This is a genomic window from Rhizobium sp. YTU87027, from assembly GCF_050644135.1.
In the GTDB taxonomy this organism is placed as follows: Bacteria; Pseudomonadota; Alphaproteobacteria; order Rhizobiales; family Rhizobiaceae; genus Rhizobium.
In genome coordinates this window covers 456,324-687,009 of sequence record NZ_CP098441.1, presented here as the reverse complement: position 1 = coordinate 687,009, position 230,686 = coordinate 456,324, and the positions used below count along the sequence as shown (strand labels likewise).

204 protein-coding genes, 12 pseudogenes and 1 riboswitch (1 of these 217 running past the window's edge) are annotated in these 230,686 nt (G+C 59.8%); of the genes and pseudogenes, 127 read left to right on the top strand and 89 right to left on the bottom strand.

The features are described 5' to 3' along the window. The first annotated feature begins 77 nt into the window (after window positions 1-77). The 3 genes from NBG89_RS21980 (at window position 78) to NBG89_RS21970 (ending at window position 3,028) form a co-directional block, all read left to right on the top strand. Window positions 78-1,190, top strand: a complete 1,113-nt coding sequence (locus tag NBG89_RS21980) for a Fic family protein (RefSeq protein WP_431324223.1) — start codon at window positions 78-80, stop codon at window positions 1,188-1,190. 496 nt (window positions 1,191-1,686) lie between these two features. Continuing rightward, window positions 1,687-1,908: a hypothetical protein gene (locus NBG89_RS21975; protein WP_431324222.1), complete on the top strand. Its 222-nt coding sequence runs from the start codon at window positions 1,687-1,689 to the stop codon at window positions 1,906-1,908. Between the two features lie 171 nt (window positions 1,909-2,079). Next, a protein-coding gene (locus NBG89_RS21970; RefSeq protein ID WP_431324221.1) for an IS630 family transposase occupies window positions 2,080-3,028 on the top strand; the annotation gives its coding sequence in 2 pieces (ribosomal slippage) (window positions 2,080-2,415 and window positions 2,417-3,028; 948 coding nt in all). Between the two features lie 160 nt (window positions 3,029-3,188). Here NBG89_RS21970 and NBG89_RS21965 read toward each other — a convergent pair. The 5 genes from NBG89_RS21965 to NBG89_RS21945 form a co-directional block, all read right to left on the bottom strand. After that, a complete protein-coding gene (locus tag NBG89_RS21965; protein ID WP_431324514.1) occupies window positions 3,189-4,202 on the bottom strand; it encodes a LacI family DNA-binding transcriptional regulator in 1,014 nt (337 codons plus the stop codon). A gap of 72 nt (window positions 4,203-4,274) precedes the next feature. Further along, on the bottom strand, window positions 4,275-4,607 hold the full coding sequence (locus NBG89_RS21960; protein WP_431324220.1) for a hypothetical protein: 333 nt from the start codon (window positions 4,605-4,607) through the stop codon (window positions 4,275-4,277). Then, the gene (locus NBG89_RS21955; protein ID WP_431324219.1) at window positions 4,604-5,491 is read right to left on the bottom strand and encodes an NAD(P)-dependent oxidoreductase; all 888 of its coding nucleotides are present in this window, start codon (window positions 5,489-5,491) and stop codon (window positions 4,604-4,606) included. Before NBG89_RS21955 ends, NBG89_RS21960 begins: the two co-directional genes overlap by 4 nt. Next, the gene (locus tag NBG89_RS21950) at window positions 5,488-5,970 is read right to left on the bottom strand and encodes a gluconokinase (RefSeq protein ID WP_431324218.1); all 483 of its coding nucleotides are present in this window, start codon (window positions 5,968-5,970) and stop codon (window positions 5,488-5,490) included. Before NBG89_RS21950 ends, NBG89_RS21955 begins: the two co-directional genes overlap by 4 nt. 22 nt (window positions 5,971-5,992) lie before the next feature. Beyond that, window positions 5,993-6,748 (bottom strand): SDR family oxidoreductase, encoded by a 756-nt coding sequence (locus tag NBG89_RS21945; protein ID WP_431324217.1) that lies wholly within the window; start codon window positions 6,746-6,748, stop codon window positions 5,993-5,995. Between the two features lie 85 nt (window positions 6,749-6,833). Here NBG89_RS21945 and NBG89_RS21940 point away from each other — a divergent pair, with 85 nt between their 5' ends. From NBG89_RS21940 to NBG89_RS21930, 3 genes are all read left to right on the top strand, one after another. Beyond that, entirely contained in the window at window positions 6,834-7,781 is a 948-nt protein-coding gene (locus tag NBG89_RS21940; protein WP_431324216.1) for a 2-hydroxyacid dehydrogenase, read from the top strand. Window positions 7,782-7,789: 8 nt separating this feature from the next. Then, a complete protein-coding gene (locus tag NBG89_RS21935; RefSeq protein WP_431324215.1) occupies window positions 7,790-8,821 on the top strand; it encodes an L-idonate 5-dehydrogenase in 1,032 nt (343 codons plus the stop codon). An 86-nt stretch (window positions 8,822-8,907) separates the two neighbouring features. Further along, a complete protein-coding gene (locus NBG89_RS21930) occupies window positions 8,908-9,792 on the top strand; it encodes an SMP-30/gluconolactonase/LRE family protein (protein ID WP_431324214.1) in 885 nt (294 codons plus the stop codon). An 83-nt stretch (window positions 9,793-9,875) separates the two neighbouring features. Here the strand turns inward: NBG89_RS21930 and NBG89_RS21925 are convergent, their stop codons facing one another. Genes NBG89_RS21925 through NBG89_RS21915 form a run of 3 tightly spaced genes read right to left on the bottom strand, consistent with a single transcriptional unit; the run spans window position 9,876 to window position 13,586 of the window. After that, complete coding sequence (locus NBG89_RS21925; protein ID WP_431324213.1) at window positions 9,876-10,973, bottom strand: substrate-binding domain-containing protein; 1,098 nt, start codon at window positions 10,971-10,973, stop codon at window positions 9,876-9,878. 36 nt (window positions 10,974-11,009) lie between these two features. Beyond that, window positions 11,010-12,074, bottom strand: a complete 1,065-nt coding sequence (locus NBG89_RS21920) for an ABC transporter permease (RefSeq protein WP_431324212.1) — start codon at window positions 12,072-12,074, stop codon at window positions 11,010-11,012. Between the two features lie 15 nt (window positions 12,075-12,089). Continuing rightward, window positions 12,090-13,586 carry a sugar ABC transporter ATP-binding protein gene (locus NBG89_RS21915; protein ID WP_431324211.1) on the bottom strand — a complete coding sequence of 499 codons (1,497 nt, stop codon included), beginning with the start codon at window positions 13,584-13,586 and terminating at the stop codon, window positions 12,090-12,092. A gap of 629 nt (window positions 13,587-14,215) precedes the next feature. Here NBG89_RS21915 and NBG89_RS21910 point away from each other — a divergent pair. The 6 genes from NBG89_RS21910 to NBG89_RS21885 all read left to right on the top strand — a co-directional run bounded on the left by NBG89_RS21910 (window position 14,216) and on the right by NBG89_RS21885 (window position 21,695). Further along, a complete protein-coding gene (locus NBG89_RS21910) occupies window positions 14,216-15,355 on the top strand; it encodes an ABC transporter substrate-binding protein (RefSeq protein WP_431324210.1) in 1,140 nt (379 codons plus the stop codon). A gap of 23 nt (window positions 15,356-15,378) precedes the next feature. After that, window positions 15,379-15,936, top strand: a complete 558-nt coding sequence (locus NBG89_RS21905; protein ID WP_431324209.1) for an SCO family protein — start codon at window positions 15,379-15,381, stop codon at window positions 15,934-15,936. Further along, window positions 15,902-18,529, top strand: a complete 2,628-nt coding sequence (locus NBG89_RS21900) for a GAF domain-containing protein (RefSeq protein WP_431324208.1) — start codon at window positions 15,902-15,904, stop codon at window positions 18,527-18,529. The genes NBG89_RS21905 and NBG89_RS21900 overlap by 35 nt, the downstream gene beginning before the upstream one ends. Then, window positions 18,526-18,891: a response regulator gene (locus NBG89_RS21895; protein WP_431324207.1), complete on the top strand. Its 366-nt coding sequence runs from the start codon at window positions 18,526-18,528 to the stop codon at window positions 18,889-18,891. Before NBG89_RS21900 ends, NBG89_RS21895 begins: the two co-directional genes overlap by 4 nt. A 13-nt stretch (window positions 18,892-18,904) precedes the next feature. Next, window positions 18,905-20,053: a response regulator gene (locus NBG89_RS21890; RefSeq protein ID WP_431324206.1), complete on the top strand. Its 1,149-nt coding sequence runs from the start codon at window positions 18,905-18,907 to the stop codon at window positions 20,051-20,053. Window positions 20,054-20,585: 532 nt separating this feature from the next. Further along, window positions 20,586-21,695: a sulfite oxidase gene (locus NBG89_RS21885; RefSeq protein ID WP_431324205.1), complete on the top strand. Its 1,110-nt coding sequence runs from the start codon at window positions 20,586-20,588 to the stop codon at window positions 21,693-21,695. 346 nt (window positions 21,696-22,041) lie between these two features. Here the strand turns inward: NBG89_RS21885 and NBG89_RS21880 are convergent. After that, a pseudogene (locus NBG89_RS21880) lies at window positions 22,042-22,299 on the bottom strand (PIN domain-containing protein); the annotation flags it as partial. Beyond that, a pseudogene (locus NBG89_RS21875) lies at window positions 22,262-22,400 on the bottom strand (AbrB/MazE/SpoVT family DNA-binding domain-containing protein); the annotation flags it as partial. The pseudogenes NBG89_RS21875 and NBG89_RS21880, both read right to left, overlap by 38 nt. Window positions 22,401-22,521: 121 nt before the next feature. Between NBG89_RS21875 and NBG89_RS21870 the strand changes: the two are divergent. The 3 genes and pseudogenes from NBG89_RS21870 to NBG89_RS21860 all read left to right on the top strand — a co-directional run bounded on the left by NBG89_RS21870 (window position 22,522) and on the right by NBG89_RS21860 (window position 23,498). Then, the gene (locus NBG89_RS21870; protein ID WP_431324204.1) at window positions 22,522-22,824 is read left to right on the top strand and encodes a DUF1778 domain-containing protein; all 303 of its coding nucleotides are present in this window, start codon (window positions 22,522-22,524) and stop codon (window positions 22,822-22,824) included. Further along, window positions 22,824-22,991, top strand: a pseudogene (locus tag NBG89_RS21865) (GNAT family N-acetyltransferase); the annotation flags it as partial. The gene NBG89_RS21870 and the pseudogene NBG89_RS21865, both read left to right, overlap by 1 nt. Window positions 22,992-23,240: 249 nt before the next feature. Next, window positions 23,241-23,498 carry a hypothetical protein gene (locus tag NBG89_RS21860; RefSeq protein ID WP_431324203.1) on the top strand — a complete coding sequence of 86 codons (258 nt, stop codon included), beginning with the start codon at window positions 23,241-23,243 and terminating at the stop codon, window positions 23,496-23,498. A gap of 323 nt (window positions 23,499-23,821) precedes the next feature. Here the strand turns inward: NBG89_RS21860 and ribB are convergent, their stop codons facing one another. The 7 genes from ribB to NBG89_RS21825 all read right to left on the bottom strand — a co-directional run bounded on the left by ribB (window position 23,822) and on the right by NBG89_RS21825 (window position 30,762). Continuing rightward, a complete protein-coding gene (gene ribB / locus NBG89_RS21855; RefSeq protein ID WP_431324202.1) occupies window positions 23,822-24,448 on the bottom strand; it encodes a 3,4-dihydroxy-2-butanone-4-phosphate synthase in 627 nt (208 codons plus the stop codon). 114 nt (window positions 24,449-24,562) lie between these two features. Further along, window positions 24,563-24,707: riboswitch (FMN riboswitch) on the bottom strand. A 105-nt stretch (window positions 24,708-24,812) separates the two neighbouring features. Further along, a complete protein-coding gene (locus NBG89_RS21850) occupies window positions 24,813-25,595 on the bottom strand; it encodes a glucose 1-dehydrogenase (protein ID WP_431324201.1) in 783 nt (260 codons plus the stop codon). Between the two features lie 68 nt (window positions 25,596-25,663). Continuing rightward, complete coding sequence (tpiA, locus tag NBG89_RS21845) at window positions 25,664-26,401, bottom strand: triose-phosphate isomerase (protein WP_431324200.1); 738 nt, start codon at window positions 26,399-26,401, stop codon at window positions 25,664-25,666. A 4-nt stretch (window positions 26,402-26,405) separates the two neighbouring features. After that, entirely contained in the window at window positions 26,406-27,194 is a 789-nt protein-coding gene (locus tag NBG89_RS21840) for an SDR family oxidoreductase (protein WP_431324199.1), read from the bottom strand. Window positions 27,195-27,230: 36 nt separating this feature from the next. Next, window positions 27,231-28,709 carry a sugar ABC transporter ATP-binding protein gene (locus NBG89_RS21835; protein WP_431324198.1) on the bottom strand — a complete coding sequence of 493 codons (1,479 nt, stop codon included), beginning with the start codon at window positions 28,707-28,709 and terminating at the stop codon, window positions 27,231-27,233. A gap of 28 nt (window positions 28,710-28,737) precedes the next feature. After that, entirely contained in the window at window positions 28,738-29,667 is a 930-nt protein-coding gene (locus tag NBG89_RS21830; protein ID WP_169684291.1) for a sugar ABC transporter substrate-binding protein, read from the bottom strand. A 114-nt stretch (window positions 29,668-29,781) separates the two neighbouring features. After that, entirely contained in the window at window positions 29,782-30,762 is a 981-nt protein-coding gene (locus NBG89_RS21825; RefSeq protein ID WP_431324197.1) for an ABC transporter permease, read from the bottom strand. A gap of 211 nt (window positions 30,763-30,973) precedes the next feature. On the opposite strand from NBG89_RS21825, the gene NBG89_RS21820 reads away from it, so the two are divergent. From NBG89_RS21820 to NBG89_RS21790, 7 genes and pseudogenes are all read left to right on the top strand, one after another. Beyond that, the gene (locus NBG89_RS21820) at window positions 30,974-31,783 is read left to right on the top strand and encodes a transketolase (RefSeq protein WP_431324196.1); all 810 of its coding nucleotides are present in this window, start codon (window positions 30,974-30,976) and stop codon (window positions 31,781-31,783) included. Continuing rightward, complete coding sequence (locus tag NBG89_RS21815) at window positions 31,783-32,739, top strand: transketolase family protein (RefSeq protein WP_431324195.1); 957 nt, start codon at window positions 31,783-31,785, stop codon at window positions 32,737-32,739. The genes NBG89_RS21820 and NBG89_RS21815 overlap by 1 nt, the downstream gene beginning before the upstream one ends. A 61-nt stretch (window positions 32,740-32,800) precedes the next feature. Beyond that, a complete protein-coding gene (locus NBG89_RS21810) occupies window positions 32,801-34,267 on the top strand; it encodes an FGGY family carbohydrate kinase (RefSeq protein WP_431324194.1) in 1,467 nt (488 codons plus the stop codon). Between the two features lie 20 nt (window positions 34,268-34,287). Beyond that, window positions 34,288-35,238, top strand: a complete 951-nt coding sequence (locus NBG89_RS21805) for a sugar-binding transcriptional regulator (RefSeq protein WP_431324193.1) — start codon at window positions 34,288-34,290, stop codon at window positions 35,236-35,238. Window positions 35,239-35,350: 112 nt separating this feature from the next. Further along, window positions 35,351-36,135, top strand: a pseudogene (locus NBG89_RS21800) (IS3 family transposase); the annotation flags it as partial. A 449-nt stretch (window positions 36,136-36,584) separates the two neighbouring features. Further along, entirely contained in the window at window positions 36,585-37,166 is a 582-nt protein-coding gene (locus NBG89_RS21795) for a L,D-transpeptidase (RefSeq protein ID WP_431324192.1), read from the top strand. Between the two features lie 93 nt (window positions 37,167-37,259). Beyond that, window positions 37,260-38,097, top strand: a pseudogene (locus NBG89_RS21790) (inositol monophosphatase family protein). Here the strand turns inward: NBG89_RS21790 and NBG89_RS21785 are convergent. From NBG89_RS21785 to NBG89_RS21750, 8 genes and pseudogenes are all read right to left on the bottom strand, one after another. Beyond that, window positions 38,088-38,939, bottom strand: a complete 852-nt coding sequence (locus tag NBG89_RS21785) for a glycerophosphodiester phosphodiesterase (RefSeq protein WP_431324191.1) — start codon at window positions 38,937-38,939, stop codon at window positions 38,088-38,090. The pseudogene NBG89_RS21790 and the gene NBG89_RS21785 sit on opposite strands and share 10 nt — an antisense overlap. Beyond that, window positions 38,932-40,011 (bottom strand): annotated as a pseudogene (locus tag NBG89_RS21780) (ABC transporter ATP-binding protein). Before NBG89_RS21780 ends, NBG89_RS21785 begins: the two are co-directional and overlap by 8 nt. 37 nt (window positions 40,012-40,048) lie before the next feature. Further along, entirely contained in the window at window positions 40,049-40,873 is an 825-nt protein-coding gene (locus tag NBG89_RS21775; protein WP_431324190.1) for an ABC transporter permease, read from the bottom strand. Window positions 40,874-40,984: 111 nt separating this feature from the next. After that, entirely contained in the window at window positions 40,985-41,452 is a 468-nt protein-coding gene (locus tag NBG89_RS21770) for an MEKHLA domain-containing protein (protein ID WP_431324189.1), read from the bottom strand. A gap of 110 nt (window positions 41,453-41,562) precedes the next feature. Continuing rightward, the gene (locus NBG89_RS21765; RefSeq protein WP_431324188.1) at window positions 41,563-41,850 is read right to left on the bottom strand and encodes a hypothetical protein; all 288 of its coding nucleotides are present in this window, start codon (window positions 41,848-41,850) and stop codon (window positions 41,563-41,565) included. Window positions 41,851-42,008: 158 nt separating this feature from the next. Continuing rightward, on the bottom strand, window positions 42,009-42,308 hold the full coding sequence (locus NBG89_RS21760; RefSeq protein ID WP_431324187.1) for a DUF982 domain-containing protein: 300 nt from the start codon (window positions 42,306-42,308) through the stop codon (window positions 42,009-42,011). A 96-nt stretch (window positions 42,309-42,404) separates the two neighbouring features. Then, window positions 42,405-42,602, bottom strand: a complete 198-nt coding sequence (locus tag NBG89_RS21755) for a hypothetical protein (RefSeq protein ID WP_431324186.1) — start codon at window positions 42,600-42,602, stop codon at window positions 42,405-42,407. Between the two features lie 1,385 nt (window positions 42,603-43,987). Further along, complete coding sequence (locus tag NBG89_RS21750; RefSeq protein WP_431324185.1) at window positions 43,988-44,278, bottom strand: DUF982 domain-containing protein; 291 nt, start codon at window positions 44,276-44,278, stop codon at window positions 43,988-43,990. Window positions 44,279-44,812: 534 nt separating this feature from the next. Between NBG89_RS21750 and NBG89_RS21745 the strand changes: the two genes are divergently transcribed. Then, entirely contained in the window at window positions 44,813-45,022 is a 210-nt protein-coding gene (locus NBG89_RS21745; protein WP_431324184.1) for a cold-shock protein, read from the top strand. 306 nt (window positions 45,023-45,328) lie between these two features. On the opposite strand, the gene NBG89_RS21740 is transcribed toward NBG89_RS21745, so the two are convergent. The 3 genes from NBG89_RS21740 to NBG89_RS21730 are packed head-to-tail and all read right to left on the bottom strand — an operon-like array spanning window position 45,329 to window position 49,073. After that, complete coding sequence (locus tag NBG89_RS21740; protein ID WP_431324183.1) at window positions 45,329-47,620, bottom strand: xanthine dehydrogenase family protein molybdopterin-binding subunit; 2,292 nt, start codon at window positions 47,618-47,620, stop codon at window positions 45,329-45,331. Next, window positions 47,617-48,600, bottom strand: coding sequence for an FAD binding domain-containing protein (locus NBG89_RS21735; protein WP_431324182.1), 984 nt, complete (start codon window positions 48,598-48,600; stop codon window positions 47,617-47,619). The genes NBG89_RS21740 and NBG89_RS21735 overlap by 4 nt, the downstream gene beginning before the upstream one ends. Then, the gene (locus NBG89_RS21730) at window positions 48,600-49,073 is read right to left on the bottom strand and encodes a (2Fe-2S)-binding protein (RefSeq protein WP_431324181.1); all 474 of its coding nucleotides are present in this window, start codon (window positions 49,071-49,073) and stop codon (window positions 48,600-48,602) included. Before NBG89_RS21730 ends, NBG89_RS21735 begins: the two co-directional genes overlap by 1 nt. A 233-nt stretch (window positions 49,074-49,306) precedes the next feature. Between NBG89_RS21730 and NBG89_RS21725 the strand changes: the two genes are divergently transcribed. Further along, window positions 49,307-49,900 carry a TetR/AcrR family transcriptional regulator gene (locus NBG89_RS21725; RefSeq protein WP_431324180.1) on the top strand — a complete coding sequence of 198 codons (594 nt, stop codon included), beginning with the start codon at window positions 49,307-49,309 and terminating at the stop codon, window positions 49,898-49,900. Window positions 49,901-49,954: 54 nt separating this feature from the next. On the opposite strand, the gene minE is transcribed toward NBG89_RS21725, so the two are convergent. From minE to NBG89_RS21705, 4 genes are all read right to left on the bottom strand, one after another. Then, window positions 49,955-50,215, bottom strand: coding sequence for a cell division topological specificity factor MinE (gene minE, locus NBG89_RS21720; RefSeq protein ID WP_431324179.1), 261 nt, complete (start codon window positions 50,213-50,215; stop codon window positions 49,955-49,957). Further along, on the bottom strand, window positions 50,212-51,030 hold the full coding sequence (minD, locus tag NBG89_RS21715) for a septum site-determining protein MinD (protein ID WP_431324178.1): 819 nt from the start codon (window positions 51,028-51,030) through the stop codon (window positions 50,212-50,214). Before minD ends, minE begins: the two co-directional genes overlap by 4 nt. 32 nt (window positions 51,031-51,062) lie before the next feature. Continuing rightward, window positions 51,063-51,785, bottom strand: coding sequence for a septum site-determining protein MinC (minC, locus tag NBG89_RS21710; protein WP_431324177.1), 723 nt, complete (start codon window positions 51,783-51,785; stop codon window positions 51,063-51,065). Window positions 51,786-52,291: 506 nt separating this feature from the next. Then, complete coding sequence (locus NBG89_RS21705) at window positions 52,292-52,429, bottom strand: DUF1127 domain-containing protein (RefSeq protein ID WP_007797120.1); 138 nt, start codon at window positions 52,427-52,429, stop codon at window positions 52,292-52,294. Between the two features lie 363 nt (window positions 52,430-52,792). On the opposite strand from NBG89_RS21705, the gene NBG89_RS21700 reads away from it, so the two are divergent. Further along, complete coding sequence (locus NBG89_RS21700) at window positions 52,793-54,874, top strand: alpha-ketoacid dehydrogenase subunit alpha/beta (RefSeq protein ID WP_431324176.1); 2,082 nt, start codon at window positions 52,793-52,795, stop codon at window positions 54,872-54,874. 3 nt (window positions 54,875-54,877) lie between these two features. Beyond that, window positions 54,878-56,086: a dihydrolipoamide acetyltransferase family protein gene (locus tag NBG89_RS21695; protein WP_431324175.1), complete on the top strand. Its 1,209-nt coding sequence runs from the start codon at window positions 54,878-54,880 to the stop codon at window positions 56,084-56,086. Between the two features lie 50 nt (window positions 56,087-56,136). Here NBG89_RS21695 and NBG89_RS21690 read toward each other — a convergent pair whose 3' ends face one another. The 4 genes from NBG89_RS21690 to NBG89_RS21675 all read right to left on the bottom strand — a co-directional run bounded on the left by NBG89_RS21690 (window position 56,137) and on the right by NBG89_RS21675 (window position 61,035). Further along, complete coding sequence (locus NBG89_RS21690) at window positions 56,137-58,116, bottom strand: tyramine oxidase (protein ID WP_431324174.1); 1,980 nt, start codon at window positions 58,114-58,116, stop codon at window positions 56,137-56,139. A gap of 30 nt (window positions 58,117-58,146) precedes the next feature. Continuing rightward, complete coding sequence (locus NBG89_RS21685; RefSeq protein ID WP_431324173.1) at window positions 58,147-59,553, bottom strand: aldehyde dehydrogenase family protein; 1,407 nt, start codon at window positions 59,551-59,553, stop codon at window positions 58,147-58,149. A gap of 116 nt (window positions 59,554-59,669) precedes the next feature. Continuing rightward, window positions 59,670-60,596, bottom strand: a complete 927-nt coding sequence (locus NBG89_RS21680) for a helix-turn-helix domain-containing protein (RefSeq protein WP_431324172.1) — start codon at window positions 60,594-60,596, stop codon at window positions 59,670-59,672. Between the two features lie 220 nt (window positions 60,597-60,816). Next, window positions 60,817-61,035 (bottom strand): DUF1127 domain-containing protein, encoded by a 219-nt coding sequence (locus NBG89_RS21675; protein WP_431324171.1) that lies wholly within the window; start codon window positions 61,033-61,035, stop codon window positions 60,817-60,819. Window positions 61,036-61,148: 113 nt separating this feature from the next. On the opposite strand from NBG89_RS21675, the gene NBG89_RS21670 reads away from it, so the two are divergent. From NBG89_RS21670 to NBG89_RS21615, 12 genes are all read left to right on the top strand, one after another. Further along, window positions 61,149-62,027, top strand: a complete 879-nt coding sequence (locus NBG89_RS21670; RefSeq protein ID WP_431324170.1) for a LysR family transcriptional regulator — start codon at window positions 61,149-61,151, stop codon at window positions 62,025-62,027. Between the two features lie 246 nt (window positions 62,028-62,273). Beyond that, window positions 62,274-64,016, top strand: coding sequence for a putative bifunctional diguanylate cyclase/phosphodiesterase (locus tag NBG89_RS21665; RefSeq protein WP_431324169.1), 1,743 nt, complete (start codon window positions 62,274-62,276; stop codon window positions 64,014-64,016). Window positions 64,017-64,075: 59 nt separating this feature from the next. Further along, on the top strand, window positions 64,076-64,534 hold the full coding sequence (locus tag NBG89_RS21660) for a ubiquinone biosynthesis methyltransferase UbiE (protein ID WP_431324604.1): 459 nt from the start codon (window positions 64,076-64,078) through the stop codon (window positions 64,532-64,534). After that, the gene (locus tag NBG89_RS21655) at window positions 64,531-65,709 is read left to right on the top strand and encodes a class I SAM-dependent methyltransferase (RefSeq protein ID WP_431324168.1); all 1,179 of its coding nucleotides are present in this window, start codon (window positions 64,531-64,533) and stop codon (window positions 65,707-65,709) included. The genes NBG89_RS21660 and NBG89_RS21655 overlap by 4 nt, the downstream gene beginning before the upstream one ends. Then, entirely contained in the window at window positions 65,706-68,063 is a 2,358-nt protein-coding gene (locus NBG89_RS21650) for a SpoIIE family protein phosphatase (protein ID WP_431324167.1), read from the top strand. Before NBG89_RS21655 ends, NBG89_RS21650 begins: the two co-directional genes overlap by 4 nt. Before the next feature lie 4 nt (window positions 68,064-68,067). Then, window positions 68,068-68,622, top strand: coding sequence for a slr1658 superfamily regulator (locus NBG89_RS21645; protein WP_431324166.1), 555 nt, complete (start codon window positions 68,068-68,070; stop codon window positions 68,620-68,622). 18 nt (window positions 68,623-68,640) lie between these two features. After that, complete coding sequence (locus NBG89_RS21640) at window positions 68,641-68,979, top strand: slr1659 superfamily regulator (protein ID WP_431324165.1); 339 nt, start codon at window positions 68,641-68,643, stop codon at window positions 68,977-68,979. 137 nt (window positions 68,980-69,116) lie between these two features. Beyond that, the gene (locus NBG89_RS21635) at window positions 69,117-70,208 is read left to right on the top strand and encodes a helix-turn-helix domain-containing protein (protein ID WP_431324603.1); all 1,092 of its coding nucleotides are present in this window, start codon (window positions 69,117-69,119) and stop codon (window positions 70,206-70,208) included. 357 nt (window positions 70,209-70,565) lie between these two features. After that, window positions 70,566-70,787, top strand: a complete 222-nt coding sequence (locus NBG89_RS21630; RefSeq protein ID WP_431324164.1) for a hypothetical protein — start codon at window positions 70,566-70,568, stop codon at window positions 70,785-70,787. Between the two features lie 332 nt (window positions 70,788-71,119). Continuing rightward, window positions 71,120-71,497, top strand: a complete 378-nt coding sequence (locus NBG89_RS21625; RefSeq protein WP_431324602.1) for a VOC family protein — start codon at window positions 71,120-71,122, stop codon at window positions 71,495-71,497. A 46-nt stretch (window positions 71,498-71,543) separates the two neighbouring features. Beyond that, window positions 71,544-73,088, top strand: coding sequence for a DHA2 family efflux MFS transporter permease subunit (locus NBG89_RS21620; RefSeq protein WP_431324163.1), 1,545 nt, complete (start codon window positions 71,544-71,546; stop codon window positions 73,086-73,088). 130 nt (window positions 73,089-73,218) lie between these two features. Then, window positions 73,219-74,241 carry an LLM class flavin-dependent oxidoreductase gene (locus NBG89_RS21615; RefSeq protein WP_431324162.1) on the top strand — a complete coding sequence of 341 codons (1,023 nt, stop codon included), beginning with the start codon at window positions 73,219-73,221 and terminating at the stop codon, window positions 74,239-74,241. A 20-nt stretch (window positions 74,242-74,261) separates the two neighbouring features. Here NBG89_RS21615 and NBG89_RS21610 read toward each other — a convergent pair whose 3' ends face one another. The 4 genes from NBG89_RS21610 to NBG89_RS21595 all read right to left on the bottom strand — a co-directional run bounded on the left by NBG89_RS21610 (window position 74,262) and on the right by NBG89_RS21595 (window position 76,591). Continuing rightward, on the bottom strand, window positions 74,262-74,849 hold the full coding sequence (locus NBG89_RS21610) for an IMPACT family protein (RefSeq protein ID WP_431324161.1): 588 nt from the start codon (window positions 74,847-74,849) through the stop codon (window positions 74,262-74,264). Between the two features lie 105 nt (window positions 74,850-74,954). Beyond that, window positions 74,955-75,272 (bottom strand): cupredoxin domain-containing protein, encoded by a 318-nt coding sequence (locus NBG89_RS21605; RefSeq protein WP_431324160.1) that lies wholly within the window; start codon window positions 75,270-75,272, stop codon window positions 74,955-74,957. Between the two features lie 11 nt (window positions 75,273-75,283). After that, the gene (locus tag NBG89_RS21600) at window positions 75,284-75,808 is read right to left on the bottom strand and encodes a DUF4142 domain-containing protein (protein ID WP_431324159.1); all 525 of its coding nucleotides are present in this window, start codon (window positions 75,806-75,808) and stop codon (window positions 75,284-75,286) included. A gap of 87 nt (window positions 75,809-75,895) precedes the next feature. Then, window positions 75,896-76,591: an RNA polymerase sigma factor gene (locus NBG89_RS21595; RefSeq protein WP_431324158.1), complete on the bottom strand. Its 696-nt coding sequence runs from the start codon at window positions 76,589-76,591 to the stop codon at window positions 75,896-75,898. A 231-nt stretch (window positions 76,592-76,822) separates the two neighbouring features. On the opposite strand from NBG89_RS21595, the gene gabD reads away from it, so the two are divergent. The 4 genes from gabD (at window position 76,823) to NBG89_RS21575 (ending at window position 83,527) form a co-directional block, all read left to right on the top strand. Further along, entirely contained in the window at window positions 76,823-78,277 is a 1,455-nt protein-coding gene (gabD, locus tag NBG89_RS21590) for an NADP-dependent succinate-semialdehyde dehydrogenase (protein WP_431324601.1), read from the top strand. A 406-nt stretch (window positions 78,278-78,683) separates the two neighbouring features. Next, on the top strand, window positions 78,684-80,633 hold the full coding sequence (locus NBG89_RS21585; protein WP_431324157.1) for a PrkA family serine protein kinase: 1,950 nt from the start codon (window positions 78,684-78,686) through the stop codon (window positions 80,631-80,633). Between the two features lie 25 nt (window positions 80,634-80,658). Next, the gene (locus tag NBG89_RS21580) at window positions 80,659-81,975 is read left to right on the top strand and encodes a YeaH/YhbH family protein (protein WP_431324156.1); all 1,317 of its coding nucleotides are present in this window, start codon (window positions 80,659-80,661) and stop codon (window positions 81,973-81,975) included. A 10-nt stretch (window positions 81,976-81,985) separates the two neighbouring features. Continuing rightward, entirely contained in the window at window positions 81,986-83,527 is a 1,542-nt protein-coding gene (locus NBG89_RS21575) for a SpoVR family protein (RefSeq protein WP_431324155.1), read from the top strand. A gap of 34 nt (window positions 83,528-83,561) precedes the next feature. Here the strand turns inward: NBG89_RS21575 and arsC are convergent, their stop codons facing one another. Together arsC and NBG89_RS21565 are read right to left on the bottom strand one after the other, a co-directional pair. Further along, entirely contained in the window at window positions 83,562-83,984 is a 423-nt protein-coding gene (gene arsC / locus NBG89_RS21570; RefSeq protein ID WP_431324154.1) for an arsenate reductase (glutaredoxin), read from the bottom strand. Between the two features lie 47 nt (window positions 83,985-84,031). Next, a complete protein-coding gene (locus NBG89_RS21565) occupies window positions 84,032-85,309 on the bottom strand; it encodes a DUF3422 family protein (protein ID WP_431324600.1) in 1,278 nt (425 codons plus the stop codon). A gap of 542 nt (window positions 85,310-85,851) precedes the next feature. Between NBG89_RS21565 and napE the strand changes: the two genes are divergently transcribed. The 6 genes from napE to NBG89_RS21535 are packed head-to-tail and all read left to right on the top strand — an operon-like array spanning window position 85,852 to window position 90,495. After that, on the top strand, window positions 85,852-86,046 hold the full coding sequence (napE, locus tag NBG89_RS21560; protein WP_431324153.1) for a periplasmic nitrate reductase, NapE protein: 195 nt from the start codon (window positions 85,852-85,854) through the stop codon (window positions 86,044-86,046). A 7-nt stretch (window positions 86,047-86,053) separates the two neighbouring features. Beyond that, window positions 86,054-86,551, top strand: a complete 498-nt coding sequence (locus NBG89_RS21555; RefSeq protein WP_431324152.1) for a ferredoxin-type protein NapF — start codon at window positions 86,054-86,056, stop codon at window positions 86,549-86,551. Beyond that, window positions 86,544-86,828: a chaperone NapD gene (locus NBG89_RS21550; protein WP_431324151.1), complete on the top strand. Its 285-nt coding sequence runs from the start codon at window positions 86,544-86,546 to the stop codon at window positions 86,826-86,828. Before NBG89_RS21555 ends, NBG89_RS21550 begins: the two co-directional genes overlap by 8 nt. Further along, entirely contained in the window at window positions 86,803-89,310 is a 2,508-nt protein-coding gene (napA, locus tag NBG89_RS21545) for a periplasmic nitrate reductase subunit alpha (RefSeq protein WP_431324150.1), read from the top strand. Before NBG89_RS21550 ends, napA begins: the two co-directional genes overlap by 26 nt. After that, window positions 89,277-89,780 (top strand): nitrate reductase cytochrome c-type subunit, encoded by a 504-nt coding sequence (locus NBG89_RS21540; protein WP_431324149.1) that lies wholly within the window; start codon window positions 89,277-89,279, stop codon window positions 89,778-89,780. The genes napA and NBG89_RS21540 overlap by 34 nt, the downstream gene beginning before the upstream one ends. A 4-nt stretch (window positions 89,781-89,784) precedes the next feature. Continuing rightward, entirely contained in the window at window positions 89,785-90,495 is a 711-nt protein-coding gene (locus NBG89_RS21535; RefSeq protein WP_431324148.1) for a NapC/NirT family cytochrome c, read from the top strand. A 103-nt stretch (window positions 90,496-90,598) separates the two neighbouring features. Here NBG89_RS21535 and NBG89_RS21530 read toward each other — a convergent pair whose 3' ends face one another. From NBG89_RS21530 to NBG89_RS21510, 5 genes are all read right to left on the bottom strand, one after another. Continuing rightward, entirely contained in the window at window positions 90,599-91,579 is a 981-nt protein-coding gene (locus NBG89_RS21530) for an ABC transporter ATP-binding protein (protein ID WP_431324147.1), read from the bottom strand. 2 nt (window positions 91,580-91,581) lie between these two features. Then, window positions 91,582-92,406, bottom strand: a complete 825-nt coding sequence (locus NBG89_RS21525; RefSeq protein WP_431324146.1) for a carbohydrate ABC transporter permease — start codon at window positions 92,404-92,406, stop codon at window positions 91,582-91,584. Then, entirely contained in the window at window positions 92,403-93,266 is an 864-nt protein-coding gene (locus NBG89_RS21520; protein WP_431324145.1) for a carbohydrate ABC transporter permease, read from the bottom strand. Before NBG89_RS21520 ends, NBG89_RS21525 begins: the two co-directional genes overlap by 4 nt. Before the next feature lie 58 nt (window positions 93,267-93,324). Beyond that, window positions 93,325-94,599 carry an ABC transporter substrate-binding protein gene (locus tag NBG89_RS21515; RefSeq protein ID WP_431324599.1) on the bottom strand — a complete coding sequence of 425 codons (1,275 nt, stop codon included), beginning with the start codon at window positions 94,597-94,599 and terminating at the stop codon, window positions 93,325-93,327. A gap of 75 nt (window positions 94,600-94,674) precedes the next feature. Beyond that, window positions 94,675-97,008: a family 78 glycoside hydrolase catalytic domain gene (locus NBG89_RS21510; RefSeq protein ID WP_431324598.1), complete on the bottom strand. Its 2,334-nt coding sequence runs from the start codon at window positions 97,006-97,008 to the stop codon at window positions 94,675-94,677. A 144-nt stretch (window positions 97,009-97,152) separates the two neighbouring features. Between NBG89_RS21510 and NBG89_RS21505 the strand changes: the two genes are divergently transcribed. Further along, a complete protein-coding gene (locus NBG89_RS21505; protein ID WP_431324144.1) occupies window positions 97,153-98,172 on the top strand; it encodes a LacI family DNA-binding transcriptional regulator in 1,020 nt (339 codons plus the stop codon). A gap of 439 nt (window positions 98,173-98,611) precedes the next feature. Here the strand turns inward: NBG89_RS21505 and NBG89_RS21500 are convergent, their stop codons facing one another. Then, a complete protein-coding gene (locus tag NBG89_RS21500) occupies window positions 98,612-99,730 on the bottom strand; it encodes an IS110 family transposase (RefSeq protein ID WP_431323141.1) in 1,119 nt (372 codons plus the stop codon). A 170-nt stretch (window positions 99,731-99,900) separates the two neighbouring features. On the opposite strand from NBG89_RS21500, the pseudogene NBG89_RS21495 reads away from it, so the two are divergent. Continuing rightward, a pseudogene (locus NBG89_RS21495) lies at window positions 99,901-100,600 on the top strand (IS6 family transposase). 272 nt (window positions 100,601-100,872) lie between these two features. On the opposite strand, the gene NBG89_RS21490 reads toward NBG89_RS21495, so the two are convergent. The 3 genes and pseudogenes from NBG89_RS21490 to NBG89_RS21480 all read right to left on the bottom strand — a co-directional run bounded on the left by NBG89_RS21490 (window position 100,873) and on the right by NBG89_RS21480 (window position 102,900). After that, window positions 100,873-101,958 (bottom strand): nucleotidyltransferase family protein, encoded by a 1,086-nt coding sequence (locus tag NBG89_RS21490; protein ID WP_431324143.1) that lies wholly within the window; start codon window positions 101,956-101,958, stop codon window positions 100,873-100,875. Between the two features lie 133 nt (window positions 101,959-102,091). After that, window positions 102,092-102,244: pseudogene (locus NBG89_RS21485) on the bottom strand (pilus assembly protein N-terminal domain-containing protein); the annotation flags it as partial. 374 nt (window positions 102,245-102,618) lie between these two features. Beyond that, window positions 102,619-102,900: a hypothetical protein gene (locus NBG89_RS21480; protein WP_431324142.1), complete on the bottom strand. Its 282-nt coding sequence runs from the start codon at window positions 102,898-102,900 to the stop codon at window positions 102,619-102,621. A 347-nt stretch (window positions 102,901-103,247) separates the two neighbouring features. Between NBG89_RS21480 and NBG89_RS21475 the strand changes: the two genes are divergently transcribed. The 9 genes from NBG89_RS21475 (at window position 103,248) to NBG89_RS21435 (ending at window position 111,867) form a co-directional block, all read left to right on the top strand. Further along, window positions 103,248-103,523 (top strand): acylphosphatase, encoded by a 276-nt coding sequence (locus NBG89_RS21475; protein ID WP_431324141.1) that lies wholly within the window; start codon window positions 103,248-103,250, stop codon window positions 103,521-103,523. A 153-nt stretch (window positions 103,524-103,676) separates the two neighbouring features. After that, window positions 103,677-104,327, top strand: coding sequence for a Rieske 2Fe-2S domain-containing protein (locus NBG89_RS21470; protein WP_431324140.1), 651 nt, complete (start codon window positions 103,677-103,679; stop codon window positions 104,325-104,327). Then, window positions 104,327-105,172 carry an aromatic ring-hydroxylating dioxygenase subunit alpha gene (locus tag NBG89_RS21465; protein WP_431324139.1) on the top strand — a complete coding sequence of 282 codons (846 nt, stop codon included), beginning with the start codon at window positions 104,327-104,329 and terminating at the stop codon, window positions 105,170-105,172. Before NBG89_RS21470 ends, NBG89_RS21465 begins: the two co-directional genes overlap by 1 nt. Next, window positions 105,169-105,828, top strand: a complete 660-nt coding sequence (locus NBG89_RS21460) for a glutathione S-transferase family protein (RefSeq protein WP_431324138.1) — start codon at window positions 105,169-105,171, stop codon at window positions 105,826-105,828. Before NBG89_RS21465 ends, NBG89_RS21460 begins: the two co-directional genes overlap by 4 nt. A gap of 1 nt (window position 105,829) precedes the next feature. Next, window positions 105,830-107,209, top strand: a complete 1,380-nt coding sequence (locus NBG89_RS21455; protein WP_431324137.1) for an amidohydrolase — start codon at window positions 105,830-105,832, stop codon at window positions 107,207-107,209. 24 nt (window positions 107,210-107,233) lie between these two features. Continuing rightward, a complete protein-coding gene (locus tag NBG89_RS21450) occupies window positions 107,234-108,331 on the top strand; it encodes a BMP family ABC transporter substrate-binding protein (RefSeq protein WP_431324136.1) in 1,098 nt (365 codons plus the stop codon). 4 nt (window positions 108,332-108,335) lie between these two features. Continuing rightward, window positions 108,336-109,859, top strand: coding sequence for an ABC transporter ATP-binding protein (locus tag NBG89_RS21445; protein ID WP_431324135.1), 1,524 nt, complete (start codon window positions 108,336-108,338; stop codon window positions 109,857-109,859). Further along, the gene (locus NBG89_RS21440) at window positions 109,856-110,953 is read left to right on the top strand and encodes an ABC transporter permease (RefSeq protein WP_431324134.1); all 1,098 of its coding nucleotides are present in this window, start codon (window positions 109,856-109,858) and stop codon (window positions 110,951-110,953) included. The genes NBG89_RS21445 and NBG89_RS21440 overlap by 4 nt, the downstream gene beginning before the upstream one ends. Further along, window positions 110,950-111,867: an ABC transporter permease gene (locus NBG89_RS21435; protein WP_431324133.1), complete on the top strand. Its 918-nt coding sequence runs from the start codon at window positions 110,950-110,952 to the stop codon at window positions 111,865-111,867. The genes NBG89_RS21440 and NBG89_RS21435 overlap by 4 nt, the downstream gene beginning before the upstream one ends. Before the next feature lie 177 nt (window positions 111,868-112,044). Here NBG89_RS21435 and NBG89_RS21430 read toward each other — a convergent pair whose 3' ends face one another. Both NBG89_RS21430 and NBG89_RS21425 read right to left on the bottom strand, forming a co-directional pair. Beyond that, a complete protein-coding gene (locus NBG89_RS21430) occupies window positions 112,045-113,109 on the bottom strand; it encodes an S-adenosylmethionine:tRNA ribosyltransferase-isomerase (protein WP_431324132.1) in 1,065 nt (354 codons plus the stop codon). After that, window positions 113,106-113,828, bottom strand: a complete 723-nt coding sequence (locus NBG89_RS21425) for an SDR family NAD(P)-dependent oxidoreductase (protein ID WP_431324131.1) — start codon at window positions 113,826-113,828, stop codon at window positions 113,106-113,108. The genes NBG89_RS21430 and NBG89_RS21425 overlap by 4 nt, the downstream gene beginning before the upstream one ends. An 87-nt stretch (window positions 113,829-113,915) precedes the next feature. Here NBG89_RS21425 and soxR point away from each other — a divergent pair, with 87 nt between their 5' ends. The 3 genes and pseudogenes from soxR to groL all read left to right on the top strand — a co-directional run bounded on the left by soxR (window position 113,916) and on the right by groL (window position 116,642). After that, entirely contained in the window at window positions 113,916-114,350 is a 435-nt protein-coding gene (gene soxR, locus NBG89_RS21420) for a redox-sensitive transcriptional activator SoxR (protein ID WP_431324130.1), read from the top strand. Window positions 114,351-114,664: 314 nt separating this feature from the next. Continuing rightward, window positions 114,665-114,950, top strand: a pseudogene (locus NBG89_RS21415) (co-chaperone GroES). A gap of 63 nt (window positions 114,951-115,013) precedes the next feature. Next, on the top strand, window positions 115,014-116,642 hold the full coding sequence (groL, locus tag NBG89_RS21410) for a chaperonin GroEL (protein ID WP_431324129.1): 1,629 nt from the start codon (window positions 115,014-115,016) through the stop codon (window positions 116,640-116,642). 566 nt (window positions 116,643-117,208) lie between these two features. On the opposite strand, the gene NBG89_RS21405 is transcribed toward groL, so the two are convergent. The 3 genes from NBG89_RS21405 to NBG89_RS21395 form a co-directional block, all read right to left on the bottom strand. Further along, window positions 117,209-118,114, bottom strand: coding sequence for an MBL fold metallo-hydrolase (locus NBG89_RS21405; protein WP_431324128.1), 906 nt, complete (start codon window positions 118,112-118,114; stop codon window positions 117,209-117,211). Between the two features lie 99 nt (window positions 118,115-118,213). Then, complete coding sequence (locus tag NBG89_RS21400) at window positions 118,214-118,822, bottom strand: NAD(P)-dependent oxidoreductase (RefSeq protein WP_431324127.1); 609 nt, start codon at window positions 118,820-118,822, stop codon at window positions 118,214-118,216. Window positions 118,823-118,846: 24 nt separating this feature from the next. After that, window positions 118,847-119,515 (bottom strand): DsbA family protein, encoded by a 669-nt coding sequence (locus NBG89_RS21395; protein WP_431324126.1) that lies wholly within the window; start codon window positions 119,513-119,515, stop codon window positions 118,847-118,849. 94 nt (window positions 119,516-119,609) lie between these two features. On the opposite strand from NBG89_RS21395, the gene NBG89_RS21390 reads away from it, so the two are divergent. The 9 genes from NBG89_RS21390 (at window position 119,610) to NBG89_RS21350 (ending at window position 130,661) form a co-directional block, all read left to right on the top strand. Further along, on the top strand, window positions 119,610-120,518 hold the full coding sequence (locus NBG89_RS21390) for a LysR family transcriptional regulator (protein WP_431324125.1): 909 nt from the start codon (window positions 119,610-119,612) through the stop codon (window positions 120,516-120,518). Window positions 120,519-120,855: 337 nt separating this feature from the next. Then, complete coding sequence (locus NBG89_RS21385) at window positions 120,856-122,202, top strand: ABC transporter substrate-binding protein (RefSeq protein WP_431324124.1); 1,347 nt, start codon at window positions 120,856-120,858, stop codon at window positions 122,200-122,202. Window positions 122,203-122,259: 57 nt separating this feature from the next. Further along, the gene (locus tag NBG89_RS21380) at window positions 122,260-123,561 is read left to right on the top strand and encodes an ABC transporter permease subunit (protein WP_431324123.1); all 1,302 of its coding nucleotides are present in this window, start codon (window positions 122,260-122,262) and stop codon (window positions 123,559-123,561) included. 2 nt (window positions 123,562-123,563) lie between these two features. Continuing rightward, entirely contained in the window at window positions 123,564-124,406 is an 843-nt protein-coding gene (locus NBG89_RS21375; RefSeq protein ID WP_431324122.1) for a carbohydrate ABC transporter permease, read from the top strand. Next, window positions 124,406-125,461 carry an ABC transporter ATP-binding protein gene (locus NBG89_RS21370; RefSeq protein ID WP_431324121.1) on the top strand — a complete coding sequence of 352 codons (1,056 nt, stop codon included), beginning with the start codon at window positions 124,406-124,408 and terminating at the stop codon, window positions 125,459-125,461. The genes NBG89_RS21375 and NBG89_RS21370 overlap by 1 nt, the downstream gene beginning before the upstream one ends. After that, window positions 125,458-126,237: a glycerophosphodiester phosphodiesterase gene (locus tag NBG89_RS21365; RefSeq protein WP_431324597.1), complete on the top strand. Its 780-nt coding sequence runs from the start codon at window positions 125,458-125,460 to the stop codon at window positions 126,235-126,237. The genes NBG89_RS21370 and NBG89_RS21365 overlap by 4 nt, the downstream gene beginning before the upstream one ends. Beyond that, window positions 126,221-127,225, top strand: coding sequence for a LacI family DNA-binding transcriptional regulator (locus NBG89_RS21360; RefSeq protein ID WP_431324120.1), 1,005 nt, complete (start codon window positions 126,221-126,223; stop codon window positions 127,223-127,225). The genes NBG89_RS21365 and NBG89_RS21360 overlap by 17 nt, the downstream gene beginning before the upstream one ends. Beyond that, window positions 127,225-128,040: an inositol monophosphatase family protein gene (locus NBG89_RS21355; protein WP_431324119.1), complete on the top strand. Its 816-nt coding sequence runs from the start codon at window positions 127,225-127,227 to the stop codon at window positions 128,038-128,040. The genes NBG89_RS21360 and NBG89_RS21355 overlap by 1 nt, the downstream gene beginning before the upstream one ends. A 476-nt stretch (window positions 128,041-128,516) precedes the next feature. Then, window positions 128,517-130,661 (top strand): hypothetical protein, encoded by a 2,145-nt coding sequence (locus tag NBG89_RS21350; RefSeq protein ID WP_431324118.1) that lies wholly within the window; start codon window positions 128,517-128,519, stop codon window positions 130,659-130,661. A 22-nt stretch (window positions 130,662-130,683) separates the two neighbouring features. Here NBG89_RS21350 and NBG89_RS21345 read toward each other — a convergent pair whose 3' ends face one another. Continuing rightward, window positions 130,684-131,832 carry an ABC transporter ATP-binding protein gene (locus NBG89_RS21345; protein WP_431324117.1) on the bottom strand — a complete coding sequence of 383 codons (1,149 nt, stop codon included), beginning with the start codon at window positions 131,830-131,832 and terminating at the stop codon, window positions 130,684-130,686. 285 nt (window positions 131,833-132,117) lie between these two features. Further along, window positions 132,118-133,320: an ROK family protein gene (locus tag NBG89_RS21340; RefSeq protein WP_431324116.1), complete on the bottom strand. Its 1,203-nt coding sequence runs from the start codon at window positions 133,318-133,320 to the stop codon at window positions 132,118-132,120. A gap of 155 nt (window positions 133,321-133,475) precedes the next feature. Here NBG89_RS21340 and NBG89_RS21335 point away from each other — a divergent pair, with 155 nt between their 5' ends. Next, a complete protein-coding gene (locus tag NBG89_RS21335; protein WP_431324115.1) occupies window positions 133,476-134,468 on the top strand; it encodes an ROK family protein in 993 nt (330 codons plus the stop codon). Continuing rightward, window positions 134,465-136,207 carry a GH116 family glycosyl hydrolase gene (locus tag NBG89_RS21330; protein ID WP_431324114.1) on the top strand — a complete coding sequence of 581 codons (1,743 nt, stop codon included), beginning with the start codon at window positions 134,465-134,467 and terminating at the stop codon, window positions 136,205-136,207. The genes NBG89_RS21335 and NBG89_RS21330 overlap by 4 nt, the downstream gene beginning before the upstream one ends. Window positions 136,208-136,317: 110 nt before the next feature. On the opposite strand, the gene NBG89_RS21325 is transcribed toward NBG89_RS21330, so the two are convergent. Genes NBG89_RS21325 through NBG89_RS21315 form a run of 3 tightly spaced genes read right to left on the bottom strand, consistent with a single transcriptional unit; the run spans window position 136,318 to window position 139,324 of the window. Then, the gene (locus NBG89_RS21325) at window positions 136,318-137,136 is read right to left on the bottom strand and encodes a carbohydrate ABC transporter permease (RefSeq protein ID WP_431324113.1); all 819 of its coding nucleotides are present in this window, start codon (window positions 137,134-137,136) and stop codon (window positions 136,318-136,320) included. Continuing rightward, window positions 137,133-138,086, bottom strand: coding sequence for a carbohydrate ABC transporter permease (locus NBG89_RS21320; protein WP_431324112.1), 954 nt, complete (start codon window positions 138,084-138,086; stop codon window positions 137,133-137,135). The genes NBG89_RS21325 and NBG89_RS21320 overlap by 4 nt, the downstream gene beginning before the upstream one ends. Beyond that, window positions 138,083-139,324 (bottom strand): ABC transporter substrate-binding protein, encoded by a 1,242-nt coding sequence (locus tag NBG89_RS21315; RefSeq protein ID WP_431324111.1) that lies wholly within the window; start codon window positions 139,322-139,324, stop codon window positions 138,083-138,085. Before NBG89_RS21315 ends, NBG89_RS21320 begins: the two co-directional genes overlap by 4 nt. Window positions 139,325-139,541: 217 nt before the next feature. Here NBG89_RS21315 and NBG89_RS21310 point away from each other — a divergent pair, with 217 nt between their 5' ends. Then, window positions 139,542-140,879: a glycoside hydrolase family 28 protein gene (locus NBG89_RS21310; protein ID WP_431324110.1), complete on the top strand. Its 1,338-nt coding sequence runs from the start codon at window positions 139,542-139,544 to the stop codon at window positions 140,877-140,879. On the opposite strand, the gene NBG89_RS21305 is transcribed toward NBG89_RS21310, so the two are convergent. From NBG89_RS21305 to NBG89_RS21285, 5 genes are all read right to left on the bottom strand, one after another. Next, window positions 140,857-141,777, bottom strand: coding sequence for a homocysteine S-methyltransferase family protein (locus NBG89_RS21305; RefSeq protein ID WP_431324109.1), 921 nt, complete (start codon window positions 141,775-141,777; stop codon window positions 140,857-140,859). The two genes, NBG89_RS21310 and NBG89_RS21305, sit on opposite strands and share 23 nt — an antisense overlap. Before the next feature lie 96 nt (window positions 141,778-141,873). Further along, window positions 141,874-142,563, bottom strand: coding sequence for an ABC transporter permease (locus NBG89_RS21300; RefSeq protein ID WP_431324108.1), 690 nt, complete (start codon window positions 142,561-142,563; stop codon window positions 141,874-141,876). Window positions 142,564-142,574: 11 nt separating this feature from the next. Further along, window positions 142,575-143,300 carry an ABC transporter permease gene (locus NBG89_RS21295; protein ID WP_431324107.1) on the bottom strand — a complete coding sequence of 242 codons (726 nt, stop codon included), beginning with the start codon at window positions 143,298-143,300 and terminating at the stop codon, window positions 142,575-142,577. Between the two features lie 9 nt (window positions 143,301-143,309). After that, window positions 143,310-144,083 carry a transporter substrate-binding domain-containing protein gene (locus NBG89_RS21290; protein ID WP_431324106.1) on the bottom strand — a complete coding sequence of 258 codons (774 nt, stop codon included), beginning with the start codon at window positions 144,081-144,083 and terminating at the stop codon, window positions 143,310-143,312. A 45-nt stretch (window positions 144,084-144,128) separates the two neighbouring features. After that, the gene (locus tag NBG89_RS21285; protein WP_431324105.1) at window positions 144,129-144,908 is read right to left on the bottom strand and encodes an ABC transporter ATP-binding protein; all 780 of its coding nucleotides are present in this window, start codon (window positions 144,906-144,908) and stop codon (window positions 144,129-144,131) included. Between the two features lie 166 nt (window positions 144,909-145,074). On the opposite strand from NBG89_RS21285, the gene NBG89_RS21280 reads away from it, so the two are divergent. After that, complete coding sequence (locus tag NBG89_RS21280) at window positions 145,075-145,554, top strand: Lrp/AsnC family transcriptional regulator (protein WP_431324104.1); 480 nt, start codon at window positions 145,075-145,077, stop codon at window positions 145,552-145,554. A gap of 213 nt (window positions 145,555-145,767) precedes the next feature. Here NBG89_RS21280 and NBG89_RS21275 read toward each other — a convergent pair whose 3' ends face one another. Further along, entirely contained in the window at window positions 145,768-146,379 is a 612-nt protein-coding gene (locus NBG89_RS21275; RefSeq protein WP_431324103.1) for a TetR/AcrR family transcriptional regulator, read from the bottom strand. Between the two features lie 111 nt (window positions 146,380-146,490). Between NBG89_RS21275 and NBG89_RS21270 the strand changes: the two genes are divergently transcribed. From NBG89_RS21270 to NBG89_RS21260, 3 genes are all read left to right on the top strand, one after another. Continuing rightward, entirely contained in the window at window positions 146,491-147,177 is a 687-nt protein-coding gene (locus NBG89_RS21270) for a PspA/IM30 family protein (RefSeq protein WP_431324102.1), read from the top strand. Between the two features lie 47 nt (window positions 147,178-147,224). After that, window positions 147,225-147,506 carry a YiaA/YiaB family inner membrane protein gene (locus tag NBG89_RS21265; RefSeq protein ID WP_431324101.1) on the top strand — a complete coding sequence of 94 codons (282 nt, stop codon included), beginning with the start codon at window positions 147,225-147,227 and terminating at the stop codon, window positions 147,504-147,506. Between the two features lie 92 nt (window positions 147,507-147,598). Then, window positions 147,599-150,991: an acyl-[ACP]--phospholipid O-acyltransferase gene (locus tag NBG89_RS21260; RefSeq protein WP_431324100.1), complete on the top strand. Its 3,393-nt coding sequence runs from the start codon at window positions 147,599-147,601 to the stop codon at window positions 150,989-150,991. Between the two features lie 183 nt (window positions 150,992-151,174). Here the strand turns inward: NBG89_RS21260 and NBG89_RS21255 are convergent. The 4 genes and pseudogenes from NBG89_RS21255 to NBG89_RS21240 form a co-directional block, all read right to left on the bottom strand. Then, window positions 151,175-151,384: pseudogene (locus NBG89_RS21255) on the bottom strand (type II toxin-antitoxin system RelE/ParE family toxin); the annotation flags it as partial. Window positions 151,385-151,651: 267 nt separating this feature from the next. Continuing rightward, the gene (locus tag NBG89_RS21250; RefSeq protein ID WP_431324099.1) at window positions 151,652-151,924 is read right to left on the bottom strand and encodes a helix-turn-helix transcriptional regulator; all 273 of its coding nucleotides are present in this window, start codon (window positions 151,922-151,924) and stop codon (window positions 151,652-151,654) included. Between the two features lie 17 nt (window positions 151,925-151,941). Continuing rightward, on the bottom strand, window positions 151,942-153,264 hold the full coding sequence (locus NBG89_RS21245) for a type II toxin-antitoxin system HipA family toxin (RefSeq protein ID WP_431324098.1): 1,323 nt from the start codon (window positions 153,262-153,264) through the stop codon (window positions 151,942-151,944). Window positions 153,265-153,348: 84 nt separating this feature from the next. Continuing rightward, a complete protein-coding gene (locus NBG89_RS21240; RefSeq protein ID WP_431324097.1) occupies window positions 153,349-153,855 on the bottom strand; it encodes a hypothetical protein in 507 nt (168 codons plus the stop codon). A gap of 175 nt (window positions 153,856-154,030) precedes the next feature. Here NBG89_RS21240 and NBG89_RS21235 point away from each other — a divergent pair. The 3 genes and pseudogenes from NBG89_RS21235 to NBG89_RS21225 all read left to right on the top strand — a co-directional run. Beyond that, window positions 154,031-154,594 (top strand): annotated as a pseudogene (locus tag NBG89_RS21235) (site-specific integrase); the annotation flags it as partial. A gap of 651 nt (window positions 154,595-155,245) precedes the next feature. Then, the gene (locus tag NBG89_RS21230) at window positions 155,246-156,046 is read left to right on the top strand and encodes an inositol monophosphatase family protein (RefSeq protein ID WP_431324096.1); all 801 of its coding nucleotides are present in this window, start codon (window positions 155,246-155,248) and stop codon (window positions 156,044-156,046) included. Window positions 156,047-156,249: 203 nt separating this feature from the next. After that, on the top strand, window positions 156,250-156,888 hold the full coding sequence (locus tag NBG89_RS21225) for a hypothetical protein (protein ID WP_431324095.1): 639 nt from the start codon (window positions 156,250-156,252) through the stop codon (window positions 156,886-156,888). A gap of 93 nt (window positions 156,889-156,981) precedes the next feature. Here NBG89_RS21225 and NBG89_RS21220 read toward each other — a convergent pair whose 3' ends face one another. Continuing rightward, window positions 156,982-157,419 (bottom strand): hypothetical protein, encoded by a 438-nt coding sequence (locus tag NBG89_RS21220; protein WP_088704290.1) that lies wholly within the window; start codon window positions 157,417-157,419, stop codon window positions 156,982-156,984. Between the two features lie 167 nt (window positions 157,420-157,586). Between NBG89_RS21220 and NBG89_RS21215 the strand changes: the two are divergent. Both NBG89_RS21215 and NBG89_RS21210 read left to right on the top strand, forming a co-directional pair. Beyond that, a pseudogene (locus NBG89_RS21215) lies at window positions 157,587-157,936 on the top strand (ABC transporter ATP-binding protein); the annotation flags it as partial. Window positions 157,937-158,123: 187 nt separating this feature from the next. Then, window positions 158,124-159,341 (top strand): SfnB family sulfur acquisition oxidoreductase, encoded by a 1,218-nt coding sequence (locus NBG89_RS21210; RefSeq protein ID WP_431324094.1) that lies wholly within the window; start codon window positions 158,124-158,126, stop codon window positions 159,339-159,341. A 70-nt stretch (window positions 159,342-159,411) separates the two neighbouring features. Here NBG89_RS21210 and NBG89_RS21205 read toward each other — a convergent pair whose 3' ends face one another. Both NBG89_RS21205 and NBG89_RS21200 read right to left on the bottom strand, forming a co-directional pair. Continuing rightward, the gene (locus NBG89_RS21205; protein ID WP_431324093.1) at window positions 159,412-160,611 is read right to left on the bottom strand and encodes an acyl-CoA dehydrogenase family protein; all 1,200 of its coding nucleotides are present in this window, start codon (window positions 160,609-160,611) and stop codon (window positions 159,412-159,414) included. 73 nt (window positions 160,612-160,684) lie between these two features. Next, window positions 160,685-161,728 (bottom strand): substrate-binding domain-containing protein, encoded by a 1,044-nt coding sequence (locus NBG89_RS21200; RefSeq protein WP_431324092.1) that lies wholly within the window; start codon window positions 161,726-161,728, stop codon window positions 160,685-160,687. Between the two features lie 231 nt (window positions 161,729-161,959). Between NBG89_RS21200 and NBG89_RS21195 the strand changes: the two genes are divergently transcribed. The 7 genes from NBG89_RS21195 (at window position 161,960) to NBG89_RS21165 (ending at window position 170,631) form a co-directional block, all read left to right on the top strand. Continuing rightward, a complete protein-coding gene (locus NBG89_RS21195; protein ID WP_431324091.1) occupies window positions 161,960-163,435 on the top strand; it encodes a sugar ABC transporter ATP-binding protein in 1,476 nt (491 codons plus the stop codon). Then, entirely contained in the window at window positions 163,432-164,484 is a 1,053-nt protein-coding gene (locus NBG89_RS21190) for an ABC transporter permease (protein ID WP_431324090.1), read from the top strand. Before NBG89_RS21195 ends, NBG89_RS21190 begins: the two co-directional genes overlap by 4 nt. A gap of 118 nt (window positions 164,485-164,602) precedes the next feature. Continuing rightward, window positions 164,603-165,613 carry a sugar ABC transporter substrate-binding protein gene (locus tag NBG89_RS21185; protein WP_431324089.1) on the top strand — a complete coding sequence of 337 codons (1,011 nt, stop codon included), beginning with the start codon at window positions 164,603-164,605 and terminating at the stop codon, window positions 165,611-165,613. 60 nt (window positions 165,614-165,673) lie between these two features. Continuing rightward, window positions 165,674-167,215, top strand: coding sequence for a sugar ABC transporter ATP-binding protein (locus tag NBG89_RS21180; RefSeq protein WP_431324088.1), 1,542 nt, complete (start codon window positions 165,674-165,676; stop codon window positions 167,213-167,215). Beyond that, the gene (locus NBG89_RS21175) at window positions 167,205-168,224 is read left to right on the top strand and encodes an ABC transporter permease (protein ID WP_431324087.1); all 1,020 of its coding nucleotides are present in this window, start codon (window positions 167,205-167,207) and stop codon (window positions 168,222-168,224) included. Before NBG89_RS21180 ends, NBG89_RS21175 begins: the two co-directional genes overlap by 11 nt. 2 nt (window positions 168,225-168,226) lie before the next feature. Continuing rightward, entirely contained in the window at window positions 168,227-169,204 is a 978-nt protein-coding gene (locus tag NBG89_RS21170) for an ABC transporter permease (protein WP_431324086.1), read from the top strand. A 35-nt stretch (window positions 169,205-169,239) separates the two neighbouring features. Then, entirely contained in the window at window positions 169,240-170,631 is a 1,392-nt protein-coding gene (locus NBG89_RS21165; protein ID WP_431324085.1) for an LLM class flavin-dependent oxidoreductase, read from the top strand. A gap of 172 nt (window positions 170,632-170,803) precedes the next feature. Here the strand turns inward: NBG89_RS21165 and NBG89_RS21160 are convergent, their stop codons facing one another. The 6 genes from NBG89_RS21160 to NBG89_RS21135 are packed head-to-tail and all read right to left on the bottom strand — an operon-like array spanning window position 170,804 to window position 175,038. Next, complete coding sequence (locus NBG89_RS21160; RefSeq protein WP_431324084.1) at window positions 170,804-171,613, bottom strand: IclR family transcriptional regulator; 810 nt, start codon at window positions 171,611-171,613, stop codon at window positions 170,804-170,806. 14 nt (window positions 171,614-171,627) lie between these two features. Further along, window positions 171,628-172,017: a RidA family protein gene (locus tag NBG89_RS21155; protein WP_007800161.1), complete on the bottom strand. Its 390-nt coding sequence runs from the start codon at window positions 172,015-172,017 to the stop codon at window positions 171,628-171,630. Window positions 172,018-172,034: 17 nt separating this feature from the next. Then, window positions 172,035-172,805, bottom strand: a complete 771-nt coding sequence (locus NBG89_RS21150; protein WP_431324083.1) for an amino acid ABC transporter ATP-binding protein — start codon at window positions 172,803-172,805, stop codon at window positions 172,035-172,037. Between the two features lie 12 nt (window positions 172,806-172,817). Continuing rightward, complete coding sequence (locus NBG89_RS21145) at window positions 172,818-173,477, bottom strand: amino acid ABC transporter permease (protein ID WP_431324082.1); 660 nt, start codon at window positions 173,475-173,477, stop codon at window positions 172,818-172,820. A 4-nt stretch (window positions 173,478-173,481) separates the two neighbouring features. Continuing rightward, window positions 173,482-174,144, bottom strand: coding sequence for an amino acid ABC transporter permease (locus NBG89_RS21140; protein WP_431324081.1), 663 nt, complete (start codon window positions 174,142-174,144; stop codon window positions 173,482-173,484). 54 nt (window positions 174,145-174,198) lie between these two features. Continuing rightward, window positions 174,199-175,038: a transporter substrate-binding domain-containing protein gene (locus NBG89_RS21135; protein WP_088693839.1), complete on the bottom strand. Its 840-nt coding sequence runs from the start codon at window positions 175,036-175,038 to the stop codon at window positions 174,199-174,201. 511 nt (window positions 175,039-175,549) lie between these two features. Between NBG89_RS21135 and NBG89_RS21130 the strand changes: the two genes are divergently transcribed. The 4 genes from NBG89_RS21130 to NBG89_RS21115 all read left to right on the top strand — a co-directional run bounded on the left by NBG89_RS21130 (window position 175,550) and on the right by NBG89_RS21115 (window position 180,959). Continuing rightward, window positions 175,550-175,861: an ArsR/SmtB family transcription factor gene (locus tag NBG89_RS21130; protein ID WP_431324080.1), complete on the top strand. Its 312-nt coding sequence runs from the start codon at window positions 175,550-175,552 to the stop codon at window positions 175,859-175,861. Between the two features lie 95 nt (window positions 175,862-175,956). After that, window positions 175,957-176,361 carry a PAS domain-containing protein gene (locus tag NBG89_RS21125; RefSeq protein WP_431324079.1) on the top strand — a complete coding sequence of 135 codons (405 nt, stop codon included), beginning with the start codon at window positions 175,957-175,959 and terminating at the stop codon, window positions 176,359-176,361. Between the two features lie 327 nt (window positions 176,362-176,688). Continuing rightward, a complete protein-coding gene (locus NBG89_RS21120; RefSeq protein WP_431324596.1) occupies window positions 176,689-177,804 on the top strand; it encodes an efflux RND transporter periplasmic adaptor subunit in 1,116 nt (371 codons plus the stop codon). After that, window positions 177,801-180,959, top strand: coding sequence for an efflux RND transporter permease subunit (locus NBG89_RS21115; protein WP_431324078.1), 3,159 nt, complete (start codon window positions 177,801-177,803; stop codon window positions 180,957-180,959). The genes NBG89_RS21120 and NBG89_RS21115 overlap by 4 nt, the downstream gene beginning before the upstream one ends. Before the next feature lie 568 nt (window positions 180,960-181,527). On the opposite strand, the gene NBG89_RS21110 is transcribed toward NBG89_RS21115, so the two are convergent. Beyond that, on the bottom strand, window positions 181,528-182,385 hold the full coding sequence (locus tag NBG89_RS21110) for a GNAT family N-acetyltransferase (protein ID WP_431324595.1): 858 nt from the start codon (window positions 182,383-182,385) through the stop codon (window positions 181,528-181,530). A 270-nt stretch (window positions 182,386-182,655) separates the two neighbouring features. On the opposite strand from NBG89_RS21110, the gene NBG89_RS21105 reads away from it, so the two are divergent. From NBG89_RS21105 to NBG89_RS21055, 11 genes are all read left to right on the top strand, one after another. Then, entirely contained in the window at window positions 182,656-183,984 is a 1,329-nt protein-coding gene (locus NBG89_RS21105) for an NAD(P)/FAD-dependent oxidoreductase (protein ID WP_431324077.1), read from the top strand. A gap of 7 nt (window positions 183,985-183,991) precedes the next feature. Further along, complete coding sequence (argE, locus tag NBG89_RS21100; protein ID WP_431324076.1) at window positions 183,992-185,116, top strand: acetylornithine deacetylase; 1,125 nt, start codon at window positions 183,992-183,994, stop codon at window positions 185,114-185,116. A gap of 16 nt (window positions 185,117-185,132) precedes the next feature. After that, window positions 185,133-186,056, top strand: a complete 924-nt coding sequence (locus tag NBG89_RS21095) for a 2-hydroxyacid dehydrogenase (RefSeq protein WP_431324075.1) — start codon at window positions 185,133-185,135, stop codon at window positions 186,054-186,056. 26 nt (window positions 186,057-186,082) lie between these two features. After that, complete coding sequence (locus tag NBG89_RS21090; RefSeq protein WP_431324074.1) at window positions 186,083-186,436, top strand: cupin domain-containing protein; 354 nt, start codon at window positions 186,083-186,085, stop codon at window positions 186,434-186,436. Further along, the gene (locus NBG89_RS21085; RefSeq protein WP_431324073.1) at window positions 186,433-186,900 is read left to right on the top strand and encodes a GNAT family N-acetyltransferase; all 468 of its coding nucleotides are present in this window, start codon (window positions 186,433-186,435) and stop codon (window positions 186,898-186,900) included. Before NBG89_RS21090 ends, NBG89_RS21085 begins: the two co-directional genes overlap by 4 nt. Window positions 186,901-186,987: 87 nt before the next feature. After that, complete coding sequence (locus NBG89_RS21080; protein WP_431324072.1) at window positions 186,988-189,030, top strand: hydantoinase/oxoprolinase family protein; 2,043 nt, start codon at window positions 186,988-186,990, stop codon at window positions 189,028-189,030. Between the two features lie 2 nt (window positions 189,031-189,032). Then, the gene (locus tag NBG89_RS21075) at window positions 189,033-191,000 is read left to right on the top strand and encodes a hydantoinase B/oxoprolinase family protein (RefSeq protein WP_431324071.1); all 1,968 of its coding nucleotides are present in this window, start codon (window positions 189,033-189,035) and stop codon (window positions 190,998-191,000) included. Window positions 191,001-191,019: 19 nt separating this feature from the next. Beyond that, complete coding sequence (locus tag NBG89_RS21070) at window positions 191,020-191,925, top strand: LysR family transcriptional regulator (protein ID WP_431324070.1); 906 nt, start codon at window positions 191,020-191,022, stop codon at window positions 191,923-191,925. 92 nt (window positions 191,926-192,017) lie between these two features. After that, on the top strand, window positions 192,018-193,481 hold the full coding sequence (locus tag NBG89_RS21065; RefSeq protein WP_431324069.1) for an aldehyde dehydrogenase family protein: 1,464 nt from the start codon (window positions 192,018-192,020) through the stop codon (window positions 193,479-193,481). A 13-nt stretch (window positions 193,482-193,494) separates the two neighbouring features. Then, window positions 193,495-194,538: a tartrate dehydrogenase gene (locus tag NBG89_RS21060; RefSeq protein WP_431324068.1), complete on the top strand. Its 1,044-nt coding sequence runs from the start codon at window positions 193,495-193,497 to the stop codon at window positions 194,536-194,538. A 13-nt stretch (window positions 194,539-194,551) separates the two neighbouring features. Continuing rightward, entirely contained in the window at window positions 194,552-196,009 is a 1,458-nt protein-coding gene (locus NBG89_RS21055) for an NAD-dependent succinate-semialdehyde dehydrogenase (protein WP_431324067.1), read from the top strand. A 97-nt stretch (window positions 196,010-196,106) separates the two neighbouring features. Here NBG89_RS21055 and NBG89_RS21050 read toward each other — a convergent pair whose 3' ends face one another. The 3 genes from NBG89_RS21050 to NBG89_RS21040 all read right to left on the bottom strand — a co-directional run bounded on the left by NBG89_RS21050 (window position 196,107) and on the right by NBG89_RS21040 (window position 198,005). Then, entirely contained in the window at window positions 196,107-196,604 is a 498-nt protein-coding gene (locus NBG89_RS21050; RefSeq protein WP_431324066.1) for a GNAT family N-acetyltransferase, read from the bottom strand. Beyond that, entirely contained in the window at window positions 196,601-196,894 is a 294-nt protein-coding gene (locus tag NBG89_RS21045; protein WP_431324065.1) for a DUF1778 domain-containing protein, read from the bottom strand. Before NBG89_RS21045 ends, NBG89_RS21050 begins: the two co-directional genes overlap by 4 nt. Before the next feature lie 484 nt (window positions 196,895-197,378). After that, window positions 197,379-198,005 (bottom strand): TetR/AcrR family transcriptional regulator, encoded by a 627-nt coding sequence (locus NBG89_RS21040; protein WP_431324064.1) that lies wholly within the window; start codon window positions 198,003-198,005, stop codon window positions 197,379-197,381. Between the two features lie 135 nt (window positions 198,006-198,140). Between NBG89_RS21040 and NBG89_RS21035 the strand changes: the two genes are divergently transcribed. Continuing rightward, window positions 198,141-198,413, top strand: a complete 273-nt coding sequence (locus tag NBG89_RS21035; protein ID WP_431324063.1) for a hypothetical protein — start codon at window positions 198,141-198,143, stop codon at window positions 198,411-198,413. Window positions 198,414-198,481: 68 nt separating this feature from the next. Continuing rightward, window positions 198,482-199,321: an oxidoreductase gene (locus NBG89_RS21030; RefSeq protein ID WP_431324062.1), complete on the top strand. Its 840-nt coding sequence runs from the start codon at window positions 198,482-198,484 to the stop codon at window positions 199,319-199,321. A 251-nt stretch (window positions 199,322-199,572) separates the two neighbouring features. Here NBG89_RS21030 and NBG89_RS21025 read toward each other — a convergent pair whose 3' ends face one another. Both NBG89_RS21025 and NBG89_RS21020 read right to left on the bottom strand, forming a co-directional pair. Beyond that, window positions 199,573-200,847 (bottom strand): NAD(P)/FAD-dependent oxidoreductase, encoded by a 1,275-nt coding sequence (locus NBG89_RS21025; protein WP_431324061.1) that lies wholly within the window; start codon window positions 200,845-200,847, stop codon window positions 199,573-199,575. Window positions 200,848-200,861: 14 nt separating this feature from the next. Next, complete coding sequence (locus NBG89_RS21020; RefSeq protein WP_431324060.1) at window positions 200,862-201,530, bottom strand: haloacid dehalogenase type II; 669 nt, start codon at window positions 201,528-201,530, stop codon at window positions 200,862-200,864. Between the two features lie 321 nt (window positions 201,531-201,851). Between NBG89_RS21020 and NBG89_RS21015 the strand changes: the two genes are divergently transcribed. The 7 genes from NBG89_RS21015 to NBG89_RS20985 all read left to right on the top strand — a co-directional run bounded on the left by NBG89_RS21015 (window position 201,852) and on the right by NBG89_RS20985 (window position 210,265). Continuing rightward, the gene (locus tag NBG89_RS21015; protein WP_431324059.1) at window positions 201,852-202,691 is read left to right on the top strand and encodes a GNAT family N-acetyltransferase; all 840 of its coding nucleotides are present in this window, start codon (window positions 201,852-201,854) and stop codon (window positions 202,689-202,691) included. Window positions 202,692-202,705: 14 nt separating this feature from the next. Next, window positions 202,706-204,079 (top strand): aspartate aminotransferase family protein, encoded by a 1,374-nt coding sequence (locus tag NBG89_RS21010; RefSeq protein ID WP_431324058.1) that lies wholly within the window; start codon window positions 202,706-202,708, stop codon window positions 204,077-204,079. 240 nt (window positions 204,080-204,319) lie between these two features. Continuing rightward, complete coding sequence (locus NBG89_RS21005) at window positions 204,320-205,042, top strand: HAD-IA family hydrolase (protein WP_431324057.1); 723 nt, start codon at window positions 204,320-204,322, stop codon at window positions 205,040-205,042. A gap of 66 nt (window positions 205,043-205,108) precedes the next feature. After that, window positions 205,109-206,719, top strand: coding sequence for an ABC transporter substrate-binding protein (locus NBG89_RS21000; RefSeq protein ID WP_431324056.1), 1,611 nt, complete (start codon window positions 205,109-205,111; stop codon window positions 206,717-206,719). Between the two features lie 89 nt (window positions 206,720-206,808). Further along, window positions 206,809-207,759: an ABC transporter permease gene (locus tag NBG89_RS20995; protein WP_431324594.1), complete on the top strand. Its 951-nt coding sequence runs from the start codon at window positions 206,809-206,811 to the stop codon at window positions 207,757-207,759. Further along, window positions 207,756-208,607 (top strand): ABC transporter permease, encoded by an 852-nt coding sequence (locus tag NBG89_RS20990; protein ID WP_431324055.1) that lies wholly within the window; start codon window positions 207,756-207,758, stop codon window positions 208,605-208,607. Before NBG89_RS20995 ends, NBG89_RS20990 begins: the two co-directional genes overlap by 4 nt. A 2-nt stretch (window positions 208,608-208,609) precedes the next feature. Then, entirely contained in the window at window positions 208,610-210,265 is a 1,656-nt protein-coding gene (locus tag NBG89_RS20985) for an ABC transporter ATP-binding protein (RefSeq protein WP_431324054.1), read from the top strand. Window positions 210,266-210,295: 30 nt separating this feature from the next. Here the strand turns inward: NBG89_RS20985 and NBG89_RS20980 are convergent, their stop codons facing one another. Next, on the bottom strand, window positions 210,296-210,775 hold the full coding sequence (locus NBG89_RS20980; protein WP_431324053.1) for an Lrp/AsnC family transcriptional regulator: 480 nt from the start codon (window positions 210,773-210,775) through the stop codon (window positions 210,296-210,298). A 234-nt stretch (window positions 210,776-211,009) separates the two neighbouring features. Here NBG89_RS20980 and NBG89_RS20975 point away from each other — a divergent pair, with 234 nt between their 5' ends. Beyond that, complete coding sequence (locus NBG89_RS20975) at window positions 211,010-212,335, top strand: NAD(P)/FAD-dependent oxidoreductase (RefSeq protein ID WP_431324052.1); 1,326 nt, start codon at window positions 211,010-211,012, stop codon at window positions 212,333-212,335. A 42-nt stretch (window positions 212,336-212,377) separates the two neighbouring features. Continuing rightward, window positions 212,378-213,808: an aldehyde dehydrogenase family protein gene (locus tag NBG89_RS20970; protein WP_431324051.1), complete on the top strand. Its 1,431-nt coding sequence runs from the start codon at window positions 212,378-212,380 to the stop codon at window positions 213,806-213,808. Between the two features lie 227 nt (window positions 213,809-214,035). Here the strand turns inward: NBG89_RS20970 and NBG89_RS20965 are convergent, their stop codons facing one another. After that, entirely contained in the window at window positions 214,036-214,941 is a 906-nt protein-coding gene (locus NBG89_RS20965; RefSeq protein WP_431324050.1) for a DMT family transporter, read from the bottom strand. Window positions 214,942-215,053: 112 nt separating this feature from the next. On the opposite strand from NBG89_RS20965, the gene NBG89_RS20960 reads away from it, so the two are divergent. Continuing rightward, a complete protein-coding gene (locus NBG89_RS20960; protein ID WP_431324049.1) occupies window positions 215,054-215,923 on the top strand; it encodes a LysR substrate-binding domain-containing protein in 870 nt (289 codons plus the stop codon). On the opposite strand, the gene NBG89_RS20955 is transcribed toward NBG89_RS20960, so the two are convergent. Beyond that, a complete protein-coding gene (locus tag NBG89_RS20955) occupies window positions 215,904-216,956 on the bottom strand; it encodes a GlxA family transcriptional regulator (protein ID WP_431324048.1) in 1,053 nt (350 codons plus the stop codon). The genes NBG89_RS20960 and NBG89_RS20955 overlap by 20 nt on opposite strands. A 38-nt stretch (window positions 216,957-216,994) precedes the next feature. Here NBG89_RS20955 and NBG89_RS20950 point away from each other — a divergent pair, with 38 nt between their 5' ends. From NBG89_RS20950 to NBG89_RS20905, 10 genes are all read left to right on the top strand, one after another. Continuing rightward, complete coding sequence (locus NBG89_RS20950) at window positions 216,995-217,897, top strand: 3-keto-5-aminohexanoate cleavage protein (RefSeq protein WP_431324047.1); 903 nt, start codon at window positions 216,995-216,997, stop codon at window positions 217,895-217,897. Window positions 217,898-217,904: 7 nt separating this feature from the next. After that, a complete protein-coding gene (locus NBG89_RS20945) occupies window positions 217,905-219,395 on the top strand; it encodes a carnitine 3-dehydrogenase (protein WP_431324046.1) in 1,491 nt (496 codons plus the stop codon). A gap of 10 nt (window positions 219,396-219,405) precedes the next feature. Continuing rightward, window positions 219,406-220,566 (top strand): acyl-CoA dehydrogenase family protein, encoded by a 1,161-nt coding sequence (locus NBG89_RS20940; protein ID WP_431324045.1) that lies wholly within the window; start codon window positions 219,406-219,408, stop codon window positions 220,564-220,566. Between the two features lie 4 nt (window positions 220,567-220,570). Further along, complete coding sequence (locus NBG89_RS20935) at window positions 220,571-222,631, top strand: acetate--CoA ligase family protein (protein ID WP_431324044.1); 2,061 nt, start codon at window positions 220,571-220,573, stop codon at window positions 222,629-222,631. Window position 222,632: 1 nt separating this feature from the next. Continuing rightward, window positions 222,633-223,415 carry a carnitinyl-CoA dehydratase gene (locus NBG89_RS20930; protein ID WP_431324043.1) on the top strand — a complete coding sequence of 261 codons (783 nt, stop codon included), beginning with the start codon at window positions 222,633-222,635 and terminating at the stop codon, window positions 223,413-223,415. Window positions 223,416-223,533: 118 nt separating this feature from the next. Next, window positions 223,534-225,123, top strand: a complete 1,590-nt coding sequence (locus tag NBG89_RS20925; protein WP_431324042.1) for an ABC transporter substrate-binding protein — start codon at window positions 223,534-223,536, stop codon at window positions 225,121-225,123. A gap of 95 nt (window positions 225,124-225,218) precedes the next feature. Next, on the top strand, window positions 225,219-226,226 hold the full coding sequence (locus NBG89_RS20920) for an ABC transporter permease (RefSeq protein WP_431324041.1): 1,008 nt from the start codon (window positions 225,219-225,221) through the stop codon (window positions 226,224-226,226). Beyond that, window positions 226,223-227,050 carry an ABC transporter permease gene (locus tag NBG89_RS20915; RefSeq protein ID WP_431324040.1) on the top strand — a complete coding sequence of 276 codons (828 nt, stop codon included), beginning with the start codon at window positions 226,223-226,225 and terminating at the stop codon, window positions 227,048-227,050. Before NBG89_RS20920 ends, NBG89_RS20915 begins: the two co-directional genes overlap by 4 nt. After that, entirely contained in the window at window positions 227,043-228,674 is a 1,632-nt protein-coding gene (locus tag NBG89_RS20910; RefSeq protein ID WP_431324039.1) for an ABC transporter ATP-binding protein, read from the top strand. Before NBG89_RS20915 ends, NBG89_RS20910 begins: the two co-directional genes overlap by 8 nt. Before the next feature lie 51 nt (window positions 228,675-228,725). Further along, on the top strand, window positions 228,726-230,686 hold the 5' portion of the coding sequence (locus NBG89_RS20905) for a CocE/NonD family hydrolase (RefSeq protein WP_431324038.1). Its footprint extends 43 nt past the window's final position; only the first 1,961 of its 2,004 coding nucleotides appear in the window; the start codon lies at window positions 228,726-228,728; its stop codon lies off the right edge, out of view.

The following is a 230,686-nucleotide window of genomic DNA, read 5'->3' as shown; positions in this document are numbered from 1 at the left end:
GTCGTGAGCTATAGAGTAAGTTGCTATAGCTCATAAACTATGTGAAAAATGAGTTATAGAAAGGACATCTATACCTCATGACGTGGAATTGGACGCAGCAAGGCTGGCCTCAATTCATATATGACGAGGCTCAGCTCAAGACACACGAAAACAATTTCCTTCTATCTTCGGGGGAAATGATCGGAGCTGTTCGATATGTCAGTGAAGAGGAACGCAATCTGCTGCGCGTCGAACTTCTAAGCGACGAGGCTATAAAAACCTCGGAGATCGAAGGTGAAGTGCTCGATCGACTAAGCGTCCAATCTTCGTTGCGCCGGCAATTCGGTCTCGATGCTGACAACCGGCCAGTAAAGCCGCAGGAGCGCGGAATTGCGGAAATGATGGTCGATGTGTACGAGACTTGGTCAGACCCTCTCAATCACGAAACTCTGTTTCGCTGGCATGGGATGCTGATGACCGCAAACCGTCATCTTGAAGTGATCGGCGGCTATCGGACCCATGATGACGCCATGCAGATCGTGTCGGGCCGTGTCGACAAGCCAACCGTGCACTATGAAGCTCCACCTTCAAGGCAAGTGCCGGCAGAAATGGAAGCTTATATTGACTGGTTCAACACTTCGGCGCCGACCGGTGAACGCCCTCTGCCCGCCCTGACGCGAGCGGGATTGGGTCATCTATACCTCGAAAGCATCCACCCATTTGAAGATGGCAATGGCCGGATTGGCCGGGCGCTTGCTGAAAAATCACTGGCGCAGAATATCGGCCAACCGAGCCCGATTGCGCTTGCCTACACGATTGAGAGCAGCCGCAAGGCCTACTACGATCAGCTCGAACGCCATCAGCGCACGCTCGATATCACTGGATGGCTGGTCTACTTCGCCGAAACCGTTCTCGCGGCACAACAGACGACCCTGGAACGTGTGGCCTTCTTCATCGACAAGGCCCAATTCTATGACCGCTTTCGCCAGCAGCTCAACGAACGGCAGGAGAAGGTCATTGCTCGCATGTTTCGTGAGGGCCCAATGGGTTTCAAGGGTGGACTAAGCGCCGAGAACTATATCTCGATCACGCGAACTTCCCGAGCGACCGCCACGCGCGACCTTCATGATCTAGTGGAAAGAGGTGCGCTCAAGCGTGCGGGTGAGCGACGGTACACGCGCTATGTCCTGAACCTGTCAGGGACTAAATAGCGAAAAACAACGGCACTTGCCAAGGCCTCAAGCTGCAACGGCGCTTGTCTAGCTCGGTGAGCAACGAAACTCCGCTCCCTTGCCGGCAATCACTTGTCGCTCTGGTGGTCTCGGTCTTGATCACTTTGAGCCCCATTGATCAAAAGTCGGACAATGGAGTGATCAAAAATCGCCCGCGCGCAGTCTGCGCCAATAGACGATCACCCGGAACGGATTGCCTGATGTCGTTGTCGTCTCTGACAGGGGATCGCAAAGGAAGTCACGCAAAGGCGAGCTTGCTCAGTTCTTGGTGGAATCGCCGATCGCGGTGCCGACTTGGACTGCGCACCAACGCGACGAGAAGGAGAATTTGTCCCTGTGAAGCGCATATCCGAACCAATGGTTGGTCCGGTGCGCTCTGATGGTCATTGATGTCGGATCAGGAAGCGCGTACGCACAACTCAACGCGCCGGGCAACTTTGCCCGACACCCCTGAAGAAATTCTGAAAGGCACTTGATGGAAATCGAAACAGTCACGATCGAAAGCCGGAATGATTTCGCGCAATGGGCAATCGAGCGGGCGCGCGCGATCGTCGCCGAGCAAGGCGGAGACCTGGCGATCGCGGCGCGCGATATGGACGAGCAGGCAATCGCGGCGAGCGGAAACGCACTCGGAAGCGCCATAACCGAGGCTCTCCTCGAAATATTCGACGCTCTGGTGCCGGAAGGCGACGATTGAGTTCGGCGCTTCGTGCGACTACCTGGCGAAGAGATCATGGGAAAACCCCTCGGTCCAATTGAAGCTCAACCCTATCTCTAGAGCGGATCATTGCTTATCGGAATCGGTGCGGGATTCCCAAATCAGCAGATTTGTGATTCATCATGGATGCTGGAATGGAGGCCAGCATCCATGACGCGACCCTATTCGAATGATCTTCGTGAGCGAGTCGTTGCAGCGGTTGTGGACGGTCAGAGCTGCCGGGTGGTGGCGGAGCGGTTCGACATAGCTGTCTCATCCGTGGTGAAGTGGTCGCAGCGTTATCGGACCACCGGTAGTGTGTCGCCCGGCAAGATGGGCGGCCATCGCCGACGTGTGCTGGAGCCGCACCGCGCCTTCATCGTCGAGCAGATCGAGCAGACATCACATCTGACGCTACATCGGCTGAAGGATGAGTTGGCCGCCCGCGGCGTGAGCGTCTCCCACAATGCCATCTGGCAGTTCATGCGCCGCGAGGGCTTGAGCTTTAAAAAAAACCCTGTTCGCCCTTGAGCAGGGCCGCGTCGACATTGCCCGGCGCAGAGCCCGCTGGAAAGCCTGGCAAAACCGCTTCGATCCGAAGCGGCTCGTCTTCATCGACGAGACCTGGATCCGCACCAACATGGCGCCGTTACGCGGCTGGGGGCCGAGGGGCAAAAGATTGGGCGGCTTTGCCCCGCATGGCCGCTGGCGCACCCTGACCTTCCTCGGCGCCCTACGCTGCGACAAGCTCACTGCGCCCTGCGTCTTCGACGGTCCCATTAATGGCGAATGCTTCCACGCCTATGTCCGCCAGCAGTTGATCCCGACCCTCAAGCCTGGCGACATCGTCATCCTCGATAATCTCGGCTCTCACAAAGCCAAGGCCATCCGCGATGCCATCAGGGCCGTCGGCGCCAGGCTATGGTTCCTGCCGAAATATTCCCCCGACCTTAATCCGATCGAGCAAGCCTTCGCCAAGATCAAGCACTGGATGCGCCAGGCTCAAAAGCGAACCATCGAGGAAACGTGGCGCCATCTGGGCTTACTCGCCGACACCATAAAGCCAGAGGAATGCGCCAACTACTTCTCAAATGCCGGCTACGCTTCCGTCAAAACATGAAAGGCTCTAGCAAAATCTCCGGAAACCAAGGAAAGGGCGACTTTCGCCAAAGTGCTGTTCAGGCGTGAAGCGATCCGAACCGGCGTCCTGCAAATTCAATCTCGAGGGCGCGACATTGATTTATGGAGCAATTAGCTGTCGATACCCATCACGACCGTCGCTACCGGGTGCTCTCGCGAACAATCAGCTCGGGCTGGATGGTGACATGAGGAGGTCGCGGCTTACCGTCACTGATATCGAGCAGCAGCTTTCCCGCTTCCGTTCCAATTTCGTGTGAGCGAGCGTTGATTGTCGTCAGCATTGGCACACAGATGCCGCCGATTTCATAGTCGCCGAAGCCGCCTATGGCGATATCGTCGGGGATCTGGATCCCGCGCCGCTGACATTCGGTCAATGCACCGAAAGCGGAAAGGTCAGAGACGCATATCACAGCTTCAGTGTCCGGAAATTCGGTGAGCAACCTTGCCATCGCCTGCGCTCCTTCGCGCATCGAAATCGGCGGCACGCCAGCACTGATCAGTCTCGACGCGTCCAGATCATGAGCACGCATCGCATTGATAAAGCCATGACGGCGATCGCTGCCGCGGGTGTCGCGGCTCGCATCACCGCCGATGAAGGCAATCCTTCGGTAGCCCACGGCCACGAAGTGATCCACCATCCCTTTGACGGCATCGGCATTCGAGAAGCCGACATAGTATCCGATCGGATCGGGCGGCGCGTCCCAGGTTTCGATGACAGGTATATTGGCGTTTTCGAGCAACCGGCGGCCGCGTGGCGTGTGTTTTCCGCCGGTAACAACGATCGCCTGCGGTTTGCGTCGCAGGAGCTGCTCGATCAGCCGCTCCTCTTCCACAACGTCATAATTGGTGTAGCCGAGCAATATCTGCAGGCCGCGCGGCGCAAGCGTCTCCGACAGTCCACGCACGGTGTCGGCAAAGTTCGCGTTGTTGATCGACGGGATCGTCACCGCCACAAAATCGGTCTTCTGCGACCGCAGATTGGAAGCGGTGGCGTCGAAGACGTAACCCAGCTCTTCGGCGGCGTTGAGAATGGCATTGCGCGTTTCGGGGCTGATCAAGCTCTCGCCCTTGAAAGCCCGCGAAACCGTCATGGGTGATACGCCCGTGACACGGGCGATATCGGCCATGGTCGGTGGCTTGCGGGTCTGCATCAGATGGCTCAGCTCATTTGTGTTATCGATACCATATCCAATACGGCTCGCCTTCACCTTTTGCAAGCAAACGCGTTAAAGCTTGAATTCATTCGCAAGCGTTACGTGATGATGGATGCGGCCTTCGAAAAATTGAGACAATACCTGCTCGGTCGCTGCCCGCGCTTGCATCCGCGCGGAGCTTGCGAGCGCCGCGTCGACCGCAGCCAGATCGGGATAGTTGACGGCGAGGATCATCGGGAATTCGGGCGCACCGTCGTCGCGGGCCTCGGCGAAGGAGACGCGCACGTCGAGCGCTCCTGGAAACTGCTTCCACTTCGGAAGGATGACGTCCATCACGGCGTTCCGGAAGGCTGCAGTCTGTCCGTCCTTCACCTTGCCTTCGAACAATGCGTATCGTGTGATCATTGCTTGATCTCTCCTTTTGGTCCCTTGAAGAATTCCATCAATGCGGCCTGATCCTCGCCGCCAAGACCGGCTGCAGTCAGCATTCTGTGGACCTCGGCGCAAACTGCCGTCAGCGGCATTGCCGTATTCGTCCGACGGGCAAGATCCTGCGCACCGTTCAGGTCTTTCACCATGTTGTCGATGCGACCGGTACGGCGGTAATCCTTGGCGACGAACCGCGGCATGTATTCCTGCAGGATTGCGCTATCGGCACGTCCGCCACGCAGCGCCTGCGGGATCTTGCCTGCATCAACGCCGGCATCAAGCGCGAGCTGCGTCGCCTCGGCGACCGCGAGAAAATTCAGCCCACACAGCACCTGATTAATAAGCTTCGTGGTCTGCCCTGCCCCGGGAGGTCCCATGTGGGTATAGTTGGATGCAACATGCTTCAGCAGTCGATGAGCATCGGCGACGTCTTGCGGGTGCCCCCCGGCCATGAGTGTTAGTTCACCAGTCAGCGCCTTCGGCGCGCCACCCGACAGCGGACTGTCCACCCAACGCAGCCCCTTTTGTTCAGCCTCGGTCGCCAGCTGGCGTGTTGCCTCCGGATCTATCGACGACATGTCGATGAACAGCGTTCCCGGGCGAGCACCGGCAGCAGCTCCATTGGGACCGAAAGCCGCGGCATGCACGATGCGCGGGGAATTCAGGCTGAAGACAACGAAGTCGGCTGAGGCAGCGGCCTCGCTGGCACTCGCCGCGGGCGAGGCACCGAGCGCCGTCAGGCTTGCAACCTTTTCTGCATCGAGGTCGAAGACCGTCAGGTGATTTCCCGTCTGCACAAGGCGCGTTCCGATCGCCCCGCCCATCGCCCCTGCCCCAATGAGTGCTACCCGGTTCGTCATCGTTCTTCCTCCAATAATCCAGCGACGATCTGAGCAACGATTGCGTTGATGGGCTGGCTGATATCGACTGTAATTGCCCGTTCATCATCGCCGGGTGGCTCCAGCGTGGCAAACTGATTGTCGAGCAGGCTCACCGGCATGAAGTGGCCGGATCGAGCGGCAATCCGTTGTCCAATAAGCTCGCGGGAGCCCATCAAATGGACGAAAACGACGTCGCCCGAGGCCACCTGCCTGATGTGGTCCCGATAGGCGCGCTTCAGCGCCGAGCATCCAACAATGACCGCGCTGGAAGGATCGTCAAGCGCTCGTCCGACCGTGGTGAGCCAGGGCCAACGATCGGCGTCGCCGAGGGCTTCTCCGCGGCTCATCTTTGCGATGTTTTCAGCCGGATGAAGGTTGTCGCCGTCGAGATAGACTGCACCGATCCACTCGCCCAACGCCGTTCCGACCGTCGTCTTACCGCTGCCAGAAACGCCCATCAGGACGATGCGCCTTGTGCGCTCAGAGCGAAGCCGTGATGCCGCCATCGACATAAAGAATGTGTCCATTGACAAAGGAAGACGCCTCCGACGCCAGGAAAATGCAGGCCCCGACCAATTCCTCGACATTGCCCCATCGGCCGGCCGGAGTGCGCTTCTCAAGCCAGGCGGAAAAAGCAGGATCGGCAACAAGCGCGGCGTTCAGCGGCGTATCGAAGTAGCCGGGTGCGATCGCATTGCATTGCAGTCCGTACTTCGCCCAATCGGTTGCCATCCCCTTTGTCAGGTTGCCGACTGCGCCCTTGGTTGCCGTATAGGGCGCAATCCCGGGGCGCGCGAGCGCTGTCTGGACACTGGCAATATTGATGATCTTGCCAGCGTGGCGCCCTATCATGTGGCGGGCAACCGCCTGCCCGACATTAAAGACCGAGGCGATATTGGTCTTAAGCAGGCGCTCGAAGGCTTCGACGGGGAAATCTTCGAGCGGCGTGCGATGCTGCATGCCGGCATTGTTGACAAGAATGTCGATCGAGCCCGTGTGCGCCTCGAAGCTGTCGATCGCATCGCGGGCGGCTGCGTGATCGGTAACGTCGAAAGCCAGCGTTCTCGCCCCACGCAGCGAGCGGGCCGCCACCTCAAGCTTTGCTGGGTCCCGCCCGTTCAGCACGATCTGCGCGCCGGCCCTCGCCAGCCCTTGGGCGAGCGCCAGACCAATCCCCTGGGATGAGCCGGTCACGAGCGCCCGCTTGCCCCTCAGATCAAAGAGTTGAAGCGCCAAATTCCTCCCCTTCCGTCTCTCGACAATTCCGTTGCCCGTGTTTATGTTATCGATAACATTCGATGTCAAGGGAGCAAACAGAACAATGACGAAACCGCATATTCTTCAGGTCGGCCCCTATCCGGAATGGGACGAGATTCCGCTGCGGGAGAGCTTCACGGTCCATCGCTATTTCGAGGCCGACGACAAGTCGGCATTCCTCGCGAAGGCAGGCCCCCTGGTTCGGGCAATCGCCACACGAGGCGAATTGGGTGCAGGCAAAGCGATGATCAAGGCCTGCCCTAACCTCGAAATCGTCTCCGTCTATGGCGTCGGATATGATGCCGTGGACCTGGAGACCTGTCGTGCTCGCGGTATCCGTGTCACCAATACGCCGGACGTCCTGACCAACGACGTCGCCGATCTCGGCATTGCGATGATGCTCTGCCAGTCGCGCGGGATGATCGGCGCCGAGCAATGGGTTCGGGACGGAAGCTGGCGGGCAAAGGGTCTCTTTCCGCTAAAGCGCAAGGTCTGGGGTCGTCGGGCCGGCATTCTCGGTCTCGGCCGTATCGGCTTCGAGGTCGCCAAGCGTCTCAAAGGGTTTGACATGGACATCGCCTACAGTGACGTCCAGGCGAAGCCATATGCCGACGGGATGGAGTTCGTCGCGAGCGCGCTCGCCCTTGCCGAACGCTCCGACTTCCTGTTCGTGACGCTCGCCGCCTCGGCGGCCACACGCCATATCGTCGGGCGCGACGTCCTGTCCGCGCTTGGTCCGGACGGAATGCTGATCAATATCTCGCGCGCTTCCAACATTGACGAGGAAGCCCTGCTCGATGCCCTCGAGAACCACAAGCTCGGCTCTGCCGCGCTTGACGTCTTCGAAGGAGAACCCAATCTCAATCCCCGCTTCCTCAAACTCGGCAACGTGCTTCTTCAGCCGCATCATGCATCGGGAACGATCGAAACGCGCAAGGCCATGGGGCAGCTCGTGCGCGACAATCTGACGGCGCATTTCGCCGGCGGGACCCTGCCAACCCCGGTCCTGTGAGGTCATCGATGAAAGCCATAATAGCTCACGCAGCACGCGACATCCGCCTCGAAGACGTCCCCGAAGAGGACCCCGGTCCGGGAGAAGTCAAGCTTCGGCTTGCAGCAGGCGGCATCTGCGGCAGCGATCTGCACTACTACAATCATGGCGGTTTTGGCACGGTCAGGCTGAAGCAGCCGATGATATTGGGTCACGAGGTGTCGGCCATCGTCGAAAATCTCGGTGCGGGCGTCAGCGGCCTGGAAATCGGCCAGCTCGTCGCCGTCTCTCCGTCCCGGCCATGCCGGGAGTGCCGCTATTGCCAGGAGGGATTGTACAATCAATGCCTCAACATGCGCTTTTATGGAAGTGCAATGCCCTTCCCGCATATTCAGGGTGCCTTCCGGCAGTCGTTGGTGGCCGATGCAATCCAATGCATTGCGGCGGATGGCCTTTCCGTCGGGGAGGCGGCGATGGCCGAGCCGCTGGCAGTGACACTGCATGCGACGCGGCGAGCAGGCAGCCTGCTTGGCAAGCGTGTGCTCGTCACCGGCTGCGGTCCGATCGGAATCCTGTCGATCCTCTGCGCCCGTCGGGCCGGGGCGGCTGAGATCGTCGCCGTCGATCTTTCCGCCTTTACGCTTTCGCTCGCCAAGGCGGTGGGCGCCGACCGTGTTATCAACTCCACCGAAGAACCCGATGCGCTTGCCGCATATTCTGCCGACAAGGGAACCTTCGACGTCATCTACGAGTGCTCCGGGGCCGCTACAGCACTTGCAGGCGGTATTGGCGCCCTGCGCCCGCGCGGCATCATCATACAGCTTGGACTTGGCGGCGACATGAACCTGCCGATGATGGCGATCACAGCCAAGGAGCTGGAGCTGCGCGGGTCTTTCCGCTTCCACGAGGAGTTTGCGATCGGGGTCGATCTGATGCGCAAGGGGCTCATCGATGTAAAGCCTCTGATTACACATACGATGGGGCTGGACAGAATGGTGTCGGCCTTTGAGACCGCATCCGACCGTACGCGATCCATGAAGGTTCAGATCGCCTTCTCCTGACGGCGATCTGCCGGACGGCGTAGAGCGCCGCCGCAGCGTCCCGACGAAAAAATCTGGGTTATGCGAAACGACGAAGGGAGGTCCAGGTGTCGTTCTTTGAGATTGTCGACCCCATTTTCAAAACATTCGTACTCGGCAACGCGCCGCTGAAGGAAATCGCTACCGGCTTCGACTGGGTCGAGGGCCCCGTCTGGTTCGGCGATCTGAATTGTCTGGTGTTTTCCGATATTCCGAATAACAGGATGTATCGGTGGATTCCGGAGATTGGCACCAGCGTTTTCCGCGCACCCTCCAATTTTTCAAACGGTAATACCCGCGACCGGCAGGGGCGGCTCGTCAGCTGCGAGCACGGTAGCCGCAGCGTCACGCGGACGGAGACGGACGGATCGATCACCGTCATTGCCGATGGCTACCAGGGCAAGCGTCTGAACTCTCCAAACGACGTGATCGTCGCTTCCGACGGATCGATCTGGTTCTCCGATCCTCACTACGGGATCTCGATGGACTACGAAGGTAGCAAGGCAGAACAGGAGCTGCCTTGCAACGTCTACCGCGTCGATCCGAGCGGAGAGATCACCACCGTCCTGACGGACTTCAACTGCCCGAACGGCCTGGCCTTCAGTCCAGACGAGAGCAAGCTCTACGTTGCCGATACCGGCCGCATCTTCACCGACGACCCGCGTCACATACGAGCCTTCGACGTCGGCTCCGACTGGCGTCTCACCGGGGGCGACGTTTTCCATACCATTGCGCCCGGTTGCGCCGACGGCATGCGCGTCGACAGCGACGGAAATCTCTGGTCGTCGGCCGGGGACGGCGTGCATTGCCTTGCTCCCGACGGGCGTCTGCTCGGCAAGATCCTCGTACCGCAGACCGTTTCCAACGTCTGCTTTGGCGGACGTTACAAGCACGTTCTGTTCATCACCGCATCGACGAGCGTCTATTCCGTGGCCCTCAACAGGCGAGGTTAGGGTTCCACGGCCCCAATAATTGCGAACCAAAGAAAAGGCGCGACCTCGACGAGACCGCGCCTTTCTGTTTTGGAAGCGGGAGCTTACTTGCCCCAGATCTTCTTGTAGGCGTCGCGGTAACCGTTATCCGGGTCAAATGTGTTTTTCGGGCCGCCGTCGAACTCCACATTATCAGTCGTCACCACATGCAGCGGCGAGACGTAGCCCGACCATTGTTGGCCGGCAAACGCGCGGTTGAGTTCGTCAACCAACTGCCAGCCCTGGAGATTGAGGGGTTCGGCCACCGTCACCGACTGATACTGCTTTGCCCTAATGCGCTGATAGGCGCCTTCCGACCCGTCACCGGCGGCAACGCTCTTCGGAGCGCCATCGCCAGCAATCCCGGCAGCCGCCAGAGACGGTCCCATGAAGTCGAAGTAGATGTCGTTGATCGCCAGCGAGTGCGTCCACTTCTGGCCGTACTTCTGGAGAAGCGTCGTTGTCAGCTGCGGCATGCGCTGCGATGTTTCGGCGATCGGCGTGTCGACATATTCCAGAACGGTGCCGCCCAGCTTCTCGATCTCTTGCTTCATGCGGTCGGCCTTGGCGATGGCGATCTGATAGGTCGAGTCGGTGAAGATGATCACGCCGGGCTTGCCGCTGGCGTCAGCATAGGCGTAATCGGCGGCCGACTTGGAGACTTCCATCGCGTCTGTCGTGACGTTTGCGAAGACGCCAACGTCCGGAACCGGGCCGACCGCCGAGGCGGCATGCCACGACACCATCGGAATATTGGCCTTCTTGGCCTCCTCCATGGAAGGTTTCTGCTCGACCGCGTCGAAGCCAGCGATGATGATGCCGTCTGGCTTCAAAGTCAGGGCCTGGCCGAATGCCGCCGTGCGACCTTCAACGGATCCCGCACTATCGAGAACAGTCACGGTCCAGCCGATCGCGGTGGCGGCTTCCTGGACGGCGTTGGCAACGCCAAGAATGCCGCCATTCTTCATGTCGGCAGCTACGACAACGATCTTTTTGGCGTCTGCGGCCTTCGGGCCGGTTGTCGGGCCGTCCCACTTGTCGACCTTGGTGGCGTATTTTTCGACGACGGCCTTTGCGTCGGCCATGGAATCCGCCAGGGCGGGACCGGCCACCATCAGACCGACAAGTGCGACTGTTGTATTCAGAAAGTGCCTGCGTTTCACGTTTTCTCCTCCCATGAGATGTGACTAATGAATGAACTATGCGGATTTCGTTTCCGCCGGCTGATCGGATTTGGGGCGCAAAAGGCCCGCCGCACCACGGCGGCGCTGCGCATAGCCAGCAATTCCGATGGCGACGAGCAAGGTGACGCCATTGAAAAGTGGCTCGACGAAGAACGACCCGCCGAACTGCTGGATGCCGGCAATGCCGACCGCCAGAATGATGACGCCGATCATCGTTCCCCAGACGTTGACGCGGCCGGGCTTGATCGTCGTCGAACCGAGGAAGGCGCCGACAAGGGCGGGCAGCAGGTATTCCAGCCCGACGCTCGCCTGTCCGATGCGCAGCCGTGATGCGAGCAGGACACCCGCCACCGCCGAAAGAGTGCCGGAGACGATGAAGGCACCGATGACGTAGCGGCGGACCGGAATGCCATTCAAAGCAGCGGCCTTGGGGCTTGCTCCGATCGCATAGACGTAGCGGCCGATCGGCAGGTATTCGAGCACCAGCCACATGACGAGCGCCAGAGCGAGAACGTAGTAGCCGGTGATTGGAAGACCGAAGAGCATGGTTCCATTGAGCGCGTAAAAACCATCCGGCAGCACACCGATCATCTGCCGGCCGCCGGTATGCCACAGCGCGATCGCGTAGATGACCGTTCCAGTGCCAAGTGTTGCGATGAAGCTATCGATCCTGGCTACCTCGACAAGCAGACCGTTGAGCAGCCCCGTGACCGCACCGAGCACAAGCACGACGAAAACGGCGACCGGCCAAGGCAAACCGAGCATTGTCTGCAGGCTGATGGCAAGAATGTGCCAGAGGACGATGCCGTAGCCGATGGTGAGGTCGATACGGCCGCAGGCCATCGGGATCATCGCTGCCAGCGAAAGGATGGCGATGATCGTTTTGTTGGCGATGATCGAACGCAGGTTGAGAACGGTCGGAAATGTGTCCGGCAGCAGGATGGAGAACAGGGCGATGAGGACGACCGTCAATATCACCAGGCCGTAGACTGGTATCAGGCGCTGCAGCCTGGCCGTCCGGCTCAATCCCTTCAGGTCGACCTTGGTCGGTTCAAGCGCGTTTGATTGGATGGACTGCATGGAATGTCCCCTATGTCAGGCCGCTTCTGAAGCGGAGGCTGCCGCGATGACGGCGGACGTTGTCAGGCTCTCGCCTGAGAGTTCGCAGACGATTGCGCCGCGTGAAAAAACCAGAGCCCGGTGGCAGATATGGGCGATCTCCTCGAAATCGGTGGAGATGACCAGGACAGCAAGCCCGGCTTCGACGGCCGATGCAATCAGGCGATATATGTCGGCTTTTGCGCCGACATCGACGCCGGCGGTCGGATCCTCGGCGATCAGAAGCTTGCGCCCGGTGGAAAGCCAGCGGCCGACGACGACCTTCTGCTGGTTGCCACCCGAGAGCGCTTCGATGGCGAGAGCCTGGTCATTCGGCCTGAGCCCCACGGAGTCGCCGATTGCCGCAGCCTGCGAAGCCTCGTTTGCCGGCGACAGGAACTTGAAGAGGCCGCGCCCGGACGCAGCTGGATTGAGGAAGGTGTTCTCGCGGATCGACAGCGACATGGCGACGGACTCTTCCGTGCGATCACGGGCGATGAGGCCAACGCCCGAGGCGATCGCCGTTACCGGACTGGAAAGGTCTGGCGCTGCCCCATGAATTTCGACGCACCCGACGGACGGCTCGCATCCGAACAATGCCCGGCCGATGAGCTCTTGACCGGCACCGCGAAGCCCTACCAGACCAAGCAGTTCGCCCTCGCGCATCTTAAAGGAGATCGGGCCGGCACCGTTGCAGGCCAGGCCCTCGACGGACACCAGGGTCCGGCCTGCCTTTCCCTGCGCTTTCGCAAACAGCTGATCGGCCTTCCGGCCGACGATCATGCGGATGAGCTCGTCAGGGTTGGTCTCGCTGACAGCCGTTTGACCGACGAGCCTCCCGTCGCGGAGCACCGCCACCCGGTCCGCGATCCGGAAGATCTCGTCCAGTCGATGCGAAACGTAGATCATCGCCACACCCCGCTCCTTCAAGGGGCGAATGGCGGCAAATAGCCGTTCGACCTCGTCGGCCGGAAGACTGGCTGTCGGCTCATCGAGCACCAGAATATCGGCTTCAACAGCCAGGGCGCGGGCGATTGCGACGAGCGACTTTTCGGTTCGGGTCAAATTCTGGACACGCGTTGAAGGATCGAAGTCGCAGCCGACCAGCCTCAGCGCATCGGCGGTGCGTCGTTCTGTGGCTGCCCAATCGATCAAGCCACGACGTTTCGAAAAGCCCTGCGCCAGCCCGACATTTTCGCCAACCGTCATCCATTCGATAAGACCGAGATCCTGGTGAATAAAAGCGACGGGCTGGCGCTCGTTCGGCTTTGGCGGCCTGTGGTTATATGGCTGCCCGCGCAACAGGATGTGGCCTTCGTCAGGCCTATAGATGCCCGCCAACGTCTTGATCAACGTCGACTTGCCCGCGCCGTTCTCCCCGAGCAGCGCCAGAATTTCGCCCCGGCGAAGGCCGAGAGACACGCCGGTCAGCGCCTTTGTGCCACCGAAATCCTTGGAGATGCCACGGAACTCCAAAAGCAGCTGTTCGTCCATTCGCTCCTCCCAAGCGCATTTGAAACGAGCTTATGTTATCGATAACATTTTTGTCAAGCACGCTCAGGAGGTGATCTTGGCGATCGTCCAAGAATCCAGTCGCACCGCGCAAGCAACAAGGTTTGTTGTTGCGCCTGTCCGCTCGCCCTGGCGAGTTGCAACAGGCGAGCGCGGACCGAAGCGCCGACGTTTCTGATTTCTTTAGCCATTGGCAGTCAGCGCCTCGAGATATGGGCGGATCACCATGCCGACGCCACCGCGCTCCGGCACGACCACGCTCTTGCCCTTTAGGTCGCGGATCTTTCGGACGCGATCGGTCCCGAACAGCTCAAAACAGCCGATGTGAAGTTATGAGCCCCCGCTCCCGGCGGAGAGGGAGCGGGGCGGCGAAATGCCATTGAGCTCGGCCTCGCCGCAGGCGAGAGCCGGCTCCTACACAACCAGTCGTGACGCCACTACAAGACGGAATTCACCGTGGGACCGAAAGCAAGGGCGGCATCACGCTCTGCAAAAGCGAGTTTACCGCCAGGTCTTCTCAGCAGACGCATAGTTTTCTCTCGCTAGCGGTGCAGACTAGGCGTATATTTTTTGACCGTTACGGAAACTAAAAATCAAGCATTAAAGACCTTTTGCTTGAAGCAAGGACTGCTCTGCCTTCCTACTTGCTTTGGCGTTCACAGGCGCGTGTTTCTCTTTTTGAAATAGTCTTCCACGAGATTCTGACGGGTATTTTTCCGTCTTATGAGAGAGGAAGCGTTCCGATGCACATCATGCAGAACCGCCGCTCTTTCCTGGCCGGTGCAGCGGCAGTTGGCGTCGCTGGCGCTTTAGGCACCGCGACACAGGGCTGGGCCGAACCACTACCGGAAACGACCACCATCCGCTTCGGAAAGATCAGCGGCATCTGCATTGCGCCACAGTATGTCGCCGAGGGCCTGCTGCGTTTGGAGGGATTCACCGATGTCCGCTATGTCAGGGCGGAACCAGGCTACGGCACGTCCGAGATGATCGCGCGAGGAGGGGTGGATTTCAGTTTGAATTTTGCTGCGCCCCTTGCCGTTGCGATCGATGCAGGTGACCCGATCGTAGTGCTGGCGGGCGTGCATCCTGGGTGCTTCGAACTATTCGGAAACGAAAGTATTCGCAGTATGACAGATCTGAAAGGCAAAACCGTAGGCGTACAGGGCCTGGGATCAACGCCGCACGTGTTTTTGACCAGCATGGCTGCATATGTCGGCCTGGACCCACAAAAGGACATCCGCTGGGTGACCGATCCAGCCGTCAGGCCGATGGAGCTTTTCATCAATGGAAAAGTCGATGCGTTTCTCGGCTTTCCCCCCGAGCCCCAGGAACTGCACACTCGCAACATCGGCCACGTAGTCGTAAACAGTACCACCGATCGTCCCTGGTCGCAGTACTTCTGCTGCATGCTGGCGGGCAATTCGGACTTCGTTCGGAACAACCCTGTCGCCACCAAGCGCGTGTTGCGCGCCATTCTCAAGGCAGCAGACCTATGCGTCGCTGAGCCACGGCGCATCGCGCGACAGATCGTCGATGGCGGGTTCACCGCCAACTATGATTATGCCCTGCAGACGATGAGCGAGGTGCCTTACGGAAAATGGCGCGAATACGACCCCGAGGACACGATTCGGTTTTACGCCCTGCGGCTACATGAATCAGGCATGATCAAGTCGAGCCCGCACGAAATCATCGCCAACGGTACCGATTGGCGCTTCCTCAGCGAGGTGAAACGCGAGCTGAAGACATGAGGAGGTGGCCCGCGCAGATTGTGATGTTGGTTTTGCTAGCCGGGCCAGTGCATGCGCATGATGCATCGCACGATCAGCGCTTGCCGACTATCGGAGCGGCGCCAGACTTTACACTGACGTCACAGGGCAGTGTACCTGTCTCACTCCGCGAATTTCGCGGCAAGGTGGTCGCCATTGCGTTCATCTTTGCTTCCTGCACCGATATCTGCTCGATGCTGACCGACAACATGGCGCGTGTGAAGGACGCGCTGGGCCCTGTGTTCGGGTCACAGATCAATTTCGTTTCGATCACTGTAGACCCGGAGCGGGATACGCCCGAGGTGCTGAAACAATACGCGCAGAATTTCGACGCCGATGTGAAGGGTTGGGTGTTTCTTACCGGCGATCCGGCAACGGTCCATGAGATCGGCCGGAAGTACGGCGTCATTGCGATGAAGACAGCAAACGGCGACATCGACCATACTCTGTTGACGTCTCTCGTAGACCGCAACGGCAGCTTGCGCGTGCAATATGTGGGCGCCAGCTTTGATCCAGAGGAGTTCCGAAGTGATCTTCTCAGCCTCGTGGATGAATCCCGGTAACGTCGCCAGTTGGCTCGTCGGCTGCGTGGCGCAGTTGCCGGCGCGCGTCCAAACAAAGCTTTTGGTCGCATTCCTGTCGATCGTCGGAATGCTGATCGTGCTCGGGGGAGTCGAATTGCGCGTGTTGAGCGGCGTCAACGATCAGACCACCGAGCTAATCAAGTTGCAGCGCAGGATTGCGGCCTACCGCCAGGTCCAGCACGACACAACGAACCAACTCTACAGCATCGCGACCGCACTTTTGCTGCAAGACAAAAGGATGCTGGATGCAGCGTTGCGCCAGCTCAGCCAGTTCGGATACGACCTCGACCGCATGGAGTTCGTCACCGAAAGTGAAGTGGAACTGCTCGGCGAGGTCCGGCTGGAATATGACCGGTTTACGGCTGGCGTAACGCGCGTCGCAGAGCTTATCCGCACCGGCCGCACAGACGAAGCGCGCAAATTTCAAGTCGACCAGATCATGCCGTCGGCCGATCGGCTCGAACGGCTGACGAACCAGCTCGTTAATATTGCCGAGGCCGATATGGTGACATCCATCGAGGCGACGGAAGGAGCCTACAAAACCTCGCGGCTGGTCGTGGTCTTCTTTATTCTGGGCAGTATTCTGCTGGCACTGGGTCTCGGCTACGTCATCTCCTGGTCGTTGATAGAGCCCGTCATGAAGATCGAAACGCGTCTGCGTCAGATAGCCGCCGGCGACTTTGCCCAGCAGGTCGCGATCCGCAATCGGGACGAGCTTGGGGTGCTCGCGGACAATGTCAACAACACCTCTGCCCAGCTCGGGCGCCTTTACCAGGAAATTGAAACCCGTAATCGAGAGCTGACGGAATCGCTGGAGCGGCAGATGGCAACTAGCGCAATCCTGCGCACGATCGCTGCCTCTCCGACCGACATTCAGCCCGTCCTGAATGCCGTTGCCGAGAGCGCGGCAAAGCTCTGCGATGCCTACGATGCGGCCATACTTCTTAAAGACGGCGAGTCATTGGCATGGAGAGCTCATTATGGTTCGATTCCGATCGACTTCCCCAACTGGCCGATTAGTCGCGACTGGGTTTCCGGTCGCGCCTTTGTCGACAGACAGACCGTGCATGTAGACGACCTCACCGCCGCGGGCGATGATTTCCCTGCGGGCCGAGAAATGGCGATGCGGCTTGGCCATCGGACCACCCTCGCCGCCCCGCTCCTGCGGGAAGAAGAAGCCATCGGAACCCTGACGATCCGCCGCGTCGAGGTTCGGCCCTTCAACCGCAAGCAGATTGAACTGCTCACCACCTTCGCCGATCAGGCGGTGATCGCGATTGAAAACGTGCGCCTGTTCCAGGAGGTCCAAGCGCGCACAGCCGAACTCGCACGCTCTGTTGCCGAGTTGGAGGCGCTCGGAGAAGTCACCAAGGCCGTCAATTCGACGCTTGATCTCGACACGGTGCTTCGGACAATCGTTGCAAAAGCCGTGCACCTATCCGACACGGATGCGGGCACTATCTATGTGTTCAGTAGCAGCAGGCAACAATTCCGCCCGCGTGCAACTTACGGGATGAGTGACGAGCTGGTTGCCGCCATTTCTGGGCAGACAATTGGATTGAATGATCCGGGGATCGGCGATGCGGCACGGCGCCGCGAGCCTGTGCAGGTTCCCGAACTCGGCGAAGGAACCCCCACTCAGAAAATCATCCGCGAAGCCGGATATCGCAGCGTGCTGATTGTGCCATTGCTCAGGCCGGATAAGATCGTTGGCGCTCTCGTGGTCAGGCGCCGTGAACCCGGAGAATTTGACGAAAAGGTTGTCCACCTGATGGAAACCTTCGCCGCACAGTCGGTCTTGGCCATCCAGAACGCCAAGCTGTTCCACGAGATAGAGGTTAAAGGTCGAGAGCTAGAGGCGGCGAGCCGCCATAAGTCTCAGTTTCTCGCGAACATGAGCCACGAACTGAGGACACCGCTTAATTCGGTTCTGGGCTTCACGGAGCTGCTGGTTGACGGTATTTACGGTGAGCTTCCGGACAGAGCAAGGGTGACTGTGGCACGGGTGCAGGCCAACGGCCGGCACCTATTAGACCTTATCAACGACGTGCTCGATCTTTCGAAGATCGAAGCAGGGCAATTAACACTGGCGCTGGACGACTATTCCCTTGGGCAGATCGTACGAACCGTAGCCGCCGCTGTCGAACCGTTGGCGCGGGAGAAAGGCCTCGCGTTCACCGCGTCGGTCGCAGAGAATCTTCCCGCGGGCCGCGGTGACGAGCGCCGCCTGACCCAGGTCCTGCTGAACATTACCGGCAATGCTATCAAATTCACCGAGGCGGGCTCAGTCGACATTCTTGCCGCGGCAACCGATGGCCACTTCGAGATCGCCGTGAGGGATACTGGCCCAGGTATCGCGCTGGAAGACCAAACACTCATCTTTGAGGAATTCAAGCAGGTTGACGACAGCAGCACCAGGCAAAAGGGCGGCACGGGTCTCGGTCTGGCAATTTCGAAACGCTTTGTCGAAATGCACGGCGGAACAATCACCGTAGTGTCATCGCCCGGTGCCGGTGCGACATTCCGGATGACGATACCAATCGATGCAGAGGAGCGCTCTGAAGCGGGATGAGCAAAAGGATTCTGATGGTGGAAGACACCGAAGACAACAGACAGATCGTGCGAGACCTCATCGCTACCACTGAATACGAATTGATCGAGGCCGCAGATGGCATCGCCGGCGTGACGGCGGCCGCGGCGCAGAAGCCGGACTTGATCCTTATGGACATCCAGCTGCCCATGATGGACGGATACGAAGCGACTCGCCACATCAAGTCCAACCCGGCACTCCGGCACATACCGATCATTGCCGTCACCTCCTACGCATTGTCGGGTGATGAGGCCAAAGCCCTGGCTGCGGGATGTGACGGCTACGTCGCCAAGCCGTTCAGCCCGCGCCAGCTTCTGGCAACAATCCGCGAATTCCTGTCTTGAGGGAAACCACACAATGCACGACCCGCCCCTCATTCTCGCCGTCGACGACACACCGGAAAATCTCGAAATCCTGCAGATGCGCCTCAATGCCTGCGGCTACGAAGTGGTGACCGCCGCAGACGGTGAAGAGGGTCTCGCCAAAGTACACGACCTTAAGCCTGATCTCATCCTTCTTGACGTCATGATGCCGAAGCTAGACGGTATCAGCCTCGTGCGCATGCTCAAGCAGGACGTTTCGCTGCGATCGATTCCGGTCATCCTCGTAACGGCCAAAGCCGACACGCGCGATGTCGTCGAAGGATTGGACGCTGGAGGCGACGACTATCTGACCAAGCCGTTCGAGCATCACGCGCTGCTGGCGCGCGTCCGATCGATGCTGCGGCAGAAGATGCTTCACGACACCGTCGAAGAGCAAACGCGGAGCCTTCAGGACCAGGCGGCACGGTTGGCAGCATGGAACCAATCCCTCGAACAGCAAGTGGCGGAGCAGGTCACCGCGATCGAGCGGATGGCTCGGCTCCGACGGTTTTTACCCGCTCAGGTCGCCGATCTCATTGTTGCGGCCGAGAATGGCGACACGCTTCTCCAAAGTCACCGCCGCGAAGTGACGGTCGTTTTCTGCGATCTGCGCGGCTTCACGGCCTTCTCCGAGACCGCAGAGCCGGAAGAGGTCATGACGGTCCTTCGAGAGTATCATGCATGTCTTGGCAGCCAAATCGTCCGGCACGAGGGAACTTTGGAGCGCTTTGTCGGCGACGGCGTCGTTGTTTTCTTCAACGATCCGCTACCCTGCATTGACCATACTGAGCGGGCAGTCTCGATGGCTACAGCGATGCGCGATGCCATTGATGAGCATTCAGAGCGGTGGCGCAAACGGGACTTTGTGCTTGGCTTCGGCATCGGCATTGCGCGGGGCCACGCGACCATCGGTCGGATCGGCTTCGACCAGCGCTCCGACTACGCTGTCATCGGCACCGTGACCAACCACGCGGCTCGATTGTGCGAGGAAGCCAGGTCCCGTCAGATCCTCGTCAGTCAACGCGTCTTTTCAGCTGTCGAACCGTTGATCGAGGCTGTTCCCGTCGGCGATTTGCCCCTGAAGGGACTTCACCGACCTATGCCTGCCTACGCAATTGTTCGGTGGCTTGGACCGTCATGGTGATGATGAACCTAGGTAGCCGGGGATGGCCTTGAATTGACCGACCAATGCGTGGTGTCTGCGGTCGTGTCTTCGGCAATTGAACGGCGATCGTTTGGTGCGAGCCGGACGTCAGCCAAGCGATTATCAACTTCCGCTATCCATCGACTGCGGTCTTCTTACTCGGGCACAATGTACGACAGCTTCTCGCCAACGCCAGTAATCGGCAACTACGATTAGAACTGAAGCGTCGTTGTAAGTTGGTCCACAATTGCGCTTTAAATGTCGAAGGATTGTGTCGCCGCTGAAGGGCATGCCTAAGAACTTAGCTTGGCTCGACTTGTTTGGGCGATAGCAGACATTCAACGATCCGGATCGAGGTCTCGAGCTGACCCTTTGCTGCCGTTCGAGGTTGATCCGAGGAACGTACGGTATGTGCTAGAATGCGACCCGAAGGCGGAATGCGACAGACGCACTGCGAGGGGCGGTGTGATCGAACGGGGAATTCGTGCGACCGAGAGCCGCCGTTATGCTCTTGGAAGGGGAGACGAGGACGATGCCGACACCACAGCAACCCAGTCTAATAGTTCGACAGAAATCCCCACCGAACATCGAGTTTCCGTTTGCGTCGCTCTCCGATTGGCTGATCCCAACCGAGCTGTTCTTCGTGCGAAACCATTTCCCGTCGCCGGACCTCGATGCGCGCGACTGGCGATTGCGCGTTGGCGGGGCGGTGGAGCGGCCGATCGAACTTGACCTCGACAGCATCAAGGCGATGCGGAGCACGACTTTCACCGCCGTCGTCGAGTGCGCAGGGAACGGCCGCGTCTACTATGTGCCGCCGAAGGAGGGGTTGCAGTGGCAGAATGGAGCCGTCGGCAATGCCGCGTGGACAGGTGTTCTTCTGCGCGAGATTTTGGAAATGGCGGGCGTCAAGCGAACCGCAGGTGAGGTTCTGCTCGCAGGCGCCGACAGCGGCGTCGTCGACACGAACAAGAAAACGGCTTCTCCCGGCCCCATCGCTTTTGCGCGCAGTTTACCGCTTGAGAAGGCCATCGCTGACAGCACGATCCTTGCCTATTCGATGAACGAGGAGCCGTTGACGCGCGATCACGGCTACCCGTTACGCGCGGTCGTGGGTGGCTGGTTCGGCATGGCTTGGGTCAAGTGGATCACTGATATCACGGTTGTGGAGCAACCGTTCCTTGGCTACTGGCAGGCGCGCGACTATTTCCGTTGGGAGCGCAGCCTCGGGGAACCCAGGCTGGTCCCCCTTGCGGAGATGGAGGTCAAAGCGCAGATCGCGCGTCCTGTACAGGGGGCGCGTCTCATCGTCGGCCAACCGTATCGGATTTTCGGAGCCGCCTGGAGCGGAGAGGCTGTTATCCGGCAGGTGCAGGTCTGCACCGGAGATGGCAGGGGCTGGCGCGAGGGAAGGCTCCTCGAAACAGAACGTCCCTTTGCATGGCGCCTGTGGGAGTACATGTGGACCCCTGAAGAAGTGGGGCGATATATACTGCGATGTCGCGCGATCGATGGGGCGGGATCCGTACAGCCCGACCTCCAGCGTTCCGACTGCGAGAGCTACGCGGCCAATTGGATCACTCCGGTGGAGGTTACGGTCGTTCCCGAGCCACAGACGTACGAGGAGGAATTCGTGATCTAATCACTCGCATGGGGCGGAATGGCGTTCTTTGGCGCAACCGCGACCTCCAGGGTCGTCGCCGCCAACGTCTGCTTTTCGGACGTGGCGAAGCTGGTCTCTACGGCCGAGACGGCGCGAAGCCGTCATTGAACACATTCGCGAATCTCCGCACTGGACCGGGCAGCGGACGAGCTTTCAAAGGTCTTGATGGGAACAATCCAGAGAGCCCGTCATTCGGCATCTGGCTTGCAGTTGAAGGGAAGCGAACCATCGACCCGGACATTCGAGATGCTAGGATAATAATGCTACGTGGCCTTACCACATTGCTCGTAAGGGCTGCGGTCGCCCGCCGTGATCAGTCGAAGGCCTAGGCTGTCCAGTCCTCGACACGTAGGCCAGGCGCGCGATCAAACTCACGCCGATTATTCGTGACCAATATCAGCCCCCGCGAGCGCGCGTGACCGGCAATTAACTGGTCGTAAGGTCCGATCGGGGTGCCGCCGCGTGCAAGTTCGGCACGCAACTGACCTGTATGGCTTGCGGCCATCTCGTCGTATGGAAGTACCTCGAGCCGTGCGGCAAAGCCTTCGACGACCGAGAGATTCCGCTCTGGAACGGCTGCCTTCGAACCAGCTCCCAAACTTCTCCGGCAGGGGCGATAATCCTCGTGCGTCCAACGGCAAGGTCAACGCGCTTTACATCATCAGGAAGGGCGACGGCCTTCGGTCAACATCAACATTTCGGCCGATTTGCATTCCAGATGTACGTCGTACAGGCGTACACATTCAATGACGTGTAAGTCGATGAGGCGTACAAAGCGGTCTAATTTCTAAGGCAGGAGGCGACTATGCTTGCTTTCAAAGACATCGATATCGACGAGCCGAGCAACGCGCGGATGAATTTCCGTACGAAGCCTCGTATCAAGGATGCCATTCACCGGGCGGCTGCGCTTTCTGGCATGGACGATTCCGCCTTTACGATCAATGCAGCCTACAAGTCTGCGATCGAAACGATCGCGGCCCATGAAGCGACCGGTCTTAAGGCTGTCGATCACACGGCATTTTTCGAGGCTCTCGATAACCCGCCTGCGCCGACGAACAGCCTGAAGGACGCTTTCAAGCGTCATCGCGAGACTGTCGTTTCCAAGTAATGGCAGAAGACGTACAGCCGAAACGCCTCATCGAGCCGCTCGATCCTTCCAAACACGATCGGGCGGCTTTTTCGTGTGGCGTTAGCCAAGTCGATAACTTTATCAAGAAGACGGCCAACAAGCTCACGAAGGCAGATCATCTTCGTGTTTGGGTGCTGACGGCGGAGGACGAGCGCTAAAGGGCACAAGCTCGTGTCGGATGCTGGTCCCGCCACACCGAAACCACTGGAGGTTAGGATGAAGCATTACCTGACGTTCGCAGCAGCATTTTCTATCGTCGGTCTGAACCTTGCTCTTCTGCAGCCGGTCGCAGCGATTGAGACCAATCCGCTGCTCGTTCCCAGTCAGCTGCCATACCGCCGCTTCCTTTTGATAAGATCAAAGATACAGATTGGGAGCCTGCAATTCTGGAGGCGATGCGGCTCGACGCTGATAGAACGGAGGAGATCTCCGAAAATCTGGAACCGCCGACGTTCAACAATACAGTATTGGCTCTTGAGCAATCAGGAGCATTGCTCGGCCAACTCAACGAAGCGTTCTACATGGTCGTTGGCGCGAACAACAACGACGTGCTCGAAAAAAACAGAGAAGGCAGTTTCCGAAAAGTTCTCCGAGCACCAATCGAAGCTCCTACGGAATCCAAAGCTATTTGCGCGGATCCAAGCCGTTTATGACCAGCGCAAGAAGCTCGGGCTCGATGATGATCAGGTTCATTTAGTCGAAAGATAGAAAGATATTTTGATCAATTTTCAGAATCTGGCGCCCGTCTTTCACCTGAGGCTAAAGGGCAGCTGACAGAGATCGAAAAGAAGATCGCGGCACTGCCCTCTATACGCCAGGCTTGGTTTAAAGCCCACCGGAAAGGAAGCACTTCCGTAAGAAGCTATAGACCGCGGGATTGGCGCCCGCGGCAGTACCTTGCTACCCGGCCGTCGGCTGGACGTCCATCTTTGGCTTCGGCGCGATTCCCCATAATCGCGCCTGCCAATTCCGAAAATCATGCGGCCTTAGAAGACAGGCTGGACGTTCTATACGCGATGAGATCTTCGATCGTGATTAGATGAAGACCGTGTTTTTCAGCAAACACTTCCAGCTCGGGTAGCCGAGCCATCGTTCCGTCGTCGTTTGCCACTTCGCAGATCACTCCGGATGGTGAAAGACCAGCAAGCCGGGCAAGGTCAACCGCCGCTTCCGTGTGGCCCGGACGAGAGAGAACACCGTTTGGATGGGCTCTCAGCGGGAAGATATGTCCTGGACGCGCAAAATCCTCGGGACGAGAACCGTCAGTGACGAGGGCCCGAACGGTCGCTGCGCGATCGGCAGCAGAAATCCCGGTTGTTGTTTCTGGGATATAGTCCACGGACACGGTGAACGCCGTTTTGAGCACTTCGGTATTGCGCGGAACCATCAGGGGAATATCGAGCTCGTCGAGCCTTTCGCCTTCCATCGCGACACAGATGAGGCCACGTGCGTAGTTCATCATGAACGCGATCGATTGAGGAGTAATTGCCTCGGAGGCAATCACGAGATCCCCTTCGTTTTCGCGGTCGCGGTCATCGACAACAACGACGATCTCGCCACGCGCAATCGCGGCGATCGCATCATCAATCTTGGAAATTGCCATTCTCTTCTGCCTTTCAAGGGTTGCCGCGGTGAGCGGCGAGCATGGCCTTTAACAGCCACAATTTTCCCTTGGGCGAACAAGCATACAAGTCGTCGTCAAACACGACGACCCCTGCGTTGCTCTCTTCCATCCGGACTATGACCGTCGGCTCCGGCATCTCACCGGATCTGCTGACCCTTCGCTTTCGCGAAGGCGCTCGCGGGCTCCGAGTTGCCTCGATACCGCCGGTGGGGAATTACACCCCGCCCTGAGAACATGCGTAACATAGACATTCACTGCATCAGTTCGCAAGAGGAACGTCGCGATAAACTGGCGAAAACTTCCTTCCCGCCATAAACGCACCGTTCCTCATCTTCGAACGGGGCTAGGACATGATCAAGCCACCATCAACATTGATCGTCTGGCCGGTGATGTAGGTAGCATCGTCGCTAGCAAGGAAAGTGACGAGGCCAGCGACGTCCTCGCCCGACCCAGCACGCTTCATAGGAATGCCTTCGACCCATTCCTTCATCAGTTCTCCAGGGCCATAATTGCCGAGAAGTTTGCCCCAAGCCTGATCGTTGTAGGCCCACATGTCTGTCTCGATGATGCCCGGGCAGAAGGCGTTTACGGTGATGTTTTCCTTTGCAACTTCTTTGGCGAGACTTTGAGTGATGCCCACAACGCCCATCTTTGAAGCAGCATAGTGTGGGGTGAAGATAAAGCCGTCGCGTGCCTGACCCGACGCCGTATTGATGATACGCCCACCGCGTCCATGCTTGCGCATCCGCAAAATCGCTTCCTGGGCACACAGGAAGACACCCTTGGTGTTAACTGCCAGAACCTTGTCCCATTCGCCTTCGGTCATATCCTCGATACGGGCAATGGTAATGACACCTGCGTTCTGAATGGATACGTCGATCCTGCCAAATTCCTTTTCCGCTGCGTCATAGAGTGCCTTAACGCTGGCCTTATCTGTCACGTCTCCGACAAACGAGATAGCTTTGCCACCATCCGCCTTGATCTGCTCAGCGACGGCATGGACCGAGTCTTCGTTGGCGGAAACCACGAGGTTGGCTCCTTCTCGCGCGAACCGCTTGGCAATTGCAGCACCAATACCGCGGCTTCCACCGGTGATGACGACGGTTTTGTTTTCGAAGCGTCTCATAGTCTTTCCTTCTAATTGTCTGACGATGTTGAAGCTCAAAGAGGCAGCCGAAATTCGTCAGGCCGTCTTCAGGAGGCGGCCAGAATGATCTCGGCGAAATCTGCAGCCTTCAATGATGCGCCTCCGACCAAGGCTCCGTTCACGTTGGCGACCCTGAGGATATCGGCAGCATTTGAAGCCTTTACCGAACCCCCATAGAGAATTCTCACCTCACGACCGTCCTCGCCAAGACGCTCTTCCAGCATGCGCCTGATGGAAGCATGGATCTCTTCGATCTGCTCCAAGGTCGGAATAAGGCCAGTTCCTATCGCCCAGACGGGCTCGTATGCAATTGCAATGTTGGAGCTTGAGGCACCAGCCGGAATTGACCCACGCAGCTGCCCATCGATGATCTCAACCGCCCTTCCCTCGTCACGCTCACTGCGGGTCTCACCCACGCAAATGATTGCCGTCAGTCCGGCCTTGTGAGCCGTAGTCACCTTGCTGGCAACCGTAGTGTCGGTTTCAAGATGTAAGACGCGACGTTCGGAGTGGCCGATAATGACGAAGCGAGCACCCACATCAGCAACCATTTCCGCTGAGACATCCCCAGTATACGCACCTGAAATATGCGCGTGGCAGTCCTGGGCGCCGATTGCAATGTTCGAACCATTGGATCGCACAGAAGCCTTTTCGATCAGCGTGAAGGGCGGGCAGACGACGATATCGCACGCCGCCGTGCCCGTTGTTCCCTTCAGCGCCTCGATCTCAGCCAGGGAGGAAGCGAGACCGTTCATTTTCCAGTTGCCTGCTATAAGCTTTCTCATGGCATCACCAGCAGCAGAAGCCACCGTCGACGAGGAGATCGACGCCGGTGACGAAACTCGCGGCATTCGACAGCAGGAACACGGCTGGACCCACCATCTCATCGACCGTTGCCATGCGCTGCATCGGTGTCTGCTCCTCAAACAGCTTAGTCTGATGAACCATCTCCGGGCGCGTGTTCATAGGCGTCGCAGTGTAGCCAGGCGAAATCGTGTTGACGCGAATCCCGCGCTCAACCCATTCCATCGCCAACGACTTCGACATATGAATCACGCCTGCTTTGGAGGCGTTGTAGTGTGCCTGGCTCAGTCCCCGGTTGACGATCACGCCAGACATGGACGCAATGTTGACAATGGCACCTCGCCCGTTCTTCAGCATCGCGCGAGCCTCGGCCTGGCAGGAAAGAAAGACGCCCTTGAGGTTGATGTCCATCAACGTCTGGTACTGGTCCTCCTCCATCTCTTCCGCGGGATTGGCGTTGGCTATACCAGCCGCATTGACAGCAAGTTCCAATGGGCCCAGTTCAGCCTCTGTCCGCGCAACAGCGTCGCCGAGAGATGATCTGCTGGTGACGTCGGCCGCGATTTGTAGTGAGCGCCGACCGGCAGCCTGAATGAACTTGGCTGTATTGGCTAGACCATCATCTGTGCGACGATCAAGCAACGCGACGTCTGCACCGCACTGCGCAAGACCAATAGCAATACGCTGGCCAATTCCGCTTCCTGCGCCGGTTACGAGGGCAACCTGGCCGCTGAGATCGAATAGCTTTGGGGCGTTCAGAGAGATGTCGGGCATCGCTCTTCCTTTCTATAAGTGCATTGTTTCGTCTATTTAGATTGTCGCTAGCTCCATGACGGAGACATCGTTCGCCTCGTCACGGTTGAGAATTCCTGCCTGCTTGCCCTGCGCGAGGACCAAGATGCGGTTCGATACACCAAGAACTTCCTCGAGGTCCGAGCTCACGACGATGACCGCAACACCCTGTTTGGCGAGATTTGCAATGATGTCGTAGATACCCGCGCGGGCGCCGACATCGATGCCCCGGGTGGGTTCGTCGAGGACAACGACCTTCGGATCGCGCATCAACCATTTTGCGATGACGACTTTCTGTTGATTGCCGCCAGACAGGTCGGAGGCATACTGCTCCACACGACCTTTTACGCCAAACTTGGCGACGGCCTTTTCCGCAAACGAACGCTTTGCGCTTGGCGTGATCCAACCACCACCCAGCTTGTCCAGATTGGCGTAAATTATGTTCTCGCCGATCTTGTGCCCGACGACCAGCCCTTGATCTTTGCGATCCTCGGGAACCATGACAATACCCTTGGCAATCGCGTCAGCGGGGTCGCGCAGTTTAAGTTCCTTGCCTTCGAGCTTGATCGAGCCAGCGCCGATTGGATCCGCTCCAGATATGGCACGAACCAGTTCTGTACGACCGGCTCCAACCAATCCTGCAATCCCGAGGATCTCGCCCGCCTTGACATCAAAGGTCACGTCGCGGAACGAATTTTCAGGCGAACTTAGACCCGAGACCTGCAGCACCGGCCGGTCGGTCGGTACTGGGAGCGTCGGAAACATCCGTTCCAGCGAACGTCCGACCATACTTTCGACGATGGTGCGCACGGGCGTGGAGCTGTCAGCAAATTCCTGTACGCGCTCGCCGTCACGCAGCACGACGATGCGGTCGGTGATCTTCTTGATCTCCTCCATGCGGTGAGAGATGTAGATGATGCCGACGCCCTCCGAGCGTAGCTTTCGGACCTGCTCGAATAGTGCCTCGGTCTCGGCGCCGCCAAGAGCAGCCGTCGGCTCGTCGAGGATGAGCAGCTTGGCATTGAGAGCAAGTGCCTTGGCGATTTCGATGAGTTGTTGATTTGCAGTGGAAAGTCCTTCGACCTTCCGTGTCGCCGGAATGTGCAGGTTGAGGCGGGCGAGCTGTTCTTGGGCGCGGCGAACCATCTGTGCACGATCAACAACACCGTTCTTCATCGGCCAACGGCCAATGAAGACGTTTTCTGCAATGGTGAGCTGTGGCAGGAGTTGCAGTTCCTGATGGATCAGGACAACGCCCTTGTCGATTGCCTCTCTTGGGGTAGCTGGGGCATAGGGCTGCCCCAGCCAAGTCATCGATCCTTCGGATGGCGTGCGCGAGCCGGCGATGATGCCGGAGAGCGTTGACTTTCCCGCTCCGTTCTCGCCGAGAAGTGCAACCACTTCGCCGGGGTAGACATCCAGGCTGACATTCTTCAGGACCTGGAGCGGTCCGTACCGCTTGGAAATGCCTCTCAGGGAAAGAACCGGATCAGTCATGGCACACCTCCTCAAGATCTCAACGCTGTTACGGATGGTTGGCGATGAAGCCTGCAACGTTTTCCTTGGTCGTCAGCGTGGCATCGAGGAGCTGTACTGGCGGCACCTTTTCTCCAGCAACAAGCTTTGCGGCGTTTTCGACCGCGTCGCGGCCCATCTTCTGTGTCTGCTGTGTGGCAGTTACGTCGAAGACGCCCTTGCTCAACGCTTCAAGGGCAGCAGTATCGCCATCGAAGCCGCCGACCACGATCTTCTGCGAAGGGTTGGCGACCTTAATCGCCTGAGCGGCACCGAGTGCAAGTGCGTCCGCTTGCGCAAAGACGATTGAGACGTCAGGATTTGCCTGAAGCATGTTCTGCATGATCTGGAAGCCTTCGTCCTGGCTCCAGATGTTCGAATACTGCTCGGCAACGACCTTGACATCCGGATTTGCCTTCAGGGATTCAGCGCAACCCTTGGAACGGTCGACTTCCGGCGTCGTGCCCTTCTGGCCGTGGATGATAACCATCTTACCCTTGCCGCCAGCCTGCTTGAGGATGTAGTCGCAGACGTTCTTCGCGGATGCTACCGAATCCGTTGCCAAGAAGGTGTCGCCGGGCGCACCGTCGGCGTTTCGGTCGACGTTGACGACAGGAATGCCCGCACTCTTGGCCAGTTTGACTGGAACGGTTGCGGCGGCAGCGCCTGCCGGAATGTAGATCAATGCGTCGATGTTCTGGGTCAGAAGGTCCTGGATCTGGTTGACCTGTGTTGGGCCGTCTCCCTTCGCGTCGACTGTTACGACTTCGATGCCACGCTTTTTGGCCTCAGCTTCTACCGATTGCTTAATTTGGTTGAAGAAGTTTGCCTGCAAGTTGGCGACGGCCAAGCCTACTTTCTTTAGTTCAGCCGCATGAACGGGGCTGAGCGCGAGACCGAGCAGGGCAGCAGACGCGAGCATGGTACGTGCAATTTTCATAGTAGTTCCTCCGTTGTTGGATAGGACCCTCGGGTAACACCTCCCCCTTGGGGTATTGATCCGCCCCACGCGTGGGGCGGAATTCCTAAGGCCGCAGAACTGCGGCAGCTGTCGTCAGGCGCGACGCCGACGAATGGTCTCTGCACCGACTGCAAGAACGATGACGATGCCGATGATCACCTGCTGCAAGAACGGCGAAACGTTGAGAAGATTGAGGCCGTTGCGAAGAACCCCGATGATAAGGACGCCGATAAGCGTGCCACCAATGCCTCCGGCGCCTCCTGAGAGTGAGGTCCCGCCAATTACGACCGCTGCAATGGTATCCAGCTCATAGCCGAAACCACTGGAGGGCTGCACCGAGTCCAGGCGTGCAGCAAGTACGATACCTGCGAGACCAGCGAGGACCGCGCTTACGACGTAGACGCCAATCGTCACGAGCTTGACGTTGATACCAGCGAGACGTGCTACTTCCGGGTTTCCGCCGACCGCGTAGAGCATTCGTCCTTCCGAACGGAAGTGCAGAAAGAGCCAGGCCACGAGCACGACGGCAAGCATCAGGAATACGGTCGCCGTGAGAATTCCAAAGTGCCGGTCGATCGCCAGCATCATGAACCAGTCGGGAAAGCCAACGATTTGCTGGCCATCCGTAATCATGTTCGCCACGCCGCGTGCAGCGGACATCATGGCCAGAGTGGCGATGAACGCCGGAACTCTGAATTGTGTCACAAGTAGTCCGACGATCAGCCCTGAGACAGCTGATGCAATCAGGCCAAATACGATCCCTATCGGGAGCGGCAAACCAGCGACGTTGGCCGTCCAGCCCATCACCATCATCGCAAGGGCGAGCACTGAGCCGACAGAAAGATCGATGCCACCAATCAGGATGACGAAGGTCATCCCGACAGCCATAATGCCGAGGACGGTGATCTGATCGAGAATATTGAGACCGTTCCGAACGGAAAGAAACGCTTCGGTGCTCAAGCTCAAAAAGATGCAGAGCGCCAGCAGGCCTACAAGCGGACCGGTAGCTCCCTTGAGCTTACTTAGCCAGTTCCCGGACGAAAGTCGCTGTTCATGGATATCGAGCGCCACCATCGTTCCTCCCTAGATCTAGGTTGGTAGCCAATAATCGTTCAAGTGCGCATAAATATTCACACCTGCTGGAAAATTCATTAACAAGTTGGTTAAACGGTGTCAACTTGTTTTAGACGCACTCATGTTTGCAGGTGACTGCTCGAAGGGCTTGACTAAATCGGCTATTGTGCAAAAATATTGATATGTGAATATTTATGCACGAGAGGAACCCATGGATATCCAAGAGCTCGAGCGGAAAGCTCGCGAGATAAGATTGCGTGATCTTCAGGCGGTCGTTGAAGCTGGCGCCGGTCATATCGGCGGCGAGATGTCGGTCATCGACATTCTGACGGCCCTCTATTTCCGCGTCCTGACGATCTGGCCCGACCAGCCAAAGCATCCGGACCGCGACAGGTTCGTCCTTTCCAAGGGTCATACGGCATGCGCTCTGTACGTGACCCTGGCAAAGCGGGGATTTATCCCGGAAGATGAAATTTCGACGTTTCTGAAGCCGCACTCCAGACTGAACGGTCATCCGAACTGCAACAAGGTTCCGGGAGTCGAGACGAATACTGGTCCTCTGGGCCACGGCTTGCCAGTTTCAGTCGGCATGGCGAAAGCCGCCAAGCTCTCGGGCGCGAAGTATCACACCTATGTCGTCACCGGCGATGGCGAGATGCAGGAGGGCTCCAACTGGGAAGCGATAATGGCCGCCGCCCAGTTCAAGCTGGACAACCTCACGCTCGTTGTCGACCACAATAGGTTCCAGCAGGGCGCGGCCTTGGCAGATACCAACGACCTTGCACCCCTTCGCCCGAAGCTCGAAGCTTTCGGCTGGGAGGTCACGGAAGTCAACGGAAACGCTATGAGCGAGGTCGTCTCAGCGCTCGAACATCGCAGTACGCGGCCGCATTGCATCGTTGCCCACACCAACAAAGGTCATGGAATTTCGTTCATGCAGGACAAAGTCGACTGGCATCACAAAGTTCCGAACAAGGAACAGTACGAAATTGCTTTGGCAGAACTATCGGAGGCAGTGTGATGAACGCACCAGTAGCCACACCAAAGCTCTATGATTGCCGCGACGCCTTCGCAGCGACCCTCGAGCGTCTGGCAACAGAGAATGAAACTATTGTCGCGGTTTGCAACGATTCCGTGGGTTCTTCGAAGCTCGGGGGCTTCAAGTCGAAGTTTCCGGACCGTCTGGTCAACGTCGGTATCGCGGAGCAGAACATGGTCGGCGTTGGAGCTGGCCTGGCAAACGGTGGCCGCCTTCCCTACGTTTGCGGCGCATCGCCCTTTCTCACCGGACGGTCGCTCGAGCAAATCAAGGCTGACATCTCCTACTCGAATGCTAACGTGAAGCTCGTTGGCATTTCCTCCGGAATGGCCTACGGCGAGCTCGGCCCAACTCATCATTCTATCGAGGACTTCGCTTGGACCCGCGTCCTGCCTAATCTTCCGGTGATCGCGCCCTGCGACAGGATTGAGACCGCCGCAGCGGTGGAATGGGCAGCGACCTATGCGGGACCGTGCTTCCTGCGGCTGTCACGCGTTGGCGTTCCGGATCTCCTGCCAGAGGGTCATAAGTTCGAATTGGGCAAGGCAAATCTGCTGCGTGAAGGTTCGGATGTCACGCTCATCGCCAATGGCACCCTGACCCATCGCATCGTGAAAGCCGCAGAAATTCTTTCTGAGCGAGGCGTCAGCGCCCGGGTGCTCAATCTTGCCACGGTTCGTCCAATCGACGAGGACGCGATCATTAAGGCGGCCAATGAAACCGGCGCAATTGTAACGGCCGAAGAACATTCCATCTTCGGCGGACTCGGTTCGGCCGTAGCCGAAGTGGTGGTCGACAACGCTCCGGTCCCAATGAAGCGTCTTGGAGTACCGGGAATTTACGCGCCGACCGGGTCGGCCGAGTTCCTGCTCGATGAGTTTGGCATGGCCCCAACCGCGATTGCCGACGCCGCCCAAGTCTTGATCAAGCGCAAGTAGCCTGGACGCAACTACCAAACCGGGGCGCCGTCGTCCCGGTTCATGTAATTCGGAGGAAATTATGCAGGCTATTCTTGCGATCGATCAGGGCACAACCAATTCTAAGGCGGTGCTCGTCAGTGAAGAGGGAGAAGTCGTCGCCAGAGGCTCGGCCCCTGTCGGAATCTCTTATCCTAAGCCTGGCTGGGTGGAGCAGGACCCTAGTCGCGTCTACGCATCCGTCTGCGAGGCCGTGGAAGCCTGCCTGAAAGCGGCACCTGAGATCACGGTGGTGGCAGTCGCCATCTCCAATCAAAGGGAGTCAGTTACCGCGTGGGATGCAGAAACGGGTGATCCGCTTGGGCCGGTCGTTAGCTGGCAGTGCCGACGCACTGCCCCAGACTGCGAGCGTCTGGTCGCCCAAGGACGTCTTGATCGCGTGCAAGCGCTCACCGGTCTTCCGCTTGATCCAATGTTTCCAGGTTCGAAATTTCGGTGGCTCCTCGACCGCGTGCCGACGGCTCGCCCTGTCCGGTTGGGAACAATTGACAGTTGGCTCATACATTGCCTGACCAAAGGACAGCGGCACGTCTGTGACGCCTCGAATGCGGCAAGAAGCCAATTGTTCGATCTCAAGCAACAGAAATGGAGCGAGGAACTCGGTGAGATCTTTGGAGTCGATACATCGCTTTTGCCCGAGGTGCTGGATAGCTCGGCGGATTTTGGAACGACCAAGGGGCTTCCGGGGATACCAGACGGCACTCCCATCAGGTCCGCAATCGGTGACAGTCATGCAGCGCTGTTCGGTCACGGAGCATTCAAGCCTGGGGACGGTAAGATAACGTTTGGAACGGGCTCGTCGGTAATGACGACGCTTCCGCGCTTCATTGCGCCCAAGAACGGCGTCACCACAACCGTCGCGTGGCGAATCAACGGAACACCCACGTTCGCTTTCGAGGGTAATATCCTCGTTTCAGCAGCCAGCCTACCTTGGATGGCAGGCATTCTTGGCCTGCCAGATGTGGCAGCGCTCGTCGATCTGGCGGAGACAGCAGAGCCGGGCGGACCCGGTTTCGTGCCAGCTTTTGTTGGATTAGGTGCACCTTACTGGAACTCTGATGCTCGAGCTCTATTCTCGCAGATCAACTTCAGCACGACGCGTGCGCAAATGGCACGTGCGGTGACAGACTCGATCGCTTTCCAAGTCAACGACGTGATCACGGCGATGCGGACGCAGAGTGGCGGAGAGCTTGGCGCCCTTTATGTGGACGGTGGTCCCAGCCAGAATCGGTTCCTGATGCAGTGCGTCTCGAACCTCGTCGAACATCCAGTCATTCAATGCGAAGCCCCGGAAGCATCAGCACTTGGCGCCGCCTATTTGGCGGGCCTATCCTTGGGGCTATGGCGTGACCTCGCTGTCATCGAGAGACTTCCCAGAACCACACAATTCATCACGCCGATGACGGTCGATCGAAAAGACCTTCTCAATACCTGGAATGATGCGCTTCACCGCTCGACTGGCCGCCAAACACCGGCTACATGTGAATAAAAATTCACACCGGATCAGCAATGTCTCGCCTAAACGAACTTCGGCTTATTTCGCGAGTTGCCCAGATGTACCACATCGAGGGACGGCGGCAGGCGGACATCGCAGAGCACCTCCGCCTGTCCCAGGCCACAGTGTCCCGTATGCTGAAACGGGCAGAAGCGGAAGATATAGTAAGAACAAGCGTCATACCGCCCATTGGCACCTACAGCGAACTCGAGCAGGCCTTGAGAGAAAAGTACAGCCTCCCTGAAGCAGTTGTCGTCGAGTGCTCAGAAGACAGAGACGGCGCTATCATGGCACGTATCGGTGAAGCCGCAGCTCATCTTCTCGAAGTAACGCTTGCGCCAGGAGAGATTATCGGGGTTTCGAGCTGGAGCCAGACCATCTTTAAGATGGTGGAGAACATTCATCCCCAAAAGAGTGCACAGGCAAAGTACGTCGTCCAAACCCTCGGTGGCATGGGAGATCCCTCCGTACAAACGCATGCGACGCAGCTGACGACTCGTCTTGCTCGTTTGACCGGCGCCGAACCAAAGCTGTTGCCCGTACAGGGTGTGACATCGTCTCGGGAGGCGAAGCTGCTTATGCAAGCCGATCCGTTCGTCAGGGAGACAATCGACCTTTTCGGTAGCATAACGCTCGCGATTGTAGGCATCGGCGCCGTCGAGCCGTCCGAGCTTCTCGCGCGATCTGGCAACATCTTCTCTTCGCGGGAACTTGCCGATCTAGCTGAAGCTGGGGCAGTTGGCGACATATCCCTTCGGTTTTTTGACAAGGAAGGAAAGGCCGTGAAAACCCCGTTAGATGAACGGGTGATGGGATTGCCACTTGAGGACCTACACCGCGTGGATCGCGTTATAGCCTTGGCGGGCGGATCAAAGAAGACCGCTGCAATAGCTGGTGCCCTTCGAATCGGAGTCATTGACACTTTGATCACAGACAAGTTTACAGCTCAGCGACTGGTAGCTTAAGCACCAGTTGCGTCCGATGGATCGCTGCGCCAGCACATTGACCGCTTTTGACCTTGCCGCGTTGAAATAATCCATTTTGAAGTAAGCTCTGGCCCATTGAGAGGACCAGGGAATGAAGCGCAAGCGTTTTACAGACGAACAGATTATCGGCATTCTGAAGGAGCACGAGGCAGGCACTCCGGTCGCGGAGCTTTGCCGCAAGCACGGCGTCAGCGATGCCAGTATCTATAAGTGGAAAGCCAAATTCGGCGGCATGGACGTGTCCGAAGCCAAGCGGTTGAAGACGCTGGAGGACGAGAACACGAAGCTGAAGCGGCTCCTGGCGGATGCCATGCTCGATAACGCTGCTTTGAAAGACCTTTTGGGAAAGAAGTGGTGACGCCCGCAGCAAAGCGGAACGCTGTCACTCATCTGATGAGCCATCATCAGATGAGTGAACGGCGGGCGTGTAAAGCCATCGGCGTTTGCCGGATGACGATCCGTCATGAACGAGCCGCAGCGACGATCATGACCTTCGCGAGCGAATGAAGGCATTGGCGCATGAACGTCGCCGCTTCGGATATCGGCGCATTCACGTGCTGCTCAGGCGCGAGGGCCACATTGTGAACCACAAGAGGCTCTTCCGGCTCTATCGGGAAGAGAAGCTGACGGTGCGCAAAACGCGGTGGTCGCAAGCGAGCGATCGGCACACGAGCACCGATGCTGATTCCGATCGCAGCCAATGATCGTTGGTCGCTGGACTTCGTGTCGGATCAACTCACCGATGGACGCAGGTTCCGGGTCCTGACGGTCGTCGACGATTGCACCAGGGAATGCCTGGCACTCGTCGCCGATGCATCACTTTCCGGTCTGCGGGTTGCCCGTGAGCTGGACCGGATCATCGAGGGGCGTGGCAAAGGAGTAACGCGCCCCGCTTGGGCGGGGGTGCTTTGTCGACGGTGAGGTCACGAGGACGTCGTTCAACTCGACCAGCCAGAAGTAATTCAAGAGAAGGCATCAAAACCACCCCCGGAAGAGCGTTCCAAGTGGAAACCGGCGCTCAAAACTCGCGTTTACCGTTCGTTAATTTGCCGCGCACCTTAACGCGAATCGCCTGAACGCTAAGGAAAGCCGCACCCGGCGCATATATGTTTAATTTGAGAACGACTTCAATAGGTTAACTAGGTGTCGTTTCGGGCTGTTTGACTCGAATATTTGAGAGACTCGAATACATGCGAATAAGACTCGGATGTAATAAGAAGCGTTGTTACAACATCGATTTGTGCCTAAGCGTTGGAACACAGCCGCCACAATGGCGCCATAGATTTCGAGGCTATCTTGCTTTCAAAACAAGCGGATAGCGAAAAATGAAACTCCTGACTCTGTTTGCAACCGCGCTCTTGCTCATCACCTTTCAGGCTCAGGCCCAGATTTACGAGCCGTATGATGACTACGGCGATTACGGCTACGGTGATCCCTATGGGCCATATGAACTGCCGCCCGACTATGGTGAGCCGATGCCGGAGCACCGCCCCCGAACGAGGAGCGGCGGGGGAACAATTGTCATTGCCACACGAGAGCACACACTTGTCTTTATAACACCTCGAGGTGAGCAGCTTGCCTATCCGATTGCTGTCGGGCGCCAGGGCAAGCAATGGTACGGCACCACACATGTCGTCTCCAAGCGCAAGCATCCCGAGTGGCGTCCGACGGCGAGCATGCGCCGGAAGAACCCGAAGCTGCCCGACATCGTGAAGCCGGGTCCTTCCAACCCGCTCGGGACACGTGCCATTTATCTAGCCGACGGCTTATTGCGCATCCACGGCACCAACGATCCATCCTCCATTGGCACCAATGCATCGAGCGGTTGTTTTCGTATGTACAGAGAGGATGTCGAGGAGCTTTACGAGATGGTCAAACCGGGAACCCGTGTGATCGTCGAGCGATGACATTGGCGGATCTGCGCATCCGGCGTGTATAGCCTTCGTAGTCCGCGTTCTCGTGATCAAAGCTTCATGTGGCTCTGCCATGTCCTCCTGACCATGTCGAATCCAAATCCTTGCGAATTCTCCATAGTGTCGTCCCGTATCTCACCAACTGCTTCGCCGCGCCTCGCCGCATTGGCAAAAGCCATTCTTGTCGGAGGTGCTAAGGCGCGCTTATCTCTGCGCCGTCGAATGGGGGATGAGTTGCTTGCAAAAGCGCCGAGGGATTATCAGACCGAGATCGATGTCGCAGTCGAGCAAATTATCGTCGACGAATTGAACAGGTCCTTTCCGACTTACGCAATCAAGGGCGAAGAAGCGGTTGGCAACCGCAACGCCGGGGATGGAGCGCCGGTGATCTACATCGATCCAATCGACGGGACGACGAATTTCGCCTGGGGCATTCCGCATTTCGGCATGACAATCTCGATCGTGGAGGAGGGTGAGCTCGTAGCTGGCGTCGTCTACGATGCAATGCTGGACGAGCTGTTCAGCGCCGAACTTGGCGGCGGGTCGATGGACAGCGGATCTGGTGTGTGAGCTCCAAGGGAACCGAGGACGTGCTCGTCGGCGCCGGTTTGCAGTCCCCGGGCAGCTGAAGGCCGTGTCGGAGGAGCGCTACTTCAGCGCGTTGAAGCGCTTGATGGCCACCACCGCAGGCGTGCGCCGGCTTGGTTCGGCGGCGTTGTCCATCGCCTATGTCGCCTGCGGCCGCCTGGACGGCTTTTTCGAGGATGGTCTCTCGTTGCACGATTACGGCGCTTCTGCCTTGCTGGTGCGCGAGGCGGGTGGTGTGGTTTCCGCTTTCAATGGCGGGCGTGTTACAGCAAGCGGAGACATTCTTGCCGGGAACCGGGCCCTCCATCCCTGGCTGGTTACAGGCTTTCAGGCCTGATCCTCCATCAAAAGGCGCTCCAGACCAACCGGGTCATCGGTCGTGATCTGGTCGGCCTTCAGCTCGAGCAGGCGCCTGACGCCGGGAAGAGCCTGCGGCACTGCCGAGTTGATCGTGTAGGCGTCAACGACCCGGCCCGCATCATGAAAGGCACTGATGAGGTCATAGCCGGCCTGATCGGCGAAAAGCACCAGCCGGCGATCGAGATAGATCATCCGGGCGTGCGGCACGGCGCGTTGAGCACCGGCAACGAAGCCTGTAAAATCGCGGGTTTCCATCAGCCGTTCGACAGCGCCATCGTGGCAGGGGTCGTAGCCGATTGCCATGCCGGGAACAGCCCGTGAAAGCCGCTCGACAGCAACCGAGTCGCCGCCAGAAAGGATGACGGTGTCCGACACCGGCGAAATGGCGGCCGCGAACGCGGCAATGTCGGTGTCGCGAATGGTCTGCGAAGTCTCCTTAAGGTCAAGCTGCAGTCCAGCTCGAGGATCTCGGCTGATCTTAGCCAGGAGTTGCGCAAGATCGTCAAGCATCATCACCTTGTGCTCACTTGGCGCCCCGAACGGGTCCCTCAGATAAAGGCTACGCAAATAGGCCTCGGATGCCTGGCGAACCGGACCGGACCCTGTTGTCGCCGCCTCAAGGGTCTCGTCATGCAAAACAGCGAAGCCATCCCCAGAAAAACGCACGAGATCGATCTCGACGCTCGCACCGAGTTCCATACCCTCAATGATGCGCTCGGCTGTGAAGGAAATGTCACCAGCATACCGGTGTCCTCGATGCCACTTCAGCCAGGTGCGATGCCCGCATTGTTCAATTGCAACCCCGCGCCCCTCAAGCATGCCCAAACACCCGATCGTTCTGTCGCCTCGAAGCCGCGGCGAACTCGTAGACAAGCCGATTGTCCCGAAACACTCTGAAGGCAGTGGCGGCTGGCTCCACCGGCATACCTTTGATCCAGTCGCTATTGCTCGATGTCATGACTTTCACCCTTGCTCCGTCGGCATGGTCGACGTCAACGATTTTATGAGTGCCAAAATCGATGCTGCGATGAACGATGGCGGCCGCTTTATCCTTCGTCGCCGCAAGCGAGAGGGCTTCCGGCCGAATGGCAAGCACGACTTCGCCATCTGCAACAGGAACCGGGACCACAAAGGCTGCATGCTGGCTCAAACCATCCTTCAGGGTCGTGCGAACGAAGTTCATCGAACCGAGGAACCCGGCGACGAATTCCGTCTCTGGTTTCCGATAGATACGATCGGGTGGCCCGATCTGCTCGGTGCGGCCATCGCGCATGACGACGATCCGGTCGGCGAGCGCCAGCGCTTCATCCTGTCCGTGGGTGACGAAGAGCGTGGTGATGCCAAGCCGCTGCTAGATATCGCGCACCTCTTCGCGCAAGCGCTCCCGCAAATGCTGGTCGAGGCTGGCGAACGGTTCGTCGAGCAGAAGGATCTTTAGTTCGAGCACAAGCGAGCGGGCAAGCGCCACACGTTGCTGCTGGCCGCCGGAAAGCTGCGTGGTCATGCGTTTGCCGTAGTCGGCAAGACCGACGAGCGCCAGCGCCCGTTCGGCGCGTTCGCGGATCTCGGTTTTCGGAAGGCGGCGAAGCTTTAGGCCGAATGCAATGTTGTTGAAAACGTCCATGTGCGTCCACAGCGCATGGCTCTGGAACACCATGCCTGTCGGCCGCTTTTCAGGCGGCATTGACGTTACATCCTTTGCATCGATCAGGATGTTTCCTGCCGTCGGCGCCTCGAAGCCGCCAATCATTCGCAGCAATGTCGACTTGCCTGAGCCGGAAGGTCCAAGCAGGCAGACGAGTTCTCCGTCTTCGACATCGAGCGAGACATCGCGCACCGCGTGTGAGGCGCCAAAGCTCTTCGATACGCCCTTTATGGTCAAGCGCGCCATCTGGATCCCTTCCTGGTGTCAATCCCCACAACGAACATCATGCTCCCAATCCCTTCGCGAAGGTTCCGGTGCCCACCACCCTGCGAGCAAACATGAGAGCGATGAAGGAGGGAACCCACAGCATGACGGAGAGCACGGCGCCGTATTGAACGACGATCTGGTTGTTGATGAAGGTGACCATCAGGACCGGCATCGTGCGGATTTCCGGCGCACCGATCAGCCACGCCCCTTCTGTTTCGTAGAACGTCCCGACGAAGGTCAGCAAGACGGCCGCGACGATCGTCGGCGCCGCCTGCGGCAGGGTGATCGACCAGAAGACGCGCAGAGGGGCGGCCCCGGCATCGCGCGCGGCCTCCTCCATCCGGCGATCGACGTTCTGGAAGGCTGCGACCGGGATCCAGATCATCAGCATCAAGGTGCCGACCAACTGAATGACAACCACGCCCCAGAATGTGCTGATCAGCCCGATTTGCAGAAAGATGCCAGCAATTGCGACCAGGAGCCCGAATTTCGGAAATGCATGCGAGGCGAGGAACGACAGGAAAAGGATATTCCGCCCCGGAAACGTCATGCGCGCAAAGGCGTAGGCGGCGGGAAGACAAATGACGGCGGAAAGAATGGTTACAGTTGTCGTCAAGCGCAGGCTAAGGAAAAGGGCCTCCCACACATCGCTTCGCGACAGTGTCAGCGACCAGTAGCGAAGCCCGAATTTCTGCGGGATCACAAAAGGGTAGCGCCAGATCTCGCTGAAGGCCCAGGTCCCAACAACAAGGAGCGGCAAAGCGATGAACAGCGTCAGCAGCAATGCCAGCACGACGCCGGTCCAGTCCGCCTTTACGAAGGCAGGCGTTCCGGCCATCATCACACGCCTCCCCTGCCTCGAGCGTAACAGCGTCATGACAGCGCAGCGATGTCGGCGAAATATTGCACAGCTGTGCAATGCGCCGTCGCCATGGCGTCGTGGCAAGGACGACTAGACATCGGTCCAGCTGGAGAAAGCTGCTGCCTGGCCCCGCCTCCTGCCGCGCTCATCAAGCAGCTGCCAGACAATCCCACTTTCCATCCAGAAGTGTTTTCCGGACTTGGTGACACGCAGCCCGCGGTAGTCGGCGATAAAGCCCTGATGCTCAACGGCATCGAGAAGCAATTGGCGTGCTTGTCGATCCGGAGCCTCGGCGGACAAACGTGACGGCAGCTTCGTGAACTCGTCCCACGTATATTCGAAGCGCCTCTGGGCAGCGACATTGGCATAAATGAAACGCGGATCGGGATCCGTGTTATGGGCCACAACGACGCAAGACGCTTGACGATAAAGCCAGCCCGGCCCCTGCCCCGGTTGAACAAGCGCCTTGCCGACGATCCGCTGGAAGCTGCCGGTCAACAGCTCGAAGAACTCCGGGTCCGTCGCCAGATCGACTGGCTCAGGCAGCTTATTTTCCATATTTGATCCATTATCCATGCGTAATCGGCGCGACATCCTCGCCGAACGAATTGTCAAGAGCACCGAAGAGCCAGGATCGCCACGCGCCAAAGTGTGATCCGGCAGCAATTCTAGGCGTCAAACAGCGACGAAGGCAACTCAGCTGCTATTCGGCTCGGCCCTGCGAAACGGATTGCCACCGCTTCCCGCAACAGGGCAAAGCGGAGTTCCAACGCAGTGATCTCCGGTGACCTTGGCAGCATCGCCAATTCAGCTGCGAAAAGATCAAACTCCCTTCCCAGGGCGGTTTCATCGAAAGGTGGGTTCACGTGCTCACGACCAACAGATTGCTTGAAAGACTCACTTAGCCATGAATTTACCGCGAGCACTGGGACCGCGCTCAAGGCGCGTGTAGACATGCTGAATATCCGATTAACGCGCTTGCACCAGCGTACCGAACTGGCACGAGAGACCGCGCGCCTTGTTCGGAATCGTTCTCGGCTTATGTGGCTCCCAAGGTTCGGTTCGCTATCCGGTAAAGAAGTCGGAAGCAGGCGCGGCCGACGATCGCTAGCCGTCAGCTGGAGCCGCCGAGATTGCCAGCGGACAACCACTGGAACCGCATGGGCACATCTTCGACGCTGACAAACTGGTCGTGGCTCTTCAGAAATTGCCTGAAACGCTCCTCCGCAGCAGCGACCGGACGTTGCCTGCAGGCGGCTTCCCGGACAACGCTCACGACCGTTTCGTAGGTTGAATCCCGCTTGCTGTTCGGCCATTCATCGAGAAAATCGAACACGTCGTCCAGGCCCGCGATTTCCTGGATAAAGTGCTTACGCTGCGCAAAAATCGGCGCCTTGAAGAAGTCGAGTGCCATATATCTCATCCCTGGTTGGGCTTTTCTGACAAACAGGAGTTGCTGGCCGCGTACGGAGCACAAGATTCACTGCAGGCAGCGGAAAGCGTTTGGCGTTCAGCGCGAAGTGATCGCACGTCGACCAGCCGACGCGAGGTGATCTGTAATCGCGCGCCGGATTTCGGTAACCGTGTCGAAGAGCCTGTTGTCCAGGTCGATGACATTGAATCGGACAGCGATGAACTTGAGGCGGTTCTCGACAGGAACCGCGATCCCAACTTCCTGACCGTTGAATACGACAGCTTGCTTTTGCATAACAAACCTCAGGCACGCCACAAGGCGGCACCATCTCACAGTTGTAACGAAGGATTTACGACGCGTCAGATTGCGATCGTAGGTCGGTATCGGATCGAGACGTGATCCTGCACTCGCTGCACCATTGTGAAGAAACGAAGTCCAACAAACAACGTCACCATCCTCCTCAAGCGAGGTCACGACCGCTGGAGTACGCCGGCAAGGACCGATATTTCGGAACTTTTCTTTAAAAAACGTAGTCGAGAAACTTCAGGCAAGCAACTGATTTTTGTGATTATTTAGCATTTTAAATCGTATGACAATTACCGCAGGTGCGAAGTGGAAAATGACGTACGTTCGTCCAATTTCGTCTTCGCATACGATCGCAATCGGCTTTTTATCACTTGATATCAAGGAACTTCGTACGCCCTTAAGCGGTAGATTTGGAGCGTGCGGCCGCACTCTCGGGAACCGTGCGTTCACGATCAATGCTGCAGACCGGTCCGCTATGGCGACTGTCATCGAAAAGCCAAGACTGTGGTGGCGTTGCCGGGGCTGCCAGTCGTTCGCGAGGCATGCGCGCTTTCGCGGCCACACGACCTGGCGACCCCTGCAGCTGGCTGGCGGCCCACTATACCCTCGCTAAAGGCAGCGGTAAGCCCGGTATCCGCCCGCGGCCCAGCTTCTGCCAGATCGGAGCAGCAACCAGCAGCGTGCGCCGACGGCTTACGGGGTCAACGAACGTCAGGTGCTAAATATTCCCAACCACCAACATCGCAATGGCTATCCAGAACAGCGCGCACACTTCTGCCGCCACCAAGTAACCAATCACACGATCACTCATTGATGCCCCTCCTCAGATGGCCTTCCAACCACGTCTACTCCACCAAGACGTGTTCATTTCGCCATTCAACGTGCCGCGCTCGCAGCTCGAAGGTCGGGATGTCTTGTGGCCTTTCGCCCACCACCGGCCCAGCCTTTTGCACAGTTGAACGTCGTACAGACCTTCAATTTGACGCATTCCCTCAAAATGGAATGCCCTTATCCGCAGCCTAAATGTCAAATCGCCTGCAGCACCAGCAACCATGACGCGATATCGCGTATACCGCAATGTTTTTATTTAGGCGCTACTAAACTGCAGCAGTCATCCGTCAAACACGATTGAGTGGAATTTCCGTCCGTCACCTTGCACAATGGGCAGCGAGAAGCTCGCATTCACGAACAGCGCCAATGCTCATACAGTTGGCCTGAGCAACTGAGATTGGATCATTGATGCTTGTCACGAAACAAAGATGAGAACTGCTTGCCTTGAAGGCCTACGATGTGAGGCGTATCGTCCGCCTGTTGCCCGCTCTAGGGCACTGCTCATCATTTCTTGAGCCCTGCGCCCTGCAGGGCTCTCTTTTTCAGCCAACCTTTCGCACATCTGCGGCGTCGTCGGGCAGAACCTGAAGACCCGCCTCGTGTGCGGCTACAACGAAGGCCGCTCGAGCACTTGCCGCGTCCGCATAAAATTCCAGCGCCTCCAGCGTCGATACGAGCGCGCGATGGAAGGATGGAACATTAGACCAATCGCATTTGCTGCTTAGGAGAATGGCGGCGAGGTCCTCGACTGTATCAGCATGCCGATAGCGGCCGGTATTGCCTTCAAATCCGACGTCCATCGGACTGATAAAAACGGGAAACTCGCCAGCCATCTCCTAAACCCCCTTGACATTAGAGAATCTGATAAATGGAAAAGTGATTCGTTTCGTCCAGTGTCGCTGCATAACATCGCCCTTGGCAGAAACGAGAAGGAAATGAACATTCCTTCAGATGAACGTTTTGTGCTTCATGGGGAGCAAGTCATTGCGAATGCCCTAGCCCGTGTTTGCCGCGATCCGATCCGAACGGGAAAGAGATGCCGAAAGGGGGCTTCGGCAGGCTTGATGGCGACCGCCCGCAGCCGACAATCCGAGGCCAGCAACTCACGCTTGATCTTCAGCGAGCTCGAAACGGAACGTTCGGACAGGCAAGCGGTGTCGGTCGGACGAATTGGAATACCAGGGCCATTCGCAATGATGGACGTGACAGCGCTCCAGACGACCATTCATGCGAATGGGGCTTGGTCGACGGATGAGCTCCATTAAGCCGGATTTCAGCCAGCCGTAATTCAAATCGCAAACCGCTATTGCCGTCAAATCAATCCGAACTATGCTCAGCGACGCTGGGGATCAACCGAGGATGAGAAGTTGCCTAAAGGGACCGTCAAGTTTTTCAATCAAGATAAAGGATTCGGCTTCATTCAGCCGGAGGATGGATCAGGAGACACTTTTGTCCACATCTCCGCCGTCCAGCGATCTGGCCTGGAGAGCCTTCGCGAAGGGCAAAAGGTGAGTTACGAAATTGTGCAGGATCGCCGATCCGGCAAGTCGGCAGCCGAAAACATCAAGGTTCTATAAAATAGCGATGACAAGGCGAGCGCCAAGCTCTTGCGAGGCGCTTTCAAGCCGCTGTCCTTCTGTTGTTCGGGTCTTTATCTGTCCCTCAAGCGAGGAAGCATGAGCGCTCGACGCTTGGAGACGAGCGTTGGGTTCACCCGACGGTGACGGGCGAAGGACATGGACCTTGCACGGCTCTTCATTGCGTGTTGCGAATTTGCTCCCGAGCACTCCAGTCAGGGTGCGCGGGAGCCCGCGGTTGCGCACGATCTTTGCGCTGCGTTGTCTGTCATCCGAGCAAACAACGCAGGCAATCAGCAGCTCAAGTCATAGCAGCTTTTCGAGCGTTATCGGCAGGTCGCGGACACGCTTGCCGGTTGCGTGAAAGACAGCATTGGCAATAGCCGGGGCGACGCCGACGATGCCGACCTCGCCGACGCCTTTGCCTCCCAGTACCGAGGCGTCGAGGTCGGGGATGCCGACCGAGATCACCTGGATCGGTGGGATGTCGGCATTGGTCGCAACGAGGTAGTCGCCGAGATTGTTGTTGATCACTCGCCCGTTGCGCGGATCGACCAAGCCTTCCTCCAGGAGCGCCTGACCGATGCCCATGATGATGCCGCCGCGCCACTGGCTCTCGGCCAGCCTGGGGTTGTAGATCCTGCCGCAATCGAATGCCGAGACCATGCGGGAAACGCGGATCGTGCCAAAGTCTTCGTCCACTTTGACCTCGACGAAATGCGCGCACCAACTGTGCATGGAGAACGCGCCCGCCGTCGGACCCTGGATGCTTCCCATGGTCGTCCAGGCCTTCTTGTGACCCTTCGGCCCCTGCTCCCCCTCTGGAAGAGTGTTTCGCCGTATCTCAATGCTGTCGCGGCCAAGGGCTGTCATGAGTTCCGCAATGGAGATGGACAATCCCCCGTCGCGCGGCACAAAGATCCGGCCATCGGCAACCATCAGCGTATTGGCGCCGGTGTCGCGCAAGGGTGAGGCGAAGTCGTTGAGGGCAAGTTCAATCAGTTCGTCGCGGGCGGCTGACGCGGCCTTGTGCACGGCCCCTGTGATGGCGCCGGCAAGCATCGAGCCGCCAGCAACCGTGGCGCCAGGCAGCGACGAATCGCCAAGCCGGACATTGATGTTTGCCGCGGGCACGCCCAGCACTTCTGCAGCGGTCTGGGCAAGGATCGTATAGGTACCCTGACCCATGTCGATCGCACCGCTGACGACTTCCACGGAACCATCGGAAAGGATCCGGATCAGTGCCTCGCTCGATGCACGCAGAACCGGGAATGTGCCGCACGCAACACCCCAGCCGATGAGTTGCCTGCCTTCCCGCATCGAGCGCGGAACAAAGCTGCGGCGCGACCAACCGAACGCCTCGCCGCCCTGCGAGAGCGCCTCGCGCAGCCTGCGGGTCGACCACGGCTTGCCGGATTGTGGGTCACGCTCCGCATAGTTGCGAAGCCTGAGTTCGACGGGATCGAGGCCGACCGCATAGGCAAGCTCATCCATGGCGCATTCCAGACCGAAGGTACTGGGGTTCTTGCCCGGTGCGCGCAGCGCTCCGGGCACGACGGTGTTCACAGGTACGAGACCGTGTTTCGCCCTGAAATTATCGACCGCATACATCAATGGGGTTGCCGCGTTTGTCTGCTCGGGAAAATCCGCATAGATGGCAGTTTCGCTCGCCCCCTCATGCACGATCGACTGCAGCACGCCATCGGCGTTGGCACCGAGCGCGATTGTCTGCCTGGTTGTTGCGCGGCCGCCGAAGGCGGTGAATGTCTGCGGGCGCGTGAGTGCAAGCTTCACCGGCCGGCCGAGCTTGCGGGCGGCAGCCGTTGCGATGGCGCCATAGGCGTAGGCGGTGGCCTTGGAACCGAAGCCTCCACCGATAAACGGTGAGACAATACGCACGTTCTCATCTGGCAGTCCGTACCATTCGGCATAAGTGCGGGCCATCCCGTGCGTCCACTGGCTGGGTTCCCAGATCGTCAGTTGATCGCCGTCCCAGTTTGCCACAAGGCCATGCGGCTCGATCGCCACGTGATATTCGCGCGGCGTTCGGTACTCGGCCTCGATACGGACCTGGGAAGTGGCGAGCGCGGCGTCGGCGTCGCCCCAGGCCACCGTCAGCGCATCGATCAGCGTTGCTTCGCCTGCTTTGGGATCGTCGAAGTCGACAATGGCCGACGTCTCCTCATACGTGACGTCGACCAGTCGGGCAGCTTCCGCGGCTTGTTCCAGCGTTTCACCGATCACGGCAGCGACCGCCTGGCCATTGAAGGCGACATCGTTGGAAAGAGGATGGTAAGGCTGATTTTCCGGCCGGTTTCCATACCAGTCGGACGCCATCTTCAGGCCAAGATCGACATCGGGCGTCAGCACCAACAGCGTGCCAGGCGCCGCCTGCGCCTTGGCAGCGTCGACCTTCACAACCCGGCCGGCAGCGATCCGGCTCTGCACGAGGACCGCATGAACCAGACCCTCGACTGGCTGTTCCAGAGCATATGTCGCGCGACCAGTAATCTTCAGCCGCCCGTCGAGACGCGAGAGGCGGCCGCCAATCGTACCGTCTGAGGCATCGCCGCGCTTGCGAGGTTCCATGATGGTCATGCGAGACCTCCCATCGTCAAAATGGCGCGCGCCACGACACGCGGCGCAAGTTCGATCTTGTAATGATTGCCGCCATGAGCGACGGCGCCATCCATGGCCAGCCGGCTTGCGGCAGCGACCGTGCTGCCATCGAGAGCCTTCCCGATCAACGCTTTCTCGATCGACCGCGCCCGCCATGGCTTGGTGGCAACGCCACCCATTGCAACGCGAATGTCGCGGACCGTCCTGCCGTCCTCCTCCAGTTCCAGCCCGACGGCGGCACTTGCGGCAGCGAACTCATAAGACTGCCGATCCCGAACCTTGAGGTAGGTCGAGTTCCTGGCGACAGGTGAGGCGGGAATGTTGACGGCCATCAGCATCTCGCCTCGCTCAAGGAGCGTTTCACGTTCGGGCGTATTGCCGGGGAGCACGAAGAAATCATCAGCCGCGACCTGGCGGTCACCGAGATCGATCGTTGCCTCCAGGGCAACCAGCGCGACGGCAAGATCACCCGGATAGGAGGCAACACAAGCCTCGCTGGTGCCAAGTACCGCGTGATTGCGGGTCACACCACCGAACGCCGAACAGCCGGAGCCGGGAGTACGCTTGTTACAGGCAGGAAAGGTTCCGGGGTCGCGAAAATAGGGACAGCGCGTGCGCTGCAGAAGATTGCCGGCAATCGTCGCCATGTTACGCAACTGTGGAGAAGCCGCCAGCAAAAGCGACTGTGAAATCGCCGGATAATTTGCCCGGATCCCTGGACTGCCAGCCACATCCTCCATTTTGGCAAGCGCGCCAATTGTGACACCATTTGCATCGGCCGAGATCTGTGACAGGCTGGCGAGGTGGCTGATGTCGACGACCGATTCAGGTTCGGCAACACCACATTTGGCGAGGTCGAGAAGCGTCGTGCCACCGGCAAGCAACATCGCGCCTGTTTGCGCGGCACGCTGGCGCGCGTCGTCGGGCGAGCTGGCTCGGAAATAGGTGAAATCTCTCATCACGCCATCTCCGCCGCTTCGCGCACGGCCGCCACGATGTGGTTATAGGCACCGCAGCGACAGAGATTGCCGGCCATGTATTCGCGGATCTCTTCGTCGGATCCGGCCCGTCCCTCACGAATACAGGCCACAGCCGACATGATCTGACCAGGCGTGCAATAGCCACACTGGAAGGCATCATGCTCCAGGAAGGCGACCTGTACCGGATGCAGGTCGCCGCTTTCGGCCGCAAGCCCTTCAATGGTCGTGATCGTGCGCCCCTCCGCCTGAGCAGCAAGCGTCAGACAGGCAAGCACGCGCTTGCCATCGACATGCATGGTGCATGCGCCGCATTGCCCCTGATCGCAGCCCTTCTTCGTACCGGTGAGACCAAGTTTCTCACGCAGTGCATCCAGCAACATCGTGCGCGGTTCGACATCGAGCTCATGCCGCCGCCCGTTGATGTCCAGAAAGAGATGAACCGTTCGTGTCATGATAAGCTCCTGCCATCGTCACGAGATTAGGGGTAAATCGAGAATAAGGGTGGTCACCATGGATGAGCGCGCTACCTAAACCCGTGGAAAGCAAGTCCGGGCACGTTTCAACATGACATCCTGCCTCCTTCTGGATTAAGAGGTAAAAGGCACTCCACATAAACGGAGGAGCCTCCGTTTAATCTAGTGGGTTGCCGCCTCGCGTCAAGCCCCGAAAGTGCTTGGAGCTCATTTTGGCCTCGGCCCCGCCGAAGACAGCACCGCCTATGCTGCAGCCACTGCGCGCGGACGCACGGCGCAATCGCGATAAACTCATCGAGGCCGCTGCAGCTGCCTTCGCTGCAAGTGGCGTTGAAACCTCCTTGGAGGAGATTGCCCGGAAGGCTGGCGTTGGCATCGGCACACTCTATCGGCACTTTCCGACACGCGAACATTTGGTCGAGGTGGTCTACCGCCGGGAGCTTGAGGCCCTTGCCACGGCAGCAAGGGAACTGGCGGCGAGCCATTCACCAGACGTTGCGCTGGAAGAATGGATGCATCGTTTTGTGGGATACATCGCCGCCAAACGGGGGATGGCAGGCAGCCTGAAAATCCTGATGGACTCAAACGCCTCATTGTTCGCAGAGGGTAGTGGCATCCTGCGAGGAGCAGCCGACGGGCTCCTCAGAGCAGCGGCAGATCAGGGCTTCATTCGAAGCGATATCGATACGACGGACCTTCTGCACGCCCTTTCGAGCATCTATTCTCTACCAGCGTCGCCGGAATGGCGAGATCGCTCGAACCGGCTGATCGGCCTTTTGATGGATGGGCTGCGGACGCAGAAATAACGCCACCGCCCAGCTTCCAGGGCAAAAAGCGGCGCTCGTAGCGCCGCCTTGAGTTCATGCCGCCTGAACGCACGCGCCCAGCGGAATTTCCACATCGATTTCAAGGATCGACATGTGCTCGTCGCGATCCATCGTCACGCGAACCCTGTCACTATCGACCTGCACATGCTTGGCGATGACGGCGAGGATTTCCTCGCGCAACAGCGATATGAGATCGGATCCGGCCGAAACGCGCTCATGCGCGAGGAGTACTTGCAGGCGTTCGCGGGCCGCCGGCGCGGTCCTTTGTTTGCCAAAGAAGCTGAAGATGCTCATGCAGCGGCCCTCCGTCCAAAGATCTTGCCGAAGATGCCCCGCTTCTCTCCCGGGATGACGACCGGCAGTTCCTCGCCGGCCAGTCTGCGCGCAGCATCGAAATAGGCCATGGCCGGCGCGCTGCGGCTATCGGCCAGGGTGACTGGGGCACCGATATTGGATGCGCGCAGCACATCGCTGCTTTCCGGAATAATGCCAAGCAGCGGAATGGAGAGGATCTCCAGTACGTCATCGACCTTGAGCATGTCGCCACGGTCAGCGCGGCTGGCGTCATAGCGCGTCAGCAACAGGTGCTTTTCCATCCGCTCGCCGCGCTCGGCCTTGGCTGTTTTGGAGTCCAGCAAGCCGATAATGCGATCGGAGTCGCGAACGGAGGAGACCTCGGGGTTCGTGACGACCACAGCCACATCGGCGTGACGCATCGCAAGCGTCGCACCGCGCTCTATCCCCGCTGGGCTGTCGCAGATAATCCAGTCGAAATGGCGCTTCAGATCGTTGATGACACGCTCGACGCCCTCGGCCGTAAGGTTGTCCTTGTCCCGCGTTTGCGAGGCTGGCAACAGGAAGAGCGTCTCCAGCCGCTTGTCGCGGATCAGCGCCTGAGACAGCTTGGCGTCGCCCTGGATGACATTGATGAGGTCGTAGACGACCCTGCGCTCGGCGCCCATGACGAGATCGAGATTGCGCAGACCGACATCAAAGTCGACCACGACGACCTTCTCGTTCCTTTGCGCTAAGGCCGCTCCGAGGGCTGCTGTGGATGTGGTCTTGCCCACTCCGCCCTTGCCCGAAGTGACGACGATGACTTTCCCCATCTTTCTCTCCTGTGTGATAGCCAGCTTCGGGCCTAGATAAGTTTCTCTGCCTTGATCGAGTCGCCTTCCAGCCAGAGCTGAACGGCCTGCCCGCGAAGGCTCGGCGCTATGTCTTCCGCCATCTTGTAGATGCCGTCGATTGCGACCAGTTCTGCCTCAAGCTTACGGCAGAAGATGCGTGCCGACGTATTCCCGACCGATCCCGCCATCGCGCGCCCCCTGAGCGTCCCGTAGACATGAACCGAACCCCCGGCGATAATTTCCGAACCGGATGCGACCGAACCGATGACCGTGACGTCGCCTTCGGGAAAGATCAGCGACTGACCGGAGCGAATCGGCTCGCGAATGACGATCGACTGCAGCGCTGGCCGGGTCTCGACGGCCGCTGGCTGTGTACGCACATCGATGACCGGCTCCTGCTGCGGAACCTCGAAGTCCGAAACCGGGCGTCCGCCCTTGAGTGCCGGCGGCATACCAGGCCCGATCAGCGAAGGCCGGCAGCCCTCGATACCCATGATGCTGACGTTGCGTTGCGCCAACTCGGCGATCAAGCCCTTGAGCTGCGCCCGGTCGATCTCCAGGTCGCTGACATCAAGCACGACCGGTCGCCCCAGGAAGAAGCCGGCCGAACGGGCGGCAAGATCGTCTAGTCTTACCAGCCAGTCATCGAAGGGAACATCTGGCGAAAGCATGACCGCCAGGAAAGAGCGGCCCTTGATGCGGATCGAGCGAGCGTCTGTTAGCACTTTGGTCATCTAGGTTAAGAAATCGTTGACCAATTTCTAATTCTGATTTGGTTAACAAATGGTTAATTTCTGACGCCCGGATCGTTAACACATCTCAGTTCGCGTATTCCGAAAACTCGCAAGTGACGTCTTATGCGCTCTCGACATATCATCGCGCGCAGCCATGTCCTTAGGTGAAATTCCAGGTCGAGGCGCGCGTCAAGCAGCGAGACAAAGCTTGCTTGCGATAATTCAGGCCTCGCGGCCTGCCGCCCGCAAGCTTTGAGCTGAAATGACGAACGAGGCAGGTCCGCAACAAACCCTCTCGCCAAAGGGTGATGTGACACCCCCAATCGGCATAGGGGCGATCGTATTCGATCGTGCCCCTGCCACACCACCCGGCATGCAGTTGCGCTTCTCTTCGCTCGCCATGACCAGCTCGCGGTGGGACTTCCACCCACAAGAATGCGCCCATACCGTGCGCATAACAAAAACCCCGCCGAAGCGGGGCTTGATCTCTTGGTCTTTCGGGCGTCTTAGCGACCGTAAACCAGGCGCTTGATATCGCCGCGGGTAACACCGATGTCCTTCAGTGCTGCGTCGTCCAGTCTGGAAAGATCGCGGTATGCCTTACGGAGCTGAAGGAACTCTCCGATCCTGTTGCCGATTTTCATATCATATCTCCTTGTGCGTTGCACAATTATATATCCCATTGCTTCTTCAATGAGCACTTCGAAAACCGCATAAGAGGCATCTCGAATTTGCAATCTCGACATACAGTTGAGAAGAAATCGGGAAAGAGCACTCGGCGCCTCGCGCCGGCCTGCCATCACCCTCACCGCCCGACTGAGCGCCCCCGTCGCGGCGGCGCGGGCAAGTCAGCAAACCAAGTGAATGTTTCGAATTGCGTCTTCGCAATTTGGCGTTTCGGTGAAATGAACGTTTCAGCATGCTTTATTTTTTGCTCAAAACTGAAACACAGTCTCTGCTGGATCGCACTAAACTTTTCAAGGATCAGAGATTTGGGAGGATCGAAGATGGCGCAGGCGACAGCGGTTCTATTGCATGGCCGGAACGCACCCGATGAGAGAATTGACTGGCAACGCGTGACCTACCTTCTGCACCTTTCGCGAATTCTTGACGAGATGGAGGAGACGCGGCTCGTCCCCGAGAAGAAGGTGCTCTATCAATTCTCTGCCCGCGGCCATGACATGGCGCAGATCATGCTCGGCCTGCAACTGACGAACCGCCACGACGCCACCTGCGGCTATTATCGCTCGCGCCCGTTGCTTCTTTCGCTGGGGGTCGATCCGGCGGACGCGCTCGGTTCTGCAATGGGCCGCGCTGGCGGCTACTCCGATGGCCGCGATATCGGCGTGGTCTTCAACTATCCGAACCGCAACGGCGCCTCGGCTTTGCCGATGTGCGGCGGCGTCGGCGCCCAATACACGCCAACCGCGGGCTGGGCGCAGGCGCTGCAGTACCACGCGACCGTGCTGGGGAAACCCGAATACGGTGAGGCGATCGCAGTCGTTCTTGGTGGTGATGGCTCGGTCGCATCAAACGGCTTCTGGTCGGCGCTGACGATAGCTACGACGCAGAAGCTGCCGATGCTTTTTTACATCGAGGATAACGGCTACGGAATCTCGGTGCCCGCCGATCTGCAGACGCCGGGCGGAAACATCGCGGCCAATCTCGCGAGCTGGCGCGACCTTGCGATCTTCGAAGGTGACGGCTGCAATCCCGCCGATGTGGCTCGCCTCACCCAGCACGCCGTCAGCTTCGTGCGCCAACATCGAATGCCCGCCCTCTTGCGGCTGACCGTCCCCCGCCTGGAGGGGCACAGCTTCCAGGACACGCAGTCCTATAAGAGCGAGGCTGTCGTCAAAGCGGAGTGGGCTCGTGATCCGCTGCCGCGCCTGCGAGACTACCTGGTCCCATCGGTGATGAGTGCTGATGATTGGGAAGCCCGCAGGCTTGAGGCAGGCGATGTTGCAGAACGAGCCCGCTTCGAGGCGGAAGCCCGTGGCGTTGCATCTGCCGAAACCGTCACCCGGCATGTATTCTTCGAGGGCGCAATGCAGACGATGGGGGGCCAGCATAGCGACGGCTATCAGACCCCTGAATGCAGCGGCGAAGCGCACCCGGACGGCCAGCGCATCAACATGGTCACGGCAATCAGGCGCACGCTCGACCATGAATTGACGATCAACGAGCGTGTGGTGCTGTTTGGTGAGGATATCGGTCCGAAGGGCGGTGTTCATGCTGTCACGCTCGGACTACAGGACAAGTTCGGCAAGGACCGGGTCTTCGACACATCGCTCTCGGAAGAAGGCATTGTCGGGCGCGCCGTCGGGATGGCGCTTGCGGGGCTTGTTCCGGTTCCGGAAATTCAGTTCCGGAAATATGCCGAGCCCGCGACGGAACAGATCAACGATTGCGGCACGATACGGTGGCGCACCAACAACCGCTTCGCCGCCCCCATCGTCCTGCGCATGCCCGGTGGCTTTTTCAAGTGCGGCGACCCTTGGCACAGCCAGACGAACGAGGTTGCCTTCGTCCATCAACCGGGCTGGAAGGTCGCTGTTCCCTCGAACGCGGAAGACGCCGTCGGGCTCTTACGCACCGCATTGCGCGGCAACGATCCGGTCATCTTCTTCGAGCACCGTGCCATGCTCGATCATCAGTGGGCACGTCGTCCCTACCCCGGTGACAATTACGCCCTGCCCTTTGGAAAGGCGCGGTTCACGCGCGAGGGGGATGCGCTGACGATCGTGACCTGGGGCGCAATGGTTCCTCGTTGCGAGGAGGCGGCGGAGGGTATTGCCGCCGATGTCATTGATCTTCGTACCTTGATGCCCTGGGATCGCGAAAGCGTCATCTCGTCCGTTCGCCGTACACGACGTTGCCTGATCGTCCACGAGGATCTTGGAACGGCCGGTTTCGGCGCGGAGATTGCCGCCGTTGTTGCCGATGAAGCCTTCATGGATCTCGACGCACCGGTATCGCGGTTGACGATGCCGGATATTCCGAGCCCCCACAATCCGGCCCTACTCGACTGGGCGGTGCCATCGGCCGACCGCATCAGACAGAAAATCACGGCGCTCGTGGAGTACTGAAACATGGTCGATTTCGCTGAAGTCCTGGTCCCCGCAGAGCAGGAGGGCACGAAGGCAGTTGTCCGCAACTGGCTGAAAAAACCCGGAGAGACCGTCGCTCTGGACGACCCGCTCGTCGAGCTTGAAACCGACAAGGTCACGCAGGAGATTTCTGCACCCGCAGCAGGAATCCTTGACGAGATTGTCCTGGCGTCAGGCGCGGATGTCGTGCCCGGTTCAGTTCTCGGTCGTATTCGTCTGACCACAGCGCCTACCGGCGATGGTCGCCAGCCAGAGGCTCGGCCCCTGGCGCATGGCGACACAGGGGGCGCCGGCAGCGAACGCTTCTCGCCTGCAGTTCGCAGCGCCGGTCAGCAATACGGTATCGATCCAGCCGAAGTGGCCGGCACTGGCAAGGACGGCCGTGTGACGCGCACGGACATGGACGCCGCGTTCAGGGCAACGCAGCCGATCGTGAGCGATCAAGAACCATCCATTTCCGGGTCTCGTATCCAAGCGCGCGATCCAATCAGCCCTCGCTCGCGCATGGTTGCCCATACACCCATGCGGCTCTCTATCGCCCAGCACATGCTGGCATCGGTCACGACGGCCCCGCATGTCACCTCAATCGTCGAAGCGGATTTCACCGCCGTCCTCAAGCATCGCGAAAGCAATCGGGCAGCGTTTGCCGCCGAGGGGATCAACCTTTCCTACACCGCCTATATCGTCGGCGCCTGCGTGGCGGCCATGCAGGCCGTCCCTGAAGTCAACAGCCGGTGGCATGATGACCATCTGGAGATCTTCGACGACATAAACATTGGCGTCGGAACGGCGCTCGGTGACAAGGGTTTGGTGGTTCCGGTGATCCAGCAGGCGCAGGATCTTTCACTGTCTGCCATCGCCGCCAAACTTCAGGAACTGACGAACCGCGCAAGGGCGGGCGGCCTCACCAACGCGGATATGCGCGACGGCACGTTTACCATCTCGAACCACGGTGTGTCGGGCTCGTTGGTCGCGACACCCATCATCATCAATCAGCCGCAATCGGCGATCCTTGGCCTCGGGAAGGTGGAAAAGCGTGTTGTTGCTCGCGAGGTCGGCGGCGCCGATACCATCCAGATCCGACCGATGGCCTATGTGTCGCTGACGATCGACCATCGCGCGCTCGACGCGCATCAAACAAACGCCTGGCTGACACGCTTCGTCGAAACCCTGGAAGGTTGGCGCGGGTAGCACCGGCACTGCGCATGGAGAGAAAGGGGCGCGCGAGGCGCCCCTTGCTGTCATTTGGCGTTTCGGATCGTCAGGGCCGGATTGTGCGCAAAGAAGTTGTGCGGCTCGATATGGATCGTCTTCCATTCAGTCGACATCACAGGCCAATCCTCCATGCGCGGGATATGGTGGAAGCCGGCCGTGAACCAGGTCACGATATCCTTGCCCATCAGTGGCTTGTTGGCCTTTACCCATTCAGGCAGCGTGTCGGAACCATCGCTCTGCATCGCATATTTGCCGCCTGCATATTGCTGATCGATGTTGTAGACGGTGTTCCAGACCGAATACTCGATGTAGGCGTTGCGCTTCATCGGCGGGTCCTTGGCAAAGTCGAACGGGCCGTAGGCAACATCGCCATGGTGGATCATCCAGCCCGGCTCCTGGCCGAGATAGCCTTCACGGGACGGGTCAGAAATCATGAAATAGCGCGGCTTCATCGCCGACAATTGGTAGCGTGCCCCCATCTCGGTCTTCGGCATCGTATGCTGCACGGTCCACATCGAACGCCGTGGGTTCTTGGCGTCAACCTTGGCCGGAACGATATCCATCGTGCCGAAATGGTTGACCGGTTGGTCGACGTCGAAGTCGATGCGGAAGTTGAAGTAATGATCATGGTTTGCCGCCACGAGGTTCGGGGCGATCAGCGTGCCATGCGCCGTATCTTCTGCAGCGGTCGGGTCGTTCATCGACGTCGACGCGACACCCTTTACCGCGTCCAGACCGGTTGCCCCGATCATAAGCCTGATCTGGCCGTCCTGCTGCAGGCGATAGTCGATCAGATAGTCGTAGTTTCCGACTTCGGAGGCGGTGCGGACGACGAGTTCAGTCGCTGGGCGACCTTCGGCCGGGATCGGCTTCTCAGGCGTTTGCGCGAAGACTTCGAAGTGGCGCCATGCGGGATCGCCGATGCTGCGCTCGAACACGCAGACCGCGTTTGGAATGGTCAGCGGGTTGCCCTTGTCGTCGGCAATCGTTGCCGGCAGGAAGGTCGCATAGTCAGGGCAATCGACGCCAGAGCGAAGTGGGCTCAGGAACAGGCCGAAGCCATACTCTCCGCTGTCCATATAGGTACGCCAGTACCAGCCCTCGGTCGGATCCATGTAAGGCACGAATACCTCGGACAGATGCGACTGGTAGATCACCGAACGCCACTTGTCCCCGTCCTTCACGTCAAGGTTGGAGACGACAAGGCCCGGGCGCTTGTCAACGCGGAAGTTCATCCGCCACATATCCCACTCGAGGTGGCCGCCTGAGATCTTGTAGTTCGCGCCGCCCGGCTGGGAGAGCTTCGCGGGGTTCATCTCCGGGCGGAGCGGTTCACGCTCGCTAACCTCCTTCTCTGTATACCCCCAGTTGTCCTTGGGGCCTTCGATCACACCGGTGTCGATGACACGAAGGACCTTCTTCTTGCCGATATCGTAGACAGCAAACAGACCCTCGATAGGCTTTGCGTAGAAGTTCGACCCCTCGGGCACCTTGTAGCACGGCACCTTCATCAGGCGCGAATTCTCGTATTCGTCGGTGAAGAAATTACCTGCCGTCAGCGGCAGGCAGAAAGCCTGTTCCGGAGTGAGGCCACGCTTCTTCAGGCCGGCGATCATGTCCGGATTGGCAAGCGCCCCCTGCAGGGCATCCATGAACTCGGCGAAGAGCACCATCGGCTGCCCCTTGATCAGCGTCGTGCCTTCAACCGTGCCCTTGGTGATGTTGACGACGGCCTCCTTGAAGCCCTCGGGGCTTGTCAGCTGGACTTTCGCCTCACGGTCGAGATTGTCGCCTTCCCTCCAGGACAGAACCTGTTCCTTGGCGGGCTCCTTCAGCTCGATCAGCGGATAAAGCGTGTTGTCGTCGACCACCTTCTGATCGCGCAGGATCTTGTTGATCTTCTGATATTCCTCTGCCGTCAGCCCATCCAATGGATGAGCGAGAGCTGCCGGCGCACCAAACGCCAGAAGCAAGCCGGCCGAAGCCAGATATCGCTTTATGTTCATTGCATCCTCCCTATTGCATGCCTTCGGTGTTCAAGCGAATACCACCTGGATATTCGTGTATTCCTGCAGCCCTTCCTCGGCGAACTCGACGCCGAAGCCGGAGGCCTTTACGCCGCCAAACGGGGCGTTCGGCTGAATGGCACCATGCTTGTTGATCCAGACGGAACCGCATTGCATGCGGCTTGCAACCGCCTTTGCGGCCGAAACGTCGGACGACCAGACGGAACCTCCAAGGCCATTGGCGCTGTCGTTTGCAAGCGCAATTGCTTCGTCGACGTTTTGGTATTTGATGACAGGAAGTGCAGGCCCGAACTGCTCCTCGTCGACGAGCGGATCGCCGTTCTTCAAACCGGCGATGATGGTCGGGGGGAAGAAAAGTCCCTCGCCCGGCTCGCCACCCAGCAACACCACTCCTCGCTCCTTGGCGTCGCTGACCAGACGTGAGAGCTTTTCGAACTGCATGCGGTTCTGCACGGGACCGAGAGCACTGCCCTCCTCCAAGCCGTTACCGACCGGAATGTTTCGTGCGTAGACGACAAGAGCATCCAAGACGGCATCATGGATCGATTCATGGACGTACAGGCGCTTCATCGCCGCACATGTCTGGCCGTTATTGATGAAGGCACCCCAGAACAGACCCTCGGCAATGGCCTGAGGGTCGGCGTCGGCCAGAACGATTCCGGCATCGTTACCGCCGAGTTCAAGCGTCAGGCGCTTCATCGTCTCTGCCGCAGAACGCATGACTTTCTGGCCTGTGGTGCACGAACCGGTAAATACGATCTTATTGATGTCAGCATGAGCCGACATTGCCGCGCCGATATTGAATTCGCGATCGTCGCCGGTCACGACATTCAGGACGCCGGGCGGCAGCACCTCGTTCATGATTTCGACCAGGCGAAGTGTCGCAAGCGGCGTCAGCGGCGACGGCTTGATGACGACGGTGTTGCCGGTACGCAACGCCGGCATGATGTGCCAGATGGCGATCATGACCGGGAAGTTCCAAGGGGTAATCGAGCCGACGACGCCGAGCGGCTTGCGATGAAGCTCGACGCGACCCTCGCTATTGTCCTGCAGGATCTTGGGTGGCAGCGACAGGGCGGTCGTGTATCCCGCCCAGGCAACGGCACCTCCCATCTCCCAGCGCGAGCCGAGACCGTTCAGCGGCTTTCCCTGCTCAAGCGTGATCAGCCGCGCGAGTTCGTCAGCATGTGCTTCAATGTGGGCGGTAGCGGCCGCACAGGCAGCCTGCAATTCCTGGTCGCTCTTGGCCGACCATGCCGGGAAGGCCGCCTTGGCGGCGGCAACGGCAGCGTTGAGCCCCGCAGCAGCCATGTTTGGCGCGCGGCCGACTTCGTCTCCCGTGGCCGGATTGAGCACACTGAAACTGCGCTCGCCGGTCATCGGCTTTCCGTCGATCGTGGCGCTATGGATCGTCATTCTCACCTCCTCCGAATGAGGCCCCGACCGTAGGACGGGACTATCTGGCAGCGGAGACTAGGCGATAGCTGGCATCAGGACTTGGACTGAGCCGTCTGCATTCTTGGACAAATCCGTCAGTGGCGACGCGCAACAGCGCCCGGTGCGGAGCCGTATTTCTTGCGGAACTCGCGATAGAAGTAGGACAGGTCGTTGAAGCCAGCGTCGTAGGCAACGGCGGCCATCCCTTCGGTCGGCTTGGCAGGACGCTGCTGCGTCAGTGCCGTATGCGCCAGTTCCAGCCGACGGTTAAGCAACCGATGGCCAGGTGTCTCGCCAAGCGGGCGGAAGTGTCGCTGCAACATGCGCTCCGAAACATTGAGCCGCCTTGCCAACTCGCCAGGTCCAAACGTCGGATCGGCGCGGTGCCGATCGATCATGGCAAGCGCGCGCGACAGCAGCGTTTCGCTGGGGGCCGCTGCTTCGGCTGTCTTGATACCGTGAAGGTAGGCGCCCAACAGCGACAACATCGCCTCGCCGAGCTGCGCAGATGCATGAGGCTCCGTGAGCATCTTGGTGATCACGGCCCGCATTGCCAACCAAAGTGGATCGTCCCGATTAATGGCGACGCCATTAGTACACGTCTTGCCAAACCGATGCAGCATCTCGCCGCGCGGCATATGGACCGAGAGCTGAGTGGAACGCTCCCCGTCGTAAACGAACGATGACGGCCGAACGGAATCGACAAGGAACATGTCTCCGGGAGCAAGCCGAGCCGAATGCTCTGCCTGCTCCACGCGACAGTGCCCCTCGTCCTGGATAAGCAGGAACAAATGCTCGCCGGGGTCCTGCCGGATCGACTTCATCCCGCGCTGCACATGGCGGGCATCAAGTGCGACAATCGCGGTATCGAAAAGCCCCATGCGACGTGTCGCCACATCGCCGGCCATCACATTGGCGCGGGCCATGGGTTCGACATCGAAGGCACCGCAAACCTTCCGGATTTCCTCCTGCAGGACTTCTACAGCCACCGGCTTGTGCACCGGCATTACCAGCGACTGCATTCTCCCCTCCCTGGCTCCTGCAGACTTGACCTAAGCGTCCCTGTCGTACCGCATCCTATTGCGAATTGATACAGGTCGTCCATCAGCATATCCTCATGTGCGCGTTGGACGCCAGTTGGTCAAGGGGCACTTCAGATGCCGACACGTTGAGGCAGCGTCGCACTCAATCCGCTCCGACGCGCTCAAGGATCACATATGGCGACAGGCAGGGACGCTGCCGCTATAGGCTCCAGAACCAGGACTTGCCGATCTCGGCCGAAGCCTCCTGCGGCGTGATCCCGATATCTTCAAGCTGATCCCTGGTCAGCTCAGCGATTGCCTGTCGGCTGCGACGTTTCGCTAAGTGCCAGGACAGAAATGCCCCCACATGTGCGAGAGCACTTCGCAGCGAAGCTGCATCACTTTTCCAATCCAGCTCCTGCCTGAGGTCGGTCGACATTTCACTCTCCTGTCATCAGCAACCCGCCACGCGATCAGCGGAATGCCAAGGATAAGGCTGGCGAGCACATCGAATGAAGATTATGATACTCATGCAAAGCATAAGGATTTTTTATGGTATTCAGCCTTGATCAGCTCTTGGCCTTTGTCACCGTCATCGATCTGGGGAGTTTCACGGCGGCGGCCGACAAGGTTGGCCTGACCCAGCCGGCCGTCAGTTTGCAGGTCAAACTGCTCGAACAGCGACTAGGGGTTCGGCTGATCGAGCGTGTCGGACGGCGCGCGCTGCCATCGCCGGCCGGCTCGGATCTCCTCATTCACGCAAGGCGCATCCTGGACGAATGCGGTGCGGCGGCTGATGCAATGACGCCGCATCGAGAGGGTTCGGCCGGCCGGGTGAGGATTGGCAGCGGCGGGACGGCGTCAATACACCTGCTTCCTCGCGCAATCGCGTCCGCGAAAAGGCGAATGCCAGGGCTTGAGATCACCGTCCGGATCGGCAACACCGAAGAGGTCTTGCGTGATCTTGAGGCAAACACGCTCGACCTCGCAGTCGTCACCCTTCCGGCCTCGGGGCGGTCGCTGGAAATCGAGCCCTTTTACGAGGACGAGTTGCTGGCAGCGGCCCCCAAGAATAGCGAAATGCCCGCAGGAGGACCCGACGCCGCGTTTCTCAAAGACAAGGTTCTCATGCTTTATGAGGGCGGCAACACGCGCGCTGCCACGAATGAGTGGTTCTCGCAGGCCGGCGTGCGGGTGCAGCCTGCGATGGAGTTTGGAAGTGTTGAAGCAATAAAGGAGCTTGTCGCGGCGGGATTGGGCTGGTCGCTGCTGCCTGCACTCGCGTTGAAGCAAGACCGCTCAGGATTTCTCACGACGTCGTCGGTCAGGCCGCGCCTGGTCCGCCAGCTCGGCATTGTTTTGCGACGGGACAAGCACCTCACCAAAGGACTCCGCGAGGTCGTGAAATGTCTGCGCGAATTCCGCCGCTAGTGCTTTAACGCGAACACTGTTGGCCGCGATCGCCGTTACCATCATGTGGAGCTCATGATCCGGTAAGGGCACTCTTTGCGTACAATCCCGCATCTGCTATCGAGATGAACAGGCCAATGGTGCCTTATGGTAGCGTTTTTGATTGACTACAACACGGCATGCGCTAGCTCTTGTATAAATAGCTGATTCCGTATTCGTGGGATGCATCACACTTAGGCGCAGGCGCAACGAGGAGGCCCAACCCATATGCCGGAAAATCGTGCGAATTGGCCTAAGCTGGTTCCACAAGGATCCGAATTCTTCCGCCGCGCCGAGGCAGTCTTCTCGCTTTGGGATCTCGACCTCGTTCTTGTCGATTGGTCCGAGAAACTCGCGGCGCGCTCGGGCTTCAGTGATGAGCCGCTCACAAGGTTGGGTGACATCTACCCGGCGCTGGCAAACCCTCCCTCGGCAGACCTCGTACAACGCGTCATCAATACCGGCCGGCCACAATCCATCCGGTTAGGTGTATCGACCGACGACCGGTATGACCTGCTGCTGCTGCCGGCCAAGGAGGGATTGGCAATCGTCGAAATCGGCGCGGCCGATCGCAACGAGACGACAACCGCGCAGGAGCAGGAACGAGCGCTGCTTCTGCACCAGGCAACCCATGACGTCCTGACCGGACTACCCAACCGCCGGCAGTTCAGCGATGAGTTGGGACGGCTCCTTCCGACCAACGATAAGAGCGGTCTTGCGCTGATGCAGATCGACCTGGACGACTTCAAGCCAGTCAACGACACGCTGGGGCACGGCGCTGGAGACATTGTTCTGAAGCTTGCTGCCGGCAGGATCCGAAGCGTGCTCGGCACGGACGAGACAGCCTTCCGTCTTGCTGGTGACGAATTCGCGATCATACAGACTGCCGAAGAACAGCCCGGTAAGGCCGAGCGCCTTGCTGACGCGCTGGTTGGCGAATTCAAAAAGCCGTTCGTGGTAGACGGCATCACTGTCTTTGTGGGAGCCAGTATCGGCATTGCGATTGCGCCCCGCGATGGCGATGAGGGCGAGCAATTGATGAAAGCGGCCGACGTCGCCCTTTATGCCGCCAAAAAGGAAGGACGCCGTCGCGCGCGAACCTTTGACCCCAGCATGCTGGTGGTGCTGGAACAACGGGAGTTGCTCAGGCGCAGCCTCAGGGTCGCGCTGCAGCACGGCGAGTTCTTCCTCGAATATCAACCTCTTGTCGACCGCTCACGCACCGTAACGGGCTTCGAGGCTCTCCTGCGCTGGCGCCATCCGAGGCTCGGCGTGATCCCTCCGATCGCGTTCATCCCGATGGCAGAGGCCGATGGGCTGATGAGCGAAATCGGCCAATGGGCACTGGAGGAAGCGTGTCGGCAGGCTCTGAACTGGCCGGACCATTACACCGTTGCCGTCAATCTATCCCCGGCGGAATTCTTGACAGCAGGCTTCACCGACCGCGTCTCGCAAACTCTCGATCTTATCGGCTTTCCCGCCGAACGCCTGGAACTCGAGATTACGGAAACCGTCCTTCTGGAGCGCACGATCAACAATCTCGATACGTTGAACATTCTGAACGTGCTTGGCATCCAGATTTCCCTCGATGACTTCGGGACGGAATATTCATCCTTGAGTTATCTGAAGAATTTTCCCTTCGATAACATCAAGATCGACAAATACTTCGTCAACGACCTATTGAGCGACGAAAAGAGCCGGACGATCGTGCGATCCGTCATTGCACTGTCGCATGGACTCGGCATGCGCGTGACTGCCGAAGGCGTGGAGACTGCCGAACAGGCCGCGTGGCTCTTGGAGGAAGGCTGCGACAGACTGCAGGGGCATTTCCTGAGCCCGCCGATGCACGTGGATCACATTGGCCAATTCATCGGCCCCCGGAAAGGACGGCGAGGAAACAGCGGCGGGACGAGGACCACGACGGGTCCGGAGGCAGGCCGGATGGCGATTGGCCAAGGAGGTGCGGGTTGAAAAGGCAGGAGGCGACGGCGACAGCAGACGCGGCTTTCGAGCAACTCCTCAATCTGGAAATGGAGATGGCAACGTTCACGGCCGATTGGCTGCATTGCGACCAGCTCTCGAACTATGTCGCCCGAATGGTCAGTCATGATCGCCGTGATCCGCTGCGCCATTCAAACCTTCTGTCCTCGGCCCTCAACGAACTCCTCGAGATGTCGTTTCGCACGGACGCACAGGAGGGGCAGCTGATATGCAAATTCTATCGTCATGAACAAATCGAGCGGATCGAGCTGAGCTTTCCGTGCCCATCGCAACAACACCGCTTTTTCGCTGAACTCGTCCGGGGTCTGAAACACAGTGGAAAACTGGCAAACTACGTGGAGGTCATCGCCGACGAGACGGCTCCCCTGGAGCAAGCAATCCTGCTGGGATTGGCGGTCAACTATGATGCGGACGTAGAGCTGCGCGCTTCAACTGCCGACGCCCTCACCTTCGTTGTCGACCTGCCGCTCGCGAGGCTCCTCAATTGACCCCGAACAGCTCTTCACCTGTCTTCACGACGAAATTCGACACCGGCAATCAAGAGTTTGCGGCCACCGGCGTTCTTCGGCCCCGTTCGGTCGCCGACATCGCGGATGATCTATTGCTGCTGCGAGACAAGATTGAAACGGTCCAGGGGATCTTCTACGTCAACCTGAAACGCGTCACCCATATGAACAGCACGGCCTTCCGCGCCCTGGCGCGGGTTCTCGTCGACGCCTCACGCTCGCGGCCGGAGCTCAAGATTGTCATTCTCACATCGAGTGTTGTCACCTGGGCGACGCAGATGTTTCGGCATCTGAGCGAACTCTCGCCGAATATCTCCATGGAGATCTATGACTCCGCCTTTTATCCCGGCCAGACATTTGTCGAGGACAAGAGCTTCATCCCGATTCTCCGGACCCAGACGAAAATGACCTGGCGTCACGAACGGGAGATCTTGCCACGGCACGGACTGCGCTGCGGCATGGCGATCGCGGACATTTGCTGCGGCATCGGTGATTTCGCGATGCTTGTCAGGAAGGAATTCGACCCGGCGAGAATCGTTGCGCTCGACCACTCCATGGCAAGCCTCGACTATGCGCGTTCTGTTGCGGAAGACTTCTGCGTCCGCGATATCGAGTACACCTATGGCGATGCATCGCAGACGCTGTTCGAAAGCGACCAGTTCGATTTTGTGACGTGCCGGCACTCCCTGCAGATTTTCGACCGGCCCGAACTCCTGTTGAGGGAGCTTTATCGGATCTGCAAGCCCGGCGGCAGGGTCTATATCACCAATGAAAAGAACTCCCACTGCCTGGGCGAGCCGCGCGCCGACAGCATCCAGTGGACCTATAACGAGGTTGCCAAGCTCTTTCGCCATTTCGACATGGACGTCGAAATGGGGCCCAAGGGCTCTCGCCTGTTGCTGGATACTGGTTTCGAGGATGTAAGGATCGAAAGTTTCATGGTCACCAACCTCGACGGCGATCCGCAGGAGTTTGCTGATGTCATCGAAGCCTGGGAAGATGTCTACGCAGGCGAGATGTCCGTCAGACGCGGGGACTCTCCCGAATTCATCGCGCGGTTCAGGCAGGGCTTCAGGGATCATATCTTTGCCGCGCTTCACCCGAGAGGCTATGCCGGCTGGCCGATCTGGGCGGCGTCGGGGCAGAAGCCGCTATGACCGGTACATCAACGAAGCCAAGCCTCGGATTACGCTCGTTTCGGACGAAATTCATCATTGTCGTCGGCGGCGCCGTGCTTTTCGATCTTCTTGTCAGCGGCGGCCTTGCGCTCTGGAATGTGCAGCGGCTGTCGCGCGATGCGACCACTCAGGTCGGCGAAGGCCTTGAAAAGGCGAGCCAGGATTATATCCGCTCCTCGACCGATTCCACGGTTGCGCAGGTTGGTCTGCTTCTCGACCAGGTGCATTCCGACGTCAAAGCACTCGCCGGCGTGTTACAGGCGCAGATCGATCGACCGACGAGAAACAACGAGGTTGGGGCGGCAGTGGCCAAAGCTGATCCCGACGCTGTGACGGTTACTTTCGACAACGCCGGCGGCTGGGCGCAGAACGCACCCGGCTCACCATCCGTCGTTAGTGTCTGGGGCTACCTTCTCGACAGGGATCATCATCCGCTGCCGCAAGTGCAGGCCGACATCGAAACCAGCGCCGTTCTTGATCTTGTTGCCCCGAACCTCCTGCAAAACGGAGCCTCCAAACTTCAAATGTACTATATCGGCCCGAAAGAGCGGCCGATCTTTAGAACAGCTCCCTATACGGACCAGGCGCAGACGTTCGACAAGCTCTATCCGGGCCACAATGGCGCGAACTTCTGGGACTTCTTCTTTCCGGGCATCTACGAGTCATGGCAGCAGTGGGCGCGAAATCCAGCTTCACGCCCCGTTGCTGAAAACATTACCCAGACTGCGCCCTACACAGACGCCATTACGGGAAAGCTGATCGTCAGTTTCTTCCACCCTCTCTGGACGGCAGATCGCGGCGATGTCGCCGGGATTGCCGGCGCCGACATCACGCTCGACCAGCTGGCCGAAATCGTCGAACACGTGAAGGTCGCGGAAAGCGGTTTCGGCTTCCTTGCCATGTCCAACGGAAATGTTGCGGCAATCAACAGAACCGGGGAGAAAATCATCGGTTTGCGCGCGGCAAGCGACGCGACCAACCAGGGCGTGACCGGGGTTGACCGCTCGCTGCGAAACAGTTCGCAAAAAGCCATCGCCTCTCTTCCACTCGATGCCGATGGCGTCATTCACCACATCTCGCTGAGCGAAAATGGCGAAGAGGTGCCCTATCTGGTGGTCACCAAACAGCTCCGCCCGTCCAATCTGTGGGTCAAGGGTCCGGTTCAGCGCGAGGTCATGTCGCTTGGCATTGTCGTACCGGAGCGGGAGATTTATGCCTCGCTCATTGCTGCCAGGGAGCAGATCGCGAGAGCAACCAACCGTATCCTGCTCTATCAGATCCTCGCGGTTCTCGTGTCGCTGCTCATCGTTGCGGCCGCGGTATTTGCGGCGTCGAAGCGCATCACCAGCGGCATCAGTGCTTTGGCGGCCGCCGCAAAGCGCATCGAAGCAAAGGACTATTCCGTGCGGGTGGCGATTACCAGCAAGGACGAGGTCGCCCAGGCCGGACTTGCCTTCAATCGCATGGCCGAACAGATCAGCTTCCACACCGAAAACCTCGAAAATCTGGTCGAGGAGCGGACGAAGGAGATCGAGGCGGCAAAGGAAGAAATCTCGACGTTGAATACGCAGCTGAAGAGCGAGAACCTGCGCCTCGGCGCAGAACTCGATGTGGCCAGACATATCCAGATGATGGTGTTGCCGCGCGCCACCGAGCTCGGCGCCGTCGAGCATCTGGATATTGCCGCCTACATGCGTCCTGCCGACGAGGTTGGCGGCGACTACTATGACGTCTTGCAAAATGGCAGGAGCCTGAAGATCGGCATTGGTGACGTTACCGGACATGGCCTGGAAAGCGGCGTCCTGATGCTGATGGTGCAATCCGTCGCCCGCGCCTTGCTGGAGGCGGGAGAAACGGACCCTTCGAAATTCCTTGCGCACCTCAACCGTGCAATCTTCAAGAATATCGAGCGGACGAGGACAGACAAGCACCTCAGCTTGTCATTTCTTGACTACGATGGTGAGCGCCTGACGATCTCTGGACAACATGAGGACCTCATTGTCATTCGCCAGACAGGCGAGGTCGAACGGATAGACACTGGTGACCTCGGCCTGCCGGTTGGACTTGAATCCGACATCTCGCCTTTTGTCGACACTCGCGAAATATCCTTCGAGAAGGGCGACCTGATCGTGCTTCATACCGATGGTGTCACGGAAGCCGAAAACACACGGGGCGAGCTGTTCGGCATCGACCGGCTTTGTCAGAGTGCGCGGCGCCTGCACGGCCAAACCGCCGAAGAGGTAAAGGACGGCATCATCGAGGGGCTGATGGCCTATATCGGAACGCAAAAGATACATGATGACATCACGCTGGTTGTGATGCGGCATAGGTGATGACATGACCATCATGGTCTTTGGACAGGAACACCTCACCTTTCCCGATACCACCCACGCCTTCCGGCTTCGGTTGCTTGACGGTCCGCTTGACCTGGCCTGGAAGCACTCCGGCATGACGTCTGATTTCATCGCCGAGATGATGGCGCCGAGGTTTCGTCCATCGAAGCGGATCTACAATCAACTCAAGCAGGACATTGGTTATCTCGCCAACGAACTGATCGAGAACGCCATTAAGTTTCGCATTCGTGGAGAAGTCGTGATAGAAGCACTTGCACAACCTGACTGTTTTCGACTCAGGGTGTCAAATTTCGTCGATGGCGAGACCGCGGACAGATTCAAGCAGCTGCTTGGAAAGGTAACGAGCGGCGATCCCGGCGATCTGCTGATCAGGCAGATCGAAGCCAATGCCACGACTGCAACGGGTGACGCGTCCGGCTTGGGTTTGCTGACCTTGATGAGCGACTACGAGGTGCAGTTTGCCTGGCTCTTCGAGGAGGACAATCCTCGCGAACGAACAAGGCTTGAAACCTATGCCGCGATGGCAATTCCGGCATGAAACGGCAGGAGGTGCGCCATGGAAATTAGAGAAGAAGCCTACCGCGTCTGGTCCGAAGGCAGCACCGTCTATTTTGACGGGACAATGCGACTGTCTGGACCTGATGCGTATGCGCCCGTCCAAGCCCTCGCGATGAAGGCGCTCGAAAATGGGGGCGGCAAGACCACCTTGGACCTGACGGGCCTGGAGTTCCTCAATTCCTCCGGCATAAACCTGCTCGCCAAGCTGACAATCGAAGCGCGCAAACGCCCGGATATCCACCTGACCGTACTGGGGTCATCGCAGATTTCGTGGCAGACGAAGTCGCTGCCCAACTTGAAGAAGCTGCACCCGGGCGTGGACCTAAGGATGACCTGACGGCGGATGACTGAGTGAAAGAGACTGCGCTGCCCGCCTGATCGATGATGGAGGCCAAATTGCCAGACGACGAACGATCTCGATCCACCCCAGCGCAACCCGATGCCGGCGTCGGTGACGACGGCAGGGCGGTGCAGATGGAACGTCGTCGCTTTCCTCGCGATGCCAAACCACAGGAAGAGCACCCGGCCCCGCAACCAGCTTTGAAGCCGTTGCGGTTTTCTACGCGCGAGCTCAAATTGGAACAGCAATTTGCCGCCTGGCAGTCTTACGTCGCCCCGCTTGTCGATATCCGGCGCCCGGATGGTTCTCCCATGGGATTTGAGGCCGACCACGCAGCCTGGAACCTCGGCGGCATGCTCATCGTGCAGCAAAACACGCCGCCCCATAGCTACATGCGTTCGGAAGCGAAGGTTAGGTCAAGCCCTATCGATCACTGGCATATTGCCGTATTGCGCAGCGGCCGGACTTGGACGGAAGTCGGGGGACACGTTTGCGAGGGCGAGCCTGGAAAGGTGGAGCTGCGCAGTTTGGGACATCCCTTTCGCGGTCGATCGACGGACGCCCGTACCCTGTCCCTTTATCTGCCTCGGGAACTGCTGCATCCGGCCTCCACCGAGATCAAGAACAACATCGCGCTTTCCGGAACGCGCGCCAAACTGCTGATCGACTATCTGGACGGTGTGGAGGCGAAGCTCGCGCAGTTGGCGGAGGTGGATCTTCCGCATGTCGTCCAGACCATCCGTGACATGGTCCTGACCTGGATTTCGTCATCGCCAGCCCACCTCTCGTCCCAGGAGCCGCACAGCAATCTGCCGCTGAAGGAGCGCGTCTACCGCTTCGTCCAGCAAAATTTGATGTCATCTGACCTAACGACCGATCGTTTGTGCCGGGAGTTGGGCATTTCCCGCACGCGGCTCTACCAGGCTTTCGAGGCGGACGGCGGGGTCCATCACTATATTCAGCGACGACGGCTGCTATCGGCCCATGCAGCGTTGAGTGATACGTCCAACCGCCAACAGATCGTCGATATTGCCTTCGCGGCAGGCTTTTCCTCACCGGCGCATTTCAGCCGCGCCTTCAGCAAGGAATTCGGCTACAGCCCGCGTGAGGCGAGAACCGTGGCCATGCCATCCTATCTCGGCTATTCGATCGAGCCGGCATCCGAGCCAGAGGCGCAGTCCTTCGACAAATGGTTGAGAACGCTCGGGCACAGTCCAAGATCCTGACCGCTTCGCTCACGTTGAAGGCGTCATTCATGAACGCTGAAGCGAGACGATCGCCAGCCCTCAACTCAACTGAAATCCCGCAATTGCCGGAGGCCCGGCTCGCGGCGCGCGTCTGTTCGACTGCTGCAGGCCGCACCAGGCGTACAGCCACGTGCCAATATCGCGATCAACGGCAGGAGCGGCTGGCGAGATCCCAAACGTCGCAGAAATGTACGCTGCTGCAAGTTTCAGGATGCGCAGCTAACGACAGGCGCCCCGTAAACCCTTAATAAAGAAGCATAATCGCAGTGCAATCAAGTGGACGGAACGCACCGCAAATGCGTTCCTTTGTAAATGAAGCAACTTCAGGGGCATATCATGGAACCTACCAATCATACGATCCGGATCAGCAATCCTCGATATCCTGCAAATGATCCATACCGCGTCGTCGAGCGCGAAGAAGTCCTTGCACAGGCCTTTCGGGCTTTCGTGCAGCGAGCCGTATCTGCCGGTTGGAAGGAATCAGAGGTTGCTCTGACCTTGGCCGATATCGCCGACGACTACGTAATGGCTCTCGCTCGAAGGGTTACGGCAAACTAGTATTGAGTACCGTGCGCGTGTCGCAGCTGGGGGCGAACGCGAACATGCCAATCCCTTCAACGCAGCCGAGGCCCGCCGCTTTGCAAATGACGCGAAGCGGTGGGCCTTGGTCGTTTGGATGGTCTAGGATGGTCCGACGACTTGCGCTCCTCTCAATTGTCGACCTGGGCAATTGGCTGCAGCCCCTTCTTGGTCGCCCCATTGATCAAGTCGGCGCCAAGACCGACATCGGGGGCAGTCATTTGCTTTACAGCTATCACGCTGTACAGTCCCCGAGCAGCCAATCGGCAGCGGCTCGAGTGTACCGACTGCCGCCCCTAGAAGGAGGAATGATGTTTCATCATGTTTCTATCGGCGTGTCCGATCTCGAGCGCGCCCGCAAGTTCTACGATGCTGCACTTGAACCTTTGGGCTACACGAGGCTTTCAACGAGTGACAAGTGGCTGGGCTATGGCGCCGAACAGCCGCAGCTTTGGATAAAGCTCGCACAGCGCCCGGTCGTGCCTGATATGGAGTCGGGACTGCACTTCTGTTTTGTTGCCGACAGTGAGGAGGGTGTCAGGGGCTTTCACGCGAAAAGCATAGCCAATGGCGGGACGGATAATGGCGAACCCGGCATACGTCCAGAGTATGCATCGTTCTATTACGCAGCATTCGTCATCGATCCGGATGGCTATCGCCTGGAAGCATTTTTCCACCACCCCGAATGAAGGCGGGCGCCGGTTGACTGGATACCACTGATCGCAAGGTAACCGCATGTCGCAACACCTTGAGCCCACCTCCTCTCGTTCGCCTTCCGCGGTGATCTGGGTGGGCTTTATTGCGATGTGCGTCGGGATGTTCATGGCGATCCTGGATGTGCAGGTCGTCGCGACATCCCTGCCGACGATCCAGCAGGCCATCAATATCGATCCCGACCAGATGAGCTGGATCCAGACCGTCTACCTCATTGCGGAGGTGGTCGCCATACCGCTCACCGGTCTGCTCACGCGCGTCCTGACGATGCGGTGGCTGTTCGTCGCCTCGATCGGTTTGTTTGTCGTCGCATCGGCCGGCTGTGCGGCAAGCAGCGACTTCAGTGAGCTGGTTGCCTGGCGGGTGCTTCAGGGCTTTTCCGGCGGCACTTTGATTCCAGCGGTATTTTCGGCTGTTTTCATCCTGTTTCCAAATGAGCGCCAGGCAGTTGCCACGACCATTGCAGGCGTGCTGGCCGTCCTTGCCCCAACGGTCGGGCCGATCATCGGCGGCTGGCTGACCGCAACCTACTCATGGCACTGGCTGTTTCTCATCAACATCCTTCCCGGGATTATCTCGGCGCTCGTGGCGTGGCAGTTCCTGCCGCGGCAAAAGGGCGACTCCTCCGAACTTCGACATCTCGACGGTCTGTCGCTCGTCATGATGGCGGTGGCGCTGACGAGCCTCGAGTTGGGACTGAAGGAAGCACCGACGAGCGGCTGGATTTCGTCTTATGTTCTGAGCCTGCTGGCGGTCAGCCTGGTGTCCGGGAGCGCGTTTGCATCCCGATCGCTGCGCAGAACGCGCCCGATCGTCGACCTCCATCATTTCCGCGACCGGAACTTCCTGGTCGGTTCGGCCCTCAGCTTCGTGCTGGGGATCGGCCTCTTCGGCTCGGTCTATCTCATGCCCGTCTTCCTTGCCTTCATCAGGGGGCACAATGCCCTTGAAATCGGGACGACGATGCTGGTCACGGGCATTACCCAGCTGATCGCAGCACCGATCGCGGTTGCGCTGGAAAAACGAACGGATCCGCGCCTGCTTTCGGCCGCGGGCTTCGCATTGTTCGCAACCGGATTGGCAATGAGCGCATTTCAGGATCCACGCTCGGACTATGACGCCATGTTCTGGCCGCAAGTCGCGCGCGGCGCGGCGATCATGTTCTGCCTGCTCCCGCCGACGCGCCTGGCACTCGGAACGCTGCCGGCGGCTCAAGTGCCTGACGCAAGCGGGCTCTTCAATCTGATGCGCAACCTTGGCGGCGCTATTGGCATCGCAATGATCGATACGATCATCTACACGAGATCGGAGCCGCTCGGGCAGACACTATGGGATCAGTTGCGCACCGGCGACGCGGCCACGGCAGCGTTTATCGGCGCTCCAGCCGGCACGATCCCGGATAGTACAGGCACCTTCAGTCCCGATACAATCGCCGCGCTCGATCCGCTGGTACAGACGGCGGCAAGCGTCCAGGCGATCAACGAGGCATGGCTGATCGTTTCCATAGTGACGTGCTGCGCGATCGTTTTTCTGCCGTTTGCAAGACCGGTTGCGCCGTCGCAGTGAGTTCATTCGGTGGCATCAACTACAAAGGGTGAACAGAGCGTTCAATCGTCTTTTCATCGCAGACGCCGCTTCCCATGTTATGCCGATTACAAATCCCACGGCAAACCGTGATATCCAACGGGGCAAAATCATGAAGAAAATCGGCTTTCTCTCCTTCGGCCACTGGGCGCCTTCCCCCCAGTCGCAGACCCGCTCTGCAGGCGACGCGCTGCTCCAGTCGATCGACCTCGCCGTTGCCGCGGAGGAACTTGGTGCCGACGGCGCCTATTTCCGCGTCCACCATTTTGCGCGGCAGCTTGCCTCCCCCTTCCCGTTGTTGGCGGCAGTCGGTGCCAAGACAAAGACGATAGAAATCGGAACCGCAGTCATCGACATGCGCTACGAGAACCCGCTTTACATGGCCGAAGACGCCGGAGCCGCCGATCTGATCGCCGGCGGGCGTCTGCAGCTCGGTATCAGCCGCGGTTCACCGGAGCAGGTCATCGATGGCTGGCGCTATTTCGGCTATCAGCCCAACGACGGCTCGACAGACGCCGACATGGGGCGCGGCCACGCCGAAGTGTTCCTCGAAGCGCTCAAAGGCGACGGCTTTGCAAAGCCAAACCCGCGTCCGATGTTTCCGAACCCGCCAGGCCTGCTCAGACTTGAACCCTATTCGGAAGGGCTGCGCGAGCGCATCTGGTGGGGCGCGGGATCCAACGCGACCGCGATCTGGGCAGCCAACCTCGGCATGAACCTGCAGAGTTCGACGCTGAAAGATGACGAAACCGGCGAACCCTTCCATGTCCAGCAGGCCGCGCAAATCCGTGCCTACAGGGACGCATGGAAAGAAGCCGGCCATAGCCGCACACCACGCGTGTCGGTCAGCCGCAGCATCTTCGCGCTTGTTGACGAACGCGACCGCACCTATTTCGGTCGCGGCGGCAAGGAACAGGATTCGATCGGCTATATCGATGAAAACACCAAAGCCATCTTTGGGCGTTCCTACGCGGCCGAACCGGAGGCGCTGGTCAAACAGCTTGCCGAAGACGAAGCCATTGCCGAAGCCGATACCTTGCTCTTGACAGTCCCCAATCAGCTTGGCGTCGAGTACAACGCCCATGTGATCGAGGCGATCCTCAAGCACGTGGCCCCTGCCCTCGGCTGGCGTTAAGCTCACGGCGCGCGCAGCCCCTATTTTTTCAGGGCAAGCGCGCTCCGACCGCTTGTCGTATCGGCGATAAGCCGGGCAATCTCCTCCGACTTCGCCTCTGGGAAGCTCGTCCTGATCTGCGCACCGGCGCCGGTGAATATCTCGCTGAGGACCTGCACGCCTTCAAGGGCCGTGAGCCTTGCCTTGAGAATCGCAAGGTCGGAAAACCCGGCACTGATCGTACCCTCCAAGGTTGGGACGACCTCGACCAGGTCACCGGCCTTGAGGCAGGCGGCAGCCGTGCCGCCATAGGCACGGATCAATCCGCCGGTGCCCAGAAGAACCCCGCCAAACCAACGCGTCACGATCACCAGGACCCTGTCGATGGCTTGACCATCGATCGCCTGCAATATGGGCTTTCCTGCCGTTCCGCTCGGCTCGCCGTCATCACTGAAGCGATAGGCCTGGCCAATGCGCCAGGCCCAGCAGTTATGATTGGCATCGGCATGGGAGTGCCGGCCAAGCGCCGCCTTCGCCTCGAGTTCGCTGGCGATCGGCAAACCGATCGCCAGAAAGCGGCTTCTCTTCACGATCTGCTCGAGAGATATGGGACGTTCCAGCGAATACATGAGCGCTTTATAGGACGGCGCGACCGCCGCGCGAAGGCGGTTTCATCCAGCGGTCGGAGATATTGCGGCGAAGTCCAGCACGCATGGCAGCAATGCTCAACCTTGCTACGGTTCCTGCACCGAGATATGGCCCTTCATGTTCGGGTGAAACCGACAGTAATAGTCAACCGAGGCGGCTATCTTCAGCACGACACTTCCCGATTTCCCGGGAGGAATGACCACCTCCCAGTCTCCCTTTGCTGTCGCCGTATGGGCGAGAACATCCTTGTTGATCCATTCGATCGTATCGCCCGGCCTTGCGCTGATCTCGGCAGGCGAAAACATCATCTTTTCTATGGTCACCGTGACTGTTTCCGCCCGCACCGGAACGGCACCGGGGGCCAACGCAGCGACCGCAATGATCCACAGATGCCGTTTCAGCATGCTGATGCCTCCTATTTCAGGTCGGCCGCGACATGTTCGGCATGCTGCTGATGACCCTGGAAGACCTTGAGTCCGGTTCGCAGCAGATCCTTGAGCTCGCCATTGCTTGCCGACGGGATCAAAAGGGTTTCGAGTGCGCCGTTGACCTGCTTGTGGTAGGCGACTTCGTTGGCGACATAGGCCTTGTCGAAGCTCGCTCCGGTAAGCTTGGCGAGTTTGGCCTGCTCGTCGGTCGCCGCCTTGGTCAGTGCCTTGCTTGTATCGTTGTCTTCAGGCGTCACCTTGAGCTTCTTGACCAGTGCGAGAGCCTCATTGTTCACGGCCTCATGATCACGCACCATATCCTCGGCGAAGGCGACAACCTCCTTGTTCTTGGATTTTGAGATCGCAAGCTTCGCGGCCTCTATGTCGATGGTGCCAGCGGTATAGGCGATATGAGCGATCTGGGCGTCCGTCGGCTTGTCTGCGGCCCATGCCAGGGGCGTAAAGGCGAGCATGCCAAGCGCGGTCAGGGTTGCAATCTGTCGAATATGCATAAGAACCTCCTTCGCCCGAGCCGTGAGGCCGGGTGTTATTGTCTGGAACGAACATTGGATGCTGGCGCAACGATTAGGTTCCCGCGATCAGTCGAGAAAACCGAGCCGGCTCATCACCGAGGCCGTCAGACGCTCGCAACGGCGACCGGCAAAAGGAAATGCGGAAAGGAGCACAGGGCCGATCTGCTCGTCGAGGCGCTGGCGCACCAGGCGCCTGGCGCGATGCAGCCGGGTCTTGACGGTTTTTGCGCACAGACCAAGCAGTTCAGCCGTCTCCTCCACGCTCAGCCCCTCGATCACTCTCGCGACAAACACGGTTCGAAAGATGTCGGGAAGCGCATCGGTTGCCTGCTCGACCAGCTGCAAGATCTGTCGCTGCGCCATCGTCCTCTCCGGATCCCCGCTGCTGTTGTCGCCAGGAAATTGGACGATCGTCGCTCCACCGCCTTGCTCCGCGGAAATCGCCACGCCCGCCGCACGTCTTCTTTTGCGCAGGCGCCCGAGTGCCTCGTTGATCACGATGCGTGATAGCCAGGTCGCCAGCGACGACTCTCCCCGGAAGCGATTAAGGTTCGCAAATGCCAGCACATAGGCTTCCTGGACGACGTCCTCGGCCTCGCTGTCGTTGCGAACGATGCTTCTTGCGAGCCTGAAAAGCCGCTGATTATGGGAGGTCATGATTGCGCGAAATGCATGGCGATCGCCTGCAACCGCGCGACGCGCCAGCTCGACATCTGCGAGCGTGCCGAGCCTTTCTCGCCGATCGGTTCGAATGTGCGACATCGTTATCTCCCTAACATGGCTATAGATGGCGTCCGATCCGAAAGGTTCCCGAAAATCGTGCGCCTGCGCTCAGGCTGTCGAAACCGCCTCTCCATCACCGTGCGTCTGGCCGCTGATCTGCGTGCTGCAACCATTTTAAGCGGATGAGTTTGACATGGCCGAAAAGATGCCGACATTGCCCAAAGGTTCACAGAAGCGGGACCGACACAATTTCTGGATGGGATGGACAAGATGCACCTCAAGGATCCGACACTCTTTCGTCAGGCAGCTCTCATCGGCGATACATGGATCGAGGCCGATCCCTTACATGCGATCGAGGTCAACAACCCGGCGACCGGCGAGATCATCGGCCGCGTGCCGAAGCTTGGTGCGGCCGAAACGAAAGCGGCGATCGAGGCGGCACGCATTGCCCAAAAGGGGTGGGCGGCACGCACCGCCAAGGAGCGCTCCGGCATTCTTCGCAAATGGTACGAGCTGATGATCGAAAACAAGGACGATCTTGGCCGCATCCTGACCTCAGAGCAGGGCAAGCCGCTTGCCGAAGCAACCGGTGAGATCGTCTATGGGGCAAGCTTCATCGAATGGTTCGCCGAGGAAGCACGGCGCATCTATGGCGATCTCATTCCCGGCCACCAGCCCGACAAGCGCATCATGGTGATGAAGCAGCCGATCGGCGTCGTCGCCGCGATCACCCCCTGGAACTTCCCGAACGCGATGATCACACGCAAAGCCGGACCCGCCTTGGCTGCCGGCTGCGCCATGGTGCTGAAGCCGGCCAGCCAGACGCCGTTTTCGGCCATCGCCATTGCTGTTCTTGCCGAACGCGCCGGGCTGCCGAAGGGGCTGTTTTCCGTTCTCACCGGCTCGGCCCGCGAGATCGGCGCCGAGATGACGTCGAACCCGGTGGTCCGCAAATTGACCTTCACCGGCTCCACCGAAATCGGTGCGGAGCTTTACAGGCAGAGCGCTCCAACGATCAAGAAGCTCGGGCTGGAGCTCGGTGGCAACGCCCCGTTCATCGTCTTTGACGACGCTGATCTCGATGCCGCCGTCGAGGGTGCGCTGATCGCCAAGTTCCGCAACAATGGCCAGACCTGTGTGTGCGCCAACCGGCTCTATGTGCAGGACGGTGTCTATGATGCTTTTTCACAAAAGCTTGCGGCAGCCGTCGGCAGGCTGAAGACCGGCAATGGCTTCGACGAGGGTGTCATTCTCGGGCCGCTGATCGACCAGCCGGCATTGGAGAAGGTCGAGGAGCACGTTGCCGATGCCCTTGCCAAGGGGGCAAGTGTCATCCAGGGCGGCAAGCGCCATGCACTTGGCGGCACTTTCTATGAGGCGACCGTACTTTCCAACGTCACCAAGGAGATGGCGGTGGCCCGCGAGGAGACCTTCGGGCCCGTGGCGCCGCTCTTCCGCTTCAAGGATGAGGCCGACGTGATCGCCCAGGCCAACGACACCGAGTTCGGCCTTGCCTCCTACTTCTATGCCAAGGATCTTTCCCGCGTCTTTCGCGTCGCCGAGGCGCTCGAATACGGCATGGTCGGCGTCAACACCGGACTGATCTCGACGGCCGAAGCGCCGTTCGGCGGCGTCAAGCTCTCCGGCCTCGGACGCGAGGGCTCAAAATACGGCATCGAGGAATTCATGGAGATCAAATATGTCTGCCTCGGCGGCATCAGCTGAACACCCGAACCGGGCGGGGGCCGGAACGGCCCCGCACCCTTTTAGGTAGGGATCGCGGGGGGTGGAGGCTGCCGTCCGCTGCAAGGCGACCAGCCAAAAGTGTAATTTTGTTCGCCGGCATAGCGTTGTATCAACCGAAATTACGCCGTTCCTGCCGATAGCGTGATTACCTTAGCCATGGTTATTGCACGTCTTTCGTGCCATATTACCAATCAGCACTGCTCAACATTTGAGTCGCGATCGAGCGCAAGAATGGAGACGACAAAGATGCTGTATGGCCTTCCCAAGCCAATTTCGAACTCCTCTAAGTATTTGAAGGAACGAATACTAGGTTCTGCCGTTTTCTCAGCAGGCGCGCCGACAGGGCAGCGATCCCGTCTTAACCAGCCGGCCGCGGGAGAGCATCATGCAAAAAGGTGAAAGCGACGTCTTCGATCTCTTCTCGGAAATTTACACAAGCGCCGCGCAAGAAGAATTGAGCCTACAGGAATACCTGCTCGCCTGCCGCGATGACAAAAGCCTGTATGCGACGGCACAGGAGCGAATGGTCGAGGCGATCGGCGAGCCGACGCTGATCGATACCAGCGCAGATGAGCGGCTTGGCAGGATTTTCGCCAACCGCACCGTCAAGATCTACCCATCCTTCGCTGATTTTTACGGGATGGAAGATACGATCGAGCGGATCGTCGGCTACTTCAGATATGCCGCGCAAGGGCTCGAGGAACGGAAGCAGATCCTTTATCTGCTGGGGCCAGTCGGGGGCGGCAAATCGTCCCTTGCAGAGCGTCTCAAGAGACTGATGGAGCAGCGCCCGATCTACACCTTGGCCGTCAACGGCAAAATCAGTCCCATCTTCGAGTCCCCTCTCGGCCTCTTCCATCCGGAACGGATGGCAGGGCTGTTGGAAGACAAGTACGGGATTGCACGGCGGCGGCTCACGGGCCTGATCTCGCCCTGGGCAACAAAACGGCTCGACGAGATCGGCGGCGACATCTCGAAGTTCAGCGTCGTCAAGCTGACGCCCTCCCGCTTGCGGCAGATCGCAATCGCCAAGACCGAACCGGGCGACGAGAACAACCAGGATGTGTCGGCGCTCGTCGGCAAGGTTGACATTCGCCAACTTGAAAACTTCAGCCAGGCCGATCCGGACGCCTATTCCTATAGCGGTGGATTGAACAGAACGACGCAAGGACTCCTCGAGTTCGTCGAAATGTTCAAGGCGCCCATCAAGGTGCTGCACCCGTTGCTGACTGCGACACAGGAAGGCAGCTATAATGGCACCGAGAACTTTGGCGCCTTCCCCTTCCAGGGCATCGTCGTTGCGCACTCCAACGAGTCCGAGTGGCTGCACTTCAAGAACAACAAGAACAACGAGGCATTCCTCGACCGCATCCTCGTGGTCAAGGTGCCCTATTGCCTGCGGGTCACCGAAGAGCGGCAAATCTACGAGAAGCTGCTGCGCGAGAGCGAGTTGGCAAAGAGCCCGTGTGCCCCCGAGGTGCTGGAAAATCTCAGCCGCTTCACGGTTGCAACGCGTCTCCACGTCCATGAGAACTCACCGCTTTACACCAAGATGCGCGTTTATGACGGCGAGAACCTGAAAGATACCGATCCCAAGGCCAAGTCCGTGCAGGAGTATCGCGATGCGGCCGGTGTTGACGAAGGCATGACGGGTATCAGCACGCGCTTTGCCTTCAAGGTCCTCTCGGAAACCTTCAATTACGATACCAAGGAGGTGGCAGCCGACCCCGTACACCTGATGTACATCATGGAGCAGGCGATCCGACGCGAACAGTTTCCAAAGGAAACCGAGGCGCGCTACCTTGATTTCATCAAGTCCGAGCTTGCTGCGCGTTACGCCGAGTTCATCGGCCATGAAATCCAGAAGGCCTACCTGGAATCCTACAGCGAATATGGGCAGAACCTGTTCGACCGCTATATCGCTTATGCCGATGCATGGCTGGAAGACCAGGACTTCAAGGACTACGACACCGGACAAATCCTCAATCGGGAGATACTCGACAGCGAGCTGTCGCAGATCGAGAAACCGGCCGGCATTGCCAACCCCAAGGACTTCCGCAACGAGGTCGTGAAGTTCACGCTACGCGCCCGCGCCAAGAACCATGGACGCAATCCTGCCTGGACGAGCTATGAAAAGCTTCGCGAAGTGATCGAAAAGCGCATGTTCGGTCAGGTGGAAGATCTCCTGCCGGTCATCAGTTTCGGCTCCAAGAAGGACAGCTCGACGGAAAAACAGCACGCCGAATTCGTCCAGCGCATGACGCAGCGTGGCTACACGGTTCGGCAGGTTCGGCGGCTCGTCGATTGGTACATGAGGGTCAACAAGGCCGGTTGACGATGCTGAACCGAGGGATTGGCAGATGCCGAATTTCATCGACCGCCGGCTCAACCCGAAGGACAAGAGCCTCGGCAACCGGCAGCGTTTCCTGAAGCGTGCCCGCGAGGAACTCAAGCGGGCCATCAAGGAACAGGTCAAGTCCGACAAGATTGCCGACGTGGACGCCGCCCATGGCGTCCCGATGCCGAAACGCGGCGCGGGCGAGCCGACCTTTCAGCCCGCCTCCGACAGCGGTGAGCGCGAGTATATTCTGCCAGGGAACAAGGAATACATGGCAGGCGACAAACTCTCCCGACCGCAGGGCGGTGGTGGCGGCAGCGGCCGTGGTGCGGGCCGCGGCGAGAGTGAGGATGACTTCCAGTTTATCCTATCTCGCGACGAGGTTCTCGACCTTTTCTTCGAGGACCTTGAGCTGCCCGACATGGTCAAGCTGAACCTCAAGGAGACGGTGACCTACAAGCCGCACCGCGTCGGCTTCAGCACGGCCGGAACACCCACGAACATCAATGTCGGACGCACCATGCGCAACAGCTTCGGCCGCCGCATGGCCCTGCAGCGGCCGAGCGAAGCCGCGGTGAAGGCGATTGCCGACGAGATTGCCACCCTTGAGGCCGAGAAGGACCTGTCTGCAGCCAACCGACGGCGCCTGCAGGCGCTGCGTGAGGAACTGGAGCAGATGGAGCGCCGACGTCGGCGTATTTCCTATGTCGATCCGGTCGACATTCGCTTCAACCGGTTCGAGCGCCAGCCGCTTCCCAATGCCAGCGCCGTGATGTTCTGCCTGATGGATGTGTCGGCATCGATGGGCGAGCGGGAAAAGGATCTTGCAAAACGCTTCTTTGTCCTGCTCCACCTGTTCCTGACCCGCCGCTATGAGCGGATCGATATTGTCTTCATCCGCCATACCGACGAGGCACACGAGGTCGATGAGGAGACGTTCTTCTACAGCAAGCAGAGCGGCGGGACGGTCGTCTCCACCGCCCTTGAGGAAATGCTTCGCGTGATCGAGGAGCGCTATCCGGCACATCTATGGAACATCTACGCCGCGCAAGCCTCCGATGGCGATAACATCAGCGGTGATTCCGAGCGCTGTGCGGCACTGCTTCGCGACCACCTGATGCGTCTTTGCCAGTATTATGCCTATGTCGAGATCATCGACGAACGCGAAACGGAGATCTTTGGAACCACCGACAACGGCACGTCGCTGTGGCGCGCCTATCGCACGGTCGACGGGGAGGTGCCCAACTTCCAGATGACGCGGATCTCCCGCCCCGCAGACATCTACCCCGTGTTCCGCAAACTCTTTACCCGACAGCCTGCCCTGCGCACGCGCAAGTAAGGACGACCAGATGGCGAGACGCTCGAGTTCAGGCCTGCTGTTTGACGGTTCCGACTGGAATTTTGCGACCCTTTCACGCGCCTACGATGCCATCGAGACGGTTGCGCTCGATGAGATGGGATTGGATGTCTATCCCAACCAGCTGGAGATCATTTCCTCAGAGCAGATGCTGGACGCCTATTCATCGGTCGGCATGCCTTTGATGTATCAACACTGGTCCTTCGGAAAACGCTTCATCTTCGAGGATCACCTCTATCGCAAGGGACAGCGCGGTCTCGCCTACGAGCTGGTCATCAATTCCAATCCCTGCATCACCTATCTCATGGAAGAAAACACCATGGCGATGCAGGCGCTCGTGACCGCACATGCCGCCTTCGGCCATAACCATTTCTTCAAGAACAACTACCTTTTCCGCCAATGGACCGATGCCGGCGCAATTTTGAGTTATATGGACTTTGCGAAGAAATACATTGCCAAATGCGAAGAACGGCACGGGTTGAGCGCAGTGGAGGCGATCCTCGATTCAGCGCATGCCCTGATGGATCAGGGCGTATTCCGTTACCGTCGCCCGCCCCGGCTTTCCTCCGAAAAAGTCAGGGAGCGCGCCCGTGAGCGATTGGAATACGAAGAGCAGACCTATAGCGACTTGTGGCGCACGCTGCCGCTGGCGGCCGAAATCCGCGACCCGGAAGACGCCGAACGCGACGCATCCGAACGCAAGAAGGTTCTCAATCTTCCGGAAGAGAACCTGCTCTATTTCCTCGAAAAGCACAGCCTCATCCTCGATCCCTGGCAGCGCGAGCTTCTCCGGATCGTTCGCGTCATTGCGCAGTATTTCTATCCGCAGCGCCAAACCAAGGTGATGAACGAGGGCTGTGCGACCTTCGTTCATTATACGATCATCAACCGCCTCTTCGACCAGGGCCGGATCAGCGAAGGCGCGATGCTGGAACTGCTGAAAAGCCACTCCAACGTGGTATTCCAGCCCGCTTTCGACGACCCGCGCTTCCCGGGCATAAATCCCTACGCCTTGGGGTTCGCGATGATGCAGGACATCGAACGCATCTGCATGGAACCGACGGAGGAAGATCGCGACTGGTTTCCGTCGTTTGCCGGCAATGGCGACTGGCAGGGGACGCTGCTCGACGCCTGGGCAAACCACCGGGACGAGTCCTTCATGCTGCAATATCTCAGCCCGGCGATGATCCGTAAGTTCCGTCTGTTTCTACTTTCCGATCGCTCCACCGACAGCTATTGCGAAGTATCCGCGATCCATAACGAGCGCGGCTATTCCAAGATCCGCTCGGCGCTTGCCCACAGTTACGACGTCGGCGCCAGACAGCCCGACATTCAAGTCATCGACGTCGACCTGCTCGGTGATCGACAGCTGCGCCTTCAGCATAATGTGAAGAATGGCATCCTCTTGGAAGAGAGTAGCCGCGATGCCACGCTGGGGCATATTCGCCACCTGTGGGGCTACGACGTCAGCCTGAGTGGCGTCGATGCCGCAACCGGCGCGGTTCTCTACGAGTGTTCGACAGCACAGATCTGAAGCCGAGCGCCAAAACCCGCATGTCGGTCTGCGGTCAACGGATGCGCTTGCCTTGCGCGTCGAGGACATGTTCGCCGTCTTCCTTCACGAAGGCTCCCTGGTGCGTCTCGGGAAGTATGTCCAGCACCACTTCCGAAGGGCGCGCCAGACGCGTGCCCAAGGGGGTCACAACGAAGGGTCGGTTGATCAGGACCGGGTGTGCCATCATCGCATCGAGCAGCTGATCGTCCGTCAGCGACGGGTTACCCAGTCCCAACTCAGCATAGGGCGTCCCCTTTTCCCGAAGTGCTTGCCTAACCGTCAAACCGGCGTCGGCGATCAACTGGACGAGCCGATCACGGCTCGGTGGGTTTTTGACATATTCGACAATGTCAGGCTCGATGCCGGCATTGCGGATCATGGCCAAGGCGTTGCGAGATGTGCCGCAACCCGGGTTGTGATAGATGGTGACGTCCATCAATGGACCTCCTTTTGCGTGGGCGGCCGGCGGACGACGCCAAGGCGTCAATGCTTGTCCTCTTCGGCGTGTCTTCGCCTGATGCTTCGCACAACCAGCCACATGGCGGCAACGACGATCGGAACGGACAGGCCGGTCAGTGTCTCGGGAGACACCTCGAAGCCGATATTGTGCGCACCTTTTGCCACGTACCCGAAGAGCCCGACGACATAGTAGGAGATTGCCGCCACCGACAGCCCTTCGACAGTCTGCTGCAGGCGTAGCTGCAACTGCGCCCGACGATCCATCGAGTTTAGCACTGTCGTATTGATCCGCTCGAGTTCGACGTCGATCCAGCTTCGCAACAAGGCTGTTGCGCGGGCCAGTTTGCGCGAAAGATTCGCCTGGCGCTCCTCGACAGACTGACAGGTTCGCATTGCCGGAGCCAGTCGCCGTTCGAGGAAGGAGCCAAGCGTCTCGCTGCCTGGTATCGCGGTTTCGGCCAGGGCGCGAATGCGCTCCTGGACGATCTCGTAATAGGCGCGGCTGGCTCCGAACCGATAGAGGCTGAGCGCCGCATTCGCCTCAAGTTCGGCCGCCAAACGCGTTATCTCCGACAGCATCTGGTCCGCCTCGTCGCGCGCATGCAGCTTCATGCGCTGCGTAATGGCGGTCAGGCCGGACTCGATCTGGCGTATTTCGGGGGAGAGCGATTGCGCCAGCGGCAGGCCCATCATGGCCAGGGTGCGATAGGTTTCGATGTCGAGAAGGCGCTGGACCAGCGCGCCGCGCGCGCTCTCGGACATGCCACGATCGATCACCAGAAACTTCGTCAATCCGTCGCCGTCCTGGCGAAAATCGGTGAGGATCGCTGCCTGGCCGTTTCTCAGTTCGCTTCGGCACAGGCTCGTCGGATCGAAGACGGCAATCTCTTGCGCTGTCTCCGATGTATCGGGCCGGATTTCCAGGCGGATTCCCGATATGAAGGGTCCCGGCGGCGAAAAACCGTCCCCGAACGGATGAACGGCGATCGGGGCACCAAACCTGTCTGGCGCCGGACAATCCCAAAAGTAGGTGGAAAACTCGGTATGACGCTCCCAGCGCAGCGTGCCCTGGCCCCAGCTTATAGCATGATGGCTGGTTTCGCGGGCCGGCGGAGCAACGCCGCTTGAGCGGGAAAGATCAGCAAGCATTTCATGATCGTTGTCCCCGGCGCTCTCCGTCAAGAAAGCCAGCTGGAAGATGACGCGTGGTGCCTGGACGAGCGCATAGGGTCGCGCATGAATTTCCCCCAGAGCGCGTCCTCGAAGATCCGCAGGAGGAAAGCCAAAGCTTCCTTGCGTCATGCGTTCGTTCCTTTCGGTGCGTGTTTTCCGATCATCACCGTCAATGCTGTAGCCGGGCTTGGGCCGCGAGTGCAACTGAACAGGCTGGATTGGTTCGCTTCCGGTCGGCGCTGGCGCGTTCATGCGCCCCTTGCCATTCGCAAGGAGATTTCGGATGTCCATGATGATGTCCCCACATCGGCGCTCAACCGGTGGCATGCAAGCATCTCGTCATATGCCTGTCCAGCACGATCGTTCCGCGCGACCGTTTGCCACAGCCGGCATACAGTACCGAGAGCCGCACATTGACGGTGAGATCCCGTGAACGAGGTTTGCCCGGAAGTCGTATTGGTGCCGGTCGGTCCGGGCTTGATATCCGAGAGCGCGTTGAAGGTCGTGCAGGCGTCGTTTCGATGCGAGTGATCGACGCCATCACCCGATGATTGATTTCATGACCGGGCGCTGGTGGCGCCCAATTGGCAAGATGCTGAAACGACGAAAGTGCAAGCAGAGCTACCCATAATGACTTTGTCATGGTATCGTCGGTTGCGAGGGGGACAGCGATGCCTGAGCTTTTCCAAAGAGCCCCAAGCAGCAACGGCCCGCGTTCGCGGCGACGGCTGGAACTGCTGACTTTCCTTATACTGGCGTTCGGAATCTGGCCATTGCTCGCGGTCGGAGTCGTCGGCGGCTACGGCTTCATCGTATGGATGTTCCAAGTCGTATTCGGGCCCCCCGGCCCGCCAGCAGCGCACTGAGGCGGCCATGAGCCCGATCTCGAGACGCCAACTCCTTTCCGGCAGCCCGGTGACGGCATATGTCGGCCCTTGCCCACCCGGCGCATCCGCCACCACGATTGCCGACGCCTGCTCGGGTTGTGGCAGATGCGTGGAGCAATGTCCGACCGGGATAATACGAATGGCAGGCGATCTGCCATGTCTCGATTTTTCTCATGGCGAATGCACATTTTGCGGGGCGTGCGCTCAAGCATGTCCAGAACCGGTTTTCTTGGCCGAGCGCGTATTCCGGCTTCCCCACGTCGCGACAATAAGCAACGATTGCTTCGCGCAACGACGCATCGCATGCCAGTCGTGCGGCGAAGCATGCCCCGAACAAGCCATTCGTTTTCGTCCCCGCATCGGCGGCCCCTTCGTGCCGGAGCTCGATGCTGAAAGGTGCACTGGATGCGGTGCATGCCTCGGCATCTGTCCGGCGGACGCGATTTCGTTTCAGGCGCGCACCGTGGAGGCGACGGATGTCTGACGGGCGGTCACATTATCACGTATCAAGTGCTGTCGTTGCGACCGTGCCACCAAGCACCGAGCGTGTGCTTGCCGCGCTCGGCAAGATGGAGAACGTGGAAATTCACGGCCATTCCGGCGGCAAGATTATCGTCGTCATCGAAGGAACGAGTACTGGCCAACTGGGTGCGTGTTTGTCGCAAATCTCGCTGCTGGACGGAGTGATCGCGGCGAACATGGTGTTCGAGCATGTCGAGGAGGAGACGCAGTGCAATGACGGGAGAATTGACAAGGCGTGACATTCTGAAAGCTCAGGCTGCGGCCATGGCTGCCGCTGCCGCGGGCATTGCTCTTCCTGCTTCCGCCCAGCCGGTGCCTGGCGGGGTCAGCGCTCTACAGATCAAATGGTCCAAGGCTCCATGCCGTTTCTGTGGGACTGGCTGCGGCGTCATGGTTGGCGTCAAGAATGGCCAGGTGGTGGCCACTCATGGCGACATGCAGGCGGAGGTCAACCGCGGCCTGAACTGCATCAAGGGCTACTTCCTGTCGAAGATCATGTACGGCGAGGATCGGCTGAAAACGCCGCTCCTGCGCAAACGGAACGGTGTCTTTGAAAAGGACGGCGAGTTCGAGCCGGTGAGTTGGGACGAAGCCTTCGACGTGATGGCCGCACAGTGCAAGAAAGTGTTGAAGGAAAAGGGCCCGACGGCCGTCGGCATGTTTGGCTCGGGCCAGTGGACAATCTTCGAGGGTTATGCTGCCACCAAGCTCATGCGGGCGGGGTTCCGTTCCAACAACCTCGACCCCAACGCCCGGCACTGCATGGCGTCAGCCGCCTATGCCTTCATGCGCACTTTCGGCATGGACGAGCCGATGGGCGTGTATGACGATTTCGAGAATGCCGATGCCTTTGTGCTTTGGGGCTCGAACATGGCGGAGATGCACCCGATCCTGTGGACACGCGTCGCCGACCGCCGGCTCGGGCAGCCGCATGTCCGTGTCGCGGTGCTTTCCACCTTCACCCATCGCAGCATGGATCTCGCGGACATCCCGATCATCTTCAAGCCGGGGACGGATCTTGCAATCCTCAACTACATCGCCAATCACATCATCCAGACCAACCGCGTCAACCAGGACTTCGTACAGCGGCATACGCGGTTCGTCCGCGGCGCGACCGACATCGGCTATGGCTTGAGGCCAGACAATCCGTTGGAAGTGGCCGCCGCCGGCGCGGCCGATCCGACGAAGGTGGAGCCGATCGACTTCGACGCCTTCAAGACGTTCGTTTCCGAATACACCCTGGAGAAGACGGCGAAACTGACCGGCGTCGATTCCGGGTTCCTCGAGCAGCTGGCGGAACTCTATGCCGACCCCAGCCGCAAGGTCATGTCGCTCTGGACCATGGGCTTCAACCAGCATGTACGGGGCGTCTGGGCCAATCAGATGGTCTACAACATTCACCTTTTGACGGGAAAGATATCCGAGCCCGGCAACAGCCCGTTCTCCCTGACTGGCCAGCCGTCGGCCTGCGGCACCGCGCGCGAGGTCGGAACGTTTGCACATCGTCTTCCAGCCGACATGACCGTCACCAATCCCGAGCATCGCAAGCGGGCAGAAGAGATCTGGCGCATCCCGAACGGCATCATCCCCGACAAGCCAGGTTACCACGCCGTGCAGCAGGACCGCATGCTCAATGACGGCAAACTCAATTTCTATTGGGTGCAGACCACCAACAACGTTCAGGCCGCACCCAACACAAGCAACGAGACCTGGAAGGGCTATAGAAACCCGGACAACTTTATCGTCGTCTCCGATGCCTATCCGACGATCACTGCGATGAGCGCCGACCTGATCTTGCCGGCGGCCATGTGGGTGGAAAAGGAGGGGGGCTTCGGCAATGCGGAACGCCGCACCCAACTCTGGCGCCAGCTCGTCCAGGCTCCCGGAGAGGCCCGCTCCGACCTTTGGCAACTCGCGGAATTCTCCAAGCGCTTCACGACTGACGAGGTCTGGCCCGCAGATATTCTCGATGCAAACCCGGATTATCGCGGCAAGACGCTGTACGATGTGATCTTCCGCAACGGCCAGGTGGATCGCTTTGCGCTCAGCGACACCGATCCCGGCTATGACAACAACGAGGCCAAGGCCTTCGGCTTCTACATTCAGAAGGGCCTGTTCGAGGAATATGCAACGTTCGGGCGCGGCCACGGCCACGACCTTGCGCCCTTCAACATGTATCACGAAGTGCGCGGACTGCGCTGGCCGGTAGTCAACGGCAAGGAGACGCTCTGGCGCTATCGCGAGGGCTTCGATCCTTTTGTGCAGCAGGGCGAGGGCGTAAATTTCTACGGTCAGCCGGACGGCAAGGCGGTCATCATCGCCGTGCCCTACGAGCCGCCAGCCGAATCGCCAGACGAGGAGTTCGACTTCTGGCTCGTCACCGGCCGCGTGCTCGAGCACTGGCATTCCGGCTCGATGACGATGCGGGTACCCGAGCTCTTCAAGGCCTTCCCTGGCGCGCGTGTGTTCATGAACGCCGATGACGCACGCAAGCGCGGCATCAACCAGGGGGCGGAAGTCCGCATCATCTCGCGCCGCGGCGAGATCCGCTCGCGCGTCGAAACCCGCGGTCGCAACCGCATGCCGCCCGGCGTCATCTTCGTCCCCTGGTTCGATGCCAGCCAGCTCATCAACAAGGTTACGCTCGACGCCACCGATCCCATCTCCAAACAGACGGATTTCAAGAAATGCGCGGTCAAGATTGTTCCCGTGGCCGTCTGAGGCGGCCTGAATGGATGGCCGTCGCGGCAGGTCTGCTGCTGTTCGTCGCGACCGCCGCGATTGCTCAAGTGATATCAACAACGACACCCCAGCTGATCGGACGGACGCCCTCGATGGCGGTGGGCCCGGCGGCGCCATTGCCGAAGTGGATCGTTGACGACCAGCGCCGAATGCGCGCCTATCCCGACCAGCCGCCGATAATCCCTCACTCGATCGAGGGCTACGAGTTGTCGGTAAACGCCAACCGATGCATGTCCTGTCATAAGCGCGAGTTCACCCAGGAGTCCGGCGCGCCAATGATCAGCGTGACGCACTACATGACGCGTGACGGTCAGATGCTCGCCGACGTTTCGCCACGGCGCTACTTCTGCACCGCCTGTCACGTGCCGCAGGCGGATGTGCGGCCGCTTGTCAACAACGTCTTCCGGGACATGAGCGAGATGGGCGTCAAGCCCACTGGAAGCGAGTGACGCCATGATCGCGTGGATCTGGAAAGTCTTGCTCCAGGCGTGGCGGATCATGACCACGCCAGCCGCGACTCTCGGTCTCGGCGTGCTTACGCTCGGCGGGTTCATCGGCGGCGTCATGTTTTGGGGCGCATTCAACACTGCGCTCGAACTTACCAACACGGAGAAGTTCTGCGTCTCGTGCCATGAGATGCATGACAACGTCTATCAGGAGCTTTCGCGCACCATCCATTTTTCCAACCGCTCAGGGGTGCGCGCGACCTGCCCCGACTGCCACGTACCGCACCAATGGACCGACAAGATCGCACGGAAGATGCAGGCGTCAAAGGAAGTCTGGGGCAAGATATTCGGCACGATCAACACCAGGCCCAAGTTCCTGGAAAAGCGCCTGGAACTTGCTCAGCACGAATGGGCTCGCATGAAGGCCAATGACAGCCTTGAATGCCGCAACTGCCATTCCTCGGTGGCGATGGACTTGCAGAAGCAAACGCAGCGCGCGGCGCAAATACACACCCAGTATCTTCTGTCCGGTCGTGCGACATGCATCGACTGCCACAAGGGCATCGCCCACGAACTACCAAACATGGAAGGGATCGATCCTGGCTGGAAGATGCCGAAGGAACTTCAAGGCGACAAGATGGTGAACTCTACACCAATCGACGATCTACAGGACGCAATCGCAAAGGCACATGCTTCCTCGGCTGGCGTGTTTGAGTAGCATCGCAAGGAGGATGTTCCGGAGAACGGTCGCACTGACACGTTGATAGGACGACCGTCTCTATTACAGGCGCCGGGCCTGCGTACGCGCGGTCTTCACCATTTCAGGCGAATCTGTGCTCCTTGCCTTTGAACGGTGTGGCAAACAGCGTTTCGCCCACCGAAATTAGACGGTCGCCCTCCGTACGCACGACAAGCGAGGCGAGTTCCGATACGTCAAGATGAACAACCGTGTCGGCGCCCAGCCTTTCGATGTGGCGCACGACGCCGCGCCACTTTCCGTGCGCCGCGGAAAGCGAAATGTGCTCGGGACGGATGCCGTAGGTCTTGCAGCCCTCTCGCTTGGCAACCTCCCCCTCGAAAAGGTTCATCTTCGGCGAGCCGATGAAGCCGGCGACGAACGGCGTTGCCGGATTGTTGTAAAGCGTCATCGGTGTTCCGACCTGCTCGATCGTTCCGCCGTTGAGCACGACAATCTTGTCGGCCATGGTCATCGCCTCGACCTGATCGTGCGTTACATAGATCATCGTTGCGCCAAGTTTGGCGTGCAGATCTGTCAGCTCGATCCGCATCTGCGACCGTAACGAAGCGTCGAGGTTGGACAAAGGCTCATCGAACAGGAAGACCTTTGGATTGCGGATGATGGCACGACCGATTGCGACGCGCTGCCGTTGTCCGCCCGAAAGCGCCTTGGGCTTTCGATCCAAGAGATGGGAAAGCTGGAGAATGTCGGCGGTCTGCCTGACCTTTTCCGCGATCTCGGCCTTAGGCCGTTTGGCAAGCGACAGGCCGAAGCCAATATTTTCTGCCACGGTCAGATGCGGATAGAGGGCGTAGGACTGGAAAACCATAGCGATGCCGCGCTGGGAGGGTTCGGCGTCGGTGACGTCCTTGCCGTCGATGAACACCTTTCCGGAGCTTGAGGTCTCAAGTCCTGAAATGATCCTCAGCAAAGTCGATTTTCCGCAGCCGGAGGGACCGACGAAGACGCAGAATTCCCCCGCATCGATCGTGAGGTCAACGCCCTTCATCACATCCAGGCTGCCGAAGCTCTTGCGGACATTGTCAAGCACCACGCTGGTCATGGCTAACCTTTCACTGCGCCGGCGGTCATGCCCGCCACGATCTGCCGGTTGAAGAACACGAAAACGACAAGGGGCGGAAGGGTCACCAGCAGAATGTTCATGAACAACAGGTTGAACTGGGTCTGGAATTGCCCCTGAAAATTATAAAGCGTGAGCTGCACCGTTACGTTTTCCCGGCCCGGCAGGTAGTAGAGGGGGTTCGTGAAGTCGTTGAAGATGGCGATGGACTGCACGACAACGACGGTGACGGTCACCGGCTTCAAGAGCGGAAGTACGACTCGAAAGAATATCTGCAGCGGCTTGGCCCCATCGATGATCGCTGCTTCGTCGAGGTCGCGCGGGATCGTCGCGATGAAGCTTCTAAACAGCAGCACCGTGAATGCGAGACCGTAAGCGACCTGGATCAGGATCATGCCTGATATCGACTTGAAAAGGCCAAGCGACTGCAGCACCCAGATGGTTGGCACGACTGCAGGCGGGATCATCAGCCCCGCAAGAACGCAACCATAGATCACCGTGTTCCAACGCGAGGGACGGCGTTGCAAAACATATCCCACCATGGCGCCGAACAGCACGAGAAGCGTGACTGCAACCACTGTGATGACCGTCGAATTGAAGTAGGCCAGCAGCAGCATGTAGTTGCGAGCCTGGAGAACCTCGATGAAATTGTCCCAAAGCCGCCATTCGACAGGCAGGCTGAAGCGCAGCGAGGCCGCGTCCTGCTTTGTCTTGGCAGCCGTCAGGAAGATGAACAGGAAAGGCAGGACGAAGATCACGCCAGAAGCGGCAAGGGCAGCGATGCCCGTGTAGAGTTGGCGGGACTTCACAGATCCACCTCCTTACGATTGAACCACGCCGTAAGGGGCAGCACGATCAGCCCGATGAGGACGAACAAGATCACGTTTCCGGCCGTCGACAGCCCGTAAAAACCCGCCTGGTACTGCTTGTAGATGACGCTCGCCAGAACATCCGAGGAAAAGCCAGGGCCGCCGCGGGTCATGGCCCAGATCAGGTCGAAACTGCGCAGTCCACCGATCAGCGACAGCGTCACGACCGTCACCGTTGCAGGCTTGACCAATGGCACGGTCACGCGGAAGAACATCTGACGGCCGGTGGCGCCATCGATCCTGGCCGCCTCATAATAGTCCGGACTGATCGACGCGAGGCCGGCGATGTAGATCACCGTGGCAAGACCTATGCCTTTCCAGAGATCGACGAAGACGATGGAATAGAGCGCCAGTGCCGGGTCCGTCAGCCAGCCCGGACCATGAATACCCACGGCAGCAAGCACCACATTGATAAGACCCCGGGTTGGGTGCATGAGCACGGAAAAGGTCATGCCGACGCCGATGGTCGACACAAGAACGGGAAAGAAGATGACGGTGCGCAGGAAGCCCTGCGCCCAAAGACCTGATGTCAAAAGCACGGCCAGGAGCAAGCCGAGCACGGTTTTCGTGCCCGATGTCAGCACCGCATAGATGACGGTGTTGATAAGGCCCTGAACGAGAAACGGTTCACGGAAGAACTGCCGGTAGTTCTCCAGGCCGATGAACTGCGTGCTGAAGAGGTCCCACCGGGTCAGACTGAACCAGAAAGAGGCAATCGTCGGGGCCAGAAAAAGGACGGTGAAGATCACCGCCGCAGGCAGGACGAACCAGTAGGGATAAGGCGATTTGCGCGTAACCATGAGGACTCCTTGAGCACCCCCCACCCGGACGAGCACCGGGTGGGGATCGGCTGGGAGGTTACCAGTTGGGCAGGCCGAGTTGCTTGGCCTGCTTTTCGACGTCCTGATCATAGAGAGCCGCGGCGTCTTTGGCAGACCGAATTCCCGTTCCGACTTCGACGGTGATCTGCTCGAGCGCCGGCCCCTTTACCGGCGACAGAAACTCCAGTGCAGGCGCAGCCCGCCCCTCGGTTTCGAAATAGGGCAACATGTCGGAGACAACGGCCGGAATATCCTTCGGAAGCTCGCAACCCTTCACCAGATACGGGCCGGAAGGAACAGCCTTTGCCATGAGGTCACACGCCTCCTTGGTGCCGATCCAGTCGACAAACTTCTTTGCTTCCTCGACATGCCCTGACTTTGCCGAAACATAAAGCGCAGAAGGCATCCACACCGTCAGGCCATTCTTTGCCGCATCTGTGCCGGGTTGAGCGAAGAAGCCAAGATCCTTCAAATCGTCAGGAAAGTTCTGTTGAACGTTGCCGATGCCGAAGGTCAGATTGGGGTAATGTGCAGCCTCACCTGTCGCTACCATTCGCATGCCGTCGTCGAATGTCGCAGCACCGAAATCAGCATTGAGGAGGCCAGCTTTTGCAACTTCCTCGAGATGCTCGAAGCCGCGCATGGCCGCCGGCGTGTTTTCATATTTGACCTTGTTGGCGGTATAGTCGGCAGCAAAGTTCGGGACCTCCGCCTGAACATTGAAGTAGTCGGCGAGGACGAACAGCTGCGAGGTCCAGGTGGTGCCATATGTCTGCGCGACGGCCACCTTGCCTGTCGCCTTGATCTTTTCATTGTTGGCCATGAACTCCGCCCAGGTCTTGGGTGGCGTGAGGCCGAGTTCGGCATAGATCTTGCGGTTATAAAAGATGCCGCCACCCATGGCCGGACCAAACGGCGTTCCACGCACGTGTCCATCGGGACTGGTGACCACTTTCTTGAAGCTTTCGAGGATCCCAGCCTGCGATGGAAGGTCAGAAAGATCCGCCAGCGTCTCTTGCGGCTTCAGCGCCTGAAAAAGCGAACCGCCATTGTACTGAAAGATGTCGGCCATCTCGCCCGTGGCGAGACGTGTCTTGATGATGTTATCGCCCTCCGACCCGCCTGCGCGTTGCTCGACGTCAAAGCTTACATCCGGATGCTTTTGCGCATAGGCCTTCGAGACGACATCGAATGAGGCGATCGTTTCCGGGTTGGTATCGAGCAGGATGCTCAGCGTCACATCGGCGTGAGCGACGCCAGCGGCCAGCGACATGATGCTTGCGGCAAGGATGCTGCACTTCGTCATTCTCATAGTCATTTCCTCCTCCTGAAGACCGGAATGATTTCGGCTGCCGGCTTGCGGGCCAACGCCCGCAAGCATTTTTTATCAAATCGAAAAGGTGATTATGTGCTCCCCCTTGCCGAGCCCGATCTCCCGACCCGCCGCTACAACTTCACCGCACGCCGTCAGCGCCTTGCGATCCTTTCTGCCCTTGAGGCGCGCTGTCACGCCTTCCGGCAACGAAAGGCGGCAGGTCACGGCTTCCCCTTCCACGCTCCACCCGGCCTCGATGCGTCCGAAGCGAGTGTCGTGCCAGGCCGAAACCGGCGAGAGAGCCGGAAGAATTGCTGGATCGAACGCTATCTCTTCGAACCCAGGCTTGTCCTCCAACGGTTTGATGCCAGCGACATCCTCGAAGAGCCATTGGCAGACGGCGCCATAGGCATAGTGATTGTAGCTGTTCATGTCGGGATCGTAGATCGTGCCGTCTTCGGCGAGCGCATCCCACCGCTCCCAAATCGACGTTGCACCCCGCTCCACTTGATATAGCCAGCCGGGGACCTTGCGGTTCAGGAACATCTTCTGCGCCAGGTCCAGCATCCCAAGACGTGTGAGAGCAGGCAGCACCGCGGGCGTTCCGATGAAACCCGTGCCGATCACACCATCGGTCTCTTCGGAAACCCGACGGAAATACTCGCGACCGGCCTCCTCATACTCCGGCGGAACGAGGCCGTAGAGGAAGGCCAAAGCCCAGGAGGTCTGGTCATTGTGCGCAATGCGCCCGGATGGCGAAAAGAACTCGTGCCTGAAGGCCGCTCTGATTTCATCTGCTCGCGCATCGAGACGCGCAGCTTCAACGCCCTTGCCGATTGTATGGGCGATCTTTGCAGTCAATTGCGTCGAAATGAAATGGTAAAGCGTCGCCGCACAATCGTCGGCAATGGTCGGGCGCGGCTTGCGGTTGTCGCCGACGGGCTGGAGCCAGTCACCGAAGGTGAAGCCATGACTTCCCCAAACCGCGGGCGGACGGATGATCGGACCGTCGGAAATGCCCCAGAGATAGTCCAGCCAACGCAGCATGGCCGGGAAGCATTCTTCAAGGACCGAGGCATCGCCATAATGCAGGTAGAGTTGCCACGGGATGATGACGATTGCGTCGCCCCAACCTGTCGATCCCGCCCAATCCCCGCGGCCATCAACCGGGTGAAGTCGGGTCGGGTCGGGCGAAAAGTGCGGAACCGCGCCGTCGGCACGTTGGTCATGCATGACATCGCGAAGGTATTTGACGAGAAATGATCCGCTGTCGGCAAGCCAGCAAGCCGTGCCGGCAAAGACTTGCGCATCGCCGGTCCAGCCGAGCCGCTCGTCACGCTGCGGGCAATCCGTCGGAACCTCGATGAAGTTCGAGCGATGCGACCAGATGGTATTCTCGACGAGGCGGTTGACTGCGGCAACCCCTGAGGTGAAGCTACCCGTGGCGACCGGCACGGATGTAACAGGGATCATGGTGATGGCCACCAGTTCCGCCCGACCTGTTACGGTGACGCGAGCATATCGGAAGCCCATGAAGGTAAAGAGCGGCGCATAGACTTCTTCGCCGTCTCCCTTTAGCGTGTAGATCAGCTCTGCTCGTGCGCTGCGATAGTTGCGATTGTCAAAGAAACGGTTGGGTCCAAGGACTTCCGAATGTTCGACGCGAACCCGCGCTCCCGCTTCGCCCTTCACGCGGATCCGGATGTAGGCGCCTGCATTCTGGCCGAAATCGTAGACATTTCGCCTATCGGCCTCGGCCCAGCTTTCGATGGGGGAACGCCCATCGAGTTCCTTGACGGCCGCCGTTTCGTGCGGGACCAGCAATTGCTTGTCGAAGGCCAGCACCTCCACGCCGTCGGCGTCTTTCGGTTCAATGCGTGCGTCGTAATCCTCGCCAAAATAGATGCCGTTGCGGATAACTGGCGTGTAGCCGCTCTTCCAACTCTCATCCGTCGTCAACAGCGGCGCTCCGTCCGCGCTCAATTCTGCAATCGTCCCCGCTCGCTCGCCCCAGCAGTTGACGATCGGATTGGACGCCCACATGAGCTGGCTCCGATACCAACCGTCGCCCAGCCAGATCTCGATGCGATTGTGGCCCGACTTGAGCAGCTGCGTGACGCCATAAGTCTGAAATGCGATCCGGTCGTCGTAGCATGTCCAGCCGGGTGTCAGGAGGTCGTCCCCTACCCGGCGCCCATTGATGAAGGCCCGGTAAAGCCCAAGCGCGGAAATGCGCAATGTCGCGCCGGCCGGTACGGTTTCCAGTGAAAACTCCCGGGAAACGAAGGTGCCCGGGGTTCCCTGCCCGCGATCGCATGAAGGCGAAATCATCGATGCAGCAAACTGGAAAGCAGACCCGGCAAGGCCATTGGCCACGGCGACGCCGTGATCCGAGGCAATCTTCATCATGCAACCTCCCTCAACCGCCTCCTCCGGCGGAACCCATGCCGTTGTGTATATCGTTCTATGTATATCATTCTACACTCTTGATTGCCGCGCAAGAGTTTTGTGCCTATAATTTCTGAAAATCAGAACACGAGACACTTTATAATGACAAATCAGATAGTTGAGGCGCCGCACGAGAGGATCACGATCCGCCATGTGGCAAAGGATGCGGGCGTTTCCGTCGCGGCGGTCTCCAAAGTGCTCCGCAACGCCTATGGCGTCAGCGACATTCTGCGGCACAAGGTCGAGCGGTCGATCGAGAAGCTGAACTACCGGCCCTCAGTCGCCGCCCGAGGAATGCGCGGTCGCACGTACACGATCGGCGTTCTGGTGATCGAACTGTCCAACACGTTCCTCGCCGGCGTCATTGAAAGCGCCAACACCACATTGTCGGAAAGCAGCTACAAATCGCTGATCGGGCTCGGGCGCTCAGCAAGCCCGATCGAGGCGTCGATGATCGAATCCATGATCGACAACCGGATGGACGGGGTGCTGATTATTGCCCCTCGGATTTCCGGCAAGGTTCTGGAGCGCTACGCCCGTCAGATTCCCATCGTTGTGATCGCCCATCACGAGCCCCAGGCGCAGACCTACGACACCGTCAATTCCGATGACTGGAAGGGTGCGTGCCTGGCGCTCGAGGCTGCACTGCGGCAGGGATATCGCGACATTGCGATGCTGAGCTACGATCTTCTGGACTCGCCTGCATCGGTCGTCGCCGTTCAGCGCGAGATGGGCTATGCGCAGGCAATGAAGCAAGCCGGCCTGCAAAGCCGGGTCTTACGGCTTCCGCCGGTCGCGATGGATCGGAAGGTCGCGATCAACGATTTCCTGACAGCGCAAGACCGCCCCCGCGCAGTATTCGTCTGGTCGGATCTTGATGCGGTGCCGCTCATCAACGCGGCTCGAACAAGTGGCGTACGCGTTCCCGAAGATCTCGCCATCATTGGCTACGACAATTCGCCGTTCGCTGCCATACCTCTCGTTGGGCTAACCAGCGTCGATCAAAACGCCGCTCAATTGGGTCGCACGGCTGCAGAAACGCTCATGAGCCGTATCGACGGCCGCGAAGAGGTTCGACACCTGCTGGTCGAGCCGCATGTGGAGATGCGCGGCAGTCTATAGCAGTTAGCTGATCAAACAGGACATCACGACTCCAAACGCTCATGGTCTCCACCAGGCGGAAGGTCGTCATCCTTGCTCCCAACGTTGACGTTGACCAGCGCGTCGAGAGGCGAGAGGTCCCATCTCTCTTATGTTCGTATTCAAGCTCTTTAGTCATGATTTTTACTTCCGGCTTTGACGACGAAAGCACATGCGTGAAGCTGTTGAACAAAGGAGGAGACAGGGCATTTTGACGACGGCTGGCATACTCTTATGCGCGGGCTGGGTACCGCATTTCCGTATGTTCGTCTGGGGCTGCCTCTATCTAACATCGGGCATGGATTTTATCCGCCACATAGAGATGACGAGGGTTCCCCACCGGAACCCTGCCTCCATCTTTGTTCAACAGCAGATGTTTTGCTTCTCGACTGTTTGTCGCGCTTTGCACCGACGATAGGCTTTAAATTTTTGCTGTGGGAGTGACCTCCTGTCCAATCGCCCAAAGAAAAGCTGCCATCTCCCGGGCAATGGCGGTGACCGCGACGACCTTCGGCTTGCCTGCTGCCATCAGCTTGCGATAGCGCGCGCAGAGCCTCACCTGGCCTTTCCAGGCAATTTCCCGAACGGTCCTTGGCAATCCCTCTAGCCGCGCTTGGATCGTCGGGCTTACACGTGCCGGGAAGCGATATGTCCAGGCGCCTTCTATGAGGACCCGACGCGCCCTTGTGTTGCCTGCCTTTGTGATCCCACCACGCTTGACCCGTTCGCCCGTCGAGCTTTCCGACGGCACAAGACCAAGATACGCCATCAACTGACGGGGATTATCAAAGCGCCTGACATCGCCGATTTCGACCACGAAGGTGACCGCTGTCATGAATGCAACACCACGCATTGCTTGGTAGGCGGCCACAACCGGGGCCATCGACCAGGATGCTGCGGTCTCCACCACTAGCTGGGTCAGCCGGTCCAGACGCACGCCGGCATCCTCGATGGCCTGGCAATATTCCGCCAACAGGATGTGGTGGGCGGGATGATCGAAGGCCTGGCACGTCAGCCATCTTGTATGGGCGCGCGACCATGGTTTGCGGCCGGTATAGATCCGGCCATGACGCAACATGAAAGACTGAAGTTGCTGGCGCGCCTGTTTCAGCGCATCGCTGGCCGCCTCGCGAGCCCGCACCAGGTCGCGGATCGCCTCATGAGCCTCATCCGGAACCCAGACCGCGGTCAGCTCGCCCGCCCGGTGCAGGCGCGCCAGGCTTACGGCATCCCGGCGATTGGTCTTCACCCGGTCGCCCGCTCGCTTGGGCACCAACGTCGGCGCCACCACCACGCAGTCATGCCCCAGTTCGACAATTTGACGGTAAAGGCCGTAACCGGTGGGACCCGCCTCATAGCAAAAGTGAAGCTTGGCTCCGCGCTTGGAAAGCTTGTTGACCAGCGATGCCACAGACGCGGGCTCGGAAGAGATGTCGCCGAAAAACCGGACTTCGCCGTTGCGTTCTCCTTCGGCAACGGCCACTGAAATCTTCAATTTGGACGTATCCAAGCCGATGAAAATTACATTATCTTCTTTCATGGTTCGCCCTCGCTAAACTATGGGGCTCGGCTCTGGCTCTATCCAGAGCAACCCCCGAATTTAGTTTACCGCGGGGGCGGGCCACCTTCAGGCCACGAACATACGGTCTAACTGGCCCAACGGCATCGTAAACTTAACGAACTTTGGATTTCGTTATGCGATGACGTCTCATGACAGACCGTGATCCTCTTTATCGCCGCCGTCGCTTTCCAGCCGAAATCATCGCCCACGCCGTCTGGCACTATTTCCGCTTCCCATTGAGTTTGCGAGGTCGAGGACATGCTGGCCGCCCGCGGCATCATCGTCTCGCATCAGACGGTCCGGCTGTGGGCGGAGAAGTTTGGCGGTGCCTTCGCCAACGACATCCGCAGACGCACGGCCGGCCGGCTCGGCGACAAATGGAATCTCGACGAGGTCGTCATTTTGATCCGAGGCAAGAAGCATTGGCTGTGGCGCGCTGTCGATCAGGATGGTTTCGTTCTTGATGTTCTGGTCCAGAGACGCCGCAACGCCAATGCGGCAAAGCGCCTGATGCGCAAGCTCCTGAAAGTGCAAGGCCGTGCTCCACGGGTGATGATCACCGACAAACTTCGCTCCTACGACGCGGCAAAGCGCGAGATCATGCCGGGTGTTGAGCATCGATCGCACAAGGGACTGAACAATCGAGCGGAGAATTCTCATCAGCCGGTCCGGCGACGAGAGCGGATCATGAAGCGCTTCAAATCGAGGCAGCATCTACAACGTTTCGTCTCGATCCACGATCCGATTGCAAACCTGTTTTATATTCCCCGCCACGACATCCCCTCCGGCCATCATCGCGAATTGCGCGCCGCTGCAATCGTCCAATGGGCCAAAATCGCCCGGGTATGACCCTCCGCAGAAACCCGGCATCTCCGCTTGCCTCGTGATCGTTAAGTTTACAATGCCCTCCTATTGGCGCGCAGGAGAAATGACGCCGCCGCGGAGCTATGTCCGTTTTCGGGCGCGCTGCTACGATTTCTATGACTGAGATGCGGGTGCAAAGCTGTCATAGTCGTGCTCTTGATGGGGGTCGAACCATGGACTCCCCTCTCCCGAGATGAATGGATTGCCGAGAAAGTCGACAACGACAACGAGTCAGGCGGTCCCAGTCCGTTATGCCGTTAGGGAACCGTGACCTCGTGATTGATCCCCAGGTCCCGAAAGAGAGCGGCGGTCGCTGCCCTTTCCCGTTTCGGCATGTAGCCCATCCCGGCCTGGATGGCATAACGCCAGGCTTCTCCCCTCTCCCACGCCTCTTTGGCGACGTCGGCCAGATCGTCGCGCCGGTTGGCAGCGTCGAGCGCTTCGAACAGGAGGACGGCCTGCCTCAGGTCCTTTTCGCGCTTTGCAGCTCCCGACGTATCCACCACCCGACGGGAAGCGACGATCATCTTATGGACCGCATACCGGCAGGGATCAGGAACCACGACGGACACGCCGCTCTTGTGCAGCATGACAGCTCGCACGGGATCGCGGATCAGGAAGTCCAAAAATCGCAACGGCTCGGCCGAGACCCCACCAAGAGCAGGCATGTCGGCCGGTTTGTCCATGTGGTCGTCCGATCCCCGGTTGCCCGTCAGGAACTCGACCTTGTAGCCATCGCGGTTGACGAACCCTGTCGGTCGCGGCGAGCCCGAACGATGCATAGTCGGCCGGAAAGTTGGATCGACGTCCTGAAGGATTTCGAGGATGGGAGGAAGGCTATCCCCAACTTCGGAGCTGATTGCATAGTCCTGGGCGAAGTCAGCGTCCCCCGTCCTCATCGACGAGGCAGGCAAACGAACGCCGAGCAGTCCACCATAGGCAGAGAAAGCCACGGAGCCGACCAGGCAGGCCCGCAGGCGGAAGATACCGGCGTTGGCGAGAGCTTCGATGATATTTCCAGAAAAGCGATCCGGTTCCGGCAAGCCAGCTTCACGAACGAGCGTCGAAACATACTTACGACGAGTTTTGGCATCATCCTTGATCGCTCGGAAATTCTCCACTCGCTTGTTGATCTCGGGGTCATCAGCAGGGCCAACATAGCGACGATCCTGGCGATGCCCCGCCCCTTCAGGCGGTTGATCGAAATACCAATATTTGCGATCTTTCACTGTGACAGGCACGAAGCGTCCCTCGATCGGGAAGTCGGCTGAGAAAGAGGCGTCGAATACCCGTTCACTGAGTTCGGCCGTCATGGTGCGATACATGAGATCGATCTGCTTCATGGCCTACCATCGTTATACTAAAATCGGGTTTTAGATATAAAGCTTATGATCTCCGCACGACAACACAATTTGTGCTTCCGGGTTGAGAGTCGCATTATACTATTTTTGCACATTTAGTATAATGCGTTGCCGAGATGGGCCGGGACGTCCGGATCACGGCATCGGCCAGCGTCGGGTCGGCGACAAGGATATCATGAGCCTCGACCGGCAAATCGACGACGAGCGCCTTGTTCAGTCCGAGCTTGAGCCGGCGATGAACCTGCCGTCCCGTCTGCTTTATCACAAGGGTCCCCGTTCCGGCTTCAGCGCTCGTCACGCCAAGCGTTTCGCTAGCGTTTAGAACCAGGGAAAATAGAACTAGAAGGACAGCCATGGAGGATTGCCGCACCCGTCGCGTCGGATTCGTCATCAAGGGTCTCGATTGTGCTCGGTGGGCCGCCGTCTGAAGTCCCGCGAATCAGGCTCCGGCCAGGTTCAATTATTTTTAGAACCTACCAGTGCTATAAATATGATCAACGCTGCTGCCGCCTCTCGAAAAATTCTTCGACGAGGATGCGCCCCGACAGAAGAAGCTTGCCCCGTTCTTTCTGAGCGCCAACGAGGATGAAAATGAATGAGGAACAATACGCCATAAGATTTCGGGAGGACGTCGCCGTACCCCTAATGCAGCGCGCTTCCACCGCGCATCCGGTCCTCGAACGAAGCAACGAGCGAAATCCCCTGCTCTAGGAGAATGGCCGCCGCCCTCAACTCCCGTGGCGACAGATCGCTGACAAGTCCACGGATCGTGTTCGCAAGACAGGTCGAATTGGCAGCATAGCGGATGTCGCCGATTTCTTGTGCCTGTCCTGCGGTCTCTTCCAGCGCTTCGGCGACCATCGACATAATGCTCGATCGTTCGCGCAGCGTCATTTCATCAAGCGTCTTGCCAGGTTCCTGCATCGAGAGCTCCCAAACGGGCATGGCCGCGAGGCGGCCTTCCAGCCGCTACACAATCTTTCTCATTGGCGGGCATTTTAGGCGAGGATCGCCTGCTCCCTAGATGGACACCAAGGCGCATTGAGGCAAGGCATGGCTTCCATGCAGCCGACGCATGTCAAGATCGCTGCCACAGGCGAGACCGCGGCCATCGATGCCCAACCGCTGCCAAAGCAGCTGAATCCGAGGATATTTGCTGGGGAACCCTCGTCTCGACCGCGACTCGGCGGGCTGTAGACAAGCGCATCACGGGGCTTTCACAAGCTCATTTAGACGCTATGGTGTCATCGAGGCGCCAGCGCGAGACCTTCATGATGGAACAGCATCAAAGCCACCTGCAGGAGCGGATAACGATCCTGGGCGACCTTGAGGCCGCCTCCTTCATTCCGTGGATTCGCCGTCACGCGGCAAAGCTTGGTCTGTCGCAGGCCATATCTCACACCAGTGCGCACCGGATTGAACTGGAGGTTGCCGGGCCAGCAGAATTGATCGATATGATGGAGATGGGGTGCTCGCTCGGGCCGATCGACGTCTGGGTAGAAACGATACTTCGCACACCAATCATGACCGACGAAAAACAGGGTTAGCGGGTACCGTTCAACTTTCCAGTGCCCTTAATTTAATCAGCGTTGCCAATGCGAAACGATTATGCAAACGTGATGGCAGTCTGCAACAAGCCAATGATCCAGCGGTCACGGGCGACGTAGGCAATATATTGATAATGCTTAGAAAGTTTAGCCATGCGATCCGATACGACGGGCATCTGGACGCCAGTCGCCCTTTCCGCGGATTTGCCGTCGGGAACGGTAATGCCGGCTCGCACACCAGCCGGATCCATCGCCCTGTGGAGAAGTGCTTCGGGGCGTCCAGCAGCATCTGCAGATCGCTGTCCTCATCGTGGCATGCGCCTGTCCCACGGGTTTGTCCGCGGCGAGGCTCTGTCCTGCATTTATCACGGCTGGAGTTACGCTCCGGCCGGAAACTGTCTGCGTATTCCGGCGCATCCCGAGCTCGTGCCGCCCGAAACGATCCGCGTCGCAACACAACAGGTCCAGGAAGCCGACGGCGTGATCTGGGTGGCCGTTGGAGAACCGGCGGACCAACCGCCACGATTTGAAGGCCTCGTTCCCCTGCGTTCGCTGACGGCAAATGCCGGCATTGCCGCCATTGAAGCGGCAGCCAGCGCAAAGACCGGCACCGACGGCCTTCTGCGAACATCCCACAATTCGACAGGGCTGAGACTGTTGCTTGTCGCACAGGAGCAAGATCAGACGCTGATCCATGTACTTCTCGAGGGTGACGCTACTGCGTCCCAGCGCATCTCGGCGTCACGGATCGCAGAAGCCTTGCGGCGGGCGGCAGAAGGCGTCCAGGCAAAGGGTGTCGCGTGATGGAACAGGGAGCGATGCTCAACGAGTGGTATCCGGTCGGCCTTTTCAGCCAGCTCAACGAAAGTGCGTATAAAACCGCCTTGATGGGCGAACCGATCGAGGTCTCCGTCAGTGCCGACGGCAAGGCCAAGGTGATATCTCACACGGGGCGCGAACTGCCTGTTTGCGTCCGTTATGGACACGTCTGGTCCTCGCTCGGCACTCCCGAAAAGGAGCTGTTTGCGATCCCCGAGGCTGACCAGCCGGGTCGGCGGTTTGTCGATGTCGGCGTGGTGCGGGTGCGCTGCTCGCCTCTTCGCGCTGTCGAGAACTTTCTCGACATTGCGCATTTCCCGTTCGTGCACACAGATATTCTTGGCGCGGAGCCACACACGGAGGTTCAGAACTACAAGGTCGAAATCCGAGACGTCGAGGACGAGGTCTGGGCAACGCAGGTCAAGTTCTATCAGCCACAGGCGGCAAAGTCCGCAAGCGGCGGCATCACGACGGAATACATGTACCGCGTGCCGGCTCCAACCTGCTCGGTGCTCTACAAGACCTGCCCACCCCGCCCCACAGAGTGGGATGTGATCACGCTTTTCGTGCAGCCGCTGGCCGAGGATCTGTGCGACGTGTGGCCATGGATGGCGCTGTTCGACGATGTCACTGCGATGACCGATCTGATCCACTTTCAACAGACCATCTTCCTTCAGGACCGATCTATCCTTGAAAACCAGATCCCGCGACTTTTGCCGCTTGATCCCGGGATGGAGATACCCACGCGCGCCGACCTGACGTCCGTCGCGTATCGACGCTGGCTGAAACGCCACAACTACACCTATGGTGCACAGCTGGTGGCGCAATGAAGCTCTACGATTACATCCTCTCTCCGAGTTGCTACAAAGTGCGGCTGATGGCGGCTCTTGCAGGCGTCAAGCTTGATATCAGGCCGGTGGACTTTCATCCCGGCGGCGAGCATCGTCGGCCCGAGCTCCTGGCGCTTAACCCGGCCGGCTCCATCCCGATCCTGGAGGATGCAGATCTCCTGCTGACGGAATCATCGGCCATGCTGGTTTATCTTGCCGCAAAGCGCGCACCGCAATGGCTTGGCGGCTCGACTGCCGAAGAAGCCGCCCGGGTGCAGCAGTGGCTTTCCTTTTCACATCGGCTGACTGCAAATCTCGGAGGCGCACGCCTGCATGAGATGTTGCACCGCCCGGGTGATATCGCCCTCCTGCAGACACAGGGGACCGCTGCGCTCCGCGAGCTGGAGGCAGGGCTTGTCGAACAGAACCTGCGCGGCAAGTCGTTCCTCGCGTCAGATCGCCCGACAGTCGCCGATATTGCCTGCTTCCCTTACGTGGCGCTCGCGCCAGACGGTGGCGTCTCCCTCGATCCCTATCCCGCGATCCGCCTCTGGTCGCGCGCTATTCGCGCGCTCGACGCGTTCATCGAGATGCCGGGCATCCACCGGCTACACGAATTGAAGCCCGAGCCGCAGATTGCTCCGGACGACGAATAAGATGGGCGGCTACCTCCTGAAGAACTGCACAGCCGTGATCGTTGACGAGGGCAAGGGGCCGACGGTGCGGCGCAATGTCGATATTCTGACGACCGGTCCGGCGATCCAGGCCATCGGCGATCACCTCGACCAAGGTGAATTGCCTGTTGGCACCGCGGTTCAAGACGCCACCGGCTGGTTCGTCTATCCGGGGCTCGTCAATACGCACCATCACTTCTTCCAATGCTTCGTGCGCAACCGCGCAGACCTCGACTGGACGAAGCTTTCGGTTATCGAGTGGCTCGACCGCATCTATCCGATCTTCTCGCGGCTGAACGAGGATTGCTTTTATCATTCCTCGGTGACGGCGATGGCCGAGATGATCAAGCACGGCTGCACCACGGCCTTCGACCACCAGTATTGCTTCCCGCGACATGTCGGAAAGCGACTGATCGACCGCCAGTTCGAAGCAGCCGCCCTCCTGGGCATGCGCTTTCATGCCGGTCGTGGCGGCAACACCCTGCCAAAGTCCGAAGGCTCGACCATTCCGGATGCGATGCTGGAGACGACCGACGAGTTCATCGGTGATTGTGCGCGCCTGATTGACACCTACCACGATGCCAAGCCTTTCAGCATGCGCCAGGTTGTGGTGGCGCCTTGCCAGCCCGTCAATTGCTACCGCGAGACATTCGTCGAAGCGGTCCAATTGGCACGCGATCGCGGCGTCCAGATGCATACGCATGTTGGCGAGGGTGAAAGCCCGGTCATCGAAGCGCGCCATGGAATGCGCACGGTCGATTATTGCGCGGAACTCGGCTTTGCCGGATCCGATACATTCTACGCCCATTGCTGGGAACTGACGCATGACGAACTGCGCAAGATGGCGGCGAGTGGCACGGGCGTCTCGCATTGCCCCGAGCCGGTCTACCTCGTTGGTGCCGAAGTGACCGACATCCCGGCCATGTCCGCCTTTGGCCTGCGGGTCGGGCTCGGCTGTGACGGGGCTGCATCAAACGACAACTCGAACCTGATGCATTGTGTCCACTCAGCCTATATGCTCCAGTGCCTGGCTGCCTCGACGCGCCTGCACCCCGTTCCGCCTCCGATCGATTTCCTTGGCTATGCGACAACAGGCGGGGCAGCCCTGCTTGGCCGTCGCGACATCGGTCGACTTGCACCAGGCCTGGCTGCAGACCTTTTTGCGATCGACACAAGGCGCATGGACTACGTCGGCACACGACACGATCCGTTGAGCCTGATTGCCAAGGTCGGCATCGGCATGCCGACGGACTTGACCATGATCAACGGCCGCATCGTCTGGCAAAAGGGCGAATTCGTGGGGCTCGACGAAGCTCGGCTGTTTGCCGAGGCTGAAGCCGCTCTCGCCACCGTGGAATTCTAAGATACCAACAAGGGGAACCAAGACATGACAAGGATCACTCGCAGAACATTGATGCAGGGAGCCGCAGCTGCGGGCCTCGCTGGTGCCTTTGGCGCTCGTGCGGCGCTCGCTGCCGACGGACCGCTCGGCATTACACTCGTCGTCCCTTCTCCCATCGGTGACGTGGGCTGGGGCCGCGCGCTGCAGGATGGCCTCGAGCCGGTCAAGGCCGCCTATGGCGACAAGGTCAAGGTCACCGTGCTTGAAAACATCGCCGAAGGCCCGGACGCCGACCGCATCATGAACAAGTCGGTTGCAGACGGGAACAACTTCCTGATCGCCGGCTCCTTCGGCTATCAGAACGGTGCCTTGCAGATCGCCCGCCGCAACCCGAAGGTCACCGTGCTGCATGCCTCCGGCTTCCAGGTTGCACCGAACTTCTCGCCCTTTGCCGCGAAGAATTTTGAAGGGACCTACCTGCTCGGCATGGCGGCGGCCGCCATCTCCAAGACCGGCAAGCTCGGCTCGGTGTCCGCATTTGCAATCCCGGAACTGATTGCCTCGATCAACGCTTTCACGCTCGGCGCCCAGGCGGTCAACCCGAAGGCCGAGGTCTCGGTCGTCTGGGTGAATTCGTGGTTTGATCCCGCCAAGGAACAGGAGGCGGCCAAGGCTCTGATGGCGCAGAGCTGCGACGTGATCTTCTCCAACGCGCAGGATACGCCATCAGTCGTTTCGGCTTGCGAGGCAGCCGGCGTCTATTCCTGCAACCTCAACTCCTCGATGAAGAAGTACGCGCCGAAATTCTACCTCGGCTGCGCCGCAACCGACTGGTCTCCCTTCTTCAAGGCTTCGGTCGATGCCCACGTCGCCGGCACTTTCAAGGGTGCCAATGCGTTCCTTGGCATGAAGGAGAAAGTCGTTCACATCGCCGACTGGAGCCCGGATGTCCCGGCCGACACGATGAGCAAGATCAAGAGCGTCGAAGCCAAGATCGCCGATGGCAGCGGCTCGCCTTTCCAAGGTCCCGTCACCAAGGCCGACGGCAGCGAAGTCGTCGCCTCCGGTGCGACCATGAGCGACGCCGACATCATTGCCATGGACTGGCATGTCAAGGGCGTGACCACGCCGCTGCCGAAGTAAGCTCGTGACCGCCCCGCTCCTGTCGCTCCGCGGCATTTCGAAGTCCTACGGCCAGATCCATGCCAACCAGAGCATCGATCTGGATGTGGCTGCGCGCTCGATCCATGCAATCCTTGGAGAAAACGGAGCGGGCAAGTCGACGCTGATGAAGCTCATCTACGGCGTCGAGCAGCCAGACGAGGGGAGCGTCGTCTGGGAAGGAGAAACGCTTGCCCTTGCCTCCCCTGCCGAGGCAAGGCGCAAGGGCATCGGCATGGTCTTTCAGCACTTCTCGCTGTTTGAGACCCTGACGGTGGTGGAAAACATCCAGCTCGTGGTGCCGGGCAAGAAAGCCGATCTCATCGGCCGTATCCGTACGCTCGGGCGCGACTTCGGCCTCGAGGTCGATCCGCTTGCCCATGTGCATGCACTCTCCGTCGGCGAGCGGCAGCGGGTGGAGATCATCCGATGCCTGATGACCAATCCGAAGCTCCTGATCCTGGACGAACCGACCTCCGTCCTGCCACCGCAACTGATCGACAGGCTCTTCGACACCCTGCGGCGCCTGCGTGACGGCGGGGTCTCGATCCTCTTCATTTCCCACAAGCTCGAGGAAATCCGGGCGATCTGCGACCGGGCAACCATCCTGCGCGCCGGGCGCGTCACTGGCAATGTCGACCCGCGCGAACACGACGCCCATGATCTCGCGCGCATGATGATCGGCCGCGACATGCCGGACCCGATACCGGCCGTGCCCCATGCGGGCGGGGAAAAGCGGCTTGAGATCGTTGGTCTCGATCACCGGCCGGACGATCCCTTCGGCGTGGCTCTTTCCGGTATAAATCTCACGGTGCGCGCCGGCGAGATCCTCGGGATCGCCGGCGTTTCGGGCAACGGCCAGAGCGAACTCGCGGCACTGATTTCCGGCGAGCAGGTGCTTTCGCGCTCCGCGCGCGAGAAGATCTACATGATGGGCCAGGATGTCGGCACGCTCGATGCGGCCGCCCGCCGTCGCCTTGGCTTTGCCTTCGTCCCAGAAGATCGCCTCGGGCGCGGCGCCGTGCCGGAGATGTCGCTCGTCCTCAACAGCCTGTTGACGGCGCATCCCTTGCACCTCTTGCGGCACGGGCTGGTCGACAAGGCGCGGGCAACAGGCTTCACCAACGATTGCATCCGCCAATTTGATGTCCGCACGCCCGGCCCCGATGCCGAGGCGGGATCGCTTTCGGGCGGCAACCTGCAGAAATTCATCGTCGGCCGCGAGATCATGTTGTCGCCGAAGCTGCTGTTCGTCGCTCAGCCCACCTGGGGCGTGGACATCGGTGCCGCCTCCGCGATCCGCCGCAGACTGATTACACTACGCAATGAGGGCATGGCCATCCTCGTCATTTCCGAGGAGCTCGAGGAGCTTTTCGAACTTAGCGATTCTATTCAGGTGCTCTACCACGGCACATTGAGCAAGCCGCTCGTCCCACGAGACACGAAGCCCGAGGAGATCGGCCGATACATGATCGGGGCAAAGGCATCACCAGAGAAAGCCCTGGCATGAGCGTTTCGTCCGCAGCATTCCTTCCGACCTTCGTCAGACGGGAGCGCGCCTCGCTCACCGCGACACTTTTGGCGCCCGCAATTGCACTCGTCGTCGCGACCGTTTTCAATCTCGGCCTTTATGTGTTGATGGGCCGCGACCCGGTCGCCGTCGTCTATGCGATGCTGCTCGAACCGTTCGTGTCCTGGGCCTCTTTTTCGGAAGTGCTCTTGAAGAGCGGACCACTGCTCCTCATCGCTCAAGGGCTTGCCATCGGCTTTCGTGCCAAGGTCTTCAACATCGGCGCCGAAGGTCAGTTCATCCTCGGGGCGATCTTCGCCTCCGCCATCCCGATTTACCTGCCGCAGGCGACTGGCCAATGGATCTGGCCGGCGATGCTACTGCTCGGCACGCTCGGCGGCGCGCTGTGGGCGTCCCTCACCGCCTTCTGGCGCGTTCGCTTCAACGCCAACGAGATCCTCGTCTCGCTGATGCTGAGCCTGGTTGCGGCACAACTGCTCTATTACCTGCTCCTTGGTCCATGGAAGGACCCGAACGGGTTCAATTTCCCCCAGTCCGTCATGTTCCAGTATGACGCCATGGTGCCGCTCCTGATCGAGGGGACACGCGTCAACGTTTCGCTACTCCTGGCGCTTGCGCTCTCGCTTGGAGCCTTTGTCTTCATGCAAAGAAGCTTCATGGGATACAAGCTGCAGGTGGGTGGTCTCGCACCGCGCGCCGCCGGCTACGCCGGTTTCAGCGAAAGCTCGGCGATCTGGCTTTCCCTTCTGATTGGCGGTTTCGCCGCCGGACTTGCCGGTGCCGCAGAAGTCGCCGGGCCGCTTGGCCAGTTGCAACGCTCGATTTCCACCGGCTATGGCTACGCCGCCATCATAGTTGCCTATCTCGGCGGGCTGCATCCGATCGGCATCGTCCTGTCCGCGCTGATCATGGCCGCGCTTTATATCGGCGGCGACAATGCCATGGTTTCCGCGAACCTGCCGATCGCCGCAGTTCGTGTCTTCCAGGGAAGCCTGCTCCTCTCCTACCTCATCGCCATCGCCTTCGTTCGCTATCGCCTCGAATGGCCGCGCGCACACCGGAGTCCATCATGAGCGCCATCGAGTTCATCCTGGCCGGCATGCTCGCAGCCGCGACGCCGTTCCTGCTTGCCGCCCTCGGCGAGCTCGTGGTCGAACGCGCTGGTGTCTTGAACCTGGGGGTCGAAGGGTTGATGGCCTTCGGCGCCGTACTTGCCTTCATCGTCGTCTATCACGGCGGCGGCCATGTCCTCGGCTTCATCGCCGCCGGGGCCGGCGGCGCCGTCCTGTCACTGATCTTCGCCTTCATCGCGCTCGGTTTTCGGGCAAACCAGGTGGCCACCGGCCTTGCCATCGGCATTCTCGGCCAGGGTCTGTCTGCACTTTTCGGCAAGAGTTACGAGGCGCTGACCGTTGCCGGCATTCCGAAGATTGCCATTCCGGCGCTCTCCAGGATCCCGGTCATCGGCGGCCTGTTCGTCCAGGACATCGTCGTGTGGCTGTCACTGGCCGCCACCCTCGCCATCTGGGCGATGTTTGCCTATACGAAGACCGGTCTTGTCATTCGCGCAGTCGGGGAAAATCCCAAGGCCGCCTACGCCATCGGATATAAGGTGATTGCAGTGCGCGTCACCACCGTTGCCTTCGGTGGAGCGATGGCCGGTTTTGCCGGCGCCTACGCCGCCGTGGTCTATACGCCACTCTGGGCCGATGGCATGATCGCTGGCCGCGGCTGGATCGCCATCGCACTCGTCGTCTTCGGCACCTGGCTCACCGGTCGCATCTTCCTCGGCGCCTGCCTCTTCGGTGCAGTCTCGCTGATGGGACTTGCCGCGCAGGCCGTGGGCGTCAGCCTGCCTTCGCAACTTCTCTCCAGCCTGCCCTACCTCGTTACGATTGTCGTGCTTGGGGTCATTTCCGCAGACCGTCGCCTGCTCAAGCTGAACGGCGTCGCCTCGCTCGGAGAACCCTTCGAACGCACGCCGTAACGCAAAGCGGCTTGTGCAAAATTGCGCATCTTGAAGGGATTGGAACCGGTGGCCGCTCAAATCAAAATCGCATGAACGTGGCAGTTGTCGCTTTGGCGAAACTATCGCCTTGCGGCGCGGCGCGCGTGCGGAACAGCGTCGTATGCCACGCCTCGAGCTTCGAGTAGAGGCGTCGTCTCAAGCACCCGGACCCGGTCTTATCGCGCCAATAAACCCGAGCGGTTGGCGATTGAGCAGCATGGAATCGCCGAATTCATGCGTGCGGTAGCGATGCGCGGTAAGGGTTGCGGAGGCCCTGGCGAGCAGGGCATCGTCGGCAAATGTACGCAGAAGCTCGAAATGGCTTTCGCCGGGCTGGTGGATTCCTGTGAGAATAGCATCGGCCACGCGAACCGTCGTGCCGGGCTCGATACGACCGGTGGCAATGCCATTTCCGGCCCGCACGCTGCCATCTGGATTGGCGGCTGCCTCAAGCGCGCGCACGACGCTCGTGCCGATCGCGATGATGCGGCTGCCACGGAGTTTCGCCCGCGCCACCTCTGCGGCGGCATGCTCGGGGATGCGATACGGCTCATCGAGGGGAAGGCTCAGGTCGAGTGCCGGATCGCCGGTGGAAGAAACGCCTGCCGCATGCGTGAGAGTTGTGAAAGCGACGGTGCGCCGACGCCAGGCTTGGAGCGTGCGCCAGTCGAGTGCGAAGCCCGCCGATGGCGCCTCGAACGCGAATGGCCAAGCGGCAATCTTCGTCCAAACATCCCACAGCGCCAACGGTTCGGGAACATGCGCGTATTGGATCGGTCGACCATACCGCGCCAGTCCCGCAAGCACCGCTGCGCGGCTGCCTCGGAAGCGCAGTTCAAGAAGGCGAGGATGGCTGAGAGGGCGCTCTATCACGGCTTCGAGTGGGCCGAGCCTCAGACGATCGCCTGCTGACAGCGCAGGCGGCGGCAGCCGGTCTTCCGTACGCGTACGGTGATCGCCCGAGCCGAACGCAATTCCCACGAAACGGGTCGGATCGGGAGGTGACAGCCAGCCTGCCAGGCGGATCTCTATCGCCTCGTCGCTGGAAACATGCCTACCGTGCAGGCTGGCAGGCAAGGTCGCGGCGTCATTGGCCACCACCAGATCACCAGGATCGAATAGCGTCCCCAGTCCAGCGCGCGGCAGGTCGCGCATCGTGCCGTCCGCCTCGACGACGAACAGCCTGGCGGAGCGCCGATCGGAATGGTCGTCGGCAATCATGCTCGTTCCCCGTCGAGAAGCCTGGCGCCTACCGGCAGGGCGTCGAGCATCTTCTCGACGATCTCGGTGGCAGCCAGCTCCGGGGTCTTCAAGGTCGACGGATCGGTGTCGGGAAGCGCCAGCGCGTGCAACGGGGTATCCATATCGCCTGGGTCGAGCGCGAGGAGCCTTATATCGTCGGCTTTTGCCTCTTCGTCCCAAATCGCCGTCAGATGGGCAAAAGCGGCCTTGCTCGCCCCATAGGCGCCCCAGCCGGGATAGGCATTCACCGCCGCATCGCTGGAGATGTTGATCACAAGGGCGCCGCGGCCCTCGCGTGCGGACGCGGCAAGCGTACCGAAGAGGGCTTTCGTCAATCGGAACGGACCGACGAGGTTGACCGCAAGCGCCGCTTCCAGCTCTTCGCACTCGGTATCGGCAAGAAGCGCCAGAGGGACGGGACCAAGGCTCGACGCATTGTTGATCAGGACGTCGAGCCCATCAAGGATGGCCGCAATCTGCATCGCGACCGGGTAGATGTCCTCCTTCCTGCCGACATCGCCAACAATCCCGTACGCGCCCGTCTCGCCAGCGATCCGTTCGACATTCGCAGCGGTTCGGGCGACGAAGGCGACGCAGGCACCGTTCGCGGTAAGCTGTCGCACCAGCGCCAGTCCGAGGCCGGATGTGCCACCGGTGACCGCCACGCGAATCCCCTGAAGATCGATTTTCGTTCGCATCGTCGGTGCTCCTTCAATCAGCAAGGAACTATTGCTACAAGTTCAAGTTAACTTGAAGTCAAGAAGAATTCGTGCTTTCCTCAGTAAATGGATTCGATGCTGACCATCACCGATGTGTCGCGGCGCGCCGGCGTCGCCTCGTCGGCCCTGCGTTTCTACGAGGAGCGCGGACTGATTGCGTCCGAGCGGGCCGGCTCGGGGCACAGGCGCTATCATCGGTCCGTGCTGCGCCGGATTGCCTTCATCGTCTTTGCGCAGCGCATCGGGCTGACGCTCGAGGAGATCGGCGCCGAGCTCGGCAAGTTGCCGGTCGATCGCCTGCCATCACGTCGGGATTGGTCGCGGTTGTCGGGCGAGTGGGCAAAGCGCATAGACGAGCGCATCGCCGAGTTGCAGCGGCTGCGCTCCGGGCTTACCGAGTGCATCGGTTGCGGCTGCCTGTCGATCGACCGGTGTAGCCTGGCGAACCCTGCTGATGTGGCAGGACGCAAGGGGCCGGGACCGAGGTACTGGCTTGGGTGAAGCGGCCCCGGCGCAGACGACACGGTGCCACCGCCGGGCCGAGGAACCGCTAGCAGATATTACGAATGCGGGCTCTTGAGGTCGATCCCTGCCTATCTGTTCGTGACGTCGGTGTCTCCCAATGCTGGAACTGCTTTTCTGTTCGCCAAAGAGCCGTCAGCAATCGCACAGGGGCGCTAATTTTTCCCTGCGTCCCTCTTGAAATCGAAAGTCGATCAAACCAGATCGTTCGCGCGAAGCTTTGCACCCACCCGGACTGATTCATCCGGCCCGGCCAGGGACAACATCATCATTGTTTGTCCATGGAGGAAGACATGTCGTTCCGATCACTTCATGATCGCATTCTCGTTTGCAGGTCAACTCCGAAGAAAAGGCCAAGGGCGACATCATCATTCCCGACACAGCCAGGGAAAATCCGCATGAAGGTAAAGTCATCACTGCGGGTCCCGGCGCACGACGCCGGCCAGATCCAGGCGCTCGATGTCAAGGCGGGCGACCATCCTGTTCGGCAAGTGGTCCGGCGAAGGCCTGCTGATCATGAATGAAAGCGACGTGATGGGCATCAACGAAGCTCAAGGCGAAATGAAACAGTCCGCCTGAGGTCGCCGGCGAATATCAGTCAAAGCCAGCTGGATGAAGGCCAGCTGGATGAAGGAGCGAGAAATGGCTGCAAAAGACGTCAAATTCAACACCGAAGCCCGTGAGAAGATACTGCGCGGCGTCGACATCCTGGCCGACGCCGTGAAGGTAACGCTCGGCCCCAAGGGCCGCAATGTCGTGATCGACAGGTCCTTCGGTGCTCCGCGTATCACCAAGGACGGCGTTTCGGTCGCCAAGGAAATCGAACTTGAAGACAAGTTCGAAAACATGGGCGCCCAGATGGTTCGCGAAGTAGCCTCAAAGACGAGCGACATCGCCGGCGACGGCACGACCACAGCAACGCTTCTCGCCCAGGCGATCGTTCGCGAAGGCACCAAAGCCGTTGCCTCCGGGATGAACCCGATGGACCTGAAGCGCGGTATCGACCTCGCCGTTGGCGCCATCGTCGCGGAACTGAAGATCAACGCCCGCAGGATCTCCAACAATTCCGAGATCGCTCAGGTCGGCACGATTTCCGCAAATGGTGATGCCGAAATCGGCCGCTTCCTGGCGGAAGCCATGGAAAAGGTCGGCAACGAAGGCGTTATCACCGTCGAAGAAGCCAAGACCGCTGAAACCGAACTCGAAGTCGTCGAAGGCATGCAGTTCGACCGCTGCTACCTAAGCCCGTACTTCGTCACCAACGCCGACAAGATGCGTGCCGAGTTCGAGGACCCTTATATCCTCCTGCACGAAAAGAAGCTCTCGAACCTGCAGGCTATGCTCCCGGTTCTCGAAGCTGTCGTCCAGGCCGGCAAGCCGCTCCTCATCATCGCTGAAGACGTCGAAGGCGAAGCCCTTGCTACGCTCGTCGTCAACAAGCTGCGTGGCGGCCTGAAGATTGCTGCTGTCAAGGCTCCGGGCTTTGGCGACCGCCGCAAGGCCACCCTCGAAGACATCGCGATCCTAACGGGCGGCACCGTGGTCACCGAAGATCTCGGCATCAAGCTCGAGAATGTGACGCTCAACATGCTTGGACGCGCCAAGAAGGTGTCGATCGAGAAGGAGAGCACCACCATCGTCGATGGCGCGGGTTCGAAGGCTGAAATCTCTGGCCGCGTTGCCCAGATCAAGGCCCAGATCGAAGACACCACCTCCGACTACGACCGCGAAAAGCTGCAGGAGCGCCTTGCCAAGCTCGCTGGTGGCGTTGCCGTCATCCGCGTCGGCGGCTCGACCGAAGTCGAAGTGAAGGAGAAGAAGGATCGCGTCGACGACGCGCTGCATGCCACCCGCGCGGCGGTCGAGGAAGGCATCCTGCCGGGCGGCGGCGTGGCGCTGTTGCGCTCCATCAAAACGCTCGACAACATCCAGACCGCCAACGACGATCAACGCGTCGGTGTCGACATCGTTCGCCGCGCAATCGAGGCTCCGGCCCGCCAGATCGCCGAAAACGCCGGAGCGGAGGGCTCGGTCATCGTCGGCAAGCTGCGCGAGAGGAGCGAGTTCTCCTACGGCTGGAACGCTCAGACGGGCGAGTATGGCGACCTCTTTGCGCAGGGCGTGATCGATCCGGCCAAGGTCGTTCGCACTGCGCTCCAGGATGCGGCTTCCATCGCCGGTCTTCTCGTCACGACGGAAGCCATGATCGCCGAGAAACCCAGGAAGGATGTCGCACCGGCGATGCCGGCCGGCCCCGGCATGGACTTCTAAGACAAACGATGCTGGCCTGCAGTCGCCGCCGGCCGGTCCTTTCGGGAGGAATGGTGATGGTTCAAACGATCGCAAACGGATCGCAGGTTCCGCAGGTTTGCCGCAATCGCGAAAACCGCCATTGCGTCGTCGGTAAGCTCAGAACGGTTTGCGAGGTGGCAAAGGACAGTCACGAGCGACACGGATAGCAAGCAATCATTATCTCGCCCTATCCGCAGGGCGTTCGCAATCCCAATCATCTGCAGTCGATGGTCGGAGACAGCGCGGACGTCGGCGTAGCCTTGCGGCAGATCACTAGCAGGTCAGCCGGAGATCGAAGCGCTTGGGATCCGCCTTCGTGGATAGCCCGCCCCTGAGAGCAGCTTTTCGCCCGCCGCAGCGCAACAACGCCTGCATCGTATCACTTCGGCAACGCCATGCTGACCGGGCTCGGAGAGACTGTCCCGCTGTCTCCAGATCGAGATAAAGCTCCGTAGCATCCAATGAAGTCGCCAATGGGTGGTGGAATTCGGCACGGGTTGAGGAAGCGCGGCACCTGCGCCGCGCTTCCGGTAGGTTTACTGGGATCACTTGCCCCAGGTCATTTCACCCTTGGCGACCTTCGCGCCGAGCTCTAGCGAAATCGGCATCGCGTCATTGGGATAAAGCTTCTTCATCACCTCGATAAGGGCCGCGGAGTCCTTCGCCTTGGCAGCCGCGGCGTCGAACGCGACAAGGTAATCGCGGGTGTAGGTCACGCTGGAGATGTCGGTCGGCCATGCCTGTGTCGTGTGGCCTGGCACGACTATCTTCGGATCGCGGGCGATGATGTCCTCCAACGCCGCCCTCCACGCCTTCCTCTCTTCGACCGTCGGCAGATCGGCGACCCAGGGATACATCCCGCCGAACACCGCAACCCCGCCGAACACAGCCTTCAGCGACGGAACCCAGATGTATCGGCCGCGATCCCTCACGCCTGGCGCCGTGACGACTTCGAGCTTCTCTCCGTCGACAGTTAGGGATTTGATGTCACTGACTTCAGGGAAGATCAGATCGGCGACGGACTTCGGGCCGTTGTCGCCGAGAACTGGCGACCAAGTCTTGATTTTCCCCTCGGCCTTTTGGCGCATCAGAGCGACGGTGTCGGCAGCAGCAAGAATCTTCGCTTCAGGGAAGGCATTATGGACCGGTGCCAGTCCGAAGTAGTAGTCAGGGTCGTTTGTTGTGATGTAGATCTTGGTCAGGCGCTTGCCACTTGCCTTGATGGCATCGGCAACAACTTTGCCGTCCGAGAAGCTGAAGCTCGAGTCGATAAGAACGGCTTCAGTCTTGCCAGTGATAAGCACCGGGGCGCGGAGAAAGCCCGCTTCATTAGTCTTGAATGCCTGCCATGAAAGCGCAGGTTTGTCTGCCGCGGTTGCGGCCGGGGCAACGGCGATCATGATAGCGGCGGCTGCGGTGAGCGACTTGAGCGTGGTACGACGGTTCAACATAATCTGGCTCCTAGATTGAATGGCATGTGCAGAGTCTTTCCCAGCCGTCACCCGACAGTGACAGCTTGCGCGAAGGCACGCTGATGCCGAAGTTGGCGGTTAGTAGCCGACCGTGAAGCGCTGCATGACGTGCGCAGGCGTCTCGATCTCGTCGGCCAGCGCGACGGCAAAGTCCTCGAAGGAAATGCTGCTGCCGTTGTCGTTTGTCAGGAGCTGGTCCTTGCCAAGGCGGAACTTGCCAGTGCGCTCGCCCGGCACAAACGCTGCTGACGGCGACAGGAACGTCCATTCGAGAGCGTGTTCGGCCTTCAGCCTGTTCAGATAATCGACGCCGCCCTGAGCCTCGTCCTTGTAGATGGCCGGGAAATTCGGGGTGTTCACGAGAAGAACGCCGGGAGCCACTTCGAGACTACCCGCACCTCCGACGACATAGTAGCGACGAACACCGGATCCTTTGACCGCGGCAATCAGCTTCTCCGGATTTGCGGCGGAGAAGTGAACCGAGCTGATGACGGCATCGTGGCCTTCAAGCAACTTTGCGAGAGCTTCCGGCGCTTCAATATCACCCGACAAAGCAGTGACGTTTTGCAAGCCTGCGACCTTCGTGGGGTCGCGGGCAACTGCCGTGACGGCGTGACCGCGCGAGGACAGCTCTGCGACAATGCGGGATCCAGCCTGACCGGAGGCGCCGATAATTGCGATTTTCATGATGATGTTCCTTTGCTGCAATGGTTATGCGTTCGATGAAAGTTGGTTGAGGGCCGCGATGATCGCTTGAGGGCCATCGTAGAGGGCCTGCCCGCTCAGACCATGCGGCGTACCGTTCACGATCGCGACGACCTGCGGAACGCCCCTCATCCCGAGTTCGCTCATGCGGGCCTGCGTGTCTTCCATTCGCTCGAGCGTACGCTCACGAAGATCGACGTCGTTGCGCAGACGGTTTGCGAGGTCCTCGACTGTCACGTCGATGCCATGTCCGGCCGCGACGTTCGCGGCGACCGTCGCCACTTCCTCGGTGGAAGACGTATCGCGTCCTTCGACATACCGGGCGATCTGCACGGCGTGCAGGAAGAGAGGCTCCAAGCGGGCGTCATGTTCGCCAAGCGCCGTCATCGCGACGGTTGCGGGCCAGGAATCGAAGATACCGTCTGGAGCCTGCAGAACATTCTGGTGGTAGACTTCCGAGAACGGCTGCCCCGTCAGGGCCTGGATCCTTTGGTCGTTGCGCCAGGCGTGGTCAGCAATTGTCGAGATCGCCCGGCCGCCCACGAAAAGGCCTGAAGGCATCATCTTAAGCTTGTCGCCGAATTCCTCCGCCAGCCCTGCAAGAGCGGGGGCACTCGCATAGCACCAGCCGCATAAGGGGTCGAAGAGGTATTGAAGTTCGATGTCGTTTTTCATGTCGACCTCCGTTGATGAGGCGGAATATAATGTTGCAAAAACCAGAGATATACGGCAGTTATCGAGACAGAATGTTGCGTAAATCGAGCAAATCATGGATCGGATAATGGCTGCTGCGGTTCTCCTCAAAACCGTCGAACGTGGCAGTGCGTCGGCTGCGGCGGAGGAGCTTGGGATGTCGCGAGCGATGGCCTCGCGCTACATCGCGTCGATTGAGGAATGGTCGGGAACGAGGCTTCTTCACCGCACGACACGGCAGCTTAGCCTCACTTCCGCGGGCGAGCGTGTTCTGGAACTCTGCAGGGAAATCGTGCGTGTCGCGGACGCCGTCACCGAAATAGGCGTTCACTCGGATACGCCCCACGGTCTTCTGAGAGTGACCGCACCCAGCATTCTCGCAGAAGCCCAGCTCGTACGTCAGTTCTCTGAATTCGAGGCGCGATATCCGCAGATCAAGATCGACCTGCAGATCACCGACAGATCGGTCGATCTCGTCCAAGATCGCATAGACATCGCGATCCGCATCGCCAACCATCTCGATCCATCGCTGACCGCTAAGCGCGTCGGAGCCTGTCCCTCGCGCCTGTACGCCTCGGCGGAATATCTCGCTGGAGGCGGGGCACCCACTTCACCGGAAGAGTTGAAGAACCACAAATGCCTGACCTACACGCATCTGGGCGGATCGGAATGGGTGCTGAAGAAGGACGCAAACGAGGTCGCCGTGACGGTAGCCGGGGGATTCCAGACGAACGACGCAGTGGCCTTAAGGCGCGCAACCTTGTCGGGCCTCGGCATCGCCATGCTGCCACGCTTCGCCGCCGACGAGGAGGTCGCCTCCGGCCTTCTCTCAGTCGTCTTGCCGGATTGGGAACCTCGCTCGCTCGGCATTCACGCGCTCTACGTCTCGCGCAAGCAGCTTCCGATGGCGGCACGCGCCCTGATCGACTTCATGTCGGAGAAGAACGCTGGCGTCGCACGGCTAGGATCGACAGTCACAATCTGAGACCAGTCCTCACCTGCATGCCGACGACGGGACAGCGTTGTCGGCTTTATGGAGAGTATCGACCCCTCAGGCGTCTTGACCGCGACCCCAGCCGCGATCCGGCCCCATGCAGGGATCCGTTTTTAGTGGCAGCGGTTCACTTCTGAAAACGACCCTTGCAATGTTTTCTCGCCGCGCCATAATAATTTTGCACACGTGCTCATTTTTGTCACTCGGCCGTTACGTACGCCCCTTAGAGCGTTATTCGTTCGCGCTTTTCATGGGACCTCGCCGTGGCCTTCAATACTGGTGATGGCCCGCCAAGAGGTTCACACCGCTCTTCTGGGGAGACGAAGAAATGACTATTCTGCCGACATTGAAGTGCCTGACCGTCGCGGCTGCTATTCTGGCCTCGACCACCGCCCTGTCCATTGCAAAGGATGTCACCATTACCGTCTGGGCAGGCGGTACGGGACCTAACGACGTCTATCGCCTCGACGCGATCGACATAGCCGCCGAGCAGCTTCAGCGCGAAGCCGCAATCAAGGGCGAAGACCTCAAGATCAAGGTCGACAAGAAAGCCTACAGTGGCTGGGAAGACTTCAAACAGGCGATGACACTCGCCGCCGAAGCCAAGACTGCTCCAAATATAGTCGTCACCGGCCACGAGGACATCGGCCCCTGGGCTCAGTCCGGCCTGATCGTGCCGATCGAGGATTATGTCGACCTCGACTCCTGGCCACTCAACGACATCTACGAAAACCTGATGACCATCGCCTCGTTCAACGGTACCGTCTACGGTATTCCGCAGGATGCCGAGTCCCGCCCGATGTTCTTCTGGAAGCCGTACATGAAGGCCATCGGCTATAGCGACGCCGATCTCGAGGCGTTGCCGAAGAAGGTCCAGGACGGCGGCTACACGCTGAAGAACGTGCTGGAAGACGCCAAGAGGATGCAGGACAAAGGCCTCGTCCAGGCAGGCTACGGCTTCTATCCGCGCAACACGAACGGTCCTGACTATTGGCAGTTCTACACCAGCTTCGGCGGCAAAATGGAAGAGGACGGCAAGCTCGTCTTCGACAAGGCGGCAATGCAGCGTACCTACCAGTTCTTCGCCGACGCGGTAAAGGATGGCGTCACCAAGAAGAACCATATTGGCATGCCCGGCGATCAATGGTGGAAGGAAGTGGCTTCCGGCAAGGCAGGCATCTGGCACGGCGGCACCTGGCACTACGCCCGCTATGTCAAGCAAGAGGGCCTGAAGGACTTCTTCGGCAACGTCATCTTCACGCTGATCCCCGCCGGCGATGGTGGCAAGGCCAACACGCTGACGCATCCGCTCGTCTATCTTCTGACCTCGGGTCACGACAAGGACGCCACCGAGGTCGCTGCCCAGCTGATCAAGATCGCTTCCGAACCGCGCATCAACGTGCTGCACGCGGTCAAGTCCGCTCACCTCGGCATTTCGAAGGCCGAAACCGAGATCGAGCTCTACTCCTCCGATCGCTGGACGCGTGAAGCCACCGAGCGCCTGCTGCCCTATGCTAACGCGATGCCCAACAATGCGGATTTCGGCACCTACTGGAACATCATGTGGAAGGGCCTCGAAGCATCCTGGACAGGCGCCAAGACCCCGGATGGCGCCGTCAACGACGTCGAGAGCGAGCTGAAAAGCACGCTCGGTGACAAGATCGTCATCCGCTAGGCACCAAGGCAACCCTCCGGGCGGCAAGTCCGCCCGGGTCCTTTGCGGAGACTTTCGATGAGAACGTCCAGAACGCTCGGGCTCGTGATGATCGCGCCTGCTGCGGTGATGATCCTGCTGTTCTTCCTGATGCCGGTCGTGCTGACAGCGGTCTTCTCCTTCACCAGCATGACGACTGCCACGGGCATTTCGGGCGGCGCCTACCAGATCGCACCGAATTCGCTGGATGCGCTGAAGCGCGAAATGCCGGATGTCGTGCAGCAGCTGACCGAGCCGCGCTACGCGATCGACGAAGAGGGCATCACGAATGTCGAGGCCCTTGGGCTGGAACCCGGCATTGCCGCAGAATTGCGCGAGAAACACCTCGGCGAAGTCTTTCCCTCGCGACGCGAGGCTGAACGCATGATCAAGGATCTCCAGGACAGGCCATCGACCCGGGACGTCAAGCAGATCTCCGAGCAGTTCAACCGTTCCGTCGCCAACTTGCGCTTCGCGAGCAGGGATGAGCTTTTCGCCTCTCTCGACAAATTTGGCTTCAACTTGACGCCGGAGCAGAAGGAAGGCCTTGCCAGGGCAACCTATACCGGCTGGAGTTGGACCACCGAGAATTTCTCGCGCATTGCTTCCTCGCCGGACATGGCTCAGATCCTCTTCAATACCCTTCTCTACGTCGCCCTGGTCCTCGTGTTGTTCAACACGAGCTATGCGATGGCTTTAGCGATCTGGACGCATTACATGCCTGATATGCCGGCGATGATCTTCCGGTCCATCTGGCTCCTGCCGCGCATTACGCCGGTCGTCATCTACGTGCTGATGTGGAAGTGGCTGGCATGGGATACCGGCTTCATATCCGTGCTGATGGGCAAGTTCGGCTACCCACCGAAAAACTATCTTCTCGACAGCGCCTACCACGCATGGTTCTTCGTGGTCTTGATCAACGGCTTTATCGGCGCCTCGATGGGCATGCTGGTCTTTTCCTCGGCCCTGAGGGCCATTCCCAGGAGCCAATTCTTCGCAAGCGAGGTAGATGGCGCCAGCCGCTGGCAGCAGATCCGTTATATCATTCTGCCGCAGATGCGCTGGCCGATCCTGTTCGTCAGCTGCTATCAGACGCTTTCCCTGCTCGCCTCTTTCAACGAAATCCTGCTTTCGACCCGCGGCGGGCCGGGCAATGCGACCGAGGTTTGGTCGCTTGCTGCCTACCACACAGCTCTCAACAACTACGCCGGTAACCTGGAGTATGGGCTCGGCGCAGCAATGGCGCTGGTCCTTGTGGTCATCGGCATCATCCTGTCGTTTGCCTATCTGCGCGTCTTCAACTACGCCTCGCTGGTTGCGCGGCCGCTCATCGAGGATTGATCATGGCGGAAAAGTCGCAACCATCTGCAAATTATCGCACCTGGCCGGTCATCCTGGCGCTCACGATCGTCAGTTTGCCGCTGGTGCTGATGTACACCTATCTCTTCATCGATACGATCACCGACAAGCAGCCCGCATCGCTTATCCCGGATTCGATCACCTTTCGCCACTGGTCCTTCCTCTGGCACACACCGCCCGGAAAGCCCAATATCTGGCTGGTGACGCTGAACACACTGATCTTCACAGCCAGCACCACGACCGTCGTGCTGCTCGTCTCGTCGATGGCCGGATACGTGCTCTCGCGGCTGAACGTGCCCGCACGGGGCTTCTTCCTCGCCGGCGTCATGGTGCTGCATGCCTTCCCGTCGGTGACGCTGATCATTGCGATCTTCATCGTGCTGCAGATGGTCGGCCTCTATAACTCCCTGATCGGCGTCATCCTGGTGAAGGCCGCCATCGACCTGCCCCTCGGTATCTGGCTGATGAAGGGCTTCTACGATGTCGTCCCCTGGGAGATCGAGATGGCCGGCGTTGTCGACGGTGCTTCGCGCTTCCGGGTGTGGCGCAGCCTCGTACTGCCGCAGGTGCGTCCGGCGATCCTGGCCCTGGCGCTGTTCTCCTTCCTGTCGGGCTGGGGCGAATTCATCCTGCCGCAGGTTCTGGCCCCGAGCGGACAGGTTCAGGTCCTGTCGGTCTATCTTGCGGGGCTGATTGCCGACGACAACAATTTCAGTTTCGGCACCTTCAAGGCGGTGGGTGTGTTCTACGTGATCCCAGTGCTGCTGCTTTACGGATTCTTCCACAAATACCTCATGAATATCTATGGCGGCGGGAGCAAAGGCTGATGCGTATCCTCCTCGACAATTTCTCCAAGAGCTTCGGCTCCACCAAGGTGATCGAGAACATGAACCTCGAAGTGGCGCATGGCGAAATGCTGGCATTGCTCGGCCCTTCAGGTTGCGGCAAGTCGACGACGCTCTTTGCCGTCTGCGGTATCCATCGTCCAACCGCTGGCCGCATCCTTTTCGGCGACCGTGACGTGACCGATCTTCCGAGCCAGGCGCGCAATGTCGGCGTCGTTTTCCAGTCCTATGCGCTCTACCCGCACATGACCGTCGCCGAAAACATCGGCTTTCCCCTGAAGGTCAAGGGGATCGCTCCGGCCGAGATTCGCAAGGACGTCGACCGCATCGCTGGGCTAGTCCAGATCGGCAACCTGATGGGCCGCCGCCCTTCCGAGCTCTCCGGCGGACAACAGCAGCGTGTCGCGCTCGCCCGCGCGCTCATTCGCAAGCCCGACGTCCTGCTTCTCGACGAACCTCTCGCCAACCTGGATGCGAAGCTCCGGCTGGAGATGCGCTCTGAAATCCGCCGCATCCAGCGAGAGACGGGCATTACCGCCATTCTCGTCACCCACGATCAGGTGGAGGCCATGAGCATGTGCGACCGCATCGCCATCATGAAGGAAGGCGAGATCGTGCAGACTGCGACGCCGGCAGAGATGTACAACGACCCGCGCACCGCCTTCGTTGCTGGCTTCCTCGGCAACCCGCCGATCACGTTCCTGCACGGCGTGGCATCGAACGGTGCCTTCTCCATTCCCGGCAGCCAGATCGAAGTTCCGCTGCCGGTCTCGGTCAACGCCGGCGAAGGCGCCAGGCTGATGCTTGGCGTGCGACCGGAACACTATAATCCGGCAGGCGACATCCGCGTGACCGGAACCGTAAACTTCGCCGAGACCCAGGGCCGCGAAAATCTCTACGACGTGCGATTGGCAGGTGGCCCGTTGCTGCGGTCTATCCAGCCGGCGCGCCATGATATCGAGATCGGCGACGAGGTCAGTTGGGCCATCGACAGCCGCAATGTGCTTGTGTTCGATGAAAACGGACGGAGGCTCTGATGCGCGACTTCTCGAGCTTCTTCGACCGCTATCGTTGGCCTGCGGGCAAGGGTCAGCTTCCCTTCTGCATCGGCCACCGTGGTGCCAGCGGTCACGCCCGCGAAAACACGCTTGCGGCCTTCCGGCTGGCTGCGGAGCTTGGTGCGGAAATGTGGGAGCTCGACACACAGTTGACGAAGGACGGCGTGGTCGTCGTCTCCCATGACGATCACCTCGGGCGCGTCTTCGGCGTGGACCGTCACATCTCCGGGATGACTGCGGCCGAGCTTGCAGCATTGGAGGGGGTGGAGGTGCCGACCTTCGAGGCCGTCGCCGCCCTTGGGCGTGAGACCGGCACCGGCCTTTATGTCGAACTGAAGGCGCCGGGAAGCGGCCTTCGTTGCTGGCATCACCTTCGGGAACAGGACCAGCGTTTTGCCTGCCTTGGCTCCTTCGATACCGCACAGGTCCGCGAGCTTCGCGAGGCTGGCTGCGATTATCCGCTCTCGGTCCTCATCCGCGTCGGCAACGATGCGCATGCCATGGGCGACGAAGCACGTGCTGATATCCTGCATCTCTGCTGGGAACGCGCCGGCGAGCGGCCGCAGGATCTGGTCACGCCTGCACTCACGGACCGCGCTTTCGCCGAGGGCCGCGAGATCGTCCTTTGGCACGAAGAGAGGCGACCGATCCTGAATGATATCATGAAATTGCCGGTGCTCGGCATCTGCACAGACCTGCCGGAGATGATGCGCACCGCCTGGGGTGGGGACGAAAACCGTGGCAGACAAGGATAAGGGACCGCGCAGGGTAACGTCCTTCGATGTGGCGCGCGCGGCAGGCGTCTCCCGTGCGGCAGTTTCGCGCGCCTTCACGCCGGATGCGAGCGTTTCGCCGAAGACCCGTGAAAAGATACATCAGGCCGCCAAGGAACTGGGCTACCGCGTCAACTATCTGGCCCGCAGCCTCACAAACAAGCGCTCGGATCTCGTCGGCGTGGTCGCAGCGGGACTGGACAACCCGTTCCGTACTCTGCAGATCGAACATCTGGCACGCACGCTCGTTTCACGGAATTTCAGGCCAATCCTGCTGCCGACCTCAAAGGAGGCAGATACCTCGACCGTGATCGGCCAGCTGTTGCATTATGCAGTCTCCGGCGTGATCGTCACATCGGACGCTCCGCCGACGGAGATCTGCGAGCAGTGTGCCGCTGAAGGGGTACCGATCGTGCTGATCAACAAGGGCGACGACATTCCCTTCGTTGACCGTATCATTTCCGATGACCGTACCGCCGGGCATCTGGCCGCCGATCATCTGATCGATAAGGGCGCAAAGCGCCTCGCTATGATCGCCGCGCCTTCCGTCTCGTATTCGGCGCGTCGCCGCACCGATGCCTTCCTCGGTCGCTGCCGCCAGCGTGGCGTCGATGCACAGCTGCTCACGGTTGGCGTAAACGATTATCGATCCGGCTTCGACATTGCGTCCGGACTTGGGCCCTTGGCGATTGACGGCATCTTCTGCGCCAACGACTATATGGCCTGCGGCGTCGTTGACCGGCTGATGGCTGGCCGCAGCCGCGACGACGCGCCCGCCATTCGGGTCATCGGTCACGACGACATTGCTCAGGCAAGCTGGGCCGCCTACGAGCTCACCACGATTCGCCAGCCCTGCGATCTGCAGGCCGAACAGACGATTGACCTGTTGATCGGCCGGATGGCGGAGCCCGAGATGACGGCGCGTGTCAAAATCACGCCCGTTTCGCTGATCACGAGAAGGACTGCCTGATGAATTCCGCATTCGATGCCACAGCCCTCGATGCCCGGGCAGCGGCCGCAATCGAGATCGCCCGCCGTGTTGGCCGAGACGCAGCCCGCTTTCGTGCCGACATGGGCTCGGGATTGAAGGTCGAGAACAAGGGCTTGCAGGATTTCGTCACTGTCGCCGACCGCAATGCCGAGCAGGCGATCCGCGACGGGCTGCTTTCGCTGTTTCCGCAAGACACCTTCATGGGCGAGGAAACGGGCGGCAGCGCAGGCGGGGCAGGAACCTGGGTGGTCGACCCGATCGACGGCACGACGAACTACATCCGCGGTTTCCGGCATTGGGGCGTATCGATCGCCTTCTGCGCCGAAGGACAGCTGGAGATCGGTGCGGTCTACGACGCGGCCAAGGATTCGGTTGTGTCGGCGATCCGCGGCCGAGGAGCCACCCGCGAGGGCGACCCTGTCCGCGCCGCGAAAACGAGCGATCCGGCCAATGCGATGTGCATCCTCGGCCATTCGCGCAAGACAAGCTTCGACGAGCACCTCGCCGTCTCCCGCCGCCTGCATGAGCGCGGCATGGACTACCGCCGCATGGGTGCAGCGGCAATCGACCTGCTACGCGTCGCAGAGGGCGCCGCTGACCTCTACTATGAGCGCCACCTTAATGCATGGGATATGCTGGCTGGTGTGTTGATCGCCTCGGAGGCAGGCGCGAAGATTGCCATGCCAGAACTGCCAACACTTCTCGCCAACGGCGGTCCGGTCGTCGCCTGTTCGCCGGGGCTCGCCCGGGAGTTTGAATTCATCCTGGAAATCGAAGGATTGGCGTCCAGCTGATCCAGCCCGCATATCCAACCGCCGACGCACTCGGCGTCGAGAAACCAGGCTGTCTCAGTTAGGTGCCGGTCCGCAAATCGGCCTCACGACGTATCGGAAGCATGCGGCCTGATCTACGCCTCCGTTGTTGTCGCTTTCAGGTTACTCCTCAACCGGGAAACCTGAAAGCAGACCTGACGACCGGCGACCAGCTGCAGGCTGCTTCGCTTTGAGAGGATCAAACCGTAGACCCGGCGGTTGCCTTCTTGCATGCTCCGCAAAGCCGGCTCCATTCAATGGCGATCTCCGATCGAAATGTCAAAATCCATGAACTGTTTCAATTCCCGTCACGGTATTTTTTCAACAAAACAGATATAAATACAGCCAACTCTCGGGAAACTTGCAAAAAGCACCGCGGCTCGTTAGTCACATGGGTTCGCAAGGATCCGTTGTCAATTTTGGTTGGTGAAAGGACAGAAATCGTGCCGCAGACGGACATGAGAACCGGCAGTGCTGGGCGAAAAGTGCTTTGGGCTACTGTGGCAGTGATCGCGCTCGCGGCTGCTGGCGCGACCACCGGCAAGTTCATGCTCGAGAGGGCAGCCGACCGGTTTCTCGTCGAGCGCGGCGGCAAGGCGAGCACGCTCGGAGCGGACTTTCTCGGACGCATCCACATCAGTGACGTCACGCTACCCTTGGCCAACGGCGGCAGTGCGCGCGTCGCTGCGATTGACGGCAGGCCAACGATCTTCTTCCTGAAAGGCGAGATCGAGGTTAAAGGTCTCGAGCTCGACCTGGCAATGGGCAAGCTGTCGGTGCCGCAAGCGAGCATCGAAGAACCCGACTTCGTCGCTGATGCCCTGGTCAAGACTGACGATCAGGCGATCCTGACGCCGCTCAAACGCATTGAACGTTTTGCCGCAAAGCGTGTCTTAGCGCCGCAGGTTACGGTCAGCCAGCTTGCCGCCGGTTCCGAACAAAAGACAGTCTACAAGGACGTTGCTTTGGAAGACATCGCTGGTGGTCGCGTCGGGCGTTACTTTGCCAGTGGGGCGAGCTTCCAATTCGCGCTGGAGATTCCGGATGGCGAGGGCGCAACAAAGCGGGAGGAGATGAACGGCTCCATGGGTGCCGTCACCGGAAAGGATTTTGACGCAGCCTATCTCGTGCGAATGTACACAGAAAAGGCCGGTCCCGACGACAGGGAACCAAAACCGCTCTATGGCCCGATGTCCGTCAGGAACATCACCTTATCGAACAGCAAGTCGCGCTTCAGTTACGATGAGGTGCGCAGCAATGGCTTGAGCGTTCGCATGCCGGCCGAGCCACTTCTTGAAACGCTTCAGAAACTGCAATCGGCCAATCCCGAGGCACTGCCGCCAGCCGAGCGGCAGGCATTTGTCGAACGTGTCCTTTCACTTGCCGACATTATCGGCAAGGCCGACATCGAGATGCTCGGTCTCAAGGTGGAAGTCCCTGAACAGGATGGCGGCGACGACGGCAAGACGGTCAAACTGGCCATCGACAGCATAGCGTTCCAGCTTGGTGGCCGCACCTTCGACGGGACCATGCATGGTGTTTCCGTGGGTCAAGGCGCCGATTACGTCAAGGTCTCGGAGGCGAGCATCAAGGGCTTCTCCTGGGATCCAACCATGGAGGCGCTGACTAAGCTGGCGAAATTGGACGAAGAGCAGATCGCGAACTTCCCTCTCACCACGCTCATGCCGGAGTTCGGAACGATACGGGTGGCGGGACTGGACGTCGACATGCCTGGTTCGGAGGCGGCACGTGCGTCGAACAGCCAAGTCGGCGAGGACAAGCAAGGCGCAACCGATAGCGAGACAGATCCATCTTCAAGCACCGGGCTTTCGCCTGACGCGGATGTGACAGACGATGCCGACAACCAGGACGATCCGTTGAGCGAGGGACAGGCCGACCAGGCTACCCTACCTTCCGTTCCGGAACGCATCCGTTTCACGCTCGACAATTATGAGTTGGCATTGGGCAAGCCTTACAATGGCATCCCGACCGATGTCCGCATCAGTTATCGGGACCTCAGCGTGCCGGTTCCTACCGACACCAAGGACGAAGGTTCCAAGGCGCTGCGCAAACTGGGTTTTGAAAAGCTTGTCTTTTCCTCCAACGTAGAACTGGCTTGGGACGAGCCCAATCAGAACCTTCTCATCAAGGAGATTTCACTGAGCGGGAACGACCTCGGCGGCTTTTCCTTCTCAGGGCTTATGGGCGGTGCCACCAGGGACTTTTTCTCCGGCGACACGACCGCTGCGCAGATGGCGCTCTTCGGCCTCACTGCCAGGCAAGCCAAACTCAAGATCGAGGACAAGGGGTTCGTGGCCAAGGGGATCAAGCTCTATGCCGATGAAAACAGCATGACCGAAGACAGCGTGCGCGGCATCCTTGTCCTGATGACGACTGCCGGCTTGCAACAGTTTGCGTCTACCCAGCCGAAGCTGCAGGAGGCTGTGAGCGCACTTTCACAGTTTATCACCAAGCCCGGAACCTTCACCCTGACGGTCAAGGCCAAGGACGCTGCTGGCATCGGTGCGCTTGAACTGGCCGGCGCCATGGAGAACCCCTCACTTCTGCTCGACAAGGTCGATCTCGAAGCGACCGCACAATAAGCGATTACCAGCCGGTGAGGCCTTAGGCCTTGGCGTCACCGGCTTTGACGAGATCCTCCACGTTGAGAGGCAATTTCGCAAAGGTGCCGCCGGTTTCGGCTCGAAACAGATGAAAGCGCGCGGCTTCGACGACGAGAGCAAGCGATGAGCGGTCTTTGACCGCGACGTGATCCGGCAGATGGACGATCGTTGCCGTCCCGCTACCCTCGACCATTCCATATACATAGGTGTCGGTGCCGATGCTTTCTGCATAATCGACGTCCAAGCGGATCGGATACCCGTCTGCTCCGTTGCCCTTACCGAGTTCGAAATGACTCGGCCGCACGCCGAGGATCACAGCCTCGCCGACGGTCGCCTCCCCGAGTTCGGCTGGAATTTCCAGACGACCGAAGCCCGGCACATCCACGGCGACATGACCCGGACCTGCGCCGGCAAGCGTTCCTTCGAAAAAGTTCATCTGAGGTGAGCCGATGAAGCCTGCGACGAACTTGTTGGCGGGAGCTTCGAAGAGCTCCAGCGGAGTGCCGACCTGCTCGACCCGTCCGGCGTTGAGGACGACGATGCGGTCCGCCATGGTCATCGCTTCGATCTGATCATGTGTGACATAGACCATTGTCGCGCCGAGCCGCTTGTGAAGACGGCTGATCTCCCCTCGGGTCTGCACGCGAAGCGCGGCATCCAGGTTGGACAGCGGCTCGTCGAAGAGAAACAGCTTGGGATTCCTGACAATCGCTCGACCGATAGCTACCCGCTGTCGCTGGCCGCCAGAGAGCTGCTTTGGCCGTCGGTCAAGAAGAGGCTCGATTGCCAGCATTTTTGCCGCTTCGATCACGCGTTGGTCGATTTCGGCTCGGCTCATCTTCAGGTTCTCGAGACCGAAGGAGAGATTCTTCGCAACAGTCATGTGCGGGTACAGCGCATAGGATTGAAAGACCATGGCGATCCCGCGATCCCCAGGGGACGCCGCCGTCACGTCATGGTCGCCAATAATGACCTGGCCGGCGGTCACGCTTTCGAGGCCGGCAATAAGGCGAAGCAACGTGGACTTGCCGCAACCGGAAGGACCGACAAGCACGACGAACTCGCCCTCGCCTACATCCAGATCCACACCGTGGAGGATCGCGTGATGGCCGAAGCTCTTCTTGACGTCCTTCAACTTGAGACCGGCCATTATCCATTCCTTGTGCTGCATCTGGAGACAACCACGGGCGCACCGAGCGGTCGAATGCCACCTTTTTGTCGGCCGCAGTTTGCGTGGAAGCAATTAGTTCGTCAAGATGACGAACGTAATTTTCTGTGCCATCGATCCGATCGGTTCATCCCGCCGCAGACATGCGATCTTGGGTCGCGCCACGGCCGCCACAGTCGTGGCGCCGGCGCTGACACCGTCATCACACCGATGTCGCAATCCGATACCGAGAGCGCCTGCGACTGGCACGGACAAGAGACCTGGAAATTACAGTGGCGGCGGCGGGAGACGCCGCTGCTCCGGCAAAGTCTGCGGCGAAAAGAGCAGATTGTGGACATGGTTCAGACCAATCGCCAACGCCCCCAGCAGTGTTGCCTTGCCACCAAGAACGCTTGCCTTGACGTCGATTGCGCGGCGGCTTGCTTTCGCAATGCCTTGCCGAACGCGTTCGGCGATCAGCGGATGACGCCCGATGCTGCCGCCGAGAACAACGGTCTTCGGGTCGACGATCGCATTGACGGAAACGACGAGGAGCGCAGCGATGTCGGACACTTTGCCGATGACATCGACAGCGAGCGGGTCGTCATTTTCGGCAAGCGCCAGGATATCGCGCACCGATGTATCCTTCGCGCCTCCCGAGTGAGCGTAGAGCTCGCTGATCCCCTGGGCGGCAATCGCGCACTCCAAGGCGCCACGCTCAAGGCTGTCGTCGGCATATGGATCTGCTCCGAACGGCATGTAGGAAATTTCGCCCGCCGCACCGCTTGCGCCGCGCATAAGCTTGCCGTCCTGCAGCACGCCCAGTCCGATACCTGTTCCCAGCGATATGAACGCCACTGAACCGATTGCGGTTGCGCATCCCTGCCAGGACTCGCCGATGACGGCTGCGTTGACATCGTTTTCAAGGACGACAGGACAGCCAAGCCTGTCACTCAGCGTCCTGCCGATATCGATCCCTTCGATATCGACCAGATTTGGCGCCATGGAGAGAGCACCGGTGGCCGGGTCGACAACGCCCGGCGTCGCGATTGCCGTAACAAGCACGCGTTCCCGGGCGATACCCATGTCCGCAAGCGTTTTCGCCAGCATCGCCTCCACCTGGTCGATCAGGTGATAGCCGCCGCGGCGATCGGATGGATAGTCGATTTCACCGACAATGCTTCCGACAATATTGCCGAGCACGATACGTGTTGTCGTCGCGCCCATGTCGATACCGACGGCATATCCGGCGTCGCCATTGACCTCATAGGTAATGGCGGTTCGGCCAATGCGCCCGCTTGTGACGCCCTTTTCCCGAACCCACCCCGCTTCTTCCAGCGTCCGGATGACCTCGGACATCGTCTGCTTCGAAAGCCCCGTAATCTTGGAGAGCTCCGCACGCGACGTGGGCCCCGCATGAAGCAGAACATCCATGACGGCGCGGACAGAGATCTGCCGCAATACGGGAGGCGCGTTTTCGGTTAGTGCCATGGTCGAGCCATCCCGCCAGATCCGTCTTCGTCGTTGTACCGGTGATTTGCTTCTTCCATGAAAGCTCGCCGATTTCAAACTGCTTGTTGACAGTCTTCTGACGCACCAATAATAAATTCGTCAACCTGCCGAACAAATATCGCAGAGGACCGAGTTTGTCAAATATTTCAACCATTGCGTCTGGCTTGCGACAGGCCCATCACCCCCGTCAGGGAAACGGTGCGGGCATCGTTGCCGGTGTCGATCTGGGTGGGACGAAGGTCCTTGTGGGTCTGGCCAATCTTGAAGGCCTGATTTTGGCAAAGGCCGAAGAACCGACGGAACATGGTTCCGATGCACCGGTCCTGGAGCAAATTCCGCGAATGATCATGTCGATGCTGCGGCAGCATCGGGACCTGGGCCCGCTGCTTAAGGCTGTGGTCGGCGTACCGAGCGCTGTTTCGCCGTTGACGGGGCTTGCTTCACTTTCTCCCCATCTGGCAATCCCGGCGGATCGGCCACTTGCCGCGCTTCTTGCAAAGGCGCTGCCCTGCCCTGTCGTGGTCGAGAACGATGTTAACCTGGCAGCTTACGCGGAGGCCACCCTCGGCAAGGGGCGCAATCGCGATTCCCTCGCCTTCGTCGCCTTCGGAACCGGTGTCGGAATGGGACTTGTCGTCGGTGGGACGCTTTTTCGTGGTCAACATGGACGGGCGGGGGAACTTGGCTTGCTGCCGCTCGGCGCCAATCCGCATCAGACAGCACCGCACGCGCGCGCCGGTCTCTTTGAGGACCAGGTCGATTCACCTGCAGTGCGCAGCCTCTACGGCGATGGTAGCGTGCCGGTGGCCGAAATCTTCGCTCGCGCCGCGGCCGGAGACGCGCAAGCCGCCGCAGTCATCGAGACGCTCGCGAAATCGGCTTCGGTTGGCATAGCGTCCGTGCAAGCTCTCCTCGATCCCGCCGTCGTGGTGCTGGGTGGCGGCATCGGCTCGCGGCGGGAATTTGTCAACGCTGTGACACGACACCTATCGGTGCTGCTGCCATTTACGACACAGATAGAGGCAACTGGCATCGGCCCGGAAGCCGGCATGCTCGGTGCTCTCATGCTCGGTCTCAACGACCTTGCAAGCATTGATAGTCTTGAACAAAGGCAGGCGGCCCAATGAGCGCGCGACAAGCAAAACGACAAATTCTGACGCCGCTCGCCGACGGGCAGCTTCGTTCCACGGAACCGGTGCTCGTCCCCTTCATGGCTCCGCGCCTGCAGGGCGATTGCCGCCCGGAGGGCAAGATCGAGCTTTCGCTGTGGGGCTCTGGCAAACTGGCAAATCTGACTTTCTCCGGATGGAGCGCACCGTTCACCTATGCCCCGAACCGCGTTGACGCGCATGGTGGGGGGCTCTATGTGGCGCAATCGGCGCCGGCACTTTTCCTGAAGGGCGCAAAGCTGAGGACCTTTATTCCCGCCAGGCGCTGCGCCTGGTGGGGCAGCATTGCAAAACGCGAACCGGTGGAGCGGCTGGGCCGCCGCCGCATTGCCCGCACCGGCTGGGGCGTCGCCATCGCCGAGCAGAGATCGAGCGGAATATTCGTGACCGCCGGCGCGACGATGGAGGAAGCCCAGGCAGCTCTCAAGCTGGACGAGGCTCAAGTGATCGCAGAGGCGGATGCCTATGTCACGCGGTGCGACGCAATGCCGGAAGCGGATCCCTTGATGCGCAGCATGATCTCGCAAAGCCTGCATGCGGCGCTTTCCAGCATACGGCAGGACGAGCATGGTGCCTTTGCCGGCCTTGCGGCCGGCCAGGCCTACAGCGCGCCGGCTCGCACGTATTATCGTGACGGCTATTGGACACTTCAGGCCCTCCTCGACCGGGAACCGCAGGCGGTGCGCGCTCAGATCGATCTTCTTGCACGGGGCGTCCAGCCGAACGGCGAAGCGCCGAGCGGCGTCATCCTGACGGGCCCCGGACAGGCAGAAGAGTGGGAGAAGGTGCGGCAAACCCATCCAAGGATCAAAGAGGAGCATCTTCGGCCCGGGGACTGGTGGAGCGATCACTTCGACAGCCCCCTCTTCTTTGTCCTGACGATCGGCGACTATGTCAGGACGACCGGTGACAGTGCCCCCCTTTCCCTCTATTGGGACAAGGTGGTGACGATCTTCAATCGCTATTGCGGGTTCGACGAGGCTGCAAACGGCTTGCCGATGAAGCCACGGCATGACCGCGACTGGGCCGACAACGTCTACCGCCATGGCTATGTTGCCTATGATCTCGGCTTGTGGATCGGGGCGCTCGACGTCATCGCGCAGCATGGTCCGTCGCTTGATGAGGCAGTGGCATCAAGAGCGGCTGCCATGGCGCAACAGGCACGCGTTTCACTGGACGAGGTGCTGCTCCAGCCGAACGGCACCTACGCAGACTACGGGACAAAGGCGGATTTCATCGAAGATCACCTGACGCTCGACAGCCTGACACTGCTTCGTTTCAAGGCGGTCTCTTTTGAAAGAGCAAAGAGCGTGCTCACCCGCGTCCAGCAAACCCTGGAGAGCCGCAACAACAGCGAACAGCCCTATGGCGACTGGGGGGTGCTTTGCGCCTTCCCCCCTTTCAAGCGTCCGAAAGACACCCGTGAAAAGTCCTATTTCGCCTACCGCTACCACAATGGTTCGGACTGGCCCTATCTGTCGGGCCTTTATGCGGAGCAGCTGCTGAACTATGGCCTGGACGGGGCCGACTACCCGCTCTTGCGCTGGTGGAAAACCTGCCTCGAGGAGGGCTGGATGGGCGCTGTCGAATATTTCTCGCCTCCTTGGGGTCGCGGTTCGCTGCTTCAGGGATGGAGCAGCATGCCGGCAGCTGCAGCACTTTCCTACAAGGACAAATTGCCGACGCCCCCCGGCTAGGTTTCCCCGACTGGCCGCCCTCAGGGGCGGCTTTTTTTTGCTGTCGGAAGCGTCACACAAAAAAGCCGCCTTTGAGGGCGGCTTTGGAGTTCAGTTGGTGTGGTGCAGCTCTATTCCTTTGTCGCGCCCGCCATCAGGCCGCTCATCAGCATGCGCTGCAACGCCGTAAACATCACAAGCACGGGCAGCACCGACAGCACCGACATGGACAATAGCCGCGGCCAGTTGATGCCGAAGCGCCCGACGGTATTGGCAAGCGCAACCTGGACAGTCCATTTATCCTGATCGCTGATGATGAGGAACGGCCAGAGATAGTCGTTCCAGCGCCATACGAGATTGAAGGCAAGTAGCGTTCCGATTGCGGGTATGGCAAGCGGCACGATAATCCTCCACAGGATTCGCCACTCCGGCGTCCCGTCGAGACGCGCCGCCTCCAGAAGGCTGTCTGGAATGTTGGTGATGTATTGGCGCATGAGGAAGACGCCGGTGGGCGTTGCCGCCGGCGCGATGATAATGCCCGCCAGCGTATCGAGAAGATTGAGATCGCGCAGCACCAGAAAGACCGGAATCATGATGATCTGCAGCGGCACCATCAACGACGACATGATGAGCAGGAAGAAAAGCGTATCTCCCTTGAACCTGAACTTCGCGAGCGCGTAGCCGGCCATCACGCTGATGGTGACCGAAAGAAACGCCGAGAGCACCGAGACAACAGCAGAATTGCGGAAGAAAACAAGAAACTTCGCACGCGACACCGTGTCGATGAAGTTCTGCAGCGTCGGTTGCGCCGGAAAAATGGTCGGCGGCCACTGGAAGATCTCCTGCTGCGACTTCAATGACGACAGGAACAGCCAAGCCGGCGGCATCACGAAGACGAATAGCGTCAGCGCGACGAAGAAGAAGCGCCAGGGAGTGTAGATGCGCGTCATTTTTCACCCCGCGATACACGTAGCTGGAAGATCGTCAGAAGCAACAGGATGATGAACAGCACCATGGACTGGGCCGCCGCGACGCCGGCTTGCATAGGCTTCTGAAAGGCAGTGTCGTAGATTGTCTGAATGAGGTAGACGGTCGCCTTGCCCGGACCGCCGCCGGTCAGGGAGACGACGAGCTCATAGACCTTGAAGGCCTCGATCGAGGACAGCACCAAAACAACTGCCAGCGTCGGCTTGAGGAGCGGCAGGGTGATATGGGTGAACTGTCGCCACTTGCTGGTACCGTCGATCGAGGCGGCTTCGTAATAATCGATCGAAATTGCCGTCAAGCCGGCGATGAAGATCATCATGTTGAACCCGGCTTGCGCCCACACCCAGGCGATCACGACAGCAACTTGCGCCATCGTGTCCTGCTCCAGCCATGGCACTGGAGCAATTCCGACCAGCGATAGCAGGTAATTGACCAGGCCGTTGTTGAGACCGAAGAGCCACCGCCAGGCAACACCGATGATCAGCAGACTGATCATGGAGGGGAAAAAGACAATCGTGCGCACGAGCGCAAACAGCCTGGTCTGGGGCGACAGAAGAAGAGCCAGCGCCAGCGAGACGACAATGTTCAGCGGCACTGCAATGACAACGAAAAGGAGCGTCTTGAGCAATGAATTCTGGAAATCGGCGTTGCTTAGGAGCCCAACGAAGTTTTCCAGGCCGATATATTGCGGCACGGTACTTGGCACCTGTGGAACAACCACCACGCCCCGCTTGAAAAAGGCCATGAACAGGCCCTGCACCAGCGGATAGAGCGTGAAGGTGACGAGGAGTGCCATGGTGGGCAGCATGAGCAGGTAAGGCCAGCTCAGGCTCGCCAAGCTACCTCGCAGACCTTTCGGCACCGGGTGGGAACCCAGTGCCGAACGGCTATCTTCCAGCATGGCCGTCGTCACTTTCCGGCCTCAAGCGAGGCATCGGCTGCCTTCTTGATCTGCGAAATGGCCTCGGCGGAGGAGATCTGGCCGGCAACAGCCTGGGTGACTGCCGTCTTCACGGTACCCCAGACAGCCTGCATTTGCGGCCAGGCCTGGTCGGTTGCCGCGTAGGCAGGGCTGGCGTTCAGCTCGTTCTGCATTGCCTTGATCGCTTCGGTCGCGGCCGGATTGTCATACTTGACGGCCGGCGCCTTCAGATTGGCCGGGATCATGCCGAAGGTCTTGGCATACTGCGCCTGGATGTCCGGCGACGTGATCCATTTGATGAATTCAACGGCTTCCGGAAGATGCTGGCTCGTGTTGAAGGCGACGATATAGTCGCCGCCGTAGATCGACGACGCAACGGTGCCCCGCGGCGTCGGGCCGGCTTGCCACGCAAAATGCGCATTGTCGGCCAATCCGGCGATTTGCCAGCTTCCCGACATATAGGCGACAGCCTGACCGGCGGTGAAGATTTCCTTCGGATTATCAGAGCTTGCTCCGGTCCAGAGGCCAGGCGGCATCGCAGCCTTGGTGATGTCGATGAACTTGTCGAGCGTGCTCGTCCACGCTGCCTCATCCATGATCACCTTGACCGGTTCTTTCTCGGTATAAATGTGATTGCCGTACTGGTACTCGTGAACGATCCAGCGACTTGCCGAAACGTCCCACACCAGAGGATAGCGGGTACCTGACTTTTCGGCGACTTCCTTGATCTTCGGAATGAATTCATCCCAGGTCCAGCCGGTCGCCTGATCCGGGATCGCAACGCCGGCCTTCTTGAAGGCATCGGCGTTCAAAAAGATGCCGGTCGAGGTCACGCGCAGCGGCGCGGCGATGACCTTGTCGCCAAGCTTGGCGCCGTCGCCCCAGCCCTTGACGAAGTCATTGATCCATTCGGGGCCGATTTCCTTGTTGAGATCGACGAGGAAGGGGCGGATGACGGGTTCCATCGATGAGGTCAGCGACAAATCCGGCATGATGCCGGAGGCCGCGTACTGCTGGAATTTCTGGATCATCCCGTCATACGGGGTGATTTCGAGATCGAAGGTGGTGTCGGGATGCAGCTTGGTATACTGGTCGAGCAGGGCGCGGGTGTTCGCCTCTTCCTGATCATTGTCAACGTACCAGACGATCTTCAGTTCGGATGCTGCCGCAAGCGACATCGTCATCGCCATTGCAGCTGCTGTCATCATCAATGTCTTGAGCGGTTTCATAGGGTTCCCCTTCTTGGCTCCTCATTTTTCAAGAACTCTGCGAACGATCGGCCCACTATTCACTCCCTTGGGTGAGCGTTTGTTCGTAACCATGACGAATTAAATACGAGTTTTCGGTGGAGTCAACATAAACCGGATCGCCCACACGCAATTAGTTCGTCCTGTTGACGAATAAACTCATGTGGCCTAACTGTTGGGGGAAATGAGAGGAACCGCAATGGACATTTCCGTCGAGCCAAATGGCGCAGATCTGCAGCAATTCATCGACAGGCTGGCTGCCGTCGGCGGGGGAACGCTTCGGCTGCAGGCTGGACGTCACCTATCGGGTCCGATCCGCCTTCGCAGCGACATAACTCTGTCGATTGAGGCGGGTGCGATGCTCGAGTTCGTTCCCGACTATGAGCTCTATGAGCGAAATTCGGTAAGTGTAGTCGCGGAGGGATCCGATCGCGCATACATCGTGGCACATGACGTAAATAACATTGCGATATCAGGCAAAGGGAAGATCATCGGTTCGGCCTACGCCTTCAACACCGGCTTCGACGAGACCGTCGGCACCTACACACCGAACGATAAGCGCCCGAGGGTCATTGTGCTCGAGGATTGCAGCAACGTCAGGCTCGAAGGCGTTATCATCGAGGAATCCCCGATGTGGACGGTTCATCTCGTCCGCTGCAACGCTGTGATCGTCAACGGCATAAAGGTGCTCAACAATCGGCAACTCCCGAACACGGATGGAATCGTTATCGACAGTTGCGTAGACGTTGCGGTGAGCGAAACTGTCATCAGCACGGCGGATGACGGCATCTGCCTAAAGACCAGTCGGAGCGAAAAGGGTATCGGACGTTGCGAGAATATCGACGTCTCGGCTTGCCTCGTCGAGAGCAACAGCTGTGCGCTGAAGATCGGCACTGAGAGTTTCGGCGACATCCGCAATGTTCGGTTCATGCGTTCCAAGGTGCAAGATTCAAATCGAGCGCTCGGTATTTTCTCCCGCGACGGCGGAACCATCGATAGTGTCGTCTTCTCGGACATCGAGATCGACTGCCACGAGACAGCCGACGGCTTTTGGGGCTCTGGTGAAGCGCTAACGATTACGCAACTTGATCGCCGCCCGGAGATGCCTGCTGGCCTCGTCAGGAACGTCCGCGTCGAGAACGTCATCGGTCGCAGCCACGGCCCCATCAATCTCTTCGCGGAGCGAAGCGGCGGGATCGCTGGACTAACTCTCCGCAACATACAACTGACGATGCAGGAAGGCCCCTTGGGAACAGCCAAGCAATATGACCTGCGCCCCACGAATGTCGACCTATCCCCGCCCAAGGAGGTGGAGGGTCGGGGTAATGCCTGGGTTCGCGGTGCCGATGGCAAGATCATCGGCCTTGTCGATTATCCGGGAGGCATGCCCGCCGTCTTTGCGCACAATACCGCAGACCTCGTACTGGATGGCGTTGACGTCGTGCGCCCAGATCCTCTTCCAAAAGGCTGGAATAACACAGCCCTTTGCATTGAGGACCGATCGCCTTCGCCGCTCATTGCAACGGTTCGTCCCTAAGCGCTCCACGGAGACGGTGAATATGTTTAGCGCCGATCCCGCAACAACCGCCGACCATGGTTGCACCTGCCTCCACCCATGAACAGGCAAAGCGCGAGTAGATGTCATCATCAAGGTCACTCCGCGTCTCGTGGAGGCCCTGGTTGGCGGCTGCATCTGCTTGCTCGCCCTCAAAGGCGTTTGCATACACGCCAATTTTGATGGGCGAGGCACGTTCCTTGAAGATCCGGGCTGCCGCGTCGACGGCCGCGCGCATGACTTCCGGCTTGCTGCAGTTGAACAGGAGCGCGTCTGCACCCGATTGGGCCGCCCATAACGCCGCCTGCTCGACAAGCTCGTCCGAGCGCAGCTTTGGTACGGCACCGCTTGTCTGCGCTGCATCGTCGGCCAGGGTGAATGAGATCCAGAATGGCTTGCCGGTCTGCGCGACCGCGGCACGAACGGCATCCCCCTCGGCAATGAGGCTCAGGGTTTCACCGAGCCAGACATCGACATAGGGGGCGAGATTTTGCACGAATACGGTGAGATAGTCCTTTACCCGCAAAGGATCAAAATTCTTCGGTTCGTAGGAACCGAAAATGGGCGGTAGCGATCCGGCAACCAGGACCTTGCGATCGGTGCAGGCGTCGGCTGCGTCACGGGCAAGCTTCCCGGAGCGGGCGAGCAATGCAGCGCCTTCCTTCCAAAAGCGGTCCTCGCCGATGTGAAACGGCACGACAGCATAGCTGTTGGTCGTAATGACGTCGGAGCCGGCGGCAACGAATTCGTCGTGGACCTTGCGCACAATGTCTGGCGAATTGATAAGCGCGAGAGCCGACCATTCCGGTTGCTTCAGCTCGGCGCCGAGCCGCAGAAGTTCGCGGCTCATGCCGCCGTCGAGGATGCAGACTTTATTCATGGGAACATTCCGAACTTAGATCAGGGGGTTATCAGGAGCCAGAGAGCGGCAATCATCGTTGCAGCAGTTGGAAGTCGACAAGGCATGTTCCTCTTGTTACCGTCGCACTGGCACCTCCGCCTCAAGGCGGCTGAAGACGCGGGCAATCGTGGCGGTGAGAATGAGATAGAACACGGTCACCACGATCAGCGGCTCATAGACGAGCAATGTGTCCTGGCGGACTTTGCTTGCGACTGCATAGAGATCCATCACGGTAACGGTGAAAGCGAGCGGGGTCGCCTTCAACTGCATGACGATCTCACCACCGATCGTTGGCAATGCCATGCGGATGGCCCGCGGCAGCCAGATGCGTCGGATGAGCTTGAAGCGCGACATGCCGAATGCGCGCCCTGCTTCCAATTCGCCTTTCGGTACAGCAAGCAGTGCGCCGCGCAATACTTCCGCCTCATAGGCGGCGTAGTTCAGGGTGAAACTCACGGCCGCAAAGAAGAAGCCCTCGCGCAGCATGGGCCAGAACAGGCTCTGGCGGATACCGGGGATCATCGGGAGCAGCGAACCGACACCATAGTAAAGAAGCCAGAGCTGGATAAGCAGGGGCGTGCCACGCAAGAAGGTGCAATAGCCCTTCGCGAAATACTTCATGACGGGCCCCCCGCTTATCTGCGCAAAGGCAAGGGCGATCGCAAGTGCGAAGCCGAAAACAACCGAGATCGCCAGGAGCAGAACGGTCTGTGCGGCACCTGCCAGGAGAAGCGGCCAATAGGAGGCCATCCATGTGAAGGTCATGCTGGCACTCCTCAGGCTGGCTTCGGCTGGCCGCGCCGCACATGACGCTCGATCAGGCTGAAGACGACGTTGGAGACAAGCGTGAGGGCGAGGTAGAGAAATGCTGCCGCCAGGAAGAAGATGAAGTAGTGCTTGGTACTTGCGCCGGCCAGGCGGGTGGCAAGCGCGAGCTCCTGGTAACCGACGACGGCAACCAGCGCGCTGTCTTTGGTAACCGACATCCAGAGATTAGCAAGGCCCGGCAACGCGTTCGGCAGGAGGGCCGGCAGGATGATGCGCCGAAAGCGCAATTGCGGTCCCATGCCGAAGGCCTTCGCCGCCTCTATGTCGCCTGCGGGAATGGCAAGAATCGCTCCCCGCAGCACTTCCGTCATGTAAGCACCCTGCACGAAGCCGAGGACGGCAACGGCGACGACGAAGCCATTCACCTCGATATGCGGCAGACGAACCGTCGCCAGGAGCCGATTAAGGCCGTCCATGCCGGCATAATAGAGCCCGACGATTAAAATCAGTTCCGGAATAGCGCGAACAGCCGTTGTATAGAGATCGAGCAGCAGGCGAAGCGGCCGGTTACCGGAGAGCTTGCCAAGAGCGCCTCCCGTCCCAAGCAGAAGCCCGATCAGGAAAGCGCCGGCAGAAATCGCAATGGTGGAGACTGCACCCGCGAGCAACGTCCCACCCCATCCAGGTGGATAGGGTGAAAGAAGCTCGAAGATTCCTTGCCGGGCCGCCGCCATCGGGACCGCCTACTTTGCGCCGTAGATGTCGAAGTCGAAGTACTTCCTGGTGATTTCGTCGTACTTGCCGCTTTCGCGTACCGCGGCGATCGCTGTGTTGAGCTTTGCCTTCAGCTCGGCATCTTCCTTGCGCAGGCCGCCAGACACGCCCGCCCCGAGAATCTCCTTGTCATCTGCAACGTCACCGGCCTTGGCGCAGCAATCCTTGCCGCTATCGCTTTTCAGGAAGGCATCCAGAGCAAGCGAATCGCCGAACACGTAGTCGATGCGCCCGGCAGAAAGGTCCTGGAATGCCTCATCGAGCGTCTGATAGGTCTTCTCGTCCGCGACCCCGGCAAAATACTTCTTGAAGTAGTCCGACTGAATGGTGGAGACCTGGATGCCGATGGTCTTGCCCTTCACATCCTGCGCGGTTGCGCCGACCTTTTCATCCTTCGGCCCGATCAGCGTGCTTGGCGTGTTGTAGTACTTGTCTGTGAAATCAATGACCTTCGAACGCTCAGGCGTATTCGACATGGACGACCAGATAACGTCGAACTTCTTGCTCTGCAGGGCAGGAATGAGGCCATCCCAGGACAGCTCGACGATTGAGCATTGCTCTTTCATCTCTTCGCATACGGCGTTCATCAGATCGATTTCCCAACCCTGCCACTGGCCGGAGGCATCCTTGGCGAAGAACGGCGGATAAGATTCGTTCATGATACCGAAACGAACCTCGGCCTGAGCGGTGATGGCCGAAAATGCCAGCGCAGCGCCGGCAAGAAGCATGGGGAGCAGTTTCATGTTTGAAGGTTCTCCTGATGTTGTTGCATGTGAAAGCGCCAGAGATCAGCGGGCCAGCATGCCGGTGAATTCGCGGCAGCGCGCGCTAATGGGAGCCTCGAAGATCTGTTCGGGGCGCCCCTCTTCCTCGATCCGTCCCTGGTGCAGGAAGAGGACGTGGCTTGAGACATCGCGCGCAAAACGCATCTCGTGAGTAACGATGAGCATTGTTCGCCCCTCCTCGGCGAGGTCGCGTATGACTTTGAGCACTTCGCCGACCAGCTCCGGGTCGAGTGCCGACGTCGGCTCGTCGAAAAGCATCACGGACGGTTCAATGCAAAGGGCGCGGGCGATCGCCGCTCTTTGCTGCTGGCCGCCGGAGAGAAATGCAGGATAAGCGTCGCGCTTGTCATAAAGACCCACCTTGGCGAGGAGCGCTTCTGCCTTCTCGATCGCCTCCAGGCGCGGCATGCGAAGGACATGAAGCGGCGCCTCGATAATGTTTTCGAGCACCGTCTTGTGTCCCCAGAGATTGAAACTCTGGAAGACCATGCCGAGGCCGACGCGCATCCGCTCGATCTGTCGCCAGCTCTTTGGCTGCAATTGCCCCCGATGCGTCCGCTTCCAGGCGACTTCCTCGCCATTCACGATGATGCGACCGCGGTCGGGAACCTCCAACAGATTGATGCATCGCAGAAAGGTGCTCTTTCCAGAGCCGGACGAACCGATGATCGAAATCACGTCGCCCTGATTGGCCTTTGCTGAAACGCCCTTGAGGACTTCGTGCGAGCCAAAGCTCTTGTGTAGATCATCGACACTGAGTGCCTGGGAGGACGGTTCTGGCATTCACACTTCCGTATAAGCAATTTGGGCAGAATATCGCGAACCTGCGCGAATTTTGCGCGCAAACGTAGACTAAAATGCATAATATGTGCAAAAATCTCTCCTCATTGCGTGTTTTCGGATAGAATAAACGAAGCAGTTTGCCGCTCGGTCATCGAAGGAGACAAAAATGGAAAAACTGGATCACTTTGACCGCGACATTCTCCAGCTCGTCCAACGCAACTGCCAGCTCACCGCCGAGACCATTGCCGACGACGTCGGTCTTTCTACCTCTGCCGTTCAACGGCGTCTGAAGCGTCTGCGCGAAGAGGGGATCATCAAGGCGGAGGTGGCGATCGTCGAGCGCAAGGCGACCGGCACGCCGATGGTGTTCATCGTCGGCATGGAAATTGAGCGGGACAATTACGATGCACTGGCGAAGTTTCGGCTCTGGGCGGAAAAACAGGAGCACATCCAGCAGGTCTACTACGTCACGGGAGCCGTGGATCTGATTGCCATCGTCACCGCCCGTGACGTCGAGCACTATGACGACATTGCAGCCCTGATCATGGCGGAAAACCCCCAGATCCGGCGCATGCATACCAATGTGGTACTTCGCGACGTAAAGCTTGGGCTCTTCGTTCCGCTTGCAGCTGCAGCCGATGACTGATTGGGAACTGCACGCAATAAACGCCGGTGTTGTCCTTGCAAACCAGCGTGTCGGCCACCCTTCATGACTGGAAATGCCCTGTGCAAGATCGACAATGCCAGCGATGCGTCGCTCTGGGTAGCCTTTATTCTGCTCCGGAGATGAAGCGGCGGCGCGAGGCATCGCGGTAGCTCAAACAAACGACCAGCAAGAGCGCGTATCATCACGCCGAGCTCAAGACTCACGTCGCTTTGCCGCTCCGGCGGCAATGGTCAGGACCAGTTCGTCCACCTCCCGCTCAAGGCGCTCGGGCGGCAGCCCCACGAAGCGGCCTTCGAGGCTGATGCTGATGACACCGTGGACGGCGCCGAAGAGAGTGCGGGCGCGGATGGCGCGATCTTCGGGCGGCATGCCCGGCTGCAGTTCGGCAAGCGGTTCGGCGATCACGTCCATCAGGAAGAGGTGCTCGTCGAGGTGCCATTGTGGCGTTGGGCTGGTGTCGGGGGGAAAGTGGTCGAACAGCGCCTTCCAAAGGTTGCGGTGTTCGACAGCGAAGCTGAGGTAACCTTGCGCCAGGTTGCGTAGCCGGTCGGTCGGGCTCCTGTCCTTGGTTTCGGCAAGCGCCAGCCTGGCCTCCAGCGCCTTCAGCGTCGCCGAATTCACATGGATGACGAGTTCGGCCAGGTCTGAAAAAACGGTGTAAAGCCCGCCGAGCGCGCAGCCGGCATCCTGGGTAATGTCGCGAGCCCTGAGATTTGCAAGCCCGTCGCGCACGATCCGCTCGCGCGCCGACTCGATCAGCCGGGCCTTCAGATCCTCGCGTTTCTCTTCCCGTCGACCGACCATTAACCATCTCCTTTCGATTTTTTTGAACGTCGTTCAAAATATTCTTGAACGGCGTTCACGATTCTGCCACAACTCATTTCGTGAACAGCGTTCATAAACCGGAGGAAGGAAATGTTCAAACTGATTTCCATTCTGCTGCGGGGCAAGGCCCATGCTGCCGAGCAGGCTTTTGCCGATCGCAATGCCGTGCCGCTGCTTGCCCAGCAGATCCGCGATGCGGTGCAATCGATCGAGCAGGCGCGCCGCAGCGTCGCCGTCGCCATCGCTCAGAACGAGCAGGAGAAGTTGCAGCACGCGACGATCGTCGCCCGCATCGGTGATCTGGAGAGCCGTGCTTGCCAGGCGCTTGCGCGACGCAACGAGGCACTGGCCCGCGAGGCGGCGGAAGCGATCGCATTCCTGGAAGCGGAGCGCGATGCGTCCGAGAAGGCGCAGGCCCAGTTCGGAAGCGCGATCGACAAGCTGAAGGCGATCGTGCGAGCGTCGGAAGCGCGGCTACAGGAACTGCAGCGCGGCGAGCGGCTGGCCCGCGCCACCGAACAGGCACAGAAGCTCGATGTGGCAGTCGCCGGCTCCCGCTTTTCCACGCTCGACGATGCCGAGGAGACGCTGGCCCGCCTTCGCCTGCGCCAGAGCCAAAACGAGATGACGGCCGCAGCGCTGAAGGACATGGAGGGGGCAACGCGCCCGGCCGGCATCATCGAGAAGCTTGCCAATGCCGGCTTCGGTCCGCCGCTGCGCTCTTCCGCCGATGACGTGCTCACCCGCCTGAAGAGCCGGGTCGACCCGGCCGCCTGAACCCATCCATTGACAATCGATTCCATCGAACCTGAGGGATTACGACAATGAACGACAGTTTCCAGAAACATTCCGCCAGCTGGGTCAGTTTCTCCTACATCTCATTCGGCGCCGCCGCCTTCATGCTGGCGCTAGGCCTCTACATGATGCCGCTTGATCTCTGGGGCAAAGGCTATCTCGCTATGGGCATCCTGATGCTGGTGCAGACGACGGTGAACATCACCAAGACGCTGCGCGACAATGCCGAATCCGAGAAGCTGATCCGCAAGGTCGAGGACGCCCGCACTGAGAAGCTGCTGGTCAAATTCAATCGTAGCGATGACAACTGATCTTCGTTAACCACAGCGCAGGGTTGTTGCCGCACTCAACTTTTGCGTAACAACTCTGTGGCCTTCTCTGCCAATCAAAAGAGGGTCCTTCCGTGCAACACAAGCTGATGACATCGAGGAAGTTCGCGCCGCTGTTCTGGACACAGTTCCTGACCGCCTTCAACGACAATTTCCTGAAGAATACCCTGGTATTCCTTATCCTCTACAAGATGTCGGCGAGCGAGGGGGCGGCGCTTGTGACGCTTGCCGGCGTCATCCTCATCGTGCCGTTCCTGCTCTTGTCTGCCATCGGCGGCGAAATCGCCGACAAGCACGACAAGGCCAAGGTTGCAGAGCTCCTGAAGCGCTGCGAGATCGGCATTGCCGCCCTTGCCGTTATCGGCCTCGGCTTCTCCTCGATCTTCGTGCTAATGGCGGCACTCTTCGGCTTCGGCGTCGTCTCGGCGCTGTTCGGGCCGATCAAATACGGCATCCTGCCCGATCATCTCGAACGCCGCGACCTTCCGAAGGCCAATGCCTGGATCGAGGGCGGCACCTTCATCGCCATCCTCGGCGGCACGATCATCGCCGCACTCGCCTTTTCGAGCGGCGACAACGTGTTCCTCTTCGGCTCGATGATGATGGGGCTTTCGGTGCTCTGCTGGCTGGCCAGCCGGATGATCCCGCCGACCGGCTCCAAGGCGCCGGATCTTCAGATCGACCGCAACGTCATCCGCTCCAGCTACACCCTCGTCATGGAAATCCGCGAGGACAAGCGGTTGTGGCGTTCGGCGCTGATGAATTGCTGGTTCTGGCTGGTCGGTGCATTCACCCTCTCCATCCTGCCGACAATGGTGACCGAGTTGCTCGGCGGCTCCGAGCTCGTTGTGCCGGCCTATCTCACGGTCTTCGCCGTGGCGGTTGCGGTGGGCTCGGGCATCGCCGCCTGGATGTCGTCCGGCCGCATCGTGCTTCTGCCGGCGCCCGTCGGCACGGCGTTGCTCGGCCTCTTCAGCCTCGATCTCGCCTGGAACCTCTGGGGCCTGCAATCGGCTTCCCACGCGACAACGATCCTCGATTTCTTCGCCGGCGAAAACACCATTCGCGTCGCCATTGATCTCGCTGGCATGGCGATCTCGGGCGCCTTCATCGCCGTGCCCACCTTCGCCGGCCTGCAGAGCTGGGCGCATGAGGACCGCCGTGCCCGCGTCATCGGCGCCGCCAACGTGCTCTCGGCACTGTTCATCACTGTCGGCCTCGGTCTCGTCGCCGTCATCCAGGCGCTCGGCGCCACCATACCTCAGATCCTGATCGGCCTCGGCATCGTCAATTTCGCGGTTGCCTGGCTGATGTTGAAGACGCTGCCGACCAATGCCATGCGCGATTTCATCTCGATCCTGTTCCGCGCCTTCATGCGGCTGGAGGTCGAGGGGCTTGAGAATATCAAGAAGGCCGGCCGGGCGCCGATCATTGCGCTCAACCATGTCAGCCTGCTCGACGGTGCCTTGGCGCTCGCGATCACCGAGGAGGAGCCGGTCTTTGCCGTCGATTACAAGATTGCCCAGGCCTGGTGGGTGCGGCCCTTCCTGAGGATGTGCAAATTCCTGCCGCTCGATCCGACAAAGCCGATGGCGACGCGCTCGCTGATCAAGGTGGTGCAGGAAGGCAATCCGATCGGCATCTTCCCCGAAGGCCGCCTGACGGTGACGGGCACCTTGATGAAAGTCTACGACGGTGCGGCCATGGTCGCCGACAAGACCGGCTCGATGGTGGTGCCGGTCAAGATCGACGGGCTCGAGAAGAGCTATCTCTCCTATCTCGGCGACGGCAAGATCCGCCGCCGCCTGTTCCCCAAGGTCAAGGTCACCATTCTCGAGCCGGTGAAGCTCGAAGTGCCGCCGGAGCTCAAAGGCCGCAAGCGTCGCACGGCGGCGGGGGCTGCCCTCTATCAGGTGATGTCGAACCTGTTGTTCCGCACCGCCGATACCTCCTCAACCGTTCTCGACCGCGTCATACAGGCGGGGCACGAATTCGGCATGAAAAAGCTTGCGGTCGAAGATCCGGTCACCGGCAGGCTGAGCTATGGTAAGCTGCTCGCAGGGGCTGCCGTGCTCGGCGCAAAGTTCCGCGCCCGCTTCCCGGAAAGAAACCTTGGCGTCATGCTGCCGAATGCCAATGGCGCGGCCGCCACGCTGCTCGGCGTTATGACGGCGGGCAAGGTGCCGGCCATGCTGAACTTCACCGCCGGCGCCGCCAACATCCTCTCCGCATGCAAGGCCGCCGAGGTGAAACACGTGCTGACCTCGCGCGTCTTCGTTGCCCAGGCCAAGCTCGGCCCTGTCATCGAGGAGCTGGAAAAGCAGCTGACGATCGTCTGGCTCGATGAGCTGAGAGCCGAGATCGGCCTCAAGGACAAGATTCTCGGCTACCTCAGAAAAGCGCGGCCGCTGGTCAAGCGCCAGCCCGACGATCCGGCCGTCATCCTCTTCACCTCGGGCTCGGAAGGCACGCCGAAGGGCGTGGTGCTGACCCACAGCAACGTGCTGTCGAACGCCGCGCAGGCCGCCGCCCGCATCGATTTCCACAGTGGCGACAAGGTGTTCAACATCCTGCCGGTCTTCCATTCCTTCGGGCTGACGGCCGGCACCGTGCTGCCGCTGATCTCCGGCGTGCCGGTCTATTTCTATCCCTCGCCGCTGCATTACCGGATCGTGCCGGAGCTAGTCTATGTCTCCAACGCCACGATCATTTTCGGCACCGATACCTTCCTCAACGGCTATGCCAGAACGGCGCATCCTTACGATTTCCGCTCGATCCGCTACATCTTCTCCGGCGCTGAGCCGGTGAAGGCCTCGACCCGCCAGACCTATATGGAAAAGTTCGGGCTGCGCATTCTCGAAGGTTACGGCGTCACCGAGACCGCGCCGGTCATTTCGATCAACACCCCGATGTACAACCGGTCGGGTACGGTCGGCAAAGTCCTGCCGGGCATGGAATGGAGGCTCGAACCGATGCCGGGCATCGATGAGGGCGGCCGGCTGCATGTGCGCGGCGCCAATGTCATGGCCGGTTATCTCCGCGCGGAAAATCCCGGCGTGCTCGAACCGCTTGCCGACGGCTGGCACGACACCGGCGACATCGTCACCATCGACGAGGACGGCTTCGTCAAGATCCGCGGCCGCGCCAAGCGCTTCGCCAAGATCGGCGGCGAGATGGTGTCGCTCGCAGCCGTCGAGACACTTGCCGCCGAACTTTGGCCAGGCGCGCTCTCGGTCGTCTCCTCGATCCCCGACGCCAAGAAGGGCGAACGCCTGGTGCTCCTGACCGACGCCCCGACCGCCACCCGTGCCGAATTCCTCACCTTCGCGAAATCGAAGGGCGCAATGGACATGATGGTGCCGGCCGAGGTCAACATCGGCAAGGTGCCAGTGCTGGGCTCAGGAAAGGTGGATTTTGTCGCAGCGCGCAAAATGGCCGAAAGTGGATCGCAGCAGCAGACCGCATAAAATGACATTCCGCGGGACCGTGAGGTGGCAGCCGACGAAGCAAGACGTCGGGTTTCTAGCGAGATCCGTCTTCTGCTGCCGCAGGTGATGAGCCACGCGCAAGCGCTTCCCAGTGGCGGCAGTGGAGCGCATCGATCTCTCAGCGCTTTTGCGTCTCCTCGATCCCTGGCGGCTGTAGGGACCTTATCCCGCCAGCATACGTGCGAGCATATTTCTGATGTGGTCCTGCGCGCCGTAGAAAATTGCCGCGACGATGATTGTGCGGCTATGTTCCACCGGTAGAAACCAAATAGCCGCCTTGTCCCGCCGAAGAAGCCGGGTCCCGGGATGACTATCGGGCGGCCATGTCCCGATATAGGGCGTATTGACGAGACGATCGATTTCGACACGCAGGTCAGCCAGGAGAATGCCGTTGTCATCGTCCCAGACAGAGCCATACATGGCTCCGTGGCCCGGGTCATCGCAGAGCGGTGTTACTCCAGACGTTGCTTGCTTCTGGCCATAAGAAATCGTCAGTTTGTCGTGTTCAGCGCGGGATTTTCAGTCCTGTTGGCTGAATGAAAAACTGCGCTACAAATTACCGTCGGGTGCCCACAATACGAACTCTTGAAAATCCGAATATTCAATGTCTGTGTGGCTCGCGTTTCATGCCGCGCAGAGCTATTTGGCCACAAAACCAACACGGAATCCGAATAATCGGCCTATCTTTTCCAATGTTTCGAGCGTTGGGTTCGCGGTGCCTGCTTCGATCTCCGCAACTTGTCGCCGCGTTAGCGCAAGCGTTTTGGCGAACTCCTCCTGCGTCATGCCGAAACCTTTTCGGATATCTGCAACCGCTTCAGGCAGCCTTAAGTCACCTGTTCGAGCACGTTCTGCCAGTGTCCGCCGGTTTTCAAGAATCTCCTCTTTCGTCGGCTTCTTCCATCGAGCCATTTAGCGGTCCTTCGCCATCATTGACACGCCCCCAAAACGCTGTCCGCTATCGCGATGCAGCGTCCCATCGCACGCTCCAGAATATCCGGAGACGCTCCCATCTCTTTCGCCATAGCTGGCACCTGGCGCAGATGTTCGGCAAATTCGGAAAGCGTAGCTGCGAGCGCTTTCTGCTCAGCAGGATCGGGCATTAGTTCAGCGTAAATCCGCTTCCAATCGGGAAGATGATCGCGACCACCGTCACGCATCATGGCCCAACGGGTGGAGCGAACAATCCCCTCTTTGGCGAGCCGCATTGGTGCGAAATCGAAGAGCGGAGATAGACGAATTGTGCCATCCTGGTGCTTGTTGAGAGCGGTATTCCGGCCGTGATTGTCGGGATTGCCGAGCGCCAGATTGGCGATGTCGCGCTTCAGATATTCGACAATGTCCGCGAAGGGATCGGCCGAATATTGGCGCAGAACGTCGATATAGGCCTCATGCGTGCCGACATGGCCGAAATCGGCAACGCCGATCGCGGACACGAGGCTTTCTTGTCCCAGTCGGACGGTTCCGCCTCCTTCTCTCTTCTTCCGGTCGAAACGGGGAATGATCAGGACGCCCTCGGCATAGGTCGATGGTTCGTTGACCTTCAGACCGATTTCTTGAGCGATCCGCGAATAAAGGGCTTCCCCTTCCAGAATCAGGCGGTCGACGGGCTCATTGCTGCGGACCAGCTTGACGATGACGTGGCGCACAGCCTCATCATCGGTCACGAAGCTGTCGGGATAATAGAGACCGTCAATCGCCTGGGTCATCGAGACTTTCGGCCATTCGCCTTGCAGGCCGCTTGAACCGGAGGCGAGCATTCCGAAGCGATCGGCCACTTCCATAAAGCGATCCGACCGCTCAAGGATTTCCGCCTCTGTCACCCCTTGGCGCTCAACACCGCGCAGCCGCTCCGTTTCGGCGTCTGCCGCTTCTTTGATCCGAATATTGCCTATGCCGCCCGTTGCCGATCGCAGAAGCAGCGGCAGATCGGAAGCGCGCGAGCCTTCAGCAAGGCCGAGATGCTCGGCAAGCTTTCGCCTCGCATGCCCTTGGGGCATAAGATCCAATAGGAAGGGCGGCCAGCTACGACTATATCGATTTTCGAGGTCGACGGGGTAACGGACGGATAAGGCGCGATGGTCGCGGACGGCTTTTCCGGCCGCGAATTCCGCCGACGCTACGGTGATGAAATAGTCGAGATCGTAATCGACAATCGACGCGCCCGGGAAGCCGGCCGCGTCGTCCTTGAGTTCTAGCGTGGCGGCGTGATGCCACTCACTATTAAAATGGGTTTGGAGCGTTAGGCGCATTAATTGACCCTTTCAATGGTTCAAATAATGCAATTTTCGGAATTATTCAACCCATCACGGTGGGTTGAATAATTACCCTTAGAATTACCAGCTACCAAAGCGGTCGTGGAAGCTTCTGATCCGGCTGACCATCTTCCGGCCTCGCAGCGCACTACCGCAAGCGAACAGCATGAGGAACAGGCTCAGTGCGGGCGTCAACCAAGCTTCGGAGCCGCTGCTTGCATCGAATAAGATGAGCGAGACAGCTCCCATTGCAGCGAAGAAGACCATCCCGAAATCGTATTGCTTTGAAAGGCTCGTTGGCCGTGCCGAATGTTGGGCATAGCGCAACTGCCTTGCCAACTTTCGTTTCTCGGATGCCAGTTGATCACGCTGGCGACCAAGCGCGTATACGCCCTGCATTATCTGCTCTTCGAAGCTCGATTTACTCATATCGCTGACCTGAGGTATTTTTCTGCAATTTCCTCTGTGAATTCGCCGTGTTGCTCGGCGTAGTCGATCAGGAACCGGATGAGCTTCAAACGCTTGTCCGGCTCCACCTGACAGTTTTCCTGGCTGGCGATCGTGGTGAAAAGACGGTCCCGATTTCAAGACTGGAGCCCGGCTCCGTTCGCTGGCTTGTCGAGACCTATTATCGGTCCAAGGGTTTCAGAGCCAGTCCCCGGCCACGCAGAAAGACAAGAAGAGCGTTCTCAATCGCTATTGCAGCAATGTGGGCGAGCTGCCCTTCAAGAAGATTCGCAAATCCGACATCGAAGCCAGTCAGATGAAGCGTGTTGGCACGCCTGGCGCTGCCGACAAGCTGGTGAAGTACCTAAAGGCGCTCTTCAATTGGGCTATCAGCGCCGAGCTGGCGACCTTCAACCCCGCGAATGGCGTGACCAAAATCCGTAAGTCGCCCGGTTTCCACATCTGGAGCGAAGCCGAGTTGGCGCGCTATCGCGCCGCCTATCCGTTCGGCTCGATGGCCCGGCTTGCAATGGAACTGATGCTGAATTTGGGCGTGAGGCGCTCCGATCTCGTCAAGCTCGGCTGGCGGAACCTGGTCGACGACCGTATCGAATTCATGCCGGAGAAGGGTTGCGGCAAATATGCACAGTCCCTCAGCCTGCCTGTCACAGACGAGCTGCGGGAGGCGCTGGACGCGATCACACATGATCAGCCGATCTTCCTTATCACCGAATACGGCAAGGCGTTCAGCGGGAACGGCTTCAGCAACAAGATGCGCCAGTGGTGCAACGATGCCGATTTGCCGGAATGCTCGTCGCACGGCCTCAGAAAGGCGTCCGCGACCATTATCGCCGAAGCCGGCGCGACCGAACATCAGTTGATGGCGATCTTCGGCTGGTCTGATTCCAAGATGGCGCAGCACTACACCAAAGCCGCCCAATCCAAGCGCATAATTGACGCCGGTTTCGAGCGCCGCAAAACCTATGTGGCCCGCAAAACTGTCCCACTTTCATCGAACCGGAATTCCGATGAGACAAATAGAGGAAAAAATGATGGAAAAACAATGTCCGAAGACAGAAATGGTGAGCCCGGAGGTGATCGAACATCAACTCGAAATCGCGTTTCTGGCGAGATGTCCGTCGGGGCGGTCAACAACGTCGGTGCAGAGGTAGCTCGGCCATGCGAGCGCCGAAATGACCCGCAAATATCGGCGCCGGCGCGACCGTTTCCAGGTCAATCTCACTATGGCATCCGGCGCTTCAATTGAAATCGGTAAGTAAAGCCACACGGCAGGCTTGGCTCTGAGACCGGATACCACCAGGGTGAGGTCTTCAGCCAGAGGAAGACTGACGCGCCTATCTTGGCGATCAAGTCGACTGTGAAATCAGAATCAGCACACCACATTTGGTTGTCATCTTTCCTCGCTAGAAAGGGCATCTGATGCCTTTGACAACCTGGGAATTGGCTTCAAGGATAGCAAGATTGCCATCACAGGCGGCTGAGCGCCGCATTTCATCAAGGAAAGATTTTTATGACGTTACATGTCGTAGCCGGGCTCGAAGCGCGTTTTGGGCTTGCCGAAGCTGTGGCCCGCGAGGCAGGAGCAATAGCGCTCGATTACTTCAAACGCCGCGACACACTGGTCGTCGAAACCAAACGCGATCCGCAGGATGTCGTCTCGCTCGCAGACCGGAATGTCGAAACCCTGATCCGCGCACGCTTCAAGCAAGCTTTTCCCACCGATGGTGTGCTCGGCGAGGAGTATGGCCTTGAAGAAGGCAGCTCTGGGTTTACCTGGGTCGTCGATCCGATCGACGGCACCAGCCCGTTCGTCAACGGCATGCCGAACTGGTGCGTCTCCATCGGCCTGTTGCATGACGGCGTGCCGGTTGTCGGTGTCATCTGCGCGCCGTGCCACGACGAGCTTTACGCTGCGGCACTCGGCAAGGGCGCAACGCTGAACGGCCAGAAGCTATCGCTGGATCCGTCGCGGACTGTTCGAAACGCCGTGACCGGCATCGGCGCCAACAGCCATGTTACACCGGCTCTCGTGGCTGGGATCGTGGAAAGCCTTTTGGAGGCCGGCGGCAATTTCATCCGCAATGGATCGGGCGCCCTGATGCTTGCCTATGTCGCAGCAGGCCGTCTCGTCGGCTACTACGAGCCGTACATGCATGCCTGGGATTGCATGGCCGGATACTGCCTCGTGAAGGAAGCAGGCGGTTGGTACCATCCTTTTCCCGTGGCAGGCGAGAGGCTGACGAAGGGCGCACCCGTGCTTGCTGCCGCACCCGGTGCGATCGACGATCTGCGCAAGATCGCTGGCGTCTGATCCCGTCTTCATCGACCGACGGCCGGTCGCGTCAAGAGTGGCACGGCCGTCTATCCCCGCCCCAAGGAATTGCGATGGTGCCGAACGCCGGGGCCAAGGCGAAAGGCTGTGGAAAGTCACCCTGCCACACCCTATCTACGAGTATGCCGGGTTTGCGAAGCCCGATGCTGTGATATTGCCCGATCTTATTCGGGAGAGATTCGATGGCCTTGATCGATATTCTGACGTCCGTGGCTCTCGCGGCGACTGCAACTGTCACCGCGTCCATATCACCGGCCCAGACGTCAACTCCTGCCTTCCGCCCATTTGGCGTTTCACAGGATGCCCTGCCCTCCGCGCTCGGCTGCAAGCCAATCTACGGCAATCAGCCGGATACGACAGGCCAATATTCTTGCAACAGCTTGCCTGACGGAAATGACCTCTACGACCAATATGTGCTGGCCTATGTCAGTGGGATGGGAATCTGCAACGTCGTTGCCGTTTCTCGCTACATCGACGATGATCAGCGTGGCACCACGACCCGGCAAGTCTACAAGGAAGCGGCTTCCCTGCTCGCGTCCCAGTTTGGTCCCGCAGACGAGAAGATCGACCACGTCGCTGCGTCCAAGTTCGGCAAGGACGGAATGTTCAAGGAAGCGGTCATTGCCCAGGAGCGACAGATCTTTGAGCAATGGGACAACCTGAGCACAAAATTTCAAAATGCCCAATCTGCCAGCGTGACCATTTCCGGCAGCGAGGACGCGGGGTTGGCTGTCTACAGCATTCTGCGCTTCGCCCACAACGATGCGTGCCTTAGCAATCTTGAGCAGCAGACCGGGCTGTCCGGCGACGAGGCAGAGTGATTGGTGCTGCTGAAGATTTTAAACAAAAGGCCGCCACCCGGCGGCCCAAGGGAAACAGCTCAGGCGTCCGATCGAGCCCAACCGTGTTTCTGGTCAGGATATGAACAGTGCCCGCAAGCGAGAGAATAAACCCGGCCGTTCAGCGCCGAGAATTCCCCGTACATGATGGGCTGCCGTTGCGGCGTTGACCGTCGCGCCGAAATGGCAATAGCAAAGAATATTGTGTAGTTCACCGTCGGTGAGGCTGAAGAATTTTCTGGCCTGACCGTAGGTGTCATCTTCCAATCCGGCAGCCCGCAGGATCGGATCCTCGAAGGCGACCGAAATCGGCGAGTTATCACTCCGCAGGAGCGATAAGACTGAAGTCGGCTGATGCTCCGTCTGGTAGAGGGTCGCCAGTCTTCGATGCGGACTAAGCTCGAGAAGCTCCACCCAGCGCTCGAGACGTTCGGTTCGCGACATGATGCGGTGCGGATATGTCTGGTCGATATCCGCAATATTCTGCAGTTGCTCCAATGTCTGATGTTTCATGGCGGGCTCCATTCGGCTGAAATCTGCGTAGCCCCATTCGCGCTTACGCCCTGTGTAATTGAGCTAGGGGACGGGGAAGCCCAATCAAGATAGCTTCGAAAGGATTTATGCAGGCCGAAGCAAGTTGAATGACAGGCTGCCTTGGGTCTGGCCTCTGTTCGCCGGAGGGCGGCGAGAAGCAGCGAGCCTGGATTGCCATGATGCTGGCGAAGAATGCGCAATGCCTGCTTCTCGATGAGCCGACCTCGGCGCCGGACCTCCTGCACCAGGACGGCGTTCTGGCGCTGCTTGGCGAACTCAGCCACGAGCGCCGGCTGACGATCGTCGTCGTCCTCCACGATATCAATCTGGCCGCCCTCTACAGCGATGAGATTGTGGCCCTGAAGAATGGCCGCGTCTTCGCACACGGTACGCCTTGCAAGATCGTGCGTTCCGATGCCTGAAATCGGTCTTCGACTTGGAGAAGTGCGTCTTTGCGCATCCCGTCAGCAACAACCCAATCAGCTACATCCTTTAGACAATGGCATTGGTCAACCGGTACGGGACGAGGTCGCCTGGTCCACGGACCCCGTCTAAGGCAAGAATCCATTAATTCTATGGATTAGGAAATACACAGCCGCCACGGACGCCAAATAGGAAAAGTCTTACCTCGAAGCCCCTCCCCGGATGCTGCATGGTGACGCCAAACAGAACGGGAGCAAGCCATGAACGCGCAACTGCATCACCTCGTACCGGACCGATCCGCAGCGATTTCTCTTGAGAATGAACAGCAGGCGATTGCTGTCGCGCAGGAGCTTGCCAAGCGGTTTCAGACAAGTGCATCAAGGCGAGACCGTGAGAGGCTGCTCCCCTTCGCCGAGCTCGACGCCCTGTCGCAATCCGGCCTGCTCGGTATCACGGTTCCCGAGCAGTATGGCGGGCTCGACGTGTCAAATTCGGTGCTGGCCGAGATCACTGCCATTCTTTCCGAAGCAGACGGCTCGATTGGTCAGATCCCGCAGAACCATTTCTACATCCTGGAGGCGCTGCGCACTGACGGAACGGAAGAGCAGAAGCGATTTTATTTCAGCCGCGCGCTTGCCGGCGACCGCTTCGGCAATGCTCTTTCGGAGCGCGGAACAAAGACCGTCGGCCACTACAATACCCGCATCACGCGCGATGGCATCGGTTACCGCATCAACGGGCAGAAATACTACTCCACGGGTGTCCTGTTTGCCGACTGGATCACGATCTTCGCACTTAACGAGGAGGAGCGGCTGGTCATGGCCTTCGTGCCGAAAGGCACCGGGGGCGTGGAGGTCATCGACGACTGGGACGGCTTTGGTCAGCGCGTCACCGGCAGTGGCACCACGGTTCTCGACAATGTCTATGTCCACGCAGATTCCGTCGTGCATCATCAAAAAGGGTTTGAGCGTCCGACGACCATCGGTTCTGTCGGGCAGATCATTCACGCCGGCATCGATCTTGGTATTGCGCGTGCTGCCTTCAGAGAAACGCTCGAATTCGTGCGGACCAGGTCGCGCCCCTGGACGAACAGCGGCGTCGACCACGCGTCGGACGATCCGTTGACGATCGCCAGGATCGGCCAGATTGCCATTCGGCTGGAGGCCGCAGCGGCGACCACCGAAAGGGCCGGCCGCAAAGTCGATGCAGCGCAGATCGACATGACGGAGGAAAAGGTCGTGGCGGCGACGCTTGCGGTGGCGGCCGCAAAGGTTCTGACGACCGAAATCGCCCTTGAAGCCACCAATACCCTCTTTGAACTGGCCGGCACAGCATCCGTGAAGCTCGATCTCAATCTCGATCGGCACTGGCGCAATGCACGAACCCACACCCTGCACGATCCGGTGCGTTGGAAGAACCACGTCGTCGGCAATTATCACCTGAACGGCGTCATACCGCCCAAAAGTGGCGCCTTGTAAAAGGATCAGCCAAAACGAAACCCCATCCCGGTGTCGGGAATGGGGTCTTGTTTTATCACGATGACGCGCCTCAGCTGTAGAGGCTGACCTCAGGAATCCTGTCGTTCAGAACGAATTCACCGACTTCCTTGGCCTTGTAGAAGACCGGGTCATGCAGCGTGTGCGTGCGCACATTTCGCCAGAAGCGATCGAACCGATATCGCTGCGCCGTCGAGCGCGCACCGGTCAGCTCAAAGACGCGCGACGTGATGTCGAGCGAGACATGGGTCGCATGGACCTTGGCGGCATAGGCCTCAGCCGCCGCTTCGCCTCGCTCGCGCTCCGTCACATGATGCCCTTTGGCGAGGCCCGCCTGCACGGCTGCCGCGGCGGCGTCCGCCAGTGCCGCCGATGCTTTCAGCGCTGCCGTGAACTCGCCGATGCGCTCAAGGATGTAGGGGTCGTCGGCAGCGCGCGCGACACCTGACGTCACCCACGGTCGGGTCGTCGTTTTCACATAGTCGATCGCTGCCTGAAGCGCTCCTTCTGCCGTACCGAGATAGAAATTGACGAAGACAAGCTGGATCAGCGGCGTGTTGAACGTGGCGAGCACGGGCGGCGCTGCATCCGGCGCATCGACGAAATCCTCCTCGTAGACGGGGAAGTCGTGAAACTCGACACTACCGCTGTCGGACAGGCGCTGGCCGAAATTGTCCCAGTCGTCATTGGCGGTATAGCCCGGACGGCTTGTCGGAACCGCAAAGCCAACAATCTTGTCGTCCAGGCTCGCATTGGCGTTGATGTAGTCGGAGACGTGCGCCGCCGTGGAGAAGGACTTGCGACCGTTGAGCACATAACCACTGCCGCGACGCGTCAGGACAAGGCCGGGATCGCGTGGATTGACGGCGGCGCCCCAATAGAGGCTCTTGGCGGCCGTTTCCGCCCCTAGAATGCGGGCGCGGGCCTCGTCGAATGCCCAGTAGACGTACTGGCTGTTGACGAAGTGATAGCCGAGCAGCTGGCCGATCGAGCTTTCGCCACGTGCGAGAATGCGCGTGAGCTTCAAACCGTCCACCCAGTCCAGTCCGCCGCCGCCGAGCTCTGGCGCATGGAGGGCGTTCAAAAGGCCAGAACTCTTGAGTTTGACGATCTCGGCAAGCGGTGGGCGCCCCTCACGATCAAGTTCGGCAGCGCGCCTGGAGAGATCGGCAGAAATGATCTCGGCGCGGGAGAATAGATCCTCCCGGCTGGTATTGCGATTGGTGGCAAAGAGCACGTTGGGCTGGCTCATAGGGTCGGACTCCGATTCTTGACATGGCACCGGCGGGGCATCGTTGCCCCGCCGAAGGATCGAGGCAGGCAGCCTAGAAAAGCTTGTCCGGAATCCAGCTTGCGGTCGCCGCGTCACTCGTGCTGAAGGCCGGCACCTTCTGCGCCAGATCCTCGATCGTCTTGACGCCGGCCGCGCGCAGGCTTTCCTGGGTCAGCAATGTCGGCTTGACGGTGATCTGATGGGGAATTTCCTGGCCCGCGACCTGCAGCGCCGCCGCACGAACGGACACGGCCCCGACGACTGCCGGATTGGTCGCAACCGTTGCCACCCAGGGGCTGCCCTCTTCCGTGATCTCCTGAATGTCTGCGGTCGAAACATCGGCGGAGTAAATCTTGAGCGTCTTGGCAATGCCGAGATCGTTTGCCGCCAACTTCACGCCGCGCGCAAACTCGTCATAAGGCGCAAAGACGACCTTGATATCGGGATTGGCGGAAAGAACGGCCTTCGCCTGATCAGCCGTCGAGGTTGCTGTCGTATCGTTGACGACACCGAACCGCGCCTTCTCCACGACGCCGGAATTTTCCGATCGGAACTTCTCCCAAACCTCGTTGCGGCGGTCGAGCGGCGCGAAGCCGGCGACATAGGCGTAGCCGGCATTGAAACTCTTGCCATTGTCCTTCGCCGCCTGATCGAGGGCCAGTTGCGCAAGCTCGTGATCGCTCTGCTCGACCTGGGGGATCTTCGGATTATTGAGGTTTACGTCGAAAGCGACGACCTTGATGCCCTTGTCCAGCGCTTGCTGGGCGACGTCCCCCAAAGATTCCGGCAGGCCGTGATCGATCACGATGGCGGATACGCCCAGGTTGATCGCCTGCAACACCTGTTCGCGCTGTTCGGCTGCGTCCTGGCGGCCCGGGAAGACACGCAGATCGACATCGAGCGACTTCGCCTGCTCCTGCGCGCCGGCCTGATAGGCCTGGAAGAAGTCACCAGCGGAAATGTAGCTGATCAGTGCAATCTTGACGCCACCCTTGTCGAAGGGAGCCGGTGCACCGGCGAGGCCTCCCGCAAGGGCCGCCTCGGAGACGAAGAGTGGAATGGCAGCGCTGAGGGCCAGCCGGGCAAGAAGTTTCATCGTCACATTCCTCTAAACCATCGAAAGCGTCGTCTGACGGAAGGCGGGCCCCCTGCGACGCTCGGTTTATTAAATATAAACTCTATGTTTTTAATAGATTAAATCGTCCGATTTTGTGCGCTTGCAGAGATTCTTTGTTTCGCCGTGAAGACGAGCCCGGCAAAGGCTTGCCTGGAAGTTCGCCCATCCTCCAGGCCAATATCAGCCCACTCAAAGCTGATCGGAACCGCGATGCCCCTTCTTCACATAGAGAACCTCACCCGCAGTTTCGGCGCAACGCACGCGCTGACGGGGATCGATCTTTCGATCGACCGGGGAGAGATCGTCGCACTGATGGGCGCCAACGGTGCGGGAAAGTCTACCCTGGTCAAAATCCTGTCAGGGGTACTTGCCGCAGACGGCGGCAAGATCAGCCTCAACGGACATGCCTTCGCTCCCAATACGCCTTCTGCGGCCAGCGATGCCGGTATAGCGACCGTTCATCAATCGACGGATATCGTCGGTGCCTCAGGGCTCACGGTCGCGGACGCACTGCTCCTGCATCGCTTCGCCGAGCGCCGCTCACCGTTCTTCGTCTCGCGCAGCAGCCTCCGTCGCCAGGCGCAGGCAATGCTCGATACCGCGGGCTTTTCGCTGCCGCTCGATCGCGACTTCGGCGACCTTGTTGCGGCGGACCGGCAGCTTGTGGCTATCGCTCGCGCGCTCGCAGACAGGGCTGATCTGCTGATCCTCGACGAGCCGACTGCCAGCCTTTCCGGCGACGAAAGCCGCCGACTATTCGATATACTTCTGCAACTGCGCTCAAAGGGCCTTGCGATCCTCTACATATCCCATCGCACCGCCGACCTCGAAGCCATCGCAGATCGAGCCCTTGTCATGCGCGGCGGCCGGGTCGTCCGTAGCTTTCGCCGACCGGTCGACTTCTCGAGCGCCATCGGGGCAATGATCGGCCGTCGGCTGGAAACGGCACGTCCGGATGCACGCAGCAAGGCCGGACCGCTGGTCCTTGAGATGCGTAACGCGCGGCTCTTGGCGACAAGCATACCCTTCGATCTCATGATCCGGGAAGGAGAAGTTGTCGCTGTCACCGGGGCGCTCGGTGTCGGCAAGAGCCGGCTGCTGTCGGCCATCTTCGGCGTGAACCAGCTAGCAGGCGGCAAGATGTTGCTGGACGGGCAACCTCATGCGCCACGATCGCCGGCAGACGCGATTGCATCTGGCGTTGCAATGGCTGCGGAAGACCGGCACCGCTCATCCTTGATACCCGCCGGTTGGCCGGGGCATTCGCTTGCAGCCACGGTCAGCCTTCCGCACCTGAAGAAATGGTACCGCCGGGGCTTTCTCGTCGGCGACCGCGAACGACGCGAGGCAATGCAGGCAATTTGCCGTCTCGGGATCAAGGCTTCGGATCCCTTCGCCTCCGTCTGGAGCCTTTCCGGCGGCAACCAGCAAAAGGCTGTCATCGCCCGCTGGGAGGCTGAACCAAGCCGACTGCTGCTGCTCGACGAGCCTTTTCAGGGCGTCGATGTCGGCGCGCGCCGCGACATCATCGAGACGATCCGGGCCCGTACCGATCGCGCCACACTGATTGCAACCTCCGATCCGGAGGAGGCCTATGAGGTCGCCGACCGGATCCTGAACATCGATCGCCATACGCTGAGGCCAATCGCAACCGCCAACAGAGCCATTCAGGAGACATACACATGACGACGATCGGCGAGACCGCACCGTCAAAGCAAGCAGACACGCGTGAGGGCAATCACCGAGATAACCGCAGCGCCGGCGCGTTGCTGCGCTCGGGCGCGGTCTTCATTCTGCTCGGACTTATGCTTGTCGGCTTTGCCTTTGCGGAGCCAGCCTTCATCAACATCGGCAATCTGATGAGTATCCTGCAGGCAGTCTCCGTCGTCGCGATCCTCGGAGCCGGTGTCACGGTAACATTGGCTGTCGGCGGCTTCGACCTGTCGATCGGCGCCATCGCCGCCTCGAGCGTCATGGCGGCAAGCTACGCCATGATCGTCTGGCAGCTTGACGCCTTTGCGACAGTACCGCTTGTGCTGGCCTTCGGTGCTGCAATCGGACTGATCAACGCGTTCCTGATCGTACGCCTGCGTGTACCCGATCTGCTGGCGACGCTTGCCATCATGTTCCTTTTGTCCGGCTTGCAACTCATTCCGACGGCGGGCCGCTCGATCTCGGCCGGCCTGGTTCTGCCGGATGGCTCGAAGGCGGCAGGAGCCTATGATCCAGCCTTTCTCCTCATCGGCCGGTACAGCTTCCTCGGCACGTTGCCCGTCTCGGTCCTGCTTATGGGGATCGTGGCCCTTGTGCTCTATGTCCTCACCGAACGCACGCGCATCGGCCGCCTGCTGTTTGCAACCGGCGGCAACGAGGTGGCGACGCGGCTTGCGGGCGCATCTCCCGCGCGACTGAAGACGCTTGCCTATGTGATCTCAGCCACGCTCGCCTCGCTTGGCGGTATGGTGATCGCTGCCCGGGTCGGGCGCGGTGATGTATCGTCGGGCGGTTCGCTGCTCATGGATGCGGTGGCTGCTGCTCTGATCGGCTTTGCCGTCCTCAACCTTCGCCGCCCCAATGTGCTTGGAACTCTGGTGGGAGCGGTCTTCGTCGGTGTGCTCTTGAACGGACTGACGATGCTGAACGCACCCTACTACACACAGGACTTCGTGAAGGGTGCCGTGCTGGTCGGCGCCCTTGCCCTCACCTACGGTCTTGGCCGCAACCTGGATCGCTGAGGACTGACTGTGGCCTTTCGAAATTTTCCTGTCAGGCGGCGCTTTTGGAATGACGTTCCTCTATTATGATATAAATCTATATATTTTATGATTTAACGAAAACGAGAGGGCTATTTCCATGACTGAAGACACTGCATCGGGCTTTGGCCGCCGCGAAATCCTGAAGCTTGCGGCGCTCGCCGGTGCAACATTTGCAGGCGCGGGCGTCTTAGCTTCGCCATCGGCAAGTGCTGCAGACGACGGGCTTTCGCTGAAAGGCAAGCGCGTCGCGATCAGCGCCACCGGCACCGACCACTATTTCGATCTGCAGGTCTACAATGCCCAGATCGAAGAGGTGAAGCGGCTTGGCGGCGAGCCGATTGCCGTCGACGCCGGTCGCAACGACGGCAAGCTGATCGCCCAGCTGCAGACCCTGGTGGCCCAGAAACCGGACGCGCTGGTACAGATTCTCGGTACGCTCAGCGTCATCGACCCCTGGCTGAAGAAGGCTCGCGACGCCGGCATTCCGGTGTTGACCGTCGATGTCGGCTCAACCAATTCGCTCAACAACACGACCTCGGACAACTGGGGCATCGGCAAGGATCTCGCCTTGCAACTCGTGTCCGACATCGGCGGCGAAGGCAACATCGTCGTCTTCAATGGCTTTTACGGCGTCACGCCCTGTGCCATCCGCTACGACCAGCTGGTCAACGTCGTCAAGTACTTCCCGAAAGTGAAGATCCTTCAACCGGAACTGCGCGACGTCATCCCGAACACCGTCCAGGACGCGTTCACGCAGATCACCGCGATCCTCAACAAGTATCCGGAAAAGGGTTCGATCAAGGCCGTCTGGTCGGCCTGGGATATTCCCCAACTCGGCGCAACGCAGGCGATTGCCGCGGCCGGTCGCAATGAGATCAGAACCTATGGCGTCGACGGCAGCCCAGAGGTTCTGCAGCTCGTTGCCGATCCCAAGTCTCCTGCAGGTGCGGATGCTGCCCAGCAGCCGGCCGAGATCGGCCGTGTCGCCATCCGCAACGTCGCCAGGCTGCTGGCCGGACAAAGCCTGCCGCGCGAAACCTATGTTCCAGCCCTCCTCGCAAACAAGCAGAACGTCGCTGAGATCACCAAGAAGCTCGGCATCGGCTGATTGCCCTTTCGCGATGCGGCCAGCCCGCATCGCGAGCCCTTCCCTTAAAGAGCCAGCAATATGACCGCAGCTGAAATCGCAAAGCCCGGCGACGACATCCTTCGCTTTGACCGCATCGTGAAACGCTTTGGAGGCGCGCAGGCGCTTCAAGGCGCCTCGCTTGCCGTGCGACGCGGCACCGTGCATGGTCTCGTGGGCCAGAACGGCGCCGGCAAATCGACACTCATTAAAATCCTTGCCGGCCTGCAGAGGCCGGACGCAGGACGCATTGAAGTCGAAGGGCGCGGCCATGAGAGCCTGACGCCGCATCTGTGCGAAGAGCTTGGCATCCATTTCATCCATCAGGACCGCCTGCTGGTGCCGACTTTCACCGTCGGGGAAGCGCTTTTTCTCGGGCGTGAGGCGCGCCGTGCCGGCACGCCGTTTCTCGATCGCCGCGCCATGCAACGGCGAGCCGAAGAAATCCTTCTCAATTATTTCGGCCTGCGGCTGCCGAAAGATGCGCTGATCAGCGGGCTTTCCACCGCCGAACGGCAGATCGTGCAGATCACCCGCGCGCTCTTCAATCAGCCGAAGGTGCTGGTGTTCGATGAGCCTACGGCAGCGCTGGTCCGGCGTGAGGCCGAAACGCTCTTCCGGCTGATCCGACGCCTTCGTGATGAGGGCGTCACCATCATCTACATCTCCCACTATCTCAATGAGATCGAGGAACTGTGCGACCATGTGACGGTGCTGCGCAACGGCCTCGATGTCGCCTCGCTGCCGATCGCCGAAACATCGGCGAAGGCGATTGCCGGCCTGATGATCGAGCGCGATATCACCGAGATGTTCCCTAAATCCGATGTCGAACCGGGTGCCGAAATCCTCAAGGTCGAGACCCTCTCGGCACAGAACCGCTACGATGAGGTTAGCTTTACGCTCCACCGTGGCGAGGTGCTGGGCTTCACCGGCCTGCTGGGATCCGGCGCGAAGGATCTCATGCGCACGCTCTTCGGACTGGAACAGGCGGCATCCGGCCGGATCGAAATGGACGGCAAGGCGGCGCCCCTGCGCAGTCCCATTGAGGCCGTCGAGCAAAGCATCGCACTGGTGCCCGAGGATCGCCGCGGCCATGGCGTGGGTCTCGATCTCAGCCTCTGCGAGAACATCACCTTGTCGAGCCTCGCGCGATATACCCGCTTCGGCTTCCTGAAGCGCAAGCGTGAACGCTCGGACACCGACGATCTCATCCGGCGCCTGCAAATCAAGACCGCCGGGCGAGACGCTCTGGTGCGCACGCTTTCCGGCGGCAACCAGCAGAAGGTCGCAATCGCCAAATGGCTGAGCCGGCAATCGGAAATCTATCTCCTGGACGAGCCGACCGTCGGCGTCGATATCGGCTCGAAGGTGGAGATCTACGCATTGATCGGCGAGCTCGCCACCCGCGGCGCTGGCGTTATCGTCCTTTCCTCTGATCTACCGGAGCTAGTTGGCATCACCGATCGGATCCTCGTTTTCTTCCGCGGGCGTGTCGTGCGCGAACTCGTCTCCTCTCGGACCACAACGGATGAAGTGCTGGCGGCATCGACCGGCGCTTCGGAAAGGTTGAGCCATGTCGGCTGATATTCGGTTCGCTTCCCTGCCCGCCAATGCCGACAGCGACGCGCCGAGGTCGAGGGTCGATCTCGCGGCCATAGCCCTTCGCTTCGGCTCGCTGCTCGCCTTTGCTTCCATTTTTGTCATCTTCTCGCTGACCGCCCCCTATTTCCTGACGACCGGCAACATTGGCAATGTTCTCGGTCAGTCGGCCATCGCAGGGGTTCTTGCGATCGGGCTGACGATTGTGCTGATCGCCGGCGGTTCAAACGTTGTTACTGGTGGCATCGATCTCTCGCTTGCCGCCAATATGGGATTGAGTGCTGCGGTTTATGCTTCGCTCATTAAGCTCGGCCACGGCGATGCGACTGGAGCCACGGCAGCAATCCTTACCGGGGTTGCGATTGGTGCAGTCAACGCTGCCGCAGTCGTGCTCGCCGGCATCGTGCCGCTTCTGGCAACGCTTGCCGTGATGAATGTTGTTGCCGGCCTTGAACTGGTTCTGACTGAGAATACGGTGATCCCCGCCTCCACCGACGTACTGACCGGGATTTCGACGTCCGACAGCTTCGGCATACCCATCCTCGCCTATATTCTCATCGGTTTTACTGCATTTGTGGCGGCAGTCGTCCAGTACACGCCACTCGGCCTGCGGCTTTATGCGGTCGGTGAATTTCCGGACGCTGCCCGTGCAGCGGGACTACCCTTAAAGCGTCTTGTCGCCGGTGCGTTCATCGCAAGCGGCCTGTGCGGTGGGCTGGCCGGTATCCTCTCGGTGTCCTACCTCAGCGGCAGCACGACGGGTTCCGGCGAAATGCTCCTGCCCGTCGTCGTCACCGCCCTGCTTGGTTCGGTGTTTTCGCGTCGCCTTGTGCCGACCGCCACGGGCACTCTGATATCGGCGCTCTTCGTCGGCTTCCTCGTCAACGGCTTCCAGCTTCTGAACCTTCCGAGCACCCTCGTCAGCGGGGTGCAGGGTCTGCTGATCCTGATCGTCGTCTCTGCCACGACCCTGCTGCGCAAGCGGGAGATCTGACCATGTCTGCCTCAAATCGCGCGGGTCAACCGCTCGCCAGCCTTTCCCGCTACGGCCTGATATTGGCCCTCATCGCCGTCTTCTCGTTCTTCTCTGCCGCCGCTCCGACCTTCCTGACGACGGGCAATCTGCAGAGCATTCTCGTCAACAACTTCACGCTTCTTGCCATCATCTCGATTGCCATGACGCTTGCGGTATCGGCCGGCGGGATCGACCTGTCGGTCGGCACGGCAGTCGATTTTGCAAGCTTCGCCCTTGTATCGCTGGTCCTTGCCGGAAAGCCCGTCCTGCTGGCGCTGCTTGCAGCTCTTCTTGCCGGCGCCTTGGTTGGAGCCTTCAACGCGATCCTCATCTCCGCGATCGGCGTCTCGCCGTTCCTGGCAACACTCGGCACCCTGTTCATCGGCCGCAGTATCCAGCAACTGCTGACGAACGGCGGCAACCCTGTCTATCTGCCGCCAACGGGCGTCCCCGATGGCTTTCATTTCCTGGGCCACGGAACGATTGCCGGCATCCCCGTTCCGCTCCTGATCGCTGCGGCCGTCGTCGCGGGCGCCGCCCTGTTGTTTTCCCTCACCCGCTTCGGGCGGGTGGTGCTCTCGATCGGTGTCCAGCCAAGCGTCGTGCGCTATTCCGGCATCGGCCTTGGCCGGCATGTCGCCGTTACCTTCATCCTTGCGGGCACGGTCGCGGCAATCGCCGGGATCATTCTGACCTCGACAGTCACGGTCTACATTCCCTCGTCAGGCAATGCCTTCCTGCTGAATGCCATCGGCGCCACCTTCATCGGTACAACTTTCTCGCCATTCGGCCGTCCGAATGTCGCCGGTACCATACTCGGGGTTCTGCTTCTCAGCATCGTCGCCAACGGCCTGCTTCTGACCGGACTGAACTTCTACTGGCAGCAAGTCGGCACCGGCAGCCTCATCTTCGCAGTGCTGGCCTTCAGCTTCATAAACAGAAAAGCGGTCGGTGCGTGATCGCGACCGAACCAATCCAATGCAGGAACTTTCACATGAGCCGAGAAATCAGGCTGAACGCCTTCGACATGAACTGCGTCGGACACCAGTCGCCCGGCCTCTGGCGCCATCCACGCGACAAATCCTGGACCTACAAGGACCTCGACTACTGGGTCCATCTTGCCAAGACCTTGGAGCGCGGCAAGTTCGACGGGCTGTTCATCGCCGACGTGCTCGGTGTCTACGACGTGCTGAACGGCAACGTCGATGCGGCGCTGCGCCATTCGGCTCAGGTGCCGGTCAACGATCCACTGCAGCTCATCCCGACCATGGCCTATGAGACCGAAAACCTCGGCTTCGGGCTGACGGCATCGCTCTCCTTCGAACACCCCTATACCTTTGCGCGCAGGATCTCGACGCTCGACCACCTTACGAAGGGCCGTGTGGGCTGGAATATCGTCACCTCCTACCTTAACAGCGGCGCGCTGAATGTCGGCCAGCCTGCGCAGACGAACCACGACGATCGCTACGACCTTGCGCAGGAGTATCTCGAGGTCTGCTACAAGCTTTGGGAAGGCAGCTGGGAGGAAGACGCCGTCGTCAGGGACCGTCAGAAAGGGGTCTTTACGGATCCGCGGAAAGTGCATCCCATCCGCCATTCGGGCAAGCATTTCACAGTGCCGGGGATCCATCTCAGCGAGCCCTCACCCCAGCGTACGCCGGTGCTCTATCAAGCGGGCGCCTCCAGCCGCGGCAAGGACTTCGCCGGTGCTCATGCCGAGTGCATTTTTGTTGCCGCACCGTCGAAAGCCGTGCTCAAGCGCTATGTCGCCAATGTGCGCGAGGCCGCCGAACGGGCCGGCCGCAACCCACGCGAAATCCTTGCCTTCAATCTGCAGACGGTGATCCTCGGCGAAACGGACGCCGAAGCGCAGCGCAAATTCAACGAATACCGTCAATACGCATCCTTCGAGGGCGCGCTGACGCTGATCTCCGGCTGGACAGGGATCGACTTCGGCCAGTTCGGGCCCGACGAGGTGCTGCGCCACCGCTATACCAATGCGGTACAGTCTGCCGTCGAGACTTTCACAACGATCGATCCCGGCAAGGAATGGACGGTGCGCGAAATGGCAGACTGGGTTGGCGTCGGCGGCTTCGGACCCGTCTTCGTCGGCTCACCGTCGACGGTCTCGGACCTGATGCAGGAATGGGTCGAGGAAACCGACGTCGACGGCTTTAACCTTGCATACGCGGTGACCCCGGAGAGTTTCGAGGACGCGGTCGAACTCCTGGTGCCGGAACTGCAGAAGCGCGGCGTCTACAAGAGCGAGTATCGACAGGGAACCCTTCGCGAAAAACTGGGCGGCACAAGCCCCCGCCTGCAGGCACCGCATCCAGGTTCGACCTATCGCAGTCTCGCAAACACATCGACGAAGCTTGCCGTGTGAGCGCGATCGGAAGCCGCGGCAAGAAATCCAAGACGTAGCCGTGCTGACCTTTGACGAATTGCTGGCAGGTTCCGCTGGCTCTCGCCTTGCTATGGGCGAAGAGACATTGCGTTGACCGGGATAGAAGCCGTGCGGGAGATGGTCCGCGTCTGGCTTTGTTCGCCACGCGCTCTCAGCTCAGCGCGCCAGCACGCCGATTTGAGTTGCGTGAATAGCCGAGTTTTTCGGATATTTCGGATGCCGCGTCGAGAAGGCTCTCAAGGTAGGTCGCCCGATTGCGCAAGCCGTCTTCGCGCGGCGCGACTAGGCAAAGCGTCGCGATGCATGCGCCGTCCGCCTGATGAATCGGCACGGCAAAGCAATGCGTAAAGTTCTCGACTTCGCTGTTGAAGGTGAAATAGCCGTCTTGCGCCGCATTGCGGACCTGGCCGATGAAGTCGGCCGGGTCGAGGCGCCTGCCGTTCGGCAGGACGAAGTCGTCCGGGGGAATGAGGTCAAGGATCTGGCGGTCGGACAGGTGCGACACGAGCAACCGTCCCGAGGCCGTCCAGGGTATCGAGACGAGTTCGCCGACATTCGAGGAAATGCGGAACGGGCGGATGCCTTCGCGCATCATAGCCACCGTATACTTCGCACCCTCGAGGACGCACATCTGTGCCGTCTCCCGGGTTTCCTCTGCAAGGCGGATCAGCATGCGCTCGCATTCGCGCATCAGATCGAACTGCTCGGCATAGGCTGTACCGAGGAAATAGAGGCGGCGGCCGAGATAGACCCGGCCGTCGTCCTGATAATAGTCGAGCATGCCATGGCTGAGCAACAGATTGACGAGCTCGTAGACCGAGGAGCGCGGCGCGCCGATCTCGGCGGCGATCTCGTTCGGCCGCATGGGCTGGCGCCTGACGCGCAGGAATTCGAGGATCTCGAAGGCACGATCCAGTCCTCGGGTGCGCCGTGATACTGTGTCGACACCAGCCTCAGCCATGCTTTTCTCCAATATCAGGCGCGGTCCGCGCGGTAGGCCACGCAGTCGACTTCGACCTTGCAGTCGACCATCATGCGTGATTGGACGCAGGCGCGCGCCGGAGGGTTTTCGCCGAAATAGTCGGCATACACGCCGTTAAAGCTCCAGAAATCGCGCGGATCGTCAAGCCACACGCCCACGCGTACGACGTCTTCAAGGCTGTAGCCCGCCTCATTGAGAATGGCAATCAGGTTTTCGATCGCCTTTCGGCTCTGGGCAACGATTCCGCCACCGACGATCTCGCCTTTCTCCATAGGGACCTGACCCGACACATACAGCCAGCCGCCTGCTTCGGTTGCCCGAGCAAAGGGAAGTGGTTGTCCGCCTGCGCCTGTTTCACCGGCCCCATAACGCTTGATCGTCATTCGTTTCACTTTCTTTTCTAGTTGAAGCTGGAAGTCTTGAGGAATTCAGCCAGGCGCTCGGTCTTGGGCTTGACGAACATCTCCTTTGGATCACCCTCCTCGCAGATGATCCCTTGATTCATGAAGATGACACGCGATGACACTTCGTAGGCAAAGCGCATCTCATGGGTGACCAGCAGCATGGTCATACCATCTGCAGCGAGACCCTTGATCACCTGCAGCACTTCACCGACCAGTTCGGGATCAAGAGCCGAGGTCACTTCGTCAAACAGCATAAGACGCGGTGACATTGCGATTGCACGGGCAATTGCCACGCGCTGTTGCTGACCGCCGGAAAGCTGGCCTGGGTAATGATTGGTCCGCGCCGACAGCCCGACGCGATCGAGCCAACGCTCGGCGATCAGGCGCGCTTCGGCTTTCGGCATCTTCTTGACCTTGATGAGGCCGAGCATGACGTTCTGGGCTGCAGTCATGTGCGGGAACAGGTTGAACTGCTGGAAAGCCATTCCGGTGAGCGCGCGTTGACGGGCAATCTCCTTCTCGGTCTTGCGCCGACGCATCGATCCTTCGACGTGGTAACCGATCTCCTCCCCATCGAGGCTGATCGTGCCGCCCTGGAATTCCTCCAGCATGTTCACGCAGCGCAGCATCGTGGTCTTGCCCGAGCCGGACGAGCCGATGATCGAAATGACCTCGCCTTCCTCAACGGAGCAGTCGACGCCTTTGAGAACCTCGTGTTGGCCGTAGGTTTTGCGCAGGCCCTTGATTTCAAGCATTGTCTTGGCCATCGATCGGCCTCCTCAGGATGGAAGGGCAGTCTTGCGTTCGACGAATTTGCCGAAACGCTCGATACCGAAGTTGACGACGAAATAGAGGGCTCCTGCGAGGAAGTAGAACTGCAGGCTCATGAAGTTGCGGGAGATGATCTCCTGCGTGCGCAGCAGCAGCTCCGCTACACCGATCACCGAGAGCAGCGTCGATGCCTTCACCATTTCCGCCGCCGTATTGACCCAGGCTGGCAGGCACTGGCGCAGGGCCTGGGGCCAAAGGACGGAGGTGAACGTCTGCGTGAACGTCAGACCGATCGCCTTTGCGGCTTCGGTCTGCCCCTTGGGAATGGACTGCAGGGCGCCGCGAACGATCTCACCGACGTGCGACGAACAAAATATCGCCAGCGCCAGAACGCCCGCCGCGAACGGTCCCAATTCGACGCCCACGGCGCTCGAGACGTAGTAGCTGGCAAGGACAAGGACCAAAACCGGCGTGCCGCGGATCACGTCCGTATAGGCCCTGACGATCAGCCGCAGCGCGCCGTTTCCATAAACCAGAGCCAGACCAGTGAAGACCCCGAGCGCCGAGCCTGCGAGAATGGCCAAGAGGGAGATCGATACCGTCATCGCGACGCCATTGAGGATGACATGGCGGGCGATCCAAAGTTGATCGATAAAAGTTTGAGACATTGGCCTACCTCGGCAACGCCAGACGCCGCTCGACAAGGCGCATCAGGGCGGCAATGAGGAAACAGGTGACGACATAGAGAGCGGATGTGACTATCCACGTCTCGATCACACGGAAGCTCTCGACGTTGATCTTGCGCGCTGCAAACGTCAGCTCGGGCACGGCGATCGTTGCTGCAAGCGATGTGTCCTTGAAGAGAGAGATGATTGTCGACGACAACGAAGGCAGAACGTTGCGGATCATCAGTGGCGCTATGATCGAGGTGCGTATCTGCATCGACGTCAGGCCAATCGCCATTCCGGCTTCCGTCAATCCCTTTGGAATCGAGAGAAGTCCAGCGCGGAAAACTTCCGCCAGATACGCTCCCGAGTAGAGCGACAGAACCAGGACGAAGCTCTTTATCTTGTCGAGCCGGAAGCCCATCTGAGGCAGCGCAAAGAACGCAAACAAGACGAGCACGAGGATCGGCAGATTTCGGATCACCGTAACATAAGAGCGCGCCGGCACGGAGGTGAGGTGGTTCTTCGAAAGCAACGCGAAAGCGACAAAAAGACCGAGGACAGCCCCGATCAAGATCGAGATCACCGCCAAGCCGAGGCTCAACATCAAGCCGCTAAGCAGGAAATCGAAGTTGCGCCAAACGGCAGCGAAATTCAGCGTGTAACCCATTGCAGGCCGCCTCTCCAGAAGCGGGAGCGGGACGGACCCGCTCCCTCGGGCCAGTTACTTGTATTCGACCGGGAAGCCGATTTGCGGAGGCGTCAGATCCTTGCCAAACCAGGTCTTGAACGATTTGGCATAGGCATCGAATTCGACGCCGGTCATGGCTTCGTGAAGGGCGGTGTTGACGAAATTCAGCCAATCCTGGTCGCCACGCTTGACACCGCAGGCATAGGTCTGCGGATTCCAGCCGAAGCCCGCATCCTTATACTTGCCGGGGTTCTGGGTCATGTACCACGCCAGCGAGGACTGGTCTGTGGCGACGGCGTCGGCACGGCCGGATTCCAGTGCCTGATAAATCAGGTCTACGGAGTCATACTGGTCGACCGTCGCTTCCGGAAGCGCGGCATGAACCATGGCTTCCGCATAAACATTCTGCAGGACCGAAATTGTCACCGAGGAGCCGGCAGCTTTAAGCGCGGCGTAGTCGGCATACTTGCCATCAGCTTTGAGCATCAGGCCAACACCTTCACGGTAGTAGGGAATCGTGAAGGCGATCTGCTGGGCGCGCTCACCGGTCACCGTCATGAACTGGCAGGTGATGTCGACCTTGTCGGTGGTGATATTCGGAATACGGGCGTCTGAGGACTGGTTGACGTACTCGATCTTCTCGGGATCGCCAAACAGAGCCTTTGCGATGATGTGACCCATATCGACGTCAAATCCCTGGAGCTTGTCATCGGCGCTCTTGAAGTGCCAGGGCGCGTTGGTGCTGCCCGTCCCCATGACGAGGTGACCGCGAGCAAGTACTTCGTCGAGCTTGCTTCCGTCCGCAAGAACCGGGCTGGAAAGGATTGTGGCTGCGGCCAAAGCGATCAGGCCGACGCGAAAAGAAGATGTCATGGCGTTCCCCTTGTGAACATTTTGCCTTGTCCAATATTCCGGACAGATGTCTGTTTTATTGGATTTCGATAGGAAGCGGCATCGGCGACGAATTGTCAAGCTGCGCTGCCAAAAAAGCTGCAGCGATCGACGTTGACTGTTTTTTCGGCAGCGCAGCATTTCTTTCGTTTTCGAGATGGCCGCGTCCGTCTCCGCACCCTCCTGATTGCAATCTATGATCGATCGGCAATGCTGCTTGCGAGAAGGCATGGACGGCCGAGGCGGAACGAAGCTGGCAGAAAAGCCTCACGCATGAGCGGCATTCCCGCCCGATCCATGGAAATGTGATAGCCGTGACGATTGCGTGCGCCGCTCATGCGCGCTGGCAGGCCGCTGCGAACTCGTCGCAAGCGCAATTGACGGAACGTCTATTCACCTAAAGTCGATCAATCAATTCGATCAGATTGCCATAGCAATTTCGCCATCTTACGTTTAAGTAAGCGCGGGTTTTTGAAGTTAGGTGAATCCTGAAATGCGCAGCGATACAGACTTCCATGAAGAGGCAAGATTGCTTGCGCTTCTGGCAAATGAAAAAAGGCTCCTGATTGCCAGCCTCCTCCTGGACAAGGAACTGAATGTCGGCGAACTCGCCAGACGAGTCGGTCTGTCGCAGTCGGCTCTATCCCAGCATCTGGCGAAGCTGCGTGAAGGCAAGATCGTGACAACGCGGCGTGACGCCCAGACAATCTACTATTCGACAACCCACTACGGGGTCCGGAAAATCCTTTCGACCCTTAATGAGATCTATGCTCGCCCGACCGTGACGTTGAGCAGTGCGAGCTAAACTTCTGGGGAGTGCCCTACTACTGACAAGTGCCAACTTGCGGAAGAATAAGGGCTGCGCCATCTTCTCCTCATAGCGGTCCTTGAGGAGTGGCCATGATACCCGAAGGCGATCATCTGTTTTCCACGCAAATCTCAGGCGAGCCGATGCCGGATGCGGGGTTGTTTACCTGGGATCTCCGGAGCAACCTCGTCTATGCGGATAGCGCCCTTGCGCGGTTGTTTGGCCTCGAACCTGACGAAACGGAACACGGCCTGCCGCTACAGACTTACATGGAGCGCATTCACCCTCAGGATGCACCGGTTCTCGCCAAACAGATCAACGACGCCATCGTTGCCGAGCATCCAACGGTGCAGAACTATCGCGTCCTCAACGGGGATGGGATCTATGTCGCGGTTTGCGCGTTTGGCCGGTGCTTTCGCGACCGCGAAGACGTTCCAGTTCATTATGCGGGTATCGTCGTGCCGGCCGAGACCTTGCCGGACAAAAAGCCGCACTAGCCATCCGCGACTTACTTGGCCAATTAACCCTGCGCTCTAACCTGTTCGCTAGCCGCTGAACCAGCTTGGACGATTAGCCCCCGAGGGGCGGCGGTATCAGGCTCCTTACAGCCGAGCGGAGCCCCTTGAGCTCGCCGAGTGTGAGCGAGTGTCTCGCCAAGCATTGCCGATTGTCACGACTATTGGTAGCATTTGTGGCCGCCGCTGATCTGCAGAGCTTCGCAATGCCTTGAATTGATAGACTTCCTCGTGTTCGTTGGAGACTTGTCGATGAAAGTGCCACGTCGAGTTTCACCGGTCTATCTGAGCGTACTGCTCGTCTCGTTTATGTCAGTGCCTCAAGTAATCTTGGGACAAACGGTGCCAACTGTCGCCATAGCGAGTGTTCAGATCGAGGATGTCTCCCCAAAGCACGAATTCGTCGGACGTGTGGAAGCATTGAACACGGTAGACATCCGCTCACGGATCGAAGGCTTCCTCGACGGGCGACTGTTCGACGAGGGCCAGATTGTCAGGAAGGATCAGGATCTCTTCCTCATCGACAAGCGATCACTCGAAATCTCGCTCCAGGACGCCCAGGCTTCCCTTGCTAGCGCTCAGGCAACCTTGGCAGATGCGCAACGACGGCGCGAGCGAAATCAGTCGTTGAGCTCGCAGACCGTATCGCGCGCCACTCTGGAAGAAAGCCAGGCAGCGGTGGAAACGGCCCAAGCGAACGTCTTGTCGGCGCAGGCACAGGTCGGGCAAGCAGAACTAAACCTCAGTTACACTCGCATAACCTCCCCGATCAAGGGACGCATCGGGGCAGCCGAATTGTCGGTCGGAAGCTTCGTAAGCGGCAGTTCATCGACTCTGGCGCGCGTCGTCGAAATGGACCCGATCCGCGTCGTCTTCTCGCTCAGCGACCGGTCGATCCTTGACCTGCGGGCGGCGGCGGGCGGCGCAAGCAAAGACGACCTGGCAAGGAAATATGCGCCTACGTTGCGTCTTTCCAATGGCCAGCAATATAGCGAGACGGGCAAGATCGAGTTTTTCGGGAACGAAATCGACGAGACAACGGGTACGCTGGCCATTCGAGCATTGTTCAGCAATCCAGAGAACCTGCTCATTCCGGGCCAGTTCGTCACGGTGATCATATCGGAGGCGGAAAGGAAGATGCGCCCGGTGGTCCCGTTGGGTGCTGTCCAGCAAGACCGCGAGGGCAAATTCGTCCTGCTTGTCGATCAGGAGAAGCGCGTTGCGCTGCAGCGGATAAAGGTCTCCCAGCAGGTCGACGAAAACTGGGTCGTGGACGAAGGACTGAAAGGCGGCGAGAACCTCATCGTGGAGGGACTTCAGAACGTTTCCGAAGGTGTGGCCGTTAATGTCACGCAGGTAGCTACGGCCGAAGGCAGCGTCACCTCGCCTTCCTCCGTCGTGCCCCAAGCTGGAACGCAGCAATGAATATATCCGCACCCTTCGTTGCCAGACCAAGGTTCGCGATGGTCATTGCGATCGTCATGATGATCGCTGGCACCGTCGCCCTCCTCCTGATACCGGTCGCGCAATTTCCTCAGATCACACCGCCGGAGGTTCAGGTAACTGCGAGCTACCCTGGTGCCAATGCCAGCGTGATGACGGACAGTGTCGGAGCACCGATCGAGGACCAGGTGAACGGCGTCGAAGACATGCTCTACATGTCGTCGTCCAGCACCAACAACGGTACGTACAGCCTGACGGTGACCTTTGCGGCGGGGACAGATCCTGCAATCGCCCAGGTCAACGTGCAAAACCGCGTGGCCATGGCAACGCCGCGACTTCCCACTGCGGTGACCCAGACCGGTGTGTCGGTGAGAAGCCGTTCGTCGAGCATGCTTCTCGGTTTTGCAATCTACTCGCCAAAGGGGACGAAAGACGAAATCTTCATCAGCAACTACGCGACGATAAATATCCGCGACGCGATCGCACGGCTCCCCGGCGTCGGAGAAGCCAGTGTTTTCGGTCCCGCCTACAGCATGCGGGTATGGATGAACCCTGATCGCATGCAGGCGCTCGCAGTAACGGCCGCTGATCTGACCGCAGCCATTCAGGCTCAGAACGCCCAGGCGTCAGCCGGGCAGCTCGGATCACCGCCGTCGGTAACAGGCCAGCAGATGCAGTTGACCGTTACGGCCAAAGGACGGCTGGCGAGCGAGACCGAGTTCGGCAACATCATCATTCGCACGAACCGGGATGGTGCAGTCGTACGTATCCGCGACGTTGCCCGGGTGGAACTCGGCGCACAATCATATGACACCGCCTCCACCCTGAACGGGCAGCCGAGCGCAACGGTGGTCGTCTATCAATCGTCAGATGCCAATGCGCTGGCCGTGTCCACGGCCGTCCTCAGCGAATTGGAGAGACTGTCGAAGCAGTTTCCCGACGACGTTGCTTACACTGTGGTTTTCGATACGACGGCTTTCGTTCGACAGACCATCCAAGAAATTCTCGTCACGCTGGCCATCACCTTTGCCCTCGTCGTCGCCGTCGTCTTTATCTTCTTGCAAGACTGGCGCGCGACGGTCATCCCCACATTGACCATCCCCGTTTCGCTGGTGGGCGGCTTTGCCGTGCTCTACCTCATGGGATATTCGGCCAACACCATCACCCTGTTTGCGATGATACTCGCCATCAGTCTCGTGGTTGACGATGCCATCATCGTCGTGGAAAACGTCCAGCGGGTGATGAGCGAGGCCCGCGTTGGGGTGCGGGAAGCCACCTTGCGCACGATGAGCGAGGTTACCGGTCCGATCGTTGCCACCACACTGGTCCTGGCCGCCCTTTTCATTCCTGTGGCCTTTCTTGCTGGCATAACCGGTGAGCTCTACCGGCAATTTGCCGTTACGATTCTGGTGACGATCACTTTCTCGACGATCAATGCGTTGACGTTGAGCCCAGCCTTGTGCGTCCTCATGCTGCGGCCCGCACAACAGCGCTCGTCACGGATTTTCAGTAAAGTGAACCGGGGGCTCGACGCGTCACGACACTTTTACCTACGTTTGCTGGACACTTTTTCCCGCAGGCTGGTTCTGGCTGCCTTGCTCCTTGTCGCCGTTTTCGGCGGCATTTATGGCTTCTATCGCGTGCTGCCGACTGGGTTCGTTCCTGCCGAAGACCAGGGCTATCTCTTCATGAACGTGCAATTGCCAAGCGGGGCGTCCCTGGAAAGAACGCAGCAGACGATTGCAACAGTCAGCTCCGTGCTTCAACGAACCCCAGGTGTTGCGAACACGATCGGCATCGCCGGCTCGAGCATGGTGGGTGGTGGCGGTTCCAACTCGGGAATGGTGATTTCCGCGCTGCGTCCCTGGAACGAGCGAGGGAGCGATCAAAGCGTCTTTGCACTCATCAACCGGTTGCGCGCTGAATTCGCGGCGATTTCGACGGCGTCGGTTGTACCGTTCAATCCACCGGCGATACCCGGCCTCGGCACGACGGGAGGGTTTGACTTCCGTCTTCAGGCGCGCTCAGGCCAAAGTCAGGAGGAATTGGCCGAAGTGATGCGCGGCCTGATCATAGCGGCAAACCAGACGGGGAAGACGACGAGCGTGTTCAGTACTTTTTCCGCTGATACGCCACAAATCTATCTCGACATAGACAGGAAACGCGCCGAACTTTTCGGCGTTTCTCCGGCAACGATTTTCAGCACGCTTCAATCCCACCTCGGATCGTCCTATGTCGACGACTTCAACATCTTCTCGCGGGTGTACCAGGTGCGCATCCAGGACGAGCCGAGTTTCCGAACGCGAATTGAAGATATTCAACGATTGCGGGTGCAAGGTCAGTCCGGCAATCTCGTTCCGCTGCAGGGACTGCTTTCGATTTCGACCGTCTACGGTCCGAACTCGATCAACCGTTACAATCTCTTCCCCTCGGCTGCGATCAACGGCCAGGCAGCCGCCGGATCCAGCACCGGCGATGCGCTGGAGACCATGGAAACGCTTGCGGCGGAAAAACTGCCCCCCGGCTTCGGCTACGAGTGGACCGGATTGGCGCTGCAGGAGCGACAGGCAGGCAACCAGACGGCAATCATCCTCATCATGGGGGTCGTCTTCACCTACCTTTTCCTCGTCGCTCAATATGAAAGCTGGAGTGTGCCGCTGGCGGTGATGCTGTCGGTGACAGTGGCAGTCGTCGGCGCGTTGGGAGGTCTCGTGATTGGCGGCATCGATCTCAATATCTACGCGCAAATCGGCCTCTTGCTGCTTATCGGGCTTGCGGCGAAAAATGCGATCCTGATCGTCGAATTTGCCAAGGAACGTCGGGAAGGAGGCCTCAGCATCATGGAGGCAGCCACCGCGGGAACGGCACAGCGCTTCAGACCTGTCTTGATGACTGCGATGGCGTCCGTGCTTGGCGTTGTGCCTCTGGTCGTCGCGACCGGCGCGGGAGCCGCCAGCCGGCAGGCAATCGGAACGACAGTGCTCGGGGGACTACTGGTCGGCACAATCGTCGGCCTGCTGGTTATCCCACTTCTGTATATCCTCGTCCAAACCGTCAGGGAGGCCGTCAAGCGTCGAATTTTCGGCCAGGGCCGCGACGAGGCGAGCGAACCTCCGACTGCCATAGCTCCTGAGTAGATGGCGGCCTCAAGAACTGGGTGTAGTGAACAACGGCAACAGGCCTGCTCGCCGCCTGGTTTGTCGCTTCCTTTGCGGCACCTTCCTCTCGGAGCAAGATCGGTTGATGGCCATCGAAACTGTTGAAAATTCGAATAATTCCAATCGACATTTACCCATGGGATATTCCCTGGTCCCCAAGGCAAGCTTTTGAATGCCGTCACCGGCCTCGACTGGGACGCGGGAACCGTCCGCAAGAGCGTCGAAAAGCATGACGTCAGCCAGGCTGGGGCTGAGCAGGTGTTTTTCAAAAAACCACTGCTGATGGTTCCCGACGCAAGGCATAGCGCGGAAGCGCGACACATCCACGCCCTCGGGCGCACCGACGATAGAAGGAATTCACGCCGGCAAGCAAGATCAGGCGGCAAGCTCGACCATTCGTAATCGGTGGGTTCGTAGCGGCGACGCGTTACAGAGGCTCCCTCATTCGGAAGCGTTGAATCACGACAGGCGATAAACACCGAGCGATTTTATGAGTTTACGCCCTAAGTGGCGTCCATGAAGCAGCCCATTGTCTGCCGGTGCCGCGCTAACCAAGCGCCTGACTTGCAAGGGCGTAAGTTGCCGGAGCCTTCGTCTTCTCATCGGCAAAATCGGCAAGCCGTTTGCCGAGCGACATCGTCAGTACAGTGTCGTAGACAGGCATGCCACTCTGCGACAGAAAGGTGGCAAACTCGCTATTGTCCTGATGCGTGTCGAGGCGGAGGAAATGGCCTGCATGTTGCGCAACATGTGGGGCGACAACGGCAATTGCGTCGGTATCATTGCTCGCGACGGCAGGACCAACGACATGCCCGCGTCCGAAGGGGCGACAGAACGCGAAAGCGCAGAGTTGCCCATCTCGAAACAAGCCGTAACCTGACGACTGCTCGAACAGCATTCTGATGAGGATGGCGCGCTCTACTCCATAACCTGCAGCATCACAGGCGATGACAGCATCCAGATCGCCGGCTTCGAGCGCTTTGATCTCGCCGTCAGGCCTCTCGTCGCGCGGTCTTTCGCTCAGGCGTGCGGTGCCTTGACACTGGAAAACCATCTTCTCCGGCTTGAAATTGAGGGAAAGATACAGCCGCCTTGCTGCCCGCGTCGCATTGAGCCGAAGATCGCGACGAGGAAGCTCACTGAAGACATGTCTCATCAGCCACTGACCTGTGCCCTGGGTTTGCAGGCGCGGCGAGGTGATGACCATCCCAACGGTCGAGAAATCCGCACGATAGGGAAACCACATGGCAGAGCCAAGCACCCTGCCGATCTCGTCGACCGCGACGATGCCGCGACCGATTTCCCTCAGGAACTGCCAGTCCTCTGCCCGGTGCGGCCAGCCCACCGCGATCGAAAGCGCATGCAACTGGTCCAATCCCACATCACGGATATCGCCGACGCTCATCGAGAAAGCATCGACCTGCAACTTGTCTGATACCTTCAATCTCCTGCCCCCTGGATAAATGCCTCTCGTTGGACGCCCTGTCGGGACAGTCCCGTCATGATGGGAGGATAGTCGAACTCAACCAGTAGAATTCACTCGAAAGGTGCAAGGCAACACAACAATTGACTGAAAGATTTCCGCATTCGGCATGCAATCTTGTAGCGGTCATTCCATCCTGTCAGCGCAAAGACACGTCACATGCGTCTCATCAGATAATTGCGAGCTCCAACCATGTCACCTCCCGTCCGCAGTGTTGCGACATCAGACACGATCCCAAAGTCTTGCGACGTCGTCATCGTCGGCGCCGGCATGGCCGGGATCGCCACCGCCTGGCATCTTGCCCGGCGCGGCACGTCCGTCGCCGTGCTGGAAAAGGGCGTCGTGTCCGGGGAGCAGTCGAGTCGCAACTGGGGCTGGTGCCGGCAACAGAACCGCGATCCGCGTGAACTGCCGCTGGCACAGCTGGCATTACGCATCTGGCAAGACCTCAACAAGGACACCGGCGAAGAGACGGGCTTCCGCAGGACCGGCCTCGTCTACGCCTCCAACAACATGTCAGATGTCGCAACCTGGGAGAAATGGGGACGGGTCGCCAGAGAATTCGGCGTCGACACCCGAATGCTAAGCAGTGCCGAAGCCGCAGCGCTGTTGCCCGGCAATAGCAGGAAATGGCTTGGCGGCGTGCATTCCCCCGCCGACGGCCGTGCTGAGCCGGAGCTCGCCGTTGCCGCGATTGCCAAGGCAGCCCAGGCCGCCGGGGCCACGATCGTCGAGAAATGCGCCGTACGCGCCCTTGAAGCCAGCGCCGGCTGTGTTTCCGGCGTGATTACCGAAAAAGGTCCGATACGCTGCCAGAGCGTGCTGGTTGCTGGCGGCGCCTGGAGCGGCATGTTGCTGCGACATCACGGTATCAGCTTCCTGCAGGCTTCGGTGAAGTCGACATCCTTCTATACGGTGCCGGCGCCGGAAGTGACTGACGGCGGCATTGCCATGCAAGATGTCACGATGCGCCGCCGCCTTGACGGCGGCTATAGCGTGGGCCTCAGCGGCCAAGGCCAGTTGCAGATCACGCCTCGGGGCCTGATGCAGGCAAAGGCTTTCTGGCGGACGTTCCAAAGCCGCCGCAAGGGACTGACCTACGCCATCGGCCGGCAATTCCTCGAAGGACCCGAATCGCTCAGCCGTTGGCGTGACGACAGCATCTCGCCCTTCGAACGCATCCGCATTTTGGACCCGGAACCGGATGCCCGTCTCGTCGCAAAAGGCCTGCAGAAACTTCAGGACATCTATCCGGCACTGCAGGGGATCAGGGCCGCGCAAAGCTGGGGCGGCATGGTCGATTCGACACCGGACGCCATTCCCGTGATTGCACCGGTTCAGTCACTGCCGGGGCTCTACATCGCTTCCGGTTTCAGCGGCCATGGATTTGGCATCGGTCCCGCTGCCGGCCAGCTTGCGGCCGATCTCATTCGCGGCGACCGGCCCTGCGTCGACCCGAAACCCTATCGCTACGAGCGCATGATCGACGGCACCGATCTCGGCAAGCCGGGCATGATGTGAGGACGCCATGAACGCAATCGACATTCTCGATCGCCTGATCGCCTTCCCCAGCGTGGTCGGCACGCCGAATGGCGAGATCGTCGATTGGATCATGACCTATCTCGAAAGCCATGGCGCGAAGGTGTCCGTGCTCATGGGGCCGGAGGGCGACCGGGCCAATCTTCTTGCCACCATCGGTCCGGTCGATGTTCCCGGGTATATCCTCTCCGGGCATATGGATGTGGTGCCGGCCGGGGAACCGGGCTGGAGCTCTTACCCGTTCATATTGCGGCGGGATGGCGACCGGCTCTATGGCCGGGGCACGACCGACATGAAGGGTTTTCTTGCCGCGGCATTGGCTGCCGTTCCGCTTTTGACCAAAACCTGTCTTGTCCGTCCGATCCATCTTGCCTTCTCCTACGATGAAGAGGCGGGCTGCCGCGGCGTGCCGCATCTGCTTGCCCGGCTGCCGGATCTTTGTGCGAAGCCGCTCGGGGCGATTATCGGCGAACCGAGCAATCTGCAGGCTGTGCTGGCCCACAAGGGCAAGGCGGCCGCTCGTGTGACGATCCGGGGTCGGTCGGGCCATTCCTCCCGGCCGGATCTCGGGCTGAATGCCGTCCATGCCATGGCCGGCGTTCTGTGTGCTGCGGTCGATGCTGCGCAAAAACTGACCGAGGGCCCGTTCGATCGTGCCTTCGCGCCGGCTTATTCTTCACTGCAGGCAGGGACCATTTCCGGCGGGCACGCAATCAATATCATCCCCGACCTGTGCACGATGGAACTCGAAGCACGCGCCATTTCCGGTGTTGATCCGGTAAGCCTGCTTGCGCCGGTGAGGACGCGGGCCGAAGCATTGGCGGCGCAAGAATTTACAGTGCAATGGACCGAGATGAGCGCCTACCCGGCCCTTGCGCTGAGCGGCAATGCACCGCTCGCAACGCTCCTACACGGACTTACCGGCCAGACACCTCTTGCGGCGGTGAGCTACGGAACAGAAGCCGGCCTTTATCAGGCTGCCGGTATCGATGCGATCATATGCGGCCCAGGCGATATCGGCCGTGCCCACAAGCCCGACGAGTTCCTGGTGATCGATGAGCTCGCGGCCTGTCAGCAAATGATCGAGGTACTGGCTGCGCATTGCGCTGCCTGAACCGGAGGTGACGTAAATGACCTTTCTCTTCCAGTCGGATGCCAAGCGCGGGACGATATTTGAAAAGGCGTTTGCCGAAGCGCTACCTGGCCTGCCGTTCTTTATGGATCCGGCAAGCGTCGAGCCTGACGCTGTACGCTATCTGATCACCTGGACGGTGCCCGAAGATCTCGCCCGCTACCGCAATCTCGAAATCCTCTTCTCGATTGGCGCGGGCGTCGATCAATTCCGGCTGGATAGCGTGCCGCCCAACGTCAAGATCGTCCGCATGGTCGAGGAAGGTATCGTGCGCATGATGCAGGAATATGTGACGCTTGCCGTTCTCGCCCTGCACCGGAACCTGCCTGGCTATCTCACCCAGCAAAGGTCTGAAATCTGGAACCATATCCCGCAGGCACAGGCATCGGCGCGCCGTATCGGTGTTCTCGGTCTTGGCATGTTGGGACAGGCGGTTCTCGAGCGCTTGCGGCCGTTCAATTTTCGCCTCTCCGGCTGGAGCCGGTCGCGCCGCAAGATCGACGGCGTGACCTGCCACTACGGCAAGGCTGGGCTGAAGGCCATGGTGGCGCAGGCCGACATCCTCGTCTGCCTCCTGCCGTTGACCGACGAGACGCAAGGATTCTTGAATGCGGAACTCTTCGCCACCCTGCCGCACGGCGCGGCTCTGGTGCATACCGGCCGGGGACCGCAACTTGACCATGAGGCTTTGCTCGACGCGCTCAACAGCAACCATCTTTCAGGCGCCGTGATTGACGTGACCGCACCCGAACCGCTTCCACAAGGTCATCCCTTCTGGTCCCACCCGAAGATCATCCTCACGCCGCATGTGGCAAGCATTACCCAGCCCGAGAGCGCAGCCCGGGCCGTAATCGACAACATCGAGCGCCACCGTGCCGGCCTTGAGCCGATCGGATTGGTCGACCGCAGCCGCGGCTATTGAACAACCGCCTTACGAAAGGAAAATTCATGTCCCTCCTGCAGAAAATCGATGTCGATCCCGCCTTCGCCCCCCACGAATCCAAGGCTTTGCCCGAGCGGCTTATCGCCGGCGATCCGTCCTTCAAGACCTGGGCGCAGGATGTTTCGAAGAATGATCTGGTTCGCACCGGCGTCTTTGAGGCAACGCCTGGACAGACGCGCTCGATCAAGGGCGAGACCTTCGAGTTCTGCCATATCCTCTCCGGTATCGTGGAAATCACGCCCGACGGCAGCGAGCCGGTGATATATGGCGCAGGCGAGAGCTTCGTGATGAAGCCCGGGTTCGTCGGCGTCTGGAAGACGATCGAGACGGTGCGCAAGATCTATGTGGTGGTGGGATGATGGCGAAGCCAGGCGAGACGGTCATTTTCGAGGCGCGGTTCGCAGACTATGTTTTGAGCACAGATCGCGGCCGGCTCGATGTCGCCGCCATCCACGCCTTTCTCGCCAATGATTCCTATTGGGCTCAAGGCCTGACGCTCGAGCAACTGCAACGCGCGCTGGATCACTCCCTCGTTATTGGCATCTATGCGCCCGACGGTTCGCTGGCCGGCTTCGGACGTGTGGTGACGGATTACGGCATGTTTGCCTATCTGCGCGATGTCTTCACCTTGCCAATTCATCGCGGCAAAGGCCTCGCGTCCTGGCTGGCGAGCGAAATTCGCAACCATCCGGAGCTCGTCACTGTCACAAGTTGGATGCTGGCGACAAAGGACGCCCATGCCGTTTATGAAAAAGCCGGCTATCGTCCAGCGCCTCACCCCGAGAACTATATGACAGTCCCGAAATCTCGCGACGATGCATAACCAGGAGTTATGGATATCCCATAAATTTTCGATGGCCCCACCGTGACCGGCCTGTGAAACTGCGCTTGCAGATGCAGGAGAAATCACATGGCTTACCGGGTTGGCGTGGATGTCGGAGGCTCATTCACCGATTTCGCAGTTCTCGAAGAAGAAACCGGCAAACTCTCCACCCTGAAAGTGTTCTCGCGGCCGGATGCGCCAGGCGAGGAAATCCTGCTCGCGCTTGACCGGCTGAAAGCCCGCGATGGGATTGAAGCGGAAAAGATTGCCTATTTCACCCATGGCACGACAGTCGGGGTCAACACCGTCATCCAGCGCAATGGCGACACCATTGCTCTGTTTACCACGAAGAATTTCGAAGATGTCCTCGAAGTCGCCCGGCTGAAAATCCCGCAGATCCACAATCTCTATTCTGTGCGGCCGAAGCCGCTGATCTCGCGCGAAGGTGTTTTCGGAATTGCCGAGCGCACACTTGCGACTGGCGAAATCCTGCTGGAGCCCAACGAAGCCGATGTCGCCCGTGCTGTCGAGGCCGCGCTCACAGCCGGCTGCAACGGCATCGTGCTTTCCTTCCTGCATGCCTATCGCAACCCGGCCAACGAACTCGCCGTCAAGGCAATGATCGAGCGCCTTGCACCTGATCTTAACGTCATCGCTTCAGCGCAGACATGGCCGGTGATCCGTGAATATGAGCGCACGATGACTGCCGTGATCAGCGGCTATGTGCGTCCTCGCGTCCAGCATTATCTCGACCGCTTCGAAACCGTACTGAGGAAGAGGGGCATATCCGGGCCGTTGACGATCACGAAGACCAATGGCGGCGTCATGGCTATCGACCAGGCGAGGGCCGAATGCGTGCAGATGATCCTGTCGGGGACGGCGGCCGGCGTGATCGGTGCCGGCTATCTCGCCAAGGCCAGCGGCTTCGATCGCATTCTCAGCCTCGACATTGGCGGCACCAGCGCCGATGTCGCGGTCATCATCGACGGCGAGGCGCAATATGGCGTTGGCGAGGTCATCGGTGACTTCCAGATCCACGTGCCTTCGGTTTCCGTGAGCTCCGTCGGACAAGGCGGCGGCTCGGTTGCCTGGATCGATGCGCTCGGCCTCCTCCATGCCGGACCCGAAAGCGCGGGCTCCACACCGGGGCCGGTCTGCTATGGCCGTGGTGGCGAAAAGCCAACCATCACCGACGCAATGGCGGCCGCCAACCTTATCGGCCATATGCCACTCGGCTACGGTGCAGTCACGGTCGATCATGCCGCAGCAAGGGCGGCACTGGCCCCGCTTGCCGAAAGGCTCGACACCTACGTGGAATCCCTAGCTGGCGATATCGTCGACATTTCCATCTCCGGCATGTATGCCGAGGTCAGCGCGCTCGTCTCGCGCTATGCCATCGATCCGCGCGAATTTTATCTCTTCGCCTTTGGCGGTGCAGGCGCGATGCTTGCCTGCTTCCTCGCGAAGGAACTCGACATGAAGGGCGTCGTCGTGCCGCCCTCGCCGGGCGTCGTCTCTGCTCTCGGCGGCCTGGTGGCCGACCTCAAGAACGATTTCATCCGTACCATCTATTGCGATGTCTCTGCCGGTGCGGCGACTAACCTGGTTCCCGTTCTGGAGGAGCTAGAGCAAGGGGCGCGCAGCTGGCTCGAAAAACAGGGATATCGTCGCGAAGGCGAGATGCGGCTCACCGCCGACATGCGCTATGCCGGCCAATCCTTCGAGATCGAAACGCCGCTTCGGGCCGATTGGCTTCGTTCTGGCGATGCCAATGCTGTCGCATCGGCATTCCACGCGGCCCATGAGCGGCTCTACGGTCATGCCGACCCGAATGCCTGCGTGCAGATGATCAACCTTCGGCTGGTCATTTCCGGAGCAACGCCGAAACCGCCTCTGCTGGAAATCGCACCGGCGACCGGCCCTGTCGAGCCCCGCTTCAGCGTCGAGGGCTGGTTCAGCGGCCGCTCCTGGATCACGGGCGTCTTTAACCGCAGCGACCTCATGGCAGGGCACGGGCTTCATGGCCCCGCGATCATCGCCCAGGACGACACGACGACAGTCGTTCCTCCGGGCTTCGAGCTCCAGGTCGACCGCTTCGGTAATCTCGTCATCACCAAATCCGAGTTCTGATCATGGCCATCGACCGGCACAATCTAAAAGTCCTCGCCAATTTCTGCTCGGCCGCCGCTGACGCCATGGCATTCACACTGATGCGCACTGCCCATTCCGCCTTCGTCAAGGAAACGGAGGATTTTTCCTGTCAGGTGGTGACCCGCGAAGGCCTGGCCTTCGCCAATCCGCGCCAGTTCGGCGCACCCTGGTATTCCGGCATCGATTATGCGCCGCTGCTGGAGGCCTTCGACACTTATGCCGAAGGCGATATCTGCATTACCAATGATCCCTATAGCGGCTTCGTCGCTACCCATTCGCCCGACATCCACATCTGGAAGCCGGTCTTCTATGACGGCAAGCTTGCCTGTTTCGTCGTCGGCCATATCCACAATACAGATGTCGGCGGCGCAGTCCCGGCCTCACTCTCCCGTTCGCTTTCGGAGATCGAACAGGAGGGATTGCGCATCCCGCCGGTCAAGCTCGTCCAGAACGGCGAGATGAACGGCTTTGTGGCTCAGATGATCTGCGCCAATGTCCGCATGCCCGAACAGAATCTGGGCGACCTCCATGCCCAGATCGCCTCGGTCAATATCGGCGAGCGGAAGATGCACGATGTTATCCGCCGCTTCGGTTTCGATCCGTTCTTGGAAGGAATAGGACAGATCCTCGATTATGCCGAAGCGCAGACCCGGCAGATTCTCGCGAAAGTCCCTGACGGAGACTATTTCTTTGCCGATTATGCGGATGAGGATTCCGTCGCCGGCAAGCCCTGCCGGGTAGCGTTGACGCTGAGAATTCGTGGCGATGAAGTGGTCCTCGACTATACCGGCAGCGACCCGCAGCTCGGCTCGTCGCTGAACATGCCGACCGGCGGCCGTGAGCGCCATCCGCTGGTCATGGTCGGCCTAACCTATGTGCTCTACACACTCGACAACAGCCTGCTGCTGAATGCCGGAACGCTGCGCCCTGCCCGCGCCGTGCTGCCGGAGGGGTCGATCGTCAATTGCTCGCGTCCTGCCGCCGTTGGCATGCGCTCGCTCACCTGTGCCATGACCCAGATCGTCACCGTCGGCGCTTTCGTGCAGGCGCTGCCGGATCTGATGCCTGCCGCTTCGCCGGGCGGCAATGCGATCATGAACATCAAGACCAGCGGCCGGAACGGAAAACCGGTCATGGCCTCGATCGGCCCGGTCGGCGGCGGCGGCGGCGGCTCACCGTTCGGCGACGGCAGCGATGGCGCCGGAGGAGCCACCGGCTTCCTGCGCAACACCCCGATCGAGATCAGCGAGGCCGAAGTGCCGATCCTCTTCCTGCGTTATGGCCTGGAACCTGATACGGGCGCGCCAGGCCGCTATCGCGGTGGGCTCTCGGCGGTGATGGAGTTTGAAATCTCGGCGCCCGAAACCGTTGTGACGGCGCGCAACCGCAACCGCTCGATCATGCCGTCCTGGGGTGTCATGGGCGCCAAGCCGGGCATGGTGTCGCGCTTCGTTCGCAATCCGGGCCGAGCTGACGAGGTTTCGCTCTGCAATACCGACGTCGTGCATTGTGGCCCCGGCGATGTGATCAGGGTCGTGGGTCCTGGCGCAGGCGGCTACGGCGATCCCTACCAAAGACCGTCGGACGAAGTGCTTGCCGATGTTAAGCGCGGGGCAGTCACGGCAGTATGTGCCGAGCGAGATTATGGCGTTGTCGTACGCAACGGCGACGTCCACAACGACGCCACCGCGCGTCTGCGCGAAAAGGCGCCGGAGCGTGACGGCGCAATCATCAGCTACGCGCCCGAACGCAAGGCGTTCGAGGCAGTGTGGACGAGGCAACGATATGCGCTCCTGACAGATTTCCTTGCGTCGACACCGATCGGCTGGCGCTATTTCCTGAAGCATCGCGTTTTCGAGGCCGTGGAAAAAATGTCCGCTGATGAGCGGCCAGTTTTCGACCAGATGACCACGTTGTTCGAAGAGATGCGAATCCGCTACAGTCTTTGAGAGTGACTATGGAGCGGCAATGAACCTGCGCGAGCTGGAAGTCTTCCGGGCAATCATGCGCGACGGCACGATTACCGCCGCTGCAAACTCGCTCGGCATATCGCAGCCGGCGGTCAGCAAGCTCCTTGCGCATCTGGAAGACCGGCTGGGCTATGTCCTGTTTGACCGTATCAGTGGCCGGCTGGCGCCGACGATGGAAGCCCAGCTCCTCTATGCCGATGCCGACCGGGCCTTTCGCCAGCTCGAAGCACTATCCTCGCTCGCCCGCAATGTCGGCGCGGCAAAGATCGGGCTGATCAGGGTCGGTGCCAGCCTGCCGATCGCCTATTCGCTGCTGCCGGATGCGCTCGCCATTTTTCGCGGCAACCAGAAGCAGGTCAAAATCCACCTTCATACCCTGCCCAAGCGAGAAATCGCCGAGGCCCTGACATTGGGCGACATCGATGTGGCGATTACGTTGAGCCCGATCCTGGCGCCGAGCGTGCGCGTCGAAACATTGGTCAACGTGCCCGTTGTCGCAGTGCTGCCGCCAGAGGACGATCTTGCCAACCGAGATGTCATTCAACCGCGCGATCTGACAGGCCGCACATTGATCTCCTACGGTTCTCACGCAGAGCAGATTGGCGCAGCGCTCGACCATGCGTTCACGCAAACCGGATGCCATCGCGATGTCTCGATCCAGATCGCCTCCTCCATCGGCGCCTTGCCGCTCGTACGACGCGGATTGGGCATCGCGCTCGTCGACGGCCTTGCGGTATGGCAGGCTGGCGACGTCATTGCCAGACCTTTCGAGCCGAGGGTGAGCATGCAGCTCTGCGTCTCGATCGACGAATCGCGTCCGGAATCGCGCTTTCTCTCCCCCTTCCTTGCCGCGTTGCGGCAGGCACTTGGCACGGCCAAAGATTTAACTGTCCTTGCGCCCTAAAACGAAAGATTCGTCGGCATGCGGCCTGGTAGACAAAGCATGCTGCGTACCGCGCCGCGCTAGTCTGACGCTCAAACCGCCAAGGATCTAATATGAGCCTCAGTTTCAATCCGGACGCATTGTCCCTGCCCATCGGCCATTTCATCGGCGGAAAGCTGGTAGCCGGTGGTGAAGGCATCGAGATGAAGCGGCCTTCCGACGGCCGTTCCTATGGGCAATGCCCTGTCGCTTCACCGGAGATTGTCGAGCGCGCCGTAAAGTCGGCCAAGGCTGCATTGAAGTCTAGCAATTGGGGCGGGGTGAGACCGCGCGAACGTACCAAGGCGCTACAGGCCTGGGCTGATCTCATCGAGGCGGAAGCAGAAACGCTGGCCAAGATCGAGGCGCTTTCATCCACTCGACCGGTGGGACAGCTCGTCGCTGGCGATATCGCCGTTACCGCTGAACAAATCCGCTTCTTTGCGGAATTCGCCGACAAGGAAGGCAGCGACCTCGTTCCGACGGATGATCAAAATCTCGGCATGATCATCAGCGAACCCTATGGCGTGGTCGGTGCAATTACGCCGTGGAATTTCCCGGTGTCGATGGCGGGCTGGAAGATCGGACCGGCGCTGGCAGCTGGCAACGCCGTTGTCCTGAAGCCATCGGAAATGACGCCCTTTTCGACCGTCTATATGGCCGAACTCGCCGTCAGGGCCGGCATCCCCGCCGGCCTTCTCAACGTGGTTCTCGGTGATGGACAGACGACCGGCAATGCGCTGACGGGCCATCCGGATATTGCCAAGATCAGCTTCACCGGCTCGACCCGCGCTGGCTCGGCAATCATGGAAAACGTCGCGCGCACCGGCGTCAAGCCGATGACGCTGGAGCTTGGCGGCAAGAGCCCGCAGGTCGTCTTCGCCGATGCCGATCTGGAAAAGACCGCGTGCGCCATTTCCGGCAGCGTCGTCTTCAATGCCGGGCAGGCCTGTGTCGCCGGCACGCGACTGATCGTCGAGAAAAGTGCTGCACCGGCGCTTATCGACATGCTGATTGCGCGCATGAAGACGGTTCGCTCCGGCCCAACCTGGAATGAAACAACGCATTATTCGCCAATCATTTCGCAACGCCAGCTGAACCGCATCGGCTCGATTGTCGACGCCGCTCTCCAAGCAGGCGGCGAGTGTCTCATAGGCGGCCAATCCATGGAAGGCGCAGGCTATTTCTACGAGCCGACCCTGATTGCTAATGTCGACCAGTCCTCTCCCGCTGTCGTCGAGGAGATTTTCGGCCCGGTTCTTACCATCCAGACTTTCGAGACGGAAGAAGAGGCGCTGGCACTGGCCGATCACCCGACCTACGGACTGGCCTCCGGCCTGTTCACCCGGGATCTGTCTCGCACGATCCGTTTTGCCAGGCAGATCCAGGCAGGCACGGTCTGGATCAACCGCTACAGCCGTTCGCGCGACCATATCCTGCCGACCGGGGGCTACAAGCAGTCCGGTATCGGCAAGGATCTCGGCCGCGATGCCTATCTCGCCAACCGCAAGACGAAGAGCGTGCTGATCAGCCTCTGACCGGAGAGATGCCATGAAGACCTATTCCATCGCTTTGATCCCAGGTGACGGCATTGGCCGCGATGTGACCGCTGCAGCGTGGTCGGTTCTCCAAACAGTCGCGCAGATGACTGGTTTCACGCTCGAAGGCAAGGAATTCCCCTGGTCCTGCCGGTTCTACAGTGACACCGGTCGCATGATGCCAGAGGACGGCATAGAGACATTGCGGGGGTTCGACGCCATTTTGCTCGGTGCCGTCGGCTGGCCTGCGGAGGTGCCGGATTCAGTATCACTCCACGGCCTCCTGCTGCCCATCCGCAAGGCGTTCGTGCAATACGCCAATATTAGGCCGCATCGGCTGCTGCCGGGCGTTGAAGGGCCGCTCAAAGCGGAAAAGTTCGACATACTCTGCATTCGCGAGAACACCGAAGGCGAGTATTCCGGCGCGGGCGGGCGCGTGCATCAGGGCATGGACAACGAAGTCGCGGTGGAAACCGCGATCTTCACGCGTGCCGGCGTCGAGCGCATCCTGCGCTTCGGCTTCGAACAGGCGCGGCTGCGTCGTCGCAAGCTGGCCTCGGTTACGAAATCCAATGCACAAAAATTCTCGATGGTGTTCTGGGACGAGATCACCGACAAGCTGGCGGCCGATTATCCCGATGTCGACGTGACGAGCTACCACGTCGATGCACTGGCTGCCCGCATGGTGATGGCGCCGGACAGCCTTGATGTCATCGTTGCCTCCAACCTTTTCGGTGATATCCTGACCGATATCGGCGCCGCCATCCAAGGCGGCCTCGGCTTTGCAGCGTCCGCCAATATCAATCCGGACCGGAGCGCGCCATCCATGTTCGAGCCGGTCCACGGCTCGGCGCCCGACATCGCCCATCTCGGCATTGCCAATCCGATCGCCGCCGTGTGGTCCGGCGCGTTGATGCTCGAGCATCTGGGGGAACGGGAAGCGGCGACCCTGATCATGCAGGCCATCCAGGCCGTCACCAAAGGCGGTGTCGGCACCATTCCCGGCCGCGACAAAACCGATGCGATCACCAATGCCATCCTCGCAGCGCTCTCCTGACATCGAGGCACATATGCAAATTTTGAAAGACAAGGATCTCTTTCGCCAGCAAGGTCTGATTGGCGGCAAATGGGTGGCGGCCGCGTCCGGCAAGGCCGTCGATGTCATCAATCCAGCTTCGCAGGCGGCAATCGGCACAGTGCCGGACATGTCCGGCACCGAAACGCGCGCGGCGATCGAGGCCGCCGACCAAGCCTATAAAGGCTGGAGAAGGAAGACCAATGCCGAGCGCGCGGCGCTGCTTGCAGCATGGCATGGCCTGATGCTCCAGCACCTCGACGATCTGGCATTGATCCTTACGATCGAACAGGGAAAGCCGCTGGATGAAGCGAGGGGGGAAATCCTCTACGGCGCCTCCTTCGTCAAATGGTTTGCAGAGGAGGCGCGTCGCATCAACGGCCACACCATCCCCTCCCCCACTTCAGACCGGCGGATTATCATTCTAAAGGAGCCAGTCGGTGTCTGCGCAATCATCACACCGTGGAACTTCCCCAATGCGATGATCACCCGCAAGGTCGCTCCAGCGCTCGCCGCCGGCTGTACGGTGGTCATCAAGCCATCGGAATTCACACCCTATTCGGCACTAGCGCTCGGCGTGCTCGCTGAACGCGCCGGCATTCCGCCCGGGGTCATCAATATTGTCACCGGTATGCCCTCGCAAATCGGCCAGGAAATCATGGTCAACCAAAACGTGCGCAAGATCTCGTTCACCGGCTCGACCCGTGTCGGTTCGCTGCTGATGCGCGGCGCGGCCGACAGCATCAAGCGGCTCAGCCTCGAACTCGGGGGCAACGCCCCGTTCATCGTTTTCGACGATGCCGATCTCGATCTGGCCGTCGAAGGAGCGCTCGCCTCGAAATTCCGCAATGGCGGCCAGACTTGCGTCTGTGCCAATCGCATCCTGGTGCAGAGCGGCGTCTACGATGCCTTCGCCGCCAGGCTCAAGGCGCGCGTCGAGGCGTTGGCCGTTGGCCCTGGGACCCGACCCGGTGTTGCGATCGGCCCGATGATCAACATGGCTGCCATCGACAAGATCAACCGCCACGTAGAGGATGCCTTGGCCAAGGGCGCGCAGATCATCACCACCAAACCCATCATGCCCGAAGGCAGGCAATATACCGCGCCACTGGTGCTGACCGGCGCGACCACCGATATGCAGCTTGCCAGTGAAGAGACATTCGGACCCGTCGCGCCGCTTTTCCGGTTTAAAACGGAGGAGGAGGCGATCGCCATTGCCAATGGCACGCCCTTCGGCCTCGCCTCGTATTTCTATACGGAAAATCTCAAACGCGCCTGGCGTGTCGGGGAAGCGCTCGAATTCGGCATGGTCGGGCTAAACACCGGCTCAGTGTCGATGGAGGTCTCCCCCTTCGGCGGCGTCAAGCAGTCCGGCCTGGGACGCGAAGGCGCTCAGGCCGGCATCGAGGAATATCTCGAAATGAAGAGTTTTCACATGGGCGGTCTGGCGTAAATGCCACCGTCCATTCAGCCTTCATTTCCCGCGAAAAGCGGTCACCCCAAACGGCCTACGGCAAATCCCGCGCAGCTCAGCCGCTCACAGGTCGCAGTCAGGAGTTCAGCGCATTGTTGAGGTCATGCAACCCGACCATCAGCATCATCGCGTCAGATGGAGATGGCAGAAAGCCGACAGCCTCATAGAAGGCTCGCGCGTCATCGGAAATCGCATGCGCCAGCACACCGCGGATGCCGAGGATCTCTGCTGCATTGAGTAGGCGTAGGCCTGCGTCGCGAACCAATGCTCTACCGACACCGCGCCCCTGATAGGACTGATCAATGGCGAGACGGCCAAGCACTGCGACCGGAATAGGATCGGGCATGTTGCGTCGAAAGCGGCCGGGTGCTTCCGGCTGCTTCACCGCGCCGGAGGCGAGCGCGTAATAGGCGACAACGCGATTTTTTTCACACGCGACGAAGGTGCGTGAAGCGCCGCCTGCCTGATTGGTACGGGCACGCCGACGCAACCAGTCATCCAGTTCAGGGACGCCGGAACTAAATACTGCCAGCTCGTGATGATCAGCCAGCGGGGTCGGTGCCGTAAGTGTCACACCTCGTCCCACGGCGCTTTGATCGACATGGTTCGTTTCAAGCGCTCATTGGGTTGCGCAGGCGCATCGAGCCGGGCAAGGTATTCGGCATAGATTTCGGGGCTGACAGTGAATACAGTGCGATCAAGCAGCACCTCCTCGGCCCGGCGTTCTGAAGCCTCCAGCATAAAATCCGTGCGCGTCTTGCCGAGTAATTGGGCGGCGCGATCGATTAAGTTGCGGGTCGCGGGCTTGATGCGCATATTCAGCGGCACGCTTGCGTCCTGACTTTTACTCCTGTGCGAGGTCATCGGAAACTCCTGTCTACACGTCACATAGCGTAACGACATCATCTTTACAAGGAGAGCGTAATGATATTGTCGTTACACCCACGTTTCCCTTCCTGCGACCCAACGGCTCACTTCGGGTAAAACGCCCTATTAAGGAACTGGCTTGGATAACTACGGCGACAGAGCACCATAACGCCGCGTGCGTCGAGGATTTCCTGCCGACCCCGATGCTCTTCAGAAACCATGCAAGGCGGCCAAGGTCGGCACCACCTCCCACTGCATATTTGAACAGAGGATTGCTCCCGCTCATGGCGCACCGCTGCACACGCATACGGTCGAGGAGGTGTTGGAAAGTAATCGATGGTTCAGCGGACATCACGATCGGTGACGCGGTGGTCATGGCGGCATTTTTCTTGGTCTCGGATTCTCCTAACGCTCCTTATGCACTTGACCGCCTGAAATGGTGAAGTCGAAAATTGCAGGATGTTATTGGCCGCTGCTACCCTCAACCGGGCCACTGGGCGGCAAGGATTGCCGGCAGAAGCCGGTCGAGAAAATCCTGCGCCCTGTCTCCGTCCGTCGCGAAGTTCAATTTCTCCTCAAGGGCGAGATGGGCGATCCCGTGTGCGGTCGACCACGCGGCAAAAATCCCCGCATAATCGCCCGTCTGGATCGCTTCCTCGAGATCGTGACCGTCATAGACAAAGGTCGCCGCGCGAGCGAGCGGGGTCAGCGCCTGGCGGCTTGCTTGGCTGTAGCGGGAATCGGACCGGTTCACGAGATCCTTTCGGAACATCAGCCTGAAGCGGCCAGAATGGTCCAGCGCGAACATCACATAGGCTTTCGCCAGTGCGCGAAGGGATGCCGGCGTGGCATCATGCGGCTCGGCGGCATTTAGATAGCGCCCCAACTCGTCATACCCAAGAATTGCAACCTCGGTGAGCAGGCCCGCGGCATTGCCGAAATGATGCGCGGGCGCGCCTGGAGAAACACCGGCCCGTCTTGCGGCCTCGCGAAGTGAAAAGCCCTCTACCCCGTTTTCGCGCAGAATCGCGTCTGTCGCCTCGATCATAGCTCTTCGCAATTCGCCATGATGGTAGCTGCGTTTGGACGCAGCGTCGTCAGATGACATTTTTCTTCATCCCCATCTATACACTGTTCAGATTTTATCCTATATGCAATCTATACACTGTTTAAAACGACCAACGGAGTCTCGAATGTCTAAAAGATGGCTCATTACAGGTGCATCCTCTGCTTCGGCCGCGAAATGACCGAAATCCTTCTTAAGCAAGGCGATTGGGTTGCCGCTACTGTGCGCAAAGCCGATACGTTAAGCGACCTAAAAGGGCAATACGGCGAAAAGCTATGGATCGGGGTTGTCGATGTCACTGATACCGTGGCTTTGCGACAGCCGGAGCCGCCGCTGCGCCTGACTTTGGGCAGCGATGCCTACGAGGCTGTTACCACCGCACTGCACCAACGCCTCAAAGCGCTCGAGACACAGAAGGATATCGCCTTCTCCACCGACTTCACAAACTGATCAGCGGATCGGCAATCTCGGATCCACCGGATCTCGGTGGCTGACTTAATCAACTGGAAGGTACCATCATGGCAGTCTCATCCAATACCGCCAACAAAAGAACTGCTCTCATTACCGGTGCGTCATCAGGTATCGGCAAGGCTACGACCCTAAAACTGCTGGAGGAAGGCTATAGGGTCTTTGTCGCGGCGCGCCGCATCGAGCAAATGCAGGAACTTGTGGATCGTGGGGCGAGCGCCATCGCCCTCGACCTCACGAGAGACGAGAACATCGTCGCGGCGGTCGACCGAATCGTTTCGAAACATGGCTCCATCGACATTCTCATCAACAATGCGGGTTACGGCGCCTATGGAGCTATCGAGGATGTCCCGGTCGACGAAGGACGCCGGCAGTTCGAGGTGAACCTCTTCGGCCTTGCCCGATTGACCCAACTGGTTCTACCGCAAATGCGCCAAAACAGGTTCGGCAAGATCGTCAACGTCACCTCGATAGGTGGAAAGATCTACACACCGTTCGGCGGCTGGTATCACGCCACCAAACATGCACTCGAAGGCTGGTCCGATACCCTTCGCTTGGAAACCAAGTCATTTGGCATAGATGTCATCATCGTCGAGCCCGGTGGCATAAAGACGGACTGGGGCCATATCGCCGCAGAAAATCTGAAGAAAACGTCTGGAGCCGGCGCCTACGCGAAAGCCGCAAACAAGACTGCGGCCGGTATGCACGACGTTTATTCCGGCAAGCGGCTGTCAGACCCTTCCGTTGTGGCGGCTACGATCCTTCGGGCTATCAGCGCAGGCAAGCCAAAGACGCGGTATCACACCGGCTACATGGCTGGCACGGTCTTGAGGATGCGCCGATGGCTTAGCGATCGAATGTTCGACCGCATCATCATGTCGATGGTTTGAACCTGGGTGTCGGCGAAGAATTATCGCCAGCAAAGGTCAGTCGACATCTGTCCAAACGACGACGCCAATCGCCCACCTCCTCGGCGCCAATCCAGGCGCCGAGTGTCTATCGGCCACCATCTCCTTGACGACCTTCGATCCTTCTACCAGCATTCATTGTCGCCAAGCGCCGCTGTCAGTTCGACCCGACGATCACGCTTTGCCAGGCGCAGATCGTCCCCATAGGCGCGTGATAACTGCAAAATCTGGCTTCACTGAAACCTATCGAGCGTCTTGTAGTAAAGCCCCACCAGCGGCAGGAACCACGGCTTGCCGAAATGACCGGGAACGGCGGGCCATTCCACGCCCTTCATCGGGTTTGTGTCCACGCGGCCGAGGATCGCATCCGCGACGATCATGCCGAGATGAGTGGAAAGCTGCGCGCCATGGCCGGAATAGCCCATCGCATACCAGACGCCGTCGTGATATCCCGCGCGCGGATAGCGGTCCTTGGTCATGTCGACCAGGCCACCCCAGCAATAATCGACATCGACATTGCCAAGCTGCGGGAATATTTTCGCAAGGCTCACCCTCAGGATCTCGCCGCTCATTGAATCTGAGCGATGATCCGAGGTCGCCGAGAACCGCGCCCGGCCGCCGAACAGCAGGCGATTGTCCGGAGAAAGCCGGAAATAATTGCCGATATTCATCGAGTTCACGCAGGTACGGTTGCCGGGCATGGTCGCGGCGATTTCGTCCGGCGTCAGTGGGCGCGTGGCAATCAGGAAACTGCCGACCGAGATGATCCGACGGCGGAAATAGCCAAAATTGGGTGTCGTATAGGCGCCTGTCGCCACAAGAACATGGTCCGCGGTGAGCTTTCCGCGCGCAGTGGTCAGCACGTGCTTGCCATTGCCTTGCGTCTGCCCTGTCACAGCCGCACCTTCGTAGATGATCGCGCCATGGCGTGCTGCCGCCTGCGCCAAGCCGGCGACGTAGCGGCCCATATGCATCATCGCGCTCTTCTTCGACAGCATCGCCCCAAAGAATGGCGAACCGACCTCGGACTTCAGATCATCGGCCGAAAGCAGCGCCGTATCGGGGTCGACTTCGGCATGCACCGCCTCGAAATTACGGGCGATCGAATCGAAGTGTTGCGGCTTGGATGCGAGCTTGAGCTTGCCGGCGCGGCGGAAATCACAGTCGATCTTTTCCTCGACAATCAGGGCCTCGATCGTGTCGATGGAGCCGTCGAACGCCTTATAGAGCGCGATGGCGCGCTCCTTGCCGAGTTCGGCCTTGGCCGACAGATAGCTGTGGGCAAGGCCATTGTTGAGATGACCGCCATTGCGGCCGGAAGCGCCCCAGCCGACCCGTTCCGCCTCGAGCACTGCGACCCTGGCGCCAGCCTTGGCGAGATGGCGGGCAGCGGCGAGGCCGGTGAAGCCGCCGCCGATCACCGCGACGTCGTAATGCGCGTCGACAGGACCTTTCGCCGCTCCCGCAAAGACCGGAGCCGTATCGTGCCAGTAGGAGACGAGCTTCATTGGAAAACCCTTCGTCAAAGACCAACGACACCCGGCAGGCCGGAGATATCGGCGATTTCGGTATAGCCGTAATAGGGGGTGGCCGGCTCATGGCCGCGATTGACCCAGACCTTGTTCTTGATGCCGAGATCGTGCGCGGACATCAAGTCATAGCGGAAGGACGAGGAGCAATGCAGGATGTCTTCCGGGCCGCAGCCCAGCATATCCAGCATGTATTCGAACGCCCTGAAGCGCGGCTTGTAGGCCTGAGCCTGCTCAGCCGTGTAGACTGCGTGGAACGGTGCACCGAGCTTCTCGACATTCGACATGATCTGCGAGTTCATGGCATTCGACAGGATCACCAGCGGAATTTCCTTTGCCACCTTGGCAAGGCCGGCGGGCACGTCCGCATGGGGCCCCCAGGTCGGAACGCGCTCGTAAACTGTCTTCGCGTCCTCTTCGCGGAAGTCGACGCCATTCGCCTTGCAGCTCCGCTCGACCGCGTTGTGCACGACCTCGGCATAGGGCTTCCAGGCGCCCATGATCTCGTCCAGCCGATAGGCGGCGAAATTGCGGATAAATTTCTGCATACGGGCTTCATCAAGCTGGTTGCCGTAGAGATCACGAGCGGCTTCCGCCATCTGGAAATTGATCAGCGTGCCGTAGCAGTCGAAGGTGATGTATTTCGGGCGGAAGGTGGCCATGTCGGGTCGTCCTTGGATGGATAGGGCAATCTGTGTTTCGTTGCCCCTATCATAGGCCTGAGACGGGAGGCGGGCTTGACCGAATTGATAGCCGCCTGAAGCAGAATGTTTCGTATGCGCTGCGCAGTTTGGCACAGTGTTGTCCTCGCTCTGTCGCTCAAGCCGCTTTTCCGGCGTGAATCGTCCCCCGACAAAACACGCGGCAGCATAAGATGCGGCAGACCACCCATGCTACGGCGAAAGATATTGCCCTCGAGCGTGCCTTCAGACGATCTGCCGGTCGCGATTGATTGAGACTTGGAGCAACGAAAAGGATGCTCCATGCGAACAGGCGCGATCGATCTGGTGGCTTTTGCCCCGCAACATATAGAGGAGGCCATAACCCTCTCCCGACAGGCGAAATGGCCGCACCGGTCCGAGGACTGGCATCTCGTTCTCGAGTTGAGCGCCGGCGCCGTCGCCTTGGACGATGAGGGCAAGGTCGCCGGTACGATCCTGATGACGCCCTATGGCAGCGATTGCGCGACGATCAGCATGGTGATCGTCGATGAATGCCTGCGGGGACGCGGCATCGGACGCAAGCTCATGGAAAAGGCATTCGCCCTTGCCGGCAACCGGCAGTTGCGGCTGATCGCAACGATGGAGGGACTGCCGCTCTACGAAAAGCTTGGCTTCGTCGCCTGTGGAACGATCGATCAGCATCAGGGGCGGGCGCATGAAGTCGCAGAACCCGCGGGCGTCGAACCGGCAAATGCTGGCGACCTGGTGGCGATCAAGGCGCTCGACGGCACCGCTTTCGGCGCTGATCGCAGCGCGCTCATCGACCTGCTGGCGCGAAACGGAGCATTCGCCGTAATCCGCAGAGGCGGAGCTGTTGTTGCCTATGCGGCTTGCCGCGCCTTCGGTCGGGGCGAGGTGATCGGACCGGTCGTCGCGGCAAACAAAGACGATGCAAAGGAACTGATCGCCTTCTTCACAGCCGGCCGAGCGGGCGCCTTCCTGCGCATCGACACGCAAAAGGACAGCGGGCTGTCGGGCTGGCTCACGGCAATCGGGCTTGCAAAGGTTGGTGGCGGCATCGTGATGGGCAAGCCGCCAAGCGAAAATCCGGAAGAACCTGCCACCAGAATTTTTGCTCTCGCCAATCAGGCGCTCGGATAATCCGGAGGACACCAATGCTTGCCAATTCGTTGATCGAACTCGACCGTGCCCATCTCATTCATCCCGTGGCATCCTATCGCGGCCATGAACGACTAGGCGTCCGCGTGCTGAAGTCCGCCAAGGGAGCGACGGTTACGGACCAAACCGGTCGTCAGCTTCTCGATGGTTTCGCCGGGCTCTGGTGTGTCAATGCCGGTTACGGACATGATAGCATTGTCGAGGCAGCCGCACGCCAGATGCGTGACCTGCCGTATGCGACGGCTTATTTCGATCTCGGTTCAGAACCGGCCATCCGGCTCGCTTCAGAACTTGCCGAACGCGCCCCAGGTGACCTGAACCATATCTATTTCACGCTTGGGGGATCGGATGCCGTCGACAGCACGATCCGGTTCATCCGCTATTACTGGCATGCCAAGGGGGAGCCGCAGCGCGACCAATTCATTTCCATCGAACAGGGATACCATGGCTCGTCGGTTGTCGGCGCCGGGCTGACGGCATTGCCCGCCTTTCACGCCGGTTTTGGCATTCCCTACGACTGGCAGCACAAGATCCCTTCTCCCTATCCGTACCGCAATCCGGTCGGCGAAAATCCGCAGGCGATCATCACCGCCTCGCTCGCAGCGCTGGAGGCCAAGATCAAAGAGATCGGCTCTGACCGGGTTGCGGCATTTTATGCCGAACCGATCCAAGGTTCGGGCGGCGTCATCGTTCCGCCGAAAGGCTGGATCAAGGCAATGCGCGATCTCTGCAAGCGGTACGACATATTGTTTGTCGCCGACGAGGTCATAACCGGCTTCGGCCGGACTGGTCCGCTGTTTGCCTGCTTTGAGGAAAACATCGTTCCCGACTTCATGACCACGGCCAAGGGACTGACGTCAGGCTATGTGCCGATGGGCGCCGTGTTCATGGCGAATCATGTTTACGAGGTGATTGCCGACGCCGCCGGCAATGCCGCCATCGGCCACGGCTACACCTATTCCGCACATCCAGTCAGCGCCGCCGTCGCGTTGGAAGTGCTGCGTCTTTATGAGAGCGGCATTCTTGAAAACGGCGTCAAGGCAGGCACGCGCCTGATGGCGGGACTGGAAGGCCTGCGGGATCATCCTCTGGTGGGGGATGTTCGCGGCCGTGGCATGCTCGCTGCCGTCGAGCTGGTGGTGGACAAGGCGAAGAAGACGCCGCTTCCTGCTGCGGCCATGGCGGCGCGCCGTATCTTCGACCGGGCCTGGGACAACGGCCTCGTCATCCGGGCGTTTGCGCATGGGGTCTTGGGATATGCGCCGCCGCTATGCTGCACATCCGACGAAATCGACGCAATCCTTGAGCGCACCCTAAAAACCCTCGATCAAACACTGGAAGATCCGGACGTGCGCCGGTCCTTGTCGTGACAGGATTGTTGGTCGGGCCGCGTCCTTTCGATATATCGCCGCAGCCGGCAATTTCGCAATTTTGTGCCGCAGCCAAATGCCATTTCGGCGAATCCAGTGCCGAAGAACTGCCAAACTGCCTTCAGAAACTGGTCGCAGTGGTGGCTTTCAAGGCTTTCGCGGATAAGCGATCACGACGCGCACTAGAATTTTATGCTGTGAGCCATTTGCAATCCAGCAGGACATGAAGGAGAGCGTGACTTGGCAAAGGATTTTCCGGCTTTCAAATATTTCACCTTTGATGTCGTCGGCACGCTGATCGACTTCGAAGGCGGTATCAAGGCTTGCCTTGATGCGATCGCGGTGGAAGCCGGTGTTTCCATCGACGGCGAAGAGGCGCTCACACTCTACCGCCAGGCGCGCTACAGCGACGATGCCGGCCTCTTTCCGGATGATCTGGTGCGCGTCTACATGGTCATCGCGCCGAAACTCGGCCTGCCAGCGAAAGAAGACTACGGGATACGGCTGCGCGATTCTGCCAAGAGCTGGAAAGGTTTTGCTGACAGTGCCGCAGCCCTTGCGGACCTCTCGAAAACGCACCGACTGATTGCGATGACCAATGCGCGCCGCTGGGCGCTCGAGCATTTCGAAAAGCAACTGGGCTCGCCATTTTATGCGACCTTTAGCGCCGACGACACTGGCACGGAAAAGCCTGATCCTGCCTTCTTCGAACACGTCTTCGAATTCGTGGGTGAGCAAGGCGGCAGCAAGGCCGACATCCTGCATGTCGCCCAGAGCCAGTATCACGATATCGGCATCTCGCGGCAACTCGGCCTGAACAACTGCTGGATCGAGCGCCGCCATGCGCAGAAAGGCTATGGTGGCACGATCGAGCCGGAGGATTTCACCGAGCCCGACTACCATTTTACGTCGATGGCGGATTTCGCCGCGGCCGTGAAGGAAAGCCTGACAAGCAGAACCTGAAACCAAGCCGGGAAAGCCTGCAAGCAAGATGGGCATCCCACCTAACCAACGGAAAAGGGGAATGACATGACCGACAGAATCACCAACTGGACCAAAGCCGACGATGCGATGGTCGAGAATGCCATCCGCCGCGGTGCGTCCCGACGCGACCTCCTCAAGATGATGCTGGCCGGCGGCATCGCCGCATCGGCCGGTGGTATCGTGCTTGGCCGTGCCTCGCAGGCCGTCGCCGCAACCCCGGTCACGGGCGGCGCCTTCAAGGCGGCCGGCTGGTCCTCTTCGACCGCCGATACGCTCGATCCCGCAAAAGCCTCGCTTTCGACCGATTATGTACGCTGCTGCTCGCTCTACAGTCGCCTGACCTTCCTCGACAAATCAGGTGCCCCACAAATGGAACTGGCCGAGAGCATCGAGAGCAAGGACGCCAAGACCTGGACTGTGAAGCTGCGCAAGGGCGTGACCTTCCATGACGGCAAGCCGCTGACGGCCGATGACGTCGTCTTCTCGCTGAAGCGCCATGTCGATCCGGCGGTCGGCTCGAAGGTCGCCAAGATCGCCGCGCAGATGACCGGCTTCAAGGCTGTCGACAAATCGACCGTCGAAATCACCCTCGCCGATCCCAATGCCGATCTGCCCACGATCCTTTCGTTGCATCATTTCATGATCGTGGCCGACGGCACGACGGATTTTTCCAAGGCGAATGGCACCGGCGCCTTCGTGCTCGAGGCGTTCGAGCCAGGTGTCCGCTCCATTGTGACCAAGAACAAGAACTACTGGAAGTCGGGCATGCCGTATCTCGACTCATTCGAATTCTTTGCCATCAGCGACGACAACGCTCGCGTGAACGCGCTTCTGTCCGGCGACATCAACCTTGCAGCCTCGATCAATCCGCGCGCCATGAAGCTGGTGGAAAGCCAGTCCGGTTTCGAACTGTCGAAGACCACGTCGGGCAACTACACCAACCTCAACATGCGGCTCGACATGGCACCGGGTGCCAAGAAGGATTTCGTCGCCGGCATGAAATACCTGGTCAACCGCGAGCAGATTGTCAAATCCGCTCTCCGCGGCCTTGGCGAGGTCGGCAACGACCAGCCTGTTTCGCCGGCGAACTTCTATCACGACAGCGATCTGAAGCCGAAGGCCTTCGACCCGGACAAGGCGAAGTTCCATTTCGACAAGGCCGGCGTTCTCGGCCAGTCGATCCCGGTCATCGCCTCCGATGCCGCCACCTCCTCGATCGATATGGCGATGATCATCCAGGCGGCCGGCGCCGATATCGGCATGAAGCTCGACGTCCAGCGCGTGCCCTCCGATGGTTATTGGGACAATTACTGGCTTAAGGCACCGATCCATTTCGGCAACATCAACCCGCGCCCGACGCCGGACATCCTCTTCTCGCTGCTTTATGCCTCGAACGCGCCCTGGAACGAAAGCCAGTATAAGTCGGAGAAGTTCGACAAGATGCTGGTCGAAGCCCGCGGTCTGCTCGACCAGGCCAAACGAAAGGAGATCTACAACCAGATGCAGGTGATGATAGCCGAGGAAGCCGGCACTATCATCCCGGCCTATATCTCCAACGTCGATGCGATTTCGAGCAAGGTAAAAGGTTTGGAGGCGAACCCGCTTGGTGGCATGATGGGCTATGCGCTCGCGGAGTATATCTGGCTCGCAGCCTGATGGAGCAATCAATCTGCCCCGGGGCGCTACGGCGCTCCCGGGGCGCGTTTTTCAGGCCGTGGACTGTTATCGCAGCGAGGAGCGCCATGATGAAATCCGAGGTTTCACATCTGATCCTGAACAGGCTTGTCATTGCGCTCATCACGCTTCTGATCGTCTCGTTTGCCGTGTTCTTCGCAACGAACCTGCTGCCTGGCGACACGGCCTCGATCCTGCTCGGACAGGCGGCCACGCCGGAAGCGGTTGCCGGTTTACGCAAGGCCATGCATTTGGATGACCCGGCGATCTTTCGCTTTCTGCGCTGGCTATTGGGCCTGGCAAAGGGCGATCTTGGCACATCCTATGCCAATGATATGCCCGTCGCCAAACTCATCGGCGGACGGCTCGTCAATACGATGGAACTTGCCGGCATCACAGCGCTGGTTTCGGTGCCGCTTGCGCTTGCACTCGGCATTAGCGCCGCCATGCTGCGCGGATCGTTCTACGATCGGATCGTGACGGTCGTCTCGATCGGTGTGATCTCCGTGCCCGAGTTCATGGTCGCGACATCGGCGGTTCTGGTCTTTGCCGTCTATCTCAAATGGCTACCGGCGCTTTCCTCCGTCAATGAAGCACACTCCCTGGCCGATCTGTTGAAAATCTACGCCATGCCGGTGATCACGCTGACCTTCGTCATTTCAGCCCAGATGATCCGCATGACGCGCGCAGCGGTGATCGAAACATTCAATACGCCCTATGTCGAAATGGCCCTTCTCAAAGGTGCGTCCCGCAGCCGGATGGTGCTCAAGCACGCGCTGCCGAACGCGCTCGGCCCGATCGTCAATGCGATCGCATTGTCGCTGTCTTATCTCGTCGGCGGCGTCATCATCGTCGAGACGATCTTCAATTATCCCGGAATCGCCAAGCTCATGGTCGATGCCGTCGCCACCCGCGATCTGCCGCTGATCCAAAGCTGTGCGATGATCTTCTGCCTCGGTTATCTGCTGCTGATCACGGCGGCCGATATTGTTGCCATTCTCTCCAATCCGAGGCTGCGATGAGCAAGACGATCGCCATTCATCCGCGTCTGTCGCTAGCAGGCTATAGCGTCACTCTGGTCGGGATCCTGGCCTTTCTCGTCATATTGGCCTGGACCGCGGTCGCGATCTTCGCACCGCTCATCATCCCCAATCCAGTGGGCGAGATCGTCGATACCGACTATTTCGGGCCCATGAGCAAAGTGCTTTGGCTGGGCTCGGACTATCTTGGGCGCGACATGCTTTCGCGCCTGCTGATGGGCGCGCGCTACACGGTTGGCATCTCCCTTGCGGCCGTCTCGATCGCCTGCTTCACCGGCGTTGTCCTCGGAATGATCGCGGCTGTCGCTGCAGGATGGCTGGACGCGGGTCTCAGTCGGTTCCTCGATGCGATGAACTCGATCCCGAGCAAGCTTTTCGGGCTGGTGGTCGTGGCCGCGGTGGGCTCATCCATACCCGTGCTGATCCTCACATTGGCCGTCATCTACATTCCCGGCGCCTACCGCTTTGCCCGTGCGCTCGCCGTCAATGTCAATACAATGGACTTCATGACCGTTGCCCGCATTCGCGGCGAAAGCCTTCCCTATTTGATTGGGTCGGAAATTCTCCCCAACATCATCCGTCCGGTGCTCGCGGATTTCGGCCTGCGCTTCGTCTTCATCGTACTGTTGCTTTCCGGCCTTTCCTTCCTCGGCCTCGGGCTGCAGCCGCCTTATGCCGATTGGGGGGCGCTAGTGCGCGAGAATATCGGCGGCCTGCCCTTCGGTGCGCCGGCAGTCATCGTGCCCTCGTTTGCGATCGCAAGCCTGACCATCAGCGTCAACCTGCTGATCGACAACCTGCCTCAGAAGATCATAGACCGGAGCACGTGAGGATGGCCAACCTCGTCGAAATCAAAAATCTCAGCGTCGAGGCGAGGACCGATGCCGGACGGCGTGTGGAAATCATCAAGGACGTCAGCCTGGAGATCGCCGAAGGCGAGATCGTTGCGCTGATTGGTGAGAGCGGTTCCGGCAAGACGACGATTGCGCTTACCCTGATGGGGCACGCCCGCCCGGGATGCCGCATCTCCGGCGGCCAGGTCTGGCTCGACGGGAAGGACATGGCGGCCATGCCCGAACGGGAGCGCGCCAGATACCGCGGCACCGAGGTCGCCTATGTACCGCAGAGTGCGGCGGCAGCCTTCAATCCGTCGACCCCGATCATGGAACAGGTGATCGAGGTCACCCGTATCCACGGGCTGATGGCGCCGGAAAAGGCGCGCGAGCGTGCCGTCCAGTTGTTCAGGGCGCTGTCATTGCCCAATCCCGAGACGATCGGCGACCGCTATCCGCATCAGGTCTCCGGCGGCCAGTTGCAGCGTCTTGCCGCCGCCATGGCGCTGATTGGTGATCCCAGGCTGGTGGTCTTCGACGAGCCGACGACCGCGCTCGACGTGACGACCCAGATCGATGTCCTGAAAGCCTTCAAGAGCGTCATGCGCGCCGGTGGCATAGCCGGCGTCTATGTCTCGCATGATCTTGCCGTCGTGGCGCAGATCGCCGACCGCATCGCCGTCCTCAAGGGCGGCCAGGTGCAGGAGACCGGCGCGACCTCGCAAATCCTGACCGCCGCAACGCATCCCTATACTCAGGAATTGCTGGCTGCTTTCGAGCCGAAACGACGCTCAGCCGCCAAACAGGATGCGGCAGGGGCCGCACCCTTGCTGCAGATCAGCGGTTTGGTTGCCGGCTACGGCCAGATTCAGTCGGACGGCCGGCCCGCTGTCTGCGCCGTCCAGTCCGTGAGCCTCATGGTGGAAAAGGGCCGCAACCTCGGCATCATCGGCGAATCCGGCTGCGGAAAATCGACGCTTGCGCGCACGATCGCCGGCATATTGCCGGCGGCGGCCGGCGACATAACTTTCGCTGGCCAGGAATTGGCCCGGGCTGCACGCGGCAGAACGCGCGACCAGCTGCGTCAATTGCAGATCGTCTTCCAATATGCAGACACCGCACTCAATCCGGCCAAACCGATCGAGGAAATCCTCGGTCGGCCGCTCACCTTCTACCATGGCATGGATCGCAAGGCACGGGACGCCCGCATCGATCAACTGATGGATATGGTCCGGCTGCCACGAGAACTGCGCTACCGGCATCCAGCGGAACTGTCCGGTGGCCAGAAGCAGCGCGTGAATTTCGCGCGCGCCTTGGCCGCCGAGCCGAAGCTGATCATCTGCGATGAGATCACTTCTGCGCTTGATACCGTGGTGGCCTCAGCTGTCATTGAGCTTCTAAAAGAATTGCAACGCGAACTGGAACTTTCCTACATCTTCATCAGCCATGATCTTTCGGTGGTCGAGTCGATCTGCGATGAGATCATGGTCATGTATGCCGGCAGCAAGGTCGAGCAGTTGACGCCAGAAAAAACGAAGGCACCACAGCATCCCTATTCGCAACTCTTGTTCTCGTCCGTGCCGAAACTGGATCCGACGTGGCTGGACAATCTCGTCCTTGATCCGGTGCTGGTCGGCGATTACGGCCACCGCTGAAGCAATCGGCAATCTTGGCTGATACGCGTTTCAGGCCGGAAACAGACTGGTCAGCGGCATATGCGCCTTGACGATCGGGGACTTCAGCACGACGAAGCTGAAATATTTGTCGATGCCGATATCCATGTCGGTCAGGCGTTCCATGATCGTTTGGTATTCGCCGATGCCGGCGGTGACGAACTTGATCAGATAGTCATATCCACCGGACACAAGGTGGCATTCGATCACCTGGTCGATCTTCTCGACCACCGACAGGAACCGCGCGAAATCCAACTGGCGGTGGTTCTTCAGCGTGATCTCGGTGAAAACCGTCAGCATCTGGCCGAGTTTTGCGAGATTGATCTGCGCCGAATAGCCCGAAATATAGCCCTCAGCCTGCAGCTTCTTTACGCGCATCAGGCACGGGCTCGGCGACAGATTGACCAGTTCGGCCAATTCCACATTGGTGATGCGGCCGTTCTTCTGCAGTTCGTGCAGGATTTTGATGTCGATCCGGTCGAGCTTCGTCATGGCAGATTCGCCTTGGGTTGGATTTCGTATTCAGACCACAGCACAAAATGCTGCAACTCACGCTTCTAACACTAACATATCCCCGCAGCGCGTCCATTCGATGCCAAATTCACAAATGAAGCATAAAGGTTTGATTGCGCCGACCTACTCGGCACAAAATGCCGAGCCTTACAATTCTCCGGCAACGTTCACGGCAAGAAATCAGTAGATTGAAGCCATCGCTGGAGAACACCGATGCCCGCACCGCTGCTGCATATCGAAACATCGACCGAACTGCCGAAAACCGCCGATGTGGTGGTGATCGGCGGCGGCATTGTCGGGGTTTTCGCAGCATATTATCTCGCGAAAGCCGGCGTACAGGTCGTGCTCGTCGAAAAGGGCAAGGTCGGCGCAGAACAATCGAGCCGGAACTGGGGCTGGTGCCGCCAGCAGAACCGCGACGCCCGCGAACTGCCGATCGCGACCAAGAGCCTCGACCTTTGGGAGCAATTTTGTGCCGAGACCGGCGAGGATACGGGCTTCCGCCGCTGCGGCCTGCTCTACCTCTCAAACAATGACGAAGAACTTTCCGGCTGGGCACGCTGGCGAGATTTCGCCCGAACCGTTGGCGTGACGACGCACATGCTGTCATCGAAGGAGGCAACTGAACGCGCAAGGGCGACCGGACGCAGCTGGAAAGGCGGCGTTTTCTCGCCTTCGGATGGGATTGCCGATCCATCGCGTGCAGCCCCCGTCGTCGCGCGGGCGATACAGAAGGCTGGCGGTATTGTCCTTGAGAACTGTGCCGCCCGCGGCATCGAGACGAGCGGTGGCCGCCTGAGTGGCGTTGTCACCGAGAATGGCACGATCCGGACAAGATTTGCCGTTCTGGCCGGCGGCGCGTGGGCGTCATCCTTCTGCAACAATTTTGGCATCCGTTTTCCACAGGCCTCGGTCCGCTCTTCCATTGTTTCGGTGGGACCAGGTGCCACGGGTTTGCCGGATGCCTTGCATACGGCGGACGTTTCCGCGACACGGCGCGGTGACGGCGGCTATACCCTGGCAATCAGCGGCCGCGCGCGCGTCGATGTCACACCCCAGCAGATTCGTTTTGCCACGCATTTTGTGCCGATGTTTGCGCGCCGATGGAAAAATTTGGCGCCCGGCGGCTTCGAAGGCTGGCGCTCAGGTCATGAGACGCTGTCAAGGTGGCGACTGGACGAGAAAACACCGATGGAGTGGATGCGTATCCTCGATCCGGCGGTCGACATGACCGCCGTTAAGGAAATCCTGCATAGGGCAACCGCTTTGCTGCCGGCACTGAAAGGAACCGCGGTCACCGCGAAATGGGCGGGCTATGTGGACAGCACGCCGGACGGGGTGCCGGCCATCGGCGAAGTGACCGGCATACCGGGTTTTATCCTCGCTGCAGGGTTCAGCGGACATGGCTTCGGCATCGGCCCCGGCGCCGGCTATCTCATCGCCGATCTCGTCACCGGCGCCACCCCGATCGTCGACCCGGTCCCCTATCGGCCCGAAAGGCTTGCCACCTCAGCATGGGGCAGGGTCGCCGACTTCTAGACTTCTCGCCGTCAAACGCGCGTCCCGTCACTGGAGATACCGATGCAGCACACAAGGCAATTTTATATCGGCGGTGAATGGGTGGAGCCCTTGAGCTCTGACGTGCTTGATGTCGTGGACCCCTCCACGGAAGAGGCCTTCACCACCATCGCGATGGGAGCTGCGGCGGATGCAGAGCGGGCAATTCAGGCTGCCAGGGCAGCCTTTCCGTCCTATGCGGCGACCAGTCGGGCCGAGCGTCTCGCGCTGCTGCTGCGCATCACTGATATCCTCAGGGAGAAGAACGACGCGCTCGGAGACATCATCTCGCAAGAAATGGGCGCGCCGAGAGCCATGGCGCGGCGGGAGCAGGCCAGCCTGGGTGTCGCGCATTTCGAACAGACGATCCGGGCGATGGAGAGGTTCGATTTCGAATATATGCAAGGCTCCACCCGCATCGTCCACGAGCCTATCGGCGTCGTCGGGCTGATCACGCCGTGGAACTGGCCGATCAACCAGATCGCCAGCAAGGTCGCCCCGGCGCTGGCGACGGGATGCACCATGGTGCTGAAGCCGTCGGAACTCGCCCCGCTCAACGCGATCGCTTTCGCTGCGATCCTGCATGAGGCCGGCGTTCCGCCCGGGGTGTTCAATCTCGTCAATGGCGACGGCCCGACCGTCGGCGCCGTCCTTGCCAGCCACCCCGACATCGACATGGTTTCCTTCACCGGCTCGACCCGCGCCGGCATCGCCGTTGCCCAGGCTGCCGCCCCCACGGTCAAGCGCGTTCACCAGGAGCTTGGCGGCAAATCGCCGAATATCCTCTTGCGTAGCGCCGACCTTGTTTCGGCGGTCAGCACCGGCGTTCGCCGCTGCTTTGCCAATTCTGGACAATCGTGCAATGCGCCGACCCGGATGCTCGTCCCCGCCGAGCGGATGGATGAGGCGGTTCGTATTGCCGCGGCGACGGCCGCGACAGTCGTGGTCGGCAGACCAGCCGACCCCACGACCGATATCGGGCCGGTGGTCAGCCAGCTTCAATTTAACAAGATCCAGGCGATGATCAGCAAGGGAATAGCAGAGGGGGCGGACCTCGTTGAAGGCGGGCTCGGCCGTCCAGAGCAGCTGGACAAGGGCTTTTACGTCCGCCCGACGGTGTTTGCGAGGGTCGCGAACGACATGACGATCGCCCAAGAAGAGATGTTCGGACCGGTGCTGACAATCCTCGGATACAGCACCGAGGAACAAGCCGTCGCGATCGCCAATGATACGCCTTACGGTCTCGCAGCCTACATACAAGGAGATCTTGAGGAGGCGCGCAACCTCTCCCGCAAGCTCCAGTCCGGTACCGTCAGGCTCAACACGTCCTCATGGGACGGCGCAGCCCCCTTCGGCGGCTACAAGCAATCCGGCAACGGCCGCGAATACGGGAAATTCGGGCTGGAGGCCTTTACCGAAATCAAGGCTATTGTCGGCTTCGCCGATCCGAACTAACTCCAGCTCATGACATGCCATACGGCGATTCTCGGGATCTCTTTGTGCCTCTCTTCTATGTCTTGATCATGCGGCTAACTTCCATGCTGGGTGGCCGCCACAAGTCAGAACCGAACGCAGGTTGGGATGCAGTGACGGCTTCGCAATAGTGTGATGCAACAATTCTGGCACACTCTGCGCCGTGGGAGCGCGCCGTCCGCCATATCTCATAAACCCTTCGGCCTCAATTAGGCGCGATGCGGTCGCCGGCTGCGATTGACGTCGATGGTCGTGTGCCAGAACACGGCACCAAGAATGATCACGCCACCAAAATAGGTGGCGACGGGCGGCTGTTCGGAAAACAGCAGCCAGACCCAGAAGGGCGTGAGCACGATTTCCATCGTGCCGATCAGCGCCGCTTCCGCCGGCTGCATCCGCTTTGCCCCGGCAAGGAAGAGCACCAGCGCGAGAGGGAAATTGGTCGCGCCGAAAGCGGCAAGAACGATCCAGTTGCTCAGATCAAGCGAGCCGACGGAACCGAACGGCGCAAAGATGCCAAGGGTCAGGAAGGCGCTGACGATGGTCGGCGGCAGGCTCGGCACGTCGGGATCGATGCGGGGGATGATGATGACGAGCGCGAAGGACGCAGTCATGCCGAGCGCCAGAAGATCGCCCCAACCCGTGCCGCCGCCGATCGACGAGGCGACAATGACCGCGACACCAATCAGCGAGATGCCGCCAGCAATCAACGTTCGCCTGGCAACCCTCTCCTTGAGGATGAGCCAGCCGAGCAGGGCTGCGATGAATGGCGTCGTCGCATAGATCATCGTCACATTGGCGACGGTGGTCATGTAAAGCGCCCCGATGAAGCATCCCTGACTGAAAGTCTGGCATGCGATCATGGCAAGACCGGACGGATGGAAAACGGAACGCCATTGCCGCCGTGAAATACCCCCTTCGAGGAAAAGACAGGGGATCAGCAGGAACAGTCCGCCGAACAACGACCGCCAGGCGATCGCCGTCCATACGTCGGTCGTCAGGAGCCGCGAGTAGACACCGCTCGCGCTCCAGGCAAGCGTCGCGGCAACGATGAGAAGCACACCCTTCCCGTGCTCGCTGCCTGCGAGGCGTCTGGCCGGATTTTCAATGGTCACGCAGATATTCTCAAAGAAGGAAGTCGAACGCGGTTCCTTTCTGCGCCACGGGTTGATATTAGACAAACGAATAGTTGAGATAGCTATCATCGATTTTTTCCATGGCTACTTTATGCGCGAACCAATCGAAAGCGACTTATTGAGAACTTTTCTGGTAGTCGCCGAGACGTCCAATTTCTCCGCGGCTGCCCAGCGCATCGGGCGGACGCAGTCGGCCATCAGCACGCAGATCAAGAGGCTCGAGGAGACGATCGGCGAAACTCTCTTCGAGCGCGGCGCGCGCGGCGTGCTCTTGACGCGCCAGGGCATACAGCTCGTGCCTTATGCCCGCAGGATCATCGACCTCCTGAGCGAGGCCGCCGCGACGATCCGCAGCAAGCCGCTGGACGGGCCAGTCAGGATCGGAATTCCCGAGGAATACAGCCAAACGGTGCTGCCGGCGGCACTTGCGGCTTTCGCCGTACGCCACCCGGCCGTCGAGGTCACTGTTTCCTGCGACTATACAGTGCGCAACATTGCCGCCTTGGAGCGCGACGAGCTTGATCTGGCCGTCGTTTTCGACTGGAGCGACCAGACGAAAGGCGAGGTCCTGTGCATCGATCCGACCGTCTGGGTCACATCCGTGGTCCATAGGCTGCACGACATCGATCCCTTGCCGATTGCAATCTATCGCAACTCCACCTGGTCACGCGATTTTGCGCTGCGGTCGCTGGAGCAGCTGGGCCGCAACTACCGGATCGCATTCATCGCCGACACGGGCTCAGGGCTTAAGAACGCGGTGACCGCCGGCCTTGCCGTCACCACGCTTTCCCGCAGCAACATTCCGCCCGGCTGCAGGGAGCTGACCGCCGACGACGGTTTCCCGCCGGTCGATTCCTCCAAGGTCGTGCTGCGCCGGAGCACCTTTCGCTCGAGCGAGGCCGTGCGGGAACTGGCCGAAATGGTGCGGGACGCGTTTCAGCCTATGTCGGCGATGACGTGATGCGGCGACGCAATCGGCGCCGGGTCTCGGATGGGCTCTCGGAAAAACTCGTCCGGTAGCTTCTCGCAAAGGCTGAGGCCGAGTTGAAGCCGGTCGCCGCCGCGATATCGGCGAAGGAGGCCGTCGTCTCGATCACCTTGCGGCGCGCCGCATTCAAACGCAGCGCGAGATAGTGGACATGCGGCGGCGCGCCGATAGCCTGCTGGAACAGATCTTGCAGATGCCTGGCGCTGATGCCCACCCTGCGGGCCAGCCGCGCGAGAACGAGAGGCTGCTCGATATGCTCCTCCATCAATCGTACCGCCTGCGTTACCCGGGGATCGTGCATGCGCAGTCCCGCAGGGGCTGCCGAAAGCTGTTCGTCGGCATGGAAGGAAGGCTGCTCGTAACGGAACAGCCGGCTGACTTCGAGCGCCAGCGAATAACCCTGTCGTTGCCTGATCACCTCCAGCATCAGGTCCACGGTTGGGAGCGAACCCGATGTCGTCAGCCGCTTGCCGTCGATGACGAAACGATCCTTGACCGCCCGCACCTGCGGATAGGCCATGGCAAAATCCTCGTAGTCCTCCCAGTGGACGGTGGCCGGCAGTCCGTCGAGCAGGCTTGCCTCCGCCAGCAGCCATGTGCCGGACTCGATACCGGCAATCATTTTGCGGTAACGCGCAGCCTGGGAGAGCTGCATCTTGAGCACCTGTGTCGCGCTTCGACGCCAGTTGTAACTGGCAAGTACGAAGAGCGGCGCGTCCTCGGTCGTCGCCCGAAAGGCGCCCTGCGTGGGCACGGCGATGTTGCTCGTGGTCGGGACCGGCGCTCCGTCCGGCGTCAGGAGCCGCCAACGATAGAGTTCACCGCCTGAAATGCGGTTGGCGCCGCGCAACGGCTCGATGACCGACGCGATCAGGATCAGGTTCGTATCCGGCAGGACGAGAAGGTCGATATCGAGCCGTTGCGTGGATCGCTGCAGCAAAACCACCTCCCAATGATTCTGATAATGTATCGCTTGGTTCCGAGATTGCAAAGCATCTCCATTCATCCTGTCGCGTAATGCGGACAAGACAGGAGAACGACACCATGCCTCTTGCGATGAACCGCGATGTCTTCATTACCTGCGCCGTTACCGGCGCCGGCGATACGGTTTCCAGATCCAGTCGCGTGCCGATCACTCCCAAGCAGATCGCCGAATCCGCCATCGACGCAGCAAAGGCTGGTGCCGCGGTCGTTCACTGCCACGTCCGCGATCCGGAAACGGGCGCCGCCAGCCGCCGAAACGAACTTTACAAGGAGGTCACCGACCGCATCCGCTCGGCGGATATCGACGTCGTCCTCAATCTCACCGCCGGCATGGGCGGGGACCTGATTTTCGGCGATGTCGAAACTCCCCTTCCCCTCAATCCGAAAGGCACTGACATGGCGGGCGCCAGCGAGCGCGTCAGCCACGTCGCCGAATGCCTGCCGGAAATCTGCACGCTCGACTGCGGCACGATGAATTTCAATCTCGGCGACTATGTCATGACCAACACGCCGGCCATGCTGCGTGCCATGGCGAGGAAGATGACGGAACTCGGCGTGCGGCCGGAGATCGAGGCCTTCGACACCGGCCATCTCTGGTTTGCCAAGCAGCTTGCCGAGGAAGGTCTGATCGAAGATCCGGTGCTCATCCAGCTGTGCATGGGCATTCCTTGGGGCGCGCCAGACGATCTCAACACGTTCATGGCGATGGTCAACAACGTACCGGAGAGCTGGACCTTTTCGGCCTTTTCGATCGGTCGCAGCGCCATGGCCTATCCGGCGGCGGCCGTTCTGGCAGGCGGCAACGTACGTGTCGGGCTCGAGGACAATCTCTTCGTCGGCAAGGGCCAGCTCGCCACCAATGCACAACTCGTCGAAAAGGCTGCACAGGTGGTCGAAGGCATGGGTGCGCGGATCATCGGTCCGCAAGATGTCCGCAAGAAACTCAAACTGACGAAGCGCTGAGGACGGGATGGCAGGGATCAACAAGGCGGCTTGTATCGGTGGCGGCGTCATCGGCGGCGGATGGATCGCTCGTTTCCTGCTGGCCGGCATCGACGTGAATGTATTCGACCCGCATCCGGACGCGGGACGCATCGTCGGCGAAGTGATCGCCAATGCCGAAAAAGCCTATTCCATGCTGACCGGCGCACCCCTGCCCGCGCGCGGCAGGCTTACTTTCTGCAAGACGCTGCCAGAGGCCGTCGCCGACGCCGACTGGATCCAGGAGAGCGTACCGGAAAGGCTCGAACTCAAGCGCGGCGTGTTGAATGAGATCGATGCCGCTGCGCGCGCCAACGCTCTGATCGGCTCGTCCACCTCGGGCCTGCTGCCGACCGATCTGCAGCGCGACATGAAGCATCCCGAACGCCTCTTCGTCGCCCACCCCTACAACCCCGTCTATCTGCTTCCGCTCGTCGAAATCGTCGGCGGCGAAAGGACCTCAGCGGAGACCATCCGGGCGGCGATGGAAAGGTTGCCGCCGATCGGCATGAAGGGCGTCCACATCGCCAAGGAAATCGAGGCCTTCGTCGGCGACCGGCTGCTCGAAGCGTTGTGGCGCGAGGCCCTGTGGCTGATCCATGACGATATCTGCACCGTCGAGACGCTCGACGACGTCATCCGCTACTCTTTCGGCCTGCGCTGGGCACAGATGGGCCTGTTCCAGACCTACCGCATTGCCGGCGGCGAGGCCGGGATGCGACACTTCCTCGCCCAGTTCGGTCCCTGTCTCGCCTGGCCATGGACCAAGCTTACCGACGTCGTCGATCTAGACGATGCGCTGATTGAAAAGATCGGCCGGCAATCAGACGAACAGGCGGCCGGCCTTGCGATCCGCGAGCTCGAACGCATCCGCGACGAAAACCTCGTCGGCATCCTGCAAGCCCTCAAGGGCGGCCACGGCGGCAAGGGGTGGGGCGCCGGCAAGCTGCTGAAGGACTTCGAGCAATCACTCTGGGCACAAGGCAGCGGGGCATCCGTGTCTTTTGACCCGTCGAAGCCGCTGAGGCTTGTCGAGACGAAAGTCAGCCCTGCCTGGGTCGACTATAACGGCCATATGACCGAACACCGCTACCTGCAGGTTTTCGGCGACACCTCCGATGCGCTGTTGGGCCTGATCGGCGTCGATCTCGCCTATGTCGAGGCGGGGCAGAGCTACTACACGGTGGAAACCCACATCCGCCATCTCGGCGAGGCAAAGCTTGGCCAGGCGATCCATTCGACCTGCCAGATCCTGTCTGCCGACGAAAAACGGCTGCACGTCTTCCACACCCTTTATGGCACGGCGACGGGCGAGGCCCTCGCCACGGCCGAACACATGTTGCTGCATGTCGACAGCAAAGCGGGCAAGGCTACACCGGCACCCACCATTGTATTCGACAAAGTGAAGGCGATTGCAGAAGCGCATGCGACGTTAGCGGTGCCTGAAGGCGCCGGCCGTCAGGTCGGCCAGAGACGCTAGGAGGAACGGCATGAATTTCGGGCTGAGCGAAGAACAGGAAATGATCGTTGAGACGGTCCGCGCCTTCGTCGAAACCGAAATCTATCCCCATGAGAACGAGGTCGAGCGCACAGGCATCGTCCCGCCCGAGCTCGGGCGCGAGATCCAGCGAAAATGCATCGATCTCGGCTTTTACGCCTGCAATTTCCCCGAGGAAGTCGGTGGCGCCGGCCTTGACCATGTCACCTTCACACTGGTCGAGCGCGAGCTGGGGCGCGGCTCGCTGGGGCTGACGGTTTTCTTCGGCCGGCCCTGCGGCATCCTGATGGCCTGCGAGGGCGAACAGCGCGAGCGTTATCTCCTGCCTGCGGTGCGCGGCGAGAAGATCGATGCGCTCGCCATTACCGAGCCGGACGCCGGGTCGGACATGCGCGGCATGAAATGCACCGCCCGGCGTCACGGCAGCGATTTTCTCCTGAACGGCACGAAACATTTCATCTCACATGCCGACGTCGCCGATTTCGTGATCGTCTTTGCCGCAACGGGCGAGGAGGAAACGCCAAAAGGCATCAAGAAGAAGATCACTGCCTTCCTGGTGGATCGCGGCACGCCCGGGTTTGAAATCCGCAAGGGCTACGATTCTGTATCGCACCGCGGCTACCGCAACTGCACGCTGAGTTTCGAAGATTGCCGGATTCCCGCAAACCAGGTGCTCGGCGAGGTGCATCGCGGCTTCGATATCGCCAATCAATGGCTCTACGGCACGCGGCTGACGGTCGCCGCCACCTGCGTCGGCCGAGCACGACGCGTGTTCGAGTTGGCCCTGCCCTACGCTGCCGAGCGCAAGCAGTTCGGCAAGCCGATCGGCGCCAATCAGGGAGTGTCCTTCAAGCTTGCCGACATGATCACCGAAATCGACGCAGCCGAGTGGCTGACGCTTTCAGCCGCCTGGCAGCTCGACGCTGGCCTTTGCGCGGACCGGCAAATCGCCTCGGCCAAACTTTATGCCTCCGAAATGCTTGGCCGCGTAACGGACGAGGCGATCCAGATCTTCGGCGGCATGGGCCTGATGGACGATCTGCCGCTTGCCCGCTTCTGGCGCGATGCGCGCGTCGAGCGTATCTGGGACGGCACCTCTGAAATCCAACGGCACATCATCAGCCGCGACCTGCTTCGAGCTTTGGGAGCATGAGCCGATGACGCATGGCCCGCTCGACCGCCTGCTCAGACCACAAACGATCGCCGTCTTCGGTGGCCGCGAGGCGCGCAGGGTCATCGAGCAGTGCGACCGCATGGGGTTTACCGGCGAGATCTGGCCCGTCCACCCCAAGCTAGGCGAAGTGCTAGGACGGCCCTGCTATCGCTCGGTATCCGATCTTCCTTCGGCACCCGACGCTGCCTTTGTCGGCGTCAACAGGATGCTGACCGTCGAGATCGTGCGCAGCCTTTCGCGGGCCGGCGCCGGCGGCGCGGTCTGTTATGCGTCAGGCTTCAGCGAGGCGACGGGTGAACTCGGCGACGGCGCCGAGCTGCAGCAGGCCCTGCTGGCGGCCGCCGGCGACATGCCGATCCTCGGGCCGAATTGCTACGGGCTCATCAACGGTCTCGACGGCGCGCTTCTATGGCCCGATCAGCACGGCATGCGGCGTATCGAACGCGGTGTCGCAATCCTCACGCAGTCCTCCAATATCGCCATCAACCTCACCATGCAGACCCGTGGCCTGCCGATCGCCTATATGGTGACCACTGGCAACCAGGCGCAGACATCGCTTTGTGATGTTGCCTGCGCGCTGATCGACGATCCGCGCGTCACGGCGGTCGGCCTCCATGTCGAAGGCTTCGGCGATCTCGCCCCCCTTGAACGCCTGGCCGCTATCGCCCGCCAGTCAGGCAAGCCGGTCGTCGTATTGAAGGTCGGCAGGTCCGAGCAGGCAAAGCGTGCGGCCGTGTCGCACACCGCCTCGCTTTCCGGCAGTGATGCCGTCGCGAATGCCGTGCTCGCCCGCCTCGGCCTCGGCCGCGTCCAGAGTTTGCCGGCGCTCTTGGAAACCTTGAAGCTGCTGCATGTCGCCGGCCCGCTCGCAGGCCATTCGATCTCGTCGATGAGCTGTTCGGGAGGCGAGGCCTCGTTGCTCGCAGATGCCGCCGTCGGGCGTGCCGTGGAATTCGGTCCATTGCAGCCGCAGCAATTGCCACGGCTGCGGCGGGTGCTGGGCGAGATGGTGACGCTTTCCAATCCGCTCGACTATCACACCTTTGTCTGGGGCGATTTCGCACGCCAGGCCGAAGCCTTCAGCGCCATGTTCGAAGGGGGATATGCCCTCAATCTCGTCGTCCTCGACTTTCCCCGCAGTGATCGGTGCGACGCATCCGAGTGGACGACGACAGCGGATGCCATGATTGCCGCGGCCTCCTCCACTGGCGCGCTGGCCGGGCTTGTCGCGACCCTTCCGGAAAATATGCCGGAGGCGACCGCCGATCGCCTGATGGCAAACGGCATTGTCGCCTTCTCGGGCATCGACGAGACCATCGCGGCGGCAGAAGTCGCCGCCGGCATTGGCCGCGCCTGGAATCGGCCGCCTCCCCCGCCACTGCTCGACCTGTCCACTATGGAGGGCGAGATCGAGACCCTGACGGAAGCCGATGCAAAGGTTGAGCTTACCGCTTTCGGCTTGCCCGTTCCGAAAGGGCTGTTGGCCTTTTCTCCCCGAGAAGCGGCCAACCAGGCCGAACGGCTCGGTTTCCCTGTTGCGCTGAAGGGCCTCGGTATCGCGCACAAGACCGAGGCCGGAGCCGTCGCACTCAACCTCAAGCATCGCGAGGCGGTGTCGAATGCGGCAGCGGCCATGCCGCCGAATGGCGGTTATCTCGTAGAGAAGATGATCGATCCGCCGGTCGCCGAACTCATCGTTGGTGCTACCCGCGACCCCGCCTTCGGATTGTCGCTCACTCTAGGCACCGGCGGAATCTTCGTCGAATTGCTTGATGATTCGGTCATCCTGCCGCTTCCGGCGACGAAACCGGACATTCAAGCGGCGATTTCGCGTCTCAAGATTGCAAAATTGATCCATGGCTACCGCGGACGCCCGAGAGGCGATCTCGAAGCTGCGGTCGCCGCTGTCGCAGCAGCGGCAGAATATGTCGTCAGGAATGCGGTGCGCTTGGAGGAACTGGACATTAATCCATTGATGGTTCTTCCCGAAGGGCGCGGCGTTGCCGTAGTTGATGCCCTGATAAGGCGGAGGAGGGTAGCATAGGTTGAGCGACCAGATTCGCACACGATTTGATGGCGGAATACTCGAAGTCGTCATCGACCGGCCGAAGGCGAACGCCATCGACCTTGCGACCAGCCGTGCCATGGGGTTGATCTTTCGAGATTTCCGCGACGATCCGGCATTGCGTGTCGCCATCGTGTCCGGCGCAGGCGAAAGATTCTTCTGCGCCGGCTGGGACCTGAAGGCGGCGGCGACCGGTGATGCCGTCGATGGCGACTACGGTGTGGGCGGCTTTGGCGGACTGCAGGAATTGCGCGACCTCAACAAGCCTGTCATCTGTGCGGTCAATGGCATCTGTTGCGGTGGCGGGCTGGAGATTGCGCTTTCGGCCGATCTGATCATTGCCGCCGAACATGCGACCTTCGCCCTGCCGGAAATTCGCTCGGGTACGGTTGCCGATGCTGCTTCGATCAAGCTGCCGAAGCGCATCCCGTACCACATCGCCATGGACATGCTCTTGACGGGCCGCTGGCTCGACGTCCACGAGGCGCATCGCTGGGGTTTCGTCAATGAGGTCTTGCCAGCCGAACGGCTGATGGAAAGAGCATGGGAGCTTGCCCGACTGCTCGAAAGCGGGCCGGCGCTCGTCTATGCCGCCATCAAGGAAATCGTGCGCGAAGCGGAGGGTTCGACGTTCCAGACTGCCATGAACAAGATCACCAAGCGGCAGTTTGCGACGGTCGACAGGCTCTATTCGAGCGAAGACCAATTGGAAGGCGCGCTCGCCTTCGCAGAGAAGCGAAACCCCAATTGGAAAGGACGATAACGAGGCGGCGGCAACCGCAGCATTTTCCCGCATGATGCGGGCACCGGAGGCGGAGAGGAAACCGCCTGCGAATCTGCCCGGAAGTTCTGTCAACGCACCATAAAGAAGGAACTGGGGAATGAACGACTACACCAAATATCTCGCAAGCCGTGTCACCGCGGGCGGGCTCAGCCGCCGCGAATTCATGGGACGCGCCATGGCGGCGGGCATCACACTTGCGGTTGCCGACAAGCTTTTCACCGAAAGTGCCGTGGCCGCCGAGCCCAAGCGCGGCGGCCACCTGAAGCTCGGCCTTGAAGGTGGCGCTGCCACCGATTCCAAGGATCCGGCGAAATTCCTGTCGCAGTTCATGTTCTGCGTCGGCCGCTGCTGGGGTGACATGCTTGTCGAATCCGATCCGCTGACTGGCGCTGCCGTGCCCGCGCTCGCCGAATCCTGGGAACCGTCGAAGGATGCAGTGACCTGGACCTTCAAGATCCGCAAGGGCGTCAAGTTCCACAATGGCAAGGAACTGACGATCGACGACGTCGTTGCGACGCTGAAGCGCCATACCGATGCGAAGTCGGAATCCGGCGCGCTCGGCGTCCTCGGCTCGATCAAGGAGGTCAAGGCCGATGGCGGCAATCTCGTCCTGACGCTCAGCGAAGGCAATGCCGACATGCCGCTGCTATTGTCCGACTACCACCTGGTCATCCAGCCGAATGGCGGCGTCGACGAGCCGCTTGCCTCGATCGGCACAGGTCCCTACAAGCTGACAAGCTTCGAGCCCGGCGTCCGTGCCACCTTCGAGAAAAACAAGGACGACTGGCGCACCGACCGCGGCTATGTCGATTCGATCGAGATCATCGGCATGAACGACGCCACCGCCCGCATCGCGGCACTGTCGTCGGGCCAGGTGCACTATATCAACCGCGTCGACCCGAAGACCGTCAACCTGCTGAAGCGCGCGCCCAACGTCGAGATACTCTCGACCGCTGGCCGCGGCCACTATGTCTTCATCATGCATTGCGACAAGGCGCCGTTCGACAACAACGATCTGCGCCTGGCACTCAAATACGCCATGGACCGCGAGACCATGGTGCAGAAAATCCTCGGCGGCTATGGCAAGGTCGGCAACGACTTCCCGATCAACAACACCTATGCGCTGTTCCCCGAGGGCATCGAGCAGCGCGCCTACGACCCCGACAAGGCCGCCTTCCACTACAAGAAGTCAGGCCATAGCGGCTCGGTCCTTCTACGCACCTCCGAAGTCGCCTTTCCCGGCGCTGTCGATGCGGCCGTCCTCTATCAGGAAAGCTGCAAGAAGGCCGGGATCGAGATCGAGGTCAAGCGCGAGCCGGGTGACGGCTACTGGACCAATGTGTGGAACGTCCAGCCGTTCTCGACCTCCTACTGGGGCGGGCGTCCGACGCAGGACCAGATGTATTCCACCGCCTATCTTTCGACGGCGGACTGGAACGACACCCGTTTCAAGCGTCCTGACTTCGACAAGCTCTTGCTACAGGCCCGCTCCGAACTTGATGAAGCCAAGCGCAAGGACATGTACCGCACCATGGCAATGATGGTTCGCGACGAAGGCGGGCTGATCCTGCCGATGTTCAACGACTTCGTGAATGCCTCCACCAAGCAGGTGAAGGGTTATGTCCACGATATCGGCAACGACATGTCGAACGGCTACGTCGCGACCCGCGTCTGGCTGGACGCCTGATGGCAAGGGGCGCAAGCCCCTTTGATCTCCAACGAAGCCGGGACCGTGGGATGAAACCCGCGGTCCTCCCGACGTTTTAGCGCGAGGTCCTCGCCATGAACAATCCCGCCCCAAGCAATATCCTGCCCGGCCTCGGGTTCCGGCAGCGCTTTCCGCTGCTTGCCCTCGTCCTCGAGCGCTTCGTCCTCAGCATCGTCCTGCTTTTTGCCGTTTCCGTCCTCATCTTCGGTGGGCTGGAAGCGCTGCCCGGCGATTTTGCAACCACCTATCTCGGCCAGTCGGCAACGCCCCAGGCCGTTGCCAATATTCGACAGGACCTAGGGCTGAACCGCCCGGTAACGACGCGCTACGTCGAGTGGCTTGGCAACGCCGTCCAGGGTGACTTCGGCACGTCCTGGGCCAGCAAGAATTCGGTGAGCGAGCAGATCGGCAAGCGCCTCGGCAATTCGCTCTTCCTGGCAGGATTCGCAGCGGTCATTTCCGTGCCGCTCGCCGTCGGACTCGGCATGCTATCGGTACACTTCCGCAACCGCCTGCCGGACAAGATCATCAACGTGATCTCGCTTGCGGCAATCTCCCTGCCGGAATTCTTCATCGGCTACCTGCTGATCCTCTTCTTCGCCGTGAAGTTCGGCGTGGCCACCTTTCCGGCGACCGTCTACGACAGCATGGGCTTCATCGAGCGATTGAAGGCGATCGCGCTGCCGACGGCGACCCTCGTGCTCGTTGTGCTTGCGCACATGATGCGCATGACGCGGGCGGCGATCCTCTCCGTCATGTCGTCGGCCTACATGGAGACTGCGGAGCTGAAAGGCCTCGGCGCCTTCCGCTCGATCGTCAAGCACGCCGCTCCCAACGCGCTGGCGCCGATCATCAACGTCGTCGCATTGAACCTTGCCTATCTCGTGGTCGGCGTCGTCGTTGTCGAAGTCGTCTTCGTCTACCCCGGCATGGGGCAATACATGGTCGATGCGGTCACCGTGCGAGACATGCCTGTCGTGCAGGCCTGCGGTCTGATCTTTGCTGCCGTCTACATCTTTCTCAACATGACGGCCGATATACTCGCGATCATCGCCAACCCCCGGCTGAGGCATCCCAGATGAGATTGAGAGATATCCCCATCACCGCCTGGATCGGCATAAGCGGTATCGTGATCGCCTTCATCTTTGCAGCCTTCGCGCCCTGGATCGCGCCCTATGGCGAGACCCAGGTCGTCGGCGACGTCTGGCAGCTGCCCGATGATCAATATGTCTTCGGTCTCGACAATCTCGGCCGCGACATACTTTCGCGCCTCATCTACGGCGCGCGCACGACGCTGCTCGTCGCGTCCGCTGCCACGATCATCTCCTTTTCGCTCGGCGTCATCTTGAGCTTCACCGCCGCCGTTTCGCGCGGCCTTATCGACACGATCTTTTCACGCTTCAACGATCTGATGATGTCGATCCCGACGCTGATTTTCGCGCTCGTGGTTCTGGCCGTCCTGCCGCAGAACATCATGGTCCTGATCCTCGTCATGGCGATCCTCGATTCCACCCGCGTCTACCGTCTTGGCCGTGCCGTGGCGCTCGATGTCGCGGTGATGGAATTCGTCGAGGCGGCCAGACTGCGCGGCGAAGGCAAGCTCTGGATCATCTTTTGCGAAATCCTGCCGAACACGTTGTCGCCGCTGCTTGCCGAGTTCGGCCTGCGTTTTGCCTTCTCGATCCTGTTCCTGTCGACGCTTTCCTTCCTCGGCCTCGGCATTCAACCGCCCGCGGCCGATTGGGGCGGCATGGTCAAGGACAACAAGGACGGCATCATCTTCGGCATTTCCGCCGCACTGGTGCCGGGCACGGCGATCGCCGTGCTGGCTGTCTGCGTCAACCTTGTTGTCGACTGGCTCCTGAAACGCACATCCAGCCTCAAGGGAGGGCGCGGCGATGCCTGAGCTTCTTTCCGTTCGCAATCTGAAGATCGAAGCGACCAGCTATCCGCCGGGTGAGCCGCCCAAGCGGGTGACGATTGTCGACGGCGTTTCCTTTGATCTTCAGAAGGGCAAGGTTCTCGGCCTGATCGGGGAATCGGGCGCCGGCAAGTCGACGATCGGTCTCTCAGCGCTCGCCTACGGCCGGGGTGGCGCAGAAATCACCGGCGGCGAGGTCCGGCTCGAGGGCGCCGATATCCTGGCGCTCGGCAAGAGCGGCATCCGAAAAATTCGCGGCGCGCGAGTTTGCTACGTCGCGCAATCGGCGGCTGCCGCCTTCAATCCGGCGCACAGGCTCGGCGATCAGGTGACCGAGGCTTCAATCAAGCATGGTCTGATGACGAGGGAGGCGGCGCGCAAGCGTGCGCTTTATCTGTTCGGTGTCTTGGGTCTACCCAATCCAGAGACTTTCGGCGAGCGCTTTGCCCATCAGGTCTCCGGCGGCCAGCTGCAGCGCGCGATGACGGCGATGGCACTCTGCCCCAACCCCGAACTCATCGTCTTCGACGAGCCGACCACGGCTCTTGACGTCACCACGCAGATCGACGTCCTCGCGGCGATCAAGCACGCCATCGAGGAGACGCACACGGCCGCCCTCTATATCACCCACGATCTTGCCGTCGTCGCTCAGATCTCGGATGACATCATGGTCCTGCGTCAGGGCAGACAGGTAGAATATGGCAGCGTCCAGCAGATCATCGAGGCGCCGCAACAGGACTATACCCGCGCCCTCGTCAACGTCAGGCAAGCCTACCGTGTGGAGGCTGCCGATCAATCCGTCGGACTTCTCAGGATAGAGAATGTGAGCGCCGAATATTCCAACGGCTTCAAGGTGCTCCACGATGTTTCGCTGCATGTGCCGAAAGGGCAGACGCTTGCCGTCGTCGGCGAATCCGGGTCTGGCAAATCGACCCTGGCGCGCGTGATCACCGGCCTCCTGCCGCCAAGCAGCGGACGTATCGTCTTTGACGGGAAGCCGCTTGCGCCCCGCCTCAAGAGCCGGCCGAACGATGACCTCAGGCGCATCCAGTTGATCTACCAGATGGCGGATACGGCGATGAATCCGCGCCAGACGGTCCGCGACATCATCGGCCGTCCGCTGACCTTCTATTATGGCCTGAGAGGTGCGGAGAAAACCGCCCGGGTGAAGGAGCTACTCGACCACATCGAAATGGGCAAGGGTTTCATCGACCGTTACCCGGCAGAACTGTCCGGCGGCCAGAAGCAGCGCGTCGCGATCGCAAGAGCGCTTGCCGCCAGACCCAAACTCATCCTTTGCGACGAGCCGACCTCGGCACTCGATCCTCTGGTGGCAGAGGGCATCCTCAAGCTGCTCTTGCGCCTGCAGAAGGAAGAGCAGCTCTCCTACGTCTTCATCACCCACGACATCGCGATCGTCCGGGCGATCGCCGACAGCGTGGCGGTAATGCATCGCGGCAAGCTGGTGCGGTTTGGCCCGAAATCGACGGCGCTGTCGCCGCCCTTTGACGACTACACGGATCTGCTCTTGAAATCCGTGCCCGAAATGGAAATCGGCTGGCTGGAACGGGTGCTTGCCACGCGACGCATGGAAAGCGCCGGACGCTGACCAGACGAGCCGGAAACGTCGTTTCATGAAATGTGCACCAAGGGAACGAGCATGACTTCGCGCGGCTTCACCACCATCGAGAATGAATGGATTATCCTGAAGGATGGAACGCGGCTTGCCGCGCGTATCTGGATGCCAGACGGCGCCGAAAAGGATCCGGTTCCCGCCGTCTTCGAATTCCTGCCCTATCGCAAGCGGGACGGGACCAGCCTTAGGGACGAGTCGACCTATCCCGTATTTGCGGCGGCAGGCATTGCTGGCGTGCGCGTCGACATCCGCGGATCTGGAGAATCCGATGGCGTCATCGATGGCGAATATACGACGACCGAGCTTGCCAATGCCTGTGAGCTGATCGCCTGGATCGCCGCACAGCCATGGTCGAACGGCGCGGTCGGCATGATGGGCATCTCCTGGGGCGGCTTCAACAGCCTTCAGGTCGCAGCGTTGCGCCCGCCCGCGCTCAAGGCCGTCATATCGATCGCCTCGACCGTCGACCGCTACAATGACGACATCCACTACAAGAACGGCTGCCATCTTTCCGCACAGCTTTCATGGGCGGCGACCATGCTCGGCTATCAATCGCGTCCACCCGATCCCGCGCTTGTCGGCGAGCGCTGGAAGGAGATGTGGCTGGAGCGCCTGGAGGGCGAACCCTTCCTGATGGAGAAGTGGCTGGCGCACCAGCGGCGCGACGATTTTTGGCGTCACGGCTCGATTTGCGAGGATTTTTCGAGCGTGGAGATCCCCACACTTGTGATCGCCGGCTGGGCCGACGGCTACCGCAACACGCCTTTGATGGCGCTCGAGGGCCTCGGCAGCATGGCGAAGGCGCTGATCGGCCCCTGGGTCCACAAATATCCACACTTCGCCTGGCCGAAGCCCCGCGCGGATTTCCATGGCGAAGCCATCGCCTGGTGGAACAAATGGCTGCGCGGCGAAGATAATGGGATCGATGCGTTGCCGCAGACCCGCGCCTATATTCTCGATGCGGTCCGTCCCGCAGCGCGGCGCGACAGCGATCCAGGCTTCTGGATCGCCAAGGACGTCTGGTCGCCGCCGCAGATGGAATGCTTCCATGTCGAGCAATTCGGCTGTTTGACGCAGGGCATGCCGATCCCACATGCACCCGATCATATGGTCTATCTGCGCTCTCCGCTCGATACGGGAACGGCATCCGGCGAATATTTCACGCTGAAGCCAGACGCCGAAATGGCGATCGACCAGCGCTCGGACGATGCCGGCTCGCTGATCTTCGAGACAATGCCGCTTGCCGGGGATTGCGATTACCTCGGCCGGCCCGTGCTTACGTTGGCGCTGCGCTCGCACTCGACAGGTGGCAATCTCTGCGCCCGGCTCATCGACGTCCATCCGGATGGCACGGCAACGCGTGTCGCCTTCGGCGTCGTCAATCTCACCCACCGCGATGGCAATGCCGATCCCACGCCACTGGTTCCAGGCAGGAAGGTGTCGGTCCGCCTCGTGCTCGATGCCTGCGGTTATCGCTTCCGCAAGGGTCACCGTATCCGTCTTTCGCTTTCCACCGCATACTGGCCGATGATCCTGCCGCCGCCGGAAGATGAAGGGGTCGAGATCGATCTCGCATCGCTCGGCCTGGCGCTGCCCTTGCTCGGTGAGTTTAGGCGAATCGAGATCAAGGAACCGACCAACCCCGATCCGCTGCCGAAATATACCGAGCGTGCGGCTGGCGCAACGAAGCGGCAGATCATCCGCGACCTGTCTGCCAACCGAACCGAGTATCACATCCATGAGGATACCGGACTTTACGAGCATCCGCAGACCGGCCTGTCGACGCGGCAATTGCGAAAAGAAGTCTGGTCGATTGCGCCGGATGATCCGCTGTCGATGACCGGCACGTCGACCTGGACCTGCGACATGCACCGCCCGGGTTGGGCAGTGCAGACGGTCGCGACCGCGAGGATCGCGTGCACCGGGACCGAGTGGATCGTCAGCGCCGTTGTCAGCGCCTTTGAAGACGACGTGCAGATTTTCGA

Bases quoted from the DNA above. Each gene is read 5' to 3' on its own strand.
- NBG89_RS21980 (WP_431324223.1), top strand. From the start codon at position 78: ATGACGTGGAATTGGACGCAGCAAGGCTGGCCTCAATTCATATATGAC.
- NBG89_RS21975 (WP_431324222.1), top strand. From the start codon at position 1,687: ATGGAAATCGAAACAGTCACGATCGAAAGCCGGAATGATTTCGCGCAA.
- NBG89_RS21960 (WP_431324220.1), bottom strand. From the start codon at position 4,607: ATGATCACACGATACGCATTGTTCGAAGGCAAGGTGAAGGACGGACAG.
- NBG89_RS21955 (WP_431324219.1), bottom strand. From the start codon at position 5,491: ATGACGAACCGGGTAGCACTCATTGGGGCAGGGGCGATGGGCGGGGCG.
- NBG89_RS21950 (WP_431324218.1), bottom strand. From the start codon at position 5,970: ATGGGCGTTTCTGGCAGCGGTAAGACGACGGTCGGAACGGCGTTGGGC.
- NBG89_RS21940 (WP_431324216.1), top strand. From the start codon at position 6,834: ATGACGAAACCGCATATTCTTCAGGTCGGCCCCTATCCGGAATGGGAC.
- NBG89_RS21935 (WP_431324215.1), top strand. From the start codon at position 7,790: ATGAAAGCCATAATAGCTCACGCAGCACGCGACATCCGCCTCGAAGAC.
- NBG89_RS21920 (WP_431324212.1), bottom strand. From the start codon at position 12,074: ATGCAGTCCATCCAATCAAACGCGCTTGAACCGACCAAGGTCGACCTG.
- NBG89_RS21915 (WP_431324211.1), bottom strand. From the start codon at position 13,586: ATGGACGAACAGCTGCTTTTGGAGTTCCGTGGCATCTCCAAGGATTTC.
- NBG89_RS21905 (WP_431324209.1), top strand. From the start codon at position 15,379: ATGTTGGTTTTGCTAGCCGGGCCAGTGCATGCGCATGATGCATCGCAC.
- NBG89_RS21895 (WP_431324207.1), top strand. From the start codon at position 18,526: ATGAGCAAAAGGATTCTGATGGTGGAAGACACCGAAGACAACAGACAG.
- NBG89_RS21890 (WP_431324206.1), top strand. From the start codon at position 18,905: ATGCACGACCCGCCCCTCATTCTCGCCGTCGACGACACACCGGAAAAT.
- NBG89_RS21885 (WP_431324205.1), top strand. From the start codon at position 20,586: ATGCCGACACCACAGCAACCCAGTCTAATAGTTCGACAGAAATCCCCA.
- NBG89_RS21870 (WP_431324204.1), top strand. From the start codon at position 22,522: ATGCTTGCTTTCAAAGACATCGATATCGACGAGCCGAGCAACGCGCGG.
- NBG89_RS21860 (WP_431324203.1), top strand. From the start codon at position 23,241: ATGCGGCTCGACGCTGATAGAACGGAGGAGATCTCCGAAAATCTGGAA.
- ribB (WP_431324202.1), bottom strand. From the start codon at position 24,448: ATGGCAATTTCCAAGATTGATGATGCGATCGCCGCGATTGCGCGTGGC.
- NBG89_RS21850 (WP_431324201.1), bottom strand. From the start codon at position 25,595: ATGAGACGCTTCGAAAACAAAACCGTCGTCATCACCGGTGGAAGCCGC.
- tpiA (WP_431324200.1), bottom strand. From the start codon at position 26,401: ATGAGAAAGCTTATAGCAGGCAACTGGAAAATGAACGGTCTCGCTTCC.
- NBG89_RS21840 (WP_431324199.1), bottom strand. From the start codon at position 27,194: ATGCCCGACATCTCTCTGAACGCCCCAAAGCTATTCGATCTCAGCGGC.
- NBG89_RS21835 (WP_431324198.1), bottom strand. From the start codon at position 28,709: ATGACTGATCCGGTTCTTTCCCTGAGAGGCATTTCCAAGCGGTACGGA.
- NBG89_RS21830 (WP_169684291.1), bottom strand. From the start codon at position 29,667: ATGAAAATTGCACGTACCATGCTCGCGTCTGCTGCCCTGCTCGGTCTC.
- NBG89_RS21825 (WP_431324197.1), bottom strand. From the start codon at position 30,762: ATGGTGGCGCTCGATATCCATGAACAGCGACTTTCGTCCGGGAACTGG.
- NBG89_RS21820 (WP_431324196.1), top strand. From the start codon at position 30,974: ATGGATATCCAAGAGCTCGAGCGGAAAGCTCGCGAGATAAGATTGCGT.
- NBG89_RS21815 (WP_431324195.1), top strand. From the start codon at position 31,783: ATGAACGCACCAGTAGCCACACCAAAGCTCTATGATTGCCGCGACGCC.
- NBG89_RS21810 (WP_431324194.1), top strand. From the start codon at position 32,801: ATGCAGGCTATTCTTGCGATCGATCAGGGCACAACCAATTCTAAGGCG.
- NBG89_RS21805 (WP_431324193.1), top strand. From the start codon at position 34,288: ATGTCTCGCCTAAACGAACTTCGGCTTATTTCGCGAGTTGCCCAGATG.
- NBG89_RS21795 (WP_431324192.1), top strand. From the start codon at position 36,585: ATGAAACTCCTGACTCTGTTTGCAACCGCGCTCTTGCTCATCACCTTT.
- NBG89_RS21785 (WP_431324191.1), bottom strand. From the start codon at position 38,939: ATGCTTGAGGGGCGCGGGGTTGCAATTGAACAATGCGGGCATCGCACC.
- NBG89_RS21775 (WP_431324190.1), bottom strand. From the start codon at position 40,873: ATGATGGCCGGAACGCCTGCCTTCGTAAAGGCGGACTGGACCGGCGTC.
- NBG89_RS21770 (WP_431324189.1), bottom strand. From the start codon at position 41,452: ATGGAAAATAAGCTGCCTGAGCCAGTCGATCTGGCGACGGACCCGGAG.
- NBG89_RS21765 (WP_431324188.1), bottom strand. From the start codon at position 41,850: ATGTCTACACGCGCCTTGAGCGCGGTCCCAGTGCTCGCGGTAAATTCA.
- NBG89_RS21760 (WP_431324187.1), bottom strand. From the start codon at position 42,308: ATGGCACTCGACTTCTTCAAGGCGCCGATTTTTGCGCAGCGTAAGCAC.
- NBG89_RS21755 (WP_431324186.1), bottom strand. From the start codon at position 42,602: ATGCAAAAGCAAGCTGTCGTATTCAACGGTCAGGAAGTTGGGATCGCG.
- NBG89_RS21750 (WP_431324185.1), bottom strand. From the start codon at position 44,278: ATGGCTGGCGAGTTTCCCGTTTTTATCAGTCCGATGGACGTCGGATTT.
- NBG89_RS21740 (WP_431324183.1), bottom strand. From the start codon at position 47,620: ATGACCATCATGGAACCTCGCAAGCGCGGCGATGCCTCAGACGGTACG.
- NBG89_RS21735 (WP_431324182.1), bottom strand. From the start codon at position 48,600: ATGAGAGATTTCACCTATTTCCGAGCCAGCTCGCCCGACGACGCGCGC.
- NBG89_RS21730 (WP_431324181.1), bottom strand. From the start codon at position 49,073: ATGACACGAACGGTTCATCTCTTTCTGGACATCAACGGGCGGCGGCAT.
- minE (WP_431324179.1), bottom strand. From the start codon at position 50,215: ATGAGCATCTTCAGCTTCTTTGGCAAACAAAGGACCGCGCCGGCGGCC.
- minD (WP_431324178.1), bottom strand. From the start codon at position 51,030: ATGGGGAAAGTCATCGTCGTCACTTCGGGCAAGGGCGGAGTGGGCAAG.
- minC (WP_431324177.1), bottom strand. From the start codon at position 51,785: ATGACCAAAGTGCTAACAGACGCTCGCTCGATCCGCATCAAGGGCCGC.
- NBG89_RS21705 (WP_007797120.1), bottom strand. From the start codon at position 52,429: ATGAAAATCGGCAACAGGATCGGAGAGTTCCTTCAGCTCCGTAAGGCA.
- NBG89_RS21700 (WP_431324176.1), top strand. From the start codon at position 52,793: ATGGCGCAGGCGACAGCGGTTCTATTGCATGGCCGGAACGCACCCGAT.
- NBG89_RS21695 (WP_431324175.1), top strand. From the start codon at position 54,878: ATGGTCGATTTCGCTGAAGTCCTGGTCCCCGCAGAGCAGGAGGGCACG.
- NBG89_RS21690 (WP_431324174.1), bottom strand. From the start codon at position 58,116: ATGAACATAAAGCGATATCTGGCTTCGGCCGGCTTGCTTCTGGCGTTT.
- NBG89_RS21685 (WP_431324173.1), bottom strand. From the start codon at position 59,553: ATGACGATCCATAGCGCCACGATCGACGGAAAGCCGATGACCGGCGAG.
- NBG89_RS21680 (WP_431324172.1), bottom strand. From the start codon at position 60,596: ATGCAGTCGCTGGTAATGCCGGTGCACAAGCCGGTGGCTGTAGAAGTC.
- NBG89_RS21675 (WP_431324171.1), bottom strand. From the start codon at position 61,035: ATGTCGACCGACCTCAGGCAGGAGCTGGATTGGAAAAGTGATGCAGCT.
- NBG89_RS21670 (WP_431324170.1), top strand. From the start codon at position 61,149: ATGGTATTCAGCCTTGATCAGCTCTTGGCCTTTGTCACCGTCATCGAT.
- NBG89_RS21665 (WP_431324169.1), top strand. From the start codon at position 62,274: ATGCCGGAAAATCGTGCGAATTGGCCTAAGCTGGTTCCACAAGGATCC.
- NBG89_RS21660 (WP_431324604.1), top strand. From the start codon at position 64,076: ATGGAGATGGCAACGTTCACGGCCGATTGGCTGCATTGCGACCAGCTC.
- NBG89_RS21650 (WP_431324167.1), top strand. From the start codon at position 65,706: ATGACCGGTACATCAACGAAGCCAAGCCTCGGATTACGCTCGTTTCGG.
- NBG89_RS21645 (WP_431324166.1), top strand. From the start codon at position 68,068: ATGACCATCATGGTCTTTGGACAGGAACACCTCACCTTTCCCGATACC.
- NBG89_RS21640 (WP_431324165.1), top strand. From the start codon at position 68,641: ATGGAAATTAGAGAAGAAGCCTACCGCGTCTGGTCCGAAGGCAGCACC.
- NBG89_RS21635 (WP_431324603.1), top strand. From the start codon at position 69,117: ATGGAACGTCGTCGCTTTCCTCGCGATGCCAAACCACAGGAAGAGCAC.
- NBG89_RS21630 (WP_431324164.1), top strand. From the start codon at position 70,566: ATGGAACCTACCAATCATACGATCCGGATCAGCAATCCTCGATATCCT.
- NBG89_RS21625 (WP_431324602.1), top strand. From the start codon at position 71,120: ATGTTTCATCATGTTTCTATCGGCGTGTCCGATCTCGAGCGCGCCCGC.
- NBG89_RS21620 (WP_431324163.1), top strand. From the start codon at position 71,544: ATGTCGCAACACCTTGAGCCCACCTCCTCTCGTTCGCCTTCCGCGGTG.
- NBG89_RS21615 (WP_431324162.1), top strand. From the start codon at position 73,219: ATGAAGAAAATCGGCTTTCTCTCCTTCGGCCACTGGGCGCCTTCCCCC.
- NBG89_RS21610 (WP_431324161.1), bottom strand. From the start codon at position 74,849: ATGTATTCGCTGGAACGTCCCATATCTCTCGAGCAGATCGTGAAGAGA.
- NBG89_RS21605 (WP_431324160.1), bottom strand. From the start codon at position 75,272: ATGCTGAAACGGCATCTGTGGATCATTGCGGTCGCTGCGTTGGCCCCC.
- NBG89_RS21600 (WP_431324159.1), bottom strand. From the start codon at position 75,808: ATGCATATTCGACAGATTGCAACCCTGACCGCGCTTGGCATGCTCGCC.
- NBG89_RS21595 (WP_431324158.1), bottom strand. From the start codon at position 76,591: ATGTCGCACATTCGAACCGATCGGCGAGAAAGGCTCGGCACGCTCGCA.
- gabD (WP_431324601.1), top strand. From the start codon at position 76,823: ATGCACCTCAAGGATCCGACACTCTTTCGTCAGGCAGCTCTCATCGGC.
- NBG89_RS21585 (WP_431324157.1), top strand. From the start codon at position 78,684: ATGCAAAAAGGTGAAAGCGACGTCTTCGATCTCTTCTCGGAAATTTAC.
- NBG89_RS21580 (WP_431324156.1), top strand. From the start codon at position 80,659: ATGCCGAATTTCATCGACCGCCGGCTCAACCCGAAGGACAAGAGCCTC.
- NBG89_RS21575 (WP_431324155.1), top strand. From the start codon at position 81,986: ATGGCGAGACGCTCGAGTTCAGGCCTGCTGTTTGACGGTTCCGACTGG.
- arsC (WP_431324154.1), bottom strand. From the start codon at position 83,984: ATGGACGTCACCATCTATCACAACCCGGGTTGCGGCACATCTCGCAAC.
- NBG89_RS21565 (WP_431324600.1), bottom strand. From the start codon at position 85,309: ATGACGCAAGGAAGCTTTGGCTTTCCTCCTGCGGATCTTCGAGGACGC.
- napE (WP_431324153.1), top strand. From the start codon at position 85,852: ATGCCTGAGCTTTTCCAAAGAGCCCCAAGCAGCAACGGCCCGCGTTCG.
- NBG89_RS21555 (WP_431324152.1), top strand. From the start codon at position 86,054: ATGAGCCCGATCTCGAGACGCCAACTCCTTTCCGGCAGCCCGGTGACG.
- NBG89_RS21550 (WP_431324151.1), top strand. From the start codon at position 86,544: ATGTCTGACGGGCGGTCACATTATCACGTATCAAGTGCTGTCGTTGCG.
- napA (WP_431324150.1), top strand. From the start codon at position 86,803: ATGACGGGAGAATTGACAAGGCGTGACATTCTGAAAGCTCAGGCTGCG.
- NBG89_RS21540 (WP_431324149.1), top strand. From the start codon at position 89,277: ATGCGCGGTCAAGATTGTTCCCGTGGCCGTCTGAGGCGGCCTGAATGG.
- NBG89_RS21535 (WP_431324148.1), top strand. From the start codon at position 89,785: ATGATCGCGTGGATCTGGAAAGTCTTGCTCCAGGCGTGGCGGATCATG.
- NBG89_RS21530 (WP_431324147.1), bottom strand. From the start codon at position 91,579: ATGACCAGCGTGGTGCTTGACAATGTCCGCAAGAGCTTCGGCAGCCTG.
- NBG89_RS21520 (WP_431324145.1), bottom strand. From the start codon at position 93,266: ATGGTTACGCGCAAATCGCCTTATCCCTACTGGTTCGTCCTGCCTGCG.
- NBG89_RS21515 (WP_431324599.1), bottom strand. From the start codon at position 94,599: ATGAGAATGACGAAGTGCAGCATCCTTGCCGCAAGCATCATGTCGCTG.
- NBG89_RS21510 (WP_431324598.1), bottom strand. From the start codon at position 97,008: ATGAAGATTGCCTCGGATCACGGCGTCGCCGTGGCCAATGGCCTTGCC.
- NBG89_RS21505 (WP_431324144.1), top strand. From the start codon at position 97,153: ATGACAAATCAGATAGTTGAGGCGCCGCACGAGAGGATCACGATCCGC.
- NBG89_RS21500 (WP_431323141.1), bottom strand. From the start codon at position 99,730: ATGAAAGAAGATAATGTAATTTTCATCGGCTTGGATACGTCCAAATTG.
- NBG89_RS21490 (WP_431324143.1), bottom strand. From the start codon at position 101,958: ATGAAGCAGATCGATCTCATGTATCGCACCATGACGGCCGAACTCAGT.
- NBG89_RS21480 (WP_431324142.1), bottom strand. From the start codon at position 102,900: ATGCAGGAACCTGGCAAGACGCTTGATGAAATGACGCTGCGCGAACGA.
- NBG89_RS21475 (WP_431324141.1), top strand. From the start codon at position 103,248: ATGATGGAACAGCATCAAAGCCACCTGCAGGAGCGGATAACGATCCTG.
- NBG89_RS21470 (WP_431324140.1), top strand. From the start codon at position 103,677: ATGCGATCCGATACGACGGGCATCTGGACGCCAGTCGCCCTTTCCGCG.
- NBG89_RS21465 (WP_431324139.1), top strand. From the start codon at position 104,327: ATGGAACAGGGAGCGATGCTCAACGAGTGGTATCCGGTCGGCCTTTTC.
- NBG89_RS21460 (WP_431324138.1), top strand. From the start codon at position 105,169: ATGAAGCTCTACGATTACATCCTCTCTCCGAGTTGCTACAAAGTGCGG.
- NBG89_RS21455 (WP_431324137.1), top strand. From the start codon at position 105,830: ATGGGCGGCTACCTCCTGAAGAACTGCACAGCCGTGATCGTTGACGAG.
- NBG89_RS21450 (WP_431324136.1), top strand. From the start codon at position 107,234: ATGACAAGGATCACTCGCAGAACATTGATGCAGGGAGCCGCAGCTGCG.
- NBG89_RS21440 (WP_431324134.1), top strand. From the start codon at position 109,856: ATGAGCGTTTCGTCCGCAGCATTCCTTCCGACCTTCGTCAGACGGGAG.
- NBG89_RS21435 (WP_431324133.1), top strand. From the start codon at position 110,950: ATGAGCGCCATCGAGTTCATCCTGGCCGGCATGCTCGCAGCCGCGACG.
- NBG89_RS21430 (WP_431324132.1), bottom strand. From the start codon at position 113,109: ATGATTGCCGACGACCATTCCGATCGGCGCTCCGCCAGGCTGTTCGTC.
- NBG89_RS21425 (WP_431324131.1), bottom strand. From the start codon at position 113,828: ATGCGAACGAAAATCGATCTTCAGGGGATTCGCGTGGCGGTCACCGGT.
- soxR (WP_431324130.1), top strand. From the start codon at position 113,916: ATGGATTCGATGCTGACCATCACCGATGTGTCGCGGCGCGCCGGCGTC.
- groL (WP_431324129.1), top strand. From the start codon at position 115,014: ATGGCTGCAAAAGACGTCAAATTCAACACCGAAGCCCGTGAGAAGATA.
- NBG89_RS21405 (WP_431324128.1), bottom strand. From the start codon at position 118,114: ATGTTGAACCGTCGTACCACGCTCAAGTCGCTCACCGCAGCCGCCGCT.
- NBG89_RS21400 (WP_431324127.1), bottom strand. From the start codon at position 118,822: ATGAAAATCGCAATTATCGGCGCCTCCGGTCAGGCTGGATCCCGCATT.
- NBG89_RS21395 (WP_431324126.1), bottom strand. From the start codon at position 119,515: ATGAAAAACGACATCGAACTTCAATACCTCTTCGACCCCTTATGCGGC.
- NBG89_RS21390 (WP_431324125.1), top strand. From the start codon at position 119,610: ATGGATCGGATAATGGCTGCTGCGGTTCTCCTCAAAACCGTCGAACGT.
- NBG89_RS21385 (WP_431324124.1), top strand. From the start codon at position 120,856: ATGACTATTCTGCCGACATTGAAGTGCCTGACCGTCGCGGCTGCTATT.
- NBG89_RS21380 (WP_431324123.1), top strand. From the start codon at position 122,260: ATGAGAACGTCCAGAACGCTCGGGCTCGTGATGATCGCGCCTGCTGCG.
- NBG89_RS21375 (WP_431324122.1), top strand. From the start codon at position 123,564: ATGGCGGAAAAGTCGCAACCATCTGCAAATTATCGCACCTGGCCGGTC.
- NBG89_RS21370 (WP_431324121.1), top strand. From the start codon at position 124,406: ATGCGTATCCTCCTCGACAATTTCTCCAAGAGCTTCGGCTCCACCAAG.
- NBG89_RS21355 (WP_431324119.1), top strand. From the start codon at position 127,225: ATGAATTCCGCATTCGATGCCACAGCCCTCGATGCCCGGGCAGCGGCC.
- NBG89_RS21350 (WP_431324118.1), top strand. From the start codon at position 128,517: ATGAGAACCGGCAGTGCTGGGCGAAAAGTGCTTTGGGCTACTGTGGCA.
- NBG89_RS21345 (WP_431324117.1), bottom strand. From the start codon at position 131,832: ATGGCCGGTCTCAAGTTGAAGGACGTCAAGAAGAGCTTCGGCCATCAC.
- NBG89_RS21340 (WP_431324116.1), bottom strand. From the start codon at position 133,320: ATGGCACTAACCGAAAACGCGCCTCCCGTATTGCGGCAGATCTCTGTC.
- NBG89_RS21330 (WP_431324114.1), top strand. From the start codon at position 134,465: ATGAGCGCGCGACAAGCAAAACGACAAATTCTGACGCCGCTCGCCGAC.
- NBG89_RS21325 (WP_431324113.1), bottom strand. From the start codon at position 137,136: ATGACGCGCATCTACACTCCCTGGCGCTTCTTCTTCGTCGCGCTGACG.
- NBG89_RS21315 (WP_431324111.1), bottom strand. From the start codon at position 139,324: ATGAAACCGCTCAAGACATTGATGATGACAGCAGCTGCAATGGCGATG.
- NBG89_RS21310 (WP_431324110.1), top strand. From the start codon at position 139,542: ATGGACATTTCCGTCGAGCCAAATGGCGCAGATCTGCAGCAATTCATC.
- NBG89_RS21305 (WP_431324109.1), bottom strand. From the start codon at position 141,777: ATGAATAAAGTCTGCATCCTCGACGGCGGCATGAGCCGCGAACTTCTG.
- NBG89_RS21300 (WP_431324108.1), bottom strand. From the start codon at position 142,563: ATGACCTTCACATGGATGGCCTCCTATTGGCCGCTTCTCCTGGCAGGT.
- NBG89_RS21295 (WP_431324107.1), bottom strand. From the start codon at position 143,300: ATGGCGGCGGCCCGGCAAGGAATCTTCGAGCTTCTTTCACCCTATCCA.
- NBG89_RS21290 (WP_431324106.1), bottom strand. From the start codon at position 144,083: ATGAAACTGCTCCCCATGCTTCTTGCCGGCGCTGCGCTGGCATTTTCG.
- NBG89_RS21285 (WP_431324105.1), bottom strand. From the start codon at position 144,908: ATGCCAGAACCGTCCTCCCAGGCACTCAGTGTCGATGATCTACACAAG.
- NBG89_RS21280 (WP_431324104.1), top strand. From the start codon at position 145,075: ATGGAAAAACTGGATCACTTTGACCGCGACATTCTCCAGCTCGTCCAA.
- NBG89_RS21275 (WP_431324103.1), bottom strand. From the start codon at position 146,379: ATGGTCGGTCGACGGGAAGAGAAACGCGAGGATCTGAAGGCCCGGCTG.
- NBG89_RS21270 (WP_431324102.1), top strand. From the start codon at position 146,491: ATGTTCAAACTGATTTCCATTCTGCTGCGGGGCAAGGCCCATGCTGCC.
- NBG89_RS21265 (WP_431324101.1), top strand. From the start codon at position 147,225: ATGAACGACAGTTTCCAGAAACATTCCGCCAGCTGGGTCAGTTTCTCC.
- NBG89_RS21250 (WP_431324099.1), bottom strand. From the start codon at position 151,924: ATGGCTCGATGGAAGAAGCCGACGAAAGAGGAGATTCTTGAAAACCGG.
- NBG89_RS21245 (WP_431324098.1), bottom strand. From the start codon at position 153,264: ATGCGCCTAACGCTCCAAACCCATTTTAATAGTGAGTGGCATCACGCC.
- NBG89_RS21230 (WP_431324096.1), top strand. From the start codon at position 155,246: ATGACGTTACATGTCGTAGCCGGGCTCGAAGCGCGTTTTGGGCTTGCC.
- NBG89_RS21225 (WP_431324095.1), top strand. From the start codon at position 156,250: ATGGCCTTGATCGATATTCTGACGTCCGTGGCTCTCGCGGCGACTGCA.
- NBG89_RS21220 (WP_088704290.1), bottom strand. From the start codon at position 157,419: ATGAAACATCAGACATTGGAGCAACTGCAGAATATTGCGGATATCGAC.
- NBG89_RS21210 (WP_431324094.1), top strand. From the start codon at position 158,124: ATGAACGCGCAACTGCATCACCTCGTACCGGACCGATCCGCAGCGATT.
- NBG89_RS21205 (WP_431324093.1), bottom strand. From the start codon at position 160,611: ATGAGCCAGCCCAACGTGCTCTTTGCCACCAATCGCAATACCAGCCGG.
- NBG89_RS21200 (WP_431324092.1), bottom strand. From the start codon at position 161,728: ATGAAACTTCTTGCCCGGCTGGCCCTCAGCGCTGCCATTCCACTCTTC.
- NBG89_RS21195 (WP_431324091.1), top strand. From the start codon at position 161,960: ATGCCCCTTCTTCACATAGAGAACCTCACCCGCAGTTTCGGCGCAACG.
- NBG89_RS21190 (WP_431324090.1), top strand. From the start codon at position 163,432: ATGACGACGATCGGCGAGACCGCACCGTCAAAGCAAGCAGACACGCGT.
- NBG89_RS21185 (WP_431324089.1), top strand. From the start codon at position 164,603: ATGACTGAAGACACTGCATCGGGCTTTGGCCGCCGCGAAATCCTGAAG.
- NBG89_RS21180 (WP_431324088.1), top strand. From the start codon at position 165,674: ATGACCGCAGCTGAAATCGCAAAGCCCGGCGACGACATCCTTCGCTTT.
- NBG89_RS21175 (WP_431324087.1), top strand. From the start codon at position 167,205: ATGTCGGCTGATATTCGGTTCGCTTCCCTGCCCGCCAATGCCGACAGC.
- NBG89_RS21170 (WP_431324086.1), top strand. From the start codon at position 168,227: ATGTCTGCCTCAAATCGCGCGGGTCAACCGCTCGCCAGCCTTTCCCGC.
- NBG89_RS21165 (WP_431324085.1), top strand. From the start codon at position 169,240: ATGAGCCGAGAAATCAGGCTGAACGCCTTCGACATGAACTGCGTCGGA.
- NBG89_RS21160 (WP_431324084.1), bottom strand. From the start codon at position 171,613: ATGGCTGAGGCTGGTGTCGACACAGTATCACGGCGCACCCGAGGACTG.
- NBG89_RS21155 (WP_007800161.1), bottom strand. From the start codon at position 172,017: ATGACGATCAAGCGTTATGGGGCCGGTGAAACAGGCGCAGGCGGACAA.
- NBG89_RS21150 (WP_431324083.1), bottom strand. From the start codon at position 172,805: ATGGCCAAGACAATGCTTGAAATCAAGGGCCTGCGCAAAACCTACGGC.
- NBG89_RS21145 (WP_431324082.1), bottom strand. From the start codon at position 173,477: ATGTCTCAAACTTTTATCGATCAACTTTGGATCGCCCGCCATGTCATC.
- NBG89_RS21140 (WP_431324081.1), bottom strand. From the start codon at position 174,144: ATGGGTTACACGCTGAATTTCGCTGCCGTTTGGCGCAACTTCGATTTC.
- NBG89_RS21135 (WP_088693839.1), bottom strand. From the start codon at position 175,038: ATGACATCTTCTTTTCGCGTCGGCCTGATCGCTTTGGCCGCAGCCACA.
- NBG89_RS21130 (WP_431324080.1), top strand. From the start codon at position 175,550: ATGCGCAGCGATACAGACTTCCATGAAGAGGCAAGATTGCTTGCGCTT.
- NBG89_RS21125 (WP_431324079.1), top strand. From the start codon at position 175,957: ATGATACCCGAAGGCGATCATCTGTTTTCCACGCAAATCTCAGGCGAG.
- NBG89_RS21120 (WP_431324596.1), top strand. From the start codon at position 176,689: ATGTCAGTGCCTCAAGTAATCTTGGGACAAACGGTGCCAACTGTCGCC.
- NBG89_RS21115 (WP_431324078.1), top strand. From the start codon at position 177,801: ATGAATATATCCGCACCCTTCGTTGCCAGACCAAGGTTCGCGATGGTC.
- NBG89_RS21110 (WP_431324595.1), bottom strand. From the start codon at position 182,385: ATGAGCGTCGGCGATATCCGTGATGTGGGATTGGACCAGTTGCATGCG.
- NBG89_RS21105 (WP_431324077.1), top strand. From the start codon at position 182,656: ATGTCACCTCCCGTCCGCAGTGTTGCGACATCAGACACGATCCCAAAG.
- argE (WP_431324076.1), top strand. From the start codon at position 183,992: ATGAACGCAATCGACATTCTCGATCGCCTGATCGCCTTCCCCAGCGTG.
- NBG89_RS21095 (WP_431324075.1), top strand. From the start codon at position 185,133: ATGACCTTTCTCTTCCAGTCGGATGCCAAGCGCGGGACGATATTTGAA.
- NBG89_RS21090 (WP_431324074.1), top strand. From the start codon at position 186,083: ATGTCCCTCCTGCAGAAAATCGATGTCGATCCCGCCTTCGCCCCCCAC.
- NBG89_RS21085 (WP_431324073.1), top strand. From the start codon at position 186,433: ATGATGGCGAAGCCAGGCGAGACGGTCATTTTCGAGGCGCGGTTCGCA.
- NBG89_RS21080 (WP_431324072.1), top strand. From the start codon at position 186,988: ATGGCTTACCGGGTTGGCGTGGATGTCGGAGGCTCATTCACCGATTTC.
- NBG89_RS21075 (WP_431324071.1), top strand. From the start codon at position 189,033: ATGGCCATCGACCGGCACAATCTAAAAGTCCTCGCCAATTTCTGCTCG.
- NBG89_RS21070 (WP_431324070.1), top strand. From the start codon at position 191,020: ATGAACCTGCGCGAGCTGGAAGTCTTCCGGGCAATCATGCGCGACGGC.
- NBG89_RS21065 (WP_431324069.1), top strand. From the start codon at position 192,018: ATGAGCCTCAGTTTCAATCCGGACGCATTGTCCCTGCCCATCGGCCAT.
- NBG89_RS21060 (WP_431324068.1), top strand. From the start codon at position 193,495: ATGAAGACCTATTCCATCGCTTTGATCCCAGGTGACGGCATTGGCCGC.
- NBG89_RS21055 (WP_431324067.1), top strand. From the start codon at position 194,552: ATGCAAATTTTGAAAGACAAGGATCTCTTTCGCCAGCAAGGTCTGATT.
- NBG89_RS21045 (WP_431324065.1), bottom strand. From the start codon at position 196,894: ATGACCTCGCACAGGAGTAAAAGTCAGGACGCAAGCGTGCCGCTGAAT.
- NBG89_RS21040 (WP_431324064.1), bottom strand. From the start codon at position 198,005: ATGTCATCTGACGACGCTGCGTCCAAACGCAGCTACCATCATGGCGAA.
- NBG89_RS21035 (WP_431324063.1), top strand. From the start codon at position 198,141: ATGACCGAAATCCTTCTTAAGCAAGGCGATTGGGTTGCCGCTACTGTG.
- NBG89_RS21030 (WP_431324062.1), top strand. From the start codon at position 198,482: ATGGCAGTCTCATCCAATACCGCCAACAAAAGAACTGCTCTCATTACC.
- NBG89_RS21025 (WP_431324061.1), bottom strand. From the start codon at position 200,847: ATGAAGCTCGTCTCCTACTGGCACGATACGGCTCCGGTCTTTGCGGGA.
- NBG89_RS21020 (WP_431324060.1), bottom strand. From the start codon at position 201,530: ATGGCCACCTTCCGCCCGAAATACATCACCTTCGACTGCTACGGCACG.
- NBG89_RS21015 (WP_431324059.1), top strand. From the start codon at position 201,852: ATGCGAACAGGCGCGATCGATCTGGTGGCTTTTGCCCCGCAACATATA.
- NBG89_RS21010 (WP_431324058.1), top strand. From the start codon at position 202,706: ATGCTTGCCAATTCGTTGATCGAACTCGACCGTGCCCATCTCATTCAT.
- NBG89_RS21000 (WP_431324056.1), top strand. From the start codon at position 205,109: ATGACCGACAGAATCACCAACTGGACCAAAGCCGACGATGCGATGGTC.
- NBG89_RS20995 (WP_431324594.1), top strand. From the start codon at position 206,809: ATGAAATCCGAGGTTTCACATCTGATCCTGAACAGGCTTGTCATTGCG.
- NBG89_RS20990 (WP_431324055.1), top strand. From the start codon at position 207,756: ATGAGCAAGACGATCGCCATTCATCCGCGTCTGTCGCTAGCAGGCTAT.
- NBG89_RS20985 (WP_431324054.1), top strand. From the start codon at position 208,610: ATGGCCAACCTCGTCGAAATCAAAAATCTCAGCGTCGAGGCGAGGACC.
- NBG89_RS20980 (WP_431324053.1), bottom strand. From the start codon at position 210,775: ATGACGAAGCTCGACCGGATCGACATCAAAATCCTGCACGAACTGCAG.
- NBG89_RS20975 (WP_431324052.1), top strand. From the start codon at position 211,010: ATGCCCGCACCGCTGCTGCATATCGAAACATCGACCGAACTGCCGAAA.
- NBG89_RS20970 (WP_431324051.1), top strand. From the start codon at position 212,378: ATGCAGCACACAAGGCAATTTTATATCGGCGGTGAATGGGTGGAGCCC.
- NBG89_RS20960 (WP_431324049.1), top strand. From the start codon at position 215,054: ATGCGCGAACCAATCGAAAGCGACTTATTGAGAACTTTTCTGGTAGTC.
- NBG89_RS20955 (WP_431324048.1), bottom strand. From the start codon at position 216,956: ATGAATGGAGATGCTTTGCAATCTCGGAACCAAGCGATACATTATCAG.
- NBG89_RS20950 (WP_431324047.1), top strand. From the start codon at position 216,995: ATGCCTCTTGCGATGAACCGCGATGTCTTCATTACCTGCGCCGTTACC.
- NBG89_RS20945 (WP_431324046.1), top strand. From the start codon at position 217,905: ATGGCAGGGATCAACAAGGCGGCTTGTATCGGTGGCGGCGTCATCGGC.
- NBG89_RS20940 (WP_431324045.1), top strand. From the start codon at position 219,406: ATGAATTTCGGGCTGAGCGAAGAACAGGAAATGATCGTTGAGACGGTC.
- NBG89_RS20935 (WP_431324044.1), top strand. From the start codon at position 220,571: ATGACGCATGGCCCGCTCGACCGCCTGCTCAGACCACAAACGATCGCC.
- NBG89_RS20925 (WP_431324042.1), top strand. From the start codon at position 223,534: ATGAACGACTACACCAAATATCTCGCAAGCCGTGTCACCGCGGGCGGG.
- NBG89_RS20920 (WP_431324041.1), top strand. From the start codon at position 225,219: ATGAACAATCCCGCCCCAAGCAATATCCTGCCCGGCCTCGGGTTCCGG.
- NBG89_RS20915 (WP_431324040.1), top strand. From the start codon at position 226,223: ATGAGATTGAGAGATATCCCCATCACCGCCTGGATCGGCATAAGCGGT.
- NBG89_RS20910 (WP_431324039.1), top strand. From the start codon at position 227,043: ATGCCTGAGCTTCTTTCCGTTCGCAATCTGAAGATCGAAGCGACCAGC.